Here is a 217,499-nt window from a genome sequence, read left to right as displayed (position 1 = left end):
CTGATGCGTTTGCCCCTTCTCGCGCTTGCCGCCGTCGCCCTTCTGCTGGGTGCCTGCACCGAGCCGCCGCAGCGTAGCACGCCGCTACCGCCGAGGCCCACGCAACCACAGGCCGGCTCGCCGACCACCGCCTCCGGGAAGGCACGCATCGCAATGCTGCTGCCGCTCACCGGGCGGGCCGCACCGATCGGCCAGGCCATGCAGCAGGCGGCCGAGATGGCGCTGTTCGACTCCGGCAGCAAGGATCTCGCCCTTGCGGCCTATGACAGCGGCGACACCGGCGACAGCGCCGTCGAGGCCTACAAGCGCGCGCAGACCGACGGCGCGGCCCTGATCCTGGGGCCACTGTTCGGCGCCTCGGCCGCCGCCCTCGCGCCGTTGCGCCGCAGTGACCGTATCAACATCATCTCCTTCTCCAACGACGAAAGCGTGGCGCAGGCCGGTCTCTGGGTCATGGGCATCGCCGCCCCGCCGCAGGTCCGCCGCGTCGTCGACCACAGCATATCCGCCGGCATCAGGCGCTTCGCCGTCTTCGCACCTCGCACGACCTACGGTGACCAGATGGGACGCACGCTGGAAAGCCAGGTCGCCATCCGCGGCGGAACGGTGGTCACGTCGGAATTCTACGACGAGGGCGCCGACCTCGGCGCCGCCTCCAGGCGCCTCGCCGACGCGGCCAAGGGCGAGGGCAGGCTCGCCATCCTGGTCCCCGTCTCGCCCCCCCGTGTGACGACGGTGCTGGCATCTCTCACCGGCGCCGGGGTGGATCTGAAATCGGTGCAGCTGATCGGCACCGGCGTCTGGGACGTGCCCGGAATCGGCTCGGAAACCATGCTGCAGGGCGCCTGGTATGCCGCTCCCGATCCGGCCCGGCGCGCCGATTTCGAGCGCAAGTTCGTGGCGACCTATGGCCGGCCGCCGCAGCGTCTGGCGACGCTCGCCTACGACGCGGTGGGCCTGGCCGGCCAGCTCGCCCGGCTGAAGCCCGGCGGCGATTTCTCGGCCGAGGCGATTGCCAACCCCAACGGCTGGTACGGCGTCGACGGCATCTTCCGCTTCCTGCCCGACGGCCGCACCGAACGCGGGCTGGCAGTGATCGAGATCCAGGGCGATCGCGGCGTGGTCGTCAGCCCCGCACCCAACACCTTTGCCGGGTGGCCGACGAACTGAGATGCCCCACCTGCCGCGCGCCATCCTGTTCGACCTCGACGACACGCTGATCCGGGCCTACGCGCAACCCGAGGAGGCGTGGACGCGCCTGCTGCACGTCTTCTCCGCTCATCTCGATGCCCATGATCCCGCGGCGCTCGAACGGATTCGGGTCGCGATCATGGAGGAGGCGCGCGCCTTCTGGAGCGATCGCGCCGAAGCCGCCAGGTGGCGGCTCGATATCCCGGGCGCCCGGCGGCTCTCCGTGCGGCGCGGACTGGAAAAGCTCGGCCGTCGCGACGAGGCGCTGGCCGACCGCATCGCCGACGCCTTCACCGAGCTGCGCCGTTCGGAGTACCGGCTCTATCCCGACGCTCACGCCACCGTCGACGCCCTGCGTGACCGCGGCGTCAGGCTTGCGCTGGTCACCAACGGCGCGGGCGAGACGCAGCGTGCCAAGATCGAACGGTTCGATCTCGCCCACCGCTTCCATCACATCCAGATCGAGGGCGAATTCGGTCAGGGCAAGCCCGAGCTCGCGGTCTACCGCCACGCGCTGGAGCGGCTGGGCTGCGACGCCTGCGATGCCTGGATGGTCGGCGACAATTACGAATGGGAAGTCGAGGCGCCGCAGAAGCTCGGGGTCTGCGGCATCTGGTACGATCCGTTCGACGCCGGAATTCCCGCCCATGCCACCGCCCAGCCCGCGCGCGTGATCAGGCGACTGGGGGAATTGCTCGAGTAGTCATGCTCTTCCGGACCGCGAGCTTCCAGCTCGCTCAAGCTCATGAGCGAGCTGGAAGCTCGCGGTCCAGAAGAGTCAGGCCCTGACGCGGTCCTTCGGAAGCTTGTCGGCGGTTTGCAGCATCAGGCGCTCGACCCGGCCACCTTCGACCAGATGCTTCTCCAGCACCTCGTCGATCTCTTCCCGGGTCGATACCGAGTACCAGACGCCTTCGGGATAGATCACCATCGTCGGTCCGAGCTCGCAGCGATCGAGACAGCCGGCACTGTTGATGCGCACGTTATTGAGGCCGAGTGCCTTGGCCTTGCTCTTCATGTAGTCGCGCAAGCCCTCGCCACCCCGCTCCGCGCAGGAACCGCGCGGATGGCCGTCGGCCCGACGGTTGGTGCAGCAGAAGACATGCGCGTCGTAATAGGGCGCGGGATCGGTGGGCTTCTCGCGGACGCTCATCACGCTACTCCTTCTTGCCCGAGGCGATGTTGGCGAGCTGCGACCAGAACATCTGCTGGAGCTGTTGCACCTGCTCGACGCCCTGCATCGAGGCGGGCAGCCAGGTCTTGAAGACCGTCTCGGGGTTCATCGCGTTGAGGCTCGACCGCAGGCGCTCCTCGATCTCGCCCAGGACGCGCTGCTGCATCGGCCCGAGATCGGGCAGGCCGAAGAAGGCGCGAGCCTCCTCGGGCGTACAGGTCACTTCGACGTTCACTTTCATCATCGACCTCCGTTCGGCCAACCCTAGTCTAAAGCGGCCGATCGAACACCACCACGGCGCGGTAATCGCGGCGAATGTTCGACATCAGGCCGATCAGCTCGTGCGACTGATCTGCCGCGCAGACCTGGCCCTGCGGCCGCGCCGTGAATTCGCGCCGCACCGACAGGGTGCCGTCGCTGAAGACGTAGCTCGAGGTGTATTCCGCGATCGACGTCGTCCAGTGCCGGTCGGCCGGCAGCCGCGTCGGCTTCAACCCCGGCGACACCTTCACCTCGATCGTCTCGACCTGGCGCCCGGCATAGCACGGGAACGGATGCTGGCGTGGCCCATCCTGCACCCCGAGCAGGAAGCCGCCGGGCCGCGGCAGGAAACGCAACCCGCCCGGCGGCGACAGGGCCTCGCCGGCAGCGAGATCAATCGAGTCCGCCAGCTTGAATTTGGCCATCAGCAACACCTCAGGCGCCGTGTCGTCGCGCGTGGGCGATATCCAGGCGCCAGTTCCCGGGATGCCTTGGGAGCGCAGATGCGCCGCCGCCCGGTTGACTGTCAGGCCGGCGGCCATCCAACCCTTGAGGTCGGTCGCCATGGCTCCCTTGGCATGCTCGCGGGTCGTGCCGCTGATGCGGCCGTCCGCCGAGATGGTCGCGACCGTGGCGGCTTCACTGACATTGTCCTCGACCCGCAGCGACGGCGTGCGGCCGACGCGCGACTCGCCGTCGACGGCGTGCACGACCGGCTTGTCGTAGAGGCCCCACGGCAAGACGCCAAAAGCCGCGGTGTTCCAGGTCGGATCGACATACAGATCGAGCTCCGGCACGTAGAGGATGACGTGATTGAAGTCGGCCACCGGCGTCTCGGGCAGGACGTAGCGCGCGAGGCTGGTGTTGATCAGCACCGCTTCGCTGGCGATTCCCCGCGCAGCCAGCAGCGCGGCCAGCAAGGCCGTGTCCGCCTTGCAGTCGCCATAGCGATTGGCGATCGTCGCGTCGGCGGGTGCCGGCGCCAGCGTACCCTGGCCGACCGAAACCGCCACGTAGCGCACGTTCTGGGCCACCCATTCGGACAGCAGGCGCGCCTGCGTCGCGCGATCCGAGCCAGCCCCGACGATCTTCGCCGCCAGTTCCGTCACGCCAGGCGTCACCGCCGCCGCCGACGCATGCAGCTTGCCGTAGTGATCGCCGATCTCGGCATAGGACTTGAAGGTCGAAACCGAGAAGCGGTCCGACCAATCGTAGTCCGAGGTCGCCCCTGGCTCGGCCGGAACCGCCATGTCATTCGACCACGAAAAGATGTGACGAACCCGTTCGCCCGCGCTCTCCGTCCGGTACTGGACGCCGTGATGTTCGACGAGAAGCGGCAGCGCGGCCGGAACGTCGATCGTCATCTCAGAGCCCTTGACCCTCGCGAGGCTCCTGAGCGGCGCGGTCCAGGAGAAACCGGGCCAGCTCGTGGAGAAGCGCTTCAGGCGATAGACGTATCGAATGGAATCGCCCGCTGCCACGTCGGGAAAGACGACGCTCTTGGTGCGCGTGTCGCTGTACATCGCCACGTCGCGCGGCACCTGCGGGGCGATATCGAGGATGCGGTCCGGGCCGACCGGAATCTTGCGGCCGTCGGCCTTCACCGTCGCGGCATCGAGGATCTCGATCGTCTCCTGGCCGGACACGTAGGACAGATCGACCCTCGCGCCGTTTCTTGCCGCCTGGGCATCGTGCGCCTGGCGCTCGATCTCGAAGGTCCCCGTCGGCAGGCCCTTGTCGTCCAGGACATAGGCATAGCGCATCACGGTCCAGGTGAAACCGGAGTCCTGCGCCGTGGCCGGGACGAACGGCCAAAGGAGCAGCCAGGCCAGCGCAATCCATCTCGTCCTGTCGATCACCAAGCCCACAGGCGCTGACTTTGTCCGTTTTGGTAGCTGCGATCGGCTTGCTGGGAGCGCGGCTCTCCAGAGCCGCTCATGGGATGGGGCAATCCGAGGAAGAGCGGCTCTGGAGAGCCGCGCTCCCGGCGGACGAACGTTAGCGCCAATGACCACGAAGCCCCCGTCTGCGCCCGGTTTCCCTGCGCCGAGGATCGGCGTATGGACGGAAGATCATGACGCATGACTGGCTCGCCCGAAATCCCCGCGCCCGGCTCGACATGCCGTTTGGCCGCGAACAGCAGTATGTCGTCAATCCCAACGGCATCCCCGAGCTGCTCGACGAGCTGAAGGCCTGCCCCGCCCATAAGGTGACACCGCTCCATTCCCTGCCCGCGTTGGCCAGGCGTCTCGGCGTCGGCGAGCTGCGCGTCAAGGACGAGAGCCACCGCTTCGGCTTCGGCGCCTTCAAGGCGCTGGGTGGCGTCATCGCCGTGTACAATGTGCTGTCGGGCGCCGTCGGCGAGGCCCACCACAATTCGACGACCTTCGAGGAGCTGCTGAAGGGCGGCCATCGAGCGATCACCGCCAATTATACCTTCGCGACCGCCAGCTCGGGCAATCACGGCCGCGCCGTTGCGGCCGGCGCCAGGCTGTTCGGCAACCGCTGCTTCATCTTCCTGCCGAAGTTCACCTCCGACGAGAAGGAAGCGGCTATCCGCGCGCGCGGCGCCGAGGTCATCCGCGTGGACGGCGATTACGACACTGCCGTCGCCGAGTGCCGGCGCAAGTCGGAAGAGAACGGCTGGACGATCATCTCCGACACCTCGTGGGAAGGCTATGAGGACATCCCACGCTCGGTGATGCGCGGCTACACCGTGCTGGTCGAGGAGGTCGTTCGCCAGTGGCGGTCCGGCCCGACGCACGTCTTCGTGCAGGCCGGCGTTGGCGGCCTTGCCGCTGCGGTGATCGGCTATCTGTGGGCACGCTACGAACCGCGCCCGCGCTTCATCGTCGTCGAGCCTGAGAGCGCCGACTGCTGGTTCCAGAGCAATGCCGCCGGCAAACCCACGCTGGCCAGCGGGAATGCCGACACCGTGATGGGCGGCCTCGCCTGCCGCGAGATCTCGCCGGTGACATGGCCGGTGGTGGGGCTCGCGACCGACTGGTTCATGACCATCACCGAGGACGAGGTGATGCCCGCCCGCAAGCTGCTCGCCCATCCTCTCGACGGCGATCCGGCGATCGCGTCGGGTCCGTCGGGCTGCGCCGGGCTGGCCGGCCTCGTCCGCGTCTGCACCGACGAGGCCGCCTTCAAGGAACTGGGTCTCGACAGGACGAGCCGTGTCCTGGTGATCAGCAGCGAAGGCAACCTTGGCGAGGGCGCCGTATGAACCGTCTCGGCAGCGAGACCAGCCCCTACCTGCTGCAGCACGCGAACAACCCCGTGCACTGGTGGCCGTGGGGCGAGGAGGCGCTGGCCGAGGCACAGCGCACCAACCGGCCGATCCTGCTCTCGGTCGGCTATGCCGCGTGCCACTGGTGCCACGTCATGGCGCACGAGAGCTTTGAATCGCCGGCCGTCGCGGCGGTGATGAATGCGCTGTTCGTCAACATCAAGGTCGACCGCGAGGAGCGGCCGGACGTCGACGCGATCTACATGCAGGCGCTGCAGATCATGGGCGAGCATGGCGGCTGGCCACTCACCATGTTCTGCACGCCGCAGGGCGATCCGTTCTGGGGCGGCACCTATTTCCCGCATCCCGCCAAATATGGCCGGCCGAGCTTCATCGACGTGCTGCAGGGCGTGGCACAGGCATTCCGCGAGAAGCCGCAGGACGTCGAGACCAACCGCGCCGGGCTGCTCCGGGCGCTGCGGTCGAAGGCCGTCAACAAGGCGGTCGAGTTCGCAGGCGACGGCCCGTTGTTCCCGCTCTCACTGCTCGACCAGATCGCCGACCGAATTTCGCAGCAATGCAATTTCGAATGGGGCGGCTTCGGCCAGGCGCCGAAATTCCCGTCGCCTTACGTCTTCGAGCTGCTGTGGCGCGGTTGGTTGCGCAGTCGCAGCAACACGAAGCTGCGCGACGCGGTCACCGTCACGCTCGACCGCATGTGCCAGGGCGGCATCTACGATCACCTGGGCGGCGGATTCGCGCGCTACGCCACCGACAATGAATGGTTGATCCCGCACTTCGAGAAGATGCTCTACGACAACGCACAGCTGATCGACCTGCTATGCCTCGTCTGGCAGGAGACCGGGAGCCCTCTCTACGCCGCGCGCATCGCCGAAACCTGCGACTGGACCCTGCGCGAGATGGTGGCCGAAAGCGGCGGCTTTGCCGCAACCTATGACGCCGATTCCGAAGGCGTCGAGGGCAAGTTCTATGTCTGGGACCTGAGCGAGATAGATGCCGTGCTCGGTGCCGACGACGGCGCGTTCTTTCGCGCAGCCTATGACGTCACACCGGGCGGGAACTGGGAACACCACAACATCCTCCATCGCAATCGCGCGCCCGCGCTCCTGAGCGATGCCGAGGAGCAGCGGCTCGCCGGCCTGCGCGCCAGATTGAAGGCTGTCCGGGACAAGCGGGTCTGGCCGGGCTGGGACGACAAGGTGCTGGCCGACTGGAACGGCCTGATGATTGCGGCGCTCGCGAACGCGTCGGCCGTCTTCGAGCGCGACGACTGGCTGACCGCCGCCGTGCGCGCCTGGCGTTTCGTCATCGACCGGATGCGCGACGAGAACGGCCGCCTGTTCCATTCTCATCGCGCCGGCAAGCGGCTGCATCGCGGCACGCTCGACGACTACGCCAACATGGCCCGCGCGGGCGTGGCGCTGTTCGAGGTCACGGGCGAACCGGCTTACCTCGACGAGGCGCAAGCGCTGATCGCCGTGCTCGACCGGCATTTCGCAGACCCCGAGGCCGGCGGGTACTTCATGACCGCCGACGACGCGGCGGACCTGATCGTGCGCAGCAAGCATTGCCACGACAACGCCTCCCCCGCCGGCAACGGCACGCTGGTCGGCGTGTTCGCACGGCTCTGGGTGCTGACCGGCGATGTCGTCTGGCACGAGAAGGCCCGCCGTCAGGTCGCGGCTTTCGCGGGCGAGCTGGACAGCAACTTCTTCCCGCTGATGACCCTGCTCAACGGTTACGAGACCCTGCAGAGCGCCGTCGAGCTGGTGATCGTCGGCGATCCTTCGGCCACCGCCACCGAAGCCCTGCGCCGCGCTCTCTACGCCAGGAGCCTGCCCGACAAGATCGTCCGCCGCCTGTCCCCGGCCAGCCCGCTCCCGGCGCATCATCCTGCCGCCGGCAAGGGCCTCGTGGATGGCAATCCTGCTCTTTACGTGTGCCGCAACATGTCCTGCGAGGCCCCGATCACCGAGCCCGAACGGGTCGACCGGATCTTCTGAAGGCACCATGCCGGTACCTCTGGAATACAAGCGCGCGTCGGAGGAGTTCCTGAAATTCCTTGTCGATGCGCGTGACATCGCGATGCTGTCCACGACCAACCAGGCCTACACGATGGTGCAAGGCGTGCTCATGACCTTCCGCCGTCGCCTCGACGTCAAGGATGCCATCGCTTTTGCCGCGGTCCTGCCGCCGGTCCTCCGCGCCATCTTCGTGACGGACTGGGACATCGACGCTCCACGTCCGGATTTCACCGATCGCGAGGCCCTTACGCGGGAGGTCCAGTCTCTGCGTCCCGACCACAACCTCTCCCCCGACTCCTCGATCCGCGACGTGGCCCGCGCCTTGCGTCTCAACGTCGACGAACAGGCTCTGGACCGCGTGCTGGCGCAGTTGCGGGCTGGCGCGGCTTCCTTCTGGGATCCAACCTGATTCGGCAACGGACTGAGGCCGACCGCCGCCAGATAGGCCTCCAACGACGCGGTTTCGCGGGAAGGCATGACGGCGCCGGTATACCCGTCCGGCCGCACCAGCACGGACTCCCCGGGCGCCAACCCGTAGGCGTCGCGGAAGTGGCCGTCAGCGTCCGGTGTTCAGGTGTGGCATCGTTACAGATTGCTTGACGATGGGGCGCTATCTAGCTTCTGAAGCTGCGACGTTCGAGTTTTCTTGGCGTCGTCTTTCTTGGCGACGCACCGTTGCATGGCGGTTCCCTCGAATGTTTATCCGCCGCAGCGGCGCAAGCCGTCAGGCCGCCACCAAGGTCGGGATAGAAGACACATCCACCTCGCGCTCGGCGCGCTCCAGGTCGTAGGCGCGCTGCAGGTTGAGCCAGAACACCGGTCCGTTGCCGACCAGCTTGCCGAGGCGGACTGCCATGGCGACCGTGACCGGCTGCTTCTCACTCGTGATGTCGTGAAGCGTCTGCCGGGAGATGCCGAGCAGGCTGGCGATCTCCGTTTTCGACCGTCCGAGAGCAGGAAGAATGTCCTCGCGGAGAAGCTCACCCGGGTGCATCGCCGGCAGGCCTCGCTTGATCGTCTTGGTCGCCATCAGTGATAGTCCTCCACATCGATGTCGGTGACGTTCTCCCCATCCCAGCCGAACGTAATTCTCCAGTTGCCCGTGACGCGCACCGAATAGCGTCCCTTCTGATCACCCGTCAGGCTATGGAAGCGATAGCCTGGCAAGTCCATATCGCCCGGCCGTGAAGCGGCCTCCAACGCTCGCAGGATGCGGGCGACCCGCTTGTCGTCCTGAACGCTCAGGCCGCGCGGCTTCCCGGTCTCGAAAAAGCGCTGCAGGGCTTTGCTCTTGAATGACCTGATCACGGCGAAAAATGTAAGGTTATGCCTTACAGTCGTCAAGAGGAACACAAGGGCATACCTTGCGCATGCGTCGCCATTGGGCAATTGCTGCCGTCCGCCGGATCCATGACTATCCTTTGACTCGGTCGATTCTGGAAGCGGGCCGTGCAAGGTCGACCCCATTGCAGAGACCTTGCGGAGCGGCCATCAGCTCGAGACCACCGCGTGCTTTCACCGGAAGCTTGCGTCGACGACGTGGATGCGGTCCCGCGGCGTCAGCGCGGCGGCGCCATGCTGTCCGGAGAAAAGCCGGTCGGTAGACCATCGATGCTCTTCATGTTCTTCAGACCCCAGTATTTGCGGAGGTTATCGATGCCGTGCGTCGTCCAGTAGCGCACCAGGCTTCCCCGCTCCTGCTTGTAATCGAACAGTGGCACGCCCATGCCGCATGACGTCTGAACGAGGTCGACCGCAAGGCGGACGATCTGGCGTGCACCCGGAATTTCATCGAACCTTGCAACAAGGGCGGCGTATTCGGGCGTGCCGCGCATCAGCGATCGACCCTGGCCGTAGAGCCGCAGGATCACGGGATCGCCTTCGAAAGCGCAGAACATGATGGTCAAGCGCCTGTCGTCCGCGGCCAGGAGATGAGCACGTGTCTCGCTGCCGCTGCCGGTGCAATCGAGGTAGGCGACGTCATTGTCACCGAGCACCCGGAATGACGACAGCCCCTTGGGTGAAACGTTGATCCTGCCCTTCGGCGGGGCACTGGCGACGAAGAAGATCTTCTGCCGCTCGATGAAAGCCTTGTGCTCCGGCTCGATTCTCGAGAATTGCTTGCCCATCTCCGTCCATCCTCCGTGCAGCGACCGCGCCAGGCCGAAAACTACCATGAGCTGTGTACTGGTTTAATGGTGTGCCTTATCCCAGTATCCTTTGCACCATGAAGGCACGTGCTGCGACCACGCCTGCGCTTTCGATGAGCGATTTCCTGCGTGCGCTCCGCGAGCGTCAGTCCCCGGCAGACTTCGGACTTGCTGCGGGACCTCGACGACGCACGCCCGGGCTCCGGCGTGAGGAGGTCGCTCAACTTTGCGGGTTGAGCGTCACCTGGTACACATGGATCGAACAGGGCCGCGACGTGTCGGTGTCGCCGTCGGCGCTTACACGCCTCGCACGCGGCTTGCGCTTGTCACGGGCGGAGCGCACTTACCTTTTCGAGCTTGCCGGCAAGCGCGATCCGGACCGTCCGGGTGACAACGACGGACCACCCGAGGCCGTTCTCTCCTGCGTCAACGGGATCAACGGCCCCGCCTACATTCTCGATCGCGCGTGGAATGCGTGTTGCTGGAACGCAAAAGCATCTCGTCTCTTCACGGGCTGGCTCGACGCCAACGGCGAGCGCAACCTGTTGCGATACATTTTCCTCAGACCCGAGGCCCGGTCGTTGATACGGGATTGGCCAACCCGCGCGCACCGTGTCGTAGCCGAGTTCCGGGCCGCCGTGACCGGCTATGCCGACGATACGGAAATACGTCGCATCGTCGACGAATTGAGCGTTGCCAGTGTCGATTTCCAGCGTTGCTGGGCAACGCAAGGCGTCTTGGCACGCGAAGGCGGCAAGCGCGTTTTCAAGCATCCGACATTGGGCCTGATGCAATACCAGCAGGTATCGCTGTCACTCGCCGGCTGGCCGGATTATCGGCTCACGATGCTGCTGTCCGCGTCAACGGCACGGAAATCATGACGGGAATCTGATCCAATCCTGCCGCGCGGGGAACGACGCGGCAAAGGGTCGAAACAGGTAATTTTCGATGACGGAGGTGGTTGCTCGTGGGGAGTGCGCCACATCGGACGGAGGGCTGGGGCCTCGTGCTTTCCATGGTATCCTGCGGCAACACAGGAGTTCATTCGTGCAGCTTCAGCTCAAGACCTGGAAATTCGTCGAAGAGTATCTCAAGACCAAGACCGGCATCATCATCCCGATCGGCTCGACCGAGCAGCACGGGCCGACCGGGCTGATCGGCACCGACGCGCTGACCGCCGAGATGATCGGCCGCGGCGTCGGCGAGAAGGTCGGTGCGCTGGTCGCCCCGACCATCTCGGTCGGCATGGCGCAGCATCATCTCGATTTCGCGGGCTCGATCACGCTCAAGCCGACGACCCTGATCGCGGTGGTGCGCGACAACGTCCTGTCGCTGGCGCGGCACGGCTTCACACGCTTCTTCTTCGTGAACGGCCACGGCGGCAACATCGCCACGGTGACGGCCGCCTTTTCCGAGATCTACGCCGAGCGCTCGATGGAGCGGCTGTCCAATCAGCCCTCGATCAAGTGCGCCCTGCGGAACTGGTGGGACAGTGCGGCGATCAAGCAGCTCAGCCGCGAGCTTTATCCGACCGGCGAAGGCAGCCACGCCACCGCCTCGGAAGTGGCGCTCACCTGGTACAAATATCCGGAGACGATGGACCGCACGCAGCTCGAGCCGCGCATCGCGCCGAACGGCTCGTTCGCCGACGCCGAGGACTATCGCCGCGCCTTCCCCGACGGCCGCATCGGCTCCGACCCGAGCCAGGCCACGCCCGAGCACGGCAAGCGCTTCTACGACACCGCGGTCGAGGATGTGGCGCGCGACTATCAATCGTGGGTCTCGCGCTGACCGGTGGTCAGCGCCAGTCGTCGATGACGTAGTTGCCGGGCCGCGAATAGCCGGGCTCGTTGGGCCGATGCATGGTCACGCCCTGGAACGCGGTCCGGAATCCGCGCTGCTTCAGGTGACCGTAGGCCTCGGGCCGGCCCATGTTGGCGCCGGCCATCAGGGTCGGCGTGCCGGCCTGCACGGCGAGCGCCTCGCAGGCGTCGATCAGGCGATCGAAGGACCGCGCAGCCGCCGGGCCCGGCCGCACGGCGCCGAACTTGACCAGGCAGGTGCCGCCCCCGGCTTCGCTCGCCGGGCCGTGGTGACAGATCGCAAAGCCGATCACGCCGGCATCGTCCATGACGAGCGCCGTGTCGCCGAGCTGCAGCTCGCGCACCAGGTCGATCTCGTCGCCGAGGTCGAGTCCCTCGAACAGCGCATCGGTGAGGGCGCGGCATTCCCGCAGCACCTCCGCCCGCCGTTCGGCGGGCAGCGCGCCGTAGCGCTGCCCGCCCGCGCCGGCAGGGGACCCGCCGACAGTCCGCGCCATGACCGCCGTGAGGTAGCGTGCGGCGAAGCCGAACCGCTCGTAGAGCCCAACATGCTTGGTGCTGTGGGCAAAGGTGAACAGGCCGAGATGCGCCGCCCGCCACGACTCGAACTGCGCCATCACCGGCGCCATCAATCGCTGGCCGATGCCGCGATCCCAGAGATCGGGGCGGATCGTGAGCGGTCCGAAATACCCCACGCTGCCCCAGCGGGTCGCGAAGTTGGACCCGACCAGCGCACCATCGAGGGTCGCTCCGAATGCCGCGACATGCCTGGCGTGCCAGCGGCTGCGCACCAGGTCCCTGTCGGTCCAGAAGGTGGTGAGGTCGGGCGCACCCACGAAGGTGCCGAAAGCCTGGCGCACGATGGTTGCCGCTTCGGGCAAGTCCCGCTCCTGCAAGGGACCGACGACGACTTCGTCACTACCGGCCATGGGACGTCCTCCGCATCACACGCTCGCGATGGAGGATATAGAGGCCGGCGCCGACGATCACGGCGATACCGGCGACCGCGAGAAGGTTGGGCACGTCGCCCCACAGGGTGTAGCCGATGGCGATCGCCCATAGCACCGAGGCGTAGCGGAACGCGCCGATCACCGCCAAGGCGGCACCCGAACGCAGGGCGATCATCAGGAACTGGTAGCCGCAGGCCAGCAGCAGCGAGGAGCCCAGCACGAGCGCGACGCCGTAGTGCGACATGGGCTGCCAGCCGTCGAGCACCGCCCAGCCGGTGCCCACGACAGCGAGCGTGACGGCGGAGCTCATCGACACGACCAGCGTCGGGACGGTGGGCGGCACCCAGCGGGCGATCACGTCGCGCAGCGCGCCGGCGAGCGAGGAGAAGACCACCAGCCAGGTCCAGACGTCGACGTCGCCGGCGCGCGGCTGGATCACCATCAGCACGCCCGCGAAGCCCAGGGCGATCGCGCTCCAGCGCCGCCAGCCGACCGTCTCCTTCAGCAGCAACACCGCGAGGGCGGCGAGGAAGAGCGGCGTCGAGAGATTGACGGCGGTGGCGATCGCGAAGGGGATGTAGGCCAGCGCGACCAGGTAGCTGATCGCCGCCACCGCCTCGAGCACGCCGCGCAGCGCCACCACCGGATGACGGATGCGATGGACCTGCGGCCACTCGCCCCGCAGCAGCAGCGCGAGCCCGCACCACATGGTCGCGAAAACCCCACGCAGGCCGATCGCCTGCAGCGGCGGCATGGTTTCGGCGGCAAGCTTTATCAGCGCATCGTTGAAGATGAAGACCACGACCGACGCCGACATCGCGAGGATGCCGCGACTGGTTGGGGTCACTTGCCGGCAGACATCTTCACGATGAGCTTCCAGTGCTCGTCGCTGACCGGCACGACGGACAGCCGCGATTGGCGGACGAGGCCGAACTCCTTGAACTTCGGATCGGCCTTGATGTCAGCCAGCGTCACCGGCGGCTTGACCGGCTCGACCGGCGACACGTCGACCGTGACCGCCTTGCCCGCCTTGTCGGTCGGATCGGGATAGGCGGTCTTCACCACCTTGGCGATGCCGACGATCTCCTTGCCCTCGTTGGAGTGATAGAAGAAGCAGAGATCGCCGCTCTTCATGGCCTTGAGGTTGATCGCAGCCTGCGCATTGCGCACGCCGGTCCAGGAGGTGCGCTTCTCCTTCACGAACTGGTCCCAGGAATAGACCGTCGGCTCGGACTTGATGAGCCAGTGAGCCATTTCACTCCCCTTCTTAGTCGCTCTCGCGGCGTAGCGGTCGCGCCAGCAGGCCGCGGATCGTCGCCTCAAGGTCCGCGCCTTTGTGCAGGATAGCATCGACGGCGGTGCAAATCGGCATCTCGATGCCGTGCCGTGCGGCACGCGCCAGCACTGCCGGCGCCGTCGCCTCGCCTTCGACGACCTGGCGTCGGCCCTTCATGAACCTCGCCAGCGTCATGCCGTTGCCCAGCGCGGCGCCGAGCGAACGGTTGCGTGACAGCGGGCCGTGGCAGGTCAGCACGAGGTCTCCGAGTCCGCTGAGGCCCGTCATTGTTTCCAGCTCCGCACCCATCGCCTGGCCGAGCCGCGCCATCTCGGCGAAGCCGCGGGTGATCAGTGCGGCGGTCGCGTTGTGGCCGAGCCCGCGACCCTCGACGATGCCGGCGGCGATTGCCAGCACGTTCTTCACCGCACCGCCCAGCGCGACCCCCAGCACGTCGTGCGTCCAGTACGGCCGGAACATGCCCGCCGCGAGCGAGGCCGCAAGATCGCGGCCGACGTTCGGATCGAAGGTCGCGATGCTGATCGCGGTCGGCAGGCCGCGCACCGCCTCCTCCGCGAAGCTCGGCCCCGACAGCAACGCGAGGGAGCGGCCGGGCTGAACCTGCTCCAGCACTTCCGGCATCAGCAGCCCGCTCGACGCCTCGATGCCCTTGGCGCAGATCACCACCGGACCGCGGCCCGGCAGATGCCGGCCGACTTCGCGCACCGCCTGCGCCGGACAGACCAGCAGCAGCGCGTCGCACGCCCCGAGATCTTCGAGGCTCATCGCTGCCGCGATTCCCGCGTCGAGCGCAATGCCGGGCAGATAGACCGGATTGGCGCGCTCGTTCGCGATCGCATTCGAGATCGCGGGATCGCGCGACCACAGCGTGACCCTGCGGCCGGCGCGCCGCGCGAGGCAGGCAAGCGCCGTGCCCCAGGCGCCGCCGCCGACGACGCCGATATGAGCAGTCGTGATCACAGGCTGAGGTTGAAGGCGATCGAGATGCGCTCGGCATTGCCCTTGTAGGGCCGCACCTGGTGCAGCAGCCAGGCGGGGAACATCACCATGAGGCCGGACTTGGGGCGCACGACCTCGTTGGCGCCGACCGACAATCCACCCGGCATATTGAAGGCAAGCTGCGGCGCGTACATGGCCACGCCTGGAGCCCGCGGATCCATGAACTCGAGCTCGCCACCCAAGGACGCATCGGTGGCGATACCACCATCATCGACGTAGTAGACGGCCGCCCAAAAGCTGCCGGGATGGGAATGGAACTCGTTGCCATGGCCGGTGCGATTGACGTTGGCCCACATGTTGGCTTTCCAGGTAACTATCACCGGCTTGCCTTCGCGGTTGCAGGTGACGCGGTTGGCCGTGTTGCGGACATGGGCCAGCAGCTTGATGGCCGGTATGCCACCCCACTTGTCCATGTCCCAGGTCGACTGCCAGCCGCCGTAGTTGGAATGCTCGGTTCCGTCATCGAATTTCTTCTGCCGCCCGATCACCGCCTTCAGCTCGGCATTGAGCTCGGCGCTGCCCGGTACCTCGTAGTGCACGACCGGCGTCGGGAAGAGGGCGAAAACATCGAAGCGGCCGCTCATGTCGCCATCACCCTCGCTGTCTCGAGCGGCCAGCGCGGCCGCGGCGCAAAATCCAGCCCATCGGTCATGCCGAGCCGCAGCCGCTCGATGCCGGCCCACGCTATCATTGCCCCGTTGTCGGTGCAGAGCGTGACCGGCGGCGCGACGAGGCGGACGCCGAGCCCTTCGAGCCGGCCGCGCAGATAGAGGTTCGCCGCGACGCCGCCGGCAACAACGAGGGTGTCGTTCGGCGACATCGTCAGCGCGTTGCTGCAACGGTCCACCAGCACATCGGCAACAGTACGCTGGAACGAGGCGCAGAGATCGGTAACCGCCCGTGCATCGTCCCCGGGCAGCTTTTCGACGGTCTGCCGCACGGCGGTCTTCAGCCCCGAGAAGGAAAAGTCGCAGCCGGGCTTGCGCCACATCGGCCGCGGCAGGGCGAAGCGCTTCTCGTCGCCGCCCTTCGCCGCCTGCTCCACGGCCGGCCCGCCTGGGGAGCCCAGGCCCAGCAGCTTGGCGGTCTTGTCGAAGCATTCCCCGACCGCATCGTCGATCGTCGTGCCGAGCCGCGTGAAGTCGCCCGGCCCGCGCACGGTGAGGAGCTGGCAATGACCGCCCGACACCAGCAGCAGCAGATAGGGGAACATCACCGGCTCGGTGAGGCGCACCGACAGTGCATGGCCTTCGAGATGGTTGATGGCGAGGAACGGTTTCTCCCGAGCGAAGGCCATCGCCTTGGCGGTCATGACGCCCACCATCACGCCACCGATCAGGCCCGGTCCTCCGGTTGCGGCGATGCCGTCGAGGTCGCCGAGCTCCAGGTCCGACTCGGCGAGCGCCTCGGCGACCAGCCCGTCGATCCGTTCGAGATGGGCGCGCGCGGCGATCTCCGGCACCACGCCGCCGAAGCGGCGATGCTCGGTCAGCTGGCTATAGACGACGTTGGCGAGGATGCGCCCGACCGGCGCATCGCCCGGCGGCGCCTCGACCACGGCGACCGCTGTCTCGTCGCAGCTCGTTTCGATACCCAGGACACGCATGCGCGACTTCTAGCCTCCGGGGATGACCTGCGCTAGAGCAGCGCATGGCCTCCCTCCTCCGCCTCGGCACGCGCGGCAGCAAGCTTGCCCTCATCCAGACCGGCCTGGTGCGCGACGCGCTCGCCGGCGCCGTGCCGGCGCTGGCCGCACCCGATGCGATCGAGGTGGTTGTGATCAAGACCACCGGCGACATGATCCAGGACCGGCCGCTGTCCGAGGCCGGCGGCAAGGGCCTGTTCGTCAAGGAGATCGAGGAAGCGCTGCTGTCGGGGCACATCGATGCCGCCGTGCACAGCATGAAGGACATGCCGACAGCACAGCCGGCCGGCCTGGTGATCTCCGCCTTCCTGCCGCGCGAAGACGCACGCGACGTGCTGATCGCGGGCGATGTCGGACGGATCGCCGACCTGAAGCAGGGCGCCGTCGTCGGCACCGCCGCGCTGCGCCGGCGCGCGCAGCTCCTGTACCAGCGCCCGGATCTCAAGGTCGTGACGATCCGCGGCAATGTCGACACGCGACTGGCCAAGCGCGCGGCCGGCGAGGTCGAGGCCACCCTGCTCGCGCTCGCGGGCCTCAACCGCCTCGGCCTCTCGGTCGGCACGCCGGTACCGGAAGGCGAGATGCTCCCGGCCGTCGGCCAGGGCGCGGTCTGCATCGAGTGCCGCGTCGACGATGCCCGAACGATCGGCTGGCTGGCCGCGATCAATCACGCCGCAACCGCGATCTGCGTCACCGCCGAGCATGAGATGCTCGCCGTGCTCGACGGCTCTTGCCGCACGCCGATCGCGGGCCATGCGATCCTCGACGCCGACGGCGCGCTGTATTTGCGCGGGTTGATTGCCAAGCCGGATGGCTCGGAGCTGATCGCCACCGAACGGCGCGGTCCGTCAGCCGACGCCGAAGCGATGGGCCGCGAGGCCGGCGACGAGCTGAAGCGCCGCGGCGGCCCGGATTTCTTCTGAAACTCCTCCCCATTCAAATGGGGAGGTGGCGCCGTCTTACGGCGTCGGAGGGGTCATGAGCACCAGTCGAGTTGCTCATGACCCCTTCGTCGCGGATTACCGCGACACCTCCCCATTTGAATGGGGAGGATAGCTCCAATAGAGTCGCCGTATGCGGCCCCTCATCCTGCTTGCGCTGTGTTTGCTCGCAGCCTGCGATTCGGCGCCGGTCACCGGGCGGTCGCAGATGATGCTTGTAAGCGAGGGCGAGGAGCGGCAGCTCGGTGCGCAGGCCTATCGCCAGGTGCTGGCAAGCGAGCCGCAATCGCACGACGCCGCATTCAACGCACTGGTCGACAAGGTCGGCCGGCGGATCGCGCAGGCCGCCGAGCGGCCGCCGGCCAACATGTGGAAAGCGCCGCACTACAGCTGGGAATTCCGCACCATCGAGAATAACGTGCCCAACGCCTTCTGCCTGCCCGGCGGCAAGGTCGCCGTCTATTCGGGACTGCTGCCGATCACGCGCACCGAAGCGGGCCTCGCGACGGTGATCAGCCACGAGGTGGCGCACGCGCTGGCCCGCCACAGCGCCGAGCGGCTGAGCGACCAGAAGGTGGTGAGCGGCGCCACCCTGCTGGCAGGAGCCGGGCTGGCTGTCGCCGGCGGTCGCACCGGCGCCACCTATGCGCCGATGGCGATGGCGGCGATGGGCGCCGGCGCGTCGGTCGGCATCCTGCTGCCGATGTCGCGCACGCAGGAATCGGAGGCCGATCACATCGGCCTCGTGCTGATGGCGCTGGCCGGCTACGACCCGCACGAGGCGATCGGCCTGTGGGAGCGCATGCGCGCGGCGAGCCGCGGCCAGAAGAAGCAGCCGGAATGGCTCAGCACCCATCCCACCGACGACACACGCCTCGCCGACATCAGGCACTGGGTGCCCGAGGCCATGAAATACTACCGCCGCCGTGACTGATCGCCTGGAGTACGATGCGACGGGCCTGCTGTGTCCGCTGCCGGTGCTGCGCGCCAATCGCAAGATGCGCGAGCTCGACGCCGGCGGGCTGCTGACGGTGCGCGCGACAGATCCCGCGGCGGAGCAGGATTTCCCCGCGTACTGCCGGCAGACCGGCCATGAACTGGTTTCGATTGCCCGCGAGGGCGATGTGTTGGTGTTTGTGATCAGGAAGAGAGCATGAGCGATTTCAAGACGATCGATTCCGAGCGGGTGTCGGGCAAGCGCGTGCTGGTGCGCGTCGACCTCAACGTGCCGATGAAGAACGGCAAGGTGACGGACGCCACGCGCATCGAGCGTGCCGCCCCGACCCTGAAGGAGCTCGCCGAGAAGGGCGCCAAGGTGATCGTGCTCAGCCACTTCGGCCGGCCCGACGGCAAGCGTGTGCCCGAGATGTCGCTGAAGCCTCTGGTCGAACCGCTCGCCCGGGCGCTTGGCAAGCCGGTGGCGTTCGCCGAGGACTGCATCGGCCCCGAAGCCGACGCGGCGGTGAAGGCGCTGAAGCCGGGTGACGTGCTGCTGCTGGAAAACCTCCGCTTCCACAAGGAGGAGGAGAAGAACGACAAAGGCTTCGTCGACCAGCTCTCGACCCTGGGCGATATCTACGTGAACGACGCCTTCTCGGCGGCGCATCGCGCGCATGCCTCGACCGAGGGCGTGGCTCATCTGCTGCCGGCCCTGGCCGGCCGGCTGATGCAGGCCGAGCTCGAGGCGCTGAACAAGGCGCTGGGCAATCCGAAGCGGCCGGTCTGCGCCGTCGTCGGCGGCGCCAAGGTCTCGACCAAGCTCGACCTGCTGGGCAATCTCGTCGGCAAGGTCGACAAGCTGATCATCGGCGGCGGCATGGCCAACACCTTCCTGCAGGCGCAGGGCATCGCCGTCGGCAAGTCGCTGTCGGAGAAGGACCTCGGCAAGACCGCGCTCGAGATCCTGGACAAGGCGAAGGCGGCGAATTGCCAGGTGCTGCTGCCGGTCGATGTCGTGGTCGCGGGCGAGTTCAAGGCCGGTGCCGCGAACAAGGTCGTCGACGCCAAGGCCTGTCCCGACGACCAGATGATCCTCGACGTCGGACCGAAGTCGATCGCGCTCTACCAGAAGGAAGTTGCCGAGTGCGCGACCTTGGTGTGGAACGGCCCGCTCGGCGCCTTTGAGCTGAAGCCGTTCGATGCCGGCACCGTGGCGCTCGCGAAGACCGTCGCCGACCTCACGAGCTCCGGCAAGCTGCTCTCGGTCGCGGGCGGTGGCGATACCGTTGCGGCCCTGGCGGCGGCGGGAGTGGAGGAGAAATTCTCCTACGTCTCGGCGGCCGGCGGCGCGTTCCTCGAATGGATGGAAGGCAAGGCGCTGCCCGGCGTTGCAGCGCTGATCCGGGCGGCCTAGCCTCGGGGGCATGAGAGCCCCCATACAACCCGAACGTCCGCGCCTTCCGTGGGATCCGCCCGAGCATTTCGAGAAGCGCATTCCCGAAGGCGACAACCGCGAACGCCTGATTTGCGGGCGCTGCGAGTTCATCCACTACCAGAACCCGAAGATCGTCGCGGGTGCGGTCTGCACGTGGTCAGACAACGGGAACGAAAAGATCCTGATGGCCAAGCGCGCGATCGAGCCCCGCAAGGGGTTCTGGACCTTGCCGGCCGGCTACATGGAGCTGGGCGAGACCACCGAGCAGGCCGCGCAGCGCGAGGCGAAGGAAGAGGCCTGCGCCACGATCGAGATCGACCGGCTGCTGGCGATGTACAGCGTGGCGCGCATCGGCCAGGTACAGATCATGTATCGCGCGCGGCTGGTGAACGAGGACGTGGCGGCCGGCGTCGAGAGCGAGGAGGTCGCGCTGCTCGACTGGGCGGACATCCCATGGGACCAGCTCGCCTTCCCGACGGTCGTCTGGGCGTTGGCCCACTTCCACGAGTCACGCGGCAAGGCTGATTTCGCGACCTACTCGAATCCGACCGGAGATCTCGCGAGGATGTGGCCACCAAGAAAGCCGTCGGGTGTGTGACGGCCGCCGGGAGCGCGGCTCTGGAGAGCCGCACTCCCAGCAAAAAAGGGAAGGACACGGGCGTGTCCTTCCCCTTTGAGCATGCGAGAGGATGAACCTCCTCAGGCGCCGGCGATCGCCTTCACCTCGAGGAAATCCTCCATGCCGTACTTGCCCCACTCGCGGCCGTTGCCGGACTGCTTGTAGCCGCCGAACGGGGCGGTGCGCTCGTTCGGAACGCCGTTGAGGTTGACGTTGCCGGCCCGGATCTTCTTGCCGACCCGCTTGGCGGCCTCGACCGAGCCGGCCGAGACGTAGCCGGCGAGGCCGTAGGGTGTGTCGTTGGCGATCTTCACCGCCTCGTCCTCGTCCTTGGCGCCGAGGATGGTGATCACCGGTCCGAAGATCTCCTCGCGGGCGATCGTCATGTCGTTGGTCACGTCGGCGAACACGGTCGGGCGGACATAGAAGCCCTTGTTGACGCCCTCGGGCAGGCCCGGGCCGCCGGCCACGAGCGTCGCGCCCTCGTCGACACCTTTCTTGATCAGCGCCTGGATCTTGTCCCACTGCGTGCGATTGACGACGGGACCGATCGTGGTGCCCTCGGCCTTCGGGTCGCCCGCCTTGGTCTTCTCGGCGACGGCCTTGGCGATCGCCTTCACTTCCGACATCTTCGAGGTCGGCACGATCATGCGCGTCGGCGCGTTGCACGACTGGCCCGAGTTGTTGAACACGTGGGCCACGCCGCCGGAGACCGCCTTGGTGAAGTCGGCGTCTTCCAGGATGACGTTCGGCGACTTGCCGCCGAGCTCCTGGCTGACCCTCTTGACCGTATTGGCGGCGCGCTTGGCGACGTCGATGCCGGCGCGGGTCGAGCCGGTGAACGAGATCATGTCGATCCCTTCGTGCTCGCTCATCGCGACGCCGACCTCGGGACCGAGGCCGTTGACGAGGTTGAACACGCCCTTCGGCACCCCGGCGGCATGCATGACCTCGGCGAAGATCAGGGCCGAGGTCGGCGTGAACTCCGACGGCTTCAGGATCATGGTGCAGCCGGCGGCGATCGCGGGTGCGACCTTGCAGGCGATCTGGTTGAGCGGCCAGTTCCATGGGGTGATCATGCCGACCACGCCGATCGGCTCGCGCACGACCGTGGCCGAGCCGACCTTCTCCTCGAAGTGATAGTCCTTCAGCACCTGCAGGGTCGACATCAGGTGACCGAGGCCGGCGCCGGCCTGCGCACGCTCCGCCATCGGTTGCGGCGCGCCCATCTCGTCGGAGATGGCGGTGGCAATCTCCTTGGAGCGGGCCTTGTAGGCGTCGATGATCTTCTCGAGCAGCGCGATGCGCTCCTCGCGGGTCGTGAGCGAGAACGTCTCGAACGCCTTGCGGGCCGCGGCAACTGCCTTGTCGACGTCCGCCTTCGAGCCGACGGCCACGTCGTACAGCTTTTCTTCGGTGGCCGGATTGACCACCGGGACCGTCTTCATGACGGCGGGGTCGACCCAGGCGCCGTCGATGTAAAATTTCATGCGATTGGTCATTTGACTTATCCTCCTTGAGATTCCGGAGCCGTATCGGGCGGCGGCAATTCGGCCTTGGACGCCGGAACTTAGCTCCTGGGCAGCCTGCTGCCTACGGCCATGAATGTACGCCCGGGCCGGTCGAGAGGGCAATGCGCTATAGTCGGCTGGCTATGAAGCCAACGCGCGTCCTGCCTGATCGCTCGAGGGGCCTGCGTGAGCCTGCCGGGCATTTCCGCGTCGGCCGCGTCGTGAAACCACGACGAATAAGCGGCCCGCCCCTTCGACGTAAGCGTCCGTTCGTGCTGGAGTCGTGGTTGGCCCATCAGGGTCGCAGTCTCGGGACAATCGCGACGGCTGACGTGTTGGAGAGGTCAATGGCGCGCAGCCGATATCGATGGTTCATCGTCTTTCTCCTGTTTGCGATCACGGTCGTGAACTATATCGACCGGGCCGCGATCTCTTACGCCATCCCCCTCATGCAGCGGGATCTCGGCCTGTCGTCACCGGACGTCGGCGTCATCCTGGGGGCGTTCGGCCTGGGCTATGCCGCCACGACCCTGATCGGCGGCTTCGCCGTGGACCGCTATGGCGCACGGCTGGTGCTCACTGTCGCCGCCCTGCTGTGGAGCCTGTCGATCGGCGCGACGGCCGGCGCGAGCGGGTTTGCGCTGCTGTATGCGGCGCGCCTGCTTCTCGGCGTGTCCGAAGGGCCCAACTTTCCCGCGATGACCGGTGCGGTCAGCCATTGGCTTCCGCCGCACGAGAGGACGACGGCCTTGGCGAATGCCCTCGTTGCCGTCCCGCTGGCGCTCGCAATCGGCGGCCCCGTCGTCACGCAGCTCCTGAGCTGGCTGGATTGGCGTGCGACCTTCGCCGTCCTGCTCGTCATTTCGCTCGCGTGGGTGCCGCTGTGGTTTTTCCTGTTTCGCGACGACCCTGCCGACTCCCGCTTCGTGGGTGCCACGGAACTGGCCTACATCCGGTCCGGGGATGGCGCGGTGCCTTCAACATCGCACGGTCCCGTGAAAGCCTGGCCGACGGCCCGGTCCCTCAGGACGTTGCTGACCAACAGGACCCTGGTCGCCAACTACTGGGCCTTCTTCGTGTTCGGCTATTTCCTGTTCTTCTTCATGAGCTGGCTGCCGACGTACCTGAAGCAGAAATATGGCCTCGACCTGCAGACCATCGGCCTGTTCTCCGTGCTGCCCTGGGTGTCCGCGGCCGTCGCGCTGTGGTTGCTCGGTCGATTGTCCGACCATCTTCTGACGACGACAGGTCGCCTGCGCGTCGCACGCTCCTATCTCATCGCCGGCAGCCAGTTCGTTGCGGCTCTGGCCGTCATTCCCGTGGCACTTACCGACAACCTCGGCATTGCCATCGCGGGCATCACGGTGGCGGTTGCCGCCTCCATGGGCGCGAATGCCGCCTACTATGCGGTGAACGTCGACATCACCCCGCAGCGCGCCGCAACAGCCCTTGGCATCATGGACTTCGGCTTCGCGATCGCCGGCTTTCTCGCGCCGGCCATCACTGGCTGGGTCCTGCAGATGCGTGGTTCATTCGTCGACGGATTCCTTTTGATGGCGGGCCTCGCGCTGTCTTCAGTATTGGCCGTTCTCCTGTTCCATCACCCGGACAGGGATCGAGAAGCAGCAGGACCATCGACGCCCTAGCGCCAACCGACGCGGCCGGTTTGAGGGCGAACATGCGCTTGATGTTCCAGGCCAATAAGACGAGGCTCCATCCGCTGTGGGCGGGACGACCGCGCAAATGGCACCGCGCAGGGCCGAGGAAGAGGCCCCTGCCAAGACCGAGATCGACCGACTGCTGGCGATTTACGACGTGGCGCGCATTGACGAGGTCTAGATCACGTGCGGTGCGCACCTGATGAACGAGGATGTTGCCACCGGCATCGAGAGCGAGGTCACGCCGCTTTCGCCGCTCGCTTTCTCGGGGTCCGCTTCGCTGTCGCGGTCCGGGCCGAAAGCTCGAAGTCCAGCGTCTTGAGGACGCCGAGCAGCGTCGAAAGCTTTGGGTCGCCCTTGGCACCAAACGCTTTGTACAGCGCCTCGCGCGAGACGCCAGCACCCCGGGCCACCTCAGACATACCCCGGGCGCGCGCGACGACACCGAGAGCGCTCCTGATGTAGGTGGCATCGCCGGTTGCGAAAGCATCGTTGAGGAGTTCGGCCTGATCCTCCGGATCGGTGAGGTGCTCGGCCGGATCGAACGGGAATGTCCTGGGTGCCATATCCAATCTCTCATCAGTCATACGCTGATCGGTGACGCGGCCTAGAGATCGGCCGCCAGTTCCTTCGCCCTCCTGATGTCTGCGGCTTGTGTGCTCTTGTCGCCGCCGCACAGCAGGAGAATAAGAATCTTGCCCTTCTGCTTAAAATAGACGCGATAGCCTGGACCAAAGTTGATCCGCAGTTCCGAGACACCTTCGCCAATCGGCTTCGCGTCGCCCATCAGGCCCGAGGAAACTCGCACGATGCGCTGGGCGACCTTGGAAGCAGCCTTGGCGTCTCGAAGCGACGTGAGCCACTTGGCAAACACTTCGGTCTGACGAACTTCGACCATATGTGAATTGTAGTTAACGCCGTCAATCACAGTTCACAACAGTTTTCAGGTTGTGGCGCAGCGGCTGGAGAGACGTCTAATGCTCGCTCACGCTGGGCGTTTCTGCTATAATCGTACAAACGTCCGTAGAACGTACAAAAGTCCCGCAATCGGAGGATTTGATGCTCACAGCCGCCGCCAATGAGATGCTGACGCATATCGGCCCGGGTACGCCCATGGGCAACCTGATGCGCGAATACTGGATTCCGGCCTGCCTCTCCTCGGAACTCAAGGCCGACGGTGAGCCGATGCGGCTTCTGCTGCTCGGCGAGCAGCTGATCGCCTTCCGCGACACCGACGGCCGGGTCGGCATCATGGAGCATCGCTGCCCGCACCGCTGCGCCTCGCTGTTCTTCGGCCGCAACGAGGAAGGCGGCCTTCGCTGCGTCTATCACGGCTGGAAGTTCGACGTCGAAGGCAACTGCACCGACATGCCGAACGTGCCGCCGGCGCAGGATTTCAAGCACCGCATCAAGGCCAAGGCCTACAAGGTGGTCGAGCGCGCGGGCTTGATCTGGACCTACATGGGCAAGCGCGAGAAGCCGCCGGAGCTGCCGGCGCTCGAAGTGCTGAACCTGCCGGAGGACGTGCGCGTCACCCGCGTCCACCAGCGCGAGTGCAACTGGTTCCAGTCGCTCGAGGGCGACATCGATACCTCGCATTTCGGCTTCCTGCATATCGGCGGGCTGAAGATGGAGGAGGTACCGCAGGACACGATCCACAAGTGGGGCGTCGGCGACCGCGCGCCGGACTACAAGTCGACCGAGACCGACTGGGGCACGATGTACGCCGCCTACCGGCCGGCCGATCCGGGCAATCTCTACTATCGCTTCGCCCACTTCATGTTCCCGTTCATCACGCTGACACCGAACGGCTCTTTCGAGGATCAGGTCGCCTGCACGCTGAACGTGCCGATGGATGATACCCACACCATGACCTACAACCTGAACTGGGTGAAGAAGACGGCGCCGCTGCAGACGCTCGCGAACGGCGACTGGATCCCGGGCCTCAAGCCCGACATGGAGTACCTGCCCAACACCAACGACTGGTACGGCCGTCATCGCCTCGTGGCGCGGCGCGAGAACGACTACTTCATCGATCGCGAGATGCAGAAGCATTCCAACTACACCGGCATCCAGGGCATCGGCCGCCAGGACCAGGCCGCGGTGGAGTGCATGGGCGAGATCGTCGATCGCAGCCTCGAGCATCTCGCGCCGTCGGACCGCATGATCGCCATCACGCGCAAGCGGCTGCTCGAAGCCTGCCAGAAGCTGCTGGCTGACGGCACCGTGCCGCCGCTGGTCGACGACCCGCATGCCTGCCAGCGCGCGCGCGGCGGTTCGTTCATCGCGCCGGAGAAGCAGGACTGGCTCGACGCCTATGCGGACAAGCTGCAGGGCGCGCTGAGCCCCCTCGGCATGCTGCAACGCCTGCCGCTCGCGGCCGAGTAGCTGAATAGTTGAAGACGATACGCCCTTCCTCCCCCGCTTGCGGGGGAGGTGGCGCGGTAATCCGCGACGGAGGGGGCGTGACGCACCATCTCCGCCTCCTTCCCCCTCCGTCAGCGTAAGACGCTGACACCTCCCCCGCGAGCGGGGGAGGAGCTCTCAGATGGGTGATAGCCTTCTCGATGACGGTTGCCGTCCCCCTCGCTGAACGGGAGGCCGCGTTTCCGCGCGGCCTCGCACGCTACGGCCGGCCGGCCGGGATCGCGCTGCTGATCCTCGGCCTCGGCTTCCTGACGCTCTATCCCATGGCGATGCTGCTCTACGGCAGCCTCCATTCGACCCCGCCGGGCATGGCGGGCGAGTTCAACCTCGACGGCTACGCAAACCTCGCCACGCCCGAAAACCTCGAGGCGCTGGTCAACACCGCCGCGCTGTCGCTGGTGAAGACCGTGCTGTCGCTGGCGCTTGCGATCCTGCTGGCGTGGATCGTGGCGCGCACAGACACGCCCGGCCGCGGCGTGCTCGAAGTGCTGATCACGCTTCCCTTCTTCATCCCGCCGATCCTGACCGCGACCGCCTGGGCGATGCTCGGCAACGCACAGGTCGGCACCATCAACCTCGTCTGGCGCTGGCTGACGGACAGCGACGGCACGCTGGTCGACGTCTATTCCTACGGCGGCATCGTCTGGCACATGATGCAGTATTCGACGCCGTTCATCTTCCTGTTCGTCGTCGAGGCCTTCCGCGCCATGGATCCGTCGCTCGAGGAATCGAGCCGCATGTCAGGCGCCACGCGGTGGCAGACCTTCTGGCGCATCACCTTCGGCCTGATGCTGCCGGTCACGACCAGCGCCTTCCTGCTGAGCTTCATCCGCGGCATGGAGTCGTTCGAATCGGCGGTGTTCTTCGGCACGCCGGTCGGCATCAAGGTGCTGACGACACAGATCTTCGACCTGATCACGCAGCGGGCCCAGCCCGACTACCAGTCGGCGACGGCGATGGGCTTCGCGACCCTTGCCCTGATGTTCCTGCTGCTGGTCGTGCAAAGCCGGCTGCTGCGCGGCAAGAGCTATACCACCGTGACCGGGAAGGCCTATTCGCCGAGCGTCACGCGGCTCGGCTGGATGCGCTGGGTGACCTTCGCGATCTGCGTCGCCTTCTTCATCCTCACCGTGGCGCTTCCGGTCGGCCAGCTCATCCTCAGCTCGTTCTTCCAGTTCTTCGGCTTCTACCAGCTCGACATGCTGACCCTCGAGCATTACCGCAGCGTCTGGGAGAACCGCCAGTTCTGGGGTGCCCTGGGCAATACCATGCTGCTGGGGTTCCTCGGCGCGACGGCGACGATGGTGCTGGGCGGGATCATCGCCTACATCACGACCCGCACCAACTGGACGGGACGCCGGCTGATCGACATCCTCGCCTGGCTGCCCTGGATGATGCCGGGCATGGTGCTGGGCATCGGCTTCCTGTGGGGTTTCGCGATCCTGCCGCACGCGGTCCCGATCTACGGCACCCTGTGGGCGCTGCTGCTGGCCTATGTCGCCCTCGGCACGCCGGTGGCAGTCCGGGTGACCTCGGGCGCCTATGCCCAGATCGCCAAGGACCTCGAGGAATGCTCCCGCGTGCACGGCGCGGGCTGGTGGCAGACGCTCGGCCGCATCCTGGTAGCGCTCGCCTGGCCCGCCTTCGCGGTCGGCTGGGTGCTGATCTTCTTCGGCATCATGCGCGAGCTCAGTGCCTCGATTTTGCTCTATGTGCCGGATACGGAGGTGCTCTCGGTGGTGATGCTGAAGATGTGGAATGGCGGCAAACCCGAGGCGGTGAGCGTCATCGGGCTCGTCATGCTGGCGATGGTGCTGATTTTCCGGTGGGTGCAGCTGCGCTTCATCAAGCGGCGCATCAGCACGCTGTAATCAACAAAAGACAGGCACAGGGAGTGTGGCGATGAAGAGAAGAAAGGTACTGGGGCTGCTTGCGGCCTCGCCGGCGATCATGCGTTCCGCCGCGGCGCAGACCGATGACTGGGCCAAGGTCGTCGAGGACGCGAAGAAGGAAGGCAAGCTGCTGATCTACACCGCGTCGATCGGCTCGCCGTTCCACCGGACGGTGATCAAGGCCTTCGAGTCCAAGTACGACATCAAGGTCGATCTGCTCGAGGCGCGCGCCAGCGAAGTGCGCGAGAGGGTACGCGTCGAGCAGTCGGCCGGCCGCTTCCTGGGCGACCTCCATCACAACGGCGCGACGACGACCGGGCTGATGCAGCGCGACGGCAACTTCCAGCCCCGCGGCTTCATTCCCAACGTCAAGAACATCGAGTCGCCCTATGAAGCCGACGACGTCAGGATCCCGGCCGAGGTGATCAGCTACTGCCTGCTGATCAACAAGAACATCGTGAAGCCGGCCGACGAGCCCAAGAGCTGGAAAGACCTTCTGGATCCCCGATGGACCGGCAAGATCCTGTCGGACGATTATCGTGCGCTGGGGGGCGGCGCGGTGTTCTTCGTGGTGATGCAGAACACCTTCGGCCGCGAGTTCCACGAGAAGCTGGCGGCGCAGAAGCCGTCCTTCTCTCGCGACATCCAGAACAGCGAGCGCCGCACCGCGCGCGGCGAGTTCCCGCTCTACTTGCCCTTCTCCCTGCAGAACCTGAACAATCTCAAAGGTCTCCCGGTCAAGGCGATCGTGCCGGCCGAGGGCCGGCCCTACATCCGCTTCGACCTATCGACGCTGAAGAACGCCCCCCATCCCAATGCCGCGCGCCTGTTCATGAACCATTATCTCGAGATCGACTCGCAGCTCGTCTTCGCCAATGCCGGCTATAATCCGGTGGTCAAGGACGTGGTCGAAAAGACGCTGCCCGAGATTCGGCCGCTGCTCGCCACCAAGGCGATGGGCACGACCGACTACACCAAGCAGGACGAGATGCTCGCGCTCGCCAAAGAAATCTACAAGTAGCCGCCGGTGCCGAGCGTCACGTTACAGGGAGTCGGGCGCCATTTTGGCGCGCTGAAGGCGGTCGATTCGGTCGATCTCGCGGTCGAGAGCGGCGAATTCCTGACCCTGCTGGGCCCCTCGGGTTGCGGCAAGACGACGACGCTCCGCATGGTCGCGGGGCTCGAGCGCAACGACACCGGCACGATCGTGATCGGTGGAAGGACGGTGAGCGACGCGGCGGCGGACCTCTTCGTGTCGCCCGATCAGCGAAAGCTCGGCATGGTGTTCCAGTCCTACGCGATCTGGCCGCACATGACGGTGTTCGACAATGTCGCCTATCCACTGTCGGTGCGGCGCGTGGCCAAGGCCGAGATCAGGACGCGGGTGATGGCGGCCCTGCGGCTGGTCGAAATGGAAGCCTATGCGGAGCGGCCGGCCCCGGCCCTGTCCGGTGGGCAGCAGCAGCGCGTGGCAATCGCGCGCGCACTGGTGTTCGAGCCCGAGGTGCTGTTGCTCGACGAGCCGCTCAGCAATCTCGACGCACGGCTGCGGGCACAGATGGGCGACGAGTTCCGTGCCCTGCAGCGGCGTCTCAAGATCACGACGCTCTACGTCACGCACGACCAGGAAGAGGCGATGGCGCTGAGCGATCGCGTCGTGGTGATGGACAAGGGCCGCGCCCTGCAGATCGGCGCACCGGAGACGGTCTATCGGCGGCCGGCGAACCGGGCCGTCGCGGCGTTCTTCGGAACGCCGAATTTCATCGAAGCCACGGTCACCGCCTGCCGGGCCGACGGCGGCGACCACGTGCTCACGATCGAAGGCGCCGGCGCGCAGGGCGAGTGCCGCGCCGGCCAGGCCCATCGACCGGGCGAAACGGTGCAAGTCATGATCCGGGCGGAGGATGTCGCGCTCGGTCAGGCGAACGAACCGGCGCGACGCGGGCAACTGGTCTGGACGGGACGCGTGACCGACGGCGTGTTCCGCGGGTCGCGCCGCTCGCTCGCCGTCGAGGCCCAGGGCCGGCGCTTCAATGTCGAATGCCCGGCGACGCGAGCCGCCGCCGTCGGCGACGAAGTGACCCTGAAGGTCGACGCCGACAACGCGTGGGCGCTGGGAGAATAGATGGCGCGATTGCGGGAGCAGGACGCGCAGGCACGCGCTGCCAGCGGCTACGGGCCGGACTTCCTCGAGGCCTTCGCGCGCGGCTTGCGCGTGATCGGCGCCTTCAGCAAGGACCGCGCGCAGATGACGCTGAGCGACGTGGCGCGCGCCACCGACCTTCCCAAGCCCAGCGTCCGGCGCGCGCTCTACACCCTCACCTGCCTCGGCATGGCGACGAGCGACGGGCGCAGCTTCCGCCTGACGCCCCGAATCATGGAACTGGCGTCGGCCTATCTCGGCTCCAACATGATCTCGACGGTGGTCCAGCCGGCCTGCGAGCGCCTCGCCGACCTCACCGAGCAGTCGTGCTTCTCGGCCGTGCTCGACGGCCATGACATCGTGATGATCGCGCACTCGCTGCATGGCCGGCCCGACGTGCTGGCGCCGACCATCGGGCTGCGCCGGCCGGCCTTCAACACCGCGGCCGGCCGCGCGATCCTGAGCCAGTTGCCCGACGAGGCGCTCGACGCGTGGCTCGACAGGCTCGAGCCCAAGGGGATGACCGACTTCACGGTGACCAACAAGCGGGCCTTGCGCCAGGAGATCCTGCACGTCCGCAAGCAGGGCTTCGCGATCACCGCCCAGGAACTGCGCCGCGGCTATCACGCCGCCGCCGTGCCGTTGAAGCGCTACGACGGCGCCACGCTCGCGGCCCTCTGCGTCGCCGTCTGGGTCGAGGATTCCTCCGCCGGTTCCGTCGCCGAACGCTTCGTCCCCGCCCTCAAGGAAGAAGCTGACGCGCTGAAGCCGCAGCTGCTGTAGCGCCCGCCTTGATCGCCGTTGTCCCTGATCTTACTCCTACCGGTAAGAGTAAGGAGAAAGGCATGCGCATAACGTCCAAAGGTCAGGTTACCATCCCGCAGGCGATTCGCGAGCAGGCCGGCCTCCTACCCCACACCGAAGTAGACTTCGTCTATGACGGCAAAACCGTTCAGATCGTTCGCGTCGATGGGAGCAAGAGCAGCCGCGGCGCAAGAATCGTCGAACACCTGCGGGGACGTCTTGCCGGGAAGGGACTTACCACCGACCAGCTTATGGCGCTGACCCGCAGATGAATACGGTTCTGGTCGACAGCAACGTCCTCTTCGACATCCTGACAAACGACGAGCGCTGGCAACCATGGTCCTCCCAGGCGTTGAACCAAGCCGCGAGCAATGGAAGGCTGATAATCAATCCGATCATATTCGGCGAAGTGTCTGTTGGATTTCCAACGATCGGGGAAGTGGAAGATGTACTTCCTTCGACGATGTTCGAGCGCGAGCGGATTCCCTACGACGCCGCCTTCCTGGCCGCAAAGGCACTTGCAGCCTATCGGCGCCGCGGCGGCTACAAGATTCTTACACGAGATGTTGCGCGATACAGGACCTATTTCCCAAATCTGACGCTGATCGCCCCGTAGGCGCTCACGCGAACGGGTTGTCGTCGCCTTCCCAGTAGCGCTTGAGCAGCGGGACCTGGAAGAAGGCGAAGACCAGGGTCGCGGGGAAGCTCACGAACATCTTGCTGGCGATCCAGGTGTCGGTCGAGAAGTTCCGCCACGCCACTTCGTTGACGATGGCGAGAAAAAAGAAGAACAGCGCCCAGCGCAAGGTCAGCTTGCGCCAGCCCTCGTCGGTGAGCTGGAAGGCTGCGCCGAATATCGGCTTCAGCAGCGGCCGCTTCAGCAACAGCAGACCGCCGCCCAGGATGACGCCGAACAGGCAGTTCACGATCGTCGGCTTCAGCTTGATGAAGGTCTCGTCTTGCAGCCAGATGGTGAGGCCGCCGAACACCAGCACGAAAAAGCCGCCGACCATCGGCATGACCGGCCAGCGCCCCTCCATCCAGCGGTAGGCCGGCAGGCAGATCGCGGTCGCGGCGATGAACACCCCGGTGCCGACGAAGATGCCCCACTTCGAGTTGGCAGCAAAGAACAGCACGAGGGGCCCGAGCTCCAGCGCCGTGGCGTAGAGCTTGCGCATGCCCTTCTCGGGCTTGATGTCGTCGCTCATGCCGGCAAGCCCATCAAGCTCCTCGCGAAAGCCTTCGCCTCGAACGGCTTCAGGTCGTCGATGCCTTCGCCGACGCCCACCGCCACCACCGGCAGCTTGAACTTCTCGGCCAGCGCCACCAGCACGCCCCCCTTGGCGCTGCCGTCGAGCTTGGTCACCACCAGCGCATCGACCGGCGACAGGCTCTTGAAGGTCTCGACCTGGGCATGGGCGTTCTGCCCGACCGTCGCGTCGAGCACCAGCAGGCAGGAATGCGGCGCCGACGGATCGAGCTTGCGGATCACCCTCACGATCTTGGCCAGCTCTTCCATCAGGTTGGTCTTGTTGTGCAGCCGGCCCGCCGTATCGATCAGCAACACGTCACAGCGCTCGGCGCGCGCCTTCTCCAGCGCCTCGTAGGCGAGGCCTGCGGCATCGGCGCCGGTCTGCTTGGCGACAACCGGCACGCCGGCGCGCTCGGCCCAGACCTTGAGCTGCTCGACCGCGGCGGCGCGAAACGTGTCGCCGGCCGCCAGCATTACCTTCTTGCCCTCGCCCTTGTAGAGATGCGCGAGCTTGGCGATGGTCGTGGTCTTGCCGCTGCCGTTGACGCCGATCACCAGCACGACATGCGGCTTGTGCGCGGCATCGATCGTCAGCGACTGGGCGACCGGCTCCAGGATCTCGGCGATGTCCTCGGCGAAGGCTGCGCGCACTTCCTCGTCGGTCACTTCCTTGCCGAAACGCTCCTTGCCGAGCTTCGCAATCAGCCGGGCCGCGACAGTGACACCGAGATCGGCCTGGATCAGCACGTCCTCGAGCTCGTTGAGCGTCGTCTGGTCGAGCTTCCTCTTGGTGAAGATTCCGGGAAGGCTCTCGGTGAAGAGCTGGGTAATGCTCTCGGTGACCTTCTTGGTCGACTTCGAGAGCCCATCGCGCAGGCGGCCAAGCCAGCCCTTCTTCTCAGTCGCTCCTGCCGTCTCGACGTCGGCGCCCGTCCGGGAATCGAGGACATCGCTCGGCGATTCGCTCGAAAGCGGCGAAGACGGTGTATCGACCCGATTCTCGACTTCCAATGCCGCCGGCTGCAGCGGCTCCGCCGACGCGGGCGGCGGCTCTGACGACTGGGGCGGCTCTGACGACTGGGGCGCCTCCGCCGGGCGGAGCGGCTCTGACGACGGCGGCGGCTCGCTTGCCGGGGCCCCACGTGAGCGAAACCGCGAAAACCAGCCTTTCTTTTCGGGTTCGCTCACCGGGACACCTCAGGAAAGCAGTGAGCGGTCGAGCTCACCCTTGAAGGCGAGCGCAATGCCGCCGGTCATCGACACGTGGCCGTCACGCAGCCATTCGATCGTCAGCGTGCCCTCCTGCAGGAGGACATCGGCCTTGCGGTCGACCAGGCCGCGGCGCGACGCGGCCACGACGGCGGCGCAGGCGCCCGAACCGCAGGCCAGCGTCAGGCCGGCGCCGCGTTCCCAGACCCGGAGCTTCATCCGCCCCGGGCCGACCAGCTGCGCAACCCCAATATTGGCGCGTTCGGGAAAGAACGCGTCGTGCTCGAGGCGTGGGCCCAGCTCGGCGAGCGGGATGGCGTCCAGATCGTCGACGAAGAAGGTGGCGTGCGGATTGCCCATGCTGGTCCCCGCCGGATCCTGCAGCGGGCCGGCGCCGACCGGCATGTGCCTGGTGTCGCAGGCGCGGGCGACCGGAATGTCGCGCCAGTCGAGCCTGGCCGGTCCCATGTCGACCGAGATCACCGGCAGCCCGTTGGCGCCCGTGCCTGCCTTCTGCGATTCGAGCAGGCCGGCGATGGTCTGCACCGTCACCAGGTCGGTGTTGCGCTCGTCCATCACCACCGAGGCGACGCAGCGCGTGGCGTTGCCGCAGGCGCCGGCTTCGCTGCCGTCGGGATTGTAGATGCGCATGAAGACGTCGGCGTCGCGATCGGTCGGCGGCTCGAGCACGATCAGCTGGTCGCAGCCTACGCCCAGCCGGCGATCGGCGATGGCGCGGCGACGCGCGACCGACAGGTCGAGCGGCGTCCGGCGGCCATCGAGCACGACGAAATCGTTGCCCAGCCCATGCATCTTGAGGAACGGCGTTGCACCCACGGTGCGCTATATGGCCGTTCGACCGGGCCAGCGCAACGAGCGCGCCCGGACCTCTCCGGCGTGCGGCCCGCTCAGTTCGCGCACGTCCAGCGCCGCGAGCCGCTTGGTGTAGATCGTCATGTGCAGGATGCCGAGCGGGTCGTAGGGCATCGCTGGCTCGACCAACAGGCCACGCTCGGAATCCCAGGCCGGCGTCGCATGGTGGATCGGCCAGTTGCAGCGGCTGGGCAGCGGCTCGCAGGCAAAGCCGTGATCATAGACCAGCACGTTGAGCGCGATCTGGTCGGTCATGTCGGCCGACCGCTGCAGCGACTCGCCCAGCAGGTCGGCCCAGCCCTGCCAGTGCGGCGCATCGGCCTTCAGGGCGAAGACACCCGCATTGATCAGCGGAAAGCGGATCAGGCGATCGGCCGTCTCCTGGCCGAAAGCAGCGGCGTAGGCCGCGCCGTTGATCGTCGAGAACTCCGTCCAGGCGTGATGATGGTGACGCATCGAGCGATGGATCTCCGGCGCCGCGGCCAGGGCGCCGGTTCGCGCGGCGCGCAGGTAAAGAGCGACGGCGTCGCCCTGCTGCACCCAACAATCGGCATCGATCCAGAGATAGAGATCGAAGCCCGGGAAATAGCGCGGCAAGAAGGGCCGGGCCGTCAGCGCCTTGTAGCCGTCCTTGAGCCTCGCGCGGCCGGGAAAGTCGAAATCCCACTCGGGCACGACGAAAATCGCGCCCTGGTCCGCGAACCACGCCCGTTGCTCGGCCGTCAGCCCGCAATCGAGGATGCCAAGCGCCATCGCGCGACCTTCCTCGGTGGCACGCAGCGACCCCACGCAGTCGCGCAGCAGCTCGAAATAATTGGCGTCGCCGCCGGTGATCGCGATGGCCTTTTCCGTCACCCGCGAAAGATGCCACAGTCCGGCCCCCCGGAGGAAATCATGGCCAAGCACGTCGACTACTACGTTTCGCTCAATTCGCCCTGGACCTATCTCGCCTCGAAGCGGCTCGAGGCCATGGCAAAGAAGTACAATGCCGACGTGACGATCTGGCCGGTCGATTTCGGCTCGGTGTTCGCCGTTTCCGGCGGCCTGCCGCTGCCCAAGCGCGCCCCGCAGCGCCAAGCCTATCGCATGATGGAGCTCAAGCGCTGGCGCGACCATCTCGGCGTCGAGCTGACGCTCGAGCCCAAGTTTTTCCCGGCCAACGAGGTGCCGGCCGCGCGCTGCGTCATCGCCTTGCGCGAGCAGGGCCGCATGGCCGACGCGATCAAGGTCGCCCACGCGGTGCTGTACGCCCTGTGGGCCGAGGAGAAGAACACCGGCGATCCGGCGACCCTGAAGGCGATCATCGCCGGCTGCGGCCTCGACGCCGATGCCGTCCTGAAGGCAGGCGACGCGCCGGAGATGGCGGCCAGGCGCGAGGAATACACCAAGGCCGCGATCGAAAAAGGTGTGTTCGGCGCCCCGTTCTTCATCATCGACGGCGAGCGGTTCTGGGGCCAGGACCGGCTCGACTTCGTCGAGCGCAAGCTGGCTTCGTGATCATTGGACCGCGCATCCTGCGCGCTCGGCCTAATGATCACACGCCAGGCAGATAAACCGCCGCCAGCAGCGCGAAGCCGTTGTTGAGGATGTGGCAGACCAACGACGGCAGCAGCGAATCGGTGCGCCGGCGCATCCAGCCGAACAGCAGGCCGAGCGGCAGCACCAGCACGATATGCGCCGGCTCGAAGTGGGCGGCGGCGAAAGCCAGCGAGCTCACGATGAAGCCCGCCATCGTGCCCCACCGCCCGGCGATCCAGCCGTAGATCAGGCCTCGGAACACCAGCTCCTCGACGATCGGCGCGAGCACGGCCAGCAGCAGCAGGCTGGGAATGACCTGCTCGGGCACGAACTCGATCACCTTCTTCATGCCCTGCGGTTCGATGCCGAGCTGGCTGACCGCGACCGACAAAGCGAGCGTGGCAAGCGGGCCGAACACGACGTACTTCCAGTTGGCGGGCCTCAGACCAAGCGCCGGGAGGGCCGCCCGGCCAAGCGGGGCGACGGCCACGACCAGTGCGAGGAAGCCGATTGCGAAGAAGGCGCCCAGGATGGTCAGCATCTCGCTATCGGGCAAAAACCGGGCAACCCCGAAGCCAATGATCGGCAGGGCGACCGCGAAAACCAGCAGCGACCAGCCGGGCACGGGCCTGTAAGCGTTCTGGATCAAGGGGTTAGCGTCAGACGGCAAGACTTTTGACTCCTCGGCCGGCAGGCCTTATACCCCGGCCGCTCAATCGGTCGTGCCGATTTCAGGTTCCCCCTGCGGGGAGCTCCGCTGATTCGCGAAGGTTCGCGCATCGGCGCGATATCTGTTTGGGCAAACGGAGTGGCGGAACTGAGATGTTCGAAGGTCTGAGCAAACGTCTGGGCGATGTGTTCGACCGGCTGCGCGGGCGCGGTGCGCTCACGGAGGCCGATGTCGATGCCGCGCTCCGCGAAGTGCGCACGGCCCTGCTCGAGGCCGACGTGGCGCTGCCGGTCGTGCGCCAGTTCGTCGACGAGGTGCGGCCGAAGGCGATCGGCACCGATGTCATCCGCTCGGTCACGCCGGGCCAGATGGTCATCAAGATCGTCAACGATCACCTGGTCGAGATGCTCGGCGGCACGGTCGCCGACCTCGATCTCAGCGCCATCCCGCCGGTCATCATCCTGATGGTCGGCCTGCAGGGCTCGGGTAAGACCACGACCTCGGCCAAGATCGCCTACCGGCTCACCCAGGGTCCGCAGGGCATGGCGGCCGAGGTGTTCGGCACCAGCGGCACCTTCTCGACCCGGCGCAAGGTCATGATGGCCTCGCTCGACACCCGCCGTCCGGCCGCCCAGCAGCAGCTCAAGATCCTGGGCGAGCAGACCGGCGTGGCGACCCTGCCGATCGTTCCGCTCGAGATGCCGCTCGCCATCACCCGGCGTGCGATGGAGCAGGCACGGCGCGAAGGCTTCGACGTCCTGATCCTCGACACCGCCGGCCGCACCTCGATCGACGAGGAGCTGATGACGGAGGTCAAGCAGATCTCCGACCTCGCCCAGCCGAAGGAGACGCTGCTCGTCGCCGACGCCATGACCGGCCAGGATGCCGTGAACGTCGCCAAGGCTTTCAACGACCGGCTCGCGGTCACCGGCATCGTGCTGACCCGCGTCGACGGCGACAGCCGTGGCGGCGCGGCGCTGTCGATGCGCGCGGTCACCGGCCGACCGGTCAAGCTGATCGGCGTCGGCGAGAAGTTCGACGCGCTGGAGCCGTTCCATCCCGACCGCATCGCCTCGCGCATCCTCGGCATGGGCGACATCGTCTCGCTGGTCGAGCGCGCCGCCGAGACGATCGACAAGGAAGAGGCCGAAAAGCTCGCCGCCAAGGTGCGCAAGGGCCAGTTCGACATGAACGACCTGCTCAGCCAGCTCCGCCAGCTGCGCAAGATGGGCGGCCTGTCGGGCCTGATGGGCATGCTGCCCGGCGCCATGCAGGCCAAGGCCGCGATGTCCAAGGCCGAGATCGACGAAGGCCAGCTCAAGCGCCAGGAGGCAGTCATCCTGTCGATGACGCCCCGGGAACGGCGCAACCCCGACCTGATCCATGCGTCGCGCAAGAAGCGCATCGCCAAGGGTTCGGGCGTGCAGGTTCAGGACGTCAACAAGCTCCTGAAGCAGCACGCCGACATGCTCAAGATGATGAAGAGAGTGAACAAGCTCGGAGAGAAAGGTTTCATGCGCAGCCTCGGAGGCATGACGCCCCCGCCCGGCTTCCCGCGCTGAAGTTTTGAAGGAGACAGAATGCTCGCCATCCGTATGACCCGTCACGGCACCAAGAAGCGCCCGTTCTTCCACATCGTAGTTGCCGATTCGCGCAGCCCGCGCGACGGCCGCTTCATCGAGAAGCTCGGCACCTACAACCCGCTTCTGCCGCGCGAGCACGCCACGCGCATCACGCTCGACAAGGAGCGTATCGCGCATTGGCTGAAGGTCGGCGCGCAGCCGTCGGACCGGGTCGCCAAGTTCCTGTCGAACGCCGAGTTGATGAAGCCGCGCGAGCGCCGCGAGCAGACCAAGAAGAACCAGCCGCGCGCCAAGGCGCAGGAGCGCATGAAGGCGGCCGCCGCGGCGGCCGAGGCCGGCAAGGAAGCCGCGGCCGGCTGATGAGCCCGGATCGCGTCCTCCTGGGCGTCGTCGCGGCGCCGCACGGGGTGCGCGGTCTGGTGCGCATCAAGAGCTTCACCGAGGACCCGCTGTCGGTCGCCGCCTACGGCCCGCTTTCGGACGAATCGGGGAAGAAGGAGTACCGGGTCGAGGTCCTCAGCGCCGCGCGCGGCGCGGTCCTCGCCCGGATCGAAGGCGTAGCCGATCGCACGGCGGCCGAGGCATTGCGCGGGTTGCGACTCTATGTGGAGCGCCAGCGTCTGCCGGCGACGGGCGAGCGGGAATGGTACGAGGCCGACCTGGTCGGTCTCGCGGCAGTCGGCACGGACGGCCGGAATTGGGGGAAGGTTGTCGCCTTCCACGATTTCGGCGCCGGGTCGGTGATTGAGGTGTCGGGCGGGGTGATGTTGCCCTTCACCGACGAGGTGGTGCCCGAGATCGATGTCGAGGGCGGCAAGGTCGTGATCGATCCGCCGGCCGGTCTGCTGACCGGTGGCAAGGAGAAGGAGGCGGAGACCTGACGTGTGGCAAGCCACAGCGCTGACGCTCTTCCCGGAGATGTTCCCGGGCCCGTTGGGCGAAAGCCTGGCCGGCAAGGCACTCAAGGAGGGGACGTGGGGGCTGGAAGCGGTCGATATCCGGCGGTTCGCCAGGGATCGCCATGGCACGGTGGACGATGCCCCTTTCGGGGGCGGCGCCGGCATGGTGATGAAGCCCGACGTGCTGTCGGAAGCGATTTCCACCGTGTCGCGGCCGGACGTGCCGCGGCTGCTGATGTCGCCCAGGGGCGCGCCGTTCACTCAGGCACGAGGGCGGGAGTTGGCGACAGGACCGGGCGTGCTGCTGGTCTGCGGACGGTTCGAAGGCGTGGACGAAAGGGTCATCGAGGCCCACGCGCTGGAAGAGGTTTCGGTCGGCGATTTCGTGCTTTCGGGCGGCGAGATTGCGGCCATGGCGGTGATAGATTGCTGTGTGCGCCTGCTGCCCGGCGTGATGGGCGCGGCCCACTCGGCGGACGAGGAGAGTTTCGAGGACGGACTGCTGGAGTATCCGCACTATACGCGGCCCGCGATCTGGGCCGGCCCGGATGGGATCGAACGGCGCGTGCCGGACGTCCTGGTCTCGGGTCACCACGGCAAGGTCGCGGAGTGGCGGATGCGGCAGCGGGAAGAGATTACGCGGCGGAGGCGGCCCGATCTGTGGGGACGCCGGATTGCCGTGATGGGAAACGAAGACAAGTGACGAAAGGATGGATGCGATGAACATTCTCGACGCGATCGGCCAGACGACGATCGACAAGGTGGAGAGCGAGCGGCCGGTGCCGCGTTTCGAGCCGGGCGACACGCTGCGCGTGCACGTCAAGGTGCAGGAAGGCAACCGCGAGCGCCTTCAGGTCTATGAGGGCCAGTGCATCGCGCGCAAGAATTCCGGCGTGAATTCCAACTTCACCGTGCGCAAGATCAGCTTCAACGAAGGTGTGGAGCGCGTGTTCCCGCTCTACAGCCCGAACATCTGGGAGATCGAGGTCGTCCGTAAGGGCATCGTGCGCCGCGCCAAGCTCTATTACCTGCGCGACCTGCGCGGCAAGGCGAGCCGCATCGCCGAGGACATCGAGGCCCAGCGCGAGCTGCTCGCGGTCCAGGCGGAAGAGGCTCTCAAGCGTCCGCGCCGCGAGAAGCTCAAGAAGGAAAAGCCCAAGGAAGAGAAGGCCACCCGCGCCGCCAAGGGCGGCGGCAGAAAGTAGGCGCGCCATGGCGTTCCGGAAGAAGTCGGCCACGCCGCCGCCCCCGCCTCCTCCTCCGCGGACCCTGTTCGAGAAGATCTGGGACAGCCACGTCGTCTCCAGGCAGGACGATGGCACCTGTGTGATCTACATCGACCGTCACCTCGTGCACGAGGTGACCAGCCCGCAGGCCTTCGAAGGCCTGCGCATGGCCAACCGGCCGGTGCGTCGCCCCGACGCCACCGTCGCCGTTGCCGACCACAACACGCCGACCACCGCCGGCGCCATGGACGAGGAATCGCGCATCCAGGTCGAGACGCTCGAGAAGAACGTCGCCGACTTCGGCGTGCCGTACTTCGGCCTCGACGATCCGCGCCGCGGCATCGTGCATGTGATCGGCCCCGAGCAGGGCCTCACCCTGCCCGGCATGACGATCGTGTGCGGCGACAGCCACACCTCGACGCATGGTGCGTTCGGCGCGCTGGCCTTCGGCATCGGCACCTCCGAGGTCGAGCATGTGCTGGCCACCCAGACCGTGATCCAGCGGCCGGCCAGGAACATGCGCGTGAACGTCGACGGCGTCCTGCCGCTCGGCGTCACGGGCAAGGACATCATCCTCGCCGTCATCGGCAAGCTCGGCACGGCCGGCGGCACCGGCTACGTGATCGAGTATGCCGGCCGCGCGATCCGCGAGCTGACGATGGAAGGCCGCATGACGGTCTGCAACATGTCGATCGAGGCGGGCGCGCGCGCCGGCCTGATCGCGCCGGACGAGACGACCTTCCAGTATCTCGAAGGACGTCCCTACGCGCCCAAAGGCGGCGCCTGGGATCTTGCGCTGAGCCAGTGGCGTCGTTTGCCGTCCGACAAGGGCGCGCAGTTCGACATGCAGCTCGACTTCAATGCGTCGGACATCCCGCCGATGGTCACCTGGGGCACCAGCCCGCAGGACGCGCTGCCGATCACGGACGTGATCCCCGATCCGGCCAATGCGCCGGACGAGAACATGCGCGAAGCCTGGACCCGCTCGCTCGCCTATATGGGCCTGACGCCGGGCACCAAGCTGGTCGACGTGCCGATCGATCGCGTGTTCATCGGCTCGTGCACCAACGGCCGCATCGAGGATCTGCGCGCGGCCGCCGAGATCGCGCGCGGCCGCAAGGTCGCGTCGAGCGTCTCGGCGATGGTCGTGCCGGGCTCGGGCCTGGTGAAGGCCCAGGCCGAGAAGGAAGGGCTCGACAAGATCTTCCTCGAGGCCGGCTTCGAATGGCGCCTGCAGGGCTGCTCGATGTGCCTGGCGATGAACGCCGACCGGATCGAGCCCGGCCAGCGCTGCGCCTCGACCTCGAACCGCAATTTCGAGGGCCGTCAGGGCCGCGGCGGACGCACTCATCTGGTCAGCCCGGCAATGGCGGCAGCCGCCGCGATCAAAGGCACCTTGGCCGACGTGCGCGATTTTCAGTAGGCGTGACTACCAATAGCCCGTCCACATTGGGCAGTGGTATCTTCCCGGGCGGTGCAGCAAGGCACCGCCCGCTTCATTTGGGAGAACGCCATGCCTTCCGTTCCCAATTCCGGCCCCGCTGCTGCACCGCCGCCCCCGCCGGTGTGGGACGCAAGGCCGCCCGCGGCAGGCACGCCGACCGGCTACGGCGGCTTCTGGATTCGTGTCGTGGCCTACATCATCGATGGCATCCTGCTCAGCATCGCCGCTGGGGTCATCGGCGTGGTTACCGGGGGAGGCATGTATGGCGATCTCGACCATCCCAACTATTCCGGGAGCGGTGTCTCGATCGTCGTCGCCTGGCTTTATTTCGCCCTGATGGAGAGTTCCGAGCGCGGCGCCACCGTCGGCAAGATGACGGTGGGACTGCGGGTCGTGACCGACCAGGGCCAGCGCCTGTCGTTCCTCAACGCCACCGGCCGCTATTTCGCCAAGTTCATCTCGGCGCTCATCATGGGCATCGGCTTCCTGATGATCGCCTTCACGGACCGCAAGCGGGGTCTGCACGACATCATGGCCGGCACCCTTGTGGTGAAGGTCCGGTAAGCTTGACGAAGGGGCTGAAAGCCCGTTTATTCCGGCGAATCGCCGAGGGAAATATGGAAAAATTCACGACGTTGCGGGGCGTCGCCGCTCCGCTGCCGATGGTCAATGTCGATACCGACATGATCATTCCCAAGAACTTCCTGAAGACCATCAAGCGCACCGGTCTCAAGGAAGGGCTGTTCTACGAGATGCGATGGACGGCCGATGGTCAGAAGAAGGACTTCGTCCTCGACCAGCCGGCCTATCAGAACGCCAAGATCCTGATCGCCGGCCCGAACTTCGGCTGCGGCTCGAGCCGCGAACACGCGCCCTGGGCACTGCTCGACTTCGGCATCCGCTGCATCATCTCCGAGGACTTCGCCGACATCTTCTACAACAACTGCTTCAAGAACGGCGTTCTGCCGATCAAGATGCCGAAGGAGATCATCGACAAGCTGATGGACGACGCGAGCCGCGGCTCGAATGCCATCATCGAGATCGACCTCGAGAAGCAGGAGATCAAGGGTCCGGACGGCGGCACCGTCCATTTCGACATCGATCCGTTCCGCAAGCGCTGCCTGCTCGAAGGCCTCGACGACATCGGCCTCACGATGGAGAAGAGGTCGGAGATCGACGACTTCGAGAAGAAGCAGAGAGAATCGCAGCCCTGGCTGCACGCGGCGGAGTGAGCGCTCCCCGCGGGTAGGTACACTGCGCCATACACCGTGTCATCCCGAGCGTAGCGAGGGATCTATGGGCAACACATAGATCCCTCGCTACGCTCGGGATGACACGGCTTCTCGGCGACCCGGAGTGCGACCGATGTCGAACTCGGGCACGCTCCAATCCCAACGTCTTACAAGCTGAGAGAAGAAGACAATGGCTTCCTCGAATCGCAATCTGCTGGTGCTGCCGGGCGACGGCATCGGCCCCGAAGTCATGAACGAAGTGCGCAAGATCATCGCCTGGATGGGCAAGAAGCGCGCGGTCGGATTCGACATCCAGGAAGACCTGGTCGGCGGCGCGGCCCTCGACAAGCACGGCGTACCGCTCAGCGACGACACGATGAAGGTGGCGCTGGAGGCCGACGCGGTGCTGTTCGGCTCGGTCGGCGGGCCGAAGTGGGATACCGCCGACTTCAGCAAGAAGCCCGAGCGCGGCCTGCTGCGCCTGCGCAAGGAGATGGACCTCTTCGCCAACCTGCGCCCCGCCAAGGTGTTCGACGCGCTGGTCGATGCGAGCTCGCTCAAGCCCGAGATCGTCAAGGGTCTCGACATCATGATCATACGCGAGCTGACCAGCGGCGTGTATTTCGGCGAGCCGCGCGGCCGTCATACCAACGCCAACGGCGAGGTCGAGGCCTACGACACCCAGCGCTACACGGTGGGCGAGATCCGCCGCGTCTGCGCCGTCGCCTTCGAGCTGGCGCGCAAACGGAAGAACAGGGTGCTGTCGGCCGAGAAGGCCAACGTCATGTACACCGGCGTGCTGTGGCGCGAGGAGGCGACCAAGCTGCACAAGGAGCAATATTCCGACGTGAAGCTCGAGCACATGTACGCCGATGCCCTTGCCATGCAGCTGCTGCGGTCGCCCAACCAGTTCGACGTGATCGTGACCGACAACCTGTTCGGCGACATCCTGTCGGACGAGGCCTCGATGCTGACCGGCTCGCTCGGCCTGCTGCCGTCCGCCTCGCTCGGCGCGCCCGACGCGACCGGCCGGCGCAAGGCGCTGTACGAGCCGATCCACGGCAGCGCGCCGGACATCGCCGGCAAGGGCCTCGCCAATCCGATCGCCGAGACGCTGAGCTACGCCATGATGCTGCGCTACTCGTTCGACCTCGGGAAAGAGGCCGACCTGGTGGAGACCGCGGTCGAGAACGTGCTGAAGGCCGGCTACCGCACCGGCGACCTGCTGGTCGGCAACACCGACGGCACCAAGAAGGTCGGCACCCAGGAAATGGGCGACGCCATCGTCAAGGAGCTCGACCGGTTGGCTTGATCTTACTACGCAAATTGCGTAGTGTAAATGGACGATGGACAAGCCTTTCTCGGTGACAATTCGCCTGAGCGAGGACGATAGCGACGGCAATATCTTCACCTTCGATTTCGACACGACGGCCGGCAGCTTGAAGGTGATGGCTGAAGTTCGCGTGGCAGGACGCAGAGCCTACGCCAGCGGACTTCATATCCAGGGCAACGACCGGGGCAAGAATGCGTTCGGTTGGGTGCACCTTAGATCCCTTGCTCAGGCCGCGCTAGATTGGCTTGGAGACAACTATGATGAACTCACCATTGAAGGAGCTGTTCGCACGAGTGGAGCGAATCCCGGGCGTCGTCCGGGTGACCTCAGGTTCACCCGCCGTCTACGCGCTCCGCCGGACGAGGCGTAGTCCCGCGACCATATCGATCGCGCAGGCTTTAATGAAGCGGCGCGTGCCGATCAAGCAAGCGCATACAGCAATCACCGCTCTCCTCGTCGAACCGAGCGTGATCGTCGAGCTACCGATGCTGGAAGACGCAAAAGCCTTCGAAACAGAAGTCGAAGCCCTTGGCGCAATTGCGATGCGGATCGAGGCACCGAATGAGGTCGACGTAAAGAATATCCGGGAGACGCTCGGCCTCTCGCAAGAAGCCTTTGCGCATCGTTTCGGCCTCGATCTCGCGACCGTTCGCAACTGGGAGCAGAAGCGGTCGCGGCCCGATACGGCGGCGCGCGTGCTGTTGCGGACGATCGAAAAGGAACCCGACGCCGTGACGCGCGCCCTGACAGCCGCCTGAGGAGTCAGCGTTCCGCGTCGAGCGCACGGCCGAGCGCCGCCGCGAAGGACGCGATCTCGCGCGGGGCGATATCGGACACGGCCCGCCACTCGAACCCGCCATGACGCCATTCGGCGATTGCGAAGCCGTCGCGCTCCAGGACGCGCGGCACGCTGTTGCCCGGCGTGGACGCGGGCCACAGGCTGACCGCCAGCTTGTGCTGGTTGCGGCGATAGACCAGCACGGCGACCTTGCGGCCGTCGATCACATCGAGGCGGCCGCCGAGCAGGGGGAATCCAGCGGTCGTGAGATCGTGCACCGGCGGCGCATAGTCGATGCGGCCGGCGTACCATGGCCTCACCGTGTGCCGATCCGACGAGGCGACCTCGACCGCGTGCTCGGCCATCGCCACGCGCAGATAGCTCGCGACCAGCGCATCGGACCCGCGGCTGCCCTGGCCGGTCAGCGTGCCTCCCAGCCAGCCGAGACCGAGGGCCACGATCACGCTCGCTGCCATCGCGCTCCATTGCGTCCACTGGCGCCGGCGCTCGCGCGGCTGGCCGGCGATAGTGCGCAGCTCACGCTCGACTCGCGCGCGCAGCAGGTCGGGTGCGGACTCGGCCGGCAGCTCCCGCAGCAGCCCGCTCAGCGCTCGTGCCGCGTCGAGCCGCTTGCGGCACTCGGGGCAGCCTTCGAGAGCCCGCTCGAATTCGGCACTTTCGACCGCCGTCAGCTCGCCATCGATATAGGCGTCGACCATCGCCTCACAGGTCGGGCAGTCCATGCTCCCTCCTTCCCAGGCGGCCACGCAATTCGGCGGCCAACCGTTCGCGCGCCCGCGCCAACCGGGACATGACCGTGCCGATCGGCATATCGAGCACGGCCGCGATCTGCTTGTACGGAAGGTCCTCGATCTCCCGCAGCACGAGGATCTCCCTCATCTCCTCGGGCAATGCCGCCAGCGCCGCCGCCACCTGGCGCCGCCGGTCGCCCGCAAGCGCGCTCTGCTCGGGATCAGGCCCGTCCGCTGGGTGGTTCTCAGCCAACTCCAGCGGCTGGTCCGCAGCGCGCTTGGCACGCATATCCACCCAGGTGTTGCGCACGATCCGCAGCAGCCAGGGCCGAGCCTCCTCGCCGCGAAAGGCGTGGAAGTAGCGCAGCGCCCGCAGCATCGCTTCCTGCGCCACGTCCTGGGCCTGCACAGGATCGCGCGTCAGCCAGCGGGCGAAGCCGTGCGCCGCGTCGAGATGCGGCAGCATGACGACGCGGAACCGCTCCACCGTCGCACGATCGGGCTTCGGCGCTTCCGACATGCCGCTCATCAGATATCAATACCGGAACACCGTCGATTTTATTCCCGGGGGAATATCGGCGGCGATCGCTCGGTAGTGCCCCATGAATACCGAGGAGGGATTCACATGCACTTCACCGATCGCCGCGATTTCCTGAAGCTGGCCGGCATGGCGGGCGTCACCTTCACCGCCGGGCTGTTCCCGCACCGCCAGGCCGCCGCCCAGGGCAATGACTTTCACTTCATCCAGTTCTCCGACACCCACTGGGGCTACAAGGGCCCGGCCAATCCCGATGCCGAGCACACGCTCGAAAAAGCAGTCGTGACCGTCAATGGCCTCGCACAGAAGCCCGATTTCATCGTCTTCACCGGCGACCTCACACACACGACTGACGATGGCAAGCTGCGGCGCGAGCGCATGCAGCGCTTCAAGGAGATCGTCTCGGCGCTCGCGGTGAAGGACGTGCAATTCATGCCGGGCGAGCACGATGCCTCGCTCGACAAGGGCGAGGCCTTCAAGGAGTTTTTCGGCGCCACGCACTTCACCTTCGACCACAAGGGCGTGCACTTCATCGCCCTCGACAACGTCTCCGATCCGGCCGCGCGGCTGGGCGACGAGCAGCTCGCGTGGCTCGCCGCCGACCTCAAGCAGCGCAAGACCGACGACCGCATCGTCGTGCTGACCCATCGCCCGCTGTTCGACCTGGTGCCGAACTGGGACTGGACGACGGCCGACGGCGCCAAGGCGATCGAGCTCTTGATGCCTTACCAGAACGTGGTGGTGTTCTACGGCCATATCCACCAGGAGCATCACCACGTGACCGGGCACATCGCCCATCATGCGGCCAAGTCCCTGATCTTCCCGCAAGCGGCGCCCGGTAGCGCGCCCCGGCGGCCGCCCCCGCCGCCGTTCGACGCCTCGCTGGCGCCGCTCGGCACGCGCGAGGTCGCGATCAGCGGCGGCAAGGTCACCCTCACCGAGCTGCCGGTCACCAAGGGCTGATCAGATGAAGCGCCGCGTGTTCGCCGCGCTGCTGATCGGCAGCGCGGCCGGGGGAGCCGCGCGCCTGGCTGCCCAGCCCTCCAACGAGGTCACCATCGCCGCCAGCAGGTTCGAGTTCACCCCGGAGACCGTGAAAGCAAAGGTCGGCCAGCCGCTGACCTTCGTGTTGACCTCGCTCGACCGAATCCACGGCTTCAAGATGCCCGAGCTTGGCATCCGCACCGACATCGTCCCCGATCGGGAGACGCGCGTGACGATCACGCCGACGAAGCCCGGCAGCTTCGTCTTCTTCTGCGACATCTTCTGCGGCGACGGCCATGAGGACATGAGCGGCACGCTGGTGGTGGAGGCTTAATCCGTCGTCCCGACCGAAGCTGAGCGTAGCGAAGCGAAGTGGAGGGACCTGCTCATGTACTTCTGCCGACATGAACAGGTCCCTCGGCTACGCTCGGGACAACGGGGAGTTATTTCACCAACCCGCCCAGCGCGCCGCGGAAGATCTGGCCGAGGATGCCGCTGTTGCGGCCGCTGCCGAAGATTGCTTTCGACGCTTCACGTACGGCGATGTTGGTCGCCGTGCGCGCCGCCGACTTCACGATCGTCGTGGTGATCGTGTCGCTGCGGCTGGCCGGTGTTCGCGGCATCGGGGAACTCGGCGGCGGCACGGGCCGGGCCTCGCGCAGCCGCGGTTCCGACTTGGGCCTGTCGTCGACGGGAGGCGGCTCCGGCGCCCTGCCCCAGGGACCGCTCGGCGCGGGCGGCGGCTGGATCGGCGGCGGCGCATCGTACTGGCCACGCCGGCGCTGCCTGGTGCTCGGCGTGGCCGGCGGCTCCTCGGGCGGGAGCTGGCCGCCGGTGGCGCGGCCCATCAGCACCTCGTAGGCCGAATCGCGATCGATCTCCTGCTCGTACTTGCCGGCCAGCGGACTCGCGCTGACCACGACGGCGCGCTCGGCGTCGGTCACGGGACCGATCCGGCCGCGAGGCGGAGCGACGAAGCAGCGCTCGACCGGCGTCGGCACGCCCTTGGCGTCGAGGAACGAGACCAGCGCCTCGCCGACGCCGAGCTCGACGATCGCCTCGGAGGCGGAGAACTTCTTGTTCGGCCGGAACGTATCGGCCGCGGCCTTCACCGCCTTCTGGTCCCTGGGCGTAAAGGCGCGCAGCGCGTGCTGCACGCGGTTGCTGAGCTGGCCCAGCACCGACTCCGGAATGTCGAGCGGGTTCTGGCTGATGAAGTAGATCCCGACGCCCTTGGACCGGATCAGCCGCACGACCTGCTCGATCTTGTCGAGCAGCGCCTTGGGCGCGTCGTCGAACAGCAGATGCGCCTCGTCGAAGAAGAACACGAACTTGGGCTTATCGACATCACCCACCTCGGGCATGACCTGGAACAATTCCGACAGGAGCCACAGCAGGAAGGTGCTGTAGAGCTTGGGACTTTCCATCAGCCTGTCTGCCGCCAGCACGTTGAGGGTGCCGACGCCCGACGCATCGACGCCGATCATGTCCTTGAGGTCGAGCGCGGGCTCGCCGAAGAAGCGCTCGCCGCCCTGCTGCTCGAGCGTCAGCAGCGCGCGCTGAATGGTGCCGATCGACTGCTTGCTGACATTGCCGTACCGGGTCGTGAGCGTGCCGGCGTTCTCCGCCGTCCACTGCAACATGGCCTGCAGGTCCTTGAAGTCGAGCAGCAGCAGGCCCTGCTCGTCGGCAACCTTGAAGACGATGTTGAGCACGCCTTCCTGGGTGGCGTTGAGCTGCAGGAGGCGGGCCATCAGGACCGGCCCGATCTCGCTCACTGTCGTGCGCACCGGATGGCCCTTCTCGCCGAACAGGTCCCAGAAGATCGTCGGAAACGCGCGGCCTTTGTAGCCGTCGATCTCGAGCTGCCTGGCGCGCTCGACGGCGCGAGGATTGGTGCCGCCGGCCTGGCTGACGCCCGATAAGTCTCCCTTCACGTCGGCCATGAACACCGGCACGCCATAGGCCGCGAATCCCTCGGCCAGCGTCTGCAACGTCACCGTCTTGCCGGTGCCGGTCGCGCCCGCGATCAACCCATGGCGGTTGCCGTACTTGAGCAGCAGATGCTGGTCGGTATCGCCCGCACCCACGAAGATCGATGTGTCGTCTGCCATGGAGCGAGCTTAGTTGAGTTCGCCTTTGCCGTCATTTGAGAGGTGTCCGAAAAGCGGGAAGGATCGCTTCTTGCCTTTGTCCTCAACGGCTGGACCGATATAAGCGCACGAGACACAATGAGCGTTGTCGAGACAAAGAACGGTCCACCTCGCCTCTTCGGGATCGATCTGGGTTGGCATAACTTCGCCTTCGCGATCCGGACTGCGGGTGCCGCAATCCTGGCCCTCGCGATCGCCTATTGGCTCGAGCTCGGCGACCCGCAATGGGCGACGATGACGGTCTATCTGCTCGCCCAGCCAACCGTCGGCGCTGCGCTTGCCAAAGGAACATGGCGGGCCGTCGGGACGGTGGCCGGCGGGACGTTTGGGCTCGTCCTTGTCGGCCTGTTCTCGCAGGCACCGGAACTGCTGGTAGCAGCCACCGTGCTCACGGTCGGAGCGAGCTTCTACGCCGGCGCGCGGTTGCGCAACTACTCCGCCTACGGCGTGCTGCTTGCCGGATATACGGCGCTGCTGGTCGCCTATGAGGGGTCGAACCATCCACTCGGCGCATGGTCGATCGCCTCCGACCGCACGCTGGAGATCCTGATCGGCATCGCCTGCAGCACGGCGGCGAGCGTGGTCGTCTTCCCGCGCTATGCGAGCGATGTCCTCGACCAATCCGTGGGTCGCACGATCGGCGGCCTGGCGCGCTATGTCGCGACCGCGCTGAGCCTGTCGACGCCTCTCGCCGTCTTTGCCAGGCTGCGCCGTCGCATGGTGGAGGAAGTCGTCTCGTTCGACGCGTTGCGCTCCTACACCCTGTTCGAGACGCCTGAAATGCGAGTCGATCAGCAAAGACTCCAGCGCATCATTCGAGAGTTCCTCACGGTGCTGTCCATCGGACGCGGCCTCTACTTCCGCCTCGACGCGTTCGACAAAGCCGGCGCCCAGGCCGTGCTCGAACGACTGCGACCGACCCTGGACTCGATCGCCGCGCAGGTCGAGCACTTCGCGGCGGACCCGCGCACACTGCGTGAGCGCCGACAGCTGCGTCGCGAGCTCGTGTCCGCGCGCGCCGCCTTGAGGCGCGCAGCGACCGATCTGGAAAGCATGGCCGGCAGCGTGCCGTTCGATCCGTTGGCAAACGCCCTCCTCATCCTCAATCGTGTCGGCGATCTCCTGCACGGCCTCGCGATGGCCGTCGTTACTCACAGAGCGAGCTTCCGCCGCGCCGAGCCATCGAAGCGAACGTCCCTTCGGGAATCGGCCGAATTTCCTCGACGGGAACCATTGTTGATCGCCCTTCGAGCTGGCGTTGCGGTGCTGCTTCTCAGCATCCTTTGGATCGCCACAGGGTGGAACGAAGGCTTCACCGCGGTATCCGGCGGAGCAACCATGCTGTTCTTCGGCGTCAACCAGGATAATCCGCAGCTTGCCGCTCGCGCCTTTCTCGTCTGGAGCACCATCGGCACCGTCGTCGGCTACGTCACAATGGCGCTCGTGTTCCCCTACCTCCAGGGCTTCGAGGCGCTGGCGATCGTGCTCCTGCCCCTGCTGCTCCCTGCGGGATTCATGGCCAGCACGCCGAGCCATGCCTGGGCAGGTATTGCTTTCGGCGGCTTCACCGTCGCGCAAATCGGCACCAGCAACCTCTTCACTCCCGACGAGCTCAGCTATGTCGACGGCACCGCGGCGCTGGTCCTGGGCATGGTGATTTCCCTCGCCGTCATTGCCGTTCTGCCGGTGAACGCGCAACCGCAGCGTGAGGCCTGCTGGCGGCGGTCGATCGGCACGATCCTTCCAGCCGTCGCGCGCGGCACGCTCTTGCCTCGTCGCGGCGCTGCGGAAATCCGCGCCATGCTGGCGGCCCTGCTGCCGCGCCTCGCTCTCGATCGCCAGCGCGACGAGGATTTCTTCCGTGGCACGCTCGGCGCGGCCTCCACGGCGATCGAGCTTGGACGCTTGGTGGAAGTCGTTGCCGATCCCGCCCTGCCGAAGGATGCCGCCCAAGCCATCCGGCGCTTCCTTGCACAGTTTGCGTCCACGCTGGAGAACCTCACCATCAGCCGCGCCGATCGCCGGTCGCGTCTTGCGGAGGCCGAGGCGATGGTCGGTGCAATCGACGCCGACCTCGCCGGGCGACCGCTGCAGCCGGGCGCCGCGGCGCGGTCGGTGTTGCGCGCCGGTGCGTCCCTGCGCTTCATCGCCGACCGCTTCTACCTCGACCGCGCCTATTTCGAGCACGGCTTCGCCGGGGATTGACCGTGGACCTGCCGAGCTTTTCCGTGCGCCACAGTGTCGAGTTCCTCGGCTTCTACCTGCCGCCGCTGGCGCTCTGCGCCGGAGGCGCGGTCGTTCTTTTCATCATCCTTCGCTGGCTTCTGGCGCGCCTCGGCCTTTACCATTTCGTCTGGCACCGCCCCCTGTTCAATCTCGCCCTCTATGTGTTGCTCCTGGGTGGCGTCGTGTTCCTGGGGGATCGAGGATGGCCATGATCACAACCCTGCGAGTCGCCATCACCTTCGCCGCCATGGTCGCGGCCGTGCTGGTCGGCTGGTGGCTGTGGGATTTCTACATGCTGTCCCCCTGGACGAGGGATGCGCGCGTGCTGGTGAATACCGGCGTGATCTCCCCCGACGTTTCCGGGCTCATCACGGCGATCAATGTGATCGACAACCAGAAGGTCGCGAAGGGCGACGTTCTGTTCGTCATCGATCGTGAACGCTTCACGCTGGCAGTCGAGGAAGCGCAAGCCAATGTGGAACAGAGCCAGTGGACGCTCAAGCTCGCCCAGGACAATGCGGAGCGGGATGCACGGCTCATCGCGCGCGATTCGAGCGCCATATCGGCCGAGACTGCGGAGGCCTCGCGCAGCAAGGCTGGCGAAGCCTCGGCAGCATTGCAGCTCGCGCGGTCCCGTCTTGCCACTGCCAAGCTCGATCTGGAGCGGAGCACGGTGCGCTCACCGGTCAACGGCCTGGTCACCAACCTCACCGCCACCGTCGGCGATTATGCGACCCGGGGGGCCGGAGTGCTCGCCGTGGTCGATACCGATTCCTTCTATGTCTACGCCTACTTCATGGAAACCAAGCTGCCGGCGATCAAGCTCGGCAGCGAGGCCGAGGTCCGGCTGATGGCCGGCGGGACGGTCCTGCGCGGCACCGTGCAGGGGTTGAGCCGGGCGATCGCCAATCCGACGGCCGCTCGGGGCGGACTTCTCGCGTCGGTCGATCCGAATTTCGAATGGATCCGGCTCGCCCAGCGCATTCCGGTGCGGATCGCCCTGGAAAAGGTCCCGGCGGACCTCCAGCTCGTAGCCGGCATGTCGGCAACCGTCGTGATCCCGTCGCCGTCACGTCGCTGAACGTTGCCATCTCGCTCGCGCGACGGGGAACGCATAGGATGGTTCATGTCCTGCACCCGTCTGGCCCTGGCCGTGATCGGCGACGAGATCGGCCCGTCGCTTCCGGAGATGCTGTCCTTCTGCCGCGAGAACGACGTGCGGCGGCTCGACATGCGCACCGTCGACGGCAGGAACCTGATGGGTATGACGCTCGAGGAGGTTGCCGCAATCGCACGGCAGCTGAAGGCGGCAGGTATCACGGTGCCGACCTTCGTCTCGCCGGTGCTCAAATGGCCAGCGCCCGGCAAGGCTTCGGCCGGCGGCAAGGTCGACTTCGCCTTCGATCCGGCCACCTGCCCCGCCGGCGATCCGCTGGCGCATGCCTTCGGCGTCGCCGAGGCGCTGGATGCGTCGAGGATCCGGGTGTTCAGCCATCTCCGCTATCCCGGCTTCGGGTCCGACGACCTCATCGCGCCGATGCGTCGCTTGTTCGACCTCGCCCACGGCTCCGACGTCGCGATCGAGATCGAGAACGAGCCGGTCTGCAACATCGGCTCGATCGCCGAGCTCGCGGCCTACTTCGCGACCCTGCCCACGCCGTCGCCTTATCTCCGGCCGTTGGTCGATATCGGCAATAGCTGGTCGATGGGCCAGCCACCGACCGATGAGCAGATCGCCACGCTCGCGCCGATGGTCGATCTGATCCATCTCAAGGACCGCGATCTCGAGGCCCGGCGCACCGTGCCGCTCGGCGACGGGCAGGTGCCGTGGGCCATGGAGCTGAAGCGTCTGCTCGAGGGCGTAACGGAGCCCGAGGTCGTCGCCAGCCTGGAGACGCATTGTCCGCAGGACGGCCGCAATGCCACAGCCCGATCAGTGGCGGCCCTGAGGAGAATTGCTGACGAGATCGGCGTGGAGATCGTCTAGAAGTCGCGAATGCCGACCTTCTCCTTCGTCACCGTCGACGTCTTCACCGATCGCCGTTTCGGCGGCAATCCGCTCGCCGTCTTTCCCGACGCGCGCGCCATGAGCGACGCCGACATGCAGTCGCTCGCCGCCGAGTTCAACCTCAGCGAGACGACCTTCGTGCTGCCGCCGGCCGATCCGGCGAACACGGCAAGAGTCCGCATCTTCAACCGCAAGTCGGAGATGCCGTTCGCCGGCCATCCCAATGTCGGCACCGGCTGGGTCCTGGCGCAGCAAGGCCGCGCCAAGGACGGCATCCTGCGCTTCGAGGAGATCGCCGGGCTGGTCGAGGTTCAGGTCGCGCCGGAGGGCGTGACGATTGCCGCGCCGCAACCGTTGTCGCTCGGACCGGAAATGCCGGTCGAGCTGGTGACCCGCTGCGTCGGCCTCTCGACGAGCGACATAGTGACGACCGCGCACCGGCCGGTGAGCGCCACGGTCGGCAACTCCTTCGTGATCGCCGAAGTCACCGGCGAGGCTCTGACCCGAGCCGTGCCGGATATCAGCCAATTCCGCGAGGCCGCCGGAACCTACACCGCGATGGGTCCGAATCGCCTGCCGCTCTATCTCTATGCGCACGACGGCGCGCGGATTCGCGCCCGCATGTTCTCGCCCCTGTCGGGCACGATCGAAGATCCGGCGACTGGCAGCGCCGCGACCCCGCTTGCCGCCCTGCTGCTGTCTCTCACCCATGACGCCGAGCGCCGGTACGAGATTGCACAAGGCGTCGAGATGGGCCGGCCGAGCCGCCTGCTGTGTACTGCCCGCCGCGCTGCCGACGTCATCCGCGCCAGCGTTGGCGGCAACTGCGTGCCGGTGCTGTCAGGCGAGGTCTCGCTGTAGCGTACGCTGGGAGCGCGGCTCTCCAGAGCCGCTCTCCTTCAGATTGCTACACCCCATGAGCGGCTCTGGAGAGCCGCGCTCCCAGCAGTCTGAAAGGTTCACAAGCTCTCAGGACGACGGCGTGACGATGAACCCCGCGCGCGGGAAATGAACGGCGACGTCGCCGACCCGCTCGTCGCTGCGGATGATCGAGACGCGGTCGTTGCTGAGGCCGACGAGCGTGCCGGTGACCGGGACCTTGCCGGTATCGTCCGGCGTGACGCTGACCTTCTGGCCGGCCTTCAGGCCGCTCGGGTCAAGCTCGTCGACCTTGCAGGCCTCCGGCGTCGCGGCCCTGGCGACCTCGAGTGCATCGGTCGCGCTCATCTCGGTGGGCTTTCCGCTGCCGAACGCCTTCATGCGTTCCGACCATTCGACGATCTTCGGCAGCCGGTCGAGCGGCGACGGCGCGGGGCCGGCGCCCATGCGGACCTGCAGGAACCACACCGGATTGTAGAGCGCGCAGTCGGCCACGCACGGCACCGCGCCGAGCAGGAACGGCCGGCCGTCGCGCAGGATCTGCTCGGCGAGCGAGAGTTGCGCATAAACCTGCTCGCGCGCCATCGGCTGCGCGGCCTTGAGCCGCTCGCCGTCGAACGGGCGGCCGGAGAATTCCGTACGGTCCTTCTTGAAGGCCTCGGGCAGCTGGTCGCCGATCGCGCCCATCACCACGCCGACCGCCGACCAGAAGATAGTGCGGTCGATCCACATCGCGAGCGCCCGCGCCTCGCCTTCCTGGCCGACCGGCAGCAGCGGCGGCTTGGGCGCGCGCTTCTCGATCTCCATCATGATCAGCTGGGTGTCACAGTAGATGTCGGCGCCGACCTGCATCACCGGCGTCTTGCGATAGCCGCCGGTCAGCGGCATCAGGTCCGGCTTGGGCATGATGTTGGGGATCAGCACCGACGTCCAGGCGAGCTGCTTGATGCCGAAGGCCACCCTCACCTTTTCGGAGAAGGGCGAGGTTGCGTAGTGGTGCAGGATCAGGTCGGCCATGAATGCTCCCGTGTCAGTGGATGGTCGCCAGCGCGACCAGAACGGCAAAGCCCAGCCCGCCCGCGACCGCGAGCCGCCAGGCCCAGAGATAGAGCCGCGTGCGCTGCGCCACCAGCCGGCCGAGCCGGTCCAGCACGCCGTCGTCGAGCCCCGGTGTGGCGTCGAAGAAGCCGCGCGCCACGCCGATCACCGGGAAGGCGAAGCCGCAACTGGCGACGCTCAACACCAGGCTGATGTGGCCGACCGCGATGCCCATCGTCCTGACCAGCGGCTTCGCCTGGGCAAAGGGATCGACGCCGCTCACCACGACGATATAGGCGAGCGCCGCGACGGTGATGGCGTTGAAGCGCAGCAGGGCCGAGGTCTTGGAATCGAGCGCATTCAGCATGGCGAACAGGCGGTCCCACGCGACCACCCGCGCCTTGTCGGCCGACGTGCCGTCGATCGCCTGCAGACGCGCGAGGACGACCGCCTGGCTGCCGGACGTCATCCGCGCAGCGCCGCGATATTGGCCGCGTACGTGGCCGGACCGCCCGCGAACACCGACGTGCCGGCGACCAGCGCGTCGGCGCCCGCTGCCAGGCACTGCCGTGCCGTCTCCGGATTGACGCCGCCGTCGACCTCGAGGTCGATCGGCTTGCCCAACGCATCGATCGCCTTGCGCAGGGCCGCGATCTTGGCGAGCTGGCTGGCGATGAAGGCCTGGCCGCCGAAGCCGGGATTGACGCTCATCACCAGCACGAGGTCGAGGTCGCCCAGCACGGTCTCGATCGCCGCCAGCGGCGTGCCCGGGTTGAGCACGCAGCCGGCCCGCTTGCCGTGATGCTTGATCAGCTGGATCGTCCGGTGCACGTGCGGCCCGGCCTCGGGATGGAACGACAGCGTGTCGGCGCCCGCCTCGACGAAGGCCGGGATCAGTGGATCGACCGGCGTGACCATCAGGTGGACATCGAACGGCTTCTTCGTGTGCTTGCGCAATGCCTTCACCACCATCGGCCCGATCGTGAGGTTGGGCACGAAATGGTTGTCCATCACGTCGACATGGATCCAGTCGGCGCCGGCGGCGTCGATCGCTTCCACCTCCTGGCCGAGCGCCGAGAAATCGGCGGACAGGATCGACGGTGCGATGCGGACGGGTTGCTGCTGCGACATGGAGGTACCTGGGTGCTCGGGTCAGGTGCCGGCGCGGGTCGGCGCGTCCCACCCCTTGCGCCGGAAGGGATTGGCCGGGAAGGTGCCCAGCATCTTCAGTTCGCCCTCTTCGGAGAAGAAGCTGAGCTCCTCCAGCGCCAGCTGCATGCTGCGCTGGCCGGGATGGCCCTCGACCTCGGCATAGAACTGCGCCTGCTCGAACTGCGCTCCGCTGAGATAGCTCTCGAGCTTCACGATGTTGACGCCGTTGGTCGCGAAGCCGCCCAGCGCCTTGTAGAGCGCCGCCGGCACGCTCTTCACCCGGAACAGGAAGGCCGTCATGCAGCGTCCGGCAGTCGCGTCGGTCCTCGCCTCCTCGCGCGAGAAGACCAGCATGCGCGTGGTGTTGTGGTCGGCGTCCTCGATGTTCCTGGCCAGCACCTTCAGACCGTAGATGCGGGCGGCCAGCGACGAGGCGATGGCGCCGACGCTCTTGTCGCCGATCTCGGCGATCTCGCGCGCGGCACCCGCGGTGTCGGCATGAACCAGTGGCGCGATGCGGTGCTTCTTCAGGAAGTTGCGGCACTGCGACAATGCCTGGACGTGGCTCTTGGCGGTCTTGATGTCCTTCAGCGCGGCGCCGGGCAGCGCCACCAGGCAATGCTCGACCCGCTGGAAATGCTCGCCCACGATCTTGAGCTTCGTGTGAGGCAGCAGGCTGTGCAGGTCGGCGACCCGCCCGGCGATCGAGTTCTCGACCGGGATGATGGCCAGCGCCGCCTTGCCGGCCTGGACGGCACCCATGGCGGCATCGAAGGTCGGGCACGGCAGGGTCGTCATGGCGGGAAAGGCGGCATGACAAGCCATGTCGGAGTTCGCCCCCGGCTCCCCCTGGAAGGCGATCGTATTGCCGGCCTTGTTGCCGCCGCGCGCGCCTGTCCGTCCCTTGCCCATCTCAAATCCTCTGCGCGCATCTACATGCGCCGATCCGCCCGGCAAAACCAAAAAACCTCGCTAAATCCGGGACTTGCGACGTTCCGCCGCGCGATCATGGCGGCTCCATCGAATACTACTGATGGGCTGCCGGGCGTGCTACAGCAAGGTCCGAAAATTTTGGGGCGAGTGAGAGACTACGATGCCTAGTTTCAACACGATGGCGGGCTGCTTCCTGGCCTCCGCGCTGTTCGCAATGGTGCTCGGCAAGGTGTCGAACGCGCTGGTCGATCCGCACTTTCCCGCGAAGCCTGCGATCGCCGTCTCCGATGCGGCACCCGCGGCCAGCGGTGCACCTGCCGTTGCCGAGCTGGCGCCGATCGGGCCCAAGCTCAAGGACGGCAATGTCGAGAAGGGCAAGGCCCTCTATGTCCAGCAGTGCCTCACCTGCCACACGATCGACAAGGGCGGCGTCAACAAGGTCGGTCCCAACCAGTGGGACATCGTCGGCCGCAAGAAGGCGAGCCACGAAGGCTTCAGCTACTCCTCGGCCCTGCAGGGCAAGGGCGGCGAGTGGAGCTACGAAGACATCAACCACATGATCTTCAAGCCGCAGGCGTTCGTGCGCGGCACCAAGATGGCGTTCGCCGGCCTGCCGAAAGAGCAGGATCGCGCCGACCTGATCGCCTATTTGCGCACGATGCATGACGAGCCGCTGCCGCCGCTGCCGTAGGCGTTGCGTATCCGCCCGTCGTCCCGAGCGTAGCCGAGGGACCTCGCTTCCCCATTCGAGGCCCTTGCCCATGGAGAGAAGGTCCCTCTACTCCGCTTCGCTTCGGTCGGGACGACAGCTGTGACTGTCCCCCCCGATCTCGTCGCTCTGGCCAACAGCCTCGCCGATGCGGCGCGCCCCATCGCGGTGCGCTATTTCCGCACCGGTGTGACGATCGACGACAAGAGCGACGCGAGCCCCGTCACCATCGCCGACCGCGAGGCCGAGACGGCGATGCGTGCGCTGCTGACGAAGCACGTGCCCGGGCATGGTGTGTTCGGCGAAGAGCATGGCGCTGAACGCACCGATGCCGAGTATGTCTGGGTGCTCGACCCGATCGACGGCACCAAGGCCTTCATCACCGGCCTGCCGATCTTCGGCACGCTGATCGCGCTCCTCCACAAGGGCGTGCCGGTGATGGGCGTGATCGACCAACCGATCCTGGAGGAGCGCTGGCTGGGCGTGGAGGGCCGGCAGTCGACCTTCAACGGCCGGCCGATCAGCGTGCGCGCCTGCCCGACGCTGGACCGCGCCTACATGTATTCGACGGCGCCGATCATGTTTCCCGGCGACCTCGAGAAGAAGCACGAGGCGCTCACCCGGCGGGTGAAGCTCTTCCGCTGGGGCGGCGACTGCTATGCCTATGGCCTGCTGGCCGCGGGCCACGTCGATCTCGTGGTCGAGAATGACCTCAAGCTCTACGACTTCGCGGCCCTCGTGCCGGTAATCGCGGGAGCCGGCGGCCTGATCACCGACTGGCACGGCAAGCCGCTCGACATGCGCTCCGACGGTTCGGTCCTGGCGGCCGGCGATGCGGCGCTGCACCGCGCCGCGATGGACGTCCTTGCCGGCACGGCGGACAACGATCCCGCTACGCGGCGGCCGACCGGTTAGAAGGCGCCCTACTCCTTCACCGCCGTCCAGCCGCAACCCATTCTCGCATCGGTGGCGGTCAGCTTCTTCGGCGTCGACGCGAGATCGGCCACGACCACGAGGTCCAGTTGGCCCTGGGTGATCTTCTCCTGGTAGACGTTCGGCCGCACCATCGCGAGCTTGGTGTTGATTCCGCCGGGCGATGTGATCGAGGCTTGGCCACCCTTCAGGATGAAGGTGTGCTCGCGGGTGACCTGCGGATCGAAGCGGATGCAGCCCGTGATGTTGCTGGGATTGCCCTTCAACCAGAATTTGACCTCCGCATCCTGCGCCATCGACGCGAAGGGGATCGAGGCTGCGACGACGGCGAGGGCGATAAGTCGAGTGATGGTCATAGGACCTCCTTGCGGACGGTGCTGTGTTGCCCGGACGACAGTGTTGGACGTTTGCCAGCAAGGCACAATCCGTCTGATGATCGGCCCGCAGGAACGAAGGACATAGCGAATGCGGGACTATCTGGCCTGGCGACTGGCTTTTGGCGTGACGACGCCGTCGACCAACACGGTCGTCCAACCGGAATATGACGACATGCGGCCAGCGGGCGTGACGAACCACCTCGCGCGCATGGTCATCGCCGACGATCCGGTGACGTCCGATGCCGATTTCGAGCGCCAGCTCGAGGCGATCGACAAGTCGCTCGAGGACGCCGTCGCGCGCGTGATGGACGCCAAGCCCAACGCCTTCATCCTCGGCATCTCCGCGCTGTCGGTGTGGGGCGGCTCGATCGAATGGGGCGAGGAGCTCAAGCGCCGCGTGCGCAAGGTGGCCGGCTGGGACATCCCGATCTCGATCGCGTCGGACGCCGTCGCCGCCGGGCTGAAGGCGCACGGCATCAGGAAGAAGATCGCGATCATGGAGCCGTACTATCCGTGCATCGAGCCGCGCCTCAACGCGGTGCTCGGCCACTACGGCTACGAGATCGTCCGCTTCTGCCACATGCGCGGCAAGAGCCCGGCGTCGTATTCGGTGCTCACCGCGCAGGACATGATCAAGGCGATCCGCTCGATCGACGGCCCGGACGTCGAGGCGATCGTGGCCTTCGGCGCGAACCTGCCGTTCGCGAAGCTCGCGGACGAAGCCGAGCGCTGGCTCGACAAGCCGGTGCTGCAGATCAACGCCACGACCTACTGGCACGCACTGCGGACGAACGGGATCACCGACAAGGTCTACGGCTACGGTTCGCTGCTCGCGAAGTTCTGAGCCTTGACCTTTCGGCTCCTCGGTGAGATTTCGGCGGTGGAGGCGATCGCCACGGGAACGGCATCCGGGAAATCGGGCGGCTTCGCAAGCTTTACGGCCGCGGCCGGTGGCGCAAACGCAAGGGAATCGCCGAGATACGACTCGCCAACGGGAACGTCGTCACGGCAGAGAGTCACTGGTATGAAGCCGGACACGTCGGCAAGAAGGAATTCAAGATCAAACGCCTCCTGTGAGGATGTCATGGCCAAGACCGCAAGACGGCTCGTCATCTGCCTCGAGAATTCCGGCTACGAGGCATCGCTGGAGCGGCGCAAGATCTACATCGCGCTTCCCGACGCGCGCGCCGAGAAGGTCGGTCAGATTCGCATCATCGACGAGTCTGGCGAGGATTATCTCTACGACAAGAACGCTTTCCTCGAGGTTTCACTTCCGCAGTCGGCCCGCCGAGCAATCCTTCTGGCAGCCTAGGCCGCCCAAACTCTACGCTGCGGCGTACTGCTGCGAAGTTCTGACGGCACGGCGGAGGGAGACATGACACGGGAAGTCAGAGGGATGCTGATCGGCGTGTGCATCGTCATTCTGGCCATTGCCGCATGGGTCCTGAGGGAGAAGCCCGTGACTGCGCCCGGCGCGGCCGGCACGGCGATCACGGCACCCGAAAAGAAATGAGCAAGGAGGCGTCGTGGGTGGGGGCTCGATTCCCGAGGCGAGGCGGAGCCTGATAGACGGTATCTGGTCATGCTCAGACGGCCGGCGCGATCCTCGTACAACGCCGTCGGCGTCAACCACTTCACAAAAGTCGACATAATATTCCTGCCCGAACGTGAACCCGTTCATCAAGGCAAATCCGGTTTCGACGTCATCCTCGCCCTGCATCGACACAACGCAGGAGGGAATGATGATACGCTTTACAAGTCTGGCAGTTCTCGTGGGCTCGCTTGTCGTAACGGGCTTTTCGGTGACCGCCTTGCCGGCTGCGGCGCAGAGCGAGGGCTGCGGGCCGGCAGCATACTCGAACGAGAAGCAAAGCTATGTCGGGCTACCGTGCACGCCGAAGGCAGACTCCTCGGCTTCGCCGTGCGGACCCGCCACCTATTCGAATGCCGAGCAGCGCTACACCGGCATGCCCTGCACGCCGCCCACGAAAACGGAAGCGGGCAAGGCCGCACCCTGCGGTCCGGCGGCATATTCCAATGAACATCAACGCTATGTCGGCGTGCCCTGCACTCATTAGGCCGGCGTACCGCGATAGCATCGTCCGGGGCGCGCCAACAGGATTGGTGCGCCCCAACCGCATTCGATCAGGGGAGGCCTGCGTTTGGCGGTCGTCGACGGTGCCAGCCGCCCGCCAGACCTTCCGTTGCTTGTTCACGCATTCACGCGATACGCCGAGCATGGGTGCCAACCGGGGAGCCTAGATCAGGCCGAACAGGTCGGCCTGGTGAAGTTGCGCGCCAAGGTAGCCACCGGGCCGCGCCACGTCGGCGAAGCCGAACTGGGTCGTGAGCACGATACGCTCGATCCCGGTGATCGTGAGGTCCATGCTGCTGAACGCGAACGAGTGTCCCGGATGGAAGTGCGCGGCGACGTTGGCCTGCTCGAGGGCGAGTGTCGCCGGGTCGAGAAGCACGACGAGCGTATCGAAGCCGGCGCCGCCATCGAAATGGTCGGTGTCGGTGCCGCTTCCGCCGAGCAGTTGCGCCCGGGTGGCGAAGAACCAGTCGTTCCCGGCGCCGCCGGACAGCCGGTCGCTGCCAAGCCCATCGATCAGGGCGTCGTTGCCGCTCCCGCCGTCGAGCTTGTCGTTGCCCCCATTGCCGGCAAGCACGTCCGATCCGGAATCGCCTGAGAGTCGATCGTTCCCCGCGCCCCCGGCAATGAGATCGGAGCCCTGTTCCCCATCGACGACATCGTTGCCGAGCCCGCCGAACAGGATGTCGTTGCCATGGCCGAGCCGAGCCCGGTCGTTTCCGGCACCGGCGAGGACGAAGTCGTCGCCGGAACGGCCGGTGATGAGGTCGTTGCCCGCACCCCGGAAGTCGGTGCGAGAGGTCAGCGACGCCGCCGAAAACGCGCCGAAGACGCCGTGCAGGTTGGTGGTCGGATGCTCGGGATCGAAAAAGGCAGCCTGCTGAATCGGCGGGGCGGCGGGGTTGACGGTGAATACGACACCGTGACCGTCCCCGAGCAGCACCGGCTCATCGAGGCTCAGGAATCCGAACGTTCCGGGGTCTGCGCTGACCTCGTCTGCCATCCTTGCAAGATCGACGATGCGGACGTCATGGCCCTGCTGGCGCAACGCGCGCGCGCCGTCTTCGAGCCCCTGATTGACAGCATCGACCGCGGCATCGCCGATCGCCCGGACCTCCGCTGGAAACCCGCTCTGGCTCGGGCGGAAGCTGGTTGCGAACAGCGTGTCGAAGATGACCGTGCCGATCCCCTGATCGAAGGCCGTGTGGGCAAGGTCGAGATTGGCCTGAACGATCTGTCCCGCCAGGTGCAATGCATCGTCGATCAAGGCGCCCGGATTGGCGGGGTCGAAGGTGGCTTCAAGAGCCGCTATGTCATTGAGCCCGATCATGCTCACGAGCGCCGAATGCGCCGAGGGCGGCCGTGCCGAGGTCGCCGCGACGAATTCATCGACCTGGCCCGGCAGAAAGAGGTTTTGACCGAGCACCGCCTGGCCCTCCGGGGTCGCGGCAACGGCCGCTATCACCTCGGGTGGATACAGAAAGCCGGCGATGACACCAAACGGCAGCGTGCCAAGCGCCTGGGCGGCGCCGACCGAGAAATTGGTCAGCTTTGCGCCGAGCAGGCCCGCGGTGATTTCGGAGAACACCGGTCCGTTGGAGAACTTCCCCGCATAAGGCGGCAAAGGAATCGGCAGCAGTCCCGTCGTGTCGACGCCAGCGGATGCGGCGATGTCGAGCACCTTGCTGCTGAGAGCGAAGAATTTCCCACTGTCCGACCAGCTGTCCCCAACCTCATAGATCTCGTCGAACACGGGGCGAGCCGTCGGCTTGCACCCCGGGTCGCGTGCCGTCGAGCCGACTTGCCATGATCCCTGCGTATCGGCGCCGCCGGCCGCGGCGGGGGCGAGCGCCGTGCCACCGAGATCAAGAAGCCCTCCGCTGTCGGAGAGGCCATCTCCAGCCGCGTGGATGTCATCGAATACCGAGTGGACCGCCGGCTTTACACGCGAGTCGTGGTCCGTCGCGTTGACGCGCTTGCTCGTTGCCATGGTGCCCCTCTTTTCGTTCCCAACCGGAAGAGTTCGTGCGTGACGATTCCATCACGATCACGCCTCCCGCCGTTCCCGGACGGGGTTGGCGGGACCGACGGTACGCGGTCGTACTCTCACGATAGGCGCACTTCGTACGTGGAATTGGTGAACTACTTCACACAAGACGGAGGCAATTTCGGCCCTCGCGCGTGCCGGCGATCGTCCTGCCGCCGCCCACGAGTTGCTCGAGGGCCCGGCGGTCGCGGACGACCATGGTCCGGCGTCCGAGCTCGACGATGCCGGCCGCTCGCCACACCTTCAGCTGCTTGTTCACGAACTCGCGCGATACGCCGAGCATGCGCGCCAGATCCGCCTGCGAGACATGGACAGTCGGCTGCTGCTCGCGCGTCCCGGCTCGATCGGACTCCTGGATCAGCGAAATGACCTGCTTTGCCAGACGGCTGGCAACGTTCAGGAATGCCGCGTCCTCGATCACATCCGTCGACCGCCGCAGGCGGGCGCACAACACGCTGATGATGCGGTTCATGGCCTCCGGTCGCTGGGCCAGGAATGCACGGAAGACGTCGCGTCCAAGGAACAGAAGTTCCGATGTCTCGCCCGCCACCGCCGATGCGCTGCGTCCGACCTGATCGAGCAGCGCGATCTCGCCGAAGAATTCCCCCTGCCCGTGGCTGTTGAGGATCAGCTCCTTGCCATCGATGGAATCGATGGTGATCAGGATACGTCCCGCCAGCACGCCATAAAGGCCGTCGCCCGGGTCGCCCCGGCGGAACACGACATTGCGCTTTTGAACACGCTTTACGGTCGAGGGCCTGAGCAGCTCACGGGTTTCCTGCTCGGTCAGGACGCCGAAGAAGGTGTGCAGCCGAAGCAGCTCTTGCGGGTTCATGCAGATGCGCCTCCTGCCGACAACTATAGAGAGACGCGCCGGAAAAAAGCAGCGCCGAAGATGTGAAGCAGTTCACACATCCGGCTGTCCCGGTCGGCTAAGAGCCATGTGGCTGGCCCCGGGACGCGGGCCGTGATTAGATGGCGAGTAGCCGCGTCACGGGGACCACCTTGGGTGGTCGTCTATGAGCCGCCAACGGACAGGAGGCGATAATGTCCGAGGACCAGGCCGAGCGCGAGGTGCAAGCCCGAGCCGAGCTGCGCGGCGTGCTGCCCGCGGGCACGAAGCTGCGGGGTTACGAGCTTACGTCCGTTCTCGGCCAGGGCGCCTTCGGCATCACCTATCGCGCGGTCGACGCCACTCTGCATCGCGAGGTCGCGATCAAGGAGTACCTGCCCGCGACGCTGGCGCTGCGCGAGGGCCGCACGACGGTGCTGCCGCGATCACCGGATCATGCGCAGCAGTTCGCGTGGGGACGCGACCGCTTCCTCGAGGAGGCGCGGACCCTGGCACGGCTCGAGCGGGCGCCGGGCATCGTGCGGGTCTACGATTTCCTGGAAGACAACGGCACCGCCTACATGGTGATGGCGCTGATCGAGGGCGAGACCCTTGCGAGGCGCCTGACCCGGGAGCATCGGCTCACGCCCGGCGCGGTCGATCATCTTCTCTACCCGCTGCTCGAGGGGCTGGAAGAGTTCCATGCCGCGACCTTCCTCCATCGCGACATCAAGCCGGCCAACATCATGGTGGACGCGGGCGGCCGGCCCACTCTGATCGATTTCGGAGCATCGCGCGCGGCGATGGCCGAGCGGTCGACGACGATGACGGCGATCTTCACTCCAGGATATGCCGCCGCCGAGCAGTTCATTGCCGCCTCGAAGCTCGGCCCGGCCACCGACATCTACGGGTTGTCGGCGACGCTGTACCACGCCATCAGCGGCCAGATCCCGCCCAGCGCGATCGAGCGCGTCATGAAGGACGACTACGAGGCCCTGGAGACGCTTCAGCCGGAAGGCTTTGCGCCGGCCTTGCTGCGCGGCATCGACGGTGGCCTGGCGCTTCGCGCCACCGATCGGCCGCAGTCGATCGGCGAATGGCGCGAGATGCTGGGCACGGTGTCGCGCGGGCTGTACACGACCCAGATCGCCCGCAAGCCAAAGCGCGTAGCAGGCCGCGCCGGACGTCCCCGCCTCACCCTGAAGGGCCCCGCTTTGTGGGCGTCGCTCGCGGCGGCGATCGTGCTGCTGGGCGGCGCGGGCTACCTGGCCTGGATCAACTCGGGGACGACGGCTACCACGGCGGCCCTCAATCTCTCCGCCGAGCAGCTCGAGCAGGCGCTCGCCGAACGGCGCAAGGCCGATGCGTTTGCGGCCGAGAAGCGGCGGCTGGTGGAGGAAGCCCAGCGCCGCGCGGCGGCCGAAGCCGAGGCCAACCGGCAGGCCGAGAAAGAGCTGCAGGACGCGCGCCTGGCGCGCCAGAACGCCGAGGCCGAGCTGGCCCGGTTGAAGGCCGACTTCGAGGCACGCGAAGCGCAGCGGGCTGCGAGTGCGGGAGGCGCCGAGCCGGCCAACGTCGTGGCCCAGAAAACCTTCGAGGAAGCCGCCCAGCGCAAGGCCGAAGCAGAGGCGGCGGCATTGCGCGAGGCCGAGAGCGAGGCTCAGAGGAAGGCTGCGGCCGAAGCCGAGTCCACCCGGCTGGCCGACGAGGCGCTCGCCAGGGCGCAGGCCGAGCAGCAGCAGGCCGAAGCCGAAGCACGCCGCAAGGCCGAGGTCGAGGCGGCGAAGCGAAAGGCGGACGAAGAGGCGCTGCAGAAGGCGGAGGCCGCGGCGAAACAAAAGGGTGACGCCGAGGCCCAGAAGAAGGTGGCCGAGGCTGCAGAAAGGGCTCTGCGCCTGGAGCCGGCCGACCGCGAGCGCCTGCAGGTCGCCCTGACGTCGCTCGGCTTCGACACGCGCGGCCGCGACGGCATTCTGGGGCCGCGCTCGCGCGAGATGATCGCGGCCTGGCAGAAAGCCCGCAACCAGCCGGAGACCGGTTTCCTGACGGCCACGCAGCAGCAGGCTCTTCTCAAGGAAGCGGCGCCGGCGGTCGGCAAGTTCGATGATGAGCTGAAGCAAGCTACGGAGGAGAAGCGCCTTGCCGCGGCAACGCCACCCCAGACGGTGGCGGCAATTCCCGCCGCAATGACGACCACTGCGGCAGACGGCCTGTGGCGCGGCACCTATGCATGCGCGCCGCCGGGGCCGGCGCTGTCGATCAATCTGGAAGTACGAATTGCAAATGGCGTCGGCTACTGGCCAGCGCCCAATACTGGCATAGCCAACGACAACACGGTCGGCATACGAGTCTCGGTCGGCAAAGACCGCGTCACCGCTGTTCGAACCAGGGTCCAATCGTCGGTCGTGGGCGTCGGGACTCTCTCTGGAGCGCTGGACGGCAACTCCATTCGAGCGACGGGCAACGAGTATGCCGGCCGCGACCGCATCTGCACGCTGGCGTTGACGCGCGTGCCGGAAACTGCACCCGCCGACAGCTCATATGACGGGGCCTATGCAGGAGACGCAAACTACGGAGGCTACAGCGGATCGGCGGGCCGCGTCTTTGTCAAGCTCGACATCGCCAACGGTCGAGGCGCTGGGACAATGACGTCACCCGGTTGTAGTCCCAGCCCATTCTCGGTGTCGATCTCGCCGGCAGGTACGGTCAGCGGCGAAGGCAACTTCAATTGTCTAGTCGGGGGCAACAGCGAAATTTCGGGCCGCTTGCAGATCTCTGGTCGGCATGACGGAAACTCGATTTTGCTAACTCTCACAAGCCAGCGAGGTAGCTTTCGTAGTATGAGACTGGCGCGGCAACCCAACTGAGACGATCATCTGGACGCCATGGCACCCCCCTCAAGGCTGCCTCTCCGCCGTCTTTTATCCCGACGTGGCACCCCAGGAGGCGGAAGGAAAGTTGGTTGTGGCCTTGCGTTCCTTGTCGCCTCGTCGGCATGCAAAGACGCCCTGCCATGTGTGGCGTAGTTCACACAAGGAACGCCGCCTGTCGCGGCAAAGTCTTACCAGGTGACGCCACCGCTCCAGGGGCTCACAATTGCCGGTAGTAGGGTCGAACTGTCCTGATTGAGGGGGGCCAGATGCCCGAACTCGAAGCGCCGGTCGGGAACCTGCAGCCGCCGTTGCCCGGTGTGTTGCCGCGCGGGACCCTGTTGCGCGGCTATGAGGTAGTATCGGTCCTGGGCAAGGGGGCCTTCGGCATCACCTACCGGGCGGTCGATGCCACTCTGCATCGCGACGTCGCCATCAAGGAGTATCTGCCGACGACGCTGGCGCTGCGCGAGGGCCTCACCACGGTGCTGCCGCACTCGCCCGATCATGCCGAGCAGTTTGCGTGGGGCCGCGAACGCTTCCTCGACGAGGCCCGTACCCTCGCGCGGCTCGATCAATCGGCTGTCGTCCGAGTGCACGACTTCCTCGAAGCCAACGGCACCGCCTACATGGTGATGAAGCTGATCGAGGGCGAGACGCTGAACAAGCGCCTGATGTGCGACCAGCGACTGATGCCCGGAGCGGTCGAGCGCCTGGTCTTCCCCTTGCTCGACGGGCTGGAAGAGGTGCATGCGATCGGCTTCCTGCACCGCGACATCAAGCCGGCCAACATCATGATCGACGGTCAGGGCCTGCCGACGCTGATCGACTTCGGGGCAGCGCGCGCAGCCATGGCCGGCCGATCGACGACGATGACCGCGATTTTCACGCCAGGTTATGCCGCTCCCGAGCAGTTCATGACCGCCGGCAAGCTGGGGCCATGGAGCGACATCTACGGAGTTGCCGCAACGCTCTGCCACGCCATCACCGGACGGATACCCCCGAGCGGGATCGACCGCATCATTGACGACGTCTACGAGCCACTGAGTGAGCTGAGGCCGCAAGGCTTCGCACCGGAGCTGCTCGCGGGCATCGATGCCGGCATGGCTGTCCGCGCCACCGATCGGCCCCAGTCGATTGCCGAATGGCGCGAGATGCTGGGCCGAGCGTCGCGCGGGCTGCAAACGACTCGAATCGCCCACAAGCCAAAGCGCGCGGCAGGCCGCGTCGGCCGTCCTCGCCTCACTCTCAGGGGGCCCGCCTTGTGGGGTTCGCTCGCGGCGGCAAGCGTCCTGCTGAGCAGCGCCGGCTACCTGGCCTGGATCAGGCCGGAAACCACGGCTGCCACGGCGGTGCTCAATCTCTCGGCCGAGCAGCTCGAGCAGGCCCTGGCGGAGCGGCGCAAGGCGGACGCGTTTGCGGCCGAGAAGCGGCAGCTGGTGGAAGAAGCTCAGCGCCGGGCGGCAGCCGAAGCGGAGGCCAACCGGCGCGCCGAAAAGGAGCTGCAGGAAGCGCGCCTGGCACGTCAGAACGCCGAGAGCGAGCTGGCGCGGCTGAAGGCCGACTTCGAGGCGCGCGAAACGGGCCGGAAGGCAAATGGGGGCGGCGGCGAGCCGGCGAACCTCACCGCCCAGCGAGCCGTGGAGGAAGCCACCCAGCGCAGGGCAGAGGCGGAGGCAGCGGCATTGCGCGAGGCCGAGAGCGAGGCTCAGACGAAGGCTGCGGCCGAAGCCGAGTCCAACCGGCTGGCCGAAGAGGCGCTCGCGAGGGCACAGGCCGAGCAGCAGCAGGCCGAAGCCGAAGCCCGCCGCAAGGCCGAGGTCGAGGCGGCGAAGCGAAAGGCGGACGAGGAGGCGCTGCGGAAGGCGGAGGCCGCAGCAAAACAAAAGGGTGACGCCGAAGCCCAGAAGAAGGTGGCCGAGGCGGCGGAAAGGGCTCTGCGCCTGGAGCCGGCCGACCGCGAGCGCCTGCAGGTCGCCCTGACGTCGCTCGGCTTCGATACCCGCGGCCGGGACGGTGTGCTGGGGCCGCGCTCGCGCGAAATGATCGCGGCGTGGCAGAAGGTCCGCAACCAACCGGAGACCGGCTTCCTGACGGCCACGCAACAGCAGGCTCTTCTGAAGGAAGCGGCGCCGGCGGTCGGCAAGTTCGACGATGAGCTGAAGCAAACCGCGGAAGAGAAGCGCCTCGCCGCGGCAACGCCACCCCAGACGGTGGCGGCAATTCCCGCGGCAATGAGGACCGCCGCGGCGGACGGTCTGTGGCGCGGCACCTACAGTTGTGGAATTGGCACCGCATATACTGCGGGACGGCTCGAGCCTGCATTTACTCTGGACCTGGCGATCAGGCTCGCCAATGGATCGGGATCATCACGCTGGTCGGAGGCGACCGCAAACGGCAATACCAGGGGCATCGAACTCTCGATCGGCCCAGCAGGCACCGTCGAACTCATACGAACGATAGGCATTACCAGCGCAACGCTGGCAGGACAATTCGCAGGCAATTCCATTCGAGCAGCAGGAAAAGAGGCTGGAAGTCGCGGCCGCACCTGCACACTTGCGCTGACGCGCGAGCCGGACACTGCACGCAATGCCGCCCCCTATGACGGGGCTTACGCAGGAGTGGTCAGTCTAGGGGGAGGGGCGGCCCGGTTATTCGTCAAGCTCACCATAGCCAAAGGCCGAGGCACCGGCATGATGACGCTGGTTGCATGCAATCCCAGTCCATTCTCCGTATCGATCTCGCCGGGGGGCGAGGTGAGCGGCGAAGTCGACTTCAATTGTATGCCTGGGGGGGTGGGGCAGATTACCGGCCTCCTGACAATCACCGGCCGGCACGATGGAGACTCGCTTTTTCTGACGTTCTGGAACCATCGAGGCACTCTTCGTGACATGAGGCTGGCACGGCAGTCCAACTGAGACGATCATAAGGATGCCATGGCACCTGCACAGCGCCGCCTTTCCGCCGTCCTTCACGCCGACCTGACCGGCTTCGTGCGGCTCATGGAGAGCGACGAGGCCGGCACGGTCGAGCGGCTGAAGTCGGCGCAGCGCGGCGCCTTCGCGCCGGCCATCGAGCAGGCGGGCGGGCGGCTGGTGGACAGCGCGGGAGACTCCCTGCTCGCCGAATTCTCGTCGGCCGTGGCAGCGGTGACCGCGGCGATCGACATCCAGCAGAAGATGGCGGCGATCAATAGCGCACTACCCGAGAACCGAAGGCTGCTGTTCCGAATCGGCGTCCATCTCGGCGAGCTGATCGTCGACGAGCACGAGCATATCTTCGGCGACGGCGTCAACCTGGCCGCGCGAATCCAGGCCTTTGCAGCGCCGGGCGGAATCGCCGTCTCCCGGGCGGTAAAGGACGTCACCGAGCTGCAGATCGATGGCATCTTCATCGATGCCGGCGAACAGCGCCTCAAGAACGTCAGCAGGCCGGTTCAGATCTATCATGTCCAGCCGGCGAACAATGCATTGGCCCAGACGACAACCTCGGTCGTGCCGCGCACGACCCTGCGTTTCCAGGGCACCGATGTCGGCGGCCATACGTTCGTGCTGGACGTCGCCCTCGACAAGCTGATCGCCGCGCATTCGGGACTGGTGATCGGCCGCGATGCCGACAAGTGCGAACTGCCCCTCGTCCATTCGACGGTGTCGCGCCGGCATGCCCGGCTGCTTTTCTCCGGCGAGGACCTGAAGATCGAAGATCTGGGATCGACCAACGGCACCCAGGTGAACGGCGCGGCGGCGCGCCCCGGCGCCCCGCTTGCGGTTCGAGTCGGCGATAGGATCAGGATCGGCGAGATCGAGTTCACGGTATCGGAGTGAAGGCGGTCGCACGCGCGGGGGGGCGGCGACTCATAGGCGCTGACTTTGTAGATCTTCCTCCTCCCCCGTTAAACGGGGGAGGCCGGGAGGAGGCAGGCGGCGCGGCCGATATCTCCGATTTCAGATCATGATCTGCAATCTGGCAGCAACTCTACTGAGGCTTTCCCCCACCCCGCCTCGCCCGTTTGACGGGGGAGGAGAAAGAAAGCAGCCAAAGTTAGCGCCTACGGGGGCCGACTACAGGTCGAGCTGCACAAGCTGCCCGGCGCCAGGATCGCGCTTCCGGCGGCTCGCCCCAACGGGACCATCGACAAGTTCATCGGCCTGCTGGCAGGCCAAACGTCGAAGACCGCGACGATCGAGGAGATCAAGGAGGCCACGCCCGCCGGATGGGCCAACCGCAAGGGAGAGTCACCGTCGACACGAACGTCCTGATCCGCGCCGTCTTCCGGGACGACGGGAAGCAGGCCAAAGCAGCGACAAAGCTGTTCAAGTCGGCCCAGCTGGTCGCGGTGTCGGCGCCCTGCTTGTGCGAGTTCGTCTGGGTGTTGCGCCGCGTCTACAAGGTCAAACGGCAGGATATCCAGGCCGCGCTCGAAGCCCTGCTGGGCAGCGACACCTTCGTCTCCTTCGATGCGGGACCTGACTTTGCCGGTATTAGGTAGCAACCACATCTAGCGGCCTCAGTCCGCCGTGCGGCTGGCTCACGCGCCTAGCGCCTTTGAACGGAGTTCAGAGGTGCTTAATTTTTCAGCGAGTGTAGTTGTGCTCGTCACCGTGGCGCACGAATCGGTACCCATCACGGTCATATCGCCAGCACCCACTACTTTCGTGGCCAGCAGTGAGTGGCCCGCGATATTTGATCCTGATCCAGAAAAACAGCTCCTCGGGGCCATCCCAGTTAGGGACGATCACCGATTGCACTCCGCCAGATACTTGCAGATCGATTGTTTTGAGCGGCAAGGGCCCATCTGCCGCCTGGACACTCCGTCTTTCATTGGCATTGAGAATGGGGGAAATCACAAAGGGATGGTCGTCTCCGTCCCTCTCGGGGGCGGCGGGACTGAGGCCCTGACTTATGCTCGCTCCGCTCCACTCTATGACCGCGGGGGCTTGCCCGTGGTTCGTTACGACGCAGTGAACGACTGGAAGCCGTGGAGTGCCCGCCAACCTTCGTACATCGGTCAGAAAGATGTAGGGACGCTGGAGCTTGGTAAGCGCATCCTCGGCAGTTTGCGCTTGAATGCCTGCAGCGGTGGCGGCGTCAATGGCCGCGCGTGTGGACTGCCTAACGTAGTAGAGATTCCAGATCAGCGCGATAAAGCCAACGAAGCCAATAACCACTTGCGCGGCATTAAGATAAACGGCCCGCTCCGCAGCCTCGGACATGCGCCGCTGTTCGCACAGATCGGCCTCATCGTGGCTCTTTGCCTCGCTGCATTTCAGCTTATTCCAGTCGGGTTCGATCTCCTTTTCCCGTTCCACCCGCACAGTGCCGGTAACGGAAATAGGAAGCGATGGCTTGGGGCTGGGCTGAGCCTGTGGGGCTGGGGGAGTGCTGCCCTTTTGATCGCGATCATCCTGAGCGTATGAGACCCAAGAGAAGGCGACTAGGCATCCTCCAATCGCAGCACAGTACAGCCAATAGCTTTTAGACATTGCAGGAAGAACGCCGCTGTAAATCGCCCCGGCTGATCCTGTTCGCAATGTTGCGCTCTGTCTCGGGGATTCCCATGGCCGTCAGCGTTTCGGCCAACTCACGGTAGCCGACGCTCCGTCGCTTCAACTCAGCCTTTAGTAGCGCTTTGGCCGTTTCGGCCCAATCCTTGGGGGGCATCAACCTACACCGTTTCTGATAACGAACATCATCATACTCGATATGTCCGGGTCGACGGCAGGGAGCGCAGGTTCCTCGGAATAAACTCGGCTCCTCACTGGAAGCCGGAATGCAGCGTCTCCATTTCGGCGTCATTCCTCCCAAATCCCGTATCCTACATTGACACAAGCAGAATCATCGGCCTGGACTATTCCGACTTCGTGGATGGGATGGCAAAGAATGGCGCGCGGCAGGTGGGCAGCTTGGATGCCGACCATACGGCGAGATTGTTGGTCAATGTCACGGCCTCGAGAATTCTGCCTAAATGGCAGATAGACATGATTGTGCGAAACTTGGCGCGACCCTAACCGCGCCGCGATGTTCCGCTTCCCCTCCTCCGCCCCGCCGACCTTACCCGCCTGACCGGACGGCACGTTGACCGGGTGCTGGACAGGGCAAATGCCGTTGACGGCAGGCCAGTGGCGGACGCTAGCTGTCCGCCCTAGCCTAGAGGAGAGCCCATGAGCAACCGTCAACTCGAAGAAGCCTACGAACGAAAGAGCGATGAGCACGTCGCTCGCGAGCTGGGCATTTCGGTCGAGACCTTGAACGATCATGACTACGAAGTTGAAGAAGCCAACCACGGCATCGTCTGGCGCATCAACTGGCAGGGCGCCGCGCCGCCCGGCGTCAAGACATATGGATCTATCGGCGGCCAATATTCCGACATCGCTCCGTTGAACGAGCCAGACGAACCGGAGGACCCAGAGGGCTGAGCCGCCGCAGCCTTGGTGTGGCTGCTACCTAATACCGGACTTTGCGAATCGTGAACTGCCGTGGGGAACTCCTACGTCATACTGCAGGAATACAGGCATTGCTGGCGGCTCCCGACGCAGGGGCCTACCCCAGCCACTTCTCCCGGCCGATATCCAGCCACACCGCGTCGAACCCGCGATAGACCACGTTCCTGCGGTAGGCCATCCCGAGCCGCGTCATTACCGCCCGCGACGGATCGTTGTCGGGCCTGGTCATGGCGAAGATCAGCTCCAGCCCGAGATCCTTGAAGCCGTAATCGAGCGCGGCGCGCGCCATCTCAGTGGCGTACCCCTGGCGCCAGGCGTCGGGATGTAGCGCCCACAGCACTTCGGTCTCGCCGAACTCGGGCACCCAGTTCAGCCCGCCATGGCCGATCAGCTTGCCGTCGCGGAACAGGCCCCACGGCGCATAGCGGCGGTCCCGCCAGGAGAGCTCGAAACGCTCGATGGTCGCGCGCGCGGCGTCGAGCGGGTCGGTGTCGGGGGGCGACAGCCACTTCGCCACCTCGGGGTGGTAGCGCATGGCCGCATAGAGCTCGGCGTCGGCGGCGACCAGCGGACGCAGGATCAGGCGTTCAGTGTGCAGCACGGTCATCTTGGCGCGACTTTACACCACCGGCGGGGCGGCGAAACCGCCTGCCTCACGCTGGTGCATGGTGCACGCACAACGGCCGCCCGATCCCAGCCATTGATGCAAAACCATTTACAACGACGGCAAAACAGCTGGATATAGTTTTGCGGCAGGGAGTGCAGGGCGTGAGTGAAGAGCGTAAGGGGCGGGTGAACGCCGTGCAGCACGTGCTGCGGTTCTATGCTCGGCGCGCACAGGAAGCGTGGGGTGGGTCGTGGAACGTCGCCAATGCCTGGCAGCTCCTGCTCGCGCTGCTGCTGCTCTCGGGTGGCGCATGGCTCGCCGGCGTCAGACCGCACTACCCCGACATTCCCTACAGCCAGCCGATCGGCATGGGACTCTTCATGTCGACGGCGTGGTTCGCAGTATTCCTCGTGCAGTTCATGGCGGCACCGCCGCGGCTTGCGCGCCTCGATGCCGAGGTGCCGATGCTCGAGCGACAGTCCACCGCCCTGTCCGTGACGCCGATCCGTGCTCTGTCCACTCCAGAGCCGACTCCGCCCGTCCTGGTTCCGCCCGATTTGCCTCTGCTCGACCGGCCGCTGCTCGCTCAGCCGCTGCTCGACCTGTCTTCGCTCGACGCGCTTCCGTCCAACCCACCTCCAGCCGACTTGCCTCTGATCGACCGGCCTCTGCTCCTTCCGCCGCTGCTCGACCTGTCTTCGCTCGACTCGCTCCCGTCCAACCCACCTCCATCCGACTTGCCTCCGCTCGACCAGCCGTTGCTCGTTCAGCCGCTGCTCGACCTGTCTTCGCTCGACTCGCTCCCGTCCAACCCACCTCCATCCGACTTGCCTCCGCTCGACCAGCCGTTGCTCGTTCAGCCGCTGCTCGACCTGTCTTCGCTCGACGCGCTTCCGTCCAACCCACCTCCAGCCGACTTGCCTCTGATCGACGGGTCTCTGCTCCTTCCGCCGATGCTCGACCTGTCTTCGCTCGGCGCGCTCCCGTCCAACCCGCCTCCATCCGACTTGCCTCGCCTCGACGGGCCTCTTCTCCTTCCGCCGCTGCTCGACCTGTCTTCACTCGACGCGCTTCCGTCCAACCCACCTCCATCCGACTTGCCTCGCCTCGACGGGCCTCTGCTCCTTCCGCCGATGCTCGACCTGTCTTCACTCGACGCGCTTCCGTCCAACCCACCTTCATCCGACTTGCCTCTCCTCGACGGGCCTCTGCTCCTTCCGCCGATGCTCGACCTGTCTTCGCTCGACTTGGCTCAGTCAGATCTGCGGTCGCCCGGCCTTCCTCCGTCCAATATTCCTTCGCGCGATTTTTCCGTGGCTGGCCGGCCTCTGCGGCACCGGCTTCTGCGCGGCCGGCCGCTGGTCGACCCGCCTCCGCCCGATTTGCAATCCGAGCCACGCGCACCGGCGGCGCCGCCGGTGCAGGCGCCGACTCGGCCGGTCCGTTCGACGATCGACGTGCGCCTGCACGACCAGATCTACGAGACGACCGCCGTCGACGCGACGGGTGACCGGCTTCCAGCATCACGCGCCTACAGGGCACGCGTCTCCAACCATAGCGACCAGACCGTGCACCGCTGCCAGCTGTTTTTCTGCAATCCGATGAATATCCAGGTCGTGAGCGGCCCGTTCGACCTCGCGCCCGGCGAGCATCGCGATCTGCCGGCCCTCCGCGTCATCGACGAAGCGGATGAGCCCCGCGCACTGCTCTACTTCCTCGATGCCGAGACGTGGCACGTGGCGCAAGGCCAGGCGGCCTGGTTGCCCGAACCCGGTCCCTTCAAGATAAAGGTGCTTTCCGCAAATGCGCCACCGAGCGCGCTCGAGGTCAAGCTGGTGCACGATGCCCAAATGCCTTTTGCCTGGACGCTGGTCGAGGCGACCAAGTCGGACAAGGCGCCGAGGGCGGGCCGCATGCCGTCGGTCTGGGCGTCCTCGGACTCGGTCGCGGAACCAAGCTTGGGCGATTAGCGCATCCGGCCCAGGCTACGATCGTCTTTACATAACTTTACAGGGCCGACGCGAGCGCGAAACCGCCCTGCTCCATATGGAGGGCACGGGGAAACTTCACCCTCGCCCCAGATGGAGACGAAAAATGGCTACCCTCAAGACGATGATCGCCGCCCTCCTCGCCGGCAGCCTCGCGGCCACCGCCGGCGGCATGGCCTACGCCAAGTCCGACGGCAAGGCGTTCGACCCGGTACGCTTCCAGGAACACCTCACCAAGCGCGTCGACAAGGCGCTCAACGGCACCGACGCCACGGCCGAGCAGAAGAAGCAGGTTGCCGACATCCTCGGCCAGACCTTCAAGGACATGCGGGCCATGCATGACCAGCGCGTGCAGAACCGCAAGGCCATGCAGGAGGCGTTGCAGGCCCCGACCATCGATGCGGCGAAGATCGAGTCGATCCGCGCCGAGCAGATGAAGATCGCCGACGAGAGCTCCAAGCGCTTCACCAAGGCGCTGACCGACGCCGGCAACGTGCTGACGGCCCAGCAGCGCCAGGCGTTCTTCAAGAACTGGACCGACCGCGAGCACGGCCACCACGGCCGGCGCGGCTAGTCGTCGACCCCGCACCGAGTAGTCGTCGTCGAGATGACACCATCATGCACCGGTCCGATACTGGGCGTATGGCCGAGCGCATCCTGATGATCGACGACGACAACCGCCTCGCCGCGATGGTCTCGGACTATCTCGGCGGGGCGGGCTTTCGTTTGACGGTCGCCGGCACCGCGCGCGACGGCGAGGCCCTGCTGAAGCGCGAGAGCTTCGACGCGGTGATCCTCGACCTCATGCTGCCCGACGGCGACGGGCTCGACGTCTGCCGCCGCCTGCGCGGCACGACCGACGTGCCGATCCTGATGCTGACCGCGCGCGGCGAGCCGATGGACCGCGTGATCGGGCTGGAGGTCGGCGCCGACGATTATCTCGCCAAGCCGTTCGAGCCGCGCGAGTTGCAGGCCCGCCTGCGCGCCATCCTGCGCCGGCGCGGCGCGCCGCAGCGCTCCGAGATCCTGCGCTTCGGGCGACTGGAGATCGACAAGGGCGCGCGCAGCGTGCGGGTCGACGGCGACGACAAGCCGCTCACCAGCTATCAGTACACCCTGCTGCTGACCCTGGCCGAGCGCGCCGGGCGCGTGCTGACGCGCGACGCACTGATGGATTTGATGAAGGGCGAGAAGCTCGAGGCCTTCGATCGCTCGGTCGACATCCACATCAGCCGCATCCGCGCCGCGATCGAGGACGACCCCAAGAAGCCCAAGCGCATCGTGACGGTGCGCGGCACGGGATACGTCTTCGCGAAGGATCAGGATCGATGAGTTTCTCGTCCTGTCGTCCTGAGCGCAGCGAAGGACCTAGCGCTTCGACACCGCGCTGTTGGACCCTTAGGTCCTTCGCTGCGCTCAGGACGACAGACATCTGATGCCGCGCCTCTATCTCCAGTTCTACGTCGCCGTCCTGCTGGTGCTGGCGGTGTTCGTCGGCGCGGCGGCGCTTGCCTGGAAGCTCGCCGAGGACCAGACGCCGCAATATCTCGACGTCGCCGCCGAGCTGACGGGCGCCCTGCTGCCGGACGCCGACGCCCCGCCGGCCGAGAGCCAGCGGGCGCTCGATGCATTGCATCGCAAGCTGCGCTTCGACCTCTCCCTCTATCGGCCCGACGGCAGCCAGATCGCGATGGCCGGCCGGCCACCCCCGCGCTTCGATCCGCGGCGCGCGCGCGACGGCTGGCGGCGCGGCCCAGGCGGGCCGACCTTCACCCTGCAGCTTCCCGACGGTCGCTGGCTGGTGGCACGCGAGGTGCGCGAGCGGCCGAGCCCGATCCTGTGGGTCGTGGGCGGCCTCGCCCTTCTCGCGCTCGCCATCGCGATCGGCGCCTATCCCGTGGTGCGCGGCCTCGGCCGACGGCTCGAGCGGCTGAAGGAAGGCGTCGAGCAGCTCGGCGGCGGCGACCTCGGCGCCCGGGTGAAGGTCGAGGGCCACGACGAGGTGGCGGCCCTGGCGGCGAGCTTCAACCGCTCGGCCGCGCGAATCGAGGAGTTGATCGCCGCGCATCGCCTGCTGCTCGCCAACTGCAGCCACGAGCTGCGCACCCCGCTTGCCCGCATCTCGATGGCGACCTCGCTGCTCGGCGACGGGGCCGATGCGAAGACGCGCGAGGCGCTGAAGCGCGACATCGCCGAGCTCGACCGGCTGATCGAGGAGATCCTGCTGGCGAGCCGGCTCGAAGCCGTGCCCGGCCTCGAGCGGCACGAGCCGATCGACCTGCTGGCGCTCGCCGCCGAGGAGGCCGCCTATTACGACATCGAGGCGGACGGGGAGCCGGTGACGGTGGAGGGAGATCGCCTGCTGCTCCGACGCCTGGTGCGGAATCTGTTGGAGAATGCGCGTCGCTATGCCGGCGACGGGCCCATCGAGATTTCCGTGGCACCGCAGGCGGGGCACGCCGTGCTCGAGGTGAGCGACCACGGACCGGGCGTGCCGATCGAGGAGCGCGAACGCATCTTCGAACCCTTCTACCGCCGCGCCGCCACGTCGGAGAGCGGACGTGGCAGCGGGCTCGGTCTCGCCCTGGTGCGCGACATCGCCGGCCGCCACGGCGGCACCGTGGTTTGCCTTGCGGCACAAGGCGGCGGCAGCCGCTTCCGGGTGGACCTGCCAGCGGCGTAGCGTCCCGATTTGGGAGGACGACAATGGACCATGACGGCGGATGCGTGTGCGGCACGGTTCGGTTCACGGCGACCGGCGAGCCGCTGCGCGTCACGATCTGCCATTGCACCTGGTGCCAGCGCCGCACCGGAACCGCGTTCGGCACCGAGGTCGTGTTCGAGAGCGGTCAGGTGACCGTCAGCGGACAAACGGCCTGTTACCGCCATGTTTCCGATCAATCGGGGCGCTGGCTGGATCTCCAGTTCTGTCCCCGCTGCGGCACCAATCTCGGTTTCACCCTGGAGGCAGCGCCCGGGCTGCGCACCTTGCCGGCGGGGGCGTTCGACGATCCGTCCTGGATCACGGCCGAGCGCCAGGCGTTCCGCCATGTCTTCGTCCGTTCGCGGCGCGAATGGTCGGACCTCTCGCCCTTGGTAGAGACCTACGAGCAGCACTTTCGACCGTGACGGCGACTCTCTAGGATGCGGTGAACAATCGTTTACCGGAGAGAAGCGCCATGGATTTCGACATTCCCGCGGAGATCGCGGCCTATCTGCGCGAGCTGGACGCGTTCATCGAGCGCGAGATCCGGCCGCTGGAGCGCGAGAACGACAATATCCGCTTCTTCGACCATCGCCGCGAGCACGCGCGCACCGACTGGGACAACGACGGGCAGCCGCGCCACGAATGGGAGGAGCTGCTCGCCGAGATGAAGCGCCGCGCCGACAAGGCGGGTCACCTGCGCTTCGGCCTGCCGAAGGCGCTCGGCGGCAAGGAGGGCTCCAACCTTGCCATGGCGATCATCCGCGAGCATCTCGCGCACAAGGGGCTCGGCCTGCACAACGACCTGCAGAACGAGAGCTCGATCGTCGGCAACTTCCCGGTCGCGCTGCTGCTGCACCGCTTCGGCACGCCCGAACAGAAGGACCGTTATATCGAAGGCATGTTCAAGGGCACCGAGCGGATCGGCTTCGGCCTGACCGAACCGCTGCACGGCTCGGACGCGACTTTCATGGAAACGACCGCGGTAAAACAGGGGAGCGACTGGGTCATAAACGGCATGAAGCGGTTCAATACCGGCATGCACACCGCAACCGTCGACCTCGTGTTCGCCCGCACGTCGGGAAAACCGGGGGATGCCCGGGGTATTTCCGCGTTCCTCACGCCGGTGAAATCACCCGGCTTCAAGATCGAGCACATGTGGTGGACGTTCAACATGCCGTCCGACCATGCCGAAGTGTCGTTGACCAATGTGAAAGTGCCGGCCTCGACGATGCTGGGCGAGGAAGGCCGCGGCCTCGACGTGGCGCAGACCTTCGTGCACGAAAACCGCATCCGCCAGGCCGCTTCGAGCCTCGGCGCCGCGCAATACTGCATCGACATGTCGGTCGCCTACGCCAAGAACCGCAAGGTGTTCGGGAAGGCGCTGGCGACCAACCAGGCGATCCAGTTCCCGCTCGCCGAGCTGCACACCGAGGCGGAGATGACGCGTGGACTGGTGCGCAAGACGGCGTGGCATCTCGACCGCGAGCACCACATGAACGTCAGCGAATGGGTCGCGATGTCGAACTACCGCGCCAACCGGCTGGTCTGCGATGCCGCCGACCGCGCCATCCAGGTCCATGGCGGCATCGGCTATTCACGCCACACGCCGTTCGAGCACATCTATCGCCACCACCGCCGCTACCGCATCACCGAGGGCTCGGAGGAGATCCAGATCCGGCGCGTGGCGGGTGCGCTGTTCGGCTTCTGGGGCGCGCAGAAAGCGTCGACGGCACCGAAAGCCTCGGAGTAGCAGGCAATCTCATCCCGCATTCATTCTCCTCTCCATCGCGAGGCGGCGGAGAGGACGCATGCAACCGACAAGAGGGAGACGCGCATGGCTGACACTGGCCGAAACGAGGGTTCTTATCTCCACGGCGTCCGGGTACTCGAGCTTGCAGACGAGACGGGCGAGTATGCCGGCCGGGTGCTCGCAGGCCTGGGCGCCGACGTCGTGAAGGTCGAGCCTGCGGAAGGCGAGGCGACGCGGCGCATCGGGCCTTTCCGCGGGGATGTGCCGTCACCCGAGGAGAGCCTGCATTTCTGGCACTACAACTTCGGCAAGCGCAGCGTCGTCGTCGATCTCGACACACCCGACGGGCAGGAGTCGTTCCTGCAGCTCGCGTCCGCGGCCGACATCGTGCTGGATGCGCGTCCGCGGGGCTATCTTGCGGACCGAAACCTCGCCTTCGAACGAATGCGATCGGCCAATCCGCGACTGATCTATCTGCGGATCAGCCCGTTCGGGGATACCGGCCCGTGGGCCGATTTCAAAGGCAGCGATCTCGTTCATCTGGCGCTGGGCGGCGTCATGATGAACTGCGGCTACGACCCTGATTCGTCCGGCCGCTACGACACGCCTCCGATCGCGCCGCAGATGTGGCATGCCTATCACATCTCCGGCGAGATGAGCGTGATCGCGCTGCTCGGCGCTCTCGCGCACCGCCTGCGGACCGGCGAGGGGCAGCAGCTGTCCCTCAGCATCCACGAGGCGGTCAGCATGAATACCGAGGTCGACCTGCCGAACTGGATATTCCTGCGGCAGCGCCATTTTCGACAGACCTGCCGGCATTCGATGCCGTCGAACAGCCTGCCGGCTCTCGCCCGAACCCGGGATGGACGGTATCTCCTGCCGTACAAGACCTATCTTCGCGCCACGGCGACCTACTCCTCGGACGCGCTGGTGGGGACCATCAAGGTTCTTGGCAAGTATGGAATGGACGACGGCCTCGGCAAGGAGGGCCAGCTGGATGCGGAAACGGAAGGCAAGGTCGGCAAGCTGGTCGATCGCCTTGCTGCCAGCCTGGATTTCGATGCCGACCTGTGGCGGGATGCCCAGGACAACGGGCTGCCATGGGCGCCCGTGCGGCGGCCCGAGGAGAATGCCCGCGACCCGCACTACATCCAGCGAGGCATCTTCGCCAGCGTGCCGCATCCGGAGAGCGGCGCGTCGCACATCTACGTCGCCGCCCGCTGGTACAGTCCCGATGCTCCCTGGGCGGTATCGGCGCAACGACCGCCCAGGCTGGGCGAGCACACGCGCGCAGTCGTCGAGGAATGGGCGGTGCCGCGAAAAGTGCCGTCGCTGTCGCCCGATTGCGGTCTGGCCCGCGGGCCGACCAAGGCAGGCCCCACAGGCAAGCCCTTCGCGCTCTCCGGAGTCCGGGTCGTCGATCTCGGCTGGATGCTCGCCAGCGCCGGCGCGGGACGTTACCTCGCGGCGTTGGGCGCCGAGGTGATAAAGGTCGAGCACGAGTCGCGCGCCGACGGCATGCGCTTCGGGGCGGCGGCTTGTCCGCTCGGCGGACGGGCCGAGCGGCAGGCTGCCACGGACACGATGCCGACGCCGCCGCGAGACACGCTCAATCGCAGCGGCTCCTTCATGGAGATCAATGCCGGCAAGCTCGGGATATCGCTCGACCTGAAGAAGCCCGAGGGCAAGCGGATCCTCGAGGATCTCATCCGCAACGCCGATATCGTTCTCGAGGGCTATTCGCCGGGAACGATGGACCGGATGGGACTGGGTTACGATCGCCTGTGCGCGCTCAATCCGGGCATCATCTATCTCCAGCAATCGGGGTTCGGCCAGCACGGCGTCTATGGTCGGGCCCGTGCCTTCGGTCCGACAGCGCAGGCATTCAGTGGCATCAGCGACATGTCCGGCTTGCCCGAACCTCGACCGCCCGCCGGCATCGGCTACTCGTATCTCGACTGGTTCGGCGCGTACAACATGGCGACGGCTGCGCTCGCCGCACTCTACAGGCGGGCAACGACGGGCCGCGGCTGCCACGTCGACGCCTCGCAGGCGGAGGTCGGCATCTTCCTGACAGGAACGGCAATTCTCGATCACTCGGTCAATGGCCGCCGCTGGTCACGATACGGCAACCGTTCGCCCTATCGGCTCGCCGCGCCGCATGGCGCCTATCGGACGCGCGGCGAGGACAGCTGGATCGCGATCGCCGCGTTCACCGACGACCAGTGGCGCGCGGTCGCCACCGGGCTCGGCCATCCCGAATGGCTCGACGATCCGCGGTTCGACGGACTATCGAACCGGCGCGCGAATGAGGACGCTCTTGATGAGCTGATGTCCGGTGCCACGGGCGGCTTTGACGGGGTGGATCTCATGGCCCGTCTGCAGGCCGCAGGGGTCCCGGCCGGACTCTGCCAGACGGCCGAGGACCGCTACGAAAGGGATCCCCAGCTTCGCCATCTGGATTGGCTGGTCGAGTTGCCGCAAACCGAGCTCGGCACCTGGCCGGTGAAGGGCTTCCCGGCGCGCCTCGACGGCAGCCCGGCCTACGCCGGCGGGCTGCTCGGCCGCTCCGGTCCCAACTACGGCGAGGATACCCAGCGCGTTCTCTCGTCGGTGCTCGGCATGACAGCCGAGCAGGTGGCCGAGCTGCGCGCGGCCGGCGTCGTGTGATGGCTGCACAGAGCGGTCCACCCGACGGCGGGACGATCGGCAGTCGAAGAAAGCCAGATCCTTCATGATAGGAAAATTGCATGGTTAACAATTGGCGTGCTGATCCACTCGTTTGGGGACACGGCCCCACCGTCTTCGAGGTGTTCCTGGAGCCGACCTGCCCGTTTTCCGTAAGGGCACTCGGCAAGCTCGACGCGCTGCTCGACCAGGTCGGAGAGGACCGTCTCACCGTCAAGCTGCGACTTCAATCACAGCCCTGGCACATGTACTCGGGCGTTATCGTGCGTTGCATCCTGGCAGCCTCGACGCTGGAAAACGGCAAGGCAGCCGCGAAATCGGTCATGGCAGCGGTCGCCACTCATCGTGAAGAATTCGAATTCGATCGTCATTGCGGCGGGCCGAATCTCGAGACGACGCCCAGCGAGATCATCCGGCGCATAGAAAGCTACAGCGGCCTGGCGCTTGCCGGGGCCTTTGCGATCCCCGACCTCGACCGCGAAGTAAAATGGCACTGCAAGTATGCCCGGCAGAACGGGATCCATGTGTCGCCGACCTTCATGATCGACGGGCTGGTCCGGTCCGACATGAGCAGTGGCGATTCCATCGCCGATTGGACGTCTCGTCTGTCCGCCTGATCCCCCAGATGGCGCTCGACGTCGGCGCCGCTAACTAAGCCGGCAATTTAATCGCGCCGTCCGCGGTTCGTTCCACCGTTCCGACGGTTACCACGGCCTCCATCGGCAAGCGGCCGTAGATGTGCGGGAACAGCTCTCCCCCGCGAGCGGGTTCCCAACGCACGCTGTCGCCCAGCAATGACAGGTCCACCGCCACCAGCATCAAGCCCTCGACCCCGCCGAAGTGCCGGTCGAGTGTCGCCGCAACCTGGGAGCCATCCGACAAGTGGATGTAGCCATCGGCCACATCCACCGGCGAGCCAAGGAACACACCGTCACGCTGCATCTGCTGCAGCTCCGCAGCCGACATGATCTTGTAGGCGATCCGACCCGACATACACCGCTCCTCACACTCTTCTCAAATCTCGCGGATCACCAGCGCGCCGGGCGCCGAGGTCGGCGGGCGGCCACTATCGGCGCGCGATTCCCAGGATCTTGATCGCTGCCGCCGCGGCACCGAAGCCGTTGTCGATGTTCATCGCCATGACACCCGGGGCACAGCTCGACAGCGCGGCATTGAGTGCCACTGCACCGCCGGACGCAACTCCGTAGCCCACGGATGTCGGCAGCGCGATCACCGGGGCAGCAACCAGGCCCGCAACGACACTGAACAGCGCTCCCTCCATGCCTGCCGCGACGATGATGACGCGGGCCTCGCGCAGCCTGCCGATCTGCGCGGTGAGCCGCCACAGCCCGGCGACCCCCACATCTCCGATCACCGGCGCGGCGTGCCCGTGGAAGGCCAGCGTGCGCGCCGCCTCATTCGCCGGTCCGAGGTCCGCCGTGCCGGCAGCGACGATCACGATGCCCTCGACCGGTGGGCCGGGATGCGGCCCACCGAGGATCGCCGTTCGGGAGTGCGCGTCGAAGTCGAGCTGCCTGCGCAGCGCTTCCGGCAGGTCGTCGTGCTGCGCCGGCGCGAGCCGCGTGAGCAGCAAGCGCGCGCCGTTCGTGGCCGCGGTATCCAGGATCGCGGCAATCTGTGCTGGCGTCTTCGGCTCGCAAAGCACAGCCTCGGCAACCCCGGTGCGCGCCTCGCGGTCCCAGTCGAGGACGAAGTCGCTCACGCCCGTCCGTGCAGGAAAGCGGCGCCGCGGCGATAGGGGCGGAAGCCGAGGAAGCGGCGGCGTTCGCCGGCGCACAGTTCATCCGCGATGTGCCGCATCGCGTCGTCCGGTTCCGGAGCCTCGACGACGATCCCGCCATGGGTGACGCGGCAGCGGAGATCCGTCCCTTGCGGCACGTGGGGGGCAAGCGCCCGCTCCATGCGCGCGACGAAGGCGAGGTCCCGGGCGCTGATCGCAATGCCTGTTTCGACGCGGCTCGAAAGGCAGGGCTGCGCCGGCAACTCGGAAATGTCGGCAAGATCGAAATCGCGCGCGAGGGCACGCACGGCGGCCTTGTCCATGCCGGCCTCGACGAACGGGTGGCGGACGCGGTGTTCGGCCGCAGCGATCAGGCCAGGCCGGTAGTCGCCAAGATCGTCCAGATTGGCGCCCGAGGCGATCGGCCCCGCCGTCACGTGTGCGATGCGGGCGTAGAGATTGGTCTTGCAGAAATAGCAGCGATTGACCGGGTTGGCGCGGTACTCAGGATCGGCGAATTCACCCGCGTCCACTTCCGTGAGCCGCCAGCCGAAGCGGGTCGCATGGTCTCGCACGCGGACCGTCGCCTCTGCCGGCACGGCGGGAGACAGCGCATGCACGACCTGCAAGCCGGGCAAGCCGGCGCGGTGCGCGGCATGGGCGAGCGTCATGCTGTCCACCCCACCGCTGACCGCTATCGCGAGGTTTGGCAGGTCCGCCAGAATGGATTCCAGCTCGGTCATGGCTCCTCCGCCCTACGCTTGGCGGCGCGGCGGGCTTCGAGTCCCGCGATGTGGGCAAGGTCATCGCTCTCCGCCTTATGGCTGGGACCCGCGGGCCGTGTCACTGTCTTCACGCGCACCGCGCCGGCATCCGCACTCGCACGCGGCAGCACAGCGCGGCGTGCCGCCTGCCAGCGCAGGCCGATGGTCGAAGTTTCGATGAAGCATGCGTCGGCGACGGCGTCGCGCGCGGTTGGCTCGACAAGCAGGCGAAACGTATGGACCGGCCGTCCCTTCTTGCCGATGGCGGGGATGAGCACGAGGTCCCGGACACCACCGGCGGCACGCAGCCGGTCCGCTGCGACGCCGATCTCTTCGGCGGACATATCGTCAATCTCGAAACTGAGGACGAGAATGTCTTCCTCATTCGGCCCGTCCGCCGCAGCCTCGAACAGCGTCGCGCGCAGGATATTGGGCTGATGCGGGAGTTCGCGTGTGCCGGCTCCGGTGCCGGTGCCCTGCAGGCGACCGGCCACCCGGGCCGCCGCGGTGTCGACGAGATGACGGAGAATTGCCGCGCCGGTCGGCGTGACACGTTCGCCTCCGATACCGTCGTCACGCCAGATGAAACCCTCCAGCAGCCGCGCCGTCGCCGGCGCGGGCACGGGCAGCAGCCCATGGCGAGTGCGCACGAGGCCGTCGCCCCGCGGCAGGGCGGAGACACTCCAGCGCGCACCCTCGAGGGCCGCCGCAATGCTGCCCGCCGCCGTGACGTCCATCAGCGAATCCCAGTCGCCGATCTCGTGGAAATGCACTTCGTCGACCGGCACGTGATGGATCGCGGCTTCGGCCTCGGCCAGATGGCGAAGAATGGCGGTCGCGTGCACGGCAGTGCCCGGACTGAGCGGCGCGGCGGAGAGGCGTGCCACCATGTCGCGAAAGCCGGCATGGGCGTGATGGTGGTGGTGGTGGTGGTGGTGGTGGTGATGCTGGTCGGCGACGGCAGCCGAAAGCCCGAAGCGCAGGCAGTGAAGGCCGGCGCTGGTGCCGGGCGTAAAGACCGGGGTGCCGGTTCCGGGCGGCAGCACGGCGGCAGCATCTGCCAGCACGCGGCCGCGCAGATCCGGCAAGGCGTCGACCAAGGCGGCGGCAAACATGTCGCCCGCGATGCCGCCCACCGCATCCAGGCGGATGGCGAGGGTCATGCGCCGGCGAAGACGGGCACGACGTAGGGGCCCTCGGGAATGAAGGCGACGTTCGGATCGTTGTGGCGCGCGATCGCCTCTTGCAACGCACGATCGACACTGGGCGTCAGCGTGACGCCCGTGATGCGACGCTCCTCGTCGTCGAGGCCGGTGGTGTAGAGCTCGACCCTGCCCAGCCGCATCGCCTTCATCTGCATCTCGGTCTGCCACTCGTCGATCTCCGCAAGCGACTTCGACGTCAGCGTGGCGAGGAAACGCTCCGGCCCCAAGGTGACCAGACGGGCCTGCGCCTCGCGGAATTCGGGCGAGCCGAACCCTTCGGAGCAGGAGGAGGCGATAATCAGCGTGCCGCCAGGCTCCAGGATATCGAGCGGCGTCACCATGCCTTTCACCGTCTGGTAGTAGGTCTTGTCCAACGGGTAGCCGGCGGAGGACGTGACGATCGTCTTGTAGCGGCGCTCCATGCCGATCTTGCAGGATGCGGTGACGAAGTCGACGGCCGCCATGTGGCTTTCGATGACCTCCCCGAACGTCACGTGCACGAGGTCACGGTCCTCGTCGATCACCGTGTTCAGCGCGTAGCAGTCGCCAAGGCGGCGAACGATCTCGAGCTGTTCCTCGTGCAGCGGATTGCCGATCAGATTGCACTGCACGGCAAGCGGATCCTCCATGAAACGGGCGGAGTGGAAGGTACGGATCGTTTCGTGATGCGCCACGCCGGGGGCGATCACCTTCCGACCGCCAGACCAGCCGGCCATGAAGTGCGGCTCGACCAGGCCAGTGGCGATGCGCAGGTCCGCCTCGACGAAACGGCGGTCGAGCCCGATCGGCGTGCCGCGCGTCGCAGTGCGCCCGAGGTCGACATGCATCGCCTCGTCACGCGCGAAATGATTCTCGACCCGCACGTTGGCCATCACCCAGGGATCGCCAACCAGCTCGGCGAGCTCCTCGCCCTCGTTCGGACGATGCAGCCCGGTTGCGACCAGGATCGTGATGGCACCGAGAGGAATGCCGGCGGACACCATGGTCTGCACCATCGGGCGCAGGAACAGCCGGTTCGGTACCGGGCGCGTGATGTCGCAGATGAGGATGCAGGCACTCTTCCTCCCCTGTGCCAGCTCCGCCAGCGCGGGCGCGCCGATCGGCCTGGCGAGCGCGGTTGCGATGGCGCCTCTTGGGTCCGAAAGCTTCGGCATCGCACCCTTGCGGATGACCGTGGGACGGACGCCGGCCGGGACCGTGACTGGCAGATGGCCCTTGCCGAACAGCAGGTCGATCCGTGTTTCGGTCATTGTCCGGCCTCGCCCGTTAGGAGGTGCTAACCGTCTGCTGCGGGGGGGGGGGGGCGGCAGATGGCGGTCCCGTCACCATGCCTCGCATGCTCTCACCGTTCAACCGCCACCATTCGGGCAGGATGCGGACATCCCAACCGATGCTGAAATGCTTCACATCCGTCTCCAAACAGGACGCAGCCTGTTCGATATCGGCACGTTCAACGCACTTCTTCAGCGCCAACTCGTTCGTCTTGGGCTCCGCGACATCGCTCGACCTGAATAAGCCCGAGGGCAAGCGGATCCTGGAGGATCTCATCCGCAGCGCCGACAACGTGCTCGAGGGTTATTTGCCGGGAACGATGGATCGCATGGGGCTGGGCGACGATTACCTGCGCGCGCTCTGCGATCGCCGCCCTCTACAGGCGGGCCACGACGGGCCGCGGCTGTCAATCGACGCCTCGCAGGCTGAGGTCGGCAGCGCTCGAGCGAGCTCGGTCGACGACAAATATCTGGCTTCTCTGCAGGAGAAGACGCATGAGGCGGTGTCTCGATGGCGCCCGTGTCATCGACGGAAATGAGGAAACATGAGCCGGCGCTGGACGGGTGACCTCATCATGCTGGGAACGTCCCTGCTGATGGGATCGAGCTATCCCTTTGCCAAGGACGTGCTCGCCGTCATGAGCCCGCTGCTCTACAGCAGCTCGCGCTATGTCATCGCCGGGCTGTTCATGTTCGCCGTGCTGGTCTTGCGCCGCCAGCCGATCGGCCTGCCACGGCGCGACTGGCTGCCGATGCTGCTGCTGTCGCTGGTCGGCGTCTGCCTGTTCCAGGCGTGCTGGGGGCTCGCGATGGTGCGCACGCCGCCCAGCGTCGGCGCGATCGTCATGACCACGACCACCGCCTTCGCCGCGATCTTCGCCTGGATGCAGGGCCATCGCCTGTCGGCGCTCGGCTGGAGCGGCATCGCCACCGCCTTCGCCGGCGTCGTGCTGGTGGTCAACAACAGCCTGACGGACTTCACGCTCTCGTTCGGCACTCTCGACGGCGCGCTGATCTGGATCGTCGCCGCCATCGCCTGGGCGGTCTATGTCGACCGCGCCGTGCCGTTCAACCTGCGCCTGGGCGCCCTGCGGGTCATGGCCTGGACGACCCTGATGGGCTCGGTCGTGCTGCTGGCCGTGGCGCTCGCCGTTGACTCCCTGAGCGAATTCACCCGCCTCGGCGACCGGTTGCTCGCCTACTGGCTCTACACCGCCATCTTCCCGGTCGGCGTTGCCTTCCTGGGCATCGCCGCCGGCCTCGAGCGGCTCGGGCTGAGCCGCGTGATGCTCTACATGTACCTGATCCCGGTCGCCGGGGTCGGGCTGGCGGCCGCCTTCTTCGGCGATCCGCTGACCCCGGCGCGCGTTCTGGGCGGTCTGGTCGTGCTGGCCGGCGTCGTGCTGACGCGGGTCGCACTCGACCGTGCGGCCCGCCTTCGCTAGAAGAAGCCCGTGAAAAGCATCGTCACAGACATTCCTCGGACGGCCGTTGCCGACGAGTTCGCCACCCCCGGAACGGGCGGGCGGCGGGCATTCGTGTCGCGCCAGACCAAGGAAACCCGCATCGCCGCCGCCATCAACCTCGACGGCACCGGCCAGTACGACATCAAGACCGGCATCGGCTTCCTCGACCACATGCTGGAGCAGCTGAGCCGCCACAGCCTGATCGACATCACGCTGCGCGCCGAGGGCGACCTCCATATCGACTACCACCACACGACGGAAGATTCAGGCATCGTGCTGGGCGAATGCCTCAGCCAGGCGCTGGGCAACCGCGCCGGCATCCGCCGCTACGGCAGCGCCAAGATCCCGATGGACGAGACGTTGACCGAGGTGGCGCTCGACGCCTCCAACCGGCCGTATCTGGTGTGGAAGGTGAACTTCACCAAGCCCAAGCTCGGCACGATGGACACCGAGCTGTTCAAGGAATGGTTCCAGGCCTTCGCCCAGCTCGGCGGCCTCACGCTGCACGTCTGGAACCAGTACGGCGAGAACAACCACCATATCGTCGAGAGCTGCTTCAAGGGCCTTGCCCGCGCGCTGCGCGTCGCCTGCGAAATCGATCCGCGACAGACCACGGCGGTGCCCAGCACCAAGGGTGTGCTGTAGGCACGCATCCAGCATGACCGTCGCGATCGTCGATTACGGCTCGGGCAACCTCCGCTCCGCCGCCAAGGCCTTCGAGCGCGCCGCGCGCGAAGCGGGCACGCACGAGCGCGTGCTGGTGACCGCAAACCCCAACGAGGTCGCCGCCGCGGACCGCATCGTGCTGCCCGGCGTCGGCGCCTTCGCCGACTGCCGCGCCGGCCTGTACGGCGTGCCGGGCATGGTCGAGGTCCTGCAGCGCGAGGTGATCGAGCGCGGCAAGCCGTTCCTCGGCATCTGCGTCGGCATGCAGCTCATGGCCACGCGCGGCGTCGAGTACGGCGTCCATGCCGGGCTCGACTGGATCGCGGGCGACGTGGTGCGGATCGAGCCGGGCAAGGACCATCTCAAGATCCCGCACATGGGCTGGAACGAACTGCTGGAGCTGAAGCCCCATCCGGTGCTGGAGGGCCTCGCGCCGCACGACCATGCTTATTTCGTGCACTCCTTCCAGCTCGAGACGGCCAGGCCGGAGACCTTGCTGGCCACCACCGACTACGGCGGCCAGATCACCGCCGTCGTCGGGCGGGATAATCTTGCCGGCACGCAGTTCCATCCGGAAAAGAGCCAAGCGACCGGCCTTCGCCTGATCGGCAATTTCCTGCGCTGGAAGCCGTAGACGGCTGCTCATGCTCTTCCGGACCGCGAGCCTCTGGCTCGCTCATGATCATGAGCGAGCCAGAGGCTCGCGGTCCGGAAGAGCATGACCATGGCAAGGCACGGGGACCGTAGAGCAAGTGTAGCCGGACTTGCCGCGCCCGCTGGACGCCTTACTGTCACATCATGATCGCTCGCAGGAACCTTCTCACGGGACTGGCCGCTTCGGTTGCAGCGGGATGCAGCACGCGCCAAGTTCCCTCGACGGCCTACCAGTATCCCATCGCCCCGCCGCCGCCGGACCGCGCCACCATGGGATTGGATGCGGTGATCGACATCAGCCGCAGCGTAACCGTCACCGACTTCCGGCAAGTACGCCAAAGCGGCATCCGCGGTGTCATCCACAAGGCGAGCGAAGGCGGCGACTACGCGGACTCGGCCTGTGCCGCGAGACGCCCGCAGGCCGAAGCGGCCGGAGTGCTCTGGGGCACCTACCACTACGGCACCGGGCAAATGTCGGGAGCGCAGCAGGCGGCGTTCTTCCTCAACATGTCGCGACCGGGGCCCAGGACCCTGCTCGCCCTGGACCTCGAGGCGAATGACAACAATCCGTCGAACTCCATGAGGCTGGACCAAGCCGAGGCCTTCGTGCGGGCGGTGGCCGACGCGACCGGCCGGCTGCCGGTCGTCTACGTGCACCCGGCCTGGGCCAATGGCGAGCCGCTGCCGAATTCGGGCCTCAGCTTCGGCGCCCGCATCACCCCGGACTCGATCCTCGCGCGCTGCGGCCTCTGGGTCGCCGATTACCACGACTCGCCCGAGATCCCGTTCGCCTGGACCGCGACCGGCTGGCGGCTCTGGCAATATGCGGGTGACGAAAGCGCGAGCCGTCCCGCCTACAACCAGACCACCATCGTGCAGGGCGTCAGCCACTGCGATCGCAACCTGTTCAACGGCGACGCGGACGCCCTCAATCGGTTCTGGGGCGCGGGCGCCTGAAGGTGAGAAACAGATGAGCACGCTCCTCGATGACGGCGATCTGGTCGATCGCATCCTGGCCCATGTCGACGGCAAGTCGACGGACAAGGGCACGACGGTGTGGCGCGAGCCGGCCGCGAATTATTCCTCGCGCGAACGCTTTGCCGCCGAGCTGGAAGTGCTGCGCCGCGTGCCGATGGCGTTCTGTCCGTCCGCTGCCCTGCCGGAGCCCGGCTCGTACATCGCGCGCACGACGGTCGGCACGCCGCTTCTCGTCGTGCGGGGAACCGACGGAATCGTTCGCGGCTTTCGCAATGCCTGCCGTCACCGCGGCATGAAGCTCGAGGAAGGCGAAGGCTGCAAGCGGGCGTTCGCCTGTCCCTACCACGCCTGGACCTACGGTCTCGACGGCACGTTGCGTCACATTCCCGGCGAAGACGGCTTTCCCGGGCTGGACAAGGACGAGCACGGCCTCGTGCCGGTGACGGTGCAGGAACAGGGCGGCCTCGTCTTCGTGACGCAGGAGGCGCCTTTGTCCGACGGCCCGCTGCCGGACGTGCCGGACCTCCTGCCGCCCGACTACGTGCTGTTCAACAAGATCGAGTTCGACGACAAGGCGAACTGGAAGCTGATCGGCGAGACCTCCATGGAGGGCTATCACATCAAGGCTCTCCACAGCCAATCGTTCTATCCATACGGCTACGACAACCTGAACGTGGTCGAGCTGCATGGCCGCAATTCACGCATCGTCTTTCCGTTCCGCCGCATCGAGAAGCTGCGCCAGATGCCGCGCGAAGAATGGAAGGTCCAGGGACGCATCACCGACGTGCATCAGCTCTTTCCCAACACGCACGTCAGCTTCCTGTCGAGCCACGCGATGCTCATCATCCTCGAACCGGTGTCGCCCTCGGAAACGCACTGGGTCATCTATCAGCTCGCCCCGCGGATCAAGAACGGCAAGCCGCTCGATATCACCGAGGCCAGGCGCGATGCCAATTTCGTGCAGGACGCCGGCTTGACCGAAGACCGCCGCGCGGCCTGCGCCATCCAGGCGGGACTCGCGTCGGGTGCCAATACCCACTTCACGTTCGGCCACTACGAACAGGCCATCGGCCATTTCCACCGTCACCTGACGGAGCACGTCGAGAAGCTGAAGGCGCAGCAAGACTAGCGCGTGGACATTCGACCGTCAGTGAGAAGGCGATCAGCCTACCCACCCAACCTCACCCTGAGAGCTTGTGAATTTATCGGCCGGCAGTGAGAAGACCAATCTGGCTACCCCTCCGCCTTATCCTGAGGAGCGCAGCGCAGCGTCTCGAAGGATGGCGACGCGAAGGACGCACGGAAAGTGCTGCGATCTCGGCATTTTATCGAGGTTGTACGCGTTGCCACGCTTCGAGACGCTGCGCTGCGCTACGCTCCTCAGGGTGAGGAAAGTGGGTAGCAATATTCATCCTTAACTCGCCAAACTATTCTTTCACAAACTCTGAGGAGCGCAGCGAAGCGAAGCGTCTCGAAGGGTGGCGACGAGAAGGACGTGGCGCAAAGCTGCTGGGATCATGAACTCTGCCCGCGGAGTGCGTGTTGCCATCCTTCGAGACGATTCGCTGCGCTACGCTTTTCAGAGTTTGTGGATTTTATTGGCCAGAGGGGAAATGACCAGTCTGGCAACCCTCCCGCCTCATCCTGAGGAGCGTAGCGCAGCGGAGCGTCTCGAAGGATGGCGACTCGAAGGACGTAGCAACGGTGCTGGAAACACCGGAGTTTAGCAAGGTCGTGCGCGTTGCCACCCTTCGAGACGCTCCGCTGCGCTGCGCTCCTCAGGGTGAGGCAAGTGGGAAGCGAGATCATCTTTGAATCGCTAATTCGATTTTTTCACAAGCTCTCAGGATGAGGCGGTAGAGTAACAAAGGCCAAGGAAAGACGTCTGAATGGCAATCGTTCACAGGCTCTAAGCGGCACGATGTTTGGCGCCTAACCGCGTGGGGATAGAACGCCTGCGCCGTCACAATAACTTCATCATTCGAAAGCCAATCGGTAACGCGACCTTCGCATGGTGCGCCCGTCCCAAGGCGTACCCATGTGTCCCATGACATCCTTCGACGCGGCGCAAGTCCGGCGCCAGCGCTGGCTTTCTGTTCTCTCAAAGGCCCCCGCCGACCGCCTGGAAGAGCTCTGGCACGGATTGGGCCCGGCGCCGTCCTATAGCGTGCTGCGCCAACCCGAGATCGGGCTGGTCATGGTCCAGGGCCGCATCTCCGGCTCGGGTTCCCCCTTCGCCGCCGGTGAGATGACGGTCACGCGCGCCGCCGTGCGGCTGCAGACCGGCCAGCTCGGCATTGGCTATGTCGGCGGCCGCCATCTGCGCCAGGCCGAGATCGTGGCGGCGCTCGATGCGATGGGCCAGATGCCCGAGTGGCAGGACCGGATCGAAGACCGGGTCGTGGCGCCGCTCGCCGCGGAAGCCGACGCGCGCCGCCGGCTGCGCGCCTCCAAGGCCGCCGCGACCAAGGTCGATTTCTTCACCGTCGCCCGGGAAGCCGGCACATGACCGACATTGCGCCCGGCCTCGCCGATCCGTCGCACGACAGCCAGCGCCTGTTCCGCACGGTGCTCGACGCCTTCTCCCATCCCGGCCGGATCGTCGCCTTGCCGGAAGCGCCGACCGGCGTCGGGCCGCTCAGCCACGCGGCCACGGCCTTCGTTCTCACGCTCGTCGATCGCGACACGCCGCTCTGGCTCGCCCCCGCTTTCGATATCGCCGCCGTCCGCGACTTCGTGCGCTTCCACACCGGCGCACAGATCGCCCCGCGCGAGGCCGACGCGCTGTTCGCCCTGCTGACGCCCGACCGCACGCCGCTGCTCGACGGCTTCGCCATTGGCACCGATGCCTATCCCGATCGCTCCGCCACGCTCGTGATCGAAGTGCCGTCGCTCACCGGTGGCGCGTCGCGCACGGTCCGCGGTCCCGGCATCGAGTCGCGCACCGAGATCGCCATCGCCGGGCTGCCCGACTCGTTCTGGAGCGAATGGGTCGCCAATCACGCTCTGTTCCCGTGCGGCGTCGACCTCGTCTTCACCTCCGGCGCCGGGCTCCTGGCGCTGCCGCGCAGCATCGTCGTGGAGGCCTGAAGCATGTATGTGGCAGTCAAGGGCGGCGAGACGGCGATCGAGCACTCGCTCGAGCTGCTGGCCGACCGGCGCCGCGGGGCGCGCGACGTCGCCGAACTCTCGCTGCAGCAGATCGACGAGCAGCTCTCGCTCGCCGTCGATCGCGTGATGACCGAGGGCTCGTGCTACGACCGCGAGCTCGCCGCGCTCGCCATCAAGCAGGCGCGCGGCGACCTGGTCGAGGCGATCTTCCTTCTGCGCGCCTACCGCACCACCCTGCCGCGGTTCGGCGACACCCTGCCGATCGACACCAGCCGCATGGTCGCCGAGCGGCGCATCTCCTCGACCTTCAAGGACGTGCCCGGCGGACAGGTGCTGGGCCCGACCTTCGACTACACGCACCGCCTGCTCGACTTCACGCTGATGGCCAACGGCGAGCGCCCGGTCGCGCCGACGGCGCCGGTCGATGCGGCGCGCGACCTGCCGCGGGTCGGTGACATCCTCGAGCGCGAGGGCATGCTCGAACCGCCTCCGGCCGAGGCCGGCACGCATCAGGACATCACGCGCGCGCCGCTCACCCTGCCCGCGTCACGGCCGGTCCGGCTGCAGAACCTGGCGCGCGGCGACGAGGGCTTCCTGCTCGCCCTCGCCTATTCGACCCAGCGCGGCTACGGCAACAACCATCCGTTCGTCGGCGAGATCCGCTTCGGCGCCGTGCCGGTGTCGTTCGTGCCCGAGGAGCTGGGCTTCGCGATCGAGATCGCCGAGATCGACGTGACCGAATGCGACATGGTCAACCAGTTTGCCGGCTCGCACGACGTGCCGCCGCAGTTCACCCGCGGCTATGGGCTGGCCTTCGGTCATGCCGAGCGCAAGGCGATGGCCATGGCGCTGGTCGACCGCGCGCTGCGCGCCCAGGAATTGTCCGAGAACGCGACCTCGCCCGCTCAGGACGAGGAGTTCGTGCTGGCGCACTCCGACAGCGTCGAGGCGTCGGGTTTCGTGCAGCACCTCAAGCTGCCGCACTATGTCGATTTCCAGTCCGAGCTCGTCGTCGTGCGTACCTTGCGCGCCGAGGTCGAGGCGCGACTGCAGCAAGCTGCGGAGTAAGACGGTGCCGGATAGCCATCAGGACGGCGGCGCGTACAACTACGCCTACCTGGACGAGCAGACCAAGCGGATGATCCGCCGCGCCATCCTGAAAGCAGTGGCGGTGCCCGGCTACCAGGTGCCGTTCGGCGGCCGCGAGATGCCGCTGCCCTATGGCTGGGGCACCGGCGGCATCCAGGTGACTGCCGCCATCATCGGCCGCGACGACACGCTCAAGGTGATCGACCAGGGCGCCGACGACACCACCAACGCCGTCTCGATCCGCCGCTTCTTCGCCCGCGTCGCCGACGTCGCGACCACGACCCGCACCGAGGAGGCGACGGTCATCCAGACCCGCCATCGCGTGCCGGAGACGCCGCTGAAGGAAGGCCAGATCCTGGTGTTCCAGGTGCCGATCCCCGAGCCGCTGCGCATGCTCGAGCCGCGCGAGACCGAGACGCGCACGCTGCATGCCCTGTCCGAATACGGCGTGATGCAGGTCAGCCTGTACGAAAGCATCGCGCGGCATGGCCGCATCGCCAAGACCTACAACTATCCGGTGCTGGTGAACGGGCGCTACATGATGAGCCCCTCGCCCATTCCGAAGTTCGACAATCCCAAGCTCGACCGCAATCCAGCCTTGCAGCTCTACGGCGCGGGCCGCGAGAAGCGCATCTATGCCGTGCCGCCCTACACGCCGGTGAAGAGCCTCGACTTCGACGACCATCCGTTCGAGATCGAGCGTTGGTCCGAATGCTGTGCGTTGTGCGGCTCGCGCGAATCGTTCCTCGACGAGATGATCGTAGACGACGCGGGGAAGCGGCTGTTCGTCTGCTCCGACACCGACTACTGCCAGGAACGCCAAGCCGAGCAGGGACAAGGGGAGTCTGCCAAGTGAGTGCCCCCCTGCTCTCCGCGCGCGGCATCACCAAGCGCTTCGGGGGACGTATCGCCTGCCGCGACGTGAGCTTTGACCTGTGGCCCGGCGAGGTGCTCGGCATCGTGGGCGAATCGGGTTCGGGCAAGACGACCCTGCTCAATTGCCTCGCGGGCCGCATGACGCCCGACGACGGCACGGTCACCTACGAGTCCGCGGCGGCCGGCACGGTCGATGTCCATGGCCTCAGCGAGGCGCGACGCCGCCTGCTCGCCCGCACCGAATGGGGCTTCGTCAACCAGGATGCGCGCGAGGGCTTGCGCATGGGCGTGAGCGCCGGCGCCAATATTGGCGAGCGGCTGATGGCGATCGGGGCGCGCCACTACGGCACCATCCGCCAGACCTCGTCCGACTGGCTGGCGCGGGTCGAGATCGACCTCGACCGTCTCGACGACCGGCCGACGACCTATTCCGGCGGCATGCGGCAGCGCCTGCAGATCGCCCGCAACCTCGTCAGCGAGCCGCGGCTGGTGTTCATGGACGAGCCGACCGGCGGCCTCGACGTGTCGGTGCAGGCGCGATTGCTCGACCTGCTGCGCGGGCTGGTCGACCGCTTCCATCTCTCGGCCGTGCTGGTGACGCACGACCTCGGCGTGGCGCGGCTGCTGACCCATCGCCTGATGGTCATGCAGGGCGGCCAGGTCGTCGAGGACGGCCTGACCGACCAGGTGCTCGACGACCCGCAGCATGCCTATACGCAGATGCTCGTCGCCTCGATCCTGCCGGTGTGATGACGATGCTCCCTGTCCTGCGCGTTTCCGCCCTCAACAAGTCCTTCGTGGTGCATGCGCAGGGTCACCTGGCGCTGCCCGTGCTGCAGGACGTGGCGCTCGCCGTCGCACCAGGCGAGTGCCTGGCGCTGGTCGGCCCCTCCGGTGCCGGCAAGAGCACCCTGCTGCGCTCGCTCTATGGCAACTACCGGCCGCAGTCCGGCTCGATCCAGGTCCGTCATCGCGACCACTGGGTGGAACTGGTCGGCGCCGAGCCGAGGATCACGCTCGATGTCCGCCGCCATACGATGGGCTTCGTCAGCCAGTTCCTGCGCGTCATCCCGCGGGTCGGCGCCGTCGATGTCGTCGCTGAGCCGATGGTGCGGCGCGGTGCCCCCTTGGAAGAGGCGCGCCGCCGCGCCGAGTTCCTGCTCGGCCTGCTCGGCATTCCCGACCGGCTGTGGGCGCTGCCGCCCGCGACCTTCTCCGGCGGCGAGCAGCAGCGGGTCAACATCGCGCGCTCGCTGATCGCCGACTATCCGATTCTGCTGCTCGACGAGCCGACCGCGTCGCTCGACGCGGCCAATCGTGACGGCGTGATCGACCTCATCCGCCAGCGCCGCGAAGCGGGTGCGGCGATCGTCGGCATCTTCCACGACGGGGCCGTGCGCGATGCGGTCGCAACCCGTCTTCATAACGTCGCCCTGCCCGGAGCACAGCCATGAGCACGGAGATCGTCCTGACCAACGGCCGCATCGTGACGGCGGATGCCGCCTTCGAGGGCAGCGTCGTGGTGCGCGACGGCCGAATTGCCGAAGTGAGCCACGGCCGCTCCTGCGCCGCCGGCGCCATCGACCTGGAGGGCGACACGCTGGTGCCCGGCCTGATCGAGCTGCACACCGACAACATGGAGAAACACTTCTCGCCGAGGCCCGGCGTGAAGTGGCCCGCGGTGCCGGCCGTGATGGCGCACGACACCCAGATCGCCGCCGGCGGTATCACGACCGTGTTCGACTCGCTGTCCCTGGGCGACGTGCGCGGCGACACCGACCGGGTGCAGAACCGCACCCGCATGGTCGAAGCGATCTGCGAGGCGAGCGAGCGGCGCATGACCCGTGCCGAGCATCGCCTCCACCTCCGCTGCGAGGTCACGCCCGACGACGCGATCGAGGCGGTGGACCGTTGGATCGACCTGCCGCTGGTCGGGCTGATGTCGATCAACGACCACACGCCCGGTCAACGCCAGTTCCTCGATCCCTCGAAGCTGAAGCAATACTACATGGGCAAGTTCGCCATGACCGAGGAGCAGTTCGAGGTATTTCACGCGCGCTCGCTCGAGCTGCATCAACGCAACGCGGTCAAGCACCGGCACGAGATCGTGTCGCGCGCCCAGGCGCGCGCCCTGCCGCTCGCCAGCCACGACGACGCCACCACCGAGCACGTGTTGGAGGCCGTACGCAACGGCATGACCATCGCCGAGTTCCCCACCACCTGGGAGGCAGCCGGAGCTTCGCGCGACGCCGGGCTGGCCGTGCTGGTCGGCGCGCCCAACCTGGTGCTCGGCGGTTCCCACTCCGGCAACATCGCCGCCATCGACCTGATCCGCGCCGGCCAGGCCGATATCCTGTCGTCGGACTATGTGCCGGCGAGCCTGATGGAAGGTGTTTTCAAGCTGCCTGGCAGCGATGCCGGCATCGACCTGCCGCATGCCGTGCGGCTCGCCTCGCTCAATCCCGCGCGCGCCGTGGGCCTCAACGATCGCGGCGAGATCGCTGCCGACAAGCGGGCCGACCTGGTCCGGGTGCGCATGCTGGGCGATGCGCCGATGGTGCGCGCCGTGTGGCGCGAAGGCGAGCGGGTCGTCTGATGCACGGTCATGTCATCCGGACTAAAAGACCGTGACCCCTCTCGTCTATGTCATGGGACCGTCCGGTGCGGGCAAGGATTCGGTGATGAACCTCGCACGCGACATGCTCGCGCCCGACGCGCCGGTGGTCTTCGCCCATCGCTACATCACGCGCCCGGCCGAGGCGGGCGGCGAGAACCATATTGCGCTCACACAGGCCGAGTTTGCCTTGCGCCGCGAGCACGGGCTCTTCGCCTTCCACTGGGTAGCGCATGGCAATCACTATGGCATCGGCCGCGAGGTCCATGGCTGGCGCAAGGCCGGCCTGGCCGTCGTGATCTCGGGGTCGCGCGAGCATTTCCTCAAGCTGGGCGGGATCGACGACGACACCTGGCCGGTGCTGATCACCGCCCCCGTGGCACGGCTGGCCGAGCGGCTTGCGGCGCGCGGCCGGGAACCCGGAAGCGCCACCGCCGCGCGGCTGGATCGCAGCGAGGCCTATGACATGACGGACCCGCGCCTCGTCACGATCCTGAACGACGGCGCCCTGGAGACGGCGGCGCAATCCTTCGTCAGCTTGATCGCCAGACTTCAACCTTCGTCGGCCGTCCGACGCCGAGCCTGAAGCGCTCCAGCATGGTGAAAGCGCGGTCGGGCGCGGCCTGGCGGAAGACGCAGAGATCGCGCACCGGCAGGGGACGGTCGACCAGATGCGAAAACCGCTGGCGCAGGATGTTCGTCACCACCGTCCGCTCGGCCGCATCCGGAAGCCGGCCGGTGAGCGTCAGATGGAAGCGCCATTCCTCCAGCACATAGGGATAGCCCCAGCGCAGCAGCAGCTCGTCCTGCCGCGGCGAAAGACCGGCCGCGCGCCGCCGCGCCAGCTCTTCTTCGCCCGCGGGCCGGCGGAACTCATCGAACTCGATCACGCAAAGGTCCGCGAGGTCCTGCAGCTCGGGTGAGCGGGCCGTCGGTACCAGGGCCAGGAAGCCTGACAGCTCGGCGAGCGCGAGCGGTGGCGTATTGAAGGTGCGCCGGCTCGCCGCGAAGCGGCCAACCGCGGCGAGGAAGTCGGTCTCGGACACGTCGTCGATCAGCGCCATGGGCGGCTTCAACGTGGCGTGAAAGCCATAGCGGCGCGGCTCCGCGGTGATCTCGGCCAGGCGCCGCGGATCGAGCCCCGACGACAGCGGCAGGCGAGGCGCGCGGCCGGCGTCGGCCGTGCAGCCCAGCCACTGGCTCGCGAGAACGGCAAGGGCTTCCTCCGGACGGGGTGCGTAATAGAGCGCGTAGCGCGGCGGGGCTTTGCTCATGCCAGCTGGCCCCGGCGGCCGATCAGGGCAAAGCGGAGCTGGTTCGACACCATGTCGATGGCAGCGACAGCGATCAGGATCATCACGATGATGAACGAGGCCTGCTGCAGCTCGAGAGTCCGGATCGCCTCGGCAAGGTGCAGGCCGATACCGCCAGCGCCGACGATGCCGATGATGGTCGCCGAGCGGGTATTCGATTCGAAGAAATAGAGCACCTGGCTCGCCAGCACGGGGAAGACCTCCGGCAGGATGCCGAAGCGGATGCCAAGAATCGCGCTGCCGCCAGTCGAGATGATGCCCTCGCGCGGCTTGCGGTCGGCGGCCTCGATCGCCTCGGAGAACAGCTTGCCGAAACTTCCGATGTCGGAGGTCATGATCGCCAGCACCCCCGCAAAGGGACCGAGCCCCACCACGTTGATCCAGATCAGCGCCCAAATGAGGATATCGACGCTGCGGATGGTGTCGAGCGAGCGGCGCGAGAGGAAGTGCAGGACCCGGGCGGTGGTCACGTTCTTCGCCGCCAGCAGCGCAAGTGGTACGGCCAGCACGGCCGCTGCCAGCGTCCCCAGCAGCGAGATCGCCACCGTCTCGATCAGTGACATCACATAGACGCGGACGTGGGCCCAGTCGCCGGGATTGGGTGGCAGCATGAGGCCCGCGATCTCGCCCAGCTTGCCGAGCCCGGCCAGGAACTTGCCATCGAAGAAACCGAGCTGGGCCATGCCGAACAGCAGCAACAGGGCGGCGGCGATGCCCATCGCGAGCAGGAACTGCCGGCTCCTGCTCGGCCGGCCGAAATGATGCGGATGCCGCGCGCGGATCGCGGCCGTGTCGACCGTCATGCGCGTGGCCATCAGCGGCGGTCCTCCAGGCCGATCAGGCGATGGCGCACCACGCCGGTCAGCGTGTCGATCACCGACACCGCGATCACGATCAGCAGCAGGATCGCCGAGACGTCGGAATAGTAGAACTTGCGGATTGCCTCCACGAGATCCATGCCGATGCCGCCGGCGCCGACGAAGCCCATCACCGTGGCGCCACGCACATTGACCTCGAAACGCAGCAGCGTGTAGCTGACGAAGTTCGACATTGTCTGCGGCAGAGCGCCATAGCGCATCGCCGCGGTCCAGTGCGCGCCCGTCGCCGTCACGCCTTCGACTGGCTTCATGTCGATGTTCTCGACCACCTCGGCGAACAATTTGCCAAGTGCGCCCAAGGTGTGAATGGCCACCGCCAGCACGCCCGCCATCGGCCCGAGCCCGAATGCGATCACGAACAGCAGCGCGAAGACCAGTTCCGGCACGGTGCGGCAGAGCTCGCAGAAGCGGCGCATCAGCACGCGGAGCCACGGCCGCGGCGAGACATTAGCCGCGGCCAGGAAGCAGAGGAAGAAAGCGCCGATCGCGCCCAGCGCGGTGCCGACGTAGGCCATCAGCAAGGTCTCGGCGAGCAGCCGCAGCCAGCGCGCCAGACCCCAGTACCATTCGACCGGGTCGGTGAACACCAGCGCGCCGCTATCGAGATGAAGCAACCGACCGAGATAGCTCGTGAAGTTGCCCAGATTGGCGAAGAACTTGACAGGGTCGACCTCGGCTGAGACCGACGACAGTGCGACCGCCACGACGACACAGGCGGCGATCAGGATCGAGTTCCAGCGCCGGGCGCGGACCGACGCGTCGTAGGCCGCGAGCAGCGGCCTCAGTTGCGCGTCGGGCAGATGGACGACCGGTGACGCCACGCGGCATCAGCTCTTCTGCTTGCGCAGGCTGTCGACGAACTTGATCAGCTCGACAACGCCTTCGTAGTACTTGGCGTCTACGGGCTTGAATTCGCGGTCCTTGCCGTCCGACAGCTTGTCGAAGGCGGCCTTGGCCTTGGTCGGCGCTTCCTGGAAGGCCTTCGCGATCGCCGCCTTGAGGTCAGCCGGGAGGTCGGCCGGATAGGCAAAGGGCGAGTTGGGGATCAGGTCCGACTTCGTGATGATCCGGAAGTCCTCTTTCTTGGCGAGGCCCTTGGCCACCATGCGCGTCAAGTTCGAATCGTCGTCGGAGTTCCACCAGTTGGCGGCTACGTCGACCGTCTTCTGCTGCAACGCAATGACCGCGTTCTCATGGCTGCCGGCATAGGTGACGTGCGCGAAGTAGCTATCGGGATTGATCTTCAACTTGTTCAGCAGGAAGCGCGGCACGTTGTTGCCAGAGGCCGAGTTGGGGTCGACCAGGCCGAGATTCTTGCCCTTGAGGTCTTCCAACGTCTTGTAAGGGCTGTCGGCACGCACGTAAAAGACCGAGTAGTAGCCGAGTGTGCCGTCGCCGTTCACGGTGGTGCAGAACGGCTCGACCTTCACGCCGGTCACGACCGCGCGGGCATAGGCGGCCGGGCCGTAGCCCGCGATGTGGATCGTGCCGTTGCGCTGCCCTTCGATCACCGCGGCGTAGTCGTTGGCGACGCGCAGGGTCACCTTGGTGCCAAGTTCCTTGGAGAGGTACTCGACGAACGGCGCATAACGATCGGTCACGCCCGACGCGTTTTCGGCCGGCACCACCGCCAGCACCAGCTCGGGATACTTGGACTTCCAGGACTGAGCGCGGGCGCCGCCGGCCAGGATCGCGCTGCCGGCAGCGAGCGTCGTGCCGAGCATGAGTCGACGGTTGATCATGAATGTCTCCTTGCTGTGAAGAGGGGTCAGGGACCAGCGACAGCGAAGCCGGGCACCGTGCCGAAGTCGGGGCGGGCATTGGCAGCGGCGACGTCCCCGGCTTCCAGCCCGTAGAGGTCGCGCGCCACGCCTTCGGTAAGCTGCGCCGGCACGCCGTCGAACACGATGCGGCCCGATGCCAAGCCGACCAGCCGGTCGCAGTACTTGCGCGCCAGCTCGAGGCTGTGGAGGTTGACCATCACCGTGATGCCGAAGTGCTTGTTGATGTGCAGCAGCGCGTCCATCACCACCTGGGTGTTGCGCGGATCGAGCGAGGCGATCGGCTCGTCGGCCAGGATGATCTCGGGCTCCTGGATCAGCGCGCGGGCGATCGCCACCCGCTGCTGCTGGCCGCCGGACAGGGTGTCGGCGCGCTGGCCCGACAGGCGGGCCATGTCGAGGCCCTCGAGCGCGGAGAGGCCCATCGCCTTCTCCTCCTCGGTCCACAGCTTGAGCAGCGCGCGCCACAGCGGCGCATGGAAGGCCCGGCCCATCATGACATTGGTCAGCACGTCGAGCCGGCCGGCGAGGTTGAACTGCTGGAAGATCATGGCGCAGCGCGCGCGCCAGGCGCGCAGGTCGCGGCCCTGCAGCGCGGTGACGTCGGTGCCTTCGAAGAAGATGCGGCCGTCGCTCGGGTCATTCAGCCGGTTGATCATGCGCAGCAAGGTCGACTTGCCGGAGCCCGACTGGCCGATCACCCCGACGAGCTGGCCCTTGGGCACGACCAGCGAGATGCCGTCGACGGCGCGCTTGTCGCCGAACTTCTTCACCACACCGTCCAGCCGCAGCATGCCCGACTCCGCAACGCGCCCCGTGAGGGCTCCGTAGCCGGTGCAGGCTGCAGAGGGGCGACTCTTTGGTTACAGAAATGCGACTGGCGGATAAGCCGGGATATGCATGGGCACCGATTGTCCATCCGCAGGGCGCGGAATAGGCTCTTGCCGCTCTCTACCGCGTACCCGCGTTCTCAATTGCCGAACAACAAAACGCTCTCGGGAGGAGCTCTCATGACCAGCCAAACCAGTGCCCGCGATTTGTCGCGGCGCGGCCTGATCGCGGCAGCCGGCCTCGGCACTGCTGCCCTACCCCTGTTGGCGCAAGCGCAGACCACCCCGCCAGCCCCGGTCGGTCCGCCCACCACGATCACGACTCCGCCGCGCGATTTCAGCCCGCGCGGCGCGCCCACCACCTATTTCAGCGATCCTGATGTCCTCGCGGTCGATCCTTCGTTCGGCGCAATCACCCAACCGAACGCTTCGATCATGCGGCTGTGGACCGGTGCGCTGTGGGCCGAAGGCCCGGCCTGGAATGCGCAGGGCCGGTACCTGCTGTGGAGCGACATCCCCAACAACCGCCAGCTCCGCTGGCTCGAGGACGACGGACGGGTGAGCGTATTCCGCCTGCCCTCCAATAACAGCAACGGCAATACCTTCGACTTCCAGGGACGACAGCTTTCCTGCGAGCACCTGACGCGCCGGGTGGTGCGCTACGAGCTCGACGGCTCGGTCTCGGTGCTGGCCGACAGCTACCAGGGCAAGCGGCTCAACTCCCCGAACGACGTGGTGCCGCATCCCGACGGCAGCTACTGGTTCACGGACCCGCCCTATGGCGGTCAGCTTTACGAGGGCACGCCTGACACTGCTGGCGGTCCGAGCAATGCGCAGGGCCGGCTGAAGCCGACGCTCGGCCAGCCGCCGGGCATGGGCAGCTTCCGGCGCGAGCTGCCGACCAACTGCTATCGCATCGACCCGAGCGGCCGGGTCGACCTGGTGATCACCGAGGAGCAGGTGCCCGATCCGAACGGCCTCTGCTTCTCGCCTGACCACAAGCGGCTCTACGTCGCCAGCACCGGCAAGGGTCCGGGCGACACCGGACCGGGCGGAAAGGGCGACATCTGGGCGTTCGATGTCGGCGACGACAACAAGCTCGCCAACGGCCGACGCTTCTCCGACTGCGTGGTGGATGGCATCAAATGCGGGCCGGACGGATTGCGCTGCGACGTCAACGGCAACCTGTGGGCCTCGAGCAATGCCGGCCGCAATGTGGGCTATAGCGGCGTCACGGTGTGGAATCCCGACGGCAAGCTGATCGGCCGCATCCGGTTGCCGGAAGTGTGCGGCAACGTCTGCTTCGGCGGACCCAAGCGCAATCGCCTCTTCATGGCGGCGAGCCAGTCGCTCTACGCCCTCTATGTCGGAACGCAAGGCGCCGCGCCGGGCTGACGCGGTTCACTCATCGCTGGGACCACGCCACTCCGCGGCGCGGGCCCAGCACTGAGCCCTTACCGCTCGCGGTTGTCGATGTCGCGCGCCAGCACCTCGCGCTTGCCGACATGGTTGGCGGCAGTGACCACGCCCTCGCGCTCCATGCGCTCGACGATGCGCGCGGCGCGGTTGTAGCCGATCTGCAGGTAGCGCTGGATGAAGCTGGTCGAGCACTTGCGCTCGCGGGCGACGATCGCGATCGCCTGGTCGTAGAGCTGGTCGCTTTCGCCTTCCTCGCCGCCTTCGCCCGGCGCGCCGCCGCCTTCTTCCGCGTCGGGATCGTCGGTGACCGATTCGATATAGGCCGGCGCGCCCTGCGCCCGGAGGTGCCGCACGACCTCCTCGACCTCGCCGTCAGACACGAACGGCCCATGCACGCGCGCGATCTTGCCGCCGCCCGCCATGTAGAGCATGTCGCCCTGGCCGAGCAGCTGCTCGCCGCCCTGCTCGCCCAGGATCGTGCGGCTGTCGATCTTCGACGTCACCTGGAAGGAGATGCGGGTCGGGAAGTTGGCCTTGATGGTGCCGGTGATGACGTCGACCGACGGCCGCTGAGTCGCCATCACGACGTGGATGCCGGCGGCGCGCGCCATCTGCGCCAGGCGCTGGACGGCGGCCTCGATCTCCTTGCCGGCGACCAGCATCAGGTCGGCCATCTCGTCGATGATCACGACGATGAAGGGCAATGGATTGAGATCGACCTCCTCGTCCTCGAAGGTCGGCTTGCGCGTCTCGGGATCGATGCCGGTCTGGACCTTGCGGGTCAGCATGGTCCCCTTCTTGCGCGCCTCGCCGAGCTTCTCGTTGTAGCCCGCGATGTTGCGCACGCCCTGGGCGCTCATCGCGCGATAGCGGTCCTCCATCTCGCGCACCACCCACTTCAGGGCGACGATCGCCTTGCGCGGTTCGGTGACCACGGGAGTCAGCAGGTGCGGGATGTCCTGATAGACGCTGAGCTCGAGCATCTTGGGGTCGATCATGATGAAGCGGCACTTGTCCGGCGGCAGCCGGTAGAGCAGCGACAGGATCATGGTGTTGACCGCCACCGACTTGCCCGAGCCGGTGGTGCCGCCGATCAGCAGATGCGGCATGCGCGCGAGGTCGGCGATCACCGGATCGCCGCCGATGTCCTTGCCCAGCGCCAGCGGCAGAGCGAGGCGCGAGTCCTCGTAGTGGCGCGCCGAGAACATCTCGCGCAGGAACACCGTCTCGCGCTTTGCATTGGGCAGCTCGATGCCGATCACGTTGCGCCCCGGTACGGTGGCGACGCGCGCCGAGACGGCGCTCATCGAGCGGGCGATATCATCGGCGAGGCCGATCACGCGGCTCGCCTTGGTGCCGGGCGCGGGCTCGAGCTCGTAGAGCGTCACCACGGGACCGGGCCGGACCTTCACGATCTGGCCCTTGACGCCGAAGTCCTCGAGCACCGTCTCGAGCAGGCGGGCGTTCTGCTCGAGCGCCGCCTCGTCGATCTTGGTCTCGGCCGCGACACGCGTCGGCAGCGACAGCAGGTCGAGCGGCGGGAGCTGATAGTCGCCCCCGAGATCGAGCTCGCGCTGACCGGCCTTGGAGGCGCGCTTGCCCACCGCCGCGGACGGCTTGCGCGGCACGATCTTCACCACCGGGCCGGTGGACGCCTCCCCGTCCGGCGATTCGCCGAGCAATGCGTCGGGCGCGAAGGGATTGTCCTCGCCGTCGGCAGGCTGAGCGCTGCCGGCCGTCGTGCTGCCGTCGTCCGCGTCGACCTCTCGCGATGGAGGGGAGAAAGCGATCGGTTCGATGGCTCCCGGTTTAGCTTCCTCGACCGGCGCAGCGCCCGGACGCAGGCGCCCCATGATCGGCTCAACGCGGAAGCCGCCGGCCAGGCGATCGAACAGCGTGCGTTCGACCATGGAGTTCGGTCCCGCGCCGTCGGCTGGGGTCGGAGACACCGCGCGCATTTGCCCGGGCGGGGGCGGAATCTCGCCCGCCGCCGGCTCGATCGGCGCATAGGGCGCTTCGACCATCAGCGAGTCGCGAGGCGGCAGCGGCGCGCCCTCGATCGGGATCTGCTCGAATCGCGCGTTTGGCGAAGTAGTGGCTTCGAAATGGGCCGGATCGTACTGGCTGGCATCGATCTCGCCCGGAATCTCGGCGTAGCCGATCTCGGGCGCCGGCGGCTCGTTCCGGTCGTCGAACGATTCCGTCCGGCCGCGCCATAGGCCGACGAACGCATGCACCAGCCACCTGCTCCAGATGAACGGCGCGCGCAAGATGCGGAAGATCAGCGGCAGGTCGGTGCGGTTCATGCCCAGCGCCGGCGCCATGGCGATGAAGGCCAGTGCCGCGCAGGCGGGCTCGATCAGGGCGAGGCTGCCGCCGCTCGAATGGGTCAGCACGAACTCGCGGAATCGTCCGATCAGGGCGAGCCCGACCAGCCCGCCGGGGCCGGCATGCGTCGCCGCGCCGCCGACGTCGCCCAGCCCGACACAGGCCACGCTCATCATCAGCAGGGCCAGCAGGAGCAGCGATAGGCGCAGGCCGAAGAAACCGAGATGATGGGTGCGCAGCATGCGCACGCCCCAGGTGATCAGCGCTACCGGCACCAGCACGATGGCGAGGCCGAAGGTCTGCAGCAGCACGTCGGAGACATAGGCGCCCGGCACACCCATAAGGTTGACGGGTGCATTGCCGGTCGCGTGGTTGAGCGACGGATCGGCCGTGCTGAAGGTGAAGACCGCCATCAGCATCGCCACGCCGAGGGCGGCGAAACCAACCCCCACCAGCTCCATCAGGCGACGGCGCAGGAAATCGCGCCCGCCTTCGGGCAGGATCGTCGTCCGATGGGAACCAGCGATCCCGATATTGGCCATCACAGCACCGAGGCGAGGCGGGAAAGTCCCTCCCGCGTGGTCTTCTCGTCATGCACCAGCGCGACCCGGATGTAGCGCTCGGCCGTGTTGATGCCGTGGGTCTCGCGGCAGGCATAGGCGCCCGGCAGCACCTTGACATGCGCTTCGCGCCACAACCGACGCGTCGCCTCCTCGCCATCGCCGACATCGAGCCACAGGAAGAAGCCGCCGCCCGGCGTGTAGTAGCCGAAGCGGTTATGCAGGATCTGCTCGGCGATCCTGAAGTTCCTGCGATACCATTCGCGCGTCGCCAGCGGATGCGTCTCCTCGCGCCACAGCGCGGCCGAGGCCTTCTGGACGGCGAACGGGATCTGCGGCCCGCCGTAAGTGCGCCAGCGCAGGATCATCGCCACCAGCTTCGGATCGCCCGCCGCAAAGCCCGAGCGCAGACCGGCCGCGTTCGAGCGCTTGGACAGTGAATGGAAGACAGCGAGATTGCGGAACGGGTCCTTGCCGCCTGTCTCGTCGATCTCGAGCGCCGCCTCCAGCGCGCCCGGCGGAGCGTCGCCGGTGTAGATCTCGGCGTAGCATTCGTCGACAGCCAGCACGGCGTCGTGCTTGCGGCAAAGTCGCAGCAGCGTCTTGAGGTAGTCCTTGCCCGCGATGGCGCCCTGCGGATTTGCCGGCGAGCAGAGATAGACGACCGTCAGACGCTTCCAGGTCGCCTCGTCGAGGCTCTCGTAATCGGGCAGGAAGCCGTTAGACGCCGGCGCATTGACCAGCAGTGGCTCCGCACCGGACAGCACCGCGCCGCCGAGGTAGGCCTGGTAGAACGGGTTGGGCAGCGCGACGATCGGCTTGGCGCCGCCCTTCTGCTGCGGCGTCGCCACGGTGGCGATGATGTAAACGCCTTCCTTGCTGCCCGCCGTCGGATGGACGTGCTGCGTGGGATCGAGCAGGCCAGCCGGCAGCCGGTAGCGTCGCGTCAACCACTCGCAGATCGCCGCATTGAGGTCGGGCAGGCCACCATTGGGCGGATAGCGGTTCCAGCCATCGATCTCGTCATTGACGATCTGGCGCGCGAAGGCGGGCATCGCGCCCTGCGGCTCGCCGACCGACATATTGATCAACGCGACGTTTTCCGGCGGCGCGATCGGTGCCAGCAGCGCGTTCAACCGCGCGAACGGGAAATCGGTCAACGTCTCGGTCAGACGAGGGTTGAACATCAACAACCATCCAGTGGGCCTGGTTCGGCCGGGCAAGACACGACGCCGGCGCGAAGGGGCTCTCGCCGAACAAACTATTGTCTTATTTTAGGCAAGAGATAACCCCATCACAACAATCAACTAGGCCGCTTTCTTCAACTATTGGCGTGATTAAAAGAGGGACACTCTAGGGCTAGCGCCTGCGGCTGTGAGGCGCGCCCCTGCCTGTTTACTGGACAGGCTCGCCGGGGAGTGCGGTATCGAAATCCTCCGTCTTCTCGTCGCACCGGCACCGGCCCGATCATCATCGCCGCCCACGGCCCGGCAAGCCGGCGGCGGGCGTGATGGCGCATAGCCCCGCTTCCACGGTCTTCAGCGGCTTACATACGGAGACTACTTGCCGGAAATCCGGAGGGTTCCAAGCCGCCGATCGTGGCGTATGGATCGGCAGGGAGCGTGAACTACAGCGCGTTCGAGCCGGTCTCGCCCGTCCGGATGCGCAGGGCCTGCTCGACCGCGGTCACGAAGATCTTGCCGTCGCCGATCTTGCCGGTGTGGGCGGCTTTCTGGATCGCTTCCACGGCGCGCTCGACCTGGCTGTCGTCGACCACGATCTCGATCTTTACCTTGGGCAGGAAGCTCACCAGATACTCGGCGCCGCGATAGATCTCGGTCTGGCCCTTCTGACGTCCGAACCCCTTGACCTCGCTCACCGTCAGGCCCGAAACGCCCACGCCGGTCAGCGAATCGCGCACTTCGTCGAGCTTGAACGGCTTGATGATGGCGGACACCAGCTTCATGGACTGTCTCCTCACTCTGTCGCCGAACGACACACAGTGATCTAGCAGGCACGGCGTCAAACGCCAAAGAAAATGGCCCGACGGAAACCCGTCGGGCCGAGGTACGACCACCGCGACACGGAGCGGCGGTCAAGAACCGGGGAGGAAACCGGTTCGGGAAGCCAGGCGAATGCTGCTAGTGCACCGTCTCGCCATGAAGGTTGATGTCGAGGCCCTCGACCTCTTCCTCGGCCGTGACGCGCAGTCCGATCACCACATCGACGATCTTGAGGATGATAAAGGTCGCCACCGCACACCAGGCGATGCAGACCAGGGAGCCCCAGAGCTGGGTCAGGACCTGGCCGGCATTGCCGTCGATCAGGCCCTTCTTGCCCTCGCCGCCGATCGCCTCGACGGCGAACACGCCGGTCAGGATCGCGCCGACGAAGCCGCCGACTCCGTGCACGCCAAACGCGTCGAGCGAGTCATCGTAGCCCATGGCGTGCTTGAGGCCCGTGGCGCCCCAGAAGCAGATCACGCCAGCCACGATACCGATCGCCAACGCGCCGGTCGGATTGACGAACCCGGAGGCGGGCGTGATGGCGACGAGACCGGCCACGGCGCCCGAGACGATGCCGAGGACCGAAGGCTTGCCGCGGGCAATCCATTCCGCGAACATCCAGGCAAGGGCCGCGGCAGCGGCGGCGATCTGGGTCACGGCCATGGCCATGCCGGCATTGACACTGGCGGAGACCGCCGAACCGGCGTTGAAGCCGAACCAGCCGACCCACAGCAGCGATGCGCCGATCACCGAGTAGACCAGATTGTACGGCGCCATGTTGTCGGCCCCGAAGCCCTTGCGCTTGCCGAGGACCAGCGCACAGATCAGGCCCGCGACGCCGGCATTGATGTGCACCACGGTGCCGCCGGCATAGTCGAGCACGCCCCAGTCGCCGAGGAACCCGCCGCCCCACACCCAATGGGCGATCGGCGCATAGACCACGATGGCCCACAGGCCCATGAACCACATCATGGCCGAGAACTTCATGCGTTCGGCGAAGGCGCCGGCGATCAGTGCCGGGGTGATGATGGCGAAGGTCATCTGGAAGCACATGAAGACCGATTCGGGGATCGTCTTCGCCAGGTCCTGCACCGAGTCGAGCGTCATGCCCGCGAGGAAGACGCGGCCCATGCCGCCGACCAAGGAATTGCCGCTGCTGAAGGCGAGACTGTAGGTGATCATCATCCAGAGGACGGTCACCAGGCAGGTCACGGCGAAGCTCTGCATGACCGTGGCGAGCACGTTCTTCTTGCGCACCATGCCGCCGTAGAACAGCGCCAGCCCGGGGATGGTCATCATCAGGACCAGTGCGGTCGAGGTGAGCATCCAGGCTGTGTCGCCGGTATCAAGCTTGGGCTTCTCATCGGCCGCCCAGGCAGCCATTGGCAGAAGGACAGCGCCAGCCACCCCAAGGCCGGTCGCCAGATCACGAAACTTGCGAATCATTTTCCTTACCTCGGATATCGGTTGAATCTCGAATCATCACAGCGCGTCGATACCGGACTCGCCGGTTCGAATGCGGATCGCCTGCTCGATTCCGTAGACGAAGATCTTGCCGTCACCGATCTTATCGGTGCCCGCTGCCTTGCGGATGGTCTCGACGGCGCGTTCGACGAGGCCATCGTCGACCACCACTTCGATCTTCACCTTGGGCAAGAAACTGACCGCATATTCGGCGCCGCGGTAGATTTCAGTTTGACCCTTCTGGCGCCCGAATCCCTTTACCTCGCTGACCGTCAAGCCCTGGATGCCGAGCGCTGTGAGTGCATCACGCACATCATCCAGTTTGAACGGCTTGAAAATCGCCATCACCATCTTCATTTTCGTATCTCCCCTCCAAGCGAGACTCTCGTCGAACGGCTGATGCCCGGGTCTGCAATGTCCGTGCCAAAGCTTCCGCACGGCTGCGTGATGTCGATTGGCACGACCCTTGCAAGCGCACCGCGCGAGAGACCTGCCAAAAAAAAGGGGAGTTTGTAGAAATGCTTAAGAAGTTGGCGGCGGCCTGTCTCGGCGCATTCGTCCTTTGTGCGGCGACGGCGGCGAATGCCGATGACGAGAAGCCGGTGTGGCGCGGCCCGTTCGGTGGCACCTTCTCCGCCGGCGCCACTTTCGCGACCGACTACTCCTATCGCGGCATCTCCCAGACCCAGCGCCAGGTCGCCTTCCAGCCGTTCCTGACCTACGAGACACCGTCGGTCGCCAGCGACACCGCCTCGATTTCCGGCTATGTCGGCGCCTGGGCCAGCAACGTCTACTTCCCCGGCACCAGCACCGCCGCCGAGATCGACATCATCGCCGGCGTCCGCGCCAAGGCGATGAGCGAGAAGCTCACCTTCGACCTGGGCTACATCCGCTACAACTATCCGGGCTCCGACGCCAACCTGCAGTACGGCTTCAACGAGATCGGCCTCGTGGTCGGCTACGACTTCGGACCGGTCGTGCTCAGCGGTGCGGTCCGCTACAGCCCCAACTTCTTCGCCAATTCCGGAAACGCCTGGTACAAGTGGGCGCAGGCCGTCGTGCCGCTGCCCTTCATCAACATCAACGAGAATGTCTCGTTCAAGCTGTTCGGCACGATCGGCAACCAGTCCGTCGAGCGCTATGTCAACTACGGCATTCCCGGCGACAACTACTGGGACTGGCAGCTCGGCGCAACCGCCACCGTCTGGGGCGTCGACCTGACCGTCGCCTATACCGACACCAACATCGACGTCGCCGGCTGCCTCAACACCCAGAATTGCCAAGGCCGCGTCATCTTCTCGATCAGCAAGACGTTCTGAACTCGAGCTTTCGGATCCATCGTCCGAGGGATCGTGCGGCGGGGTTGCCGCACGATCCCTCGGCTGTCATGTAGGGCGATCATGTCGCCCTCCCCGGACAGCGATCGCATCGACCTCGCCGTCATCGGCGCCGGCCTGAACGGCAGCCTGCTCGCCCTGGCAGCGGGCGAGGCGGGGCTGCAGACCGCGTTGATCGATCGAATGCCGCTCACGTCGTTGGCCGAAGCCGGCTTCGATGGCCGCACGACGGCCATCGCCTACACCAGCCAACGGCTTTTCAAGGCGATCGGCGTGTGGGATGAGCTCGAAGGCCACGCCGAGCCGATCCTCGATATCCGCATCTCCGATACGGGGCACGACGGCCGCACCAGCCCCTTGTTCCTGCATTTCGATCATCGCGAGGCCGGTGAGGGCGAGGGCGAGGCCGCGCCAATGGGCTGGATCGTCGAAAACCGCTTCCTGCGCGCCGCGATGCTACGGCGTCTCCAGGCCTGCCCCAGGGTCGAGCTGGTGGCGCCCGATGAGGCCCTCGACACCAGCCGCAGCGCGGACAAGGCCGAGATCGCGCTGAAGAGCGGCCGGCTGCTCGCCGCACGCCTCGTCGCCTCGGCCGAAGGTCGATTCGGCACCATGCGCGAAGACGCCGGCATCGGTGCGCGTGCCTGGTCGTACGACCAGATCGCGATCGTGCTGGTGGCGCACCACGAACGGCCGCATCGCGGCGTGGCACAGGAGAAATTCCTGCCCGGCGGACCGTTCGCCATCCTGCCGATGCAGGACGGCGAGGCGATAGATGGAAAAGCGGGCGAGCACCGCTCGTCGATCGTCTGGACCGAACGCGCGTCGATCGCCATACGCCTGCTCGAGCTCGATGCACCGCGCTTCAACGCCGAGTTCGCACGCCGCTTCGGAAATTTCCTCGGGCACGTCGAGCCGGCCGGACCGCGCTGGTCCTATCCGCTCGGGCTTATCCATGCCGAGCGCTACGTCGACGAGCGCATGGTGCTGGTTGGCGACGCGGCGCACGGCATCCATCCGATCGCCGGCCAAGGCTACAATCTCGGCGTGCGCGATATCGCGGCACTGGTCGAGGTGCTGGTCGACGCCAGGCGGCTCGGCCTCGACATCGGCGCCGCCGACACGCTCGAGCGCTATGCGCGCTGGCGACGAGCCGACAATTTCACCATGGTCGCGGCGACCGACCTGCTGAACCGCCTGTTCTCCAACGACATCGCGCCGCTGCGCCTGATCCGCGATGTCGGCCTGGCCAGCGTCAATCGCATTCCCTCGCTGCGCAAGCTCTTCGTCCGCCACGCCATGGGGCTGGGCGGCGATCTGCCCAAGCTGATCAGGGGTGAGCGGCCTTAGCCTTGCCGGCGAGGACGACGACGGCCGCGCCGACATCGACCGTCGCGGCCAGCAGGAGCGGCACCCGGTAGCCGCCGAACCCGTCGTGCAACAGGCCGTAGAAGCTCGGGCCGAGCGCCGTCGCGAGCTGGATGACGCACGAGGCGATGCCATAGACGGCGCCGAACGACGCCGCGCCGAACTCGCGCCGCACGATGATCGGCCCCAGCGTCGTGACATTGCCGATGGTCATGCCCATCAGCACGCTGCCCGCGACGAGCATTGCGGGAGCAGGTCGGACCGCCATCGCAGCCAGCGAGGCCGCCGCCACCATCATCATCACCGCAGCGGTCGTCCGCGCACTCATATGGTCGGCGAAGCGCGCAAGCACCAGCCGGCTCAGAAGGGCGGAGATCGCCGTTGCCGACACGGCGATCGACGTGCCGGCCGTACCGAGCGCGGGCGCCAGCAGCGTCACCTGGTGGGTGACGAAACCGACCTGCACCATCATGCCGATGCCGAAACCCGCCATCACGCTGCGCAGCGCCGCGGTGCGCAAGGCGTCACGCCGGTTCCAGGCTGCCGCCCGGGCGCCGGTGGCCGAGGACGCGCCTGCGCCATCGGGCAGCAGGCCGATATCCTGCGGCCGGCGCTTCAGCACGAAGACGGTGAGCGGCAACATGACCAGCACGGCGCTCGCCGCGCCGACCGTCGTGGCTCCGGCAAATCCCAGACGATCGATGCCGAGCAGCAGGACCGGGACGCCGGCCAGTCCGCCGACGCTGGCGCCGAGCGAGGCGATCGACACGGCGCGGCCCTGGTGGCGCTCGAACCACGGTGCGAGCGTCGTCGCCACTGCGGTCATCGACAGGCAGGCCCAGCCGATCCCCATGACGAGAAAGGCGGCATAGGTCTGCCACGGGGCCGCGACATAGCCGATCGCGGCGACGCCGCCCGCCAGGGCCGCTGTCCCGAGCGCGAAGACCGGCTGCGGCCCGAAGCGGCCGAGGATTCCACCGACCGGAATCAGCAGCAGCGCGCTCACGACATAGAACAGCGTGATCGCGCCCGAGACGAGGCCGGTCGGCCAGCCGTTCCGTTCGACCAGGGCGTGCAGATAGACGCCGGCGCCGAACAGGCCGAGCCCATTGGCGAAGACCGACGCCACCAGGCAAACCGCGACGATCCGCCAGCCGTAGAACATCCGGGACATGGCCTGTCGTATCATGCCGTTGTCCGGAAACGGTTCGGCCAGCACCGAAGCACCGGGCGACGCAACTGCAGTTGCGCACCCCCGGCGAAGCTCCTATCTCAAGGGCCAAATTTCAAGGATTCCCATGGCTCAGGCACAAGTTCCCGTGACGGTGCTCACCGGCTATCTCGGCGCCGGCAAGACCACATTGCTCAACCGGATATTGAGCGAACAGCATGGCAAGAAGTACGCCGTGATCGTCAACGAGTTCGGCGAGCTCGGTGTCGACAACGACCTCGTGGTCAATGCGGACGAGGAAGTGTTCGAGATGAACAACGGCTGCATCTGCTGCACCGTGCGCGGCGACCTGATCCGCATCATCGAAGGCCTGATGAAGCGCAAGGAGAAGTTCGACGGCATCCTGGTCGAGACCACCGGCCTCGCCGATCCCGGCCCCGTCGCGCAGACCTTCTTCACCGACGACGACGTTAAGGCCCGCACCCGGCTCGACGCGATCGTCACCGTGGTCGACGCCAAGCACTTCCTCGGCCAGCTCGAGCAGGGCGACGAGGCGGAGGAGCAGGTCGCGTTCGCCGACGTGATCCTGCTCAACAAGACCGATCTCGTGAGCGCCGAGGACCTGGCCAAGGTCGAAGACAAGATCAAGTCGATCAATCCCTACGCCCGGCTGCACCGCACGCAGAAGAGCCAGATCGAGCTCGCCGCCATCCTCGACAAGGGCGCGTTTGACTTGAAGCGCATCCTCGAGTTCGAGCCCGACTTCCTCGAGCACGGCCATGACCACGATCACGGCGACGAGGTCGCGAGCCTCAGCTTCACCGCCGACAAGCCGGTCGATCCCGACAAGTTCCAGAAATGGATGGGCGCGCTGCTGCAGCTGCGCGGCGGCGACATCCTGCGCAGCAAGGGTATCCTGGCGATCGACGGCGCCCCCAAGCGCTATGTCTATCAAGGCGTGCACATGATGATGGACGCCGACTGGGGCACCGCGTGGAAGGATGGCGAGAAGCGTGCCAGCAAGCTGGTCTTCATCGGCCGCAACCTCGATGCCGAGAACCTGAAGCGCGGCTTCGAAGACTGCCTGAAGTAAGCCAGTGAAGCTCGATCTCGGAAATCCGGCGTGGCGGTCGACGCTGCCGCCCGCCCGTTCGGTTGCGTCGGACGCGCCTGTCTCCGCCTGCGCCTTCAGCCGCGACGGCAAGACCGCCGCGTTCGCGCTCGGTGATGGACGCGTGCGCCTGCTGCCGGCAGATGTGAACAACGCGGCGGCCGAGGCACAGGAGCCGCTGCACAAGGGCGCGGTGCTGTCGCTGATCGGCGACCCGCTCAACGATGGCTTCATCAGCGGCGGCGACGACGGCCGCCTGCTGCGCATCGCCGCCGACGGCAGCGCGAGCGAGATCGCGGTCCAGAAAGGCAAGTGGATCGACAAGCTCGCCCCCCATCGCGCCAACGGAACGGTCGCGGCCTCGGCGGGCAAGATGGCGCTCGTGGTCGACAAGGCGGGCGAGGTGCGCGAGTTCGGCCCGCACCAGAGCACGGTGACCGGCATCGACTTCAGCAAGGACGGCAGCCGCATCGCCTGCTCTCACTACGATGGGATCACGATCTGGAGCATCGGCCAGGTCGTCCTGCCGCCGCGCCGCTTCGGCTGGCGCGGCAGTCACGTCGCGCTGAAATGGAGCACCGACGGCAAGTTCATCGCCACCGGCACTCAGGAGAACGACATCCATGTCTGGCGCATCGCCCAGGCGAGCGACATGCGCATGGCGGGCTATCCCGCCAAGGTGAAGTCGCTGTCGTGGTCGGCCGACGCGCGCTGGCTCTACACGTCCTCGCAGCCGGTTTTCACGGCTTGGCCGTTCGCGGGCAAGGGCCCCGAGGGCAAGCCGCCGCTTCAGTTCGGCGAGGAAGGCGCCGGCCTGATCACCGTGGTCGCAGCGCACCCTTCCGCCGAATTCGTGGCCGGCGGCTACGATTCGGGAGAGTTGCAGCTCGGCGACATCAAGATGCGCCGTTCGGTGGTGCTCAAGATGTCCGATGCCTCGCCGGTCAGCGCGTTGGCGTGGTCACCCGACGGCTTCCGCCTCGCCATCGGCAACGAGAACGGCGACATGCTGGTGATCGACCTGCGGCGCTGAACATGAAAGCGGTCGACGACAGCTGGTCGACGGCGGCCTTGATCGAGACGGCATTCGTCGATCACCAGGACGACAGCGATGAGCCCTGGAGGAATGCTGCGACGCCCTCGTGGCGCTCCTGCGCGATCCGTCCAAAGACGTTCAGGTCTTGGCGATCTACGGGCTCGGTCATCTCTGCAACCATCGCTGCGATGCCGACTTGCTCGCCCTGGAAGACCATCCCGAGCCGGCGATCCGACAGGGCGTGGCCCTCTCGCTGATGGGCACGACGCTGCCGGCCGCCGTTCCGGTCCTTCTGCAGCTTATGGCAGATCCCTATGTCAAGGCACGCGACTGGGCGACCACGACACTCGGCTCAGCCGAGTGCTTCGATGGGCCGAAAATTCGAGAAGCGCTGATGCAGCGCGTCACCGTGGACGAGGACGACATCATCCGCGGCGAAGCGCTGCGTGGCCTGGCGCGCGGCGATCGGCGGGCCGCACCTCTGATAGCGGCCGAGCTGGCTAGGAGCGGTGCTCGATATTGGGCGTTCGAGGCGGCCGCCAAGATCTGTCTTGGCCTCGACGAGTACAGCAGCGTGGAAGCAGAGGAGCTGATTGTCGACCTGCGCGCGGTTCGGCATTGAAGAGGCAGGCCGCCTCGATGAGGCGGCCTGCCGTTCGTTATCATGCTATGGACCGCAGACATCCTGTGCGCTCTATTTCATGCCAAGCCGCAAGCTCGCGGTCCACTGAAGAGGCGCTACCGCGCCTCCGCCCATTTCGGGTCGTCGCCTGCCGCGGGCTTCGTCTTGCGGATATGGCCGTCGAGCTCGATGTGCAGCTCGGTGAAGCGGCCGTCGCGGCGGCCCAGCACCTCGAAGTGCTTGGGCTTGCGGCGCGGGGCGCCGACCGGCTCATAGCCGGCGTTGCGCGCCGCCTTGAGAACGACGGCGGGGTCGACATTGCCGCCGTGATGGTCGTGATGCGGCTTAGGGGGATGCTCGATCCGCACCGTCTGTCCGTCCCGCGTGAAGCTCGTGACCTTGAGCTCCGTGGGCTTCTGCTCGCCCTCGAGAGAAACCTGGTCGCCGACGCGAAGGGCGATCCGGTCGGCACCCTTCGGCGTCAGGTCGGCGAGGATCGCGCCGGCAGCGGTCTCGACCACGAAGCGATGGCCGAAGACATGGAGGATCCTGCCCGACGCGCGGGCGTGATGATGATCTGGCATGCCGTTCTCCGATCAGCGCGGCGGCGGGGGCGGCGGGGGAAGACGGCCGCCGGGACCGCGATCCACGGCCGCGTCGCGCGGCGGACGGGGCGGCGGTGACGGCGGACCGAAGGCCTGGTTGCGGCCATCGGCATGCGACACGGTCTGCGCCACGATGAAGCCGCGCTCGAAGCGGCCCTGCACCATGACCAGCTCGCCCTTCGCGACGGCGGCGCCGTTCTCGCCCTGCGGGCCGAGCTCGACCAGCGCACGGCCGGTGTCGTCCTGCAGGATGAACTTGTTGCCGAAAATCTCGGCGACGCTGCCCTTCACGGCGACGATGTTGTCGGCCTGCAGCTTGTCGATGACGACGGGGGTGAGCAGCATGACCGCCTGAGGCGGCGAAGGCGGCGCGGGCGGTGGCGGCGCCTGCGCGAAGGCCGGCGAACCGGCGACCAGGGCCGCCAGCACGGCAGTCGAGAGCAGGGTGGATTTGAGTGTCACGGATGCCTCCTGTGAGGGGTTGCGATGGGCACAAGCTAGCGAACCCGTCCAAATCCAGTCTGAACCGCGCGGTTCAGACTGCGTTAAGCTTCGCCCGCTACTCGTGCTGGCATCCAAAGATGCCCGGAACCCGGCGAAACCGATGAAGATCCTTCTGGTCGAGGACGACCGCCTGCTGTCGCAACAGATCGCAGATGCCCTGCGCGACGAGAATTTCGCCGTCGACATCGCGGGCAACGGCGAGGACGGCCAGCATCTCGGCGAGACGGAAACCTATGACGCCGCCGTCCTCGATCTCGGCCTCCCGAAAGTGCCGGGCGCCGCCGTGCTGCGTGCCTGGCGGCAGGCCGGCCGACAGCTGCCGGTGCTCATCCTGACGGCACGCGACGGCTGGAGCGAGAAGGTCGAGGGCTTCAAGGCCGGCGCCGACGATTACCTGACCAAGCCGTTCCGGATCGAGGAGCTGATCATGCGGCTGCGTGCGCTGGTGCGACGCTCGGCGGGCCACGCCGCACCGCGCATCGTCTGCGGCGCGATCGCCTTCGACGCTCAGACCGGTGTGTTCGAGCGCGACGGGCTGGCGCTCAAGCTGACGGCGCTCGAATGGCGGGTGCTCGAATGCCTGATCCTGAAGAAGGATGTCCCGGTCGATCGCATCGCGCTCGCCGAGAAGGTCTACGAAGGCGATATCGTCACCGATTCGAACTCGCTGGAAGTGATCGTTGCCCGCCTGCGCCGCAAGATCGGCCACGATGCCATCGAGACCGTGCGCGGCCGCGGCTACCGACTGGTCTGCGGCACCACGTGATGTGGGCATCCTTATCCCTGGGCGCCCGACTGCTGGCTGGCGCGGCGCTGTTCATCACCGTGGCGTTGCTCGTCGCGGGCATCGCGATCGGCTTCCTGCTGCATCACTTCATCCAGCGGCAGGTCGACGAGCGGCTCGACACCCAGATCGTGTTCCTCGCCTCGATGCTGCGTGCCGACAAGGACGGACGACTTGCCCTCTCCGGCAATGCCGACGGTCCGCCATTCGATCGGCCCGGCCGCGGCTGGTACTGGCAGGTCAGCGGCCCGGCCAACACGTTGCGCGCCCGCGCCCTGCGCGCAGAGACGCTCGATGTCCCGGCGTTATCGCCGCCGCCCTTGCCGCCGGTCGGATCGCGCCCGGCCGCCCCGCCTCCCCTGCCGGCGGACGGTCCGGGGCCAGGCGGCGACGCGCTTCATTTCCGCGCAAAGGTTGTGGCCGTGGAGGACGTGCGAGCGGAGATCGTGGCCACCGCGCCGCGCGCCGCCGTGCGCGGACCGCTGTTCGATGCGCTCACCATTCTCGGCCTCGCGCTTGCCGCGCTCGAAGGGGCGCTGCTTCTCGCGATGCTGCTCCAGGTGAGGCTTGGGCTGCGCCCCCTCGCCCGTTTGCGCGACGCCGTCGCCGACGTGCGCGCCGGCCGCAGCGAACGCCTGCCAGCCGACCAGCCCGCCGAGGTGCGTCCCCTCGTGGCCGAAATGAACGCGCTGCTCGAGCAGAACGCGGCGAATCTCGAGCGCGCCCGCCGGCACGTCGCCAATCTCGCGCATGGCCTCAAGACTCCGCTCGCCACGCTGGGCCTGGCCCTGTCGCGCAGCCGGGACAACGAGGCAGACCTGGCGCCGCTCGTCGAGGTGATGGACCGGCGCATTCGCCATCATCTCGGCCGCGCCCGTACCGCAGCCCTCGCCGGACCGGTGCGGGCGCAGACCGTGGTTGCCGAGCGGCTTTGTGCGCTCGGTGCCGTGCTGTCGAAGGTCAATGCCGCACGGCACATCGACCTGACGATCGACGTTCCGCCGGCTGCCGCCGTTGCCTGCGAGGAGCAGGACTTCGACGAAATCGCGGGCAATCTGCTGGAGAACGCGTTCAAGTGGGCACACGGCACAGTCGTCGTGCAGGCAGCCGCCGGGCCTGGCCGGCTGCTGACGCTCACCATCGACGATGACGGTGACGGTCTCGCGCCCGAGCAGATCCGCCGCGTGCTGCAGCCGGGCCAGCGTCTCGACGAAAGTGCGCCGGGCTTCGGGTTCGGCCTGTCGATCGTGCAGGAACTGGTCGAACTCTATGGCGGGACCCTGGATTTCGCGCGCGCCTCTGCCGGCGGCTTGCGCGTTGTCCTCTGCCTGCCACGGGCCGAAGCCGTCTGACGAGCAAGCACGATGGATCGCGCTGTGAGGCGTCCGCTGGAAGCCCCTCAACTTCTTCATGGCCCACGTGCAAGCTATTCAGTGAGCCGCAAGAGGGCCTGCGCTCGCCACCGTCTAATGCCGGTTCCCGACGAGCAGCCGATTGCTGAGGAAGCACATCACGCCGGCCAGCCCCATCGCCGTGGTCATCGGCACGATGGTGCCGTCGAAGGCCTGGCCGACGATCGCGCCGAACAGGGCGCCGACTCCGAATTGCATGACGCCCATGAGCGACGAGGCAGTTCCGGCCATATGAGGATAGCGTTGGAGCGCCATCGCCATGGCGTTGGGGCCGACGAAGCTGTTTGAGGCGATCTGGAGCACGAAAAGAGGCAGGAACGGCCAAAGGCCGATCGCACCGGTGTGTGCCTCGACCAGGCCCGTCACCAGGACGATCGGGCCGACGATTGCCGGGACGATGACGGCGGACCGCAGCATGTGATGTGCGCCGACCCTGGGCACGAATCGGGCATTCGTCAGGCTGGCCAGGGTCAGGAACATCACCTGGGCGCCGAAGATCAAGCCGAAGGCCCGCGGCTCGACGCCGTAGCGCTCGATGAAGACGAAGGGCGAGCCCGACAGGAAGGAAAACAGCGCGCCGAACTGGAACGCGCCGGTCAGCGCGTAGCCCATGAAGGCGCGATGGCGCACGAGCTCGCCGTACCGTTTCAGCACCGAGCCGAGATGGAGCGGTTGGCGGTATTCCGGCCGCAATGTCTCGGGCAGGCGCAACCAGGCCGCCACCCAGGCCAGCGCGCCGATGCCCGCCAACACCCAGAAGATCGCCCGCCAGCCGAAGAACCACAGGACCTGCCCACCGATCAGCGGCGCCAGCATCGGGGCGATCGAGGAGCAGGCGTGCATCAGCGACATGGCCCGCGCCGCCTGGTCCTTCTCGGCGAGGTCACGCACCATGGTGCGCGCCAGCACCACGCCGCCGCACGCCGCCAGCCCCTGCAGGAGGCGCAGCAGCACGAGATGGCCCGCTTCCGCGGCGAAAGCGCAGCCGATGCTGACGACGATGTAGGTGGCGAGGCCCGTCAGGATCACTGGCCGGCGGCCGAACCGGTCGCCTGCCGGTCCATAGAAGATCTGGCCGAAGCCGAAGGCGACCAGGAAAGCCGAGAGCGTGAGCTGGATGTCCCCCACCGTGCCGCGCAGATCGGCGGCGATCACCGGCAGCGCCGGCAGATACATGTCGATCGACAGCGGCGTGAAGGCGGACAGCAGCGCGAGTAGCGCCAGCAGGAGCGGTTTGAGGGTCGGGCGGGTCGCGGTCGGGGGCATCGTCGTTTCCGCTGTACCATGCCCGGACGGATTGGCGGACTGGGACGCCACCGTCCGGAGACGACGGGCTTTTCGTTGCCAGGAAGTTCGCGGGGCCAGCCAGGGCACGCTAGCTGCGGTTGCCGACCAGCACGCGGTTCGAGAGGAAGCAGAGGATACCGGCGACGCCCATGGCCAGCGTCATCGGACCGATCGTGCCATCGTAGGTCTGGCCGACGACCGCGCCGAACAATGCGCCGAGGCCGAACTGCATGACCCCCATCAGCGAGGAGGCAGTACCCGCCATGTGTGGGTAGCGCTGGAGCGCCAGTGCCATCGCATTGGGGCCGATCAAGCTGATGGTGGCGATCTGCGGTGCGAAGCAGGCCACGATCGGCCACATGCCGACGGTACCGTAGCGCGCCTCGATCTGGCCCAGCACCATAGACGAGATGCCTGAGAGCAACGGCGCGTAGACAGCATAGCGCAGGATCTTGTCCGGTCCGAGCACACGCACGAAGCGGGCGTTGAGCAGGCTGCCGATGGTCATGAACACGATCATGCCGCCGAAGATCAAACCATAGTTCCGCGGCGCGATGCCGTATTTTTCGATGAAGACGAAGGGCGAGCCCGAGATGAACGACAGCAGCGCGGAAAACATGAAGGAGGTCGTGAAGGCGTAGCCCATGAACGCGCGATGGTGGAGCAGCTCGCCAAAGCGCTTGAGGATCGACGACAGGACCAGCGGTTGACGATACTCCGGCCGCAGCGTCTCGGGCAGCCAGAGATAGGACATGGTCAAGGCCAGCACGCCGATCAGGGCCAGGGCCCAGAACACCGCGCGCCAACCGAGAAACCACAGGATCTGCCCGCCGATCAGCGGCGCCACCATGGGCGCGATCGATGTGCAGGCCATCATCAGCGACATCGCCCGCGCCGCCTGATCCTTCTCGGCGAGATCGCGCACCATGGTGCGCGCCAGCACCACGCCGCCACAGGCCGCCAGACCCTGCAGGAAGCGCGCCAGCACCAGATGGCTCGCTTCCATCGCGAAGGCACAACCGACACTGGTCAGCACATAGATCGCGAGACCGCCCAGGATGACGGGGCGTCGGCCGAAACGGTCGCCGGCGGGGCCGTAGAAAATCTGGCCAAAGCCAAAGGCAAGCATGAAGGCCGAGAGGGTGAGCTGGATGTCGCCTGCGGTGCCGTGCAGGTCGACGGCGATCACCGGCAGGGCCGGCAGGTACAAGTCGATCGACAGCGGCGTGAACGCCGACAGCAGCGCCAGCAACGCCAGCAGGAGGGGCGTCAGCGTCGGGCGGGTCTTGGTCGGTGGTTCGGCGGTCGTGGTCATCGGCGTCTCTAGCACCCATGCTATAAGCGGACCATGACGGCGCTCGACATGACGGAAATGCAGATCAGGCGGTACGCGCGGCACATCGTGCTGGCCGAGATCGGTGGCGTGGGCCAATCCAGGCTGATCGCCGCCAAGGTGCTGGTGCTGGGTGCCGGCGGACTTGGAGCACCCCTCCTGCAGTATCTTGCGGCGGCCGGCATCGGCACCCTGGGCGTGGTCGACGACGACACGGTCGACCTCTCCAACCTGCAGCGCCAGATCATCCATCGCACCGCCGATATCGGCATGCCTAAGGTCGTGAGCGCCGAGCGGGCGCTGGCCGACATCAATCCCGAAGTCACCGTCCATGCGCACAAGGAGCGGCTGACGGTGACGAACGCCGAGCGGCTGATCGCCGGGTATGACATCGTGGCCGACGGCAGCGACAACTTCGCCACGCGCTACCTGCTCAACGACGTCTGCTTCCGCCTGAGGAAGCCGCTGGTCGCCGCCGCAATCCTGCGGTTCGACGGCCAGATCTCGACCTACAAGGCCTGGCAGGGACCAGCCCATCCCTGCCTGCGCTGCATCTTCCCCGTGGCGCCGTCGGAAGATGCCGTGCCGAGCTGCGCCCAGGCCGGGGTACTGGGGGCACTGGCCGGCACGCTGGGCGCGCTGCAGGCGACCGAGGTGGTGAAGGAGATCCTGGGCGTCGGCCGCTCGCTCTCCGGCCGCCTGCTGACCTACGACGCGCTCGACGGCTCGTTCGAGGAGCTCGCGGTCGAGAAACGGCCGGACTGCCCGACGTGTGGGGATCGGGGCGGACACCCATGAGCCAGGGCGGGCTTTCGATCATCGTGCGGTCCGGCAAGTACGAGGACGCGCATTATGCGCTGGCGATGGCCAGCGCCGCGCTCGCGGTGAATCAGGCGGCCGTCCTGTTCTTCACCATGGGCGGCCTGCGAGCCCTCATGACCCAGCCGGCGCTCGACGACTGGCAGCGCGATGCGCTCAACCGGCAACATGGCGTGGGCGACTTCGAGACGCTGCTGCAGGCCTGCATCGAGCTTGGCGCTCGCTTCATCGTATGCGAGATGGGTTTGCGCTCGCTCGCCATCGATCGCGCGTCGCTGCGCGCGGACATTCCTTTCACGGTAGCCGGTATCGTGACCCTGCTCGAGGAGACCAAAGCCGGCATGCATCTTTTGGAGATTTCATGACATCTGCCGCTTTCGACGTGCTGGGTATCGGCAACGCCATCGTCGACGTCATCACCCGCGCCGACGATGCCTTCCTCGCCAGGCACGAGCTCACCAAGGGCAGCATGATGCTGATCGACGAGGCCCGCGCCGAGACGCTCTACGCTGCGATGGGACCGGGCATCGAGGTGTCGGGCGGCTCGTGCGGCAACACCATGGCCGGCGTTGCCTCGTTCGGCGGCAAGGGCGCCTATATCGGCAAGGTCAAGCAGGACCAGCTCGGCGCCGTGTTCGGCCACGACCTGAAGTCGATCGGCGTGTCGTTCGACACCCCGCAAGCGACCAGCGGTCCCTCGACCGCGCGCTGCCTGATCATGGTCACGCCCGACGCCCAACGCACGATGAACACCTATCTCGGCGCCTGCACCGGCCTCGGACCCGACGATATCGACCCCGGCGTCGTCGGCGCCGCGCAGGTGACCTACGTCGAAGGTTATCTGTGGGACGCGCCGGAGGCGAAGAAGGCAGTGCTCAAGGCGTTCGATGCGGCGCATGCCGCCGGGCGGCTGGTCTCGATCACCCTGTCGGATTCGTTCTGCGTCGGCCGCTATCGCGACGAGTTCCGCGCCCTGATCCGCGACAAGGTCGACATCCTGTTCGGCAACGAGTCCGAGATCACCTCGCTCTACGAGGTCGACTCCTTCGAGAAGGCACTCGAGGCGACACGCAAGGAGGCCAAAATCGCCGCCCTCACCCGCAGCGAGAAGGGCTCGGTCGTGATCAAGGGCGGCGAAACCTATGCCGTTCCTGCCGCGCCCGTCTCCCGAATTGTCGACACCACCGGCGCGGGGGATCTCTATGCCTCCGGCTTCCTGTTCGGCTTCACCCGCGGCAAGCCGCTCGCCGAATGCGCGCGGCTGGGCGGCATCGCTGCGGCAGAGATCATCTCCCACGTCGGCGCGCGGCCCGAGACGGCGCTCAAGGACCTGATTTGAGCGCTGACGCACCGGCAAAGGGGTGGCGGGAGTCGCTAGCGACTTACCGCCATCCGCGCGTCGTCCAGTTCCTGTTCCTCGGCTTCTCGGCCGGGCTGCCCTTCCTGCTTGTCTTCTCGACGCTGTCGGCGTGGCTGCGCGAGTATGGCATCAGCCGCACCGCCATTGGCTTCATAAGCTGGATCGGCATCACCTATTCCTTCAAGTTCGTCTGGTCGCCCGTCGTCGATCGCGTCCCCCTGCCGCTGCTGACCCGCTGGCTGGGACGGCGCCGCTCCTGGATGCTGCTGGCCCAGAGCGGGATCGCGGGCGGCCTGCTCGCCATGGCGTTCTGCGACCCCCGCACTGACCTGTGGTGGATGGTCGTGTTCGCACTGGTCGTCGCCTTCTCATCGGCCACGCAGGATATCGCCCTCGACGCCTGCCGTATCGAAGCAACCGATGCGAGTCTGCAGGGTGCGACGGCCGCGACCTACCAGCTCGGCTACCGCATCGCTGTCCTCGCCGCCGGGGCGGGCGCCCTCTACGTGGCGCAATTCGTCTCCTGGACGGCGGCCTACCAGACGATGGCGGCGCTCGGTCTCGTCGGAATCATGACGACCCTTCTGATCTCGGAGCCGGAGCGCCGGAGCACCGCCGCGACGACCGCGCTCGAAGGCAAGGTGGCCATCTTCGCCGCGGGGCTCGGGAACATGCCCGGCTGGTCGCGCAAGGTGCTGATCTTCGTCTATGACGCAATCGTCTGCCCGTTCGTCGATTTCTTCGCGCGCTTCCGCTGGATGGCGGTCGTCCTGCTGCTGTTCATCGGCCTGTTCAGGCTGTCGGACATCGCGATGGGCGTCATGGCCAACCCGTTCTACATCGACATGGGGTTCAGCAAGGATCAGATCGCCGACATCTCGAAGATCTACGGCTTCGCCATGACGATCCTGGGCGCGCTGCTGGGCGGAGCGCTGGTTTTCCGCATCGGTGCAGCGAGGCTTCTGATGCCGGCGGTGGTCCTGATTGCAGCGAGCAATCTCACCTTTTCGTGGCTCGCTTGGGTCGGTCATCCGGACCTGCTGATCCTCACCATCGCCATCAGTGTGGACAACCTGGTTGGCGGCATGTCCGGTTCGATCTTTATCGCCTTCCTGTCGGGACTGACCAACACGGCCTACACGGCGACGCAGTACGCGCTCTTCACCTCGGTTATGACACTGCCCGGAAAGCTGCTCGGCGGCTCCTCGGGATGGGTCGTCGACAGGCTGCAGGAAGAATTCTCCGCCACCCACAGGTTCGGGGGTTACGCGATCTTCTTCGTCTACACCACGCTGCTCGGCCTGCCTGCGCTCGTGTTGGCGGCCATCGTTCGCCGTCACTTCGAAAAAGAAACCCCTCCTTCGGGGCCGAAGGAGGGGTAGTCGTAGATCGGCTACGGGGTATCAACCGTGCCGGGGGAACCTGCCCATTCCAGTGCGGGGCGTGGGGGGCCAGGATGGAATGAGCGAGTTCCGTGTAGCGGCGGCACGCTACAGGAGCGTGACCGGGGTGTGGAAAACTACCCTTGCAATTACCCTTGCGCGTCGAGCGCGTAGCCGGCGGCGCGGACGGTGCGGATCAGGTCGGCGTCGCTGTCGCCGTTCAACGCAATGCGCAGGCGGCGGATATGCACGTCGACCGTGCGGGCCTCGACATAGACGTCCTTGCCCCACACCGAATCGAGCAGCTGCTCGCGCGAGAAGACACGGCCGGGATGTTCCATGAAATGGCGCAGCAGGCGGAACTCGGTCGGCCCGAGATGGACCGGCTTGCCGCCCCGCGTCACGCGATGCGCGACGAGGTCCATCACGATGTCGGCATAGCTCAGCGCCTCGTCGGCGAGCGCCGGCCGGATCCGGCGCAGCACGGCACGGATGCGGGCGACGAGCTCGGTCGGCGAGAACGGCTTGGGGACATAGTCGTCGGCGCCGGCGTCGAGGCCGCGCACGCGATCGCCCTCCTCGCCGCGCGCCGTCAGCATGATGATCGGCAGGTTTGCTGTCGAGGTCTGGCGCCGCAGCTGGCGGCAGACCTCGATGCCCGACATCAAGGGCAGCATCCAGTCGAGCAGGATCAGGTCGGGCGTATCCTCCTGCACCGAGGCCAGGGCCTCCTCGCCGTCATAGGCGACGGCGACGGCGAAGCCGGCCTGCTCGAGATTGTAACGCAGCAACTCCACCAACGCGGTTTCATCCTCGACGATCAGCACGCGCGGCTTCAGCGACGACGTCTGCGTGTCGCGGCGGGAAGGAGCGGTGGTGGCCACGTTCATGACGCCGTATCCGTCGTGTAGAGTGAGCCACTGCCTTTGCGCCGGGTTTCGGCGAAGCTCTGACCGGTGCTGCGGAAGCTCACCAGCTCGGCGATGTTGGTGACATGGTCGCCGGCCCGCTCGATGTTCTTCGCCATGAACAGGAGATGTGTGCAGGCCGTGATGGTGCGCGGGTCTTCCATCATGTAGGTCAGGAGCTCGCGGAACAGGCCGGTGTAGACCTGATCGATCTCCTCGTCGCGGTTCCACACGTCGTGCGCCTTGGCGACATCGCCGTCGGCAAAGGCGTCGAGCACGTCCTTCAGCGCGGTCCTCACCAGCTTGCCCAGGCGATCGATGCCGGCGACCGCCGACGCCGGCGCGGTGCCCTGGGTCATCACGATGCCGCGCTTGGCGGTGTTCTTGGCGTAGTCGGCGATCCGCTCGAGCGCCGCCGCGATCTTGATCGACGACAGCACCATGCGCAGGTCGTTCGCCATCGGCTGGCGCAGCGCCAGGAGCTTGACGGTCTGCTCCTGCACCGCGACATCGAGGGCATCGACGCGAGCGTCGTCGGCAATCACCTCCTCCGCGATCTGCGTGTCGCGCTCGCGCACGGCGGTCAGCGCCTTGGCGAACTGGCTCTCGGTCAGGCCGCCCATCTCGTTGATCGTCGCGTTGAGGCGCTCCAGCTCTTCGTCGAAGCGCTTCAGAATGTGGTCGCTCGCCATTGTACTTGATCCTTCTTCGGGCACGCCGGTCAGCCGAAACGGCCCGTGATGTAGGCCTGCGTGCGCTTGTCCTTGGGGGTCGTGAACACCGTCGCGGTCTGACCGAACTCGATCATCTCGCCGAGATACATGAAGGTCGTGAAGTCCGAGACGCGCGCGGCCTGCTGCATGTTGTGAGTCACGATCACGATCGTGTAGTCCTGCTTCAGCTCGTCGATCAGCTCCTCGATCTTGGAGGTCGAGATCGGGTCCAGCGCGGAGCACGGCTCGTCGAACAGGATGACCTCCGGCTTGACCGCGACCGTACGCGCGATGCACAGGCGCTGCTGCTGGCCGCCCGACAGGCTGAGGCCGCTGGCGCCCAGCTTGTCCTTGACCTCGTCCCACAGCGCGCCGCGGCGCAGGGCGTGCTCGACCCGGCCGTCGAGTTCCGACTTGGGCAGGTTCTCGTAGAGACGGATGCCGAAGGCGATGTTCTCGTAGATCGTCATCGGGAACGGCGTCGGCTTCTGGAACACCATGCCGATGCGCGCGCGCAGCAGGTTGATGTCCTGGTCTTCACGCAGGAGGTTATCGCCGTCGAACATGACGTCGCCGGTGGCGCGCTGGCCGGGATAGAGGTCGTACATGCGGTTCAGGATACGCAGCAGGGTGGACTTGCCGCAGCCCGAGGGCCCGATGAACGCCGTCGCCTTGTTCGCGTAGAGCGACAGGTTGATGCCCTTCAGCGCCCGGCTGTCGCCATAGAAGAACTCGAGGTTCTTGATCGTGATCTTGGCCGTGAGCTTCGAGACGTCGATTTGGCCGTGCGCAGCGACGGGAACGGCGACGCTGGGAGCGTCGGTGGATTGCATGGACATCAGGATTTCCTCGCGGAGGTAAGCGAACGGGCCAGGATGCTGAGCCCCAAGACGGTGACGGTGATCAGCAGCGCGCCGGTCCAGGCGAGCTTCTGCCACTCGGCATAGGGCGACAGGGCGAACTGGAAGATGACGACCGGCAGGCTGGGCATCGGCGCGCCCATGTTCAGGCTGAAGAACTGGTTGTTCAGGGCGGTGAACAGGAGCGGGGCCGTCTCGCCGCTGATGCGGGCGATGGCCAGCAGGATGCCGGTGACGATGCCCGCCTGGGCGGCGCGATAGGCGATGCGGACGATCATGTGGGCGCGCGGCAGGCCGATCGAGGCAGCGGCCTCACGCAGCGTGTCGGGCACCAGCATAAGCATGTCCTCGGTCGTGCGGACGACGACGGGGATCACGATGACGGCCAGGGCGACGGCGCCGGCCCATCCCGAGAAGTGGCCCATCGGCGCGACCAGGATCTCGTAGACGAACAGGCCGATCACGATCGACGGTGCGCTGAGCAGGATGTCGTTGATGAAGCGAACGACGCTCGAAAGCTTGTCGTGACGGCCGTACTCGGCGAGGTAGGTGCCTGCCAGGAGGCCGATCGGCGTGCCGATGAACACCGCCAGCACGGTCATCACGATGCTGCCCAGGATCGCGTTGAGCAAGCCGCCCGCGGCGCCGGGCGGCGGCGTGTTCTCGGTGAACACCGAGAGCGAGAGGCCATCGATGCCCTTGTAGAGCAGCACGGCCAGAATCAGGACCAGCCAGCCCAGGCCGAAGATGGTGGCGGCGAACGCCAGGCCCTTGGCGATGCTGTTGCGGCGGCGGCGGCCCGCGTAGAGCGGACTGTCCAGGGCGGCCGTCTTGGATGTGGTTGTGGCCATTGTCCTACTTGCCTCCCTGCTGCTGCAGGCGCATCAGCATGTAGCGCGCGATCGCCAGCACGCAGAAAGTGATGAAGAAGAGGATGAGGCCGAGCGCGACCAGCGACGATGTGTAGAGGTCGCCCACCGCTTCGGTGAATTCGTTGGCGATCGAGGCGGAAATCGTCGTGCCGGGCGCGAACAGCGAGGCCGAGATGTGATGGGCATTGCCGATCACGAAGGTGACGGCCATCGTCTCGCCCAGTGCGCGGCCCAGTCCCAGCATGAAGCCGCCGATGACGCCCACCCGCGTGAACGGCAGGACGACGTAGCGGAACACTTCCCAGGTCGTGCAGCCGACGCCGTAGGCTGCCTCCTTGAGTACCGGCGGGACGGCATCGAACACGTCGCGCGAGATCGAGGTCACGAAGGGCAGCACCATGATCGCCAGGATGAGCCCGGCGGTGAACATGCCGATGCCGTAGGGCGGGCCCGCGAAGATCGTCGAGAGGACCGGCACATTGGCGAAGGTATTGATGAACAGCGGCTGCACATGCTCCTGCATGAACGGCGCGAAGACGAACAGGCCCCAGATGCCGTAGATGATGCTGGGGATGCCGGCCAGCAGCTCGATGGCGATGCCGATCGGGCGGCGCAGCATCTTCGGGCAGAGCTCGGTCAGGAAGAACGCGACCATCAGGCCGACCGGAACCGCGATCAGCATCGCGATGAACGACGTGACCAGAGTGCCGAAGATCGGTGCCAGGGCGCCGAAGCGCTCGGTCACCGGGTTCCACGATTCGTCGAACAGGAAGCCGAACCCGAACGTGCTGAGCGCGGGAGCCGCGCCGTAGATGAGGGCGATGATGACGCCGCTCAACAGGGCGAGCACGGCGAGCGAGGCGCCGCGCGTCAGCCCATGGAATATGGAGTCCGTCAATTTCAGGCGTCGAAGCACCGCCGCCCGCGAGGCAGATGCCGCGGCCGGTGCGCTTGCGCCCTTCAATACAACTTCACTCACGTGCCGATCCCCCGAAGCCATAAACCCCCCAAGAATGAGGGGCGGGTGTCTCCACCCGCCCCGTCCCGAATTAGTTGGTCGGCGAGTACAGCGGCTTGCCGTCCGCGCCCTTGATCTCGGCCTGCCACATCTTCTTGATGTCGTTGACGACGTTCTGGGGCATCGGCACGTAGTCGAGCGACTCGGCCATCGCGTCGCCCTTGGTGTAGGCCCAGGCGAAGAACTTCAGCGCCTCGGCCGACTCGGCCGGCTTCTCCGGCTTCTTGTACATCAGGATCCAGGTCGCGGCCGCCATCGGCCAGGACTTGTCGCCCGGCTGGTTGGCCAGGATCACGCCGAAGCCCGGCTTGGAATTCCAGTCGGCGCTCGCCGCGGCGTCCTGCACCGTGTCCGAGCCCGGCGCGACCGCCTTGCCCGCCTTGTTGATCATCTTGGTGAAGGTCATCTTGTTCTCTTTGGCGTAGGCGTACTCGACATAGCCGATCGAGCCCTTGGTCTGCGCCACGTTGCCGGCCACGCCTTCGTTGCCCTTGGCGCCGATGCCCACCGGCCACTGCAGCGCCGTGCTGACGCCGACCTTCGTCTTCCACTCCGGGCTGACCTCGGCCAGATAGTAGGCAAAGTTGTAGGTCGTGCCCGACCCGTCCGAGCGACGCACCGGTACGATGGCCTGCTTCGGCAGCTTGAGGTTGGGGTTGAGCTTGGCGATCGCAGCATCGTCCCAGCTCTTGATCTGGCCGAGATAGATGTTCGCCAGCGTCGGCCCGTCGAGCACCAGTTCGCCCGGCTTGACGCCCTCGAGATTGATGATCGGGGTCACCGAACCCATGACCATCGGGAACTGGGCAAGTCCGGATTCGTCGAGTTCCTTGCCGGAGAGCGGAGCATCGGACGCGCCGAAGGTCACGGTCTTGGCCTTGATCTGCTTGATGCCGCCACCCGAGCCGATCGATTGGTAGTTTATGTTGGTGCCGGTCTCTTTCTTGTAGGCGTCCGCCCACTTGGCATAGACCGGGTAAGGGAAGGTAGCGCCTGCGCCGGAAATATCGGTAGCGAAGGCCGACCACGACGTCGCGACGAGCGCGGCGGCGGTCAAGGCTATTCTGGAAATTCTCACGGTTCTCTCCTGTGTTCGAGTCGCGTGCGGACTGGAGTAGGAGGCTTCGGTCTCTTTCGTATGACTATTTTATGACGTTCCAATTACAGCACACCGAGTGAATCATCTTGATCCGCGTGGCTATGCCGCAGGCAAAGTGACTGTGAAGACGGAACCTTTTCCCGGGGTGCTCTGGATGTCGAGCCGACCGCGGTGGCGGTTCACCACGTGCTTGACGATGGCGAGGCCGAGGCCGGTCCCGCCGAGCTGACGCGAACGGGCATTGTCGACCCGGTAGAAGCGCTCGGTCAGGCGCGGCAGGTGCGCGGCGGGGATGCCGTCGCCTTCGTCGCTGACGGCGACCGCGAGCCGGTCGGGGCCGAGCGGGCGCGCCGCGATCCGCACCGTGGTTGCGGGCCTTGAATACTTGATCGCGTTGTCGATCAGGTTCTGGAACACGATGGTGAGCTCGTCGTAGTCGCCAACCGCCGGCGGCAACGCCGGATCGACCGCCAGCTCGAGCGTGACCTTGCGCCCCGAGGCTTTGAGCTGCAACAGGTCGCGCACGCCGCCGAGCACGCGGCCGACGTCGACGGCCGCCGCGGGCCGGGCATGCTCGTGCTGCTCGATGCGCGACAGCATCAGCAGGTCGTCGACCAGCCGACGCATGCGCTCGGCCTGCTCGGCCATGATGCCGAGGAAGCGCTCGCGCGCGGCCGCATCGGCGCGTGCCGGGCCGCGCAGGGTTTCGATGAAACCCATGATGCCGGCGATCGGAGTCTTGAGCTCGTGGCTCGCATTGGCGACGAAATCTGCGCGCATGCGCTCGGCCCGCCGCAGCGCTGTGGTGTCGTGCAGCACGATCAGGGCGAGCGATCCGTCGGCTGCCGCGCGCGGCAGGCGGCGGGCATGCGCCATGACGTCCAGTTCGGGCGCGCCCGACAGCACGAGCGCGACGGCGGCCTGGTCGGGCCCGGTGTAGTTGCCGTCGGTCGTAGCCAGCAGCGAGTCGATCGTGGCAAGCAGCTCGGGATGGCGCAACGCCGTTGAAAGATCGCGGTCGGGCACGATGGTGCCGAGCAGTGCCACCGCGGCACGGTTGGTGCGCACGATGCGGCGCTGGCGGTCGACCCCGATCAGCGGATCGGGCAGGCCATCGACGATCGCCTGGGCGGAGGCCGCGAGATTGTCGATCGAGGCGCGCTGGCGGCGCCAGCCGGTCGCCAGCGTCGCCGCCGCGGTCGCGAGTTCCTCGGTGGCCGGCGCGAAGGACAGGCGCGGCATCACGGGCTCCCGTTCGCCCGACAGCTCGCCGACGAAGCGCGCGAAGCGCCCCAAGGAGATGAGATAGCGCTGCACCAGGATCACGGTGACCACGGCGATGCAGAGAAAGGCGACCAATGCGGGCCGTCCCGCCAGCGCACCGGTCCAATGGAGCGTGGCGAGAGCGACGCCGGACGGCGTCAACGCCACGAGATTGGCGGAAAGATAGCGGCGGAGCGGCAGCAACTGGTCGGCCATGTCCGCCGCCGTCTAGCCCGTGCCATCGGCCGGCGGCGGTTGCGAAGGCGCGGCGAGCGCCGCGGGGACGAACAGCCGGAGCGCGACCAGGCCATAGACGAAGCCGCCGATATGGGCGGTCCAGGCGACCGGTTCGCCGCCACTGCCGGGCGTGCCACCGAAGATGCCGAAGAAGACGTTGAGCGCGATCCAGATGCCCGCGACCGGCAGCAGCGACGGCATTCGCCCCGCTTGCCACAGCGCCATCAGCACGCCGCCGAACACGCCGCTGATCGAGCCCGACGCCCCAATCACCGGATCGACCGAGTCCGAGTAGAAGAGCACGTGGATGAAGCCCGCCACGACACCTGCCGACAGGTAGAACAGCACGAAGCGGCGCACGCCCAGCAGTCGTTCCACCGGTGCGCCGAACGCCGCCAGCGTGATCATGTTGACGCCGAGATGGATCCAACCGCCGTGCAGGAACTGGTAGGTGATCGGCGCCAGCAGCAGCGACCACCACGGGCCGCCCGGGTCGCCGGTATAGTTCGCCGGCACCAGGCCGAGCTGCGTCACCAGCTGCTGGTCGACCGATTCGCTCAACGCCTGGCGCAGCAGATGCACCGCCACGTTGATCAGGATCAGCCATAGCAGCGCGGGCGGCAGGTTGATCGCCCGCTCATGGGCGCCGCGTCCCGGGCCTGAGCGTCTCACGTCGTCGAAGGGCATGCGAGAGACTTAGCGCTTCAGGCGACGCGTGCCCAGCCAGAGAAACACTGCACCCAGGATGAAGGTCGGCGAGCCGCAGGCGATCGCCAGGCCTCCCATATCGCCGAACGGATTGCCCTCGGTCACTGCCAGCACGCAGCCCAAGGTCAACACCAGCGCGATGCTGCCCGAGATCGCGAAGAACCAGCCCAGCCCGCGGCTTTTCGGCGGATCGGGCGGCAGCAGCGGATTCGGCGGCGGCGGCGGTGGCGCTTGCGACGGATCGGTCACCGCCTGAGCTCCGCCGCGAGCCGCGCGTTTCCGGCGGCGCCCGCGCGATAAAAGGTGTTGTAGGTGTCGAACGGCACGATCCTGCCCTCGGGCGTGACGAAATGGACGCAGGAACGCTTGACGTTGCCGAGGCAGAAATTGAAGCGGTCGAGGAATTCCACGATCGTGATGCGGAAGACGTTCTCGTAGCCCGAACCCTGCGGCATCGGCACCTCGGGCAGGCAGCAGAGCAGCGAGCCCAGCCGCTCCGACGTGTTGGTGTCGGCGGTCGAGAGCGACAGCAGATCGACGAAGCGCTGGCGCAATTCGGGATACTTCTCGAACGAGATGGCGTTCGGGATGCTGGGCAGCAGCGCTTCGCGCGGCACCAGCGAGGTGAGCGGGATCACCTTCTCGCCGTCACGCAAGCCGTAGCCGATCGAGATCGAGGCCGGATTGCACGGCAGCGGGATCATGTCGCCGTCGGCGAACACGCCCGAGTCCTCGACGATGCGGCGGCGGATCTCGCTCAGCACGATGCGGTTGGACGACGGATCGAAGCCGTCGTTGCGGCCGGCATCCTGCACCGGCTGGAAGGTGACGCCACGCACGCATTTGTAGGTGAGCGCATGACGCACGATGGCGCCGATCTCGGCGTCGTTGACTCCGCGCTTCACGGTGCAGACCAGCGTCGTCGAGATGTTGCGCGCCTCGAGCGCCGCCAGCGCCTCGCGCCGGATGCGCGAGAGGGCAGCGCCGCGGATGTTCTTCAGTGCCGCGTCGTTCAGCGAATCGAATTGCAGATAAACCTCGAAGCCCGGCTTGAATGCCGCCAGCGCGTCGACGAAGGCCGGGTCCTCGGCGATGCGGATGCCGTTGGTGTTCAGCATGATGTGCCGGATCGGTCGCCGCCGCGCGGCTTCGATGATCGGCAGGATCTCGGGATGGATGGTCGGCTCGCCGCCCGAGATCTGCACCAGGTCGGGCTCGCCCTCGCTCGCGACGAGGGCGTCGAACATGCGCTCGACCTCGGCCAGGCTGCGATGGATTGCGCGCCGCGGCGAGGAGTCCGCAAAGCACACCGGGCAGGCGAGATTGCAGGCCTCGTTGATCTCGACGATCGCCACGCAGCTATGCTGCTCGTGGTCGGGACAGAGCCCGCAGTCCCACGGGCAGCCGCGCTCGGTGCGCGTGCCAGGCGCCAGCGGCCGGTCGCCGGGCTTCAGGTACTCAAGCGTGCGGCGCCAATAGACCGGGTCGTCCGACACCAGCGTCTTCATCACGCCGTGCTCGGTGCAGCGCTTCGAATAATAGATGCGGCCGTTCTCCTCGACGATTTTGGCCGGCACCAGCCCGAGGCAGGTCTCGCAAAGGGAAGTCGTCTGGCCGATGAAGAGATATGGCGCAGCCTTGCGCGCAACGCCGTCGTACATGCCCCTCCTACCGAGCCGGGTTCCTCCGGATCATGACGCCAGCGTACAGGACGAGGCCGAGGCACACAAAATGGAACAGGTTGAAAGGTCCGACGAGGGTCTTATAGGGCTTGAAGAACTCCCACGCGAAGCGCTGCAGCCCATACCAGCCGGCGACGAGATAGAATCCGTTGGCGAGCCAGAAGCGATCGCCATGCGCGATCTTGCGCAGCAGCAGGACGTACATCCCCGCCATCGCCAGCGCCTCGTATAGCTGCACCGGATGGCGACGGATGCCGTCGCCGAAATCGATACCCCAGGGCAGGCCGGTCGGCGTGCCGTAGGTGTAATCGTCAAGGCCGGCGAAGAAGCAGCCGAGGCGGCCGACCGCGACCGTCGCGGCAAAAGGAGCTGCGAAGGCGATGCCGGTCGAGCCGGTGATGCCGGTCATCCGCTTGAACGCTTCGATCGAGGCGATCGCGCCGGCGAGCCCCCCGACCATCGAGAAGCCGAGCGCATGCACGCCGCTCAGCCAGGTGTTGAAGGTGCCGAGGAACATCGCGCCGCACAGCGCGCCAGAGCCCGCCGCGATCGCATAGGCGCCGGGATGGGCGACCCGGTTGGCGGGCAACGCCGCCGCCGGCAACCGCCGGCGGCTCGAGAACCAGAACGTCGCGACCGAGGCAAGCCAGGCCGCGACGTCGAAAAGGCTATGGATATAGGGGAGGCCGAAGCTCAGCTCTTGGGGCCGCCCTGCCCCAGGCCGCGCAACCGCAGGCGCAGCGCATTCAGCTTGATGAAGCCTTCCGCGTCGCGCTGGTTGTAGGCGCCCTGGTCGTCCTCGAAGGTGACGTGCTGCATCGAGTAGAGCGACTTGGGCGACTTGCGGCCGACCACCGTGGTGTTGCCCTTGTAGAGCTTGAGCCGCACGGTGCCTGACACGTTCTCCTGACTTTTATCTATGGCCGCCTGGAGCATCTCGCGCTCGGGCGAGTACCAGAAGCCGTAGTAAACCAGCTCGGCGTATTTGGGCATCAGCTCGTCCTTGAGATGCCCCGCGCCGCGGTCGAGCGTGATCGATTCGATGCCACGATGGGCAGCGTACAGGATCGTGCCGCCGGGCGTCTCGTAGATGCCGCGGCTCTTCATGCCGACGAAGCGGTTCTCGACGAGGTCGAGACGGCCGATGCCGTTGGCCTTGCCGAGCTCGTTCAGCCTGGTCAGCAGCGTCGCGGGCGACATCGCCACGCCGTCGATCCCGACCGCGTCGCCCTTCTCGAAATCGACCGTGATGTAGGTCGCCTTATCGGGGGCCGCCTCGGGCGAGATGGTGCGCTGGTAGACCATCTCGTCGGCCTCTTCCCAGGGATCTTCCAGGATCTTGCCCTCGCTCGAGGAGTGCAGGAGGTTGGCGTCGACCGAGAACGGCGCCTCGCCGCGCTTGTCCTTGGCGATCGGGATCTGATGGGTCTCAGCGAACTCGATCAGCTTGGTGCGCGACGTCAGCTCCCATTCGCGCCACGGCGCGATCACCTTCACGTCGGGTTTCAGGGCATAGTAGGTGAGCTCGAAACGGACCTGGTCGTTGCCCTTGCCGGTCGCGCCGTGCGCCACCGCATCGGCGCCAACCTGCTTGGCGATCTCGATCTGGCGCTTGGCGATCAGAGGCCGGGCGATCGAGGTGCCGAGCAGATACTGCCCTTCATACAGCGCATTGGCGCGAAACATCGGGAAGACGAAGTCGCGCACGAACTCCTCGCGCACGTCTTCCATGAAGATGTTCTCGGGCTTGATGCCCAGCATCTCGGCCTTCTTGCGGGCCGGCGACAATTCCTCTCCCTGGCCGAGATCGGCAGTGAAAGTCACCACCTCGCAGCCATAGGCCGTCTGCAGCCACTTCAGGATGACGGAGGTGTCGAGACCGCCGGAATAGGCCAGCACGACCTTCTTGATATCGCCCCTTTTGTAGGGCCCGGTATAAGTGACGCTCATGGCTGCCTCGGCGGCGTTGGAAAGCGCGGGACTATAGCCACCGGCTTTCTAGGGGCAAGCGCGCTATACTAATGTCGAGGAACAGATGGTTTCAGCCCTGGATCGTCTCAGCTATGCCGCCCGCCAGACTGCGCGGGTCGCTTGGTATGCTGGCCATTACGTGGCCGGACGCCGGCTCCTGAAGCCGATGCCCAAGCCGGATTTCGCCGTCGGCCCGACGCCGACACGGGCCGAGCTGACCGCCGACATGCGCGCCGTCTTTACCCGCGAATGGCGCGACATCGAGGCCGGCCTGTTTCCCGCGCCGCGCCCGCTGGGGGCCGAACCGGGCGAGTTCCTGCGCCGCAGCCTGCGTTATTTCCGCGACCTGCCGCAGGTCGACGCCCGCCGCCACGGCCAGCTCGACGACGAGATGCCGCCCGGCCAGCAGGGCGACGGCCTGCCGGACTACTACCGCCAGAACTTCCACTTCCAGAGCGATGGCTGGCTCAGTGAGCATTCGGCCGCGATCTACGACACCCAGGTCGAGGTGCTGTTCACCGGCGCCGCCGACGTGATGCGCCGCCGTGCCATGAAGCCGATCGCCGAGTGGATGGCCGGCCGCAACCAGCGGGACCTGCGTGGCCTTGATGTCGGCTGCGGCACCGGCCGGCTGCTTGCCTTCCTGCACGATGCGTGGCCCGGCCTGCGCCTGACCGGCCTCGACCTCAGCCCGCCCTATCTGGCCGAAGCCCGCCGCCTGATCGGCCGCACCGCGCGGGTAAAGCTCATTGAAGGCGCCGCCGAAGCGCTGCCGTTCGACGATTCGAGCCTCGACCTCGTCGTCTCGTCTTTCCTGATGCACGAGCTGCCGCCCGACATTCGGTCCGCCGCCCTCAATGAGATGGCCCGCGTCGTGAGGCCCGATGGCCTGGTCGTGATCGTCGATTCGATCCAGAAGGGCGACCAGCCGACTTGGGACGGCCTGCTCGACCTCTTCCCCCACTATTTCCACGAGCCGTATTATGCGGACTACGTCGGCGGGAGCCTGGAGAAAGGGGCTGCGGAAGTGGACCTATCCCCCATCGCGACCGAGCGTGCCTTCCTGTCGAAAGTCGCGGCGTTCACGAAGTAGTCAGGGCGCCATCACTGGCGGCTTTGTCTGGAATTTTGTCGCGCGACGACGCAAGGCTTGGTCGAAAGTGACGAACCAATCGGCATGGCCGCTTGACGCAAGATGAACCGCGTCGGCGAAATCCATACCTTGGCTGAACCAGTCGACCGCCCGCAAGACAGCCGGCGCATCCTCGACCTCGACGTTCGCCGTGTCCAAAATCGTCTGTATTGCCGACGCGATCACGGCTCTGGATTCTCCGTAGGCGCCGCGCATCACCCATTCGAACTCGACAATGACGCTCTTCGGGACGAAGATAGAATCGGTCGCAAGCGCCCGGCGTGCGGCGCCGACCTGCTCCGCGTCGTCCTGAGCGAACAGGCGGACGACGAGATTAGTATCGACCGCGCGCATGTCGCCGCCGAACTTCCTCCACGATCGCGGCATCCATTTCCTCGATCGTGCGGCGCGGCCCTTTGTATTTGACGATACCGGCCCAGTCGTCGATCGTAAGCTTCTTCTTCTCTTCAACCCGCTTGAGCAGGACGCCGTCCGGCCGATCCTCGACGATCAGCCGCGTGCCGCCTGTCCAGGCATGCCTGTCGCGAATCGCTTTGGGCAGGACGACTTGCCCCTTCGTGGATACCTTAGTTTCCATCACGCCATCTTACCGGTAAGACGCCCACCGGTCAAACGCGCGCCCGCGCCTCGATATCGCGCACCCGCTCGCCCTTTTGCCGCTCGCTGGCGCTCTTGAGCTGGCCGCAGGCGGCGTGGATGTCGCGGCCGCGGGGGGTGCGGATCGGCGCGCTGAGGCCGCCGTCGTTCACGATCTCGGCGAAGCGATGCATCCGGTTGTTGGAGCTGCATTCGTACGGCGCGCCGGGCCACGGATTGAACGGGATCAGGTTCACCTTGGCGTGGATCGGCTTCAGGATGCGCACCAGCTCGCGCGCGTCGGCGTCGGAATCGTTGACGCCCTTCAGCATGGCGTATTCGAAGGTGATGCGCCGGCTGTTGCGCGCGCCGGGATAGTCGGCGCACGCCGCCAGCAGCTCGGCGATCGGCCACTTCCTGTTGATCGGCACCAGCGTATTGCGGATGTCGTCGTTCACCGCATGCAGCGACACCGCGAGGTTGACGTCGAGCACCTCGCCGACCTTCGGGATCATCGGCACGACGCCCGAGGTCGAGAGCGTGATGCGCCGGCGGCTGAGCGCGATGCCTTGCTCGTCCATCACGATCTTCAGCGCGGCGGCGACATTGTCGAAGTTGTAGAGCGGTTCGCCCATGCCCATCATGACGATGTTGGACAGCATGCGCGTCGTCTCGGTCGGCGTCGGCCACTCGCCGTAACTATCTCGCGCCACCATGAACTGGCCCACGATCTCGGCCGGCAGAAGGTTGCGCACCAACGGCTGCGTGCCGGTGTGGCAGAAGCTGCAGGTCAGGGTGCAGCCGACCTGGCTCGAGATGCAGACCGAGCCGCGATCCTCCTCGGGAATGTTCACCGTCTCGGCCTCGTTGCCGTCGGGGAAGCGCAGCAGCCATTTGCGCGTGCCGTCGACCGATCGCTGCTCGGTGACGATCTGCGGCCGCTCGATCACGAACAGCTCGCCGAGGCGGTCGCGCGTCTTTTTCGCGACATTGGTCATCAGCCCGAAATCGGTCACGCCGTGCCAGTAGATCCACTGCCAAACCTGCTTGGCGCGGAACGCCTCCAATCCGGCCTCAGCCAGCGTCGTCTTCAGCGCGTCGCGCGACAGGCCGACCAGGTTGCGGCGCGTGTCGTTGCGGCCACGGAACGGCTCGAGGATTGACAGGGGTTCATGGGACAGGGCGGACATTAAGGGTTGAGATAGTGCATCGACCCCGCCCCCGCTAGACCCGCTTTTGCCACGCCTCGACGGCCGGGAAGCGATGAATGAAGTTCAGGATGTTGAGGGTCAGGTTGTCGTGGACAATCGCGCCGACCGTGACCTCGGCCAGCAGCGCCAGCGCCACGGTCGCCTGCCAGGGCAGCAGGCGGGCAAGCGCGAAGCCGGTCATCATCGCCACGGTGTCCAGGACCGAGTTCAGGATGCTGTCGCCGGTGTAGCCGGCGGCCAGTGCCTGCTTGCGGTAAGCTTCGATCACCCAGGGCGAGTTCTCGGCGATCTCCCAGGCGACCTCGATGCCGACTGCGACTGCCAGTCGCGCCAGCACCGGAGCACGCGGCAAAAACAGATGCAGAACGCCGTAGAAGATCATGCCGTGGATGACGTGGCTCGGCGTGTACCAGTCGAGGATCTGCTGCGAGAGCTCCGACGAATGGATGTCTCCGACCCAGAAGCGAATGGTACCGCAAGAGCAAATCCAGACCCGGCCGAGGAGGTGCAGCACCAGCACCTGCACCGCGATCAGACCCAGCACGACGCTCCAGCCTGTCCTTGCGATCATGCCTTCCCCTGGGATCGCGCGCGGATACGCTGCTTGCGCTTGTAGATCGGGTCGCCGAACACCGGCAGCGCCATCGCCTCTGTCGGCCCGCCGGGGGCTACCGGACGTGGCGAATGGCGGCCCATGGTCAGCAGCCGGTCGTACATGATAAGCGCCCCTGCGACGCCGAGATTGACGGAAAAGCGGGTCGGAATCTTGACCACGAAATCGCAGCGCGACTGTAAGTCGGCCGACAGGCCCTCCCGTTCCGACCCCAGGATATAGGCCGCCTGGCGCGGATGACGGAACGACGGCAGCTCGATCGCATCGTCGACGATCTCGACTCCGACCAGGCGGCAGCCCAGCGGGAGGCGAAAGTCCTCCAACCCTGCAAAATGATAGGTCGGCACCGATCGCGGCGTGTCCGAGGTATCGGCCTGGCCGCCCTTGCGGCTGTCGTAGTGGGCCCGCACCGTGAACACGAAGGAGGCGTCGAAGGCATGGGCGGTCCGGAACAAGGTGCCAACATTCATGGCCTTGCTCACGCCTTCCACCCCGATGCCGAAATAGCCTTTCATGGTCGGGGAATTTGTAGCATGAACCAAGGCTCATGACCGTTTCCCAGCCGCTGGACGAGGTTCGCGCACAGTACGAGGCGCTGCCCTATCCTCCCCGCGACCCGCGCGATGAGGCGCTGCGGCTGATCACCGGCACGCCGAGCCACATCCTCGAGGTCAATCACTACCTTTTCTCCGGCCGGCTGAACTTCAACCGCCCCTTTCGTGCCCTGGTCGCCGGCGGCGGCACGGGCGATGCCTGCATCATGCTGGCCCAGCAGCTGGTCGACCGGCGCTGCCCGGGCGAAGTCGTCTATATCGACCTGTCGGCCGCCTCGCGGGCGGTGTGCGAGGCACGGGCCAAGGCGCGCGGCCTGCGCAATATCAATTTCATCACCGGCTCTCTGCTCGACCTCCCGACCATGCCCATCGGGCAGTTCGACTATATCGACTGCACCGGCGTGCTGCATCACCTGCCGGATCCGGCGGCAGGCCTGAAAGCCCTGGCTTCGGTGCTGCAGCCTGACGGTGGGGTCGGCGTGATGCTCTACGGCCAGTACGGCCGCACCGGTGTTTATCCGCTGCAGGAGTTGCTGCGCACGCTGGCGCCCAAATCGATGGCGATCGGCGACCGCATCGCCATGGCCAAGCGCCTGATCCGTTTCCTGCCGACCACCAACCTGTTCCGCCGCAATCCCTACCTCAACGACCATGTGACGGCCGGCGACGCGGGCCTCTACGATCTGCTGCTGCACAGCATCGACCGCGCCTATACCGTTCCAGAGATCGCCGCCCTGGCGAGCGACGCCGGCTTGCGGGTCGTCGCCTTCCTCGAGCCGGTGCGCTACGAGCCCGCGACCTACATGAGCGACCCGATCATCGCGCGCCAGGCGAGCGCGCTGCCCCTGATCGAGCGCGCCGCCTTCGCCGAGCGGCTGTCGGGCAACCTGCGCACCCATGTCTTCTACGCAACGCGCGCGGGCTTCGACACGGTGGCGCGGCCGGAGGACACGCAATCGATCCCGGTGCTGCGCGAGATGGATGCGCACAAGCTCGCCGCCGGCCTGCAGCCCGGCGCACCGCTGGTCGCGAACCTCGACGGCTTCCCGTGGCGGGCGCAACTGCCGGCGCTCGCGCCGCGCATCATCTCGCAGATCGACGGACGCAAGTCGGTGGCCGAGATCTACACCGCGCTCGGTGCGCAAGGCGGGCTGCCGCACTGGGAGGATTTCTACGCCCAGTTCGAGGACCTCTACCTGAAGCTGAACGGCGTCAACCACCTGCTGCTGCGCTTCCGCACCTGAGCCGGCCATGGGCGCACCATTGTTGGCGCTCGGCCTCGGCAATTCGCTGCTCTGGTCGCTCTATCTCCTGCTGACCCGCCATGTCGTGAGCGGCGCCCGGCTCGACGCCTGGGCCTATACGCTCGTGCAGCTCCTGGCTGCCGGGCTGGTGCTGCTCTGGGTCGGCCGCCGCGCCGCCGGCAGCTGGGCCGAGCTGCTGGCGCCCTGGACCGTGGGTTACGCCTTCCTGCGCGTCGCCATCAACGGCGCGACAGCCGCGGCGATCATGTACCTGGCGGTAACGCAGAGCACCCTGCTGGCCACGATCAGCGTGTTGATCGGTGCGGCCTCCGGATGGTGGCTGACGCGTCGGGCTCCGCCGCGCCGCGACTGGGCGGGGCTTGTCCTGCTGGCGGCGGGCATCGCGGGCTTCGCAGCCGCACTGACCAGCGAGGCGTGGCGCGGGCTGGTCTGGCTCGGCCTGTCCGAATCGATGGCCGTCGCGGGCTCGTGGTTGATTGCCTACCATCCGCGCAACCGCTCGACCGATCTCGGCGCGCGCAGCCGCTTCACCGGCGAGATCCTGGTGGCTGCGTCGCTGGCGTTGATCCTGGTCTGGTCGATGCTGGGGCTGGCGGGTGTCATGGCCTCGCCCTGGGCGGGTGGAGGCGACGCTTTCGGCAGGATCGAGCTCTGGCTCTGGGGCGCATTGGCCGGCGTGCTGTTCCGGGCACCCGGCACGTGGCTCGGCTTCTGGACCATCAACCACACCGGCGTGCAGACCTACCTGATCGCGCTCACCGCCATGCCGTTCTTCGCCATCGCCCTGGAGGCGAGCGCGGCGTATCTCGGTTGGGTCGCGCCGCCACGCCTGTCGGCGGGCGAACGGGCAGCGGCCGCCATCATCCTGGCCGCTTCGGTTTGGCTGATCGTGGTCCGGATGAAGGCGCCGCGCGCCGCCGATCCATGAGCCGAGCGCCGCTCGAGCTCCCGCTGCGGGACACTACGGGTGTTCAGTCGAGACTAGCCAGCCGCCGCGCCATCAGCCGCCGCTCGGGGTCGGTGCGCGCCAAGGCGTGCGCCTTCTCGAAGTGCCGCCGCGCTTCGGTCCGGCGGCCGAGTCCCGCGAGGAACAGGCCACGGGCGGCCTCGACGTACGGATTGCCGCTCATCGCTGGAAGGATCGCCAGACCGGCGGCCGGGCCCTCGGCGCGCGCGATCGCCACAGCGCGCGCGAGCTCGACCATCGGCGATGGGTCGAGCGCCCGGAGGTGCTCGTAGACCCACGCGATGCGCGGCCAGTCGGTGTCGTCGGCGCTGGGCGCCATGGCATGCAGCGAGGCGATCTCGGCGCGCAAGTGCCAGATCGTCAGCACCTCGCCTCGCGCCGAGCGATCGAGATGGGCAAGGCCCAGCGCGATGAGGCCATGGTCCCACTCGGCACGCGGCTGATCGTCGAGCAGTTGCGCCACGCCATCGGGCCCGACCCGTGTCGGCAGTCGCGCGGCGGTGAGCGCCAGCAACGCGGCCAGCGCGTCACTCGCCGGCCCGGCCGTGATCGGATGTGCTGCCAGCGCGCGGGCGAGCCGCACGGCCTCGACGCAGAACTCAGGTTGCACCAGCGCATCGCCCGAGGAGGCAGAGTAGCCTTCGTTGAACATCAGGTAGAGGGCCGTGCGCACCGACTCGGCGCGTTCGGGCAACGCGTCCGGCGGTGGCGCCTCGATCGCCACGCCGGCCGCTTCGAGCTGCCGGCGCGCCCGCACCAGGCGCTGGGCAATGGTCGCCGGCTCCGAGAGCAGACCCGAGGCGATCTGCGGCACGGTGAGGCCGCAGACGGTCTTGAGCGCAAAGGTCACCCGCATCTCGGGCGACAGGGCGGGATGGCAAACGGCGAACAGCAGCGCCAGCTCGTCATCGTTCAGCTCGCGGTCGAAACGCCCGTCGCCCGCCTCGCTGGCGGGCGCGAGTGGCACCAGTTCTTCCGCGAGCGCAAGGCTCCGAGATTCGGCGCGCAGCAGGTCGAGCGCGCGGTTGCGGGCGACGGTGGAGAGCCACGCTTCGGGCTTCTCGGGGACGCCCTTGAAGGGCCACAGCGACAGCGCCCGCATCAACGCATGCTGGACGGCGTCCTCGGCGACGGCGATACGGCCGGTGCCGAGTCGCCGCGCCAGGGCCGCGACCAGCCGGCTCGCCGAATCGCGGGCCAGCGAATCGACGAGCCGGTGAACACGGTGTTCCAAGCTCAGCTCGCAGCGGCGCGTGCCTGGCTCATATCCTCGATCGGGCGGATCTCGGCCCAGTTGGTCGGCGCCAGGGCAAAGTGCGGGCATTCCCTGGCGATCGCCTCTGCCTCGGCCAGATCCCTGGCGTCGAGAACGAAGTAGCCCCCGATCACGTCCTTGGCCTCGGCATAGGGGCCGTCGCTGGCAACCGGCTTGCCGTCCTTGACCTTGATGTGACGACCGCCGCTCGCCGTCAGCTTCTCTCCTCCGACCATCTTGCCTTGATGACGCAGCTGCTCGGCCCACGCCATGTAGCGCCGGGTCATCTCCATCATCTTCTCGCGCGGCAGGTCCGCATTGTAATTGGGCGCCTGGTGCAGCAGCAGCATATATTGAGCCATGTCGATCTCCTTGGGTTGGTGACGGTAAGCGATTTTGGCCGCAGAGCGCCAAAACGCCTTGCCGTCACCCCATCGACGTCCGAGGCGCAACAGAATCGACATCGCAAGAGCTGATGGCAACAGAATGCTGGACTACCGACAAGCGATCGACCGCCTGAGCGTCCTGGAAATCCTGCGGGACTGCGACCCTCATGTTGCAGGGACGCTGCCGCTCGGGATCGACGTCCCGGGCAGCGACATCGACATTCTGTGCCATGCTCCAGATGGCGGCGCCTTCGCCCAACTCGTCTGGTCGGCCTTCGGCGACCGCGACGAATTCTCGATCCGGCAATGGATCGGAGACGAGCGGCCGGTGATCGCTTCTTTCGAGGCTCACGGCTGGGTCTTCGAGCTCTTCGGACATCCCTTGCCGGTTCCCCTGCAGCGGGGATGGCGCCATTTCGAGGTCGAGCGCCGCCTGCTGGCCCTTGGCGAAGGGTCTTTCCGGCGCGCCGTCATGGAAAGACGGCGGCTGGGCGCCAGAACCGAGCCGGCCTTCGCCGGCGCGCTTCATTTGGAAGGCGATCCCTACGCCGCGCTGCTGGAGATCCAATCCTGCAACGACGGACAGCTCTGCCGATTGCTCGAAGAGAGCGGATTCGGCCCGCTCAGCGCTTCAACGCGTCCGGATTGAGGACGTTGATCGGCTTGCCGTCGAGCCAGGCCTCGATGTCCTCGATCGTGCCCTTGTAGAAATACCGGTAGCTCTCCTCGACCACGTAGCCCAGATGCGGAATCAGGGTGACGTTGTCGAGCTTGATGAGCGGATGGTCGGCCGGCAGCGGCTCCTTGTCGTACACGTCCAGCCCGGCATGCAGGATGGTGCGGTTCTTCAGCGCCGCGATCAGGGCGGCTTCGTCGACGATCGGACCGCGCGAGGTATTCACCAGGATCGCGGTCTTCTTCATCTTCGCGAGGTCTGCAGCGCCGATCAGGCCGCGCGTGCGGGCCGAGAGAGCGAGATGGATCGACACGAAGTCCGACGTCGCGAGCAATTCATCCTTGCTGACGTATTTGGCTCCGCCCGCCACCGCCTTCTCCGGGGTGAGGTTCTGGCTCCAGGCGACGACGTCCATGCCGAAGGCCTTGCCGTAGGCAGCCGCACGGCTGCCAAGCTTGCCGAGTCCGAGGATGCCGAGCCGCTTACCTTCTAGCACGACCATCTGCTCGATGCCGTCGTGCCACTTGCCGGCGCGCGCCAGCCGCTCGGCCTTGGCGAGATCGCGGGCGCACATCATCAGCAGCGCCCAGCCGAGCTCCGCCGTCGGCGCGTTCGAGCCGCCGCCGGGCGTGGTCGAGATCGGGATGCCGCGTTCCGTCGCCGCCTTGTCGTCGAGGCTCGCCGCTCGCGCGCCGGTCAGGACCATGAACTTGAGGTTCGGCAGCTTCTCGATGAGCTCGCGCGGGAAAGCGGTGCGCTCGCGCAGCAGGCCGAGCACCTCGAACGGCGCGAGCTTTTGTGCAGCATCATCGACCGAGGCGAACGGCTCGTGGAACACGGTGATCTCGATGCCGCGCTTCTTCAGCCGGTCCCAATCGGCCATGCGCATGGCTACCTTCTGATAATCGTCGAGCAGGGCGAGCTTGATCGTTTGCGGCATGGCGTTTCCTGGGAGAAAATGAGTTGGCGCTACTATAGCCGCAGGAGCCGGTTATGAGCATCACCGTTACGCCAACAACGCCGGAGTTCGTCGCCGAGATCTCCGGCATCGATCTCGCACGCCCCCTACCGCCCGCCGACCGCGACACCATCGAGAATGCGATCAACCGCTACGCGGTCGCCGTGTTTCGCGGGCAGAAGCTCAGCGACGCGCAGCAGATCGATTTCTCGGCCCAATTCGGCCCGATCCATTCCTCTGCCCAGCGCGCTCGGCACACCGGCATCAAGCATCGCCTGGACCGCACCGAGCTCGCCGACATCTCCAACCTCGACGGCGACGGCAAGGTGCTCGAAGTCAACGCCAAGCGCCGGCTCGACTGGCTGGCCAATCGCCTGTGGCACACCGACGCCTCGTTCCGCGCCGTTCCCGGCGCGCTGTCGCTGCTCTATGCCCATGTCATTCCGGATGAAGGCGGCGACACGGAGTTCGCCGACATGCGCGCCGCCTATGATGCGCTGCCCGAGGCGACTCAAAAGCAGCTCGATGGGCTGATCGCCATCCATTCGATCTGGCACTCGCGCGGCCAGCTCGACGTGAACCGGGACAAGTACACGGCCGAGGAGCAGGCATCTCTGCCGCCCGTGCCGCAGCGTTTGGTGCGGACGCATCCCGGCTCGCACCGCAAGTCGCTCTATCTCGCCGCGCATGCCTCGCACATCCAGGGCATGCCGGTTCCGGACGGGCGCCTGCTGCTGATGGACCTGATGGAGCACGCCACCAGGCCACCGTTCGTGCACGCTCACAAATGGCGCGAGGGCGACCTGGTTATCTGGGACAATCGCTGTACCATGCATCGCGCGCGGCCGTTCGACACGACGAAGGTGCGCGACCTGCGCCGCGTCACCACGCGCGACATAGCCTCGACACTGGAGCAAGCGGCATAGGTGTCTTGAATGTCGACTCCTCCTGACAAGCTTTCGCAGCTCCCCATCGAGCAGGTCGTCGTGCAGCTGGGCCTCTCCTGGCGCGTTCCTGTGGAAGCCGTCTCGACCTGCGTGGAACGCTACGTTATGCGGAAGCAGCACCCCTGCTGCGCTCCGCCATGATCCGGGCCGCGGACGGCAGGATGTCGGCGACAGCGAGAGTTCGCTGGGCGACACGCCGACCTTCGCCTTACCGGCCATCATCGCCGCCACTTTCGACGGTGATGCGGAGAGCTTGTTCGGGATCATCGAAGAGCCGGAGATCGAACAATCCATCCATGACGCCGTGCTGCGCGCGGCGTCCTTCCTGACCTGGAAGGGACGAATCGACAGGCAAAGGATGGTCCGATTTCTCGAGCACCTCGCGAGCGCCCGACGACGGCGCTCGCTTCGAGGAAGACTTTGGCGGCAACCTCGACGATGTCGTCCTGGCATTGCAGGAGTTGGATATGGGAGAAGAGGAAGACGAGTACATCGACCAGCTCGCCGCGACATTCTCTTGTCCCTACGCGAACGAACCGGCCACGAGTCCCTGGCGGAACATGGGACGCAACGACCCGTGTCCCTGCGGCAGCGGGAAGAAGGCGAAGCGCTGCTGCCTCGCCGCCTAAGCCGCCTCGCCTGCTGCTGGAAGCGGCCCGATGCCGAGCCTACATAAGGCGCATGGCAAAGCGATCCGGTAGTGCCGACCTCCCGCTGCATAACGGCCGCGTGCCGCTGTGGCTGGCATCGCGCATGGCGCGGCTCGGCACGGTGATCACCGAAGCCATCGTGCATCACTACGGCCGCGAGGAGTTCCTGCGCCGGCTCGCCCATCCCTACTGGTTCCAGTCGTTCGGCGCCGTGATGGGCATGGACTGGCATTCCTCCGGCATCACCACCGCCGTGATCGGCGCGCTGAAGCGTGGGCTCACGCCGCGAGCGAAGGAGCTTGGCCTGCATGTCTGCGGCGGCCGCGGCAGCCACTCTCGCCAGACGCCGCACGAGCTGGTCGCGATCGGTGAGCGCACCGGCTTCGACGGCGCGGCGCTGGCCAGGACGAGCCGGCTAGTCGCCAAGGTCGACAGCGCGGCAGTGCAGGACGGCTTCGACCTCTACCTGCACGGCTTCATCGTCACCGACGACAGTCAGTGGGTCGTGGTGCAGCAGGGCATGAACGGCACGAGCAAGCTCGCCCGCCGCTATCACTGGCTGTCGCACGATCTCAAGAGCTTCGTCGAGACGCCGCACAGCGCGATCGACGGCAAGAACCAGGGCGAGATCGTCAATCTCACCGACGTGCGCGCCAAGGCCTCGCGCGCCGGCCAACTCGAGCTGCTGCAGGAGTTCGGTCCCGACCGCATCGTGCAGGAGCTCTCCGCCCTCGAGGGCGCGCCGGCGCCGGTCGAGGCCGAACCGATGCTGCCGCACCTGATCATGCCGTCGCATCACGACGTGCGCCCCAAGGACGTGATGATGCGCCGCTTGCACGGTGCGCTCGCTGCCGCGGCCGATGCCGGCCCGACAGACTTCGCCGACTTGCTGCTGGTGCCGGGCGTCGGTGCGCGCACGGTGCATTCGCTGGCGCTGGTCGCCGAGGTCGTGCACGGCGCGCCGCACCGCTTCGCCGATCCGGCGCGCTTCTCGCTCGCACATGGCGGCAAGGACCGCCATCCCTACCCGGTGCCGCTCAAGGTGCTCGACGAGACGATCGGCGTGCTCAAGTCCGCCCTCGGCAGCGCCAGGCTCGGCAACGACGAGAAGCTCGACGCCATCCGCCGCCTCGACTACCAGGCGCGCCAGCTCGAGGTCCATGCGACCGGCCCGTCGTACGGCGCCTTCACGGCAGAGGAGCGACGGCGCTCCTTCGAGTACGGCGGACGCAGCGTCTTCGGCTGGGAGCCGCCACCGGCTGCTATCAAGTCGTCATGATCTTCCGGACCGCGAGCCTCTGGCTCGCCTCATGAGCATGAGCGAGCCGGAGGTTCGCGGTCCGGAAGACCAAGATCAGGCGGCCGCGGCCTTCTTGCGGTTGGCTTCGAGGCGCTTGTCGACCAGGGCGACGCCGGCGTCGATCACCGGGTGGCTCAGGCCCTTCTGCTTGGCGATAAGCTGGACCAGCTTGTCGGCGCGCTCGATGTTGGGCACACCGTTCTGCAGCGCGCGCGCCGCCGACGCCGGCCGCACCAAGCTCTGTGCCGCCGCTGCGTACTTCTCGAACGGCACCAGGTCGGCCGGGTTGGCGCCGAGCTTCACGCACAGGTCGAACACGAAGTTGTAGACCGAACGTGACGTCTCGATGTCGCTATGCACCGCCTCCTGCGCCGTGCGCATCCCGTCCGGGGTGACGCAACGGTAGTTGCCGGCGAGCAGCATCGCCCATTTAGCGAGCGGCACGAACAGCGAGTCGTAGGCGCGCAGCTTCACCGGCAGCTCGATCTTGCCCTCCGGCGTGTCGAACCGCACCGCGTCGATGTCCTTCTCGAGCTCGGCGAGCAGCGCGTTGGCCTTCTCGTCCTTGAAGCGGGCAACCTTGAAGTTGGTCGGCAAGGTGACCATCAGCACGTTGACCGGCTCGTCGGGCGGGCGGATCGCCTGCGGATCGGGGCTGCAGAGGGTCACCCGCTCGGGATCGAAACTGTCCCATACGCTGGCGTCGGTGTAGGCGGGCTTCAGCGTGTCGGCATCGAGGCCGGGCAGGCGCCGCATGTAGGCGAGCGGCGGCATGTTCATGATCGACATGCAGGGCACACGGGATTTCGCGACGGCGTCGAGCAGCTCGCGCACGCCCGGCGAGCGGTACTGCGGCTCCTGCATGGCCAGCCCGATCAGGTCATAGTCGGCGGGATTGGCGCTGGTCGTGCCGCCGGCCGTCACTTTTCCCGGCAGCTTGCGCGAATCGATCACGACAGGGTCCTTGCGGCCGCGAATCGGCATCCGAACGCGGAAGCCTTCGGCGTTGATCAGGTCGGCTTCGGCGGGCAGGCAGATCAGGTGCACCGAATGGCCGCCGAACAGGACTTTGGAGGCGAGCAGCGACCCGTAGGACGCACCCATGATCATGATCTTCAGCGCACTCTCCCTCGGAGGTCCATGATTTTGGGCAAATCATGGACCGGCGACGGCTGGCTCGCAACTCAGTAGGCGCGGAAGCAGTCCGTCGTCATGTCACGCGGCTCAAACCCTCCCATTCGACGACATGATCCGCCCGCGCGGGCCGCTCCCCGGCGGCCGTCGTTCGCGGCGTTCCGACGGCGAGGAAACCGACCAGCCGGCTCGGCGCTTCGAGGCCGAGGCTGGCGTTGATCTCGGGATCGTAGGCGTTGGCGCCTGTCACCCACATGCCGGCGTAACCGAGCAAATGGATCGCGTTCAGCATGTTCATCGCCGCAGCGCCCGCGGACAGGATCTGCTCGCCTTCGGGGATGACATGGTTGGCGCGAACCACGGCGCCAACGCCTATCAGCAAGGGCGTACGCAGCGGCCAGGCGCGATAGCGGTCGAGCAGCGCCTGCGGCGCTGCGGGATCGCGCCGGCGGGCCGCCGCGACGAGGCGGTCGGCGAAGGCCGCGCGCGCATCGCCCCGGATCAGGATGAAGCGCCAGGGCCGCAGCCGCCCATGATCGGGTGCCCGCAGGCCGAGATCGAGAATCAGCTCTAGATCGCGCCCGGTCGGGGCCGGCTCATCGAGGACATTGACCGAGCGACGGCCGAGCAGGAGATCGAGGACCTGGCGACGGTTTTCGACGTCGGTCGAGCCGCTCTCCGGGGTACGGTCGGCGATGGAGCTATCCATGGTCTCCTTTGGACTTGATTTTCCCCAGTATATGCAAATGATAGTCACTTGCAAATAGTCAAGGAGCCCGCATGACCAGCCAGATCGAGCCGGACGGCAAGCGCAAGTCGGAGGAACCGAGCCCGTCGGTTCTCATCGTCGACAGCAGCACCCTGCTGAAGGGACAACGCGAGTTGATCGTCCGCCACGCCGATTCGCGATATCGCCTGCGCCTCACCGCATCGAACAAGTTGATCATGACAAAGTGATCTGCTGGCAGTGCGGCTCTGGAGAGCCGCGGCCCCAGCGGAGTCAGCGTTCCGCGGCGAGGTCGCCCTGGCGCTGCTTGTTGATCTTCATCCAGACATGCTCGCCCGAGGTCGTCGTGCCGTAGCGCGGCGGCCGGGCGGCATCGGCGCAGGTCGGCAGGCACTGGACGACCGCGTCGTAGTTGGGCTGGTGAAAGAAGGTCATCGAGATCCGCCGCGCCGCCTCCCCTGCCGCGCGCGACGGATTCACGACGCGGTGCAGGGTCGAGACCCAGCGGTCGTTGGTCCATTCGGCCATCAGATCGCCGAGATTGACGACGAAGGCGTCGGGCATGTGCGGTACGTCGAGCCAGCTGCCGTCCTTGGTGAGAACCTGAAGGCCGCCCTCGGCGCCGTCGGGTTTCACGATGGTCAGGCTGCCGTAGTCGGTATGCGCGCCGGCGCGCAGCTGCCCGGGCCGCGGCGCCTCGTGCTGCGGAGGGTAATGGAGCACGCTGAAGTTGGTGATGTGGCGGTCGATCTTGTCGTCGAAATAGTGCTCGTCCATGCCGAGCCCCATCGCGAAGATCCGCATCAGGGTCGTGGCCAATCCTTCCATATGCCGGTAGTAGGCACTCCAGGTTGCCTGGAACTCCGGCAGCCCCTCGGGCCAGATGTTGGGCGCGAAGAAATTGGCCGGCGTCGCGGCGCGATGATAGGCATCGTCGGGCGCATCGACCGGACCGATCGAGAAAGACTCCTTGAGATCGGGCGGCGTCTCCTCGCCGAGGCTGTAGGCCAGCGCCTCGTTGCCGAAGGCGATGAAGCCGCGGTAGCGGTCGGGCGGCATGCGGTAGCGCAGTTTCTCCTCGAGCGGGCGCTCGAAGAAGGAGGTCGACACCCGGCGCATGTCGTCGACCAGCGAGGATGGGATGCCATGCCCCGAAACGAGCAGAAAGCCCATATCCGCGCAGGCGTCGTCGACGGTCCTCGCGACTGCCCGCCGGTCGGCGTCGCCGCCGTGCAGGAAGGGCGAGATGTCGATCAGGGGAATGGCGCTGGTCATGCCGTGTCCGAGGCAAACCCGATGCCAGTTGCCTCTATGGCACGATTGCGAGGAACAGGAAGGCGGCGAACATCACCAGATGGACGATGCCCTGCAGCACCGTGGTCCGGCCGGTGCCCAGCGTCACGACACCGAGGAACAAGGTGAGCGCGAGCAGGAGCTGTTCCTTGCCGCCGAGGCCGAGCTCCAGCCGCTGACCGAGGACGATCGCCACCACGGCTACCGCCGGGATCGTGAGACCGATGCTCGCCAAGGCCGACCCGAGCGCCAGGTTCAGGCTGGTCTGCAGCTGGTTGGCGCGGGCCGCCTTCACCGCCGCCATTCCCTCTGGCAGGAGCACGAGGGCGGCGATCACGATGCCTACCACGGCCTTGGGAGCATTGAGCCAGGCCACGCCCGCTTCGAGCGCCGGCGTCAGCGTCTTGGCCAGACCGACCACGGCGACGAGGGAAACGACCAGCAGCCCCAGGCTGACCAGGGCTCGGCGGTTGGAAGGCGGCGGCGCGTGCTCTTCCGTCGAACCGACGTCGATCGGCAGGAAATAGTCGCGATGGCGCACGGTCTGCACGAAGACGAAGGAGCCGTAGAGCACCAGCGAAGCGGCGCCGGCGAAGACCAGCTGTGATGTCGAGAATACCGGTCCGGGCTCCGTAGTGGTGACGTTTGGCACGACCAGCGAGAGCACGGTGAGCGCGCCGAGCACTGCGAGAGCCGCACTCGCCCCCGCGAGCTGGAATCCCTGCTCGCGGTGGTGCGCGCCCCCCACCAGCAGGCACAGCCCGACGATGCCGTTGCAGACGATCATGACAGCGGCGAATACCGTGTCGCGGGCCAGCCCCGACTTGTCGAGCGAGGTCCCGACCATCATCGAAACGATCAGCGCCACTTCGATGATCGTGACGGCCACGGCGAGAATCAGGGTCCCGAACGGCTCGCCGACGCGATGGGCGACGACCTCCGCGTGATAGACCGCAGCGAACACCGCGGCGATCAGCAGGAAGCCGGCCGCCGCGGCGATCGGATCCGTCGGCCCCAGCACCACCGCCAATACCAGCACGGCCCATGCCAGCAACGGCCATGTCCAGCTCCACCATGGGGAGTGTTCGTTCTTTGCCATGTCCCGTTTATATTGTGATTCGCCGTCGATAGGAGTCGGTTGGAGCAGTAACGGCAAAGGAAATGGGCGCGGATCGTCGGACGGGCGGGCTGGCAGCGCATGAGTAACGCCGAGAACGGCGCCGACCCTGCACCTGCCTATGACGTACGGTTGGGCTGGACCTCGCCGCCGAATTGCACGTCGGCCGGTGCTGCGCGCCGAGAGGCTCGTCCTGGAAAGGAGGCCGTCGGCTAGCGCGCCATCACGCGTCCGACGCCTTGGCGAGTTGGGATCCGTGAAGCGACCGGCGCAGCAGCGCCCAAAGGCTGCCGCCCGTCGCCATGCCCAGGAGGTAGACCAAGGCGACCAGCAACGCCAACGGCGCGCGGGCACTGAAGCCCAGGAACGACATCGTGACGACCGAGAAATTCTGCACGACGAAGACGACAACGGCGATGGCGAAAACGACGACAATGGAAAGGTGTATCCAGCGCATGTGAGGACTCCTGCGTTGGCTGCCGAAATCTCGTGTCTGTATCATATGTTCACCCCTCCATCCTAAGACCCGGCGCGCATGAGGCCCTGAGCGCGGCGTCCCTCGATTGTGCCGCCCGTCCCAAACCCGGACGCAGAAGTTGGGGCATCGGGAACATTCAGGGGACACCACGCCGATGCGAGACGAACAGCGATCGGCTAAAATACATGCTCGACAATTCGCTTCGCCGACGCATCCGGTTTCAGCCGCGCGTTTCGCAGGGAGTTCGGGATCAACCTCAAGGAGGTGCGTGCCACGGCTCTATGCAGATGGCTGCTGCCACCGCCGCCGCTTCCCTGCGACGACGCCTATCACTTTCGCGACTGCCTCCGCTCCTTCTGACGCGAGGGCGGCCGACCAGTTGTCTTGATATGGACAGCCCGTATGTGATCGTTGGGTGAAATCCTTCCCTGCGCTCGGGATGACGAGGAACGTCCTGTTGATCCGAGGCAGAGCTTCGTTGGAATCCGCCGCTAACCCGCCGCCACGTCCTTGAAGCGCTGCAGGGTCTCGATCTGATCGTCGAGCTTGGACATCCGGTACATCGGATAGAGCATCACCATCTGGGCGCCGAACCGCTTCCAGCCCTGCACGGCCTTCGCCCAGAGCGATTCGTCCGGCGTGTCCATCCGCAGCCATCCCTCGAGCCCGAACGTCGCGGGATCGCGTCCGAACCCCTTCAGATGCTCGCGCAGCAGGGCGAGCTTCGCCTCGCCCGCCGCATCGGGCGCCAGGATCGGCATCCAGCCGTCGCCGATTCGCGCGGCGCGCTTGATGACCGCCTCCGAAGAACCGCCGAACCAGATGGGGATAGGACGTTGCACCGGCGCGGGCAGGATGTTCACGTCGACCATCTTGTGGAACTTGCCCTCGAAGGTGACGAAGTCCTCGGTCCACAGGCGGCGCATCACCTCGATCTGCTCGGACTGACGCGCGCCTCGTGTCTTCCACTCGGTCCCGAGCGCCTCGTACTCGACATGGTTCCAGCCGACGCCGACGCCGAGACGCAACCGTCCGCCGCTCAGGACGTCGACCTGGGCGGCCTGCTTGGCGACCAGGCCGGTCTGGCGCTGCGGCAGGATCAGCACGCCGCTGCACAGCTTGATGGTTTTGGTGACGGCGGCGATGAAGGCCATCGTCGTGAAGGTCTCGTGGAACGGATCGTGCTCGCTGTAGGTCGGCTTCCAGTCGCCGCGCGGTGCGGCGCCAAAAACGTGGTCGGCAACCTCGATGCAGTGATAGCCGAGCCCCTCGGCAGCCTGCGCCCAGTCGCGGATTTTCGCCGGATCGGTGCCGATGTCGCGCGTGGGGAAGAGGGCATTGAGCAACATCGGAGACTCCTGCGGCGGAATGGCTGTTGCGGCCATTGTTTCGTTGAAAGGCGCCGCAGGCAAACCCGTCCGCGCGCGATCAGCCGTCGAAGATGAGGCAGGTCGTCGTGCCGTGAACGAGCAGCCGGCCCTTGCTGTCGGTAACCCGTCCTTCGGCCGTGCCAACCCGGCGGCCGCAATTGAGCACCGTGCCCTCGGCCTTGATCAGGCCGGTCTCCGGCGTGATCGCCCGCACGAACGAGATCTTGATCTCGAGCGTCGTCGAGCCGACGCCCTTGCCCAAGGTCGACTGGATCGCAAGCCCCATGCAGCTGTCGAGCAGCGTCGCGGCGAGGCCACCATGCACGGTGCCGGACGGGTTGAGGTGACCGTCGTTCGGCGCAGCCGTGATCACGACCCGCCCGCTCTCGGCCTCGACGACGTCGTAGCCCAGGGTCCTGGCGATCGTGTTGAGCGGCAGCGTCCCGCTTGCCAGGCCCCGGACGAATTCCAGGCCGGTCATCTCCTTGCGCGCATCGGCGCAGACGGTTCCGTAGGTCTTGGCATGGCTTGGCACGGCATCCTCCTCAGCTGGTCGAGGATGAACCGATGCCCTGTCCGATCGCCAGTGGCTCGCGGCTTTCGGACCTGATCGACGGTCCGCAGTCAGATGACCCTATGCGAACCTGTGGCACGAATAGCGGCGGCGCACGTCGCTGAAGTCGTCCTTTCCGGTGCCCAGGACCTGGCTCGAACCGGCGCCGCTTGCAAGCAGACGGCCGCGCAGGGCCGGGGCGACTCACAGAGGTCGCATATCCTGGTCCAGCCTGATCAATGCTCGTCGCAGTACCTCGAAAATGACGGCCGTCGACCAGCCGAAGAGCAGCACGCCGTTCATGGCCGTGATGGGGCCGAGAAGACGCCACCGCTCGACAGGGATCATGTCTCCGTAACCCAGTGTCGTGTAGTTCACGAATGCGAAGTACAGGATATCGGATTTTTCCGGAGCTGCGCCGGTCAGCGCGTATGTGAGCGTCCAGATCGCCACCTCTCCAACATGCGCCATCATGAGCAGGCAGACGACCGGGGACATGAGACCGGCAAGATGCCAGCTCGAGGCGCGCATGCCGGCCCCGCGGGCTCGCGCAGTCCGGATCAACGAAACCATGATCAGGGAATGGATTACGATATTCACGAAGCTCGCGAACAAACCTACAGCCAGCTGGACAAGCATGTTCCGGCTCCCCTGATGTTGCAGCCACCTTCCATCAGACGGCCAGGAAGAACACCGTGAGGCCGAGAACGATATAAACGGCTAGGAGCTGCAGGCCCTTCAGCCAGTCCGAGCGTCCATCCGCAGCCACCTGACCGGTGATCAAGACCGACAGGAGGACGATCAGCACGAGGCCGCCGGGAAACGCCAGATCCATGGCCGCAGGCCCGATAACCAGGCTGAGCAGCACGAGAACGGGCGCCACGAAGAGCGCGACCTGAACGCTCGATCCAATCGCGATGGAAAGGGCGAGATCCATGCGATTCTTCATCGCCGCCGTTATGGCGGTGGAGTGCTCGGCCGCATTGCCGAGGATGGCGACGACGAAGATCGCGACGAACGCATTTCCCAGCCCGAGCGCCTTGGCGGCAGGCTGTATCGAACCGACCAGGATCTCGCTGACCCAGGCGATCGCGACGGTGCTCGCGGCCAGCACGAGCGCCGATCGACGGGTGCTCCAGGACTTTTCGTGCCCCTCGTCGACCAGCTCTGCGCCCTTGAACAGATCGGAATGCGTTTTCAGGCTGAAGACGAGGAACAGGACGTAGACCAGCAACAGCACGATCGAGATTGCAATGCTGAGCGGGACGAGGCCCACCGCCGCGCGCTCTCCGGCCGCAATCTTGTACGCCGCGGGCAGTATCAACGCGATGATCGCGAGCGTGAGCATGGTCGACTGAGCACGGGCGCCCTGCGCATTGTAGGTCTGGCCGCGATGGACAGCACCGCCGGCCACCATCGCCGCTCCCAGCACCAACAGGATATTTCCGATGATCGATCCTGCAATCGATGCCTTGACGACGTCGTAGAGACCGCTCCTCAGGGCTGCTATGGCGATGATGAGCTCCGCAGCATTGCCGAAGGTGGCGTTGAGCAGGCCTCCGACGCCTTCACCCATCCGCGCCGCCAGATGTTCGGTCGCCCGGCCCATCCAGGCGGCCAGGGGCAGGATCCCGAGGCCCGAAGCGACGAAAATCGCGAGCTGTTGCTGAGGCGCCCAATGCTCCAGTACCACTGCGATCGGGACAAAGACGAGAAGCCAGTTCATGGCAGCGGCTCGATGGCGTGCGCGCTGCAGTAGGCAGCCACTGCCGCCTCGATCGTAGGATGGAAGCCGTCGTCCCCGAAGCGTTCATACAATTCGAAGCGCTTGAACTTGTCCTTCACGGGGTCCTTCAATTCGGCAAGCCTCAGCTCGATATTCCGGGCCTCGAGCTTGTCGAGAAGCTCCATGAGAGTATCCGCCGCGGTAACGTCGATGCTGGTCACCGGCTCGGCTGCCACAATGACTTGCCGAACGGGGCTCGGCGAGCTCTCGACGGCAAGCAGAACGCGCTCTTCGAACAATTCGGCATTGGCGAAGAACAGCGGCGCATCCCAACGGAAGAGCACAAGTCCGGGAATCTTCCGAGCGTCCGGATAGCGAGCCGTGTCATGCCATCCGCTGACCCCTTGCGGCCGACCGAGAATGGCCGAGTGCGGACGCCACCCGTCCCAGAGGAACTCGATGATCGCTACCCCGACGGCAAGCCCGATGCCCGGGACGGCCCCGAGAGCGGCGACGCCGACGAGGCACAGGATAGACAGCCAGAATTCCCAGCGCTGGATACGCCAGATGCGGCGCAGGTCCGAAATCTCGAGGAGCCCGATGGCCGAAGCAATGACGACCGCGGCCAAGGCAGGCGTCGGCAGATGCTCGAGGAGATCGGGCGCCGCGACCAGGAGAATCGCAACTCCCAAGGCCCCCACGACACCGCTGAGCTGCGTCTTCGCGCCAGCCGCTTCCGCCACCGGAGTTCGGGAGGAACTGCTGCTGATCGGGAACCCCTGGAAGAATCCCGCAGCAAAATTTGCCGCCCCCAACCCCACCATCTCCTGGTTGGGATTGACGGGATGGCCAAGGCGCGCCGCGTAGGCGCGGGAAAGCACACTGGTATCGGCGAAGGAAACGAGCGCCACCGCGACGCCTCCGATGATGACGGGGCCGAGATCATCCATGGTGATCCAGGGCACTCGGAAGGCAGGGAGCCCTCCCGGCACGGAGCCCAGGACAGCGACACCCTCCTTCGATAAATCGAAGATCCCCACTATCGCTGTGGCCCCGACGACCGCGATCAACACGCCGGGCAACAGCTTGCTTCCCTTCAATCCCAGGATCACGGCGAGCACGCCCGCACCGACCGCAAGCGACGGCCCGTTTATCTTGCCTGCGAAGATCGCGCTTCCTATTTCCCAGATGTCGCGCAGCGGGCCACCGGCCTCGATGGAGAAACCGAATAGCTTCGGAAGCTGGCTGATCAGAACCGTAAGCGCGATTCCATTCATGTAGCCGTATCGAATGGGCTTGGACAAAAGCTCGGTGACGAAGCCCAGTCTCAGCACGCCGGCCAGAATGCAGACCAATCCGGAGACCAGCGCCATTGCACCCGCAATCGCCACGGCTCTTGCAGGATCGGAGGCGCCGTGCGCGACGACCACCGCAAGAATGATGGGAGCCAGTGACGAGTCCGGCCCGAGGACCAGGATGCGGCTTGGCCCGAAGATCGCGTAAACCAGTAGTGGAACGATGGTAGCGTACAGACCGTAAACCCCGGGCAGACCGGAGGCGACCGCGTAGGCAATTCCCACCGGCGCGAGCATGGTCGTGAGGACCACGCCAGCCATGGCGTCCCGATGCAGCCAGGCGATGCGATACTCGCTCAGTGTTGCAAGGCCCGGCAGCCAGGCGACCAGACGCTGCATAGCGCCTGGCTGGGTTACCGGTGAAGTGGGAACAGGAGAGGCCATCGATAAGGGCTGGTTGCTGATGAAGACGACGAGCATCGCGAGGGGCGGCAGAAAGAAGGTGCAGGCCGTTGCCGCCGACCGGTCTGCAAGCGCGCTTAGCATCTCCTATATCGGCCCGTACGCTCTACCAGATTGACCAAAGTCAATGCTGCACGGGCGAAAGTCGCAAATCTTTCGCCATCAGGGAGAAGACACAAGTGAAAATGGAATGGGGCGCATTTTGCGACACCCACTACCGACCGAATCTAGTCGTGATGCTCCTTCCCGTCGAACTCGACCCTACCGACGGCCTGGCTGCGTGCCAACAGATTATCCGGTCACTCAAGCCAGCAGGGGACTACTCCCTGAAGCCTGAAGGACGAAGCGTTCTCGTAGCATTCGAGACTTTACAAGATGCGAGACGGTTCGGAAGAGCTGCGAAGGCAAGACAGACCAAGCCGGAACCGGAATGGGCAAATACAATGGTCGGACGAATGGTACACAGGAGCAAAGCACGGGACGCGGCCGTCCCGGCGAGGCGGCAACACCTCTCGGCAGCAGATCGGCCCCGGAAAGCCTGACGGCATGGCCAGGAAGAGCGGTGGTGTGGCGAACCTGTCATCCTTGGCGGAGATGATCTCACGGACTGCGCTCGAGCAGACAAAGATAATTGCCGGCGTCACACCTTGCCGATTTTGCGCAGCATGGCGCGGTCGACAATGATCACTTCATCGTTTCCGACGAGCTCGATGATGGCCCATTTCTTGAGCTTATGGAAAGCGCGGCTGACGGTTTCCACCGTCAGACCGAGATAGTCGGCGATCTGGTTGCGAGTCATCAGAAGCGACAGCGATGTCTGAACTACGTGCCGCTCCCGGTAGAGCCCATCAATCTCCACCAGAAAGTGCGCAACACGCTCAATCGAGCTGAGCTGCCCGAGCACTACCATGGCCTGGCCGGACTGCTTCAAGGCCGCTGACAGTGCTTCTGCGGTTGCCGCCGCGAGGTCTGGATTCCCGGCAGCGAAGGCATCGAACTGGCGGCGGTCGAATGCGCATGCCTCGAGCCTGGTCAATGCCACCCCCTCGAAAGAATACCTCCCATTCTCCTCCAGGTAACCGAGGCAGTCTCCGGGTGCGCGCAAGGCCACGACCTGGCGTCGACCGTCGTCCAGAACACGGAAGACCGCGGCGACTCCACTTCTTATCTTGAAGAAGGAGCCCATCGGGTCGCCGGCACGAAATAATGTCGCCCCCTTCGCCCAGATGCGCGGTCCACCGAGCGCGAGAAGCCGGACAAGGCGTTCGTCGTCGAGTGGCTTGCACAAGTTCAAATCGCGACCCACGCATCGCGCACAAGGCAAGGCCTCGCCGAACGTCAGCCCGCAAACACCGCCGCCACGCTTGAAAGGTGCGACAGGAGACAATTTCATTTCGTCAGAATATCACTTTGGCATTCTTTAGCATACAGTGCGTCTGCAACAATAATTGGCGGGCAATTGCTCCCCGCAATTCGTGCCGGTTATTGCATCGCGAAGATGCCGTGACGTCAGAAGCAGGTGAAAGCAACCGGCGCATTGGGGGTCGCGCGTATAGGTTCCTTTCTGGGAGTGTCCCTGCTGCACGAGATTGTACGCACCTCCAAGCGACGGATTCGATCGTCAGCGACTGGCCTGAAGCGATTTCCAGGTTCGTCGGGATGGGAGCCGAATCGGCCTTGTCTGCGAATGTCGAGACGTACGACTGCAACTCGAATTCCATGCGCGCCTCGACCTGCCCGCTCGGCTTGATGCCCGTGATGATGATTCGGGCCGCGCCGATGCCGGCCACTTCGCCTACCCACTCGCCGATCAAACCGGCAGACGCGGTGCGCGCCAGCACGTCGATCAGACAGATCGACTCGCGCAGCTGCCTGGCGACCACCTCGTTACTGAGAGCATCTTTCAGCGCCTGGTTGCTGAAGCCGACGACCAATGAAGCAAAGCGCATTCTGAGCTTGGAACCCGATGGCTATTTTAGATTGCGGACTACGACCAGCCGTGCGGCGCCGGCGTTGACTTAAGTCACGCCACGTTGGGCGATGGAAGCCGCAACGCGATTAATTCGCACTTCCGACCGCGTAACTCCCATGCTTGCAGGTTGCGAATATTGATATTTATCATGGACTCTGGTGGCATTCCGAAGTCCCATGGTTGCAGGAGATGCCGCCATGAGCGCTAAAGCTAGGAGCGAAAAGCTCGACCGCAAGACTTATGAAGCGGAGCTTCGCAATCTCCAGACGGAGCTCTGCTACCTCCAGTCATGGGTGAAATCCCACGGCGAGCGGGTGATCATCGTCCTGGAAGGGCGGGACGCTGCCGGCAAGGGCGGTGTCATCAAGGCAATCGCGGCGCGGGTAAGCCCTCGAGTATTTCGCGTCGTCGCGCTCCCCGCGCCAACGGAGCGCGATCGGTCGCAAATATACATGCAGCGCTACATGGAGCAGTTCCCGGCCGGCGGCGAGATCGTGATCTTCGACCGTAGCTGGTACAACCGCGCTGGTGTCGAGCATGTCATGGGATTCTGCACGCCCGAGCAGCACCAGAGGTTCCTGGCGCTGTGCCCGATGGTCGAGAAGTTCGTCGTCGATAACGGCATACGCCTTCTGAAGATCTGGCTCGAAGTCGGGCAGGAAGAGCAGGACAAGCGTTTCAAGGCACGCATCGAGGACCCGATGCGGCAGTGGAAGCTCAGCCCGATGGATCTGGAATCCTATGGGCGCTGGTACGACTACTCAAAGGCGCGCGACATCATGCTGGAATACACGGATACCGAGCACGCGCCGTGGTATCTGGTCGACGCCAACGACAAGCGCAGAGCGCGCCTGAACTGCATCTCGCATATCCTGTCCCGAATCCCCTACGAGCGCATCGAGGGAAAAAAGGTCAAGCTGCCGCCACGATCCGACAAAAAGCAGTACGACGACAAGGCATCGCTCGAAGGGCGGAAATTCGTCGATGCCCGGTACTGAGACGGCGGAAGTCGTGCCGAGCATTTGCCTGGCCCGGTGCCGGACCCGGTCGCCGGCCAACAAACAAAGACAAGAGAGACAGGGAGGCTAGCATGTCCACATTGCCAACCGCGAAGGAGCTTCAGGCCCAGATCGCCCAGGCCGAAGGCGCGAAGGCATCTGCCGCCCTGAAAGCTCAGGCCGCCGCCGAGGCGGAACACCAGGCTTTCCTCGACCGCATCAGCAAGCCGTCCGGGTTGACCGACGATCAGGTGCTGGAGAAGGCATCGCACATCATCGCCCGCGCGGCCAGCAATGGGCTGACTTCAGTCCAGGTATTCCGCTTTCCCAACCACCTGTGCGCCGACAACGGCCGAATGATCGATCAGGCGGAAGAAGGCTGGGAGAAGACGCTTACCGGCATTCCCCGGGAACTTTATGACTTCTGGGGGCGCCAGTTGAAACCCCGCGGCTACCACATCAAGTACGAAGTCATCGACCGTCCCAACGGCATCCGCGGGGACATAGGGGTGTTCCTGTCCTGGAGCTGACGTACCGGTTCTGCGGTTTGGCGTCGAGGCTAGGCGGGATACCCAATGACCAGCCCGAAAACCATGCGATTTCGTACCGGCCGGACCGTCGAAGGCAGCTGGCGTGACGTTGCGACCTTGCCTTGTGTGGGATGTCCGGCCAAGTCGTTCAACGTCTGCGGCCCGCTCGACTACGAGCGGCAGAAGGAGCTCTTCGAGATTGGAAAAGCCCAGACTTGGGCCCGGCGACAGCAACTTTTCCGGTCTGGCGACCCGATCGGCTCCATTTTCAAGATCACGTCGGGAATTGTCGCGGTGTCGAAGATTCTACCCGACGGCCGGCGGCAGATTCTGGACTTCTTCCTGCCGGGCGATCTCTGCGGCTTTCTCGAGACGGACAGGGACTACGAATTCGACGGCGAGGCAATCACCGACGCAACGACCTGCTCGTTCGACCGGGAGCGCTTCATGAGCTTCGCCAACCGGCATCCGGACGTGGCCGAGGCCCTGCACGTTGCCGTCGCCGATCGCCTCAAGCGTGCTGTGCTTCATATGGCCGTCCTCGGGCAGCTGACATCCACCGAGCGTGTTGCAACTTTCCTGTGCTCTCTGACCGTAGCTTGCGGTCCCCGCGATATTGCGACCAACCCCCTCGTTCTCCCAATGAACCGGACCGATATCGCAGACTATCTGGGCCTGCGGCTGGAGACGGTCAGCCGTGCCTTTTCGCGCCTCCGGCAACGCCGGTTCATCGAGATCGACAACGATGAATTCGTGGTGATCAATCGGGCGGCACTGGTCGAGATGTCGAACTCGCCCTACGTCAATTGAGACGAAGGAGCGCCTGTGTCGCTCAGCAGATCCATGGTGTGACGCGCGATCATACGCTCTTCATCGGTTGCGATCACGAGGACTGTGCCGGCGGACTGCGCGGTGCTGATGAGCTGCTGACCCGTCTCGTTACGCTTCGCGTCGAGTTCGAACCCGAGCCAGCGGCACTGTGCGACGACTTCTGCGCGGGTCTGCACGTCGTTTTCGCCGATGCCGCCCGTGAAAACCAGGCCGTCCAAGCCGCCAAGGCTGGCGGCCAGCGAGCCGATCTCCCGCACGATGCGATAGACGAAAAGGTCGATCGCCTCGCGCGCCTCCTGCCTGTCCGATGCCCGCAATGTGCGCATGTCGGAGGAGATGCCGGATACCCCGAGAAGTCCCGACTGAGTGTACAGCAGCGCTTCGACGTCTCGCGTCGACAGGCCCTTCTGGTCCATCAGGTAAAGGATCACGCCGGGATCGATGGCGCCGCTGCGCGTGCCCATCATCAGTCCGTCGACGGCAGTGAAGCCCATGGTGCTGGCGACACTGCGGCCATCGAGCGCCGCGCACAGGCTGGCCCCGTTGCCGAGATGGGCGATGATCAACCGCCGCCGGGCCAGCTCAGGCGCAAGCTCGCGCAGCCGCGAGGCGATGAATTCGTACGACAGGCCGTGAAATCCATAGCGCCTGACGCCGCCCTCCGTGAGCGCGCGCGGGAGGGCGAAGGATTGCGCGAGGACGGGCTGGCTTCGGTGGAACGCCGTGTCGAAGCATGCGATTTGCGGCAGAGTGGGAAGCGCTTCGGCGATGACCCGGATCGGCCGAAGGTTATGCGGCTGATGCAATGGCGCCAACGGAACGAACTGCTCGAGCTCGTCGAGGATCGCGGCGTCGACGAAGGTCGGCGCAGAAAACCGCATGCCGCCATGCACCACGCGATGCCCGACCGCGCGAACCGGCATGTCGCCGAGGAGCCGGCGCCCGGTCGCCAGCACTTCGCGTGTCGCGCCGTCGTGGTCGAGCTCACCCTGTCGCCACTCGCGCTCGTCGACAGTCGTGCCGTTGGCATCGACGACCTTGAGGCGCGGGCTCGAGCTGATGCGCTCGATCTGCCCCCGGAACATCAGGTCCTGGCGTTCATTCGCACCATACAGCGCGAACTTCAGGCTGGAAGAGCCCGCATTGAGAACGGCAATGGAGGCCGGCTCCCGCGCAAGATCGTCCGTCATTGCGGCGTCAGACGGTGATGGGAGTGCTGGCCCGCCGTGCCGCGGCAACCAACACGGCAACTGCGCAGGAGGCAAGCCGCGTCAGCTCGGAGTCCGCACGGCTGGTCAGGATGATCGGCACGCGTGCACCGACCACGATGCCGGCGGCGTCCGCGCCAGCAAGGAAGGACAGGCTTTTGGCCAGCATGTTCCCGGCTTCCAGGTCGGGCACGATGAGCACGTTTGCCCGACCCGCGACCGGCGAAACGATATGCTTGATGGCCGCGGCGTCAAGGCTGATCGCATTGTCCAGCGCCAGCGGCCCGTCGAGCAGGGCGCCGGTGATTTGCCCACGATCGGCCATCTTGCACAGAGCTGCGGCCTCGACCGTCGACGGAACCTTGGGATTGACCGTCTCCATGGCGCTGAGGATCGCGACCCGCACCTCGCCGGATCCGAGGGCATGGGCAAGGTCGATGGCATTCTGGACGATGTCGACCTTCTCCTCGAGCGTCGGCGCGATGTTGATCGCGGCGTCGCTGATGATCAGCGCGTCGGGGTGCCCGGGCACATCCATCACGAAGCAGTGGCTGACCCGGCGGGCGGTGCGGATGCCGGCGTCGCGCCTCACGGCAGCGGCCATCAGCTCGTCGGTATGCAGGCTGCCCTTCATCAGCGCTTCGGCACGGCCGATCCTCACCAGTTCCACGGCCTTTGCGGCGGCGTCGTGGCTGTGTGCCGCGTCGATGCACTCGTAGGGGGTGATATCGAGCTTGGCCCTGGCGGCCGCGCTACGGACCTTGGCGAGCGGGCCGACGAAAATCGGAATGATTATGCCCAGACGCGCCGCCTCGATCGCGCTCTGGAGCGAGACCTCGTCGCAAGGGTGGGCGACGGCGGTGACGATGGCCGGCAATCTGCGCGCCGCTACGATCAGACGCTCGTACTTCTCGTGCCCGGTCCCTCCGGATTGAACCGCATCCGCAGGCATGCTTCCTCCCCCGACGATCCGATCATTTTGGTTCGCCGTTTCAGAGTCCGCATTGACCTTGATCAATGCGCTGTCGTCCCGTCCACGAAGAAGTTAAGCAATAAAGGCAGGGAGGGAAAATGGGGATTTGGCCGGTCGTCCTGTCCATCGAGACCGGGCGCGACCATGGTGGTCCTTCAATCCGGGCCGCTGGGAGAACGCGACCGATATGCGCGACTTCATCGTTCACGGGCATTCCCGTCGGGTGGCACTGATGAACATGGACTGACTTGGTGCGTCTGGTCTTGTAACCACAGCTTTCCGCGCGGCTGCCGGTTGAGAAATGTCAAAGCGCCATCGAGCCTTGGCATGAAACAGTCGCCTCGTTGATATCCAGGAAGGAGCGTCATGAAGCGTCGTGCGTTTCTGGCGCTCGCAGCTGCACTCGGTGCAAGCCTGCGTGCGGGCGAATCGCTGGCTCAGGCCACTGACACGAAGTTCAAGCCGGAGGAGCTTGAGCAGATGCTGGCGCCGATCGCCTTGTACCCCGATGCCTTGCTGTCCCAGATCATGATGGCGGCGAGCTATCCCCTGGAAGTGGTCGAGGCGGCGCGCTGGTCGAAGGCCAACCCGGCGCTCAAGGGCGATGCGGCTGTCAACGCGGTCAAGGACAAGGAGTGGGACGCGAGCGTGAAGTCGCTGGTCGCGTTTCCCGACGTGCTCGCGCAGATGAACGATCATCTCGATTGGACCCGCAAGCTCGGCGACGCGATGATCGCCCAGGAGGGCGATGTCGCCGACGCCATCCAACGCCTGCGTCGCCGGGCCGCCGGCGCCGGAAACCTGACGAGCACACCACAGCAGACTGTGACCACCGAAGGGTCGGGCGAGTCCGTTCAATATGCCATCGCCCCGGCAAATCCGGAGGTCGTCTACGTCCCCTCGTACAATCCGAACTCGGCGTACGGAACCTGGCCTTACTCATCCTATCCCCCGACCTATTGGCCGACCGGGGGCGCCCTCATGTCGGGCATCCTCTGGGGCGTCGGGATTGCGGCGGCTGGCGCGATGTTCGGTGGCTGGGCGTGGCGCGGCTACGGCAGTTCCTATGCAAACGTGAACGTGAACAAAGCGGTCAACATCGACCGCAATTTCAATCGCAACCAGATCGGCGGTGACGGCCGGTGGCAGCATCGCGTCGACCATCGCAAGGGCGTGGCCTATCGTGACAATGCGACCCGCCAGCGCTTCAACCAGCAGAGGCCCGGTGCCGAGCAGCGCCAGGAATTCCGCGGCCGGCTGGAGAGCGGCCCGCAGCCTCGTCCCGGCGGCGGACCAGGTGCCGCCCAGCGTCCGGCCTTGGGAGCCGACCGACCCGGCGCCGCGCAACGCCCTGCCGGGGGGGCCGACCGACCGGGCAACAGGGCCCAGCAGTTGCCTGCGCAAAATCGTCAGAATCGGACGAACCAGCGGCCTGGCGCCTTGAATGGAGCCAACCGCGGCCAGCAGATCAACCGCGAAGGAGCCCGTGGCCACCAGCAGATCAACAGGTCGGGCGGTGGAGGGCGGCCAGCGGGAGGCGGAGGCCGTCCGGGTGGCGGCGGCGGTGGTCGTCCGGGTGGTGGTGGCGGCGGAGGCCGGGGTGGCGGCGGCGGAGGCGGCGGCGGTGGTGGTGGTCGTCCGGGTGGCGGCGGCGGCGGAGGCCGGGGCGGCGGAGGCGGAGGCGGAGGCGGAGGACGCAGATGAAAAATCGGCTTCTACAGTACCTGCTCGCGCTCGTCTGCGCGGCCGGCGTGGCGATGGGCGCGGCGGCGCAAGCGCCTGCTCTGCAAGCCTTTCCAACGCCGGACAAAGCCGCCGAGACCCTGACGGAGGCGTTGCGCAAGGACGACGACAAGACGATCTCTGCGATTCTGGGAGCGGGCTGGCGCGACTTCGTGCCCGGCACGCGCCAGGACGAGGATGAGGTCCGGGCGCGTTATCTCGCCGCCTGGGACGAAGGCCACAAGATCGTTTTGTCCGGCGACGCCAAGGCGCAGATCGAGGTCGGCAAGACCGGCTTCCTCATGGCAATCCCGCTGGTCAAGGACGCCGCCGGCTGGCGCTTCGATATCGACGAGGGCCAGAAGGAGATCGACGCGCGCTTCATCGGCCGTAACGAGCTGCGGGTCGTGCAGAGCCTGCTGGCCCTGGTCGACGCCCAACAGGACTATGCGGCGATGGATCCGATGAAGCTCGGCGTGCCGACTTACGCCCGCCGCCTGCTCAGCACGCCGGGCAGGAAGGACGGCCTGTACTGGGAGAGCAAGCCCGGCGAGCCCGAGAGCCCCCTTGGGCCGCTGATCGCCAAGGCGCAGCGGGAGAACGGCCCGGACGATGGATACTACGGCTACAATTACCGGCTGCTTTATGGCCAGGGGCCGGACGCACCGGGAGGTGCCTACAGCTACCTCGTCAACGGCCGGATGATCGGTGGCTTTGCCGCGATCGCCTGGCCGGTACGCTACGGTGACACCGGCGTGATGACCTTCATCGTCAGCCATTCGGGCGATGTCTACGAGAAGGATCTCGGACCCGATACCGTCACGCGCGCCGCCGGGATCACCCTGTTCGATCCCGACAAGAGCTGGGAGAAGGCGGACATGACGCCGCCCTAGACGCGGTCGATCGATGGGGCGCGCTCAGTCGACGATGTGGTAGCCCCCGTCGACATAGATCGTATCGCCGGTGATCAGCCGCGCCGCGTCGTGCGCCAGGAACGCCGTCGCCGCGCCGACGTCGTCGATGCTGACCAGGCTGCGCGCCGGTGCGCGAATGCGCGCCTTGGCGAGCAGGGTGTCGAACTCGGGAATTCCCGACGCGGCGCGGGTCGCAAGAGGGCCCGGGGAAATCGCGTGCACGCGAATTCCCTTGGGGCCGAGCTCTGCCGCGAGATAGCGCACGGCGCTCTCGAGCGCGGCCTTGGCAATCCCCATTATGTTGTAGTTCTTCACCACCCTCTGGCTGCCGTAATAGGTCATGGTGAAGAGGCTGCCGCCGTTGGGCATCAATGGTTCGGCGAGATGCGCCATGCGGATGAAGGTCCAGCAGGAGACGTCCATCGTGGAGAGGAAGCCCTCGCGCTCGACGTCGATCACCCGCCCCTGCAAGGCCTCCTTGGGAGAGAACGCGATCGAATGAACCACGAAGTCGAGCTGTCCCCATTCCTTGGCGATGCGCTCGAATACCTGCTCCATCTGTCCGGGCGTCCGCACGTCGAGCGGCATCACGATCGGCGCTTCGACAATCCGTGCCAACGGCTCGACGTGCTTGCGCGCCTTCTCGTTGAGATAGGTGACCGCAAGTTCGGCGCCGAAGGCGCGAAAGGCCTTGGCGCAACCCCACGCAATCGATTGATCGTTGGCGATGCCGACGATCAGGCCGCGCTTGCCCTCGAGCAGCTTTGCTTTGACGGGAGGAAGCATCACGCCACCGCTTCGGCGAGCGGGGCCGCGCCCAGGAATAGCGTTTGGACCCGATGCAGCCTTCCGGCCTCGACTTCGCCCAAAGCGCCCCTCGCGGCGGCGATGCGGCGCACGATGTCGAACGCCGCCCGTCGCTCTTCGTCGGTCGCCTGGAGCAGAGCGGGCAGAGCACGGACTGCCCTCTCCTCGTCGAGGCGAACCAGGAGATATTGCTCGCGGATCACCTTCTTGAGGTCCGGCATATGCAGGCGCTCCGTCGGCGGACGCATCGCACGGATGGCCTGCAGCGCGCCGAAGCCACGTTCGTCGATACTGCCGGTCGCCACGCGGATGTAGACGAGGGCGCGCACGACGGCCTCTATCAAGCCGCCCTTCTCGAACAGCGTCTCGAGCTCTGCGCGGCTGTGGGCCGTGGCCGCTTCGCGCGCGAGGTCACGCTCGATATTGGGATGCGGGTCCGAAGCGCCTGCACCAAGCCCAACGGCAGCCTGCAGCAAGGGCGAGCCGTAGACTGTCACGAATGCGGCTTCCGTCATCGAATCGCGCGCGAGCCGAAAGCTGTCCAGCCAAGCCGAGATCCAGTGGGAGGTGACCGATTCCAGGGCCAGCAACGGATTGTTCGGAGAAACCGGCGCGCGGTCCTTGCGGACGTCTTCCGCCATCTTCTTGATCGGCTCCATCAACGGATTGCGATCCGAGAACATCGCGAACCGCAGCCGGTTCGGATGAAGCTCGCGCGCGGCGCTGGCCGCTTCGTCGCCGACCATCGTGCGCACGGCCGGTTGGGCGACCGCACGATAGAGCCCGAGATTGATTTCGGAAACCCGGGCCGCCGTCTCGAAGCGGCGCTCATCCGCCGCATCGTTTCTTCCCAAGGCGCGGATGGCATCGAGCGTGCGAGGCTCCAGCCGGAAAAGATACCGGCCGTCGATCAAGGCCGCGTTCTCCGTATCCTCGGTGACTTCCGTGATGACCGCCTCGTAAAGACCGGGCGGCATGAGGTCGATCATGTCCATGCAGCCCGCGAACTCCGCGTGCTCCCGAACGGCGACCTTGCCTGAAACGAAGATGCCCAGGTGGCCGATCGTTTGGTGGGTCGTATACACGATGGTCTGGCCGGTCTCGACGATCTCGTTCTCGTGACCGTAGAGGTCCAGGATCCAGCCGAGCGCCTGCTGCGGCGGCGTGATGTTGTCGCCCCAGGAGGAGAACACGATGATCGGCGACTTGATGTTGCGCAGGTCGACGCGGGTGCCGTCAGCGGTGTGCAGGTGTCCGGTGGCGAGCTTGTTGCCCACGAACAGGTTGTCGGCGATCCACTGCATCTCCTCGGCATTCAGGAGAACGGGGCTGCCCCACCAGGTCTCGAAATCGAGAAAGCGGCTCGCCTCCGTGTCCACCTTCGAGTAGACGCCGTAGGGCTTCTCCCAGAGCGTGTTCGCGGGGTTCATCGATTCGAAGTTCGCGACGAGGTTGGCACCGTCGAACTTGCCCTTGCCAATGTCGCCCGACAGTGCGGTGAGCCAGGTGCCGCCCAGGACACCTCCGAGATAGCGCATCGGATTCTTGCCTCGGACGCCCACCCAGTAGGAGAGTGGCGAACCGGCCAGGACGATCGGCCCACAGAGCTCGGGATGAAGCGCCGCCGTGATCATCATTTGCCAACCAGCCTGGCAATTGCCGATGATTGCGGGCTTGCCCTCGGCTTCGGGATGGCGCCGGGCGACCTCCTCGAGGAACCGGGCCTCGGCACAGCAGACATCTTCGATGGTCTGTCCGGGCATCGGCTCCGGCAGGAAGCCCACGAAGTAGCAGGGGTGGCCCGCTGCCCGGGCAACGCCGATCTCGCTGTCCTGCTTCATGCCGCCAATTCCGGGGCCGTGTCCGGCGCGAGGGTCGACGATGACGAAGGGCCGCTTGGTCGGATCGAGGGTGACACCATCCGCCGGCGGGATATGGGCCAGGACGTAGTTGACCGGCCGCTCGAACTTCCGGCCGTCGAGCACGAGCTTTGCGTCGAAAGCGAGCACATGGGGCGCGATCTCGCCCCGGCGCTCGAAATAGGTGTTGCCGCGCTGTCGAAGCACGTCGAGGGTCAGGACCCAGCGCTGAAAGGCGTCGGTCCAATACTCGGTGACGAAGTTGGTGGACGTCGCAGGCATATGGTCCTCTGTGCAAGAGTGCATCTGCGAACAGGGACCATATCGGTCCAGACGGGGCATTGACCTTGATCAAGCTTCGCGCTGCGCCTCGTGACGTCAAACCGTCAAACCAACTGGTCACCAGGAGCAGACACCCTATCCGATGAACTTGACCGAGGCGTTACCGTCACTTCTTTCGTTCCGCCACCCCGGTGGGAACCTGCCCACCTCCGGTGCCGCCGAGCGTGATTGTGTTTGCCGCGATGTTCGTGGCAACGATGATCCATGTCTTCGTCGCCTCGAGCGCCGCGATACCTGCCGGCAGCTCGTTGCCCTGGGACGTGACAACGGTCGAGTCGACGCGATCAGGAGCCATTCTGGCTTGCGGTGGCGCGACAGAAAAGACCAGATTCTCCTCGTATTTTGCCATTACCCGATCGCCGACCTTGACGAGTTCCTCCGGCAAGCGTCGACCTATTGCGAGATGCACGAACCCAACTGAACGTTGAGGGCCGATCCGCGTTCGCAAGTGCGGGCGGTTGAAAAAACGCAATCGCCAAATTGGCCAGCGCGCTAGACTTGGCGACAAGGGTCGGGGGGCAGACATGATGGAATGGCGCAGAAAGTACGTCATCAAGAGCTACGTGCGTAGCGCCGTATGGTTGGCACCTCTGCTGGCCTATGCGACTTCGTTCGTGCTGATCCGGCTGCTGACGTGGCTCGACGACCGGCTGGGCTGGGACTGGTCGTGGACGATCGAGATCGGTGTCGCCCAGTCCATGCTCCAGGTCTTCGTGGCGGCGATGCTGTCCTTCATCGTCTTCACGTCGAGCTCGATGTTGGTCGCGATCCAGATCGCCAGTGCCCAGCTGACACCGCGCATCATCGCCACGGCGCTGCTGCGCGACAATACGATCCGTTCGGTCATCGCCCTGTTCGTCCTGACCTTCACCTTCAATCTCGGCGTGCTGGCGCGCACTCAGAGCGACCTCCCCTATCTCATCTTCACGGTCGCGCTGATGCTGACCATCGTCTCTGTCGCCGCTTTCCTATATTTGATCGATTATTCCGCGCGACTGCTGCGTCCCGTGACGATCGTCTGGTTGCTCGGTGAGCGCGGGCTCGGGGTGATGGACGAGATTTATCCCGCGAAGGTCAGAGACAACCGCACTATGGTCGCACCGCCGGCGCTGGACGGGCCGACGGTCGAGGTCCGTCACCGACGCACGTCCGCCATCGTGCTTGCGGTCGACCTCGAGACGATGAAGCGCGAGGCCGCTCATACCGGCGGCGTGATCGAGCTCGCGATCCGGGTCGGTGATTTCGTTGCCACCGGCGAGGTGCTCTACCGGCTTCACGGCAAGGCCATGCAAGCCAACGAGACTCTGCTGCGACAGGCGATCGCGATGGGCCGTGAGCGCACCATCGAGCAGGACCCGACCTTCGCCTTCCGCATCATCGTCGACATCGCCCTCAAGGCGCTCAGCAAGGCGATCAATGACCCGACGACCGCCGTGCTGGCGATCGACCAGCTGCACCGCCTGCTGCGCATCATAGGACGCCGGCATCTGCACGAGGACTTCATCGCGATCGATGGTGGCGGGTGGATCGTCTTGAAGACGCCCGACTGGAGCGATTTCGTCGAACTGTCGTGCCGCGAGATCCGCTTCTACGGCGCCGAGAACTTTCAGGTGGCTCGCCGTCTGCGCGCCATGCTGGAGAATCTGATCGAGGTCCTGCCCGGGCACCGCGCGCCGTTGCTGCGCCGCGAACTGGACCTGCTCGACCAGGCGATCGACCGCGCGCACGCGCTGGCCGACGACCGCGCGCTCAGCCGTGTACCCGACCTCCAAGGCTTGGGCTCGACTGCACGGGCGGCTGCCTCGAGCAGGGTCGGATACGAACCTTCGGGCAAAGCCTCATCGTGAAGAAGGCTTCGAAGGCGCAATTCTCGAGAAGAACTGCTGTCGAAATGAACAGGCAATTTGCGGCAGGCTCAAGTGTTGGACGAAATGACGCGGATTCTGCTCTAAACCGCTGAATGAAACCCCCGAGACACTATTAACCCATTGCAAACAATGGAAAGTGTCCGAGGCAATTGGAGCGGGCGAAGGGATTCGAACCCTCGACCCCGACCTTGGCAAGGTCGTGCTCTACCCCTGAGCTACGCCCGCGCTCCGTATCCGGCCGGGCAGTTTGCCGGAAGGCGGTGGTGATAGGGGGTTTTGGAGAGATTGGCAAGCACCCCGTCGTCCCGATCCGAGCCCGGCAACGCGAGGCCTCGACTCCGCTTGGCTCCGCCCGGACGACGCCCGGGGGTGGTCCGTCTCCCCGAGGACGAAACTATCCTTGCACAAGGAGCCTTTGCAGATATTTACCGTATTCGCTCTCCTTGATCGGCTCGATCAGCCGCGCGAGGCCGGCGGAGTCGATGTAGCCCTTACGCCAGGCCACCTCCTCGGGGCAGCCGATCTGGAGGCCCTGACGATCCTCCACGGTCTCGACGAAGAGGGCGGCGCGCAGCAGGCTCGAGGGCGTACCGGTGTCGAGCCAGGCGTAGCCGCGGCCGAGCTTCTCGACGGTCAGGCGGCCGTGCGCGAGATACCAGGCGTTGACGTCGCTGATCTCCAGTTCGCCGCGTGCCGAGCGAGGAAGCTCTGCGGCCACGTCGCAAACATCGGGGTCGTAAAAATAGAGGCCGGTAACTGCCCAGTTGGAGCGCGGCACCTTGGGCTTCTCGACGATACCGAGCGGCCTGTCGCTGCCGGGCGCGAACTCGACCACGCCATAGGCCTGGGCTTCGCTCACCCAATAGGCATAGATCACGGCACCCTGCCCGCGCGCGCCGCGCTCGGCCACGGCGGGCAGCGAATCGCCGTAGAACAGGTTGTCGCCCAGGATCAGCCCGACCCTGTCGTTGCCGACGAACTCGCGGCCGATGATGAAGACCTCGGCGATGCCTCCCGGTTTGGCCTGCACGGCGTAGCTGATCTCGAGGCCCCACTGCCGACCATCGCCGAACAGGCGGCGGTATGCCGCCTCGTCGTGCGGATTGACGACCAGCAGGATCTCGCGGCATCCGGCCAGCATCAGCGTGGTCAGCGGATAATATACCATCGGCTTGTTGTAGATCGGCAGGAGCTGCTTGTTGGCCGCCCGGGTCATCGGGTAAAGCCGCGAACCGCTGCCGCCGCTGAGGATAATGCCTTTCATGACGCCACTGTAGCTCGCCCCGATGCTGACCCCGCAACTTCTATTCGCGCGCCTCGAACAGCTGGGCCTCGCCCATCGCACGGTCGAACATGCGCCGGTCTTCACCGTCGAGCAGGCCAAGGAGCACCGCGGGGTGCTGCCCGGCCATCACATCAAGAACCTCTTCCTGCGCAACAAGAAGGAGGCGATGTGGCTGGTCGTGGCGCTCGAGGATCGGGTCATCGACCTCAAGCGGCTGGGTGAGGTGCTGGGCGCGGGCCGGCTGTCGTTCGGCAGCCCCGACCGCCTGCGCCGCCACCTCGGCGTCGAGCCGGGCTCGGTGACGCCCTTTTCCGTGATCAACGATCCCGACCGGCAGGTCACGTTGGTGCTCGATCGCGGCCTCGTCGAGGGCGGGCCGATCAATGCCCACCCGCTGGTCAACACCATGACCACTGCGATCTCCTTTGCCGACCTCCGGCGTTTCTTCGAGGCGACCGGCCATCCCCTGAACTGGCTCGATTTTCCGCTATGAATATTTCGACGGCGATGTCGGGACGCCGCCGGGCCGTTCGTCCTAAGGCCAGACCGTCCAAATCCGGAGACAGACGATGACCGCAACCCCGAAGTCCGACCGCGAACTGGTCCTGACCCGCCTGATAGACGTGCCGCGCGAGAAGCTGTGGCGCTGCTGGACCGAGCCCGAGCTGATGGTTCAGTGGTTCACGCCGGCACCCTGGAAGACCATCCATGCCGAGACCGACGTCCGGCCGGGAGGCTCGAGCTACGTCGTCATGCAGGGCCCCGATGGCACGGAGATGCCCAATCGCGGCGTCTATCTCGAGGTGATCGAGAACGAGAAGCTGGTCTTCACCGACGCCTACACTAGCGCCTGGGAACCATCCGGGAAACCGTTCTTCACCGGCATTTTGACCTTCGAGGACGCCGGCAACGGCCAAACCCGCTACACCGCCCGTGCCCTGCATTGGACCAGGGAAAACCGCGAGACCCACGAGAAAATGGGCTTCCACGAAGGCTGGGGCCTCGCCGCCGACCAGATGATCGCGCTCGCCAGGACGCTCTGACGGCGACAGCAGATGACAACTCCGGCGCAGATGTTACAGTATAACAAATGCGCATCGCTTTCTTCCTCGCCGCCCTTCTGATCGGAGCGGCCCCCGCCCTCGCCGATCCTCCCCTCAAGGCCGTCGCCACCTTCTCGATCCTGGGCGACTTCGTGCGCGAAGTGGGCGGCGATCGGATCGACCTCGCGACCTTGGTTGGCCCGGATGCCGATGCCCACACCTATCAGCCCAAGCCAGCCGATGCGCGCCTGCTCGCCAGGGCGCAGGTGCTGGTCAGCAACGGGCTGGGGTTCGAAGGTTGGATCGACCGGCTGGCCGAGGCGGCCGGCTTCAAGGGCCGGCGCATCGTGGCCTCGGCGGGCGCCACGCCGGACGCCGACCCGCATTGCTGGCAAGACGTCGGCTGCGCCCGACGCTACGTCGCCAACATCGCCAATGGACTCGCCGCTGCAGATCCTGCGAACGCCGCCGGATACCGTGCCCGCGCGGCGCAGTACGACCAGCGGCTGGCCGCCCTCGACGACTGGATCCGCCGCGAGATCGCAACCATCCCGGCGGAGCGCCGGCAGGCGATCACCGGACACTCCTCCTTTCGTTACTTCTCGCGCGCCTACGCGGTGCGCTTCGACGCGCCGCGCGGCTACAGCACCGACAGCGAGCCGACGGCGCGCGACGTGGCCAACCTGATCCGCCAGGTGCGCGAGCAGAAGACCAGGGCGCTGTTCATCGAGAACATGACCAACCCCGCGCTGATCGCCGAGATCGCGCGCGATTCGGGCGCGGCAGTCGGCCCGCGACTCTACAGCGACGCGCTGTCCAAGCCCGGCGGGCCGGCGCCGACCTATGAGGCGATGATGCGCCACAACGTGGCGGCGCTGGTCGAGGGGATGAGGAAGAATTGATACGAGCCGCGCATGGACTCGCCAATCAATCGTCTACCGCCGAGGCAATTCACTCGCGCAAGCCGGCCTTACGCAAGCCCTGCTCGATATGCTCGAGGTCATGCGGCGCCGCATTCCATTTCTGCAGTTCGGCGCGTGCAGAGAAATTGGGCTTCACCTGAAAAATCCGAGCCAACGATTCTCCAGCCTCCTTGTGACCGATCTGCCCTTGGGCGGCAGCGGCCATCAGGTGCGTCCAATAGAAATGCGGCAGCCCAACCTGCTGAATGGCTGAGATGGTTTGCTCGTACGCCCTCTGGTTGTAGTGCAAGCGGGCAAAACTGAAATGATACCAACCCGGATGCAAGGGATTGAGCTGGCGCGCGCGCTTGGAGAGCTCCACGCCACGCTCGAACTCGCCCATGAAGGCAAGGTAGTGGCCAACATCGGCGAGCGTTTCCGGATCATTCGGATTGAGGTCGAGCGCGAGCTGCGATTCGCTTTCGAACTTGGCATTTTCGCCGCGAAAGAAGTGTACGATCGCGAGCCAGCAGCGGGCATAGGCGTTCTGTGGATCGAGCTGTACTGCCGCGAGGGCGTGGACGAACGCGCGGCCAATCGGGTTGGGACGCGGATTCATCTCGAATCGGTGCTCGCCGAGGTAGACGTTGGCCAGAAGCGCATGCGCGTCGGCAGACGTGGGATCTAGCTCCACCGCCTTTTCAAGCAAGTCCCGGGCTTCGGCGTGCATCTCGGAGTTCAGCATCCAGGTATAGCGTCGCGCCCGCAAAAGACAGTCATAAGCATCGAGCTCGAACGGCTTCTTGGTCAGCGCGCGCCGCAACCCAACATCCTGCATCTTGACGCCGAGAGTCGCGGCGATCATCCGCGTCACCTCGTCCTGCAGCTCAAATAAATCCCCCATCTCGCGGTCCAGGCGATCGCCCCATAGTTGGACGCCGCTAGCTCCTTCGATCAGCTGCACGGAAATTCGAACGCGACCCGCCGCGCGCCGCACGCTCCCTCGCACGATATAGCCGGCTTTCAACCTTTCGCAGAGTTCGGCTGAGCCAAACTCCCGGCCCTTGAGCTGGAAGGTCGAGGCCCCCGAGATGACACGCAGCTCCCGGAAGCGGGACAAATTGGTGATGATGTCCTCTGTAAGCCCGTCCGCGAAATACTCATCCACGTCGGCGCTGAGGTTGGCAAACGGAAGGACGGCCAGCGTTCGATTGCCGGCCTGGCCCGCGTCACGATCGGACTGGGCCGGGCCCTCTGCAGTAACGGCCGTTGTAGACTGGGGCACCGGTATGAAGGGCCGGCTGCCGATGCCGGCTCCTGGCCCCTTGTCGGCCTCGATCTTGCCCGTGAACTCGAACCCACGTCCCCGGACCGTGCGGATGTAGCTCTGGGTGCTGCCACTATCGCCGAGGACCCGCCGTGCCGATTTGATGCAGCTTGAGATGGTCGCGTCCGAAACCGCCCGTCCTTGCCAGACCTCCGCAACGATCTCGTCACGACCCACAATCCGCCCGGGATTGCGCGTGAAAAACACAATGAGGTCGAAGACCAGCGGCTCCACGCGCTGAACGATCCCATCCCGGTGCAGCTCGTATCTCTCCACGTCCAGCACAAAGCCATCGAACCTGTAGCTCATGGGAACCCTCTAGCAATTCTCCTGTGGTGCCAGACATTTCCTGTGGTGCCAGACATTCCCCACCATCCCACCAAGCAAACTTCATTTCATCTGCAATTCTCCACGCAATCTCAGAATAACGCCCACGCACCCATCGAGCACCGAGCCGCCGCATGAGCGACACTTCAGCGATCAACGATGAGGCGCCTGAAATGACCACGATGACCCAATCGACCCCCGCACCCGACTACGCCGCCATCAAATCCAAGCAGAATGCGGCGTGGGCCTCCGGCGACTACGCAAAAATCGGCACAACCCTGCAGATAGTCGGCGAGAGCCTGGCAGAAGCGATGGATCTGTGGCCCAGTTCCAAGGTGCTCGACGTGGCCGCGGGCAACGGCAACGCCACCCTCGCCTTCGCGCGACGGTGGTGCAACGTGACCTCCACCGACTATGTCGACGGACTTCTGGCGCGCAGTCGCTCCCGGGCGGACGCCGAGGCGCTGGACGTTGCCTACCAGATGGCCGATGCCGAGCAGCTTCCCTTTGCCGACGGCGCATTCGATGCCGTCGTCTCGACATTCGGCGTCATGTTCACGCCGAACCAACCGAAGGCAGCCAGCGAGCTGCTCCGCACATGTCGTTCCGGCGGCATGATCGGTATGGCGAACTGGACTCCTGACGGGTTCATCGGACAAGTGTTCAAGACGCTCGGCAAGCACATTGCGCCACCGGCGGGCGTGAGCTCCCCAGCCATATGGGGAACAAGACCATGGATCGAGCAGAGCTTTGGACCCCATGCTCGCAATATCGCGATTCAGGACAAGGCGTTCGTTTTCCGCTACCGCTCGCCCGACCACTTCGTGGATGTCTTCCGCACCTTCTACGGTCCCGTTCACAAAGCCTTTCTCGCCCTCGATCCAGCAGGGCAGATGGTGCTGGCTGACGATCTGCGCACCACGGTTGCGCAATTCAATACGGCAAAAGACGGTTCGATGCGTGTCCCGTCGGCCTACGCGGAAATCATCATCGACAAGGCTTGAACGAGCAAACGTCCATTGATCAGAGAATTTCTGCCCAACCCGGAGGAAAGACCATGAGGAAAAGACTCTTCGCCGCCAGCTTGCTGGCAGCATCCGCGTTCCCCATCCTTGCCATCGCTGCCGACGATCATCACGCAACGGTACAACCCGATGCGCTGAAATGGTCGGCGCCCGCCGCCTACGCCAAAGGCGCTGAGCTTGCCGTGATCAAGGGCGATCCGACGAAAGAAGGCCAGTATATCGTCCGGTTGAAAGTCCCGGCCGGCTACAAGATTGCCGCGCACACGCATCCGAACGACGAGAACGTCACTGTCCTGTCGGGCAGCTTCAACATTGGCACCGGAGACAAGCTCGACGAAAAGAAAGGCGAGCTGGTCAAGGCAGGCGGCTATTCCTACGTCGCCAAAGGCATGACGCATTATGCCTGGTTCACCGAGGATACCGTACTTCAGCTTCACGGCATGGGACCGCAAGGCATCACCTATGTGAACCCGAGCGACGATCCTCGGAAGAAGTAGGCCCGTCTGCGCTCAATCCTTACTTTCATTTGGTGGTCGGCCCGCGTCCGTACAATGACGCACTGTCCGGGCCAGCCGGCCCCGCGCGCACCTACGAGGCGATGATGCGGCACAACTGCCGGCGCCAGTCGATGGGATGGGGAAGAATTGACCGGGCGCGCGCCACTGCAGTGGCGCGCCTCTGGCATCAAATCGCCGCGAAGGGCAGGCCGGCTTTGCGCCGCGCCTCCTGGAGCGTGTTGTACATCAGGCAGGCCACGGTCATCGGGCCGACGCCGCCGGGCACCGGCGTGAGGTGACCCGCGACGTGACGCGCTTCCTCGAAGGCGACGTCGCCGACCAGCTTCGTCTTGCCGTCGGTGGCGGGGACGCGATTGATGCCGACGTCGATGACGGCAGCGCCCGGCTTGATCCAGTCGCCGCGCAGGAATTCGGGCTTGCCGATCGCGACGACGAGGATGTCGGCGGTGCGACAGAGCGCGGGCAGGTCGCGGGTGCGCGAGTGGGCGACGGTCACGGTGCAATCGGCGCGCAGCAGGAGCTGGGCGACCGGACGACCGACCAGGGTCGAGCGGCCAACCACCACGGCGGTCTTGCCGCTCAACGAGCCCACCGCGTTGGCCAGAAGCATCGAGCAGCCGAGCGGCGTACAGGGCACGGGGAAATCGAGAGGCGCGCCTGAAGCGATCGAGCCCAGCCGCCCGACATTGATCGGATGGAAGCCGTCGACATCCTTGTCGGGATGGATTGCCTGCAGCACACGGTCCGTGTGGATGTGCTTGAGCAACGGCAGCTGGACCAGAATGCCGTGAACGCCGGCATCCGCGTTGAGCATGGCGATGATCTGCAGCAGCTCCGCCTCGGTCGTCTCCTCGGGCAGGCGATGATCGAAGCTTGCCATGCCGAGCTCGGCCGCCACCTTGCCCTTGCTCCTGACATAGACCTGGCTCGCGGGGTCTCCACCCACGAGCACGGTGGCGAGGCCGGGCTTCACACCCTTGCTCGAGACCAGCTCGGCAACGCCCTGTCCGACCCGCGCACGCAACTCCAGGGCAAACTCCTTGCCGTCGATCAGCTTGGCCTCAGGCATGACTCTCCATCCATCGAGCGATACGGTCGGCCAGCGCACCGGGCTCGCCCGCGACACTGACGGTCTTGGTGCGTGTCGAGGCACCCTTGACGATGTCGAACGACGACTTCGGCAGGCGCCACGCCTCGGCCAGCAGCGCGATCGCCGCGTCGTTCGCCTTGCCGTCCTCGGGCGGTGCGGTCACCGCGGCCTTGAGCGTGCCACGGGCGATCTCGAGCGCGGTCCGCCGCGCGCGCGGCTGCACGCGCAGGTCCACCGTCACGCCCGAGGCGCCGCGACGCAGGAACGACGGATCGATCAATAGAAATGCGGCCAGACGTAATAGCGCAGGGCCTCGCGCAGGAAGAACAGCCCGAGCAGCAGCACGACCGGCGAGATGTCGACGCCGCCCAGGTTAGGCAGCATGCGCCGGATCGGCCGCAGCATCGGTTCGGTCAGGCGGAACAGGGTCTCGACCACCATGCGGATGAACTGGTTGCGCGTGTTCACCACGCCAAAGGCGACCAACCAGCTCATGATGGCGCTGGCGATCACGACCCAGGTGACCAGTTCGATCAGCGCTTCGATCAACCAAATGAAGGGATTCATAGGCCGGCACCCTACCCTAGGATCGCGAGAGGGCAAGCACCACGTTGCCCAGCTTCAGCGCGCGCACCGCCGTGATATCGCGCGGCCCATGGGCCGGCAGCAGCCGGGCGCCGTCGACAAAAGTCCCGCCCGGCGCGCCGAGATCTTCCAGTCCGAGCCGGCCGCCGGCGGTCAGCAACCGGGCATGCGGGCGGCCGACCGACGAATCCGCCACCACCAGCTCGCCCGGTGCGCCGCTGCCCTGGCCGGTCAGCAGGTAGGCGCTCTGCGCATCGTCGAAGGCGAGCGCCACGCCGTTGCCGGTGAGCTTCCAGCCACGCCGGTCGGCCAGCGCTTTGGACGGCGGCGGCAGGGCGGGCGTCGGCGGTACGACAGGGGCTCCGCCGCCGGAAGACGGCGCGAATCCGGCCACTGCCGGCGCGCCGTCCCGCGGCCAGCGCATGAAGGCGAAGACCCAGAGCAGGATCAGCGACACCAGCGAGCCGATGCCGGTCAGGGTCAGCAGGATCGCCCCCAGGCCGGTCCAACCCGGCAGGCCCGCCTTGTCGGCGATGCGCCAGCACATCCAGCCGGCCAGCACGACCCCGACCAGCGCGAAGGCGCTGCCGAGGCCGAGCGCCCCCAGCAGGGCCGCAAGATCGAAGCCCATCATGGGCGCACCGGCTGCGGGCCGGGCGCCTTGCCCTCGCCGTTCGGCCAGTCGCCGAAAGCCAGCACCGCCATGACGATGAAGGAGCCGAGGACCGGCAGGAGATGGAACAGCGACAGGAGGCCCGAGTAGCCGGCGCGCTCGCAAATCCGCCAGGTCGGCACGATCAGCAGCAGCGCGAGCAACACATGCACGACCAGCAGCGCCATCAGGAAGAAGGTGCCGAGGCCGACCAGCCAGGCGATCACGGTCCACATTCGCCGATGCGCCCTAAGCCAGGGCCACGACTTCGATTTCGACCAGCACGTCACGAGGCAGGCGCGCCACCTCCACGGTCGAGCGCGCCGGCGGCATGGCGCCGAAATACTCGGCACGGCCGTAGACGTCGTTCATCGCGGCGAAATCGTTCATGTTCTTGATGAACACCGTGGTCTTCACGCAGCGGTCGAGGTCGCTGCCCGCGGCCTTGAGCACCGCGCGCAGGTTCTTCAGGACCTGTTCGGTCTGCAGGGCGATACCGCCGCTCACGATCGTACCCGTTGCCGGGTCGAGCGGGATCTGGCCCGCGCAATAGACCATGCCGCCGGCCACGATGGCCTGGGAATAGGGACCGAGCGCTCCGGGAGCTGCATCCGTTTTGATCGCCGTCTTGCCGTTCGACACTGTTTGCTCTCCTAAAAAGGCGGAATGACGCTAGCATATGGCCGTTTGCTTGACAGGCGGCGCTGCAGGCTCTATCCGCGCCTTCTTCGGGACGTGGGGGCTGTAGCTCAGCTGGGAGAGCGCCTCGTTCGCAATGAGGAGGTCAGGGGTTCGATCCCCCTCAGCTCCACCAACCCCGAAAGGCCATACTTGCGATTCGCCCCTTTGCGCCTGGATCGTCCCACGCCCGCACAGTTGGGGCTGACCGCCGCCGAAGGGCGGGTTCTGCGTGCCCTGCGGACGCCCGAGCGCATCCAGCAATTCATCGTCGAGTTGCCCGCCAACTTCGAGGAGGATGGCGACACGCTATACTCGGTGCGCCGCGTGCTGCGGCATCGCAGGGCGCATTGCATCGAGGCGGCCTTCACCGCGGCCTGCGCGCTGTGGCTGCAGGGCGAGCCGCCTCTGGTCATGGACTTCTTCGCCAAGGGCGACGCCGACCACGTGGTCGCCCTGTTCAAACGCGATGGCTGCTGGGGCGCGATCTCCAAAAGCAACCATATCTGGCTACGCTGGCGCGACCCGATCTATCGCACGCCGCGCGAGCTGGCGATGTCGTACTTCCACGAATATGTGTTGAAAGAGCGCAAGACGCTGCGCACCTATTCAGGGCCGGTCGACCTGCGGCGCTTTCCCGGCGACCAATGGATCACCGGCGAGGAGGAATGTTGGGACGTCGGCGCCGCCCTGACCGACGTGCGGCACTATCCCGTCGCCACGCCGGCCCAGATCCGCCGCCTCACGCGGCGCGATGCGATGGAAGTGCGCGCCGATGCGATCAGGGAATTCGAGAAGCCCGAGCGGAGGCACTGAAATGAGCGACGCGCGGATCACACTTTGCTGCCCGGCGAAGCCGGGAAATCGGACAAAGGCCGGAGGGGTCTTGGGCGCCGTTCGTCTTGCTCATGACCCCTCCGCCCCTCCGGGGCACCTCCCCGCGCTTCGCGCAGGGAGGAAAGCGCTTTTCGTCCTGATGGCCGTTCTATCCTTCGCGCTGCCGGCGCGAGCGCAGATTCCGCCGGAATGGCAGGCGGCGGCGCAGGTCGTGATCGGGGAGTTCGAACGCGACTCGCCGAAAATGGCGGCGTATCCGTGGAGTTCCGAACTCCGGCAGGGCTGGTCGCTGGCGCGCGCCTGGCGCCAGCACAACAACGGCAATACAGAAATCATCCTCGCGGAATACCTCACTTTCACCGCCCTTTGCCGCGCGCCGGGGTGCGCCGGCAGCACGATCGAGGGTCAACCCTATGTGGCCGTGGCGCAGCGGGTGAAGGCGCTGCATGCCGAGCAGGGGGGCCCCTATTCTCTGGCGACCAACGCCCATGCCTGGCTGGCAGGTCTCGCAGACCCAACCGGGGCGGCGCAGAAGAACGCCGCGCTGTGGAACAAGGATCTCGACGTGGCGGCGGCCGACTTCGCCACCGGCAATCTCTATGCGCTGGCCTGGCTGCTTGCGCGCACGCGGCCGACGCCGGCCGAGCAGGCCATGACCTTCTCCCGCTTCGCGCTGCTCGTACAGGGCCGGGCGTGGCTCGGGGCCCGTTGCGTCGACATCACGAAGATCGCCACCGTCCTCGATGCACCGCCGAAGGTGGAGAGCTGTTCGTGACGGCCGCCAATACTGCTCGTCTTCCTCGTCGATCGGCACTGCCCTGACGGCACGATACCAATCTCTAGAATGCCCTCAGATTATCGCGCAGCATGGCATGCTCGTATCTGGTTCGTACGACCCCGAGCTTTTGCAGGGCCGGGGTCAGCCCATCCGCGATTTCGGTGATGTAGCGGCGCGTGAAATCGGGATCCATGACGAGGAAGCCGTCGCCGCCGACGGCGTCCATGATCTCCGACAGCTGCGCGGCGACCACGTCCGGCGTGCCCACGAGATCGTAGTCGCGCAACGCTCGGCCCTGCCGGACGATCTCGCGCGGGGTGCGGCCGGAGAAGCCCTTCGCCGCAGAGAGATGGCCGTTCGACGTCAATTCGGGCAGCTTCTCATCGAGATCGTATTTGGAGAAATCGATTCCCGTCACGCGCGACATGTTCGCGAGATAGAATTCGATGTGGCTTTCCGACTCGGCGATTCTTGCCTGCTTGCGGGCCTGCGCCGCCTCCATCGAGACATCGATGATCGGCGCGATTAGGAACATCACCTTGATATGATCCGGATTGCGGCCGAACTCCAACGCCTTGCCGCGGATCTCGTCCCGGAATTTTTTCATGTCGTCTACGCTGCCAGCAGCTGCAATGATCGTTTCGGCCCAGCGCGCAGCGAAGGTCCGGCCGCGAGGTGAACCGCCGGCCTGGCAGATCACCGGATGGCCCTGCGGAGATCGCGGCGCCGAAAGCGGACCGCGGGAGCTGAAATACTTGCCCTTGTGATGGATCGGGTGAACCTTCGACGGGTCGGCGAAGATCTCCTTTTCCTCGTCGATCACCATCGCGTCGGCGTCCCAAGAATGCCAGAGTTTTTGGACGACATCGATGAACTCGTCGGCCATCTCATAGCGTTCGTCGTGGGGGAAGTGCTTCTCATGACCGAAGTTCTGCGCGCCGCCGTCGTTGCTGCCCGTCACCAGGTTCCATCCCGCGCGTCCGTCGCTGACGTGATCCAGGGTATTGGTGAGCCGCGCCAGCAGGAATGGATTGTATTCGGTCGTTGAAAGCGTCGTGATGATGCCGATGCGCTGAGTGGCCTGCATCATGAAGGGGGCGAGAACGGCGGGATCGAGCTTGGGGCAGTCGACTCCCAGGCGCAGATAGGTTTCGTGCGAACCCTTGTAGGTATACGGGACGTTGTTCGAGTCTTCGATCATCACGTAGTCGAAGGCCGCGCGCTCGAGTTCCTTGGCCAGATGCACCAGAAGGTCCGGCTTGACCCAGCTATGCGGGTTCGAACCACCCCATCCACTGCGCCATCCTTTCGGTCCGTAGCCCTTCATCACGAACCAGCCGAGGTGAAAACGCGTCTTGGCCATTCGTCTGCTACTCCTCACTCACGTGCACGATTACACGATGCAGATTTTGCGCCAACGATCTGACTTGGTTCGTGATGATATTGACGAGAAGATTTGTGAAATTCAGCGGCCTTTAAATTGCATAGGTGAGCAATTGTGCGAACGCAACGAACGGCCTAGCTTTTTTGAGTCGTCAAAATATAGAGGTGATAGGTCATGACCAAACCTTCCAGCCTGGTAATCCGCGGAGGCACTATCATCGACGGCAACGGCGGAGCGCCCTTCGTGGCCGACGTCCTGGTGCTGGATGGAAAGATCGCCAAGGTCGGCACGGTCACGCAGCGCGGCGAGCGCGAGATCGACGCGACCGGCAAGCTGGTCACGCCGGGCTTCGTCGATATTCACACCCACTATGACGGCCAGGCGATCTGGAGCAATCGGATCGATCCTTCGTCCTGGCACGGCGTCACGACGATCATGATGGGCAATTGCGGCGTCGGCTTCGCGCCGTGCAAGCCCAAGGACCGCGACGTGCTGGTCGCGCTGATGGAAGGCGTCGAGGACATCCCTGAGGTCGTGATCACGACCGGCCTCGACTGGTCATGGGAAACTTTTCCGGAGTATCTCGACCGCCTCGGCGAGCGGCAGTTCGACGTCGATGTCGTGACGCAGGTTCCGCATGCCGCCATCCGTGTCTTCGTGATGGGCGATCGCGGCGCCAATCGCGAGCCGGCGACGCCCGAGGACATGCGGGAAATGGCCCGGCTGACGGTTGAAGGCATCAAGGCCGGCGCGCTCGGCTTCTCGACGTCGCGGGCGATCATCCACCAGACGCTCGATGGCCGTCACACGCCGACCTTCGGCGCCGCCGAGGAAGAGCTGGCGGTGATCGCCGAGGCAATGGGCAAGGCGGGGGCCGGCTGGTTCCAGCTGATCACCGATTTCGACGACCCGGTCGACGAGTTTCATCTTCTGCGCCGCGTCGCAGAAAGAGGTCTGCGGCCGATGAGCCTCACGCTTGCCCAGCGCGAGGGCAAGGACGGCCACTGGAAAATCCTGCTCGACCTCATTGCCGAGGCCAATGCCGACGGCATTCCGATGTGGGCCCAGGTCATGGGTCGCCCGATCGGGCTGAATTTCGGTTTCGAGATCTCCGCGAACCCGTTCATTGAACGCCCGAGCTACAAGGCGATCGCCCATCTGCCGTTTCCCGAGCGGCTTGCCGAGCTGCGGAAGCCCGAGGTGCGCGCAGCGATCCTGTCGGAGCAGACCGAGGACCCTGCGGCGAAGCGCCGGCTGGAGAAGTACGATCGCATGTTCGTGCTGTCCGACCCTCCCGATTATGAGCCGCCGATCTCCGACAGCATCGCCGCCAGGGCCGAGCGCATGGGCATCGAGCCGCAGGCGCTTGCCTACGATACGATGCTCGAAGGCACGTTCCTCTATCGACCGGTGACAAACTACGTCGACGGCAATCTCGACGTTTGCGGCGAGATGATGCAGCACCCGAATGCCCTGATGGGCCTGGGCGACGGTGGTGCGCATGTCAGCCAGATCTGCGACAGCGCGACCGTGACGCACAGCGTGGTGCATTGGACACGTGATCGGACCCGCGGGCCGAAGATGAATCTTCCGTGGGTGATCCAGAAGCTGACTCGCGACCCCGCCGCTGCAATCGGCCTGAATGATCGCGGCGTGCTGGCGCCCGGCTACAAGGCAGACATCAACGTCATCGACTACGACGCCCTGAAAGTGAATCCGTTGCGCGTGCAGTATGACTTCCCGAGCAACGGACGTCGCCTGATGCAGGACAGCGAGGGCTATGTCGCGACCATCGTCAGCGGCGTCGTGGTGCGCGAGAATGGTGTGGCCACGGCCGACCTGCCGGGACGTCTCGTGCGCGGTGTGCAGCAACCGGACCGGATACAGCTCGCTGCGGAATAGGTGGCACGCGCGTTGCTTGGTTGGTGTCGACGCCAACCAGCAGATGGGCAGGCGAGCGAAACCGCTTCGGTAGCGCTTCGTCCGTTCCACTCAACCGCGCGGGGACTTCCATGCCAACCGACTTGCAGGCCAAGCGCCGCCAACTGTTGACTGCAGCCGGCTCTATTGCCGGTCTCAGCCTTTCGCCGGCGTGGTTGCGACAGGCCAACGCGCAGACCAAGGGAGGCACGCTCACGGTCGCTCTGTCGACCAATCCGATCACCTGCGATCCGATCAACATGAGCAGCCACGACACCCAGATCATCAGCCAGACGATCTGGGAAAACCTCGTCGAGTTCAACATCGACGGCGTGCTGAAGCCGCAGCTCGCCAAGTCGCTTCCGACGATCTCCGAAGACAGGCTGACCTATTCCTTCGAATTGCGGGACGATGTCTTTTTTCAGAACGGCCAGAAGCTCACGGCCGAGGATGTCAAATACAGCTTCGAATATACGATCGACCCCGCCCACAAGGCGTCGCGTGGATCGCTGTTCAATCGCCTGTCGCATGTGGAAGTCGACAGCCCGACGAAACTGCGCGTGATCCTCAAGACACCGTATGCGCCGTGGACTGCCTTCCTGACCAAGTTCATGGGCATCTGGCCGAAAGGCTCGCGCGAGTTGGTCGGCGACGAGGGCTTCCGCCTCAAGCCGGTCGGGCTCGGCACCGGACCCGGCATCTTCGAGGAGTGGAAGCCCAACGACTACGTAAGCCTCACGAAGAATCCGAACTACTGGCAAAAGGGCCTGCCGCACTGGGACCGCCTCGTGGTGAAGGTCGTGCCGGAAGATGCAACGCGCATCGCCTACCTCATCAGCGGCAATGCCGACATCATAGGCGCGCCGCCGCCTCGCGAGTTCGGTCGGCTGAAGTCCCGCCCGAAGCTGCAGGCGCAGTCCACGCCGACCGACGGCGGCTGGTGCTTCATGCTGCAGAACAACGCGAAGCCGCCGTTCGACGATATCAATTTCCGCCTCGCCGTCGCCCACGCCGTCGACCGCAAGACGATCGCGGAAAAGATCTACTATGGCCTGGTCGAGGCTTCCCCCGTGCCGGCGCCGGCGTCGAGCTGGTGGTTCGACAAGCAGGCCGCCGACTCGCTTGACTACAATCTGGACAAGGCGCGCGCCTATCTCGCGAAGTCGAAATACCAGGGCGACGCGGCGACTTTCGAGCTGCTGACCAGCGCCGAGGCCTATCTGCTCGACACCAACGACTGCGCCGTCTTCCTGCAGGCCGAACTCGCCAAGATCGGAATCAAGGTGGTGCTGAAGAAGGCGGCTTTCGCCGTCGTCAATCCGCAGGTGTTCCGTGGCGACTACCAGGCGTCGATCGGCAACTACATGTCGCCCGGCGAGCCCACCTACATGATCACGGTGAGCTGCACCCCGAACCAGTTCCTGTCGAAGGCCACCAACTTCGACAGCCCGAAGGTCGCCGACCTGCTGAAGGTCGCGTTTGCCGAGGAGGACCGCGCCAAGCTCAAGACCGTATATGCCGAGCTCCAGCGGGAGCTGGCCGCGCAGTCGCCGTTGACCTGGTTCGGGTTCTTCGCTTCCGCCAACGTCTGGCGCGATCGCGTGAAGGGCTTCAAGCCGAGCAAGGGCCTGACCATTAACGTTCGCGACGTCTCGGTGGAGTAGCGCCGCGTGGCGGCCCTGTTCCTCCGCCGCGCGGGACTGTCGCTGCTGTCGCTCCTGCTCGTGAGCCTGGTGCTGTTCGTGCTCACGCGCTCCATTCCCGAAAGTCCGGCGCGGATCGTGCTCGGCGAGGAAGCGACGGCCGCTGCAATCGCACAGTTCGACCGCGATCACGGTCTCGACCGGCCGATCCTGGTGCAGTATGGCAGCTGGCTCGAGGGCATCGTCCTGCGAGGCGATCTCGGCGTCTCGTTCACCACCGGCCTGCGCATGAACCGCCAGGTCGCCGCCACCCTGCCGGTGACGCTGGAGCTGGTGACCGTCGCTTTCGCCGTGTCGATCGTGATCTCCATTGCGCTCGGCACGCTTTCCGCAGTGCTGCGCGACAGTGTGGTCGACTACGGCGCGCGGCTGATCGGCGTGCTGGGCGTGAGCGTCCCGGGCTTCTGGCTCGCCATCGTGCTGATCCTCCTCTTCGCGGTCGACCGCGACTGGTTCCCGCCCGGCGGCATCGCGCCGCTGGCCAAGGACTGGCGCGAGCACCTCCGATCGATCGTGCTGCCGTCGTTCTGCCTCGGGGTCTTCTACATGGCCGTGCTGACGCGCATGACGCGCTCCAGCCTGCTCGACGTTCTCGGACTCGACTACATGCGCACGGCGCGGGCATCCGGCCTTCGCGGCGGGCGCGTGCTGGCCTACGCCCTGCGCAACGCCCTGGTGCCCGTGGTCACCATCGCCGGCATGTCGTTCGGCCACATGTTCGGCTGGGCGCTGATCATCGAGCAGGTGTTCAACATCGACGGCCTCTCGCGCGCCCTGTTGAGCGCCATCCAGATGCGCGACTATGCAATGGTCCAGGCGGTGGTGATGGTGTTCACCTTCGTCTTCGTCATCGCCAACCTGTGCGCTGACCTGCTGAACGCCGCTCTCAACCCTCGCCTCGCATCGGCCGCCTGATGTCCCGCTTCGCACGTCGCCTGAGCAACAACTTCGGCGGCGGGTCCGGCCTGCTCGGCGCCGTCATCGTCGTGACGTTGCTGGTACTTGCCGTCGGCGCGCCGTGGATCGCGCCGCGCGACCCGCTGGCGGTCGACATCGTCAACCAGATGCAGGAGCCCGGGCCGGGTTTCTGGTTCGGCACCGACCAGTCGGGCCGCGATGTGCTCAGCCGGGTCATCTGGGGCGCGCGCGCCTCGATCAGCGTCGCGGCCATCGCGGTCGTGATCGGCATGGCGGGCGGCGTGTCGCTCGGCCTGATGGCCGGCTTCTATCGCGGCGGCTGGGTCGAGCAGATCACCATGCGTTTCCTCGAGGCGATCGCGGCGATCCCGATCCTGATCTGGGCGATCGCCCTCGTCGGCATCTTCGGCGTCGGCGACACGCATTGGGGTCCGTTCAAGGTCGGCAGCGAGCTGAAGCTGTCCGTGCTGCTCGGCGTCCTCTACGTCCCAACGCTCGCGCGCGTGACCTACACGACGGCGGCCGTCGAATCGCAGGCCTACTACGTCCTCGCCCGGCGTCTGCAGGGCACCTCCAGCCCCCGCATCATCCTGTCGGACGTGCTGCCCAATTGCCTGTCGCCGGTCATCGTCCAGAGCACGTTGCTGCTGGCGATCGGCATCGTCATCGAGGCGTCGGTCAGCTTCGTCGGCCTCGGCGTGCAACCGCCGACGCCGAGCTGGGGCAACATGCTGGCCGACGCGCGCAACTACCTGCTGTCGGGCGACTGGTGGCTGTCGGTCTTCCCGGGCGCCACGATCTCGCTCTCGGTGGTCGGCTTCAACCTGCTGGGCGACGGCCTGCGCGACCGGCTCGACCCGCGCCATGCGACGGCGGCCCTGGCGACATGACACCGACTCCGCTCCTGCAGATCGACGGGCTTCATGTGGCGTTCGGCGCGCGGGATCGCTGGCGCGAGGTCGTGCGCGGCGTCGACCTGCGCCTCTTGCCGAGTGAGGTCGTCGGGCTGGTTGGAGAAAGCGGCTCAGGCAAGAGCCTGACCGCGCTCTCCATCATGCGGCTTCTGCCGCCCGGCGCGAGGATTACCAGCGGGCGCATCACCTTCGCCGGCACCGATCTCGCCACCCTGAGCAGTCGCGCCATCAATGCCCGGCGCGGCAGCGACATCGGCATGATCTTCCAGGATCCGTTGACGGCGCTCAATCCGGCAATTCCCGTCGGGCGGCAGATCGTCGACAGCCTGCGAACGCATCAGGAGGTAGGACGCAAGGCCGCCTGGGCCCGCGCCGTCGAGCTGCTCGACCTGGTCGGCATCCACCGCCCGGCCGAAAGGGCGCATGCCTACGCGCACGAGCTGAGCGGCGGCATGCGGCAGAGGGTCATGACCGCGCTGGCCGTGTGCAATGATCCGAAGCTGCTGATCGCCGACGAGCCGACCACCGCGCTCGACGTCACGGTCCAGGCGCAGGTCATCGCCATGCTCGACCGAATTCGCCGCGAGCTCGGTATCGCGGTGCTGTTCATCAGCCACAACCTCGAGCTGGTGGCGGGAATCGTCGATCGGGTCTCGGTGATGTATGCCGGCCGGGTCGTGGAGAGCGGCGCGGTCGAGGAGGTCTTCGACACGCCGCAGCACCCCTATACGCGTCAGCTGCTGCGCTGCATCCCGCGGCTCGACGGCAAGACCGGGCCGATGCCGACGATCCCCGGCCTGCCCCCTCGCCTGGGCGGCGCGATGCCCGGATGCGCCTTCGCCCCGCGCTGCCAGGTCGTGCAGCAGCGCTGCCCACTCGAGACGCCGCCGACGCGGCGCAAGGACGGGCACCTCAGTGTCTGCTGGGAAGCGCCGGCATGAGCGAGGTGCTGCTCGAGCTGAAGGAGATCCGCAAGGAGTACCAGCTGCGCCAGCCCCTCGTGCAACGGCTGCGGCGCGAGCCGAAACGCAGCGTCGTCGCGGTCGACGGCGTGTCCCTCGCCGTTCCCAAGGGCGCCGTGTTCGGCCTCGTCGGCGAGAGCGGCAGCGGCAAGTCGACCCTGGCGCAGATCATGGTGCAGCTGATCAGGCCGACATCGGGCCAGCTTTGCTTCCGCGGCGAGGACGTGCTCGGCCTGAACGGCGCGGGCGCGAAGGCATTCCGGCATGGCGTCCAGATGGTTTTTCAGGATACCGGCTCATCCCTGAACCCACGCAAGCGCGTGGGACGGACGGTGGCCGAAGCGCTGGCCGCACGCGGTGCCACGTCTGCCGAGCTGCCTCGGCTGCTGGACAGGGTGGGCCTGGACGTGACACTGGCTGGCCGGTTCCCGCACGAGCTCTCGGGCGGGCAGCGGCAGAGGGTCGGCATCGCGCGGGCGCTGGCCATGGCGCCGGAGCTCCTGGTGGCAGACGAGCCCGTGTCAGCCCTGGACGTGTCGCTCCAAGGCCAGATCATCAACCTGCTGCAGGAATTGAACGCCGAGCTCGGGCTGACGATCGTCCTCATCAGCCACGACCTGGCAGTCGTCGCCAGGGTGTGCTCGGCGCTGGCCGTGATGAGTCACGGCCAAGTGGTGGAAGAGGGAATACCCCAGCAGGTGCTGAGGTCGCCACAGCATGCCTATACGCAATCGCTGCTGGCAGCGGTGCCCCGGGGACTGGACGGAAGGCGGCGGGCGGATCGAACCACCCCCTCTCCCAGCCTCTCCCCCTAGCAGGGGAGAGGAACATGAAAAGGAGAGGAAAGTAGCGAGAAGACGGGCCTTACTCCGCCGCGATCTGGGCGTTGACGAACTTCTTGGCGTCGAAGTCCTCGGCCACCTTCATGTCGTTGCCGATCAGCTTCTCGACGTCGATCTTGGCGTATTCCATCACACCCATGTCGCCCAGCGCCTTCTGCACCTTCGGGCCGAACAGGCCGATCTCCTTGAGGATCGGCACGATGCGGGTGAACAGCCGCGTGCGGAACGACTGCATGGCGCCCGAATTGTAGGCGTACTCCATGAGCTTATCGACCGGCAGGCCCGAACGCATCCAGACCTCGCCCTGGTTGAAGCGGTCGCGCATGAAGTAGAGCGCCTCGACCGTGAACTCCTCGCGCTCGGCACGCTCGGCATCCGACAGGTGTGGATAATATTCGCGCAGCGCCATGCGGCCGAAGGTGACGTGCCGCGCCTCGTCCTGCATGACGTAAGCGTTGACCGCACCCGCAAGGTTGTTCTTGGCAGTGTCGCGGATGCGCTGGAAGGCGGCGAGCGCCAAGCCTTCGATGAGCACCTGCATGCCGAGATAGGTCATGTCCCAGCGCCGGTCGCTCAGCGTCTGCTCGAGCAGGTTCTTGAGCGAGTCGGTGATCGGGTAGGCCGACTTGAACTTCTCGTGGATCAGCCGCTTGTAGCTCTCGACATGGCGGGCCTCGTCCATCACCTGGGTGGCGGCGTAGAACTTGGCGTTCATATCCGGCACGGTGTTGACGATCTTGGCGGTCGCGATCAGCGCGCCCTGCTCGCCGTGCATGAATTGGCAGATCGAATGGCACTGCAGGTTGAAGCGCAGCCAGTTCTTTTCCTTCTCGGTCATCTTCTCCCAGAAGGGCGAGCCGTAGATCGGAATGGACTCGTCGGCCATGCCCATCGGGTTCTCTTCGAACAGCTCCTGGGTCCAGTCGATGCGGGTCGACGTATCCCACTGCTGCTGCTTGCCCTTCTCGTAGAGATTAAGCAGGTCGGCCGAGCCGTCCTCGTATTCCCAGTTGAAGGCGATCTCGGTCGCTCCGTCGAACTTCCAGTTCGTGACCTCGACCGGAAGCTGATAAATCTTTCGCGTCGTCATGGGGTCTTGCCTCCTGGCACTGAATTTTGTCCATTCTCCACCGGAGCGTGAAAGTTGACGCTCCGTTCATTTTGTGGGGACCGTAGCATAAACCAAAGGCGGAGTCCCCATCGGAAACCGCACGACAAGTGAACGTGGATTTAGAAATGGCCTATCATCAGCTGCGTATCGCCAAGATCGTCCAGGAGACGCCGGACGCCCGATCCTTTGTCCTGGAGGTGCCGGAAGACCTCACCGACCGGTTCAAGTACCGTGCCGGGCAGTTCCTGACCTTCCAGGTGCCGCATGAGCAGGGGGCCTTCAACCGCTGCTATTCGCTGTCGAGCGCCCCTGAGACCGACGGCCGCCATCTCAAGGTGACGGTGAAGCGGGTCACCGGCGGCAAGGGCTCCAACTGGTTCAACGACGCGCTGCAGGAAGGCGGCTCGCTGCATGTCCTGCCGCCGGCCGGCCGCTTTGTGCTCAAGGATGGCGACGCGCCGCTGCTACTGTTCGGCGGCGGCAGCGGGATCACGCCGATGATGTCGCTGATCAAGTCGGCGCTGCGCTCCGGCACGCGCCGCATCCGGCTGTTCTACGCCAACCGCGACAAGCCCTCGATCATCTTCGACAGGGAGTTGCTCGATCTGTTGGCGAGCCATCCGAGCCGGCTCGAGGTCATCCATCATCTCGACGCCGAGCAGGGCCTAACCAAGGCCGACGAGATCGTCGGCGCGATGGAGGGCTTCGAAAAAGCCGAGGCTTACCTTTGCGGCCCCGGCCCGTTCATGACCCTGGTCGAGCGCACGCTGGTCGACGCCGGCATGCCGCGCGAGCGCGTGCTGCTCGAGCGCTTCGAGGCCTCGGGCAACGAAGACGTACCGCCACCGCCGCAGGCGGAAGGCGACGTGATCCCGAGCGAGATCACGATCCACTACGAGAAGAAGGTCCACAAGGTGCCCTACAAGAAGGGCCAGACGATCCTCGAGGCAGCCCGCGCAGCCGGCCTCAATCCGCTGTCGTCCTGCGAGGAAGGCTTCTGCGCCTCGTGCGCGGCCAAAACCATCAAGGGCAAGGTCGTGCTCGCCAAGAACGACATCTATACGACCGACGATCTCGCCAACAACTGGATCCTGACCTGCCAGGGCCATTGCTTCGGCACCGAGGTCGAGATCACCTATGACGTGGTGTGATTGGTTCACCGTCGTCCCGACCGGAGCGACGGGGTTGACTGCTCCAGCTTGATCGCGCCCGGTAGCAACAGGGGCGCCACCGCGATGATGCCCGACAAGCCCGAGCTCCAGGCGATCCTGCTGACCATTGTGGCCGGCATTGCCGATGCCGTGGGCTATATCGTCATGGGCGGCGTGTTCGCCGCCAACATGACCGGCAACACGGTGCTCGCCGGCATCGCTGCAGCGGAGGGATTCTACGATCTCGCCGCCCAGCGGCTAGCGCCGCTGATCACCTTCTTTCTCGGCGCCATGCTGGCCCGCCTGCTGCTGCGCCTCCTGCACAGGCCGATGGCGCCGCTGCTGCTCGAGGCGATCGTGCTGGCAGGCGTAGGCTTCCTGGCTGTCGACCGCGAGACCGCTGTGCTGATCGTGGCCTTGGCAATGGGCCTGCAGGCCTCGGCCGTGACCCATTTCGGCGGCACGGCCGTCAGCACGGTCGTAGTGACCAGCACCCTGGCGCGCATCGCCGACGCCACGCTCGACCGGCTCTGGCCGATACAGGCCCGCACTTTGCCGTCAATTGCCACGCCGCGACTGCTGACCCTCACCTGGGTCGGCTATTTTGCCGGCGCTGCCGCCGGCACGCTGCTGCTGCATCTCATCGTTTGGCCGCTGCTGGTGCCGGCCGCAATCCTGCTGATCGTGATCGCGCTGGCTCGTCCCCGGCCGTCGGCGTGATCGGGCCGCCCATACCAGGCAGGTGGGCAGTTTCCGGCGTGTGGCTGCAGAAACATGAAATGGGCTCAAGGGCACCATTTCCACATGTGCCGGCGCTTCGGATGTGAGATGAAGAGGCCAGCTTGAGCGCCACGAGCCCGCAGCCGGCCGCGGAACCCTTGGCCTTACGGGATCATGAAGCAGACTTACTGCACCAACGTGTAGGAAATTTCCGGCATGGAGGCCGGGGAACGATGCGTAACTTGATGTGGATCTTGACCTGGATTGCCGTCGGCATCGGCGGCGTGTTGGGGGCGGCGAGCGTGATCATGCTGAGCGAATCCCATCAGTCAGGCGCACAATATCCCACCGCGACTGCCCCATCGGCTGAACAGCCGGCCATGGCCGTCAAGCGGAAGACCGGCGAGCCGTCGCGCAGCCTCATCGCCGCCTCCCCTCGTCATAACCGTCCCGCCACGGACGAGCGCGCGGCTGAGACGAACCTGACCGAATAGTACGCCGGGGGCGGGATGCCGACGCCCTGCCGCCGCTACTCCGCGGCGATGGATTTTTCGACGAACATCCTGGCGTCGAAGTCCTCCGCCACCTTGCCGTCGTTGGCGAGCTGCTGGGCAACGTCGATCTTGGCGTAATCCATCACGCCCATCTCGGCGAACGCTTTCTGGATGCGCGGGCCCCATAGCCCGATGTCCTTCATCGTCGGCACGACCCGGCTGAACAGGCGGCCGCGGAAGGAATTCATCTGCTTGGAATTGTAGTGGATCTCGTCGAGTGTCTTGGCGGGCAGGCCAAGCCGCTCCCACACCTCCGATTGATTGAACCGGTCGCGCATGAAATGGAGCGCCTCGATGGCGAACTCCTCGCGCTCGTCGCGCTCGGCGTCACCGAGGTGCGGATAGTATTCGCGCAGCGCCAGGCGGCCGAACGAGACGTGCCGCGCCTCGTCCTGCATCACGTAGGCGTTCACCGCTCCGGCCAGGGTGTTGCCCGCCTTGTCGCGGATCGACTGGAAGGCGGCCAGCGCCAGGCCTTCGATCAATACCTGCATGCCGAGATAGGTCATGTCCCAGCGCCGGTCAGTCAGGGTCTGCTCGAGCAGGGTCTGCAGCGCCTTGTTGATCGGATAGGCGACGCCGAGCTTCTCATGCAGCAGGCGTTTGTAGGCCTCGACGTGCCGCGCCTCATCCATCACCTGGGTCGCGGCATAGAACTTGGCGTTCATGTCGGGCACGGTAGCGACGATCTTGGCGGTCGCGATCAGGGCGCCCTGCTCGCCATGCATGAACTGGCTGATCGAGTTGGCCTGCAGCTCGCGGCGCAGCCAGGCCCGCTCCTTCGTATCCATCTTGTTCCAGGTGTCGCTGCCCCAGATAGAGATCGCCTCGTCCTTGAGCTCCATCGGATTGTCGGGATTGAGCTCCAGCGACCAGTCGAGCCGGGTGCTCGCGTCCCACTGCTGCTTCTTGCCCTTCTCGTAGAGCTCGAGCAGGGAGTCCGAGCCATCCTCGTACTCCCAGTTGAACTGGATCTCGGTCGCGCCGTCGAACTTCCACTCGGTGAGCTCGACCGGCAGCGAGTAGATCCGCTGGGTGCCCTTTATCGTCTCGCTCATGTCCCGCCTCCCACGCCATATCTGCTTGCTTGCGTTCGAGCATGGGACCATCGCTGCAAGCTGGCAAGAACCCGGGGAGCCCACGCCTCGGACCAAAGGGACAGTCCTCGCCAATGGTCATGGTTACGCCCCCGGACAAACCCGCTTTCAAGGCTGCAGCCGATAGCCGCCGCGGTCGGTGATGAGGATCGCCGCATTGGTCGGATCCTTCTCGATCTTCTGGCGCAGGCGGTAAATGTGGGTCTCGAGCGTGTGCGTCGTGACGCCGGCGTTGTAGCCCCAGACTTCGTTGAGCAGCACGTCGCGCGCGACCGGCCGGTCACCGGCGCGGAACAGATACTTCAGGATCGACGCTTCCTTGTCGGTCAGCCGGATCTTCTTCTTGCCGCCCTTCTCCATCAGCATCTTGCCGGCCGGATGGAATTCGTAAGGGCCGATGGTCATCACCGCGTCCTCGCTGCGCTCGTGCTGGCGCAGATGGGCACGCAGGCGGGCAAGCAGGACGTTGATGCGGAACGGCTTGGTGACGTAGTCGTTGGCGCCCGATTCCAGGCCGAGGATCGTGTCGGCATCCGAATCGGCCGCGGTCAGCATGATCACCGGCGCGCGCACGCCCTGGCGGCGCATCAGCTTGCAGAGCTCGCGGCCGTCCATATCGGGCAGGCCAATGTCGAGCAGCACGGCGTCGTAGTGCGTGAGCTTGGCCTTCTCCAGCCCCTCGGCGGCGGTGCCGACCTGGATGGTGGTGAAGCCGTCATAGAGATCGAGCTGCTCGGCCAACACCGAGCGCAAGGCCTGGTCGTCGTCGACCAACAGGATCTTCTTGCCGCGATTGTTGCCGGACATGCTGCTGCCTGATGCATCCATGGGTGGGCAGTCTATCCGGTACGGCCGCCCTGCAAAAGCGCTTCACGCTCAACCGAATGGCCTGCTCCGTGCTACGGATATATAAGGAACCATGACTTCGCAGACTTCTTCCCGCACCGCCACTGCCCAGGCCGCCGTGGAGCGCGCCATGGCCGAATTGCGCCGTGGCGGCATCGTCGTGCTGCGCGGCGACGACGGCCAGGGCGGGCTGGTGATCGCCGCCGAGTCCTGCGGGCCGCGCGCCCTGCAGCGGCTGCAAGGGCTGGCGCAGGAAGCACCGGTGCTGGTCACGACGCGCCGCCGTGCCGAGGCGATCGGCATGGAGATCCCGCCGCACATCGCCGGCGGCATGGGCGAGCGCAACAAGCCGATCACCCTCGACCTGCCGCAGGGCGTGCCGGTCGACATCATCCTGCGCCCGCACGAAAGCGAAGCGGCCGGCCGGCACATCGCCCTCAGCCACCTGTCGCGGCCAGTCGCCAGCCACGCGCCGCTGGTGGCCGAGGCCGCGATCGAGCTCGCCAAGATCGCCCGCCTGCTGCCCGCCGTGGTGCTGGGGCCGCTGAGCCGCGACCCCGGCAACAAGCGGCGCGACTGGGCACGCGAGCAGGACCTGCTCTATGTCGAGGCGGCCGACATCCGCGCCTACGAGGAGACCGCGGCGCGCACCCTGCAGCAGGTGGCGCAGGCGCATGTGCCGCTCGAGGGCGCCGAGAACGCCCGCATCCTCGCCTGGCGGCCGAGCGACGGCGGCAAGGAGCATCTCGCCATCGTGGTCGGTGAGATCGACCCGACCGAGCCGGTGCTGATCCGTCTCCATTCCGAATGCTTCACCGGCGACCTGCTGGGTTCGCTGCGCTGCGACTGCGGCGTGCAGCTCAGAGGCGCGATCGAGCAGCTCAACAAGCAGGGCTCGGGCGTGCTGCTCTATCTCGCGCAGGAGGGTCGCGGCATCGGCCTGGTCAACAAGCTGCGCGCTTACGAGCTGCAGGACGACGGCTTCGACACGATCGACGCCAATGAGCAGCTCGGCTTCGACGCCGACGAGCGCATCTATGCGCCCGCCGCCACCATGCTCACGCGCATGGGCATCAAGCGCGTGCGGCTGATGACCAACAACCCGCAGAAGATCGCCCAGCTCGAGCGCTACGGCATCGAGGTTTCCGAGCGAGTGGCGCACGCCTTCCCCGCCAACGGCCACAACGAGAACTACCTGCGCACCAAGGCCGAGCGGGCGGGTCATCTTCTTTAGGTGGTCTATGTCTTATGGACCGCGAGCTTGAGCGCTACTGGAGTGGCGCGCCCCCAGCGATGAGCTAGGCTGGACGCGAAGGAGTGTCGGCCATGCGCGTTGGTGTCCCCAAGGAAATCAAGGATCACGAGGATCGGGTCGGCCTGGTGCCGTCGTCTGTCGCCGAGCTGGTGCGGCACGGTCACGAGGTGATGGTGGAGGCCGGCGCGGGGTTGGGCGCCGGGCTGGAGGACGAGCTGTACCTTGCGGCCGGCGGGCGAATCGTCGCCACGGCCGAGGAGATTTTCGCAAACGCCGAGCTGGTCGTGAAGGTGAAGGAGCCGCTCGCCCCCGAACGCGAGCGTCTGCGCAAGGGACAGGTGCTGTTCACTTACCTCCATCTCGCGCCCGATCCCGACCAGACGCAGGACCTGCTCGCGAGCGGCGTCACCGCGATCGCCTACGAAACCGTGACCTCGCCGTTCGGCACCTTGCCGCTGCTGACGCCGATGTCGGAGATCGCCGGCCGCCTCGCGCCGCAGGTCGGCGCGCGCTATCTCGAACGCACGTCGGGTGGCCGCGGCGTGCTGCTCGGTGGCGTGCCCGGCGTGCCGCCGGCCGAAGTCGTGGTGCTGGGCGGCGGCGTGTCGGGCACCCATGCCGCCACCATCGCGCTCGGCATGGGCGCCACGGTGACCATCGTCGACCGCTCGGCCGAGGTGCTGCGCCGCATCGCTGTGCAATTGCCGGGGGCGCGAACGATCTTCTCGACCCATGACGCGCTGGTACAGGTCGTGCGCCGGGCCGACCTGCTGATCGGCGCGGTGCTGGTGCCGGGCGCCGCCGCGCCCAAGCTGGTGACGCGCGAGATGGTGAAGACCATGAAGACCGCCAGCGTGCTGGTCGACATCGCGATCGATCAGGGCGGATGCAGCGAGACCTCGCGACCGACCAGCCATTCGCATCCGGTCTATGTCGAGGAGGGCGTGACCCATTTCTGCGTCACCAACATGCCTGGCGCCGTCTCGCGCACCTCGACCTTCGCGCTGAACAACGCCACGCTTCCGTTCGTGCTTGCCCTTGCCGATAAAGGCTGGCGGCGGGCGATTGCCGAGGATCCACATCTGCGCGACGGCCTCAACGTGCATGCCGGCCTGCTCACCTGCCGGCCGGTCGCCGAGGCGCAGGGGCTTCCGTATACGTCGCCGGATCAGCTTGCTGAGAAGCTGTAATCCCGAGCAACGCCCGGGCGACACAGGGTCACGCTCGGGATGACAGCGAGTACATGACTGAGCGACACTTCCTCCCAACGATCCCGTCCAAGCGGGACGCCCAGGAGGAAGCATCAATGTCCAGAATATCCCGCCGCACGGTCGTCGGCTCCGCCGCCGCGTTCGCCTTTGCACCGGCCATCGCGGGCGCGCAGAAGAAGTATGAACCGGGTGCCACCGACAAGGAGATCAAGCTCGGCCACACCAATCCCTATTCCGGTCCGCTCTCGGCTTACGGCACGATCGGCAAGGCGATCACCGCCTATTGGCAGATGGTCAACGACACCGGCGGCGTGAACGGCCGCAAGATCAACTTCATCACCTACGACGACGGCTTTGTGCCGTCGAAGACCGTCGAGATGGTGCGCAAGCTGGTCGAGGATGACCAGGTCTTCGCGATCTACCAGCTGCTCGGCACGCCGACCAACACGGTGGTTCAGAAGTACCTCAACCAGAGAAAGGTGCCCCAGCTCTTCGTCGCGACCGGCGCGTCGAAGTGGGGCATGCCTAAGGAGTTCCCGTGGACCATGGGCTGGCAGCCCGACTACCACACCGAGGCCGCGATCTATGCCAAGCACGTGCTCGCGGCCTGGAAAGATCGCCTGTCAGAGCTGAAGATCGGCATGCTCTACCAGAACGACGATTCGGGAAAGGACTACATCGGCGGCTTCCTCGACGGGCTGGGCAAGGAGAACCAGAAATGCGTCACCGCCAAGGTGAGCTACGAGGTCACTGATCCGACGGTCGACAGCCAGATCATCCAGATCAAGAACTCCGGCGCCAATGTCTTCTTCAATCATTCCGCGCCCAAGGCCGCCGCGCAGGCGATCCGCAAGGTCGCCGACCTTGGCTGGAAGCCGGCGCATTATCTCGCCAACGTCGCCGCGTCGGTCGCCGCGACGCTGAAGCCGGCCGGCTTCGACAACAGCACCGGGATCATCACCGCTGCCTACCTCAAGGACGCGACCGATCCGCAATGGGCCGATTATCCCGACTTCAAGGAATGGCAGGCCTGGATGAAGAAGTACCTGCCCGACGCCAACCCGGCGGATTCCGGCAACACCTACGCCTACGCCGTGTCCGCCACGATGCGCCACGTGCTGACCCAGTGCGGCGATACGCTGACCCGCGGGAACCTGATGAAGCAGGCGGCGAGCATGAAGGGCCTCGAAGTGCCGCTGCTGCTGCCGGGCATCAAGATCAACACGAGCCCGACCGACTTCTATCCGATTCAGTCGATCCGGCTGGCGAAGTTCGATGGCGAGAAGTGGGCGCTGTTCGGCGACGTGCTCTCGAACGAAGGCAGCTGAAGCCCAGCGCCACTTCAGCGGGCGCGTAAGAGCGCGTTCGCTAAGCGGCGACGGAGGTCGGCTTGACCGGCGCTTCCGGCGGCTTGATATCGGCCGCGGCGACGCGCTTCCTGAAGGAGCGCATTGCCGTGGTTCGAAGCGTCTTGCTCATCTGCCTGAGCTGCTGCACTTCATGGGAGATGCGCTGCCGCTGTGCGCGATCGTCAACGCCCCAGATGGTCTGCCTCACGGTCATTCGGTGACTCCAATCTGGAGAATAAACGACAAATCTGTGGCGAAGTTGCATAAATGACACAGCCTGCGGCGATAAATGACGACCTGTTCGATAGCGCACCATTCTCGCCGAATGGATTTTCATATCAGTCCGCCGTGTTTTCGCATGCCGAAGAGAGCGCTTGGGTGCACCAGCTCGAAGCCCTGCCGTTCAAGCCCTTCGAATTCCACGGTTATCTCGGCAAACGGAGGATCGTATCGTTCGGCTGGCGCTACGACTATGCCGGCCGTGCGCTCCGGGTGAGTGAATCGATGCCGGATTTCCTCGAGCCCTTGCGCCAGCTGGCCGCCGCCGTCGCCGGCCTCGACGTACAGCGCCTGCAGCAGGCGCTGATCACCGAATATGACACGGGCGTGACGATCGGCTGGCATCGCGACAAGCCGATGTTCGAGGACGTCGTCGCCCTGTCCTTCCTGTCGACCTGCCGGCTGCGCCTGCGCCGCAAGCAAGATACGCGCTGGGAGCGCTGGTCGACCGATATCGCGCCGCGCTCGATCTATCGGCTGAGCGGCCCGGCGCGGCACGACTGGGAGCACAGCATCCCCCCGGTCGAGGGGCTGCGCTATTCGGTGACTTTCCGCAGCTTCGTCGCCGGTTTCGGCGCTCTGCCTACTGACGCCAGCTCGATCCACACGGGCGCATGATCGCTGGTTTTTTCCCAGCCGCGCACCTCGCGATCGACGCCGGCCGCCACAAGGCGCTTCGCGACCGCCTGGTTCAGGAGAAAATGGTCGATGCGCAATCCCGCGTCGCGCAGCCAGGCATTCCGGAAGTAATCCCAGAACGTGTAGATGCGCTCGTCGGGATGAAGCTTGCGCACGGCATCGGTCCAGCCCTGCCTGACGAGCTTGTGGAATGCCGCGCGCGTCTCGGGCCGGAACAGCGCGTCGTCGACCCAGCGCTCCGGTTTGTAGACGTCCAGCTCGGTTGGCATAACGTTGTAGTCGCCGGCCAGCACGACGGGCGTCGTGCTCTTCTGCAGCTTGGCCGCGTACCGGGTCAGGCGCGCGAACCATTTCAGCTTGTAGTCGAATTTCGGACCGGGCGCCGGATTGCCGTTCGGTAGATAGAGACAGCCGACCGTGATCCCGCCGACCGTGGCTTCGATGTAGCGGCTATGCAGATCCTCCGGATCGCCGGGCAGGCCGCGCCGCGTCTCCACCGGGATCGCGCCGCGCGCCAGTATCGCGACGCCGTTCCAGCTCTTCTGCCCGTGCCAGATCGCGCCGTAGCCTGCCTCGCTGAGCGCAAGCTCCGGGAACTTATCCTGCGGCGCCTTCAGTTCCTGCAGGCAAACGACATCGGGCTTCGCCTGCTCCAGCCAGCGCAGCAGCACCGGCAACCGGCCGTTAACGCCGTTCACGTTGTAGGTGGCGATCTTCATCGTCCCACACTGGCACGGAATTCGCTCGACGGCATCGAAAGGTCCCCCATCATCCCAATCTGAATGACTGCGGCTTTGTCCGAACCGCTGGTGCGGTTCATCGATGTGCGAAAGAGCTACGACGGCAAGGTCGATGCCGTGCGCGCGCTCAATCTCGCGGTCGCCAACGGCGAGTTTCTGACGCTGCTTGGGCCGTCGGGCTCAGGCAAGACGACAACGCTCACCATGCTCGCGGGTTTCGAGCAGCCGACCGCCGGCCGCATCTTCGTCGGCGCCGACGACATCACGCACGTGCCGGTCGAGAAGCGCGGCATCGGCATGGTGTTCCAGAACTACGCGCTGTTTCCCAACATGACGGTGGGCGAGAACATCGGCTTCCCGCTCAAGGTCCGGCGCATGGCGGGCGCGGAAATCGCATCGAAGGTCAAGCGTGCGCTCGCCATGGTGCGGCTCGAAGGCCTCGCCGACCGCAAGCCGCAGCAGCTTTCGGGCGGACAGCAGCAGAGGGTCGCGGTGGCGCGCGCGCTGGTGTTCGAGCCGAAGCTGGTGCTGCTCGACGAGCCGCTCGGCGCGCTGGACCGCCAGCTGCGCGAGCAGATGCAATACGAGGTCAAGCACCTGCACGAGCGGCTGGGCGTCACGATGGTATACGTCACGCATGATCAGGTCGAGGCGATGACCATGTCCGACCGGGTCGCCGTGTTCAGCGCCGGCCAGCTTCGCCAGATCGCGCCACCGCGCCGTCTCTACGAAGAGCCGGAGTCTCTATTCGTCGCGCAGTTCCTGGGCGAGAGCAACATCCTGCCCGGTACCGTGCGGCAACGGCACGGCGGCCAGTGCAGCGTCGCGCTCGGCAGTGCTCAAGGCGTGGTCGCAACTGCCGTAGGCACGAGCGAGAAGGTCAACGTCGCGATTCGGCCGGAGAAGGTGGCGCTCGGCGACGCCGCCACCGGCTGCATCAACCGCTATCCTGCCAAGGTGCTCGAGGTCTCGTTCCTCGGCGACCAGCTGCGCGTGCGGCTGGCGGCGCTGGGCCGCGAGGACTTCATCGTGAAGTTCGCCAACGCAGCCGACCAGGCCACGCTCGAGCCCGGCGGCACGGTCGAGATCGGCTGGCGCGCGGAGGATTGCCGTGCTCTCGGCGAGTAGGCCAGGCATCAACAAGCACGCAGCCTACTGGCTGATCGTGCTGCCGGCGGTTCTGATGCTGGTGGTGCTCTACTTCGTGCCACTGGGCAACGTGCTGTTGACCAGCGTCACCGATCCCAAGCCGGGACTGCAGAACTACGGCCTGCTGTTCACCAGCGCCTCGGTGCAGAAGTCACTGCTGACAACCGTCCGCATCGCCGCCGTCACCACCTTCTTCGCGTTGCTGCTGGGCTATATCGTGGCCTACGCCATGCGCGCGGCCGGCACCCGCGCGCAACGGCTGATGCTGGTCGGCATACTGCTGCCGTTCTGGATCTCGGTGCTGGTGCGCTCCTTCGCCTGGATCGCACTGCTCGGCACGCAAGGCCCGCTCAATTCGGCGCTGGTCGCCTGGGGCCTCATCGACGAGCCCCTGGCACTGGTGCGCAACGAGACCGGCGTGCTGATCGGCATGGTCCACATCATGGTGCCGTACGCGGTGCTGACGCTGTACGCTAACATGCGCGGCATCGATGTTGGACTGGTCGCCGCGGCGCGCAGCCTCGGGGCCTCGCGCTTCCAGGCCTTCCGCATGGTGTTCCTGCCGCTCACCGTGCCCGGCCTGATCGGCGCGGGCACGCTGGTCTTCATCCTGTCGCTCGGCTTCTACGTCACGCCAGCGCTGCTCGGCGGCGGCAAGGTGCTGATGATCGCCGAGTATGTCGCGGTGCAGATCAACGACACGCTGCGCTGGGGGCTGGGCACCATGCTGGCCGCAACGCTGATGATCGCGGTGCTCGGCACATTGTGGGCGTTGTCGCGGGTGATCGACGTGAAGCGGCTGTTCGGCGCATGACCGGGTTCTTCCTCTTCTGGACCGCGAGCTTCCAGCTCGCTCCTGAATCCGAGCGAGCTGGAAGCTCGCGGTCCAAAAGACCATGAACCGGCTCCAGCCCACCGGCATCGTCGCCGCGCTGGCGTGGATGGTGCTGAGCTTCCTCGCGCTGCCCGCTTTCGCGGTGATCCCGATCTCCTTCACCGACACGCGCTATCTCGCCATGCCGCAGGAGGAGCTGTCGCTGCAGCATTGGCGTGCCTTCCTGTCGAGCAGCGCGTGGCTCGGCAGCATCTGGCAGAGCCTGTGGATCGCCACCGTCTCGACCCTCGCCGCCGTGATCGCGGGCACGCTCTGCGCCGTCGGTTGCTGGCGCATCGCCTCGGGCCTGTCGGAGAAGGTGCGCGGCATCATGATCCTGCCGCTGGCGGTGCCGACCATCGTCTATGCGCTCGGCCTCTATCGTCTCTATGTCGATCTCGACCTGGTTGGCAGCGCGCTCGGCGTCGTGTTGGCCCATGCGGTGACCGGCCTGCCCTATGTCGTGCTCACGGTATCGGCCTCGCTCAGCAATCTCGATCCGCGGCTCGAGCAGGCGGCGCGCGGGCTCGGCGCGTCGCTCGGCCAAACGCTCCGATATGTGATCGTGCCCAACATTGTACCTGGGGTCCTGTCGGGTGCGATTTTTGCTTTCATCCATTCCTGGGATGAGTTGGTCGTGGTGATCTTCATCGGCGGACGGGCGCTGTTCACGCTGCCGCGCCGCATGTGGGACGGTATCAACGACAATCTCGATCCCGTGATCGCCGTGGTGGCGACTGGCATGATCTTGTTCACCTTGCTGATCCTCACCGCAGAATTATCGCTGAGGGCGCGAAGGGCGCGCCAGGAGATGAAGCCATGACTGACATTCGCGACCGCCTGGATGATATCGAGCAGTTCGTAGAGCGCACGGAAGGCAAGGTCTATCCGCGCCGCGTGTTCATGGGCATGGCGGCGGCCATGGGCCTGGCGCCGATCGCAGCCAGGCTCACGCCGGCGCTGGCCGATTCCAAGGAGCTGGTGGTCGTCAATTGGGGCGGCGATGCGGTGAAGGGCATGCAGCGCTCGTGGGTCGATCCCTATCTCAAGAAGTTTCCCGACCGCAAGGCGGTGATCGACGGCACCGGCCCCTCGACCAGCCGCATCCGCATGATGGTCGAGAGCAAGAAGGTCGCGTGGGACGTGATGGACCGCAACCTGCACACCGCGCTCGAGCTGGGGCCGGAGGGCGTGCTCGAGCCGATGGACTATTCGATCGTCGACAAGAGCAAGGTGCGGCCCGAGCACTCGGTCGAATGGGGGATCGGCAACTACATCTACGCCAACGTACTCACCTACAACACGAAGAAGTGGGGTGGCATGGTCCCGCAGAGCTGGGCCGACGTGTGGGACGTCAAGAAGTTCCCCGGCAAGCGCGCCTTCCGCCGCGAGGCCGACGGCCAGCTCGAGGCCGCGCTGATGGCCGACGGCGTGCCGATGGACAAGGTCTATCCCATCGACATGAAGCGTGCCCTCGACATGCTCAAGAAGATCAAGGAGCACGCGTTCTTCTATACCGTGATCGCCGACGGCCAGAACGCCTTCCGCAACGGCGAGGCACATCTCGGCCAACTGCTCAACACCCGCGCCTGGCCGCTCAAGCAGGACACCAAGGGCCTGGTCGACTGGACCTGGAACCAGGGCGTCTCATGGGGCGCGTGCTGGATGGTGCCCAAAGGCGCGACCGGCGGAAAGGCGATCTGGGACTTCATCAATGTTTCGCTCGACCCTGCGGGCCAGGCCGAGCTGCTCAAGACCAACGGCTACGGGCCGAGCAACCCCGAGGCCAGCAAGCTGCTCGATGCGGAATGGAACAAGGTCAATCCCGGCGCGCCGGAGAACTATGCCAAGATGCTGCCGGGCGGCATCGCATGGTATGCCAAGAACGCCACCCAGGCGCGCCAGGATGTGATCGACGCGCTCGCCGGTTAAGGAAAGGACACCATCATGTCGGACGTCCAGACTGCTATGGCGGCGCCTGTTGCGCCGCCGATGCCCGCGCCGAAGCTCGGCCGTTGGGCCAACGCCAACGAGTTGCCGGTGATCGACTTCGCACCGATGAGCGGCACCAACGAGGAGGCCAAGGAGCGGGTCGCGAGAGAGGTGCATGACGCCTGCCGCGACATCGGCTTCCTGACGATCGTCAATCATCCGGTGCCGCCGCAGAAGATCGCCGAGATCTTCCGGCAATCGAAGCGCTTCTTCGCCCTGCCGCTCGAAGCCAAGATGAAGGCCTACATGGGCAACTCGAACCTGTTCCGTGGCTATCTGCCGATGGACCAGCCCGGCCAGAAGAAAGCCTTTCGCGGCAAGGCAATCGAGGGGTTCCAACCTCATCTCGATCCCACGCGCATGAAGGCGCGCAAGCCTCACATGAACGAGGCGTTCCAGGCCTCGATCGAGCTGCCCGCCGACGACCCCGACGTGCTGGCCGGCAAGCCGCTGCACGGGCACAACCTGTGGCCGGAGAATCTGTCCGGCTTCAAGGAAGCCGTGCTCGACTACCACACGACCATGACGCAGTTCGCCGCGCTGCTCGCCTCGGTGTTCGCGCGCGGGCTCAAGCTGCCGCCCGACTATTTCGCGCAGTTCTACAAGAAGCCGCTGATCCAGGTCCGCCTGCTGCACTATCTGCCGCAGGACCAGCAGGCCGCGCTCGAAGGCGGCGACAGCCGCGCGCACCAGGATGCCGGCGGCTTCACCATGCTGCAGCAGGACGATGTCGGCGGACTCGAGATCAAGAGCAAGTCGGGCGAGTGGCTGATCGTGCCGCCGGTCGAGAACAGCTTCGTGGTGAACATCGGCGATTCGATGCGGATGTGGACCAACAACCGCTTCGCCTCGACGCTGCATCGCGTGGTCAACCACTACGGCCGCGAGCGCTATTCGGTCGGTATCTTCGCCAATCCCGACTACGACACGGTCATCCGCCCGTTGCCGACCTGCGTCGATGCCGAGCATCCGCCGACCTTCGATCAGATGCTGTCGGGCGAGGCGCTGCTGTTCCTCTACAGCCGCGTCTGGCCGAGCCTCGGCGAACCGGAGAAGGAGTCGACATACTGATTGATCTTCGTCTTGCGCTGGGAGCGCGGCTCTCCGGAGCCGCTCTTCTTCGGATTGCCGAACCCCATGAGCGGCTCTGAAGAGCCGCGCTCCCAGCAAACAATCAAATCGCTGGAACCCGCACCCAGCCTTCCATGAGGCGCCGGGCCGATCGGCTCATCATCACCTTTTTCACCGCCCACTGGCCGGCCTCCTCGCGTGCCTCGGCGCCGACGCTCAGCACGCCGGAGGGATGGCCGAAGCGCACACGGCCGTCGGCACCGGCCGGCGCGATCCGGCTGACGATTGTGCCGGGTATCGCGGCGGCCGCGGCGAGGGCAACCGCGCCAGTGCCTGTCATCGCGTGGTGCAGCACGCCCATCGAGAAGATGCGCGCCAGCAGGTCGATCGCCTCGGGAGTCACCATCTTGCCGTCCGACGCGGTGTAGCCCGCAGGCTTCGAAACGAACGCGAGCTTGGGCGTGTGCTGCCGTTTCGCCGTCGCTTCCTCGGGCGTCTTCACCAATCCCATCGCAACAGCACCGTGCGCGCGCACGGCCTCGGCCATGGCAAGGATCTTCGCATTGCCGTTGATGTCCTTCTGCAGCTCGGTGCCCGAAAGCCCGAGCCGAGCCGCATCGACGAAGATGGTGGGATTGCCGGCGTTGATCAGCGTCGCCTCGACCGTGCCGAGCCCCGGCACGTCGAGCATGTCGATGCGGCGGCCGGTCGGGAACATCGCCCCGCCGGCATCCTCGCCGTCGCCATCGTCCGCGGCCGGGTCGAGGAACTCGAGCTTCACCTCGGCGGCGGGGAAAGTCACACCGTCGAGCTCGAAGTCGCCGAGCTCCTGCACCGCGCCGTCCTTCATCGGGACGTGGCTGATGCTTCGCTTCTTGATGTTGGCCTGCCAGATTCGCACCACTGCCGTACCATCGGCCGGGGCGCTCAGGATGCCCGCGTCGATCGCGAACGGCCCGACTGCCGTGGTGAGATTGCCGCAGTTGCCCGACCAGTCGATCACCGGCGCATCGATCGCGACCTGGCCGAACAAGTAATCGACATCGCAGTCCGGCCGGTCCGATTTGGACAGGATCACGATCTTGCTGGTGCTGGAGGTCGCGCCGCCCATGCCGTCGGTCTGCTTGCCGTACCGGTCGGGACTGCCGATCACCCGAAGCAACAGCCGCTCGCGCTGCGCGGGATCGGGCGGCAGGTCCTCCGCGAGGAAGAACACGCCCTTGCTGGTACCGCCACGCATGTAGACGGCCGGAATGCGGAGTTGCTTCATGAAAACCTCTGGCCTGCGCTATCGTACACCCAAGCCCAATCCAGGAGGAAACCATGGCGCTCATTCTCACCAGCAACAGCTTCGCGGAGGGCGCGACCCTCGGCATGGATCACATCCTGTCGGCCGATTACGGCTTCGGCTGCGGCGGCGGCAACAAGTCGCCGCACTTCGCGTGGTCTGGCGTGCCAGACGGCACCAAAAGCTTCGCACTCTCCTGCTTCGACCCAGACGCGCCGACCGGCAGCGGCTTCTGGCATTGGGTCGTGGTGAACATCCCGATCGGCACGACCGAGCTGAAGCTCGATGCGGGCAACCCGAAATCGGACCTGTTGCCCAAGGGCGCGCTGCAGACCCGCACCGACTTCGGCGCACCGGGCTATGGCGGACCCTGCCCGCCCGAGGGACACGGCCCGCACCGCTACGTCTTCACGCTGTTCGCCGTGAAGCAGGAGGCCCTGCCGGTGAACTCAGACACTTCCGCGGCCATCGTCGGCTTCCAGCTCCATTTCAACACGATCGAGAAGGCAACGCTGACGGGCAAGTTCCAGCGCTAGATTCGGTGCTCCCCCACTGGCACGCGCAGTGCTAGGTACGGTGGGTGACCCATTACCCTCTATCCCGCCGTGGATTGCTTGCGGCGGGCTCGTCCGCGACCCTCGGCGCCCTTGCATCAGGTTCCGATTCAATGGCCCGCACAGCGTCCGAAGCGCCGCGGTCGGCCCTGCAGTTTCCCGAGGGATTCCGCTGGGGCACCGCCACCTCGGCCTATCAGGTCGAGGGCGCAGCGCGCGAGGACGGCCGCGGGCCCTCGATCTGGGACACTTTTGCGCAGACGCCGGGACGGATCCGCGACGGCTCGAACGGCGACGCCAGCGTCGACCATTATCACCGCTACAAGGACGACGTGGCGCTGATGAAGGGGTTGGGGGCCAAGGCGTACCGCTTCTCGATCGCCTGGCCGCGCCTCTTTCCCGACGGAAGGGGAACGCTCAATGACAGGGGCTTGGCCTTCTACGACCGGCTGGTCGACGAGCTGCTGCGCGCCGGTATCGAGCCGTTCGCCACCCTCTATCACTGGGACCTGCCGCAGGCGCTGCAGGACAAGGGCGGCTGGCAGGCGCGCGATACCGCGCTCGCCTTCGGCGACTATGCCGGCCTCGTGGCGCGCAAGCTCGGCGACCGGGTCGGCCATATCTTCACGCTCAACGAGGTGCAGGCCTTCGTCGAGCATGGCCATCAGAGCGGTGTGTTCGCGCCGGGCATGAAGCTCACACCGGGCGCGCTCAACCAGGTGCGCCATCATGCGGTGCTCGCGCACGGCCTCGCGGTCCGGGCGATCCGGGCCAACGCGCCGGCCGGTGCCAAGGTCGGACCAGCCGAGAACATGACCATCGCATTGCCGGTGATCGAGACGCCCGAACACATTCGCGCTGCCGAGCTCGCCACCCGCGAGGTGAACGCACCCTATCTCACGGTGATGCTCGAGGGCCGCTACACCGACGCCTATCTCGCCAATGCCGGCGCCGACGCCCCGAAGTTCACGCCGCAGGATCTCGAGATCATCGCCAGCCCGGTCGATTTCGTCGGCCTCAACGTCTATTCGCCCGGTCTCCATGTGCTGGCGAGCGAGACGGCGCCGGGCTACGCGGCGGTCAAGGTTCCGTCCTCGTATCCGCGCATGGCATCGGAGTGGCTGACCGTCGGCCCTGAAGCGCTCTACTGGGCGCCACGGCACGCCGCGAAGCTGTGGAACGTGAAAGACATCTATATCACGGAGAACGGCGCCTCGGCGGCCGACCAGCCTGCTGCGGACGGGGTGGTCTACGATATCGATCGCGTGATGTACCTGCGCAACTACCTCACCCACCTGCAGCGGGCAACCGCCGAGGGCGTGCCGGTGCGCGGCTATTTCTTGTGGAGCCTGCTCGACAACTTCGAATGGGCGGACGGCTACGCAACGCGGTTCGGGCTGGTCCATGTCGACTACGCCTCGCAGAAGCGCACGCCCAAGCTCAGCGCGGCGTTCTACCGCGAGGTGATCGCCCGCAACGCCGTGGCGTAGGCCCTCCCGGTCCTATTGCACCGGGCGTAACGGCCGCGGCCGGCCGTCATCGTCGACGGCCACGAAGGTAAAGGTGGCATCGGTGACCTTGAGGCGGTCGCCCTGGCCCTGGCGCATCGCCCAGACCTCGATCGAGAGCGTGATCGAGCTGTTCCCGGTGCGCACGATCTCGGTGTAGCAGCACACCACGTCGCCGACCTGCACGGGCTGGCGAAAGACGATGCGGTCGACGGCAACGGTGACGACGCGGCCGTTGGCGACGGTCGTCGCCGACATCTTCCCGGCCATGTCCATTAGCGACATGATCCAACCGCCGAAGATATCGCCCTTGGGATTGGTATCGGTCGGCATCGCCAGCACGCGCGAGGCAAGCTCGCCGCGCGGCAGGGCGCCGTCAGGTGCCGGACGCTGCGACTGGGCAGGCATGACTTCCCTCACGCTGCCACGTCCGGCGCATCTTTGCGTAGCGGCGGTCGGGGCGTTGCGAGCCTAGTGTCTTCGGCTTCCGTATAGGACCACATACCAAACTCCTTGATGGGGGTCCTCCCAGGGCGTTCCGCTTTGCTGCGGTGCACTCAAAGCATATGAGCGTCGATTAAGGCCTTTCAAGGAAAAATGCTGCGATGCACAAAATGAGGCGGGGCTCTCTCTCGAAATCGTGCGCCATGGCTGCCGAAATTGCTGGCACCGCCGGATGTCTCTTGTCATATCGCGGCCAACGACGTTTCAGGGACGGAAAACATTTATGACGATCCGCACGCAGGCCGACATCGCCGAGCTCGAGAAGGTGCCGCTCACCGAGCGCGTCCGGCAGAGCAACATGCTCGAGCTGCTGCGCCAGGCGGGTTCCGACCATGCCGACCGGACCGCGATCCGCTTCCTGTCCGGCACGACGTCAGCCGATCCGGTGCGCGACGTTCGCTTCGGGGAGCTGCTGCAGCGCGTGATCCAGACCGCGAACCTGCTCGGTGCCGAGGGTATCGGCCCGGACGACACCGTGACGATCCTGTTGCCGAGCGTGCCGGAGACTTTCTTCGCGCTGTGGGGTGCGGAGATCGCCGCGGTCGCCAACCCGGTAAACTACTTCCTGAACGCCTCGCAGATCGCCGGCATCATGAAGGAGGCCGGGGCGAAGGCGCTCATCGCCGCCGACGCCTCGCTGTTCCCCGACATTTGGCCGAAAGTCGAGGCGATTCGGGACGCGCTGCCGGGGCTGAAAGTGTTCCGCGTTGGCGGCAAGGGCGCCGCGCCTGCCGGCATCATCGATTTCGAAGCTGCGATCGCCAAGCAACCGGCCGACAGGCTGGCCGCGCCCAAAGCACTCGGGCGCGATACGGTGGCGGCGCTGTTCCACACCGGCGGCACGACAGGCCTGCCGAAGCTCGCGCGCCACACACACGGCGCGCTG

General features: G+C 66.1%; 232 protein-coding genes and 2 tRNA genes (1 of these 234 cut by a window edge). 128 read left to right on the top strand and 106 right to left on the bottom strand.

The features are described from left to right. Window positions 1-3: 3 nt before the first annotated feature. Together ACQY8M_RS08170 and ACQY8M_RS08165 are read left to right on the top strand one after the other, a co-directional pair. The gene (locus ACQY8M_RS08170; protein WP_428670687.1) at window positions 4-1,170 is read left to right on the top strand and encodes a penicillin-binding protein activator; all 1,167 of its coding nucleotides are present in this window, start codon (window positions 4-6) and stop codon (window positions 1,168-1,170) included. Between the two features lies 1 nt (window position 1,171). Then, window positions 1,172-1,894, top strand: coding sequence for an HAD family hydrolase (locus ACQY8M_RS08165; RefSeq protein WP_428670685.1), 723 nt, complete (start codon window positions 1,172-1,174; stop codon window positions 1,892-1,894). A gap of 75 nt (window positions 1,895-1,969) precedes the next feature. Here ACQY8M_RS08165 and ACQY8M_RS08160 read toward each other — a convergent pair whose 3' ends face one another. The 3 genes from ACQY8M_RS08160 to ACQY8M_RS08150 are packed head-to-tail and all read right to left on the bottom strand — an operon-like array spanning window position 1,970 to window position 4,485. Continuing rightward, window positions 1,970-2,344, bottom strand: coding sequence for a (2Fe-2S) ferredoxin domain-containing protein (locus tag ACQY8M_RS08160; RefSeq protein ID WP_428670683.1), 375 nt, complete (start codon window positions 2,342-2,344; stop codon window positions 1,970-1,972). 4 nt (window positions 2,345-2,348) lie between these two features. Beyond that, window positions 2,349-2,606, bottom strand: a complete 258-nt coding sequence (locus tag ACQY8M_RS08155; RefSeq protein ID WP_428670681.1) for a DUF6489 family protein — start codon at window positions 2,604-2,606, stop codon at window positions 2,349-2,351. Window positions 2,607-2,634: 28 nt separating this feature from the next. Then, window positions 2,635-4,485: a DUF3857 domain-containing protein gene (locus ACQY8M_RS08150; RefSeq protein ID WP_428670679.1), complete on the bottom strand. Its 1,851-nt coding sequence runs from the start codon at window positions 4,483-4,485 to the stop codon at window positions 2,635-2,637. Between the two features lie 215 nt (window positions 4,486-4,700). Between ACQY8M_RS08150 and ACQY8M_RS08145 the strand changes: the two genes are divergently transcribed. The 3 genes from ACQY8M_RS08145 to ACQY8M_RS08135 are packed head-to-tail and all read left to right on the top strand — an operon-like array spanning window position 4,701 to window position 8,315. Continuing rightward, window positions 4,701-5,858: a diaminopropionate ammonia-lyase gene (locus tag ACQY8M_RS08145; protein ID WP_428670677.1), complete on the top strand. Its 1,158-nt coding sequence runs from the start codon at window positions 4,701-4,703 to the stop codon at window positions 5,856-5,858. Then, window positions 5,855-7,885 carry a thioredoxin domain-containing protein gene (locus tag ACQY8M_RS08140; protein WP_428670675.1) on the top strand — a complete coding sequence of 677 codons (2,031 nt, stop codon included), beginning with the start codon at window positions 5,855-5,857 and terminating at the stop codon, window positions 7,883-7,885. The genes ACQY8M_RS08145 and ACQY8M_RS08140 overlap by 4 nt, the downstream gene beginning before the upstream one ends. Before the next feature lie 7 nt (window positions 7,886-7,892). Next, window positions 7,893-8,315 carry a DUF2267 domain-containing protein gene (locus ACQY8M_RS08135; protein WP_428670673.1) on the top strand — a complete coding sequence of 141 codons (423 nt, stop codon included), beginning with the start codon at window positions 7,893-7,895 and terminating at the stop codon, window positions 8,313-8,315. 315 nt (window positions 8,316-8,630) lie between these two features. Here ACQY8M_RS08135 and ACQY8M_RS08130 read toward each other — a convergent pair whose 3' ends face one another. From ACQY8M_RS08130 to ACQY8M_RS08120, 3 genes are all read right to left on the bottom strand, one after another. Continuing rightward, entirely contained in the window at window positions 8,631-8,936 is a 306-nt protein-coding gene (locus tag ACQY8M_RS08130; protein WP_428670671.1) for a HigA family addiction module antitoxin, read from the bottom strand. Beyond that, window positions 8,936-9,373, bottom strand: a complete 438-nt coding sequence (locus ACQY8M_RS08125; RefSeq protein WP_428670669.1) for a type II toxin-antitoxin system RelE/ParE family toxin — start codon at window positions 9,371-9,373, stop codon at window positions 8,936-8,938. The genes ACQY8M_RS08130 and ACQY8M_RS08125 overlap by 1 nt, the downstream gene beginning before the upstream one ends. 92 nt (window positions 9,374-9,465) lie before the next feature. Then, complete coding sequence (locus ACQY8M_RS08120; RefSeq protein WP_428670667.1) at window positions 9,466-10,035, bottom strand: pyridoxamine 5'-phosphate oxidase family protein; 570 nt, start codon at window positions 10,033-10,035, stop codon at window positions 9,466-9,468. 134 nt (window positions 10,036-10,169) lie between these two features. Here ACQY8M_RS08120 and ACQY8M_RS08115 point away from each other — a divergent pair, with 134 nt between their 5' ends. Further along, on the top strand, window positions 10,170-10,937 hold the full coding sequence (locus ACQY8M_RS08115) for a helix-turn-helix transcriptional regulator (protein WP_428670665.1): 768 nt from the start codon (window positions 10,170-10,172) through the stop codon (window positions 10,935-10,937). Between the two features lie 166 nt (window positions 10,938-11,103). Further along, on the top strand, window positions 11,104-11,847 hold the full coding sequence (locus tag ACQY8M_RS08110) for a creatininase family protein (protein ID WP_428670663.1): 744 nt from the start codon (window positions 11,104-11,106) through the stop codon (window positions 11,845-11,847). Window positions 11,848-11,854: 7 nt separating this feature from the next. Here the strand turns inward: ACQY8M_RS08110 and ACQY8M_RS08105 are convergent, their stop codons facing one another. Genes ACQY8M_RS08105 through tsaD form a run of 6 tightly spaced genes read right to left on the bottom strand, consistent with a single transcriptional unit; the run spans window position 11,855 to window position 16,731 of the window. Then, window positions 11,855-12,808 (bottom strand): GNAT family N-acetyltransferase, encoded by a 954-nt coding sequence (locus ACQY8M_RS08105; protein WP_428670661.1) that lies wholly within the window; start codon window positions 12,806-12,808, stop codon window positions 11,855-11,857. After that, window positions 12,798-13,676 carry a DMT family transporter gene (locus ACQY8M_RS08100; RefSeq protein ID WP_428670659.1) on the bottom strand — a complete coding sequence of 293 codons (879 nt, stop codon included), beginning with the start codon at window positions 13,674-13,676 and terminating at the stop codon, window positions 12,798-12,800. The genes ACQY8M_RS08105 and ACQY8M_RS08100 overlap by 11 nt, the downstream gene beginning before the upstream one ends. After that, entirely contained in the window at window positions 13,673-14,083 is a 411-nt protein-coding gene (locus tag ACQY8M_RS08095) for an EVE domain-containing protein (RefSeq protein ID WP_428670657.1), read from the bottom strand. Before ACQY8M_RS08095 ends, ACQY8M_RS08100 begins: the two co-directional genes overlap by 4 nt. A 13-nt stretch (window positions 14,084-14,096) precedes the next feature. After that, window positions 14,097-15,086, bottom strand: coding sequence for an NAD(P)H-dependent glycerol-3-phosphate dehydrogenase (locus tag ACQY8M_RS08090; protein ID WP_428670655.1), 990 nt, complete (start codon window positions 15,084-15,086; stop codon window positions 14,097-14,099). Beyond that, on the bottom strand, window positions 15,083-15,709 hold the full coding sequence (locus tag ACQY8M_RS08085) for a TIGR02466 family protein (protein ID WP_428670653.1): 627 nt from the start codon (window positions 15,707-15,709) through the stop codon (window positions 15,083-15,085). The genes ACQY8M_RS08090 and ACQY8M_RS08085 overlap by 4 nt, the downstream gene beginning before the upstream one ends. After that, window positions 15,706-16,731 carry a tRNA (adenosine(37)-N6)-threonylcarbamoyltransferase complex transferase subunit TsaD gene (tsaD, locus tag ACQY8M_RS08080; RefSeq protein WP_428670651.1) on the bottom strand — a complete coding sequence of 342 codons (1,026 nt, stop codon included), beginning with the start codon at window positions 16,729-16,731 and terminating at the stop codon, window positions 15,706-15,708. The genes ACQY8M_RS08085 and tsaD overlap by 4 nt, the downstream gene beginning before the upstream one ends. 44 nt (window positions 16,732-16,775) lie before the next feature. On the opposite strand from tsaD, the gene hemC reads away from it, so the two are divergent. The 5 genes from hemC to ACQY8M_RS08055 all read left to right on the top strand — a co-directional run bounded on the left by hemC (window position 16,776) and on the right by ACQY8M_RS08055 (window position 20,683). Beyond that, window positions 16,776-17,693, top strand: coding sequence for a hydroxymethylbilane synthase (gene hemC / locus ACQY8M_RS08075; RefSeq protein ID WP_428670649.1), 918 nt, complete (start codon window positions 16,776-16,778; stop codon window positions 17,691-17,693). A 226-nt stretch (window positions 17,694-17,919) separates the two neighbouring features. Beyond that, window positions 17,920-18,645 (top strand): M48 family metallopeptidase, encoded by a 726-nt coding sequence (locus ACQY8M_RS08070; RefSeq protein ID WP_428670647.1) that lies wholly within the window; start codon window positions 17,920-17,922, stop codon window positions 18,643-18,645. After that, window positions 18,638-18,868, top strand: coding sequence for a sulfurtransferase TusA family protein (locus ACQY8M_RS08065; RefSeq protein WP_428670645.1), 231 nt, complete (start codon window positions 18,638-18,640; stop codon window positions 18,866-18,868). The genes ACQY8M_RS08070 and ACQY8M_RS08065 overlap by 8 nt, the downstream gene beginning before the upstream one ends. Next, window positions 18,865-20,064: a phosphoglycerate kinase gene (locus ACQY8M_RS08060; protein WP_428670643.1), complete on the top strand. Its 1,200-nt coding sequence runs from the start codon at window positions 18,865-18,867 to the stop codon at window positions 20,062-20,064. The genes ACQY8M_RS08065 and ACQY8M_RS08060 overlap by 4 nt, the downstream gene beginning before the upstream one ends. A 10-nt stretch (window positions 20,065-20,074) precedes the next feature. Then, window positions 20,075-20,683 (top strand): NUDIX hydrolase, encoded by a 609-nt coding sequence (locus ACQY8M_RS08055; RefSeq protein ID WP_428670641.1) that lies wholly within the window; start codon window positions 20,075-20,077, stop codon window positions 20,681-20,683. Window positions 20,684-20,784: 101 nt separating this feature from the next. Here the strand turns inward: ACQY8M_RS08055 and ACQY8M_RS08050 are convergent, their stop codons facing one another. Continuing rightward, a complete protein-coding gene (locus tag ACQY8M_RS08050; protein WP_428670639.1) occupies window positions 20,785-22,206 on the bottom strand; it encodes an aldehyde dehydrogenase family protein in 1,422 nt (473 codons plus the stop codon). 356 nt (window positions 22,207-22,562) lie between these two features. Between ACQY8M_RS08050 and ACQY8M_RS08045 the strand changes: the two genes are divergently transcribed. Then, on the top strand, window positions 22,563-23,861 hold the full coding sequence (locus tag ACQY8M_RS08045; protein ID WP_428670637.1) for an MFS transporter: 1,299 nt from the start codon (window positions 22,563-22,565) through the stop codon (window positions 23,859-23,861). Between the two features lie 251 nt (window positions 23,862-24,112). On the opposite strand, the gene ACQY8M_RS08040 is transcribed toward ACQY8M_RS08045, so the two are convergent. After that, window positions 24,113-24,439 carry an addiction module antidote protein gene (locus ACQY8M_RS08040; protein ID WP_428670635.1) on the bottom strand — a complete coding sequence of 109 codons (327 nt, stop codon included), beginning with the start codon at window positions 24,437-24,439 and terminating at the stop codon, window positions 24,113-24,115. 41 nt (window positions 24,440-24,480) lie between these two features. Continuing rightward, window positions 24,481-24,771, bottom strand: a complete 291-nt coding sequence (locus ACQY8M_RS08035) for a type II toxin-antitoxin system RelE/ParE family toxin (protein ID WP_428670633.1) — start codon at window positions 24,769-24,771, stop codon at window positions 24,481-24,483. Between the two features lie 161 nt (window positions 24,772-24,932). On the opposite strand from ACQY8M_RS08035, the gene ACQY8M_RS08030 reads away from it, so the two are divergent. The 7 genes from ACQY8M_RS08030 (at window position 24,933) to ACQY8M_RS08000 (ending at window position 31,755) form a co-directional block, all read left to right on the top strand. Continuing rightward, window positions 24,933-26,261: a Rieske 2Fe-2S domain-containing protein gene (locus ACQY8M_RS08030; RefSeq protein ID WP_428670631.1), complete on the top strand. Its 1,329-nt coding sequence runs from the start codon at window positions 24,933-24,935 to the stop codon at window positions 26,259-26,261. Between the two features lie 179 nt (window positions 26,262-26,440). Beyond that, window positions 26,441-28,171 carry an ABC transporter permease gene (locus tag ACQY8M_RS08025; protein WP_428670629.1) on the top strand — a complete coding sequence of 577 codons (1,731 nt, stop codon included), beginning with the start codon at window positions 26,441-26,443 and terminating at the stop codon, window positions 28,169-28,171. 31 nt (window positions 28,172-28,202) lie between these two features. Next, window positions 28,203-29,213 (top strand): ABC transporter substrate-binding protein, encoded by a 1,011-nt coding sequence (locus ACQY8M_RS08020; protein WP_428670627.1) that lies wholly within the window; start codon window positions 28,203-28,205, stop codon window positions 29,211-29,213. 6 nt (window positions 29,214-29,219) lie between these two features. Further along, complete coding sequence (locus ACQY8M_RS08015; protein WP_428670625.1) at window positions 29,220-30,317, top strand: ABC transporter ATP-binding protein; 1,098 nt, start codon at window positions 29,220-29,222, stop codon at window positions 30,315-30,317. Continuing rightward, entirely contained in the window at window positions 30,318-31,118 is an 801-nt protein-coding gene (locus ACQY8M_RS08010) for an IclR family transcriptional regulator domain-containing protein (protein ID WP_428670623.1), read from the top strand. It abuts the gene before it with no gap. 62 nt (window positions 31,119-31,180) lie between these two features. Continuing rightward, entirely contained in the window at window positions 31,181-31,411 is a 231-nt protein-coding gene (locus tag ACQY8M_RS08005) for an AbrB/MazE/SpoVT family DNA-binding domain-containing protein (RefSeq protein ID WP_428670621.1), read from the top strand. Further along, complete coding sequence (locus ACQY8M_RS08000) at window positions 31,408-31,755, top strand: DNA-binding protein (RefSeq protein ID WP_428670619.1); 348 nt, start codon at window positions 31,408-31,410, stop codon at window positions 31,753-31,755. The genes ACQY8M_RS08005 and ACQY8M_RS08000 overlap by 4 nt, the downstream gene beginning before the upstream one ends. Before the next feature lie 4 nt (window positions 31,756-31,759). Here the strand turns inward: ACQY8M_RS08000 and ACQY8M_RS07995 are convergent, their stop codons facing one another. The 4 genes from ACQY8M_RS07995 to ACQY8M_RS07980 are packed head-to-tail and all read right to left on the bottom strand — an operon-like array spanning window position 31,760 to window position 35,328. Continuing rightward, window positions 31,760-32,347, bottom strand: a complete 588-nt coding sequence (locus ACQY8M_RS07995) for a septation protein A (RefSeq protein ID WP_428670617.1) — start codon at window positions 32,345-32,347, stop codon at window positions 31,760-31,762. After that, a complete protein-coding gene (gene ftsY / locus ACQY8M_RS07990; protein WP_428670615.1) occupies window positions 32,344-33,579 on the bottom strand; it encodes a signal recognition particle-docking protein FtsY in 1,236 nt (411 codons plus the stop codon). The genes ACQY8M_RS07995 and ftsY overlap by 4 nt, the downstream gene beginning before the upstream one ends. Before the next feature lie 9 nt (window positions 33,580-33,588). After that, on the bottom strand, window positions 33,589-34,437 hold the full coding sequence (gene dapF, locus ACQY8M_RS07985) for a diaminopimelate epimerase (protein WP_428670613.1): 849 nt from the start codon (window positions 34,435-34,437) through the stop codon (window positions 33,589-33,591). A 6-nt stretch (window positions 34,438-34,443) separates the two neighbouring features. Continuing rightward, the gene (locus ACQY8M_RS07980) at window positions 34,444-35,328 is read right to left on the bottom strand and encodes a hypothetical protein (RefSeq protein WP_428670611.1); all 885 of its coding nucleotides are present in this window, start codon (window positions 35,326-35,328) and stop codon (window positions 34,444-34,446) included. A 39-nt stretch (window positions 35,329-35,367) separates the two neighbouring features. Between ACQY8M_RS07980 and ACQY8M_RS07975 the strand changes: the two genes are divergently transcribed. After that, a complete protein-coding gene (locus tag ACQY8M_RS07975) occupies window positions 35,368-35,970 on the top strand; it encodes a 2-hydroxychromene-2-carboxylate isomerase (protein ID WP_428670609.1) in 603 nt (200 codons plus the stop codon). A gap of 37 nt (window positions 35,971-36,007) precedes the next feature. Here ACQY8M_RS07975 and ACQY8M_RS07970 read toward each other — a convergent pair whose 3' ends face one another. Further along, entirely contained in the window at window positions 36,008-36,661 is a 654-nt protein-coding gene (locus ACQY8M_RS07970; protein WP_428670607.1) for a lysostaphin resistance A-like protein, read from the bottom strand. A 152-nt stretch (window positions 36,662-36,813) separates the two neighbouring features. Here ACQY8M_RS07970 and ffh point away from each other — a divergent pair, with 152 nt between their 5' ends. The 11 genes from ffh to ACQY8M_RS07915 all read left to right on the top strand — a co-directional run bounded on the left by ffh (window position 36,814) and on the right by ACQY8M_RS07915 (window position 45,136). Further along, window positions 36,814-38,223, top strand: a complete 1,410-nt coding sequence (gene ffh / locus ACQY8M_RS07965) for a signal recognition particle protein (protein ID WP_428670605.1) — start codon at window positions 36,814-36,816, stop codon at window positions 38,221-38,223. Window positions 38,224-38,241: 18 nt separating this feature from the next. Then, window positions 38,242-38,604 carry a 30S ribosomal protein S16 gene (gene rpsP / locus ACQY8M_RS07960; RefSeq protein WP_428670603.1) on the top strand — a complete coding sequence of 121 codons (363 nt, stop codon included), beginning with the start codon at window positions 38,242-38,244 and terminating at the stop codon, window positions 38,602-38,604. Next, complete coding sequence (gene rimM / locus ACQY8M_RS07955; protein WP_428670601.1) at window positions 38,604-39,125, top strand: ribosome maturation factor RimM; 522 nt, start codon at window positions 38,604-38,606, stop codon at window positions 39,123-39,125. Before rpsP ends, rimM begins: the two co-directional genes overlap by 1 nt. A gap of 37 nt (window positions 39,126-39,162) precedes the next feature. Next, window positions 39,163-39,846, top strand: coding sequence for a tRNA (guanosine(37)-N1)-methyltransferase TrmD (trmD, locus tag ACQY8M_RS07950; RefSeq protein WP_428675336.1), 684 nt, complete (start codon window positions 39,163-39,165; stop codon window positions 39,844-39,846). A 16-nt stretch (window positions 39,847-39,862) separates the two neighbouring features. Then, complete coding sequence (gene rplS / locus ACQY8M_RS07945) at window positions 39,863-40,348, top strand: 50S ribosomal protein L19 (RefSeq protein ID WP_428670599.1); 486 nt, start codon at window positions 39,863-39,865, stop codon at window positions 40,346-40,348. A 7-nt stretch (window positions 40,349-40,355) separates the two neighbouring features. Next, a complete protein-coding gene (leuC, locus tag ACQY8M_RS07940) occupies window positions 40,356-41,792 on the top strand; it encodes a 3-isopropylmalate dehydratase large subunit (RefSeq protein WP_428670597.1) in 1,437 nt (478 codons plus the stop codon). 90 nt (window positions 41,793-41,882) lie between these two features. Beyond that, window positions 41,883-42,377 carry an RDD family protein gene (locus tag ACQY8M_RS07935; protein ID WP_428670595.1) on the top strand — a complete coding sequence of 165 codons (495 nt, stop codon included), beginning with the start codon at window positions 41,883-41,885 and terminating at the stop codon, window positions 42,375-42,377. Between the two features lie 53 nt (window positions 42,378-42,430). Further along, a complete protein-coding gene (gene leuD / locus ACQY8M_RS07930) occupies window positions 42,431-43,045 on the top strand; it encodes a 3-isopropylmalate dehydratase small subunit (protein ID WP_428670593.1) in 615 nt (204 codons plus the stop codon). Between the two features lie 190 nt (window positions 43,046-43,235). Then, window positions 43,236-44,357, top strand: a complete 1,122-nt coding sequence (gene leuB / locus ACQY8M_RS07925; RefSeq protein ID WP_428670591.1) for a 3-isopropylmalate dehydrogenase — start codon at window positions 43,236-43,238, stop codon at window positions 44,355-44,357. Between the two features lie 34 nt (window positions 44,358-44,391). Then, a complete protein-coding gene (locus ACQY8M_RS07920; RefSeq protein ID WP_428670589.1) occupies window positions 44,392-44,748 on the top strand; it encodes a hypothetical protein in 357 nt (118 codons plus the stop codon). A gap of 31 nt (window positions 44,749-44,779) precedes the next feature. Then, on the top strand, window positions 44,780-45,136 hold the full coding sequence (locus ACQY8M_RS07915; RefSeq protein ID WP_428670587.1) for a helix-turn-helix domain-containing protein: 357 nt from the start codon (window positions 44,780-44,782) through the stop codon (window positions 45,134-45,136). Between the two features lie 4 nt (window positions 45,137-45,140). Here the strand turns inward: ACQY8M_RS07915 and ACQY8M_RS07910 are convergent, their stop codons facing one another. Both ACQY8M_RS07910 and ACQY8M_RS07905 read right to left on the bottom strand, forming a co-directional pair. Then, complete coding sequence (locus ACQY8M_RS07910; protein WP_428670585.1) at window positions 45,141-45,899, bottom strand: anti-sigma factor family protein; 759 nt, start codon at window positions 45,897-45,899, stop codon at window positions 45,141-45,143. Then, a complete protein-coding gene (locus tag ACQY8M_RS07905) occupies window positions 45,880-46,437 on the bottom strand; it encodes a sigma-70 family RNA polymerase sigma factor (RefSeq protein WP_428670583.1) in 558 nt (185 codons plus the stop codon). The genes ACQY8M_RS07910 and ACQY8M_RS07905 overlap by 20 nt, the downstream gene beginning before the upstream one ends. Window positions 46,438-46,533: 96 nt before the next feature. Here ACQY8M_RS07905 and ACQY8M_RS07900 point away from each other — a divergent pair, with 96 nt between their 5' ends. Continuing rightward, window positions 46,534-47,409: a metallophosphoesterase family protein gene (locus ACQY8M_RS07900; protein WP_428670581.1), complete on the top strand. Its 876-nt coding sequence runs from the start codon at window positions 46,534-46,536 to the stop codon at window positions 47,407-47,409. Window positions 47,410-47,413: 4 nt separating this feature from the next. After that, on the top strand, window positions 47,414-47,764 hold the full coding sequence (locus tag ACQY8M_RS07895) for a cupredoxin domain-containing protein (RefSeq protein WP_428670579.1): 351 nt from the start codon (window positions 47,414-47,416) through the stop codon (window positions 47,762-47,764). 109 nt (window positions 47,765-47,873) lie between these two features. Here ACQY8M_RS07895 and ACQY8M_RS07890 read toward each other — a convergent pair whose 3' ends face one another. Further along, on the bottom strand, window positions 47,874-49,544 hold the full coding sequence (locus ACQY8M_RS07890) for a helicase HerA-like domain-containing protein (protein WP_428670577.1): 1,671 nt from the start codon (window positions 49,542-49,544) through the stop codon (window positions 47,874-47,876). Between the two features lie 117 nt (window positions 49,545-49,661). Here ACQY8M_RS07890 and ACQY8M_RS07885 point away from each other — a divergent pair, with 117 nt between their 5' ends. The 5 genes from ACQY8M_RS07885 to ACQY8M_RS07865 are packed head-to-tail and all read left to right on the top strand — an operon-like array spanning window position 49,662 to window position 54,678. After that, the gene (locus tag ACQY8M_RS07885) at window positions 49,662-51,788 is read left to right on the top strand and encodes an FUSC family protein (protein ID WP_428670575.1); all 2,127 of its coding nucleotides are present in this window, start codon (window positions 49,662-49,664) and stop codon (window positions 51,786-51,788) included. A 2-nt stretch (window positions 51,789-51,790) separates the two neighbouring features. Then, window positions 51,791-52,021 (top strand): DUF1656 domain-containing protein, encoded by a 231-nt coding sequence (locus ACQY8M_RS07880; RefSeq protein WP_428670574.1) that lies wholly within the window; start codon window positions 51,791-51,793, stop codon window positions 52,019-52,021. Beyond that, a complete protein-coding gene (locus tag ACQY8M_RS07875) occupies window positions 52,018-52,890 on the top strand; it encodes an efflux RND transporter periplasmic adaptor subunit (RefSeq protein WP_428670572.1) in 873 nt (290 codons plus the stop codon). Before ACQY8M_RS07880 ends, ACQY8M_RS07875 begins: the two co-directional genes overlap by 4 nt. A 45-nt stretch (window positions 52,891-52,935) precedes the next feature. After that, window positions 52,936-53,796 carry a sugar phosphate isomerase/epimerase family protein gene (locus tag ACQY8M_RS07870; RefSeq protein WP_428670570.1) on the top strand — a complete coding sequence of 287 codons (861 nt, stop codon included), beginning with the start codon at window positions 52,936-52,938 and terminating at the stop codon, window positions 53,794-53,796. Window positions 53,797-53,805: 9 nt separating this feature from the next. Continuing rightward, window positions 53,806-54,678, top strand: coding sequence for a PhzF family phenazine biosynthesis protein (locus ACQY8M_RS07865; protein WP_428670568.1), 873 nt, complete (start codon window positions 53,806-53,808; stop codon window positions 54,676-54,678). 108 nt (window positions 54,679-54,786) lie between these two features. Here ACQY8M_RS07865 and ACQY8M_RS07860 read toward each other — a convergent pair whose 3' ends face one another. Genes ACQY8M_RS07860 through ACQY8M_RS07845 form a run of 4 tightly spaced genes read right to left on the bottom strand, consistent with a single transcriptional unit; the run spans window position 54,787 to window position 57,798 of the window. Further along, window positions 54,787-55,713, bottom strand: a complete 927-nt coding sequence (locus ACQY8M_RS07860; protein WP_428670566.1) for a glutathione S-transferase family protein — start codon at window positions 55,711-55,713, stop codon at window positions 54,787-54,789. Between the two features lie 13 nt (window positions 55,714-55,726). Continuing rightward, window positions 55,727-56,203, bottom strand: a complete 477-nt coding sequence (locus ACQY8M_RS07855) for a hypothetical protein (protein ID WP_428670564.1) — start codon at window positions 56,201-56,203, stop codon at window positions 55,727-55,729. After that, window positions 56,200-56,865 (bottom strand): ribulose-phosphate 3-epimerase, encoded by a 666-nt coding sequence (gene rpe / locus ACQY8M_RS07850; RefSeq protein WP_428670562.1) that lies wholly within the window; start codon window positions 56,863-56,865, stop codon window positions 56,200-56,202. The genes ACQY8M_RS07855 and rpe overlap by 4 nt, the downstream gene beginning before the upstream one ends. A 21-nt stretch (window positions 56,866-56,886) precedes the next feature. Next, window positions 56,887-57,798, bottom strand: a complete 912-nt coding sequence (locus ACQY8M_RS07845; protein ID WP_428670560.1) for a prephenate dehydratase — start codon at window positions 57,796-57,798, stop codon at window positions 56,887-56,889. Window positions 57,799-57,979: 181 nt separating this feature from the next. Between ACQY8M_RS07845 and ACQY8M_RS07840 the strand changes: the two genes are divergently transcribed. Both ACQY8M_RS07840 and hisN read left to right on the top strand, forming a co-directional pair. Then, on the top strand, window positions 57,980-58,510 hold the full coding sequence (locus tag ACQY8M_RS07840; protein ID WP_428670558.1) for a c-type cytochrome: 531 nt from the start codon (window positions 57,980-57,982) through the stop codon (window positions 58,508-58,510). Window positions 58,511-58,630: 120 nt separating this feature from the next. Next, window positions 58,631-59,443: a histidinol-phosphatase gene (gene hisN / locus ACQY8M_RS07835; protein ID WP_428670556.1), complete on the top strand. Its 813-nt coding sequence runs from the start codon at window positions 58,631-58,633 to the stop codon at window positions 59,441-59,443. An 8-nt stretch (window positions 59,444-59,451) separates the two neighbouring features. Here the strand turns inward: hisN and ACQY8M_RS07830 are convergent, their stop codons facing one another. Next, entirely contained in the window at window positions 59,452-59,817 is a 366-nt protein-coding gene (locus tag ACQY8M_RS07830) for a hypothetical protein (RefSeq protein WP_428670554.1), read from the bottom strand. Window positions 59,818-59,926: 109 nt separating this feature from the next. Here ACQY8M_RS07830 and ACQY8M_RS07825 point away from each other — a divergent pair, with 109 nt between their 5' ends. The 4 genes from ACQY8M_RS07825 (at window position 59,927) to ACQY8M_RS07810 (ending at window position 61,916) form a co-directional block, all read left to right on the top strand. Next, window positions 59,927-60,682: a maleate cis-trans isomerase family protein gene (locus ACQY8M_RS07825; RefSeq protein WP_428670552.1), complete on the top strand. Its 756-nt coding sequence runs from the start codon at window positions 59,927-59,929 to the stop codon at window positions 60,680-60,682. A gap of 240 nt (window positions 60,683-60,922) precedes the next feature. Continuing rightward, complete coding sequence (locus ACQY8M_RS07820; RefSeq protein ID WP_428670550.1) at window positions 60,923-61,150, top strand: hypothetical protein; 228 nt, start codon at window positions 60,923-60,925, stop codon at window positions 61,148-61,150. Window positions 61,151-61,213: 63 nt separating this feature from the next. Beyond that, window positions 61,214-61,351 carry a hypothetical protein gene (locus tag ACQY8M_RS07815; RefSeq protein ID WP_428670548.1) on the top strand — a complete coding sequence of 46 codons (138 nt, stop codon included), beginning with the start codon at window positions 61,214-61,216 and terminating at the stop codon, window positions 61,349-61,351. A 226-nt stretch (window positions 61,352-61,577) separates the two neighbouring features. Continuing rightward, on the top strand, window positions 61,578-61,916 hold the full coding sequence (locus ACQY8M_RS07810) for a hypothetical protein (RefSeq protein ID WP_428670546.1): 339 nt from the start codon (window positions 61,578-61,580) through the stop codon (window positions 61,914-61,916). 180 nt (window positions 61,917-62,096) lie between these two features. Here the strand turns inward: ACQY8M_RS07810 and ACQY8M_RS07805 are convergent, their stop codons facing one another. Together ACQY8M_RS07805 and ACQY8M_RS07800 are read right to left on the bottom strand one after the other, a co-directional pair. Beyond that, on the bottom strand, window positions 62,097-63,923 hold the full coding sequence (locus ACQY8M_RS07805) for a hypothetical protein (protein WP_428670544.1): 1,827 nt from the start codon (window positions 63,921-63,923) through the stop codon (window positions 62,097-62,099). Between the two features lie 157 nt (window positions 63,924-64,080). Continuing rightward, entirely contained in the window at window positions 64,081-64,815 is a 735-nt protein-coding gene (locus ACQY8M_RS07800) for a Crp/Fnr family transcriptional regulator (protein WP_428670542.1), read from the bottom strand. A 212-nt stretch (window positions 64,816-65,027) separates the two neighbouring features. On the opposite strand from ACQY8M_RS07800, the gene ACQY8M_RS07795 reads away from it, so the two are divergent. The 5 genes from ACQY8M_RS07795 to ACQY8M_RS07775 all read left to right on the top strand — a co-directional run bounded on the left by ACQY8M_RS07795 (window position 65,028) and on the right by ACQY8M_RS07775 (window position 73,099). Further along, window positions 65,028-67,679, top strand: a complete 2,652-nt coding sequence (locus tag ACQY8M_RS07795) for a protein kinase domain-containing protein (RefSeq protein WP_428670540.1) — start codon at window positions 65,028-65,030, stop codon at window positions 67,677-67,679. Window positions 67,680-67,951: 272 nt separating this feature from the next. After that, window positions 67,952-70,600 (top strand): protein kinase domain-containing protein, encoded by a 2,649-nt coding sequence (locus tag ACQY8M_RS07790; protein WP_428670538.1) that lies wholly within the window; start codon window positions 67,952-67,954, stop codon window positions 70,598-70,600. An 18-nt stretch (window positions 70,601-70,618) separates the two neighbouring features. Continuing rightward, a complete protein-coding gene (locus ACQY8M_RS07785) occupies window positions 70,619-71,506 on the top strand; it encodes an FHA domain-containing protein (RefSeq protein WP_428670536.1) in 888 nt (295 codons plus the stop codon). Window positions 71,507-71,895: 389 nt separating this feature from the next. Continuing rightward, window positions 71,896-72,171, top strand: coding sequence for a PIN domain-containing protein (locus tag ACQY8M_RS07780; RefSeq protein WP_428670534.1), 276 nt, complete (start codon window positions 71,896-71,898; stop codon window positions 72,169-72,171). Window positions 72,172-72,625: 454 nt separating this feature from the next. Beyond that, window positions 72,626-73,099: a hypothetical protein gene (locus tag ACQY8M_RS07775; protein WP_428670532.1), complete on the top strand. Its 474-nt coding sequence runs from the start codon at window positions 72,626-72,628 to the stop codon at window positions 73,097-73,099. 58 nt (window positions 73,100-73,157) lie between these two features. On the opposite strand, the gene ACQY8M_RS07770 is transcribed toward ACQY8M_RS07775, so the two are convergent. Continuing rightward, the gene (locus tag ACQY8M_RS07770; RefSeq protein WP_428670530.1) at window positions 73,158-73,343 is read right to left on the bottom strand and encodes a DUF6471 domain-containing protein; all 186 of its coding nucleotides are present in this window, start codon (window positions 73,341-73,343) and stop codon (window positions 73,158-73,160) included. Window positions 73,344-73,843: 500 nt separating this feature from the next. On the opposite strand from ACQY8M_RS07770, the gene ACQY8M_RS07765 reads away from it, so the two are divergent. Beyond that, on the top strand, window positions 73,844-74,098 hold the full coding sequence (locus ACQY8M_RS07765; RefSeq protein WP_428670528.1) for a hypothetical protein: 255 nt from the start codon (window positions 73,844-73,846) through the stop codon (window positions 74,096-74,098). Window positions 74,099-74,222: 124 nt separating this feature from the next. Here ACQY8M_RS07765 and ACQY8M_RS07760 read toward each other — a convergent pair whose 3' ends face one another. Beyond that, the gene (locus tag ACQY8M_RS07760) at window positions 74,223-74,726 is read right to left on the bottom strand and encodes a GNAT family N-acetyltransferase (protein WP_428670526.1); all 504 of its coding nucleotides are present in this window, start codon (window positions 74,724-74,726) and stop codon (window positions 74,223-74,225) included. Between the two features lie 167 nt (window positions 74,727-74,893). On the opposite strand from ACQY8M_RS07760, the gene ACQY8M_RS07755 reads away from it, so the two are divergent. The 8 genes from ACQY8M_RS07755 to ACQY8M_RS07720 all read left to right on the top strand — a co-directional run bounded on the left by ACQY8M_RS07755 (window position 74,894) and on the right by ACQY8M_RS07720 (window position 84,482). Beyond that, entirely contained in the window at window positions 74,894-76,702 is a 1,809-nt protein-coding gene (locus tag ACQY8M_RS07755; RefSeq protein ID WP_428670524.1) for a hypothetical protein, read from the top strand. 124 nt (window positions 76,703-76,826) lie between these two features. Continuing rightward, entirely contained in the window at window positions 76,827-77,294 is a 468-nt protein-coding gene (locus ACQY8M_RS07750; protein ID WP_428670522.1) for a Spy/CpxP family protein refolding chaperone, read from the top strand. 68 nt (window positions 77,295-77,362) lie between these two features. Continuing rightward, window positions 77,363-78,052 carry a response regulator gene (locus ACQY8M_RS07745; RefSeq protein WP_428670520.1) on the top strand — a complete coding sequence of 230 codons (690 nt, stop codon included), beginning with the start codon at window positions 77,363-77,365 and terminating at the stop codon, window positions 78,050-78,052. Window positions 78,053-78,155: 103 nt separating this feature from the next. Beyond that, window positions 78,156-79,403 carry a sensor histidine kinase gene (locus ACQY8M_RS07740; protein WP_428670518.1) on the top strand — a complete coding sequence of 416 codons (1,248 nt, stop codon included), beginning with the start codon at window positions 78,156-78,158 and terminating at the stop codon, window positions 79,401-79,403. 23 nt (window positions 79,404-79,426) lie between these two features. Continuing rightward, complete coding sequence (locus ACQY8M_RS07735; RefSeq protein ID WP_428670516.1) at window positions 79,427-79,849, top strand: GFA family protein; 423 nt, start codon at window positions 79,427-79,429, stop codon at window positions 79,847-79,849. Window positions 79,850-79,899: 50 nt separating this feature from the next. Then, entirely contained in the window at window positions 79,900-81,177 is a 1,278-nt protein-coding gene (locus ACQY8M_RS07730; protein WP_428670514.1) for an acyl-CoA dehydrogenase family protein, read from the top strand. 84 nt (window positions 81,178-81,261) lie between these two features. Next, window positions 81,262-83,847 (top strand): CoA transferase, encoded by a 2,586-nt coding sequence (locus ACQY8M_RS07725; RefSeq protein ID WP_428670512.1) that lies wholly within the window; start codon window positions 81,262-81,264, stop codon window positions 83,845-83,847. Window positions 83,848-83,927: 80 nt separating this feature from the next. Continuing rightward, a complete protein-coding gene (locus ACQY8M_RS07720) occupies window positions 83,928-84,482 on the top strand; it encodes a DsbA family protein (RefSeq protein ID WP_428670510.1) in 555 nt (184 codons plus the stop codon). A gap of 34 nt (window positions 84,483-84,516) precedes the next feature. Here ACQY8M_RS07720 and ACQY8M_RS07715 read toward each other — a convergent pair whose 3' ends face one another. From ACQY8M_RS07715 to larA, 5 genes are all read right to left on the bottom strand, one after another. After that, complete coding sequence (locus ACQY8M_RS07715; RefSeq protein ID WP_428670508.1) at window positions 84,517-84,858, bottom strand: DUF952 domain-containing protein; 342 nt, start codon at window positions 84,856-84,858, stop codon at window positions 84,517-84,519. Between the two features lie 73 nt (window positions 84,859-84,931). Further along, entirely contained in the window at window positions 84,932-85,588 is a 657-nt protein-coding gene (gene larB, locus ACQY8M_RS07710) for a nickel pincer cofactor biosynthesis protein LarB (RefSeq protein WP_428670506.1), read from the bottom strand. Beyond that, entirely contained in the window at window positions 85,585-86,349 is a 765-nt protein-coding gene (locus tag ACQY8M_RS07705; RefSeq protein WP_428670504.1) for an adenine nucleotide alpha hydrolase, read from the bottom strand. Before ACQY8M_RS07705 ends, larB begins: the two co-directional genes overlap by 4 nt. Then, window positions 86,346-87,533 (bottom strand): LarC family nickel insertion protein, encoded by a 1,188-nt coding sequence (locus ACQY8M_RS07700; RefSeq protein WP_428670502.1) that lies wholly within the window; start codon window positions 87,531-87,533, stop codon window positions 86,346-86,348. The genes ACQY8M_RS07705 and ACQY8M_RS07700 overlap by 4 nt, the downstream gene beginning before the upstream one ends. Then, complete coding sequence (gene larA, locus ACQY8M_RS07695) at window positions 87,530-88,825, bottom strand: nickel-dependent lactate racemase (RefSeq protein ID WP_428670500.1); 1,296 nt, start codon at window positions 88,823-88,825, stop codon at window positions 87,530-87,532. Before larA ends, ACQY8M_RS07700 begins: the two co-directional genes overlap by 4 nt. A gap of 140 nt (window positions 88,826-88,965) precedes the next feature. Here larA and ACQY8M_RS07690 point away from each other — a divergent pair, with 140 nt between their 5' ends. From ACQY8M_RS07690 to phnN, 14 genes are all read left to right on the top strand, one after another. Then, complete coding sequence (locus ACQY8M_RS07690; RefSeq protein ID WP_428670498.1) at window positions 88,966-89,385, top strand: CoA transferase; 420 nt, start codon at window positions 88,966-88,968, stop codon at window positions 89,383-89,385. 6 nt (window positions 89,386-89,391) lie between these two features. After that, window positions 89,392-90,291 (top strand): DMT family transporter, encoded by a 900-nt coding sequence (locus ACQY8M_RS07685; protein ID WP_428670496.1) that lies wholly within the window; start codon window positions 89,392-89,394, stop codon window positions 90,289-90,291. Window positions 90,292-90,384: 93 nt separating this feature from the next. Next, the gene (gene hisB, locus ACQY8M_RS07680) at window positions 90,385-90,957 is read left to right on the top strand and encodes an imidazoleglycerol-phosphate dehydratase HisB (RefSeq protein WP_428675335.1); all 573 of its coding nucleotides are present in this window, start codon (window positions 90,385-90,387) and stop codon (window positions 90,955-90,957) included. Window positions 90,958-90,970: 13 nt separating this feature from the next. Then, on the top strand, window positions 90,971-91,612 hold the full coding sequence (gene hisH / locus ACQY8M_RS07675) for an imidazole glycerol phosphate synthase subunit HisH (protein WP_428670494.1): 642 nt from the start codon (window positions 90,971-90,973) through the stop codon (window positions 91,610-91,612). Between the two features lie 164 nt (window positions 91,613-91,776). Next, window positions 91,777-92,589, top strand: a complete 813-nt coding sequence (locus ACQY8M_RS07670) for a glycoside hydrolase family 25 protein (RefSeq protein ID WP_428670492.1) — start codon at window positions 91,777-91,779, stop codon at window positions 92,587-92,589. 13 nt (window positions 92,590-92,602) lie between these two features. Beyond that, window positions 92,603-93,739 (top strand): aromatic ring-hydroxylating oxygenase subunit alpha, encoded by a 1,137-nt coding sequence (locus ACQY8M_RS07665; RefSeq protein ID WP_428670490.1) that lies wholly within the window; start codon window positions 92,603-92,605, stop codon window positions 93,737-93,739. Between the two features lie 918 nt (window positions 93,740-94,657). After that, window positions 94,658-95,119 carry a phosphonate C-P lyase system protein PhnG gene (gene phnG, locus ACQY8M_RS07660; protein WP_428670488.1) on the top strand — a complete coding sequence of 154 codons (462 nt, stop codon included), beginning with the start codon at window positions 94,658-94,660 and terminating at the stop codon, window positions 95,117-95,119. Further along, on the top strand, window positions 95,116-95,700 hold the full coding sequence (gene phnH, locus ACQY8M_RS07655) for a phosphonate C-P lyase system protein PhnH (RefSeq protein WP_428670486.1): 585 nt from the start codon (window positions 95,116-95,118) through the stop codon (window positions 95,698-95,700). The genes phnG and phnH overlap by 4 nt, the downstream gene beginning before the upstream one ends. A 3-nt stretch (window positions 95,701-95,703) precedes the next feature. Next, the gene (locus ACQY8M_RS07650) at window positions 95,704-96,789 is read left to right on the top strand and encodes a carbon-phosphorus lyase complex subunit PhnI (RefSeq protein ID WP_428670484.1); all 1,086 of its coding nucleotides are present in this window, start codon (window positions 95,704-95,706) and stop codon (window positions 96,787-96,789) included. A 70-nt stretch (window positions 96,790-96,859) separates the two neighbouring features. Then, the gene (locus ACQY8M_RS07645) at window positions 96,860-97,666 is read left to right on the top strand and encodes an alpha-D-ribose 1-methylphosphonate 5-phosphate C-P-lyase PhnJ (RefSeq protein ID WP_428675334.1); all 807 of its coding nucleotides are present in this window, start codon (window positions 96,860-96,862) and stop codon (window positions 97,664-97,666) included. Further along, on the top strand, window positions 97,663-98,436 hold the full coding sequence (gene phnK / locus ACQY8M_RS07640; RefSeq protein WP_428670482.1) for a phosphonate C-P lyase system protein PhnK: 774 nt from the start codon (window positions 97,663-97,665) through the stop codon (window positions 98,434-98,436). Before ACQY8M_RS07645 ends, phnK begins: the two co-directional genes overlap by 4 nt. A gap of 5 nt (window positions 98,437-98,441) precedes the next feature. Then, window positions 98,442-99,140: a phosphonate C-P lyase system protein PhnL gene (gene phnL, locus ACQY8M_RS07635; RefSeq protein WP_428675333.1), complete on the top strand. Its 699-nt coding sequence runs from the start codon at window positions 98,442-98,444 to the stop codon at window positions 99,138-99,140. Next, window positions 99,137-100,282 carry an alpha-D-ribose 1-methylphosphonate 5-triphosphate diphosphatase gene (locus ACQY8M_RS07630; RefSeq protein ID WP_428670480.1) on the top strand — a complete coding sequence of 382 codons (1,146 nt, stop codon included), beginning with the start codon at window positions 99,137-99,139 and terminating at the stop codon, window positions 100,280-100,282. The genes phnL and ACQY8M_RS07630 overlap by 4 nt, the downstream gene beginning before the upstream one ends. Window positions 100,283-100,313: 31 nt before the next feature. After that, a complete protein-coding gene (phnN, locus tag ACQY8M_RS07625; protein WP_428670478.1) occupies window positions 100,314-100,886 on the top strand; it encodes a phosphonate metabolism protein/1,5-bisphosphokinase (PRPP-forming) PhnN in 573 nt (190 codons plus the stop codon). Here phnN and ACQY8M_RS07620 read toward each other — a convergent pair. The 5 genes from ACQY8M_RS07620 to phnC are packed head-to-tail and all read right to left on the bottom strand — an operon-like array spanning window position 100,834 to window position 105,066. Continuing rightward, window positions 100,834-101,574, bottom strand: coding sequence for a DUF1045 domain-containing protein (locus ACQY8M_RS07620; RefSeq protein WP_428670476.1), 741 nt, complete (start codon window positions 101,572-101,574; stop codon window positions 100,834-100,836). The two genes, phnN and ACQY8M_RS07620, sit on opposite strands and share 53 nt — an antisense overlap. Then, window positions 101,571-102,428: a phosphonate ABC transporter, permease protein PhnE gene (gene phnE / locus ACQY8M_RS07615; protein ID WP_428670474.1), complete on the bottom strand. Its 858-nt coding sequence runs from the start codon at window positions 102,426-102,428 to the stop codon at window positions 101,571-101,573. The genes ACQY8M_RS07620 and phnE (ACQY8M_RS07615) overlap by 4 nt, the downstream gene beginning before the upstream one ends. Then, window positions 102,428-103,312: a phosphonate ABC transporter, permease protein PhnE gene (gene phnE, locus ACQY8M_RS07610; protein WP_428670472.1), complete on the bottom strand. Its 885-nt coding sequence runs from the start codon at window positions 103,310-103,312 to the stop codon at window positions 102,428-102,430. Before phnE (ACQY8M_RS07610) ends, phnE (ACQY8M_RS07615) begins: the two co-directional genes overlap by 1 nt. Window positions 103,313-103,318: 6 nt before the next feature. Next, entirely contained in the window at window positions 103,319-104,233 is a 915-nt protein-coding gene (gene phnD / locus ACQY8M_RS07605) for a phosphonate ABC transporter substrate-binding protein (protein WP_428670470.1), read from the bottom strand. Between the two features lie 26 nt (window positions 104,234-104,259). Then, window positions 104,260-105,066 carry a phosphonate ABC transporter ATP-binding protein gene (gene phnC / locus ACQY8M_RS07600; protein ID WP_428670468.1) on the bottom strand — a complete coding sequence of 269 codons (807 nt, stop codon included), beginning with the start codon at window positions 105,064-105,066 and terminating at the stop codon, window positions 104,260-104,262. A 216-nt stretch (window positions 105,067-105,282) separates the two neighbouring features. On the opposite strand from phnC, the gene ACQY8M_RS07595 reads away from it, so the two are divergent. After that, on the top strand, window positions 105,283-106,497 hold the full coding sequence (locus ACQY8M_RS07595) for an SMP-30/gluconolactonase/LRE family protein (RefSeq protein ID WP_428670466.1): 1,215 nt from the start codon (window positions 105,283-105,285) through the stop codon (window positions 106,495-106,497). A gap of 59 nt (window positions 106,498-106,556) precedes the next feature. On the opposite strand, the gene ACQY8M_RS07590 is transcribed toward ACQY8M_RS07595, so the two are convergent. The 5 genes from ACQY8M_RS07590 to ACQY8M_RS07570 all read right to left on the bottom strand — a co-directional run bounded on the left by ACQY8M_RS07590 (window position 106,557) and on the right by ACQY8M_RS07570 (window position 113,236). Beyond that, entirely contained in the window at window positions 106,557-109,391 is a 2,835-nt protein-coding gene (locus ACQY8M_RS07590; RefSeq protein WP_428670464.1) for a DNA translocase FtsK 4TM domain-containing protein, read from the bottom strand. Continuing rightward, window positions 109,391-110,596 carry an aminotransferase class I/II-fold pyridoxal phosphate-dependent enzyme gene (locus ACQY8M_RS07585; protein WP_428670462.1) on the bottom strand — a complete coding sequence of 402 codons (1,206 nt, stop codon included), beginning with the start codon at window positions 110,594-110,596 and terminating at the stop codon, window positions 109,391-109,393. Before ACQY8M_RS07585 ends, ACQY8M_RS07590 begins: the two co-directional genes overlap by 1 nt. A gap of 440 nt (window positions 110,597-111,036) precedes the next feature. Next, complete coding sequence (locus ACQY8M_RS07580) at window positions 111,037-111,375, bottom strand: P-II family nitrogen regulator (protein WP_428670460.1); 339 nt, start codon at window positions 111,373-111,375, stop codon at window positions 111,037-111,039. A 175-nt stretch (window positions 111,376-111,550) separates the two neighbouring features. Continuing rightward, entirely contained in the window at window positions 111,551-112,861 is a 1,311-nt protein-coding gene (locus ACQY8M_RS07575; protein WP_428670458.1) for an ammonium transporter, read from the bottom strand. 36 nt (window positions 112,862-112,897) lie between these two features. Then, window positions 112,898-113,236: a P-II family nitrogen regulator gene (locus ACQY8M_RS07570; protein ID WP_428670456.1), complete on the bottom strand. Its 339-nt coding sequence runs from the start codon at window positions 113,234-113,236 to the stop codon at window positions 112,898-112,900. Between the two features lie 161 nt (window positions 113,237-113,397). On the opposite strand from ACQY8M_RS07570, the gene ACQY8M_RS07565 reads away from it, so the two are divergent. Both ACQY8M_RS07565 and ACQY8M_RS07560 read left to right on the top strand, forming a co-directional pair. After that, on the top strand, window positions 113,398-114,198 hold the full coding sequence (locus ACQY8M_RS07565) for a TorF family putative porin (RefSeq protein ID WP_428670454.1): 801 nt from the start codon (window positions 113,398-113,400) through the stop codon (window positions 114,196-114,198). Between the two features lie 81 nt (window positions 114,199-114,279). Further along, a complete protein-coding gene (locus ACQY8M_RS07560; protein ID WP_428670452.1) occupies window positions 114,280-115,566 on the top strand; it encodes a UbiH/UbiF/VisC/COQ6 family ubiquinone biosynthesis hydroxylase in 1,287 nt (428 codons plus the stop codon). Here ACQY8M_RS07560 and ACQY8M_RS07555 read toward each other — a convergent pair. Further along, the gene (locus ACQY8M_RS07555) at window positions 115,547-116,773 is read right to left on the bottom strand and encodes an MFS transporter (RefSeq protein WP_428670450.1); all 1,227 of its coding nucleotides are present in this window, start codon (window positions 116,771-116,773) and stop codon (window positions 115,547-115,549) included. The two genes, ACQY8M_RS07560 and ACQY8M_RS07555, sit on opposite strands and share 20 nt — an antisense overlap. 103 nt (window positions 116,774-116,876) lie before the next feature. Between ACQY8M_RS07555 and ACQY8M_RS07550 the strand changes: the two genes are divergently transcribed. The 3 genes from ACQY8M_RS07550 (at window position 116,877) to ACQY8M_RS07540 (ending at window position 119,524) form a co-directional block, all read left to right on the top strand. Further along, window positions 116,877-117,848, top strand: a complete 972-nt coding sequence (locus ACQY8M_RS07550; RefSeq protein WP_428675332.1) for a CobW family GTP-binding protein — start codon at window positions 116,877-116,879, stop codon at window positions 117,846-117,848. A gap of 4 nt (window positions 117,849-117,852) precedes the next feature. Then, window positions 117,853-118,899 carry a WD40 repeat domain-containing protein gene (locus ACQY8M_RS07545; protein ID WP_428670448.1) on the top strand — a complete coding sequence of 349 codons (1,047 nt, stop codon included), beginning with the start codon at window positions 117,853-117,855 and terminating at the stop codon, window positions 118,897-118,899. A 109-nt stretch (window positions 118,900-119,008) separates the two neighbouring features. Then, on the top strand, window positions 119,009-119,524 hold the full coding sequence (locus ACQY8M_RS07540) for a HEAT repeat domain-containing protein (RefSeq protein WP_428670446.1): 516 nt from the start codon (window positions 119,009-119,011) through the stop codon (window positions 119,522-119,524). Window positions 119,525-119,640: 116 nt separating this feature from the next. Here ACQY8M_RS07540 and ACQY8M_RS07535 read toward each other — a convergent pair whose 3' ends face one another. Together ACQY8M_RS07535 and ACQY8M_RS07530 are read right to left on the bottom strand one after the other, a co-directional pair. Continuing rightward, window positions 119,641-120,108, bottom strand: coding sequence for a hypothetical protein (locus ACQY8M_RS07535; protein WP_428670444.1), 468 nt, complete (start codon window positions 120,106-120,108; stop codon window positions 119,641-119,643). Window positions 120,109-120,120: 12 nt separating this feature from the next. Further along, a complete protein-coding gene (locus ACQY8M_RS07530) occupies window positions 120,121-120,591 on the bottom strand; it encodes a hypothetical protein (RefSeq protein ID WP_428670442.1) in 471 nt (156 codons plus the stop codon). Between the two features lie 142 nt (window positions 120,592-120,733). On the opposite strand from ACQY8M_RS07530, the gene ACQY8M_RS07525 reads away from it, so the two are divergent. Next, on the top strand, window positions 120,734-121,399 hold the full coding sequence (locus ACQY8M_RS07525; protein ID WP_428670440.1) for a response regulator: 666 nt from the start codon (window positions 120,734-120,736) through the stop codon (window positions 121,397-121,399). Continuing rightward, window positions 121,399-122,769, top strand: a complete 1,371-nt coding sequence (locus tag ACQY8M_RS07520) for a sensor histidine kinase (protein ID WP_428675331.1) — start codon at window positions 121,399-121,401, stop codon at window positions 122,767-122,769. The genes ACQY8M_RS07525 and ACQY8M_RS07520 overlap by 1 nt, the downstream gene beginning before the upstream one ends. Before the next feature lie 114 nt (window positions 122,770-122,883). Here ACQY8M_RS07520 and ACQY8M_RS07515 read toward each other — a convergent pair whose 3' ends face one another. Beyond that, window positions 122,884-124,095, bottom strand: coding sequence for a Bcr/CflA family multidrug efflux MFS transporter (locus tag ACQY8M_RS07515; protein WP_428670438.1), 1,212 nt, complete (start codon window positions 124,093-124,095; stop codon window positions 122,884-122,886). Window positions 124,096-124,204: 109 nt separating this feature from the next. Beyond that, window positions 124,205-125,431: a Bcr/CflA family multidrug efflux MFS transporter gene (locus tag ACQY8M_RS07510; RefSeq protein WP_428670436.1), complete on the bottom strand. Its 1,227-nt coding sequence runs from the start codon at window positions 125,429-125,431 to the stop codon at window positions 124,205-124,207. A 33-nt stretch (window positions 125,432-125,464) separates the two neighbouring features. Here ACQY8M_RS07510 and ACQY8M_RS07505 point away from each other — a divergent pair, with 33 nt between their 5' ends. Genes ACQY8M_RS07505 through ACQY8M_RS07490 form a run of 4 tightly spaced genes read left to right on the top strand, consistent with a single transcriptional unit; the run spans window position 125,465 to window position 129,010 of the window. Next, entirely contained in the window at window positions 125,465-126,247 is a 783-nt protein-coding gene (locus ACQY8M_RS07505; RefSeq protein WP_428670434.1) for a HesA/MoeB/ThiF family protein, read from the top strand. Then, window positions 126,244-126,633 (top strand): DsrE family protein, encoded by a 390-nt coding sequence (locus tag ACQY8M_RS07500; protein ID WP_428670432.1) that lies wholly within the window; start codon window positions 126,244-126,246, stop codon window positions 126,631-126,633. Before ACQY8M_RS07505 ends, ACQY8M_RS07500 begins: the two co-directional genes overlap by 4 nt. After that, the gene (locus tag ACQY8M_RS07495; RefSeq protein WP_428670430.1) at window positions 126,630-127,607 is read left to right on the top strand and encodes an adenosine kinase; all 978 of its coding nucleotides are present in this window, start codon (window positions 126,630-126,632) and stop codon (window positions 127,605-127,607) included. The genes ACQY8M_RS07500 and ACQY8M_RS07495 overlap by 4 nt, the downstream gene beginning before the upstream one ends. Further along, window positions 127,604-129,010, top strand: a complete 1,407-nt coding sequence (locus ACQY8M_RS07490; RefSeq protein WP_428670428.1) for an AmpG family muropeptide MFS transporter — start codon at window positions 127,604-127,606, stop codon at window positions 129,008-129,010. Before ACQY8M_RS07495 ends, ACQY8M_RS07490 begins: the two co-directional genes overlap by 4 nt. 149 nt (window positions 129,011-129,159) lie before the next feature. Here the strand turns inward: ACQY8M_RS07490 and phoB are convergent, their stop codons facing one another. The 12 genes from phoB to ACQY8M_RS07430 form a co-directional block, all read right to left on the bottom strand. Beyond that, entirely contained in the window at window positions 129,160-129,900 is a 741-nt protein-coding gene (phoB, locus tag ACQY8M_RS07485; protein ID WP_428670426.1) for a phosphate regulon transcriptional regulator PhoB, read from the bottom strand. Continuing rightward, entirely contained in the window at window positions 129,897-130,610 is a 714-nt protein-coding gene (gene phoU, locus ACQY8M_RS07480; RefSeq protein ID WP_428670424.1) for a phosphate signaling complex protein PhoU, read from the bottom strand. The genes phoB and phoU overlap by 4 nt, the downstream gene beginning before the upstream one ends. A gap of 29 nt (window positions 130,611-130,639) precedes the next feature. Next, on the bottom strand, window positions 130,640-131,470 hold the full coding sequence (pstB, locus tag ACQY8M_RS07475) for a phosphate ABC transporter ATP-binding protein PstB (protein WP_428670422.1): 831 nt from the start codon (window positions 131,468-131,470) through the stop codon (window positions 130,640-130,642). Beyond that, on the bottom strand, window positions 131,470-132,342 hold the full coding sequence (pstA, locus tag ACQY8M_RS07470; RefSeq protein ID WP_428670420.1) for a phosphate ABC transporter permease PstA: 873 nt from the start codon (window positions 132,340-132,342) through the stop codon (window positions 131,470-131,472). Before pstA ends, pstB begins: the two co-directional genes overlap by 1 nt. 4 nt (window positions 132,343-132,346) lie before the next feature. Then, window positions 132,347-133,363 (bottom strand): phosphate ABC transporter permease subunit PstC, encoded by a 1,017-nt coding sequence (pstC, locus tag ACQY8M_RS07465; RefSeq protein WP_428670418.1) that lies wholly within the window; start codon window positions 133,361-133,363, stop codon window positions 132,347-132,349. A gap of 49 nt (window positions 133,364-133,412) precedes the next feature. Further along, on the bottom strand, window positions 133,413-134,459 hold the full coding sequence (pstS, locus tag ACQY8M_RS07460) for a phosphate ABC transporter substrate-binding protein PstS (protein ID WP_428670416.1): 1,047 nt from the start codon (window positions 134,457-134,459) through the stop codon (window positions 133,413-133,415). Window positions 134,460-134,579: 120 nt separating this feature from the next. Further along, window positions 134,580-135,959: an ATP-binding protein gene (locus ACQY8M_RS07455; RefSeq protein WP_428670414.1), complete on the bottom strand. Its 1,380-nt coding sequence runs from the start codon at window positions 135,957-135,959 to the stop codon at window positions 134,580-134,582. A 12-nt stretch (window positions 135,960-135,971) separates the two neighbouring features. Then, a complete protein-coding gene (locus ACQY8M_RS07450) occupies window positions 135,972-136,667 on the bottom strand; it encodes a rhomboid family intramembrane serine protease (RefSeq protein ID WP_428670412.1) in 696 nt (231 codons plus the stop codon). A 9-nt stretch (window positions 136,668-136,676) separates the two neighbouring features. Continuing rightward, a complete protein-coding gene (locus tag ACQY8M_RS07445) occupies window positions 136,677-136,937 on the bottom strand; it encodes a hypothetical protein (protein ID WP_428670410.1) in 261 nt (86 codons plus the stop codon). Beyond that, window positions 136,934-138,349 carry a radical SAM protein gene (locus tag ACQY8M_RS07440; protein ID WP_428670408.1) on the bottom strand — a complete coding sequence of 472 codons (1,416 nt, stop codon included), beginning with the start codon at window positions 138,347-138,349 and terminating at the stop codon, window positions 136,934-136,936. Before ACQY8M_RS07440 ends, ACQY8M_RS07445 begins: the two co-directional genes overlap by 4 nt. A gap of 7 nt (window positions 138,350-138,356) precedes the next feature. Beyond that, window positions 138,357-138,959, bottom strand: coding sequence for a prolipoprotein diacylglyceryl transferase family protein (locus ACQY8M_RS07435; RefSeq protein WP_428670406.1), 603 nt, complete (start codon window positions 138,957-138,959; stop codon window positions 138,357-138,359). Between the two features lie 104 nt (window positions 138,960-139,063). Continuing rightward, window positions 139,064-140,320 carry an argininosuccinate synthase gene (locus ACQY8M_RS07430; protein ID WP_428670404.1) on the bottom strand — a complete coding sequence of 419 codons (1,257 nt, stop codon included), beginning with the start codon at window positions 140,318-140,320 and terminating at the stop codon, window positions 139,064-139,066. An 85-nt stretch (window positions 140,321-140,405) separates the two neighbouring features. Here ACQY8M_RS07430 and ACQY8M_RS07425 point away from each other — a divergent pair, with 85 nt between their 5' ends. After that, entirely contained in the window at window positions 140,406-141,434 is a 1,029-nt protein-coding gene (locus ACQY8M_RS07425; protein ID WP_428670402.1) for a class I SAM-dependent methyltransferase, read from the top strand. Here the strand turns inward: ACQY8M_RS07425 and ACQY8M_RS07420 are convergent, their stop codons facing one another. The 5 genes from ACQY8M_RS07420 to ACQY8M_RS07400 are packed head-to-tail and all read right to left on the bottom strand — an operon-like array spanning window position 141,435 to window position 144,409. Then, window positions 141,435-141,827 carry a type II toxin-antitoxin system VapC family toxin gene (locus ACQY8M_RS07420; RefSeq protein WP_428670400.1) on the bottom strand — a complete coding sequence of 131 codons (393 nt, stop codon included), beginning with the start codon at window positions 141,825-141,827 and terminating at the stop codon, window positions 141,435-141,437. Beyond that, window positions 141,808-142,071, bottom strand: a complete 264-nt coding sequence (locus tag ACQY8M_RS07415; RefSeq protein WP_428670398.1) for an AbrB/MazE/SpoVT family DNA-binding domain-containing protein — start codon at window positions 142,069-142,071, stop codon at window positions 141,808-141,810. Before ACQY8M_RS07415 ends, ACQY8M_RS07420 begins: the two co-directional genes overlap by 20 nt. A 31-nt stretch (window positions 142,072-142,102) precedes the next feature. Beyond that, window positions 142,103-143,260, bottom strand: a complete 1,158-nt coding sequence (gene rlmN / locus ACQY8M_RS07410) for a 23S rRNA (adenine(2503)-C(2))-methyltransferase RlmN (RefSeq protein ID WP_428670396.1) — start codon at window positions 143,258-143,260, stop codon at window positions 142,103-142,105. Window positions 143,261-143,294: 34 nt separating this feature from the next. Then, window positions 143,295-143,852, bottom strand: coding sequence for a DUF2585 family protein (locus tag ACQY8M_RS07405; RefSeq protein ID WP_428670394.1), 558 nt, complete (start codon window positions 143,850-143,852; stop codon window positions 143,295-143,297). Further along, on the bottom strand, window positions 143,849-144,409 hold the full coding sequence (locus ACQY8M_RS07400) for an RNA methyltransferase (protein ID WP_428670392.1): 561 nt from the start codon (window positions 144,407-144,409) through the stop codon (window positions 143,849-143,851). Before ACQY8M_RS07400 ends, ACQY8M_RS07405 begins: the two co-directional genes overlap by 4 nt. Window positions 144,410-144,441: 32 nt before the next feature. On the opposite strand from ACQY8M_RS07400, the gene ACQY8M_RS07395 reads away from it, so the two are divergent. Both ACQY8M_RS07395 and ACQY8M_RS07390 read left to right on the top strand, forming a co-directional pair. Continuing rightward, window positions 144,442-145,692 (top strand): class I SAM-dependent methyltransferase, encoded by a 1,251-nt coding sequence (locus ACQY8M_RS07395; protein WP_428670390.1) that lies wholly within the window; start codon window positions 144,442-144,444, stop codon window positions 145,690-145,692. A gap of 7 nt (window positions 145,693-145,699) precedes the next feature. After that, entirely contained in the window at window positions 145,700-146,641 is a 942-nt protein-coding gene (locus ACQY8M_RS07390; protein WP_428670388.1) for a hypothetical protein, read from the top strand. 43 nt (window positions 146,642-146,684) lie between these two features. Here the strand turns inward: ACQY8M_RS07390 and ACQY8M_RS07385 are convergent, their stop codons facing one another. Further along, window positions 146,685-147,914: an RNA polymerase sigma factor gene (locus tag ACQY8M_RS07385; protein ID WP_428670386.1), complete on the bottom strand. Its 1,230-nt coding sequence runs from the start codon at window positions 147,912-147,914 to the stop codon at window positions 146,685-146,687. A 2-nt stretch (window positions 147,915-147,916) separates the two neighbouring features. Beyond that, window positions 147,917-148,297, bottom strand: a complete 381-nt coding sequence (locus tag ACQY8M_RS07380) for a YciI family protein (protein ID WP_428670384.1) — start codon at window positions 148,295-148,297, stop codon at window positions 147,917-147,919. Window positions 148,298-148,331: 34 nt separating this feature from the next. Here ACQY8M_RS07380 and ACQY8M_RS07375 point away from each other — a divergent pair, with 34 nt between their 5' ends. Next, the gene (locus ACQY8M_RS07375; RefSeq protein ID WP_428670382.1) at window positions 148,332-148,970 is read left to right on the top strand and encodes a DUF4269 domain-containing protein; all 639 of its coding nucleotides are present in this window, start codon (window positions 148,332-148,334) and stop codon (window positions 148,968-148,970) included. On the opposite strand, the gene ACQY8M_RS07370 is transcribed toward ACQY8M_RS07375, so the two are convergent. Continuing rightward, window positions 148,945-149,937 carry a D-2-hydroxyacid dehydrogenase family protein gene (locus ACQY8M_RS07370; RefSeq protein WP_428670380.1) on the bottom strand — a complete coding sequence of 331 codons (993 nt, stop codon included), beginning with the start codon at window positions 149,935-149,937 and terminating at the stop codon, window positions 148,945-148,947. The two genes, ACQY8M_RS07375 and ACQY8M_RS07370, sit on opposite strands and share 26 nt — an antisense overlap. Before the next feature lie 53 nt (window positions 149,938-149,990). Here ACQY8M_RS07370 and ACQY8M_RS07365 point away from each other — a divergent pair, with 53 nt between their 5' ends. From ACQY8M_RS07365 to ACQY8M_RS07355, 3 genes are all read left to right on the top strand, one after another. Beyond that, the gene (locus ACQY8M_RS07365; RefSeq protein WP_428670378.1) at window positions 149,991-150,881 is read left to right on the top strand and encodes a TauD/TfdA dioxygenase family protein; all 891 of its coding nucleotides are present in this window, start codon (window positions 149,991-149,993) and stop codon (window positions 150,879-150,881) included. 488 nt (window positions 150,882-151,369) lie between these two features. Next, complete coding sequence (locus ACQY8M_RS07360; protein WP_428670376.1) at window positions 151,370-151,531, top strand: SEC-C metal-binding domain-containing protein; 162 nt, start codon at window positions 151,370-151,372, stop codon at window positions 151,529-151,531. 52 nt (window positions 151,532-151,583) lie between these two features. Then, entirely contained in the window at window positions 151,584-152,831 is a 1,248-nt protein-coding gene (locus ACQY8M_RS07355) for a DUF763 domain-containing protein (protein ID WP_428670374.1), read from the top strand. Window positions 152,832-152,906: 75 nt separating this feature from the next. Here ACQY8M_RS07355 and ACQY8M_RS07350 read toward each other — a convergent pair whose 3' ends face one another. Beyond that, a complete protein-coding gene (locus ACQY8M_RS07350; RefSeq protein ID WP_428670372.1) occupies window positions 152,907-153,956 on the bottom strand; it encodes a hypothetical protein in 1,050 nt (349 codons plus the stop codon). A 106-nt stretch (window positions 153,957-154,062) separates the two neighbouring features. Continuing rightward, complete coding sequence (locus ACQY8M_RS07345) at window positions 154,063-154,695, bottom strand: nitroreductase family protein (protein ID WP_428670370.1); 633 nt, start codon at window positions 154,693-154,695, stop codon at window positions 154,063-154,065. Between the two features lie 71 nt (window positions 154,696-154,766). On the opposite strand from ACQY8M_RS07345, the gene hemP reads away from it, so the two are divergent. Beyond that, window positions 154,767-154,943, top strand: a complete 177-nt coding sequence (gene hemP, locus ACQY8M_RS07340) for a hemin uptake protein HemP (RefSeq protein WP_428670368.1) — start codon at window positions 154,767-154,769, stop codon at window positions 154,941-154,943. Window positions 154,944-154,986: 43 nt separating this feature from the next. Here hemP and ACQY8M_RS07335 read toward each other — a convergent pair whose 3' ends face one another. The 10 genes from ACQY8M_RS07335 to ACQY8M_RS07290 all read right to left on the bottom strand — a co-directional run bounded on the left by ACQY8M_RS07335 (window position 154,987) and on the right by ACQY8M_RS07290 (window position 164,956). Then, the gene (locus tag ACQY8M_RS07335) at window positions 154,987-155,988 is read right to left on the bottom strand and encodes an isopenicillin N synthase family dioxygenase (protein ID WP_428670366.1); all 1,002 of its coding nucleotides are present in this window, start codon (window positions 155,986-155,988) and stop codon (window positions 154,987-154,989) included. Between the two features lie 34 nt (window positions 155,989-156,022). Further along, complete coding sequence (locus tag ACQY8M_RS07330; RefSeq protein ID WP_428670364.1) at window positions 156,023-157,105, bottom strand: calcium:proton antiporter; 1,083 nt, start codon at window positions 157,103-157,105, stop codon at window positions 156,023-156,025. Window positions 157,106-157,346: 241 nt separating this feature from the next. Beyond that, window positions 157,347-157,580 (bottom strand): hypothetical protein, encoded by a 234-nt coding sequence (locus tag ACQY8M_RS07325; RefSeq protein ID WP_428670362.1) that lies wholly within the window; start codon window positions 157,578-157,580, stop codon window positions 157,347-157,349. A 512-nt stretch (window positions 157,581-158,092) separates the two neighbouring features. Further along, window positions 158,093-158,950, bottom strand: coding sequence for an LLM class F420-dependent oxidoreductase (locus ACQY8M_RS07320; protein ID WP_428670360.1), 858 nt, complete (start codon window positions 158,948-158,950; stop codon window positions 158,093-158,095). Between the two features lie 79 nt (window positions 158,951-159,029). Next, window positions 159,030-159,452 (bottom strand): PaaI family thioesterase, encoded by a 423-nt coding sequence (locus ACQY8M_RS07315; RefSeq protein WP_428675330.1) that lies wholly within the window; start codon window positions 159,450-159,452, stop codon window positions 159,030-159,032. A 276-nt stretch (window positions 159,453-159,728) separates the two neighbouring features. After that, complete coding sequence (locus ACQY8M_RS07310) at window positions 159,729-160,163, bottom strand: potassium channel family protein (protein WP_428670358.1); 435 nt, start codon at window positions 160,161-160,163, stop codon at window positions 159,729-159,731. A 34-nt stretch (window positions 160,164-160,197) separates the two neighbouring features. Beyond that, complete coding sequence (gene cax, locus ACQY8M_RS07305; RefSeq protein ID WP_428670356.1) at window positions 160,198-161,250, bottom strand: calcium/proton exchanger; 1,053 nt, start codon at window positions 161,248-161,250, stop codon at window positions 160,198-160,200. After that, window positions 161,247-162,944 (bottom strand): SulP family inorganic anion transporter, encoded by a 1,698-nt coding sequence (locus ACQY8M_RS07300; RefSeq protein ID WP_428675329.1) that lies wholly within the window; start codon window positions 162,942-162,944, stop codon window positions 161,247-161,249. Before ACQY8M_RS07300 ends, cax begins: the two co-directional genes overlap by 4 nt. 703 nt (window positions 162,945-163,647) lie before the next feature. Continuing rightward, window positions 163,648-164,400, bottom strand: a complete 753-nt coding sequence (locus ACQY8M_RS07295) for a Crp/Fnr family transcriptional regulator (protein WP_428670354.1) — start codon at window positions 164,398-164,400, stop codon at window positions 163,648-163,650. Between the two features lie 4 nt (window positions 164,401-164,404). Beyond that, the gene (locus tag ACQY8M_RS07290) at window positions 164,405-164,956 is read right to left on the bottom strand and encodes a hypothetical protein (protein ID WP_428670351.1); all 552 of its coding nucleotides are present in this window, start codon (window positions 164,954-164,956) and stop codon (window positions 164,405-164,407) included. A 220-nt stretch (window positions 164,957-165,176) separates the two neighbouring features. On the opposite strand from ACQY8M_RS07290, the gene ppk2 reads away from it, so the two are divergent. The 3 genes from ppk2 (at window position 165,177) to ACQY8M_RS07275 (ending at window position 167,317) form a co-directional block, all read left to right on the top strand. Then, window positions 165,177-165,977, top strand: coding sequence for a polyphosphate kinase 2 (gene ppk2, locus ACQY8M_RS07285; protein WP_428670349.1), 801 nt, complete (start codon window positions 165,177-165,179; stop codon window positions 165,975-165,977). 92 nt (window positions 165,978-166,069) lie between these two features. Beyond that, entirely contained in the window at window positions 166,070-166,507 is a 438-nt protein-coding gene (locus ACQY8M_RS07280; protein WP_428670347.1) for a hypothetical protein, read from the top strand. 45 nt (window positions 166,508-166,552) lie between these two features. After that, window positions 166,553-167,317 (top strand): Crp/Fnr family transcriptional regulator, encoded by a 765-nt coding sequence (locus tag ACQY8M_RS07275; RefSeq protein WP_428670344.1) that lies wholly within the window; start codon window positions 166,553-166,555, stop codon window positions 167,315-167,317. Here the strand turns inward: ACQY8M_RS07275 and ACQY8M_RS07270 are convergent. Together ACQY8M_RS07270 and ACQY8M_RS07265 are read right to left on the bottom strand one after the other, a co-directional pair. Further along, the gene (locus tag ACQY8M_RS07270) at window positions 167,305-168,528 is read right to left on the bottom strand and encodes an acetate/propionate family kinase (protein WP_428670342.1); all 1,224 of its coding nucleotides are present in this window, start codon (window positions 168,526-168,528) and stop codon (window positions 167,305-167,307) included. The two genes, ACQY8M_RS07275 and ACQY8M_RS07270, sit on opposite strands and share 13 nt — an antisense overlap. A 7-nt stretch (window positions 168,529-168,535) precedes the next feature. Beyond that, window positions 168,536-169,498 carry a phosphate acetyltransferase gene (locus tag ACQY8M_RS07265; protein WP_428675328.1) on the bottom strand — a complete coding sequence of 321 codons (963 nt, stop codon included), beginning with the start codon at window positions 169,496-169,498 and terminating at the stop codon, window positions 168,536-168,538. A 387-nt stretch (window positions 169,499-169,885) separates the two neighbouring features. Here ACQY8M_RS07265 and ACQY8M_RS07260 point away from each other — a divergent pair, with 387 nt between their 5' ends. Together ACQY8M_RS07260 and ACQY8M_RS07255 are read left to right on the top strand one after the other, a co-directional pair. Then, on the top strand, window positions 169,886-171,223 hold the full coding sequence (locus ACQY8M_RS07260; RefSeq protein ID WP_428670340.1) for a DUF3300 domain-containing protein: 1,338 nt from the start codon (window positions 169,886-169,888) through the stop codon (window positions 171,221-171,223). Then, window positions 171,220-172,134, top strand: a complete 915-nt coding sequence (locus tag ACQY8M_RS07255) for a DUF2950 domain-containing protein (protein WP_428670338.1) — start codon at window positions 171,220-171,222, stop codon at window positions 172,132-172,134. The genes ACQY8M_RS07260 and ACQY8M_RS07255 overlap by 4 nt, the downstream gene beginning before the upstream one ends. Before the next feature lie 24 nt (window positions 172,135-172,158). Here ACQY8M_RS07255 and fabI read toward each other — a convergent pair whose 3' ends face one another. From fabI to ACQY8M_RS07240, 3 genes are all read right to left on the bottom strand, one after another. Then, window positions 172,159-172,941, bottom strand: coding sequence for an enoyl-ACP reductase FabI (fabI, locus tag ACQY8M_RS07250; RefSeq protein WP_428675327.1), 783 nt, complete (start codon window positions 172,939-172,941; stop codon window positions 172,159-172,161). Further along, on the bottom strand, window positions 172,941-175,103 hold the full coding sequence (locus tag ACQY8M_RS07245) for a DUF3141 domain-containing protein (protein WP_428670336.1): 2,163 nt from the start codon (window positions 175,101-175,103) through the stop codon (window positions 172,941-172,943). Before ACQY8M_RS07245 ends, fabI begins: the two co-directional genes overlap by 1 nt. A gap of 166 nt (window positions 175,104-175,269) precedes the next feature. Beyond that, entirely contained in the window at window positions 175,270-175,548 is a 279-nt protein-coding gene (locus ACQY8M_RS07240; protein WP_428670334.1) for a hypothetical protein, read from the bottom strand. 139 nt (window positions 175,549-175,687) lie between these two features. On the opposite strand from ACQY8M_RS07240, the gene ACQY8M_RS07235 reads away from it, so the two are divergent. Then, window positions 175,688-177,010 carry a DUF2254 domain-containing protein gene (locus tag ACQY8M_RS07235; RefSeq protein ID WP_428670332.1) on the top strand — a complete coding sequence of 441 codons (1,323 nt, stop codon included), beginning with the start codon at window positions 175,688-175,690 and terminating at the stop codon, window positions 177,008-177,010. A 171-nt stretch (window positions 177,011-177,181) separates the two neighbouring features. Here the strand turns inward: ACQY8M_RS07235 and ACQY8M_RS07230 are convergent. Next, a tRNA-Gly gene (locus ACQY8M_RS07230) sits at window positions 177,182-177,256 on the bottom strand. Between the two features lie 169 nt (window positions 177,257-177,425). Beyond that, window positions 177,426-178,295, bottom strand: coding sequence for a glucose-1-phosphate thymidylyltransferase RfbA (gene rfbA, locus ACQY8M_RS07225; protein WP_428670330.1), 870 nt, complete (start codon window positions 178,293-178,295; stop codon window positions 177,426-177,428). A 22-nt stretch (window positions 178,296-178,317) separates the two neighbouring features. On the opposite strand from rfbA, the gene ACQY8M_RS07220 reads away from it, so the two are divergent. From ACQY8M_RS07220 to ACQY8M_RS07210, 3 genes are all read left to right on the top strand, one after another. Beyond that, entirely contained in the window at window positions 178,318-178,809 is a 492-nt protein-coding gene (locus ACQY8M_RS07220; RefSeq protein WP_428670328.1) for a prolyl-tRNA synthetase associated domain-containing protein, read from the top strand. A 76-nt stretch (window positions 178,810-178,885) separates the two neighbouring features. Further along, window positions 178,886-179,359 (top strand): SRPBCC family protein, encoded by a 474-nt coding sequence (locus tag ACQY8M_RS07215; protein WP_428670326.1) that lies wholly within the window; start codon window positions 178,886-178,888, stop codon window positions 179,357-179,359. A gap of 47 nt (window positions 179,360-179,406) precedes the next feature. Further along, window positions 179,407-180,261 (top strand): metal ABC transporter solute-binding protein, Zn/Mn family, encoded by an 855-nt coding sequence (locus ACQY8M_RS07210; RefSeq protein WP_428670324.1) that lies wholly within the window; start codon window positions 179,407-179,409, stop codon window positions 180,259-180,261. 49 nt (window positions 180,262-180,310) lie between these two features. On the opposite strand, the gene ACQY8M_RS07205 is transcribed toward ACQY8M_RS07210, so the two are convergent. Continuing rightward, window positions 180,311-181,897, bottom strand: coding sequence for a winged helix-turn-helix domain-containing tetratricopeptide repeat protein (locus tag ACQY8M_RS07205; protein ID WP_428670322.1), 1,587 nt, complete (start codon window positions 181,895-181,897; stop codon window positions 180,311-180,313). Between the two features lie 191 nt (window positions 181,898-182,088). Between ACQY8M_RS07205 and ACQY8M_RS07200 the strand changes: the two genes are divergently transcribed. Continuing rightward, window positions 182,089-182,919, top strand: a complete 831-nt coding sequence (locus ACQY8M_RS07200; RefSeq protein ID WP_428675326.1) for a class I SAM-dependent methyltransferase — start codon at window positions 182,089-182,091, stop codon at window positions 182,917-182,919. Then, window positions 182,916-183,437 (top strand): cupin domain-containing protein, encoded by a 522-nt coding sequence (locus ACQY8M_RS07195; protein WP_428670320.1) that lies wholly within the window; start codon window positions 182,916-182,918, stop codon window positions 183,435-183,437. Before ACQY8M_RS07200 ends, ACQY8M_RS07195 begins: the two co-directional genes overlap by 4 nt. 187 nt (window positions 183,438-183,624) lie before the next feature. Here the strand turns inward: ACQY8M_RS07195 and folD are convergent, their stop codons facing one another. The 6 genes from folD to ACQY8M_RS07165 are packed head-to-tail and all read right to left on the bottom strand — an operon-like array spanning window position 183,625 to window position 186,427. After that, entirely contained in the window at window positions 183,625-184,527 is a 903-nt protein-coding gene (folD, locus tag ACQY8M_RS07190) for a bifunctional methylenetetrahydrofolate dehydrogenase/methenyltetrahydrofolate cyclohydrolase FolD (protein WP_428670318.1), read from the bottom strand. Beyond that, on the bottom strand, window positions 184,520-184,828 hold the full coding sequence (locus tag ACQY8M_RS07185; protein WP_428670317.1) for a DUF167 domain-containing protein: 309 nt from the start codon (window positions 184,826-184,828) through the stop codon (window positions 184,520-184,522). Before ACQY8M_RS07185 ends, folD begins: the two co-directional genes overlap by 8 nt. Continuing rightward, the gene (locus tag ACQY8M_RS07180) at window positions 184,825-185,115 is read right to left on the bottom strand and encodes a YggT family protein (RefSeq protein WP_428670315.1); all 291 of its coding nucleotides are present in this window, start codon (window positions 185,113-185,115) and stop codon (window positions 184,825-184,827) included. Before ACQY8M_RS07180 ends, ACQY8M_RS07185 begins: the two co-directional genes overlap by 4 nt. Window positions 185,116-185,131: 16 nt before the next feature. Then, window positions 185,132-185,767: an FHA domain-containing protein gene (locus ACQY8M_RS07175; protein WP_428670313.1), complete on the bottom strand. Its 636-nt coding sequence runs from the start codon at window positions 185,765-185,767 to the stop codon at window positions 185,132-185,134. Further along, entirely contained in the window at window positions 185,764-186,021 is a 258-nt protein-coding gene (locus tag ACQY8M_RS07170) for a hypothetical protein (RefSeq protein ID WP_428670311.1), read from the bottom strand. The genes ACQY8M_RS07175 and ACQY8M_RS07170 overlap by 4 nt, the downstream gene beginning before the upstream one ends. A 13-nt stretch (window positions 186,022-186,034) precedes the next feature. Further along, window positions 186,035-186,427, bottom strand: a complete 393-nt coding sequence (locus ACQY8M_RS07165; RefSeq protein WP_428670309.1) for a RidA family protein — start codon at window positions 186,425-186,427, stop codon at window positions 186,035-186,037. A 96-nt stretch (window positions 186,428-186,523) separates the two neighbouring features. Between ACQY8M_RS07165 and ACQY8M_RS07160 the strand changes: the two genes are divergently transcribed. The 3 genes from ACQY8M_RS07160 to ACQY8M_RS07150 all read left to right on the top strand — a co-directional run bounded on the left by ACQY8M_RS07160 (window position 186,524) and on the right by ACQY8M_RS07150 (window position 188,075). Next, window positions 186,524-186,599 (top strand) — tRNA-Ala (locus ACQY8M_RS07160). Between the two features lie 17 nt (window positions 186,600-186,616). Continuing rightward, window positions 186,617-187,279 carry a hypothetical protein gene (locus ACQY8M_RS07155; RefSeq protein WP_428670307.1) on the top strand — a complete coding sequence of 221 codons (663 nt, stop codon included), beginning with the start codon at window positions 186,617-186,619 and terminating at the stop codon, window positions 187,277-187,279. A gap of 160 nt (window positions 187,280-187,439) precedes the next feature. Then, a complete protein-coding gene (locus ACQY8M_RS07150) occupies window positions 187,440-188,075 on the top strand; it encodes a hypothetical protein (RefSeq protein WP_428670305.1) in 636 nt (211 codons plus the stop codon). A gap of 64 nt (window positions 188,076-188,139) precedes the next feature. Here the strand turns inward: ACQY8M_RS07150 and ACQY8M_RS07145 are convergent, their stop codons facing one another. Next, complete coding sequence (locus tag ACQY8M_RS07145; protein ID WP_428670303.1) at window positions 188,140-189,441, bottom strand: NtaA/DmoA family FMN-dependent monooxygenase; 1,302 nt, start codon at window positions 189,439-189,441, stop codon at window positions 188,140-188,142. Between the two features lie 195 nt (window positions 189,442-189,636). Here ACQY8M_RS07145 and ACQY8M_RS07140 point away from each other — a divergent pair, with 195 nt between their 5' ends. The 6 genes from ACQY8M_RS07140 to ACQY8M_RS07115 all read left to right on the top strand — a co-directional run bounded on the left by ACQY8M_RS07140 (window position 189,637) and on the right by ACQY8M_RS07115 (window position 196,694). Continuing rightward, window positions 189,637-191,364, top strand: a complete 1,728-nt coding sequence (locus ACQY8M_RS07140; protein ID WP_428670301.1) for an N-acyl-D-amino-acid deacylase family protein — start codon at window positions 189,637-189,639, stop codon at window positions 191,362-191,364. A 110-nt stretch (window positions 191,365-191,474) separates the two neighbouring features. After that, window positions 191,475-193,046, top strand: coding sequence for an ABC transporter substrate-binding protein (locus ACQY8M_RS07135; RefSeq protein WP_428670299.1), 1,572 nt, complete (start codon window positions 191,475-191,477; stop codon window positions 193,044-193,046). A 6-nt stretch (window positions 193,047-193,052) separates the two neighbouring features. Then, window positions 193,053-194,000 carry an ABC transporter permease gene (locus ACQY8M_RS07130; protein ID WP_428670297.1) on the top strand — a complete coding sequence of 316 codons (948 nt, stop codon included), beginning with the start codon at window positions 193,053-193,055 and terminating at the stop codon, window positions 193,998-194,000. After that, window positions 194,000-194,893, top strand: a complete 894-nt coding sequence (locus ACQY8M_RS07125; protein ID WP_428670295.1) for an ABC transporter permease — start codon at window positions 194,000-194,002, stop codon at window positions 194,891-194,893. The genes ACQY8M_RS07130 and ACQY8M_RS07125 overlap by 1 nt, the downstream gene beginning before the upstream one ends. After that, a complete protein-coding gene (locus tag ACQY8M_RS07120) occupies window positions 194,890-195,858 on the top strand; it encodes an ABC transporter ATP-binding protein (protein ID WP_428670293.1) in 969 nt (322 codons plus the stop codon). Before ACQY8M_RS07125 ends, ACQY8M_RS07120 begins: the two co-directional genes overlap by 4 nt. Beyond that, complete coding sequence (locus tag ACQY8M_RS07115; RefSeq protein ID WP_428670291.1) at window positions 195,855-196,694, top strand: ATP-binding cassette domain-containing protein; 840 nt, start codon at window positions 195,855-195,857, stop codon at window positions 196,692-196,694. Before ACQY8M_RS07120 ends, ACQY8M_RS07115 begins: the two co-directional genes overlap by 4 nt. Before the next feature lie 49 nt (window positions 196,695-196,743). On the opposite strand, the gene ACQY8M_RS07110 is transcribed toward ACQY8M_RS07115, so the two are convergent. Beyond that, on the bottom strand, window positions 196,744-197,811 hold the full coding sequence (locus tag ACQY8M_RS07110; protein WP_428670289.1) for a ferritin-like domain-containing protein: 1,068 nt from the start codon (window positions 197,809-197,811) through the stop codon (window positions 196,744-196,746). Window positions 197,812-197,957: 146 nt separating this feature from the next. Between ACQY8M_RS07110 and ACQY8M_RS07105 the strand changes: the two genes are divergently transcribed. From ACQY8M_RS07105 to ACQY8M_RS07095, 3 genes are all read left to right on the top strand, one after another. Next, a complete protein-coding gene (locus ACQY8M_RS07105) occupies window positions 197,958-198,983 on the top strand; it encodes a 2Fe-2S iron-sulfur cluster-binding protein (protein ID WP_428670287.1) in 1,026 nt (341 codons plus the stop codon). Between the two features lie 48 nt (window positions 198,984-199,031). Next, window positions 199,032-199,703 carry a YoaK family protein gene (locus ACQY8M_RS07100; protein ID WP_428670285.1) on the top strand — a complete coding sequence of 224 codons (672 nt, stop codon included), beginning with the start codon at window positions 199,032-199,034 and terminating at the stop codon, window positions 199,701-199,703. 233 nt (window positions 199,704-199,936) lie between these two features. Next, on the top strand, window positions 199,937-200,197 hold the full coding sequence (locus ACQY8M_RS07095; protein ID WP_428670283.1) for a hypothetical protein: 261 nt from the start codon (window positions 199,937-199,939) through the stop codon (window positions 200,195-200,197). Between the two features lie 35 nt (window positions 200,198-200,232). Here ACQY8M_RS07095 and ACQY8M_RS07090 read toward each other — a convergent pair whose 3' ends face one another. Then, complete coding sequence (locus ACQY8M_RS07090) at window positions 200,233-201,315, bottom strand: ferritin-like domain-containing protein (protein WP_428670280.1); 1,083 nt, start codon at window positions 201,313-201,315, stop codon at window positions 200,233-200,235. Between the two features lie 147 nt (window positions 201,316-201,462). Continuing rightward, window positions 201,463-202,161, bottom strand: a complete 699-nt coding sequence (locus ACQY8M_RS07085; RefSeq protein WP_428670278.1) for a response regulator transcription factor — start codon at window positions 202,159-202,161, stop codon at window positions 201,463-201,465. 112 nt (window positions 202,162-202,273) lie between these two features. Here ACQY8M_RS07085 and ribA point away from each other — a divergent pair, with 112 nt between their 5' ends. From ribA to ACQY8M_RS07070, 3 genes are all read left to right on the top strand, one after another. Further along, complete coding sequence (ribA, locus tag ACQY8M_RS07080; RefSeq protein ID WP_428670276.1) at window positions 202,274-203,434, top strand: GTP cyclohydrolase II; 1,161 nt, start codon at window positions 202,274-202,276, stop codon at window positions 203,432-203,434. A 92-nt stretch (window positions 203,435-203,526) separates the two neighbouring features. Further along, window positions 203,527-204,645, top strand: coding sequence for an alanine dehydrogenase (gene ald, locus ACQY8M_RS07075; protein ID WP_428670274.1), 1,119 nt, complete (start codon window positions 203,527-203,529; stop codon window positions 204,643-204,645). A gap of 116 nt (window positions 204,646-204,761) precedes the next feature. After that, window positions 204,762-205,994, top strand: a complete 1,233-nt coding sequence (locus ACQY8M_RS07070; RefSeq protein ID WP_428670272.1) for an ABC transporter substrate-binding protein — start codon at window positions 204,762-204,764, stop codon at window positions 205,992-205,994. Window positions 205,995-206,034: 40 nt separating this feature from the next. Here the strand turns inward: ACQY8M_RS07070 and ACQY8M_RS07065 are convergent, their stop codons facing one another. Continuing rightward, the gene (locus ACQY8M_RS07065) at window positions 206,035-206,229 is read right to left on the bottom strand and encodes a hypothetical protein (RefSeq protein WP_428670270.1); all 195 of its coding nucleotides are present in this window, start codon (window positions 206,227-206,229) and stop codon (window positions 206,035-206,037) included. Window positions 206,230-206,300: 71 nt separating this feature from the next. Between ACQY8M_RS07065 and ACQY8M_RS07060 the strand changes: the two genes are divergently transcribed. After that, complete coding sequence (locus ACQY8M_RS07060) at window positions 206,301-206,912, top strand: alpha-ketoglutarate-dependent dioxygenase AlkB (protein WP_428675325.1); 612 nt, start codon at window positions 206,301-206,303, stop codon at window positions 206,910-206,912. Here the strand turns inward: ACQY8M_RS07060 and xth are convergent. Beyond that, on the bottom strand, window positions 206,831-207,652 hold the full coding sequence (xth, locus tag ACQY8M_RS07055; protein WP_428670268.1) for an exodeoxyribonuclease III: 822 nt from the start codon (window positions 207,650-207,652) through the stop codon (window positions 206,831-206,833). The two genes, ACQY8M_RS07060 and xth, sit on opposite strands and share 82 nt — an antisense overlap. Before the next feature lie 75 nt (window positions 207,653-207,727). On the opposite strand from xth, the gene ACQY8M_RS07050 reads away from it, so the two are divergent. The 5 genes from ACQY8M_RS07050 (at window position 207,728) to ACQY8M_RS07030 (ending at window position 212,759) form a co-directional block, all read left to right on the top strand. After that, entirely contained in the window at window positions 207,728-208,801 is a 1,074-nt protein-coding gene (locus ACQY8M_RS07050; RefSeq protein WP_428670266.1) for an ABC transporter ATP-binding protein, read from the top strand. Then, the gene (locus ACQY8M_RS07045) at window positions 208,785-209,636 is read left to right on the top strand and encodes an ABC transporter permease (RefSeq protein WP_428670264.1); all 852 of its coding nucleotides are present in this window, start codon (window positions 208,785-208,787) and stop codon (window positions 209,634-209,636) included. Before ACQY8M_RS07050 ends, ACQY8M_RS07045 begins: the two co-directional genes overlap by 17 nt. Window positions 209,637-209,718: 82 nt before the next feature. Continuing rightward, window positions 209,719-210,519 (top strand): ABC transporter permease, encoded by an 801-nt coding sequence (locus ACQY8M_RS07040; RefSeq protein WP_428670262.1) that lies wholly within the window; start codon window positions 209,719-209,721, stop codon window positions 210,517-210,519. Next, complete coding sequence (locus tag ACQY8M_RS07035; protein ID WP_428670260.1) at window positions 210,516-211,628, top strand: extracellular solute-binding protein; 1,113 nt, start codon at window positions 210,516-210,518, stop codon at window positions 211,626-211,628. The genes ACQY8M_RS07040 and ACQY8M_RS07035 overlap by 4 nt, the downstream gene beginning before the upstream one ends. 15 nt (window positions 211,629-211,643) lie before the next feature. Further along, entirely contained in the window at window positions 211,644-212,759 is a 1,116-nt protein-coding gene (locus ACQY8M_RS07030; protein ID WP_428670258.1) for an isopenicillin N synthase family dioxygenase, read from the top strand. A 103-nt stretch (window positions 212,760-212,862) separates the two neighbouring features. On the opposite strand, the gene prpF is transcribed toward ACQY8M_RS07030, so the two are convergent. Beyond that, window positions 212,863-214,029 carry a 2-methylaconitate cis-trans isomerase PrpF gene (prpF, locus tag ACQY8M_RS07025; RefSeq protein WP_428670256.1) on the bottom strand — a complete coding sequence of 389 codons (1,167 nt, stop codon included), beginning with the start codon at window positions 214,027-214,029 and terminating at the stop codon, window positions 212,863-212,865. Between the two features lie 53 nt (window positions 214,030-214,082). On the opposite strand from prpF, the gene ACQY8M_RS07020 reads away from it, so the two are divergent. Both ACQY8M_RS07020 and ACQY8M_RS07015 read left to right on the top strand, forming a co-directional pair. Beyond that, window positions 214,083-214,583 carry a YbhB/YbcL family Raf kinase inhibitor-like protein gene (locus tag ACQY8M_RS07020; RefSeq protein WP_428670254.1) on the top strand — a complete coding sequence of 167 codons (501 nt, stop codon included), beginning with the start codon at window positions 214,083-214,085 and terminating at the stop codon, window positions 214,581-214,583. A 131-nt stretch (window positions 214,584-214,714) separates the two neighbouring features. Next, window positions 214,715-216,091 (top strand): GH1 family beta-glucosidase, encoded by a 1,377-nt coding sequence (locus ACQY8M_RS07015; protein ID WP_428670252.1) that lies wholly within the window; start codon window positions 214,715-214,717, stop codon window positions 216,089-216,091. A 12-nt stretch (window positions 216,092-216,103) separates the two neighbouring features. On the opposite strand, the gene ACQY8M_RS07010 is transcribed toward ACQY8M_RS07015, so the two are convergent. Further along, window positions 216,104-216,517, bottom strand: a complete 414-nt coding sequence (locus tag ACQY8M_RS07010) for an acyl-CoA thioesterase (protein ID WP_428670250.1) — start codon at window positions 216,515-216,517, stop codon at window positions 216,104-216,106. A gap of 319 nt (window positions 216,518-216,836) precedes the next feature. On the opposite strand from ACQY8M_RS07010, the gene ACQY8M_RS07005 reads away from it, so the two are divergent. Further along, on the top strand, window positions 216,837-217,499 hold the beginning of the coding sequence (locus ACQY8M_RS07005; protein WP_428670248.1) for an acyl-CoA synthetase. The gene runs 1,188 nt beyond the window's last position; the window shows 663 of its 1,851 coding nt (coding positions 1-663); its start codon is at window positions 216,837-216,839; its stop codon lies beyond the right edge, outside the window.

The organism is Reyranella sp., assembly GCF_965279465.1.
Taxonomy (GTDB): Bacteria; Pseudomonadota; Alphaproteobacteria; order Reyranellales; family Reyranellaceae; genus Reyranella.
Note: the sequence above shows the minus strand (reverse complement) of the source record. Positions and strands in the feature narration are given on the sequence as shown.

Excerpts from the sequence above, each read along its gene's own strand:
- ACQY8M_RS08040 (WP_428670635.1), bottom strand. The coding sequence starts at position 24,439 with ATGGCACCCAGGACATTCCCGTTCGATCCGGCCGAGCACCTCACCGAT.
- ACQY8M_RS07815 (WP_428670548.1), top strand. The coding sequence starts at position 61,214 with ATGACACGGGAAGTCAGAGGGATGCTGATCGGCGTGTGCATCGTCATT.
- ACQY8M_RS07370 (WP_428670380.1), bottom strand. The coding sequence starts at position 149,937 with ATGCCGCAAACGATCAAGCTCGCCCTGCTCGACGATTATCAGAAGGTA.
- ACQY8M_RS07115 (WP_428670291.1), top strand. The coding sequence starts at position 195,855 with ATGAGCGAGGTGCTGCTCGAGCTGAAGGAGATCCGCAAGGAGTACCAG.
- ACQY8M_RS07810 (WP_428670546.1), top strand. The coding sequence starts at position 61,578 with ATGATGATACGCTTTACAAGTCTGGCAGTTCTCGTGGGCTCGCTTGTC.
- ACQY8M_RS07095 (WP_428670283.1), top strand. The coding sequence starts at position 199,937 with ATGCGTAACTTGATGTGGATCTTGACCTGGATTGCCGTCGGCATCGGC.
- ACQY8M_RS07785 (WP_428670536.1), top strand. The coding sequence starts at position 70,619 with ATGGCACCTGCACAGCGCCGCCTTTCCGCCGTCCTTCACGCCGACCTG.
- ACQY8M_RS08095 (WP_428670657.1), bottom strand. The coding sequence starts at position 14,083 with ATGGCTCACTGGCTCATCAAGTCCGAGCCGACGGTCTATTCCTGGGAC.
- ACQY8M_RS07380 (WP_428670384.1), bottom strand. The coding sequence starts at position 148,297 with ATGGCTCAATATATGCTGCTGCTGCACCAGGCGCCCAATTACAATGCG.
- ACQY8M_RS07935 (WP_428670595.1), top strand. The coding sequence starts at position 41,883 with ATGCCTTCCGTTCCCAATTCCGGCCCCGCTGCTGCACCGCCGCCCCCG.
- ACQY8M_RS07765 (WP_428670528.1), top strand. The coding sequence starts at position 73,844 with ATGAGCAACCGTCAACTCGAAGAAGCCTACGAACGAAAGAGCGATGAG.
- ACQY8M_RS08025 (WP_428670629.1), top strand. The coding sequence starts at position 26,441 with ATGACGGTTGCCGTCCCCCTCGCTGAACGGGAGGCCGCGTTTCCGCGC.
- ACQY8M_RS08160 (WP_428670683.1), bottom strand. The coding sequence starts at position 2,344 with ATGAGCGTCCGCGAGAAGCCCACCGATCCCGCGCCCTATTACGACGCG.
- ACQY8M_RS07105 (WP_428670287.1), top strand. The coding sequence starts at position 197,958 with ATGGCCTATCATCAGCTGCGTATCGCCAAGATCGTCCAGGAGACGCCG.
- phnH (WP_428670486.1), top strand. The coding sequence starts at position 95,116 with ATGACCGACATTGCGCCCGGCCTCGCCGATCCGTCGCACGACAGCCAG.
- ACQY8M_RS07825 (WP_428670552.1), top strand. The coding sequence starts at position 59,927 with ATGCGGGACTATCTGGCCTGGCGACTGGCTTTTGGCGTGACGACGCCG.
- ACQY8M_RS07495 (WP_428670430.1), top strand. The coding sequence starts at position 126,630 with ATGACATCTGCCGCTTTCGACGTGCTGGGTATCGGCAACGCCATCGTC.
- ACQY8M_RS08140 (WP_428670675.1), top strand. The coding sequence starts at position 5,855 with ATGAACCGTCTCGGCAGCGAGACCAGCCCCTACCTGCTGCAGCACGCG.
- ACQY8M_RS07020 (WP_428670254.1), top strand. The coding sequence starts at position 214,083 with ATGGCGCTCATTCTCACCAGCAACAGCTTCGCGGAGGGCGCGACCCTC.
- ACQY8M_RS07270 (WP_428670342.1), bottom strand. The coding sequence starts at position 168,528 with ATGACGGACGATCTTGCGCGGGAGCCGGCCTCCATTGCCGTTCTCAAT.
- ACQY8M_RS07090 (WP_428670280.1), bottom strand. The coding sequence starts at position 201,315 with ATGAGCGAGACGATAAAGGGCACCCAGCGGATCTACTCGCTGCCGGTC.
- ACQY8M_RS07425 (WP_428670402.1), top strand. The coding sequence starts at position 140,406 with ATGGTTTCAGCCCTGGATCGTCTCAGCTATGCCGCCCGCCAGACTGCG.
- ACQY8M_RS08070 (WP_428670647.1), top strand. The coding sequence starts at position 17,920 with ATGATGCTTGTAAGCGAGGGCGAGGAGCGGCAGCTCGGTGCGCAGGCC.
- hemC (WP_428670649.1), top strand. The coding sequence starts at position 16,776 with ATGGCCTCCCTCCTCCGCCTCGGCACGCGCGGCAGCAAGCTTGCCCTC.
- ACQY8M_RS07360 (WP_428670376.1), top strand. The coding sequence starts at position 151,370 with ATGGGAGAAGAGGAAGACGAGTACATCGACCAGCTCGCCGCGACATTC.
- ACQY8M_RS07535 (WP_428670444.1), bottom strand. The coding sequence starts at position 120,108 with ATGCCAGATCATCATCACGCCCGCGCGTCGGGCAGGATCCTCCATGTC.
- ACQY8M_RS07560 (WP_428670452.1), top strand. The coding sequence starts at position 114,280 with ATGTCGCCCTCCCCGGACAGCGATCGCATCGACCTCGCCGTCATCGGC.
- ACQY8M_RS07265 (WP_428675328.1), bottom strand. The coding sequence starts at position 169,498 with ATGCCTGCGGATGCGGTTCAATCCGGAGGGACCGGGCACGAGAAGTAC.
- trmD (WP_428675336.1), top strand. The coding sequence starts at position 39,163 with ATGTTCCCGGGCCCGTTGGGCGAAAGCCTGGCCGGCAAGGCACTCAAG.
- ACQY8M_RS07395 (WP_428670390.1), top strand. The coding sequence starts at position 144,442 with ATGACCGTTTCCCAGCCGCTGGACGAGGTTCGCGCACAGTACGAGGCG.
- ACQY8M_RS07135 (WP_428670299.1), top strand. The coding sequence starts at position 191,475 with ATGCCAACCGACTTGCAGGCCAAGCGCCGCCAACTGTTGACTGCAGCC.
- ACQY8M_RS08045 (WP_428670637.1), top strand. The coding sequence starts at position 22,563 with ATGGCGCGCAGCCGATATCGATGGTTCATCGTCTTTCTCCTGTTTGCG.
- leuB (WP_428670591.1), top strand. The coding sequence starts at position 43,236 with ATGGCTTCCTCGAATCGCAATCTGCTGGTGCTGCCGGGCGACGGCATC.
- ACQY8M_RS07805 (WP_428670544.1), bottom strand. The coding sequence starts at position 63,923 with ATGGCAACGAGCAAGCGCGTCAACGCGACGGACCACGACTCGCGTGTA.
- ACQY8M_RS07595 (WP_428670466.1), top strand. The coding sequence starts at position 105,283 with ATGACCAGCCAAACCAGTGCCCGCGATTTGTCGCGGCGCGGCCTGATC.
- ACQY8M_RS07705 (WP_428670504.1), bottom strand. The coding sequence starts at position 86,349 with ATGACCGAGCTGGAATCCATTCTGGCGGACCTGCCAAACCTCGCGATA.
- ACQY8M_RS07645 (WP_428675334.1), top strand. The coding sequence starts at position 96,860 with ATGATCCGCCGCGCCATCCTGAAAGCAGTGGCGGTGCCCGGCTACCAG.
- ACQY8M_RS07895 (WP_428670579.1), top strand. The coding sequence starts at position 47,414 with ATGAAGCGCCGCGTGTTCGCCGCGCTGCTGATCGGCAGCGCGGCCGGG.
- xth (WP_428670268.1), bottom strand. The coding sequence starts at position 207,652 with ATGAAGATCGCCACCTACAACGTGAACGGCGTTAACGGCCGGTTGCCG.
- ACQY8M_RS07205 (WP_428670322.1), bottom strand. The coding sequence starts at position 181,897 with ATGAGCTACAGGTTCGATGGCTTTGTGCTGGACGTGGAGAGATACGAG.
- ACQY8M_RS07245 (WP_428670336.1), bottom strand. The coding sequence starts at position 175,103 with ATGCCTGCGACGTCCACCAACTTCGTCACCGAGTATTGGACCGACGCC.
- ACQY8M_RS07330 (WP_428670364.1), bottom strand. The coding sequence starts at position 157,105 with ATGGCAAAGAACGAACACTCCCCATGGTGGAGCTGGACATGGCCGTTG.
- phnG (WP_428670488.1), top strand. The coding sequence starts at position 94,658 with ATGACATCCTTCGACGCGGCGCAAGTCCGGCGCCAGCGCTGGCTTTCT.
- ppk2 (WP_428670349.1), top strand. The coding sequence starts at position 165,177 with ATGAGCGCTAAAGCTAGGAGCGAAAAGCTCGACCGCAAGACTTATGAA.
- ACQY8M_RS07310 (WP_428670358.1), bottom strand. The coding sequence starts at position 160,163 with ATGCTTGTCCAGCTGGCTGTAGGTTTGTTCGCGAGCTTCGTGAATATC.
- ACQY8M_RS07325 (WP_428670362.1), bottom strand. The coding sequence starts at position 157,580 with ATGCGCTGGATACACCTTTCCATTGTCGTCGTTTTCGCCATCGCCGTT.
- phnD (WP_428670470.1), bottom strand. The coding sequence starts at position 104,233 with ATGATCAACCGTCGACTCATGCTCGGCACGACGCTCGCTGCCGGCAGC.
- folD (WP_428670318.1), bottom strand. The coding sequence starts at position 184,527 with ATGCCTGAGGCCAAGCTGATCGACGGCAAGGAGTTTGCCCTGGAGTTG.
- ffh (WP_428670605.1), top strand. The coding sequence starts at position 36,814 with ATGTTCGAAGGTCTGAGCAAACGTCTGGGCGATGTGTTCGACCGGCTG.
- ACQY8M_RS07315 (WP_428675330.1), bottom strand. The coding sequence starts at position 159,452 with ATGACCGGCCTGGAATTCGTCCGGGGCCTGGCAAGCGGGACGCTGCCG.
- larA (WP_428670500.1), bottom strand. The coding sequence starts at position 88,825 with ATGACCGAAACACGGATCGACCTGCTGTTCGGCAAGGGCCATCTGCCA.
- ACQY8M_RS08120 (WP_428670667.1), bottom strand. The coding sequence starts at position 10,035 with ATGGGCAAGCAATTCTCGAGAATCGAGCCGGAGCACAAGGCTTTCATC.
- ACQY8M_RS08125 (WP_428670669.1), bottom strand. The coding sequence starts at position 9,373 with ATGGGGTCGACCTTGCACGGCCCGCTTCCAGAATCGACCGAGTCAAAG.
- ACQY8M_RS07585 (WP_428670462.1), bottom strand. The coding sequence starts at position 110,596 with ATGTTCAACCCTCGTCTGACCGAGACGTTGACCGATTTCCCGTTCGCG.
- ACQY8M_RS07650 (WP_428670484.1), top strand. The coding sequence starts at position 95,704 with ATGTATGTGGCAGTCAAGGGCGGCGAGACGGCGATCGAGCACTCGCTC.
- ACQY8M_RS07715 (WP_428670508.1), bottom strand. The coding sequence starts at position 84,858 with ATGTCGGGTCGGATCGCCTACAAGATCATGTCGGCTGCGGAGCTGCAG.
- ACQY8M_RS07085 (WP_428670278.1), bottom strand. The coding sequence starts at position 202,161 with ATGTCCGGCAACAATCGCGGCAAGAAGATCCTGTTGGTCGACGACGAC.
- rimM (WP_428670601.1), top strand. The coding sequence starts at position 38,604 with ATGAGCCCGGATCGCGTCCTCCTGGGCGTCGTCGCGGCGCCGCACGGG.
- phnL (WP_428675333.1), top strand. The coding sequence starts at position 98,442 with ATGCTCCCTGTCCTGCGCGTTTCCGCCCTCAACAAGTCCTTCGTGGTG.
- rpe (WP_428670562.1), bottom strand. The coding sequence starts at position 56,865 with ATGTCGCAGCAGCAACCCGTCCGCATCGCACCGTCGATCCTGTCCGCC.
- ACQY8M_RS07685 (WP_428670496.1), top strand. The coding sequence starts at position 89,392 with ATGAGCCGGCGCTGGACGGGTGACCTCATCATGCTGGGAACGTCCCTG.
- ACQY8M_RS07260 (WP_428670340.1), top strand. The coding sequence starts at position 169,886 with ATGAAGCGTCGTGCGTTTCTGGCGCTCGCAGCTGCACTCGGTGCAAGC.
- ACQY8M_RS07670 (WP_428670492.1), top strand. The coding sequence starts at position 91,777 with ATGATCGCTCGCAGGAACCTTCTCACGGGACTGGCCGCTTCGGTTGCA.
- ACQY8M_RS07175 (WP_428670313.1), bottom strand. The coding sequence starts at position 185,767 with ATGATGGGCTTCGATCTTGCGGCCCTGCTGGGGGCGCTCGGCCTCGGC.
- ACQY8M_RS08020 (WP_428670627.1), top strand. The coding sequence starts at position 28,203 with ATGAAGAGAAGAAAGGTACTGGGGCTGCTTGCGGCCTCGCCGGCGATC.
- ACQY8M_RS07580 (WP_428670460.1), bottom strand. The coding sequence starts at position 111,375 with ATGAAGCTGGTGTCCGCCATCATCAAGCCGTTCAAGCTCGACGAAGTG.
- ACQY8M_RS07350 (WP_428670372.1), bottom strand. The coding sequence starts at position 153,956 with ATGGGTGCGTCCTACGGGTCGCTGCTCGCCTCCAAAGTCCTGTTCGGC.
- ACQY8M_RS08055 (WP_428670641.1), top strand. The coding sequence starts at position 20,075 with ATGAGAGCCCCCATACAACCCGAACGTCCGCGCCTTCCGTGGGATCCG.
- ACQY8M_RS07295 (WP_428670354.1), bottom strand. The coding sequence starts at position 164,400 with ATGAAATTGTCTCCTGTCGCACCTTTCAAGCGTGGCGGCGGTGTTTGC.
- tsaD (WP_428670651.1), bottom strand. The coding sequence starts at position 16,731 with ATGCGTGTCCTGGGTATCGAAACGAGCTGCGACGAGACAGCGGTCGCC.
- phnC (WP_428670468.1), bottom strand. The coding sequence starts at position 105,066 with ATGCTGCGGCTGGACGGTGTGGTGAAGAAGTTCGGCGACAAGCGCGCC.
- ACQY8M_RS08135 (WP_428670673.1), top strand. The coding sequence starts at position 7,893 with ATGCCGGTACCTCTGGAATACAAGCGCGCGTCGGAGGAGTTCCTGAAA.
- rplS (WP_428670599.1), top strand. The coding sequence starts at position 39,863 with ATGAACATTCTCGACGCGATCGGCCAGACGACGATCGACAAGGTGGAG.
- ACQY8M_RS07450 (WP_428670412.1), bottom strand. The coding sequence starts at position 136,667 with ATGCCCTTCGACGACGTGAGACGCTCAGGCCCGGGACGCGGCGCCCAT.
- ACQY8M_RS07915 (WP_428670587.1), top strand. The coding sequence starts at position 44,780 with ATGAAGCGGCGCGTGCCGATCAAGCAAGCGCATACAGCAATCACCGCT.
- ACQY8M_RS07235 (WP_428670332.1), top strand. The coding sequence starts at position 175,688 with ATGATGGAATGGCGCAGAAAGTACGTCATCAAGAGCTACGTGCGTAGC.
- ACQY8M_RS07280 (WP_428670347.1), top strand. The coding sequence starts at position 166,070 with ATGTCCACATTGCCAACCGCGAAGGAGCTTCAGGCCCAGATCGCCCAG.
- ACQY8M_RS07390 (WP_428670388.1), top strand. The coding sequence starts at position 145,700 with ATGGGCGCACCATTGTTGGCGCTCGGCCTCGGCAATTCGCTGCTCTGG.
- ACQY8M_RS07745 (WP_428670520.1), top strand. The coding sequence starts at position 77,363 with ATGGCCGAGCGCATCCTGATGATCGACGACGACAACCGCCTCGCCGCG.
- pstB (WP_428670422.1), bottom strand. The coding sequence starts at position 131,470 with ATGTCCATGCAATCCACCGACGCTCCCAGCGTCGCCGTTCCCGTCGCT.
- ACQY8M_RS08115 (WP_428670665.1), top strand. The coding sequence starts at position 10,170 with ATGAGCGATTTCCTGCGTGCGCTCCGCGAGCGTCAGTCCCCGGCAGAC.
- ACQY8M_RS07920 (WP_428670589.1), top strand. The coding sequence starts at position 44,392 with ATGGACAAGCCTTTCTCGGTGACAATTCGCCTGAGCGAGGACGATAGC.
- ACQY8M_RS07555 (WP_428670450.1), bottom strand. The coding sequence starts at position 116,773 with ATGATACGACAGGCCATGTCCCGGATGTTCTACGGCTGGCGGATCGTC.
- ACQY8M_RS07030 (WP_428670258.1), top strand. The coding sequence starts at position 211,644 with ATGTCGGACGTCCAGACTGCTATGGCGGCGCCTGTTGCGCCGCCGATG.
- ACQY8M_RS08030 (WP_428670631.1), top strand. The coding sequence starts at position 24,933 with ATGCTCACAGCCGCCGCCAATGAGATGCTGACGCATATCGGCCCGGGT.
- ACQY8M_RS07520 (WP_428675331.1), top strand. The coding sequence starts at position 121,399 with ATGTGGGCATCCTTATCCCTGGGCGCCCGACTGCTGGCTGGCGCGGCG.
- ACQY8M_RS07300 (WP_428675329.1), bottom strand. The coding sequence starts at position 162,944 with ATGCAGCGTCTGGTCGCCTGGCTGCCGGGCCTTGCAACACTGAGCGAG.
- ACQY8M_RS08000 (WP_428670619.1), top strand. The coding sequence starts at position 31,408 with ATGAATACGGTTCTGGTCGACAGCAACGTCCTCTTCGACATCCTGACA.
- ACQY8M_RS07510 (WP_428670436.1), bottom strand. The coding sequence starts at position 125,431 with ATGACCACGACCGCCGAACCACCGACCAAGACCCGCCCGACGCTGACG.
- ald (WP_428670274.1), top strand. The coding sequence starts at position 203,527 with ATGCGCGTTGGTGTCCCCAAGGAAATCAAGGATCACGAGGATCGGGTC.
- ACQY8M_RS07725 (WP_428670512.1), top strand. The coding sequence starts at position 81,262 with ATGGCTGACACTGGCCGAAACGAGGGTTCTTATCTCCACGGCGTCCGG.
- ACQY8M_RS07780 (WP_428670534.1), top strand. The coding sequence starts at position 71,896 with ATGGGCCAACCGCAAGGGAGAGTCACCGTCGACACGAACGTCCTGATC.
- ACQY8M_RS07750 (WP_428670522.1), top strand. The coding sequence starts at position 76,827 with ATGGCTACCCTCAAGACGATGATCGCCGCCCTCCTCGCCGGCAGCCTC.
- ACQY8M_RS07180 (WP_428670315.1), bottom strand. The coding sequence starts at position 185,115 with ATGAATCCCTTCATTTGGTTGATCGAAGCGCTGATCGAACTGGTCACC.
- fabI (WP_428675327.1), bottom strand. The coding sequence starts at position 172,941 with ATGCTTCCTCCCGTCAAAGCAAAGCTGCTCGAGGGCAAGCGCGGCCTG.
- pstA (WP_428670420.1), bottom strand. The coding sequence starts at position 132,342 with ATGGCCACAACCACATCCAAGACGGCCGCCCTGGACAGTCCGCTCTAC.
- ACQY8M_RS07215 (WP_428670326.1), top strand. The coding sequence starts at position 178,886 with ATGACCGCAACCCCGAAGTCCGACCGCGAACTGGTCCTGACCCGCCTG.
- cax (WP_428670356.1), bottom strand. The coding sequence starts at position 161,250 with ATGAACTGGCTTCTCGTCTTTGTCCCGATCGCAGTGGTACTGGAGCAT.
- ACQY8M_RS07910 (WP_428670585.1), bottom strand. The coding sequence starts at position 45,899 with ATGGACTGCCCGACCTGTGAGGCGATGGTCGACGCCTATATCGATGGC.
- ACQY8M_RS07905 (WP_428670583.1), bottom strand. The coding sequence starts at position 46,437 with ATGAGCGGCATGTCGGAAGCGCCGAAGCCCGATCGTGCGACGGTGGAG.
- ACQY8M_RS08170 (WP_428670687.1), top strand. The coding sequence starts at position 4 with ATGCGTTTGCCCCTTCTCGCGCTTGCCGCCGTCGCCCTTCTGCTGGGT.
- ACQY8M_RS07730 (WP_428670514.1), top strand. The coding sequence starts at position 79,900 with ATGGATTTCGACATTCCCGCGGAGATCGCGGCCTATCTGCGCGAGCTG.
- ACQY8M_RS07700 (WP_428670502.1), bottom strand. The coding sequence starts at position 87,533 with ATGACCCTCGCCATCCGCCTGGATGCGGTGGGCGGCATCGCGGGCGAC.
- ACQY8M_RS07525 (WP_428670440.1), top strand. The coding sequence starts at position 120,734 with ATGAAGATCCTTCTGGTCGAGGACGACCGCCTGCTGTCGCAACAGATC.
- ACQY8M_RS07620 (WP_428670476.1), bottom strand. The coding sequence starts at position 101,574 with ATGAGCAAAGCCCCGCCGCGCTACGCGCTCTATTACGCACCCCGTCCG.
- ACQY8M_RS07210 (WP_428670324.1), top strand. The coding sequence starts at position 179,407 with ATGCGCATCGCTTTCTTCCTCGCCGCCCTTCTGATCGGAGCGGCCCCC.
- ACQY8M_RS07415 (WP_428670398.1), bottom strand. The coding sequence starts at position 142,071 with ATGGAAACTAAGGTATCCACGAAGGGGCAAGTCGTCCTGCCCAAAGCG.
- ACQY8M_RS07975 (WP_428670609.1), top strand. The coding sequence starts at position 35,368 with ATGGCCAAGCACGTCGACTACTACGTTTCGCTCAATTCGCCCTGGACC.
- ACQY8M_RS07565 (WP_428670454.1), top strand. The coding sequence starts at position 113,398 with ATGCTTAAGAAGTTGGCGGCGGCCTGTCTCGGCGCATTCGTCCTTTGT.
- ACQY8M_RS07430 (WP_428670404.1), bottom strand. The coding sequence starts at position 140,320 with ATGAGCGTCACTTATACCGGGCCCTACAAAAGGGGCGATATCAAGAAG.
- ACQY8M_RS07590 (WP_428670464.1), bottom strand. The coding sequence starts at position 109,391 with ATGGCCAATATCGGGATCGCTGGTTCCCATCGGACGACGATCCTGCCC.
- ACQY8M_RS08155 (WP_428670681.1), bottom strand. The coding sequence starts at position 2,606 with ATGAAAGTGAACGTCGAAGTGACCTGTACGCCCGAGGAGGCTCGCGCC.
- ACQY8M_RS07830 (WP_428670554.1), bottom strand. The coding sequence starts at position 59,817 with ATGACCATCACTCGACTTATCGCCCTCGCCGTCGTCGCAGCCTCGATC.
- ACQY8M_RS07070 (WP_428670272.1), top strand. The coding sequence starts at position 204,762 with ATGTCCAGAATATCCCGCCGCACGGTCGTCGGCTCCGCCGCCGCGTTC.
- phoB (WP_428670426.1), bottom strand. The coding sequence starts at position 129,900 with ATGAACGTGGCCACCACCGCTCCTTCCCGCCGCGACACGCAGACGTCG.
- ACQY8M_RS07865 (WP_428670568.1), top strand. The coding sequence starts at position 53,806 with ATGCCGACCTTCTCCTTCGTCACCGTCGACGTCTTCACCGATCGCCGT.
- rlmN (WP_428670396.1), bottom strand. The coding sequence starts at position 143,260 with ATGTCCGCCCTGTCCCATGAACCCCTGTCAATCCTCGAGCCGTTCCGT.
- ACQY8M_RS07885 (WP_428670575.1), top strand. The coding sequence starts at position 49,662 with ATGAGCGTTGTCGAGACAAAGAACGGTCCACCTCGCCTCTTCGGGATC.
- ACQY8M_RS07690 (WP_428670498.1), top strand. The coding sequence starts at position 88,966 with ATGCTGAAATGCTTCACATCCGTCTCCAAACAGGACGCAGCCTGTTCG.
- ACQY8M_RS07365 (WP_428670378.1), top strand. The coding sequence starts at position 149,991 with ATGAGCATCACCGTTACGCCAACAACGCCGGAGTTCGTCGCCGAGATC.
- ACQY8M_RS08085 (WP_428670653.1), bottom strand. The coding sequence starts at position 15,709 with ATGAGCGGCCGCTTCGATGTTTTCGCCCTCTTCCCGACGCCGGTCGTG.
- ACQY8M_RS07255 (WP_428670338.1), top strand. The coding sequence starts at position 171,220 with ATGAAAAATCGGCTTCTACAGTACCTGCTCGCGCTCGTCTGCGCGGCC.
- ACQY8M_RS07800 (WP_428670542.1), bottom strand. The coding sequence starts at position 64,815 with ATGAACCCGCAAGAGCTGCTTCGGCTGCACACCTTCTTCGGCGTCCTG.
- ACQY8M_RS07875 (WP_428670572.1), top strand. The coding sequence starts at position 52,018 with ATGATCACAACCCTGCGAGTCGCCATCACCTTCGCCGCCATGGTCGCG.
- ACQY8M_RS07335 (WP_428670366.1), bottom strand. The coding sequence starts at position 155,988 with ATGACCAGCGCCATTCCCCTGATCGACATCTCGCCCTTCCTGCACGGC.
- ACQY8M_RS07200 (WP_428675326.1), top strand. The coding sequence starts at position 182,089 with ATGACCACGATGACCCAATCGACCCCCGCACCCGACTACGCCGCCATC.
- ACQY8M_RS08105 (WP_428670661.1), bottom strand. The coding sequence starts at position 12,808 with ATGGCCGGTAGTGACGAAGTCGTCGTCGGTCCCTTGCAGGAGCGGGAC.
- ACQY8M_RS07150 (WP_428670305.1), top strand. The coding sequence starts at position 187,440 with ATGGCCGTTCTATCCTTCGCGCTGCCGGCGCGAGCGCAGATTCCGCCG.
- ACQY8M_RS07630 (WP_428670480.1), top strand. The coding sequence starts at position 99,137 with ATGAGCACGGAGATCGTCCTGACCAACGGCCGCATCGTGACGGCGGAT.
- ACQY8M_RS07065 (WP_428670270.1), bottom strand. The coding sequence starts at position 206,229 with ATGACCGTGAGGCAGACCATCTGGGGCGTTGACGATCGCGCACAGCGG.
- hisH (WP_428670494.1), top strand. The coding sequence starts at position 90,971 with ATGACCGTCGCGATCGTCGATTACGGCTCGGGCAACCTCCGCTCCGCC.
- ACQY8M_RS07290 (WP_428670351.1), bottom strand. The coding sequence starts at position 164,956 with ATGCGCTTTGCTTCATTGGTCGTCGGCTTCAGCAACCAGGCGCTGAAA.
- ACQY8M_RS08130 (WP_428670671.1), bottom strand. The coding sequence starts at position 8,936 with ATGGCGACCAAGACGATCAAGCGAGGCCTGCCGGCGATGCACCCGGGT.
- ACQY8M_RS08165 (WP_428670685.1), top strand. The coding sequence starts at position 1,172 with ATGCCCCACCTGCCGCGCGCCATCCTGTTCGACCTCGACGACACGCTG.
- ACQY8M_RS07010 (WP_428670250.1), bottom strand. The coding sequence starts at position 216,517 with ATGCCTGCCCAGTCGCAGCGTCCGGCACCTGACGGCGCCCTGCCGCGC.
- ACQY8M_RS07770 (WP_428670530.1), bottom strand. The coding sequence starts at position 73,343 with ATGCCCCCCAAGGATTGGGCCGAAACGGCCAAAGCGCTACTAAAGGCT.
- ACQY8M_RS07570 (WP_428670456.1), bottom strand. The coding sequence starts at position 113,236 with ATGAAGATGGTGATGGCGATTTTCAAGCCGTTCAAACTGGATGATGTG.
- ACQY8M_RS07855 (WP_428670564.1), bottom strand. The coding sequence starts at position 56,203 with ATGACGTCCGGCAGCCAGGCGGTCGTCCTCGCGCGTCTGCAGGCGATC.
- ACQY8M_RS07140 (WP_428670301.1), top strand. The coding sequence starts at position 189,637 with ATGACCAAACCTTCCAGCCTGGTAATCCGCGGAGGCACTATCATCGAC.
- prpF (WP_428670256.1), bottom strand. The coding sequence starts at position 214,029 with ATGAAGCAACTCCGCATTCCGGCCGTCTACATGCGTGGCGGTACCAGC.
- ACQY8M_RS07860 (WP_428670566.1), bottom strand. The coding sequence starts at position 55,713 with ATGGCCGACCTGATCCTGCACCACTACGCAACCTCGCCCTTCTCCGAA.
- leuC (WP_428670597.1), top strand. The coding sequence starts at position 40,356 with ATGGCGTTCCGGAAGAAGTCGGCCACGCCGCCGCCCCCGCCTCCTCCT.
- ribA (WP_428670276.1), top strand. The coding sequence starts at position 202,274 with ATGACTTCGCAGACTTCTTCCCGCACCGCCACTGCCCAGGCCGCCGTG.
- ACQY8M_RS07220 (WP_428670328.1), top strand. The coding sequence starts at position 178,318 with ATGCTGACCCCGCAACTTCTATTCGCGCGCCTCGAACAGCTGGGCCTC.
- ACQY8M_RS07420 (WP_428670400.1), bottom strand. The coding sequence starts at position 141,827 with ATGCGCGCGGTCGATACTAATCTCGTCGTCCGCCTGTTCGCTCAGGAC.
- ACQY8M_RS08145 (WP_428670677.1), top strand. The coding sequence starts at position 4,701 with ATGACGCATGACTGGCTCGCCCGAAATCCCCGCGCCCGGCTCGACATG.
- ACQY8M_RS07120 (WP_428670293.1), top strand. The coding sequence starts at position 194,890 with ATGACACCGACTCCGCTCCTGCAGATCGACGGGCTTCATGTGGCGTTC.
- ACQY8M_RS07840 (WP_428670558.1), top strand. The coding sequence starts at position 57,980 with ATGCCTAGTTTCAACACGATGGCGGGCTGCTTCCTGGCCTCCGCGCTG.
- ACQY8M_RS07820 (WP_428670550.1), top strand. The coding sequence starts at position 60,923 with ATGGCCAAGACCGCAAGACGGCTCGTCATCTGCCTCGAGAATTCCGGC.
- ACQY8M_RS07040 (WP_428670262.1), top strand. The coding sequence starts at position 209,719 with ATGAACCGGCTCCAGCCCACCGGCATCGTCGCCGCGCTGGCGTGGATG.
- ACQY8M_RS07845 (WP_428670560.1), bottom strand. The coding sequence starts at position 57,798 with ATGGGCAAGGGACGGACAGGCGCGCGCGGCGGCAACAAGGCCGGCAAT.
- ACQY8M_RS07275 (WP_428670344.1), top strand. The coding sequence starts at position 166,553 with ATGACCAGCCCGAAAACCATGCGATTTCGTACCGGCCGGACCGTCGAA.
- ACQY8M_RS08035 (WP_428670633.1), bottom strand. The coding sequence starts at position 24,771 with ATGGTCGAAGTTCGTCAGACCGAAGTGTTTGCCAAGTGGCTCACGTCG.
- ACQY8M_RS07795 (WP_428670540.1), top strand. The coding sequence starts at position 65,028 with ATGTCCGAGGACCAGGCCGAGCGCGAGGTGCAAGCCCGAGCCGAGCTG.
- ACQY8M_RS07320 (WP_428670360.1), bottom strand. The coding sequence starts at position 158,950 with ATGTTGCTCAATGCCCTCTTCCCCACGCGCGACATCGGCACCGATCCG.
- ACQY8M_RS07455 (WP_428670414.1), bottom strand. The coding sequence starts at position 135,959 with ATGGCCGACCAGTTGCTGCCGCTCCGCCGCTATCTTTCCGCCAATCTC.
- ACQY8M_RS07505 (WP_428670434.1), top strand. The coding sequence starts at position 125,465 with ATGACGGCGCTCGACATGACGGAAATGCAGATCAGGCGGTACGCGCGG.
- ACQY8M_RS07735 (WP_428670516.1), top strand. The coding sequence starts at position 79,427 with ATGGACCATGACGGCGGATGCGTGTGCGGCACGGTTCGGTTCACGGCG.
- ACQY8M_RS07405 (WP_428670394.1), bottom strand. The coding sequence starts at position 143,852 with ATGATCGCAAGGACAGGCTGGAGCGTCGTGCTGGGTCTGATCGCGGTG.
- ACQY8M_RS07015 (WP_428670252.1), top strand. The coding sequence starts at position 214,715 with ATGGCCCGCACAGCGTCCGAAGCGCCGCGGTCGGCCCTGCAGTTTCCC.
- ACQY8M_RS07790 (WP_428670538.1), top strand. The coding sequence starts at position 67,952 with ATGCCCGAACTCGAAGCGCCGGTCGGGAACCTGCAGCCGCCGTTGCCC.
- rfbA (WP_428670330.1), bottom strand. The coding sequence starts at position 178,295 with ATGAAAGGCATTATCCTCAGCGGCGGCAGCGGTTCGCGGCTTTACCCG.
- ACQY8M_RS07125 (WP_428670295.1), top strand. The coding sequence starts at position 194,000 with ATGTCCCGCTTCGCACGTCGCCTGAGCAACAACTTCGGCGGCGGGTCC.
- ACQY8M_RS07720 (WP_428670510.1), top strand. The coding sequence starts at position 83,928 with ATGGTTAACAATTGGCGTGCTGATCCACTCGTTTGGGGACACGGCCCC.
- ACQY8M_RS07515 (WP_428670438.1), bottom strand. The coding sequence starts at position 124,095 with ATGCCCCCGACCGCGACCCGCCCGACCCTCAAACCGCTCCTGCTGGCG.
- ACQY8M_RS07145 (WP_428670303.1), bottom strand. The coding sequence starts at position 189,441 with ATGGCCAAGACGCGTTTTCACCTCGGCTGGTTCGTGATGAAGGGCTAC.
- pstC (WP_428670418.1), bottom strand. The coding sequence starts at position 133,363 with ATGGCTTCGGGGGATCGGCACGTGAGTGAAGTTGTATTGAAGGGCGCA.
- ACQY8M_RS07900 (WP_428670581.1), top strand. The coding sequence starts at position 46,534 with ATGCACTTCACCGATCGCCGCGATTTCCTGAAGCTGGCCGGCATGGCG.
- ACQY8M_RS07665 (WP_428670490.1), top strand. The coding sequence starts at position 92,603 with ATGAGCACGCTCCTCGATGACGGCGATCTGGTCGATCGCATCCTGGCC.
- rpsP (WP_428670603.1), top strand. The coding sequence starts at position 38,242 with ATGCTCGCCATCCGTATGACCCGTCACGGCACCAAGAAGCGCCCGTTC.
- ACQY8M_RS07035 (WP_428670260.1), top strand. The coding sequence starts at position 210,516 with ATGACTGACATTCGCGACCGCCTGGATGATATCGAGCAGTTCGTAGAG.
- ACQY8M_RS07345 (WP_428670370.1), bottom strand. The coding sequence starts at position 154,695 with ATGGATAGCTCCATCGCCGACCGTACCCCGGAGAGCGGCTCGACCGAC.
- ACQY8M_RS08050 (WP_428670639.1), bottom strand. The coding sequence starts at position 22,206 with ATGACCAATCGCATGAAATTTTACATCGACGGCGCCTGGGTCGACCCC.
- hemP (WP_428670368.1), top strand. The coding sequence starts at position 154,767 with ATGACCAGCCAGATCGAGCCGGACGGCAAGCGCAAGTCGGAGGAACCG.
- ACQY8M_RS08060 (WP_428670643.1), top strand. The coding sequence starts at position 18,865 with ATGAGCGATTTCAAGACGATCGATTCCGAGCGGGTGTCGGGCAAGCGC.
- ACQY8M_RS07440 (WP_428670408.1), bottom strand. The coding sequence starts at position 138,349 with ATGTACGACGGCGTTGCGCGCAAGGCTGCGCCATATCTCTTCATCGGC.
- ACQY8M_RS08005 (WP_428670621.1), top strand. The coding sequence starts at position 31,181 with ATGCGCATAACGTCCAAAGGTCAGGTTACCATCCCGCAGGCGATTCGC.
- ACQY8M_RS07500 (WP_428670432.1), top strand. The coding sequence starts at position 126,244 with ATGAGCCAGGGCGGGCTTTCGATCATCGTGCGGTCCGGCAAGTACGAG.
- ACQY8M_RS07400 (WP_428670392.1), bottom strand. The coding sequence starts at position 144,409 with ATGAAAGGCTATTTCGGCATCGGGGTGGAAGGCGTGAGCAAGGCCATG.
- ACQY8M_RS07110 (WP_428670289.1), bottom strand. The coding sequence starts at position 197,811 with ATGACGACGCGAAAGATTTATCAGCTTCCGGTCGAGGTCACGAACTGG.
- ACQY8M_RS07740 (WP_428670518.1), top strand. The coding sequence starts at position 78,156 with ATGCCGCGCCTCTATCTCCAGTTCTACGTCGCCGTCCTGCTGGTGCTG.
- ACQY8M_RS07355 (WP_428670374.1), top strand. The coding sequence starts at position 151,584 with ATGGCAAAGCGATCCGGTAGTGCCGACCTCCCGCTGCATAACGGCCGC.
- phoU (WP_428670424.1), bottom strand. The coding sequence starts at position 130,610 with ATGGCGAGCGACCACATTCTGAAGCGCTTCGACGAAGAGCTGGAGCGC.
- ACQY8M_RS08010 (WP_428670623.1), top strand. The coding sequence starts at position 30,318 with ATGGCGCGATTGCGGGAGCAGGACGCGCAGGCACGCGCTGCCAGCGGC.
- ACQY8M_RS07870 (WP_428670570.1), top strand. The coding sequence starts at position 52,936 with ATGTCCTGCACCCGTCTGGCCCTGGCCGTGATCGGCGACGAGATCGGC.
- ACQY8M_RS07575 (WP_428670458.1), bottom strand. The coding sequence starts at position 112,861 with ATGATTCGCAAGTTTCGTGATCTGGCGACCGGCCTTGGGGTGGCTGGC.
- ACQY8M_RS07890 (WP_428670577.1), bottom strand. The coding sequence starts at position 49,544 with ATGGCAGACGACACATCGATCTTCGTGGGTGCGGGCGATACCGACCAG.
- ACQY8M_RS07170 (WP_428670311.1), bottom strand. The coding sequence starts at position 186,021 with ATGTGGACCGTGATCGCCTGGCTGGTCGGCCTCGGCACCTTCTTCCTG.
- ACQY8M_RS07995 (WP_428670617.1), bottom strand. The coding sequence starts at position 32,347 with ATGAGCGACGACATCAAGCCCGAGAAGGGCATGCGCAAGCTCTACGCC.
- phnE (WP_428670474.1), bottom strand. The coding sequence starts at position 102,428 with ATGGCCACGCGCATGACGGTCGACACGGCCGCGATCCGCGCGCGGCAT.
- leuD (WP_428670593.1), top strand. The coding sequence starts at position 42,431 with ATGGAAAAATTCACGACGTTGCGGGGCGTCGCCGCTCCGCTGCCGATG.